Below are 224,022 nucleotides of genomic sequence, written 5' to 3' on the forward strand. Positions count from 1 at the left end.
TGCCGGGATAGCGGCGCAGTTCACTGCGACCAGCGGCTGGTGGGCCCGGGAGCTGGCCGCATGCAGCGCCTTGACCAGAACCTCCTTGCCCGAGCCGGTCTCGCCGCGGATCAATACCGGGATATCGCGCTCCAGCAAGCGCAGGCCCTTATGCACAAGCGTCGCTTGCTCGTTGGGCAAGGGCACCTTGGCCTGGGCGGGGCGGGCGGGGGCCTGCAACAGGCATTGCAAGCGACTGCGTCCCGCCGCCAGCAAGGGGAAAGGTTGCTGGCCGGCGCGCCCGAGCAACTCGGCCAGGCCCAGCTTGAACACGCTGTCCAGATTAGCGCCTCGTGGATCCTTGCCCAACAGGGTATCGGCGCGACGGTTCGCGGCAATGATCTGACCGTCCGGGCGGAACACCACCACCCCGGCCCAGGGGCTGTCCAGGTTGTTATGCGCGGTGTTGAACACCAGCCGGTAGTGATGATCGCGCAGGCGTGCCTCCAGCAGCGCGTTTTCCAAGGCCTGGGCCATCATCTTCACGGTGCCGAGGGTATGAGACGGCGGCAGGAAGCTGTCACTGGACAAAGCGAGCGCGCCCACCAATCGACGATCGGCATCATGGACAGGGGCGGCCGAGCCGCTCATGAAGCGGTTGGCGGCGAGGAAGTGCTCGTCATGCTCCACATGGACCGCCTGGCCCGCGGCGAGCGCGGTGCCCAGGGCATTGCAACCGACCCGCGCCTCGCTCCAGTCGGCCCCCGGGAGGAAACCATGGGCCTGGCCAGGAGCGAAGCGCGGCGTGCCCCAGCTGCGCAGCAGCTTGCCGTGCTCGTCGGCCAGCAACAACAGGGCTTGGATAGGGGCCAAGACCTGAGCGTACGTGGGCACCAGGCAGGTATCGGCAATGTGCAGCACCTCAGCGCGCCTCGCTTGCCAGTGGGCTACGGTGGAAGCGTCCGGCTTGCCATGGTCGGGCGCCGCCTGGGCATCGAGGCCTGCCGCTGTGGAACGTGCCCAGGCTTCGCGAATGGCCTGCTCATGAACGATGGCGCTGGTGCTCGCGGACATGCTGCTGCCCTTTATGGTTATTTTTGTCCTCCCAGTGTTGTTCAAAGCTGAACATTGTCAACACTCCGGGTGTTCAATTGTTCAGCGCTCCGTGTTCATTTCTGTTCAGTTCTGAACGCGCCGCGTGGTCCGCCCGCTCTGGCAATGCACTTTTCACCGTTTGGCACAGTTGTGGCTATGACTTGCTCACTACAACAAGAAGGGCGCCGCCATGGCATTGGAACTGCGCAACGTGAGCCGTATCGTGGATGGGCAGCGCTGGATCGACGCCGCCAACCTGCGCTTCGAAGCCGGCTCTTTCAATGTATTGCTAGGCCGGACCCTGGCCGGCAAAACCAGCCTCATGCGTCTGATGGCCGGGCTGGACCGCCCCGACGGCGGCCAGATACTGATGCACGGCAGGGATGTCACCGGTGTTCCCGTACGGGAGCGCAAGGTCTCGATGGTCTACCAGCAATTCATCAACTACCCCAACCTCACCGTCTACGAAAACATCGCTTCGCCCTTGCGTCAGGCGCGACTGCCTGCGGACGAGATCGACCAGCGTGTGCGCACCACGGCGCGGATGCTGCGCATCGAGCCCTTCCTGGGGCGGCATCCGCTGGCGCTATCCGGCGGCCAGCAACAGCGCACGGCCATGGCAAGGGCCTTGGTCAAGGACGCGGAGCTGGTTCTGTTCGATGAGCCCCTGGTCAACCTGGACTACAAACTGCGTGAAGAGCTGCGCCTGGAAATGCGTGAGCTGTTCGCCGCTCGCCATACCATCGCCGTCTACGCCACCACCGAGCCCAACGAGGCCCTGGCCTTGGGCGGTACCACCACCCTGGTGCACGAGGGGCGGATCATTCAGAGCGGCGATACCGCCCAGGTGTACCAGCGACCGAGTGAAGTGCTGGCGGCCGAGCTGTTCTCCGAGCCACCGCTGAACCTGCTGCCGGGGCGTATCCGGGGTGGGGAGACCAGCTTTGCCGACTTCGCTCATTTCCCCTTGAACGCCGACCTGCAAGGTCTTGGCGAGGGGGATTTCCGTTTCGGGGTGCGCCCCAGCCATATCAGCCTGGTGCCGTCGAATGATGACGACCTGGAGCTGGCGGTGACCGTGGAGCTGGCGGAAATCAGTGGCTCGGAAACCTTCCTGCATGTGCGCAACGATCAGTGGCGATTGGTGGCGCACCTGCCCGGTGTTCACGAGTTTCCCGTGGATGCGCCTATCAAGGTGTACATCCCCACCCACAAACTGTTCGTGTTCGAGCCCCAGGGTCGCCTTGTCCAGGCGCCCGGCCGACGCATGGCGAGGGTCGCCTGATGGCTGAGATCCGTCTGCAACAATTGGCTCATAGCTATGTTCGCGAGCCCGGTGCGCCTGAAGATTACGCGCTGCGCCAGCTGGACCACATCTGGGAGCAGGGTGGCGCCTACGCGTTGCTGGGGCCGTCCGGGTGTGGCAAGTCCACCTTGCTCAATATCATCTCCGGCTTGCTCAATCCCTCCGAGGGGCAGGTGCTGTTCGATGGCAGGCGAGTGAACGAGCTGACGCCGGAACAGCGCAACATTGCCCAGGTTTTTCAGTTTCCCGTGGTGTACGACACCATGACCGTGTTCGACAACCTGGCCTTTCCCCTGCGTAACCAGGGCATGGCTGCCGATCGGATACAGCGCAAGGTCGAGGAAATCGCCGAGGTGCTCGAGCTAACCCCGGTGCTGGGCAAGAAGGCTCGCAACCTGAGCGCCGATGAAAAGCAGAAGGTGTCCATGGGGCGCGGGCTGGTGCGCGATGACGTCTCGGCCATTCTCTTCGACGAGCCCCTGACCGTGATCGACCCGCACCTGAAGTGGAAGCTGCGGCGCAAGCTCAAGCAGATCCACGAGCAGTTCAACATCACCATGGTGTATGTCACCCACGACCAGCTGGAGGCCTCCACCTTCGCCGACAAGATCGCCGTGATGTATGGCGGGCAGATCGTCCAGTTCGGCACCCCGCGGGAGCTGTTCGAGCGGCCGCGCCACAGCTTCGTCGGCTACTTCATCGGTAGCCCGGGCATGAACCTGATCGACGTCACCGAGCAGGACGGTTTCCTGACCTTCGGTGACGTGCGTGTACCCGTGCCGGTGGGCTTGGAGAGCCAGCTCCCTGGATTGGCCGGGCAGCGCTTGCAACTGGGTATCCGCCCGGAGTTCGTGCGCATCTGGGACGCGCCTTCCGAGCACACCCTGGCGGCGCGTCTGCGTCACGTGGAAGACCTCGGTACCTACCGGATCATTACCCTGGAACTGGGCGGCAAGCGCCTGATGGCACGCTTGCCCGAAGACCGGCAATTGCCGGAGGGGGAGATCCCTGTCAGTTTCCCGGCCCCCTGGCTGATGCTCTATGCCGATGAAAAGCTGGTGGAGGCAGGCCAATGAACAAAGTCCCCAACAACAAGGCCTGGTGGCTGGTGATGCCAGTGTTCATCCTGGTGGCGTTCAGCGCCATCGTGCCGATGATGACGGTGGTCAACTATTCGGTGCAGGATATCTTCGACGTCAATAGTCGGTTCTTCGTCGGCGCCGATTGGTACCGGCAGGTGCTGCAGGATCCGCGTCTGCATGATTCCCTGCTGCGACAGTTCATCTATTCGGCCTGTGTGCTGGCCATCGAGATCCCCCTGGGCATCGCCATCGCCCTGTGCATGCCGAGCAAGGGGCGTCGTGCCTCGCTCTGCCTGATCGTCATGGCGATTCCGCTGCTGATTCCGTGGAACGTAGTCGGCACCATCTGGCAGATCTTCGGCCGGGGCGACATCGGCCTGATGGGCTGGGCCCTCAATGCCATGGGCATGGACTACAACTACGCGGCCCATACCCGCGATGCGTGGGGCACGGTGCTGGTAATGGACGTGTGGCACTGGACCTCGCTGGTGGCCCTGTTGTGCTACTCGGGCCTGCGCGCCATCCCCGATGTGTACTACCAGGCGGCGCGCATCGACCGCGCCTCGCCCTGGGCGGTGTTTCGCTACATCCAGTTGCCCAAGCTCAAGAGCGTGTTGCTGATCGCGGTCATGCTGCGGTTCATGGACAGCTTCATGATCTACACCGAGCCCTTCGTGCTCACCGGTGGCGGGCCCGGCAATGCCACCACCTTCCTGAGCCAGACCTTGACCCAGATGGCGGTGGGACAGTTCGACCTGGGCCCGGCGGCCGCGTTTTCGCTGGTGTATTTCCTGATCATCCTGTTGGTGTCCTGGGTGTTCTACACCGCCATGACCCATTCGGACCGGGCTTGAGGGCCATGACCATGCGCAAACCCATCGCCTTGACCCTGTTTCTCACCTTCCTGCTGGTGCCTATCTACTGGCTGGTGAACATGTCGTTCAAGACCAATACGGAAATCCTCGGTGGCCTGACCCTCTGGCCCAAGGATTTCACCCTCGCCAATTACCAGGTGATCTTCACCGACCCAAGCTGGTATCAGGGTTACCTCAATTCCCTGACTTATGTAAGCCTCAACACGCTGATTTCGCTGCTGGTGGCGCTGCCGGCGGCCTATGCTTTCTCCCGTTATCGGTTCCTGGGTGACAAACACCTGTTCTTCTGGCTGCTCACCAACCGCATGGCGCCCCCGGCGGTGTTCCTGCTGCCCTTCTTCCAGCTGTATTCCTCTATCGGCCTGTTCGATACCCCTTATGCCGTAGCCTTGGCTCATTGCCTGTTCAACGTGCCATTGGCGGTATGGATTCTCGAAGGGTTCATGTCGGGCGTGCCCAAGGAAATCGACGAAACCGCTTACATCGATGGCTATGGGTTCTGGAAATTCTTCTTGCGCATCTTCATTCCCTTGATCGGCTCTGGCATCGGTGTCACCGCGTTCTTCTGCTTCATGTTCTCCTGGGTGGAACTGCTGCTGGCGCGCACCCTGACCAGCGTCAGCGCCAAGCCCATCGCCGCGGTCATGACCCGGACCGTCTCGGCGGCGGGAATCGACTGGGGCGTGCTGGCGGCCGCCGGCGTGCTGACCATCGTGCCGGGTGTGCTGGTGATCTGGTTCGTTCGCAACCATGTGGCCAAGGGCTTCGCCCTTGGGCGCGTCTGAGGAGGCGCCCATGAACTGGATGGCCTGGACTCTACCCACTGCCGTGTTCTTCATCGCCATCGCGGTGCTGCTGGCCGGCATGACCGCCTACGAGCTGCGGCGGCCCGGCGCCGAGCGGCGTGGTTTCCTGCCGATTGCCACGACCCGTGGCGATCGGCTGTTCATCGGCCTTCTCGGTAGCGCCTATCTTCACTTGCTGGTGATAGGCGTTACCGACTGGAGCATCTGGGTAGCCTCGGCGCTGGCCCTGGTGTGGTTGGCAGTAGTGATGCGCTGGGGCTGATCGCCCCTTGCTAGACGGGCGCTGGCCGCTGGGCGCGGCGCGTATATCCATTCGGGAGGTTCCCCATGCTGGACAACAAGAACAACAGGCGACAGGGCTTCACGCTGGCCGCCCTGCTGGTGCTCACCGCCTATGGCTCGCTGGCCCACGCCGACCAGTACGAAGACGCGGCGAAGAAGTGGATCGATAGCGAGTTCAAGCCCTCGACCCTAAGCTCCGAGCAGCAGATGGCCGAGCTTAAGTGGTTCATCGAAGCGGCCAAGCCGTTCCGTGGCATGAGCATCAAGGTAGTGTCTGAAACCCTGACCACCCATGAGTACGAGTCCAAGGTGCTGGCCAAGGCTTTCACCGAAATCACCGGCATCAAGCTCACCCACGACCTGGTGCAGGAAGGCGATGTGGTAGAGAAACTACAGACCCAGATGCAATCGGACGAGAACATCTATGACGGCTGGGTGAATGACTCCGACCTGATCGGCACTCACTTCCGCTACGGCAAGGCCGAATCGATCACCGATATGATGGCCAACGAAGGCAAGGCCTATACTTCGCCGACCCTCGACCTGCAAGACTTCATCGGCATCTCCTTTACCACCGCGCCCGATGGCAAGATCTACCAGCTGCCCGACCAGCAGTTCGCCAACTTGTACTGGTTCCGCGCCGACTGGTTCGAGCGGCCTGACCTGAAAGAGAAATTCAAGGCCAAGTACGGCTATGAACTGGGCGTGCCGGTGAACTGGTCGGCTTATGAAGACATCGCCAAGTTCTTCAGCGAAGACGTCAAGGAGATCGACGGTAAGCGCGTCTATGGCCACATGGACTACGGCAAGAAAGACCCTTCCCTGGGATGGCGCTTCACCGATGCCTGGTTCTCCATGGCCGGTGGCGGCGACAAGGGGTTGCCTAACGGGCTGCCGGTGGACGAGTGGGGTATCCGGGTAGAGGACTGCCGTCCGGTAGGTTCCAGCGTGACCCGTGGTGGCGATACCAACGGCCCGGCGGCCGTCTACGCGACACAAAAGTACATCGACTGGCTCAAGGCCTATGCGCCTCCCCAGGCCGCGGGCATGACCTTCTCCGAGGCAGGCCCGGTGCCCGCGCAGGGCGCGGTCGCCCAGCAGATCTTCTGGTACACCGCCTTCACCGCGGACATGACCAAGCCGGGCCTGCCCGTGGTGAACAGCGATGGCACGCCCAAGTGGCGGATGGCGCCGTCACCCAAGGGGCCGTACTGGGAAGAGGGTATGAAGTTGGGCTACCAGGACACCGGTTCCTGGACCTTCTTCAAGTCCACCCCGGAGAAACAGCGCTTGGCGGCCTGGCTGTACGCGCAGTTCGTGACGGCCAAGTCGGTTTCGCTGAAAAAGACCATCGTGGGCCTGACGCCGATTCGTGAATCGGACATCAATTCCCAGGCCATGACCGACCTGGCGCCCAAGCTCGGCGGGTTGGTGGAGTTCTACCGCAGCCCGGCGCGCGTGCAGTGGACGCCGACCGGAACCAACGTGCCGGATTATCCGAAGCTGGCCCAGCTGTGGTGGAAGCACGTCTCGGACGCGGTCAGCGGCGAGAAGACCGCCCAGCAGGCGCTGGATGGGCTGGCGCTGGACCAGGACAACATGCTCAAGCGCCTGGAGCGGGCACAGGCCGGCTCCAAGTGCGGGCCGAAGCTCAATGAAGAGAAGACCGCCCAGTACTGGTTCGACCAGCCCGGCGCACCCAAGCCGAAGCTGGCCAATGAGAAACCCCAGGGGCAGACCGTCAGCTACAGCGAGCTGTTGAAGTCCTGGGAAGCGGCGAAGAAATAGCGGCTCGCCCGGCGCGGCTGGCGAATCTGGCCTGGAGCCCAGGCCTGTTCGCCAGCGGCAAAACCCCGGTTACGGGTGGAGTGCCTCGGCCGCGTAGAGGGTATTTTCCAGCAGGCAGGCCCGGGTCATCGGGCCGACGCCGCCCGGCACGGGGGTGATCCATCCGGCCCGGGGCAGGGCGGTGTCATAAACCACATCCCCTACCAGCTTGCCGTCATCCTGACGGTTGATGCCAACGTCGATCACGATGGCGCCAGGCTTGATCCATTCCCCTTTCACCAGCCCCGGCTTGCCCGCCGCGACCACCAGCAGGTCAGCGCGAGCGACGTGATCGGCCAGGTCCCGGGTGAACCTGTGGGTCACGGTGACGGTGCAGCCACCGAGCAGCAACTCCATGGCCATGGGGCGGCCGACGATGTTCGAGGCCCCGACCACTACTGCGTTCATGCCGTACAGATCCTGCCCGGTACTTTCCAGCAGCGTCATGATGCCCTTGGGCGTGCAAGGACGCAGCAGCGGAATGCGCTGGGCGAGGCGGCCGACGTTGTAAGGGTGGAAGCCGTCCACGTCCTTGTCCGGGTGAATGCGCTCCAGCAGGCCGGACGCATCCAGCCCCTTGGGCAGGGGCAATTGCAGCAGGATGCCGTCGATGGCCGGGTCCGCGTTCAGCTCGTCGATGAGCGCTTCCAGTTCCTGCTGGCGGGTACTGGCTGGAAGGTCGTAGGCGCGGGACAGGAAGCCGACTTCCTCGCAGTCCTTGCGCTTGTGGGAAACGTAGACCTGCGAAGCCGGGTCGGTACCTACCAGAATGACGGCCAGGCCGGGTACGCGCAGCCCCTGCGCCTTGCGATCGGCCACGCGCTGGGCGATCCGTTGGCGCAGGTTGGCGGCAATAGCCTTGCCATCGATAAGTTGTGCTGTCATGACGCGCGATAAACCATGGAAGGGGAGAAAAAGGTGCTCGTATTCTCGCACGGTGGGCGGCCAGGTCAAAGGCGCGGCAATCGAAGAAAACGCTAAGCCCTTTAAATCCATGAATTTTTTTCGAAAAAAGAGTTGACGCCCTTCAGGGCCATCTATAAGATTCGTCGCACTTGTCGGGCAGGGCCTAAACGCTGGCGCAAGTGACCGCTAAAACCTGTTTTGTTTCATGAGGTTGGCAGGTAGTTGGTGGTGGCGGCTTTTTCACTTCAGCCCTGAAGTTGAATACCGAGCGCCCGTAGCTCAGCTGGATAGAGCATCCGCCTTCTAAGCGGATGGTCGCAGGTTCGAGTCCTGCCGGGCGCGCCATTAGGCTGCGTTGGGACTCGCTTGGTTGGCAAGTGATGCAATATGGTGGGCGTAGCTCAGTTGGTAGAGCGCTGGATTGTGATTCCAGTTGTCGTGGGTTCGATTCCCATCGTCCACCCCATATTCGTGGAAAGGCGCCTTACGAAAGTCTGGCGCCTTTGCTTTAATAGCTTCAAGCGGACGTGGTGAAATTGGTAGACACACTGGATTTAGGTTCCAGCGGCGCAAGCTGTAAGAGTTCGAGTCTCTTCGTCCGCACCATGTAGTATAAAAACCGCCCCTCGGGGCGGTTTTTTCGTTTCCAGTGCTTTCTTCCAATACCTCTTCTATGTCAAAGACCAAGGACCTGCTAGGGTCGCGATAGGGTTGAGGAGGGCGCATGTGGCTGGATGATGTTGAGCGGTACCTGCGAGCCAGTCTTGAAGGGCTGATAGCGATCTATCTCTTCGGTAGTCATGCCAAGGGCACCGCTGGGCTCGCCAGTGACGTAGATCTCGCCGTCTTGGTCAAAGGCAAGCTCGAGCCATTGCGATTATGGGCGTTATCTGGCGAATTGGCTGATATCGCAGGCTGTCCAGTCGATCTTCTTGATCTGCGCCAGGCCAGCACCGTCATGCAGTACCAGATCATCACGCAAGGAAGGCGATTATGGGCAGATGGAGTGGAAGCCGGGCTTTACGAGGCTTTCATTCTGCAGGAAAAAACGGAGCTCGATACTGCTCGGGCTGGGTTGCTAGAGGATATCGGTAAAACAGGGGTTATCCATGATCGATGACGTACTCATCAACAAGGCGGCGACCATCGAGCGATGCGTCGGCAGAGCCCGGGAAGAGTATGCCAAAGGGGCGAAGGACTTTCTGTCTGACTATACGCGACAAGACGCTGCCATTCTGAACGTCCAGCGAGCCTGCGAGGCCGCCTTGGATATGGGGCAGCACTTGGTGCGGCGAGAAAGGCTCGGTGTGCCGCAAAGTTCCCGAGACGTTTTCGAGTTGTTGCACCGAGGCGGCTGGTTGAGTGCCGGTCTAGCCTCTTCGATGAAGGCCATGGTCGGTTTCCGCAATATCGCTGTCCATGACTACCAGGCCATGCATATCCCCATTCTTGTCTCGATCATCACCAGCAACCTCGACGACATGATTGCCTTCAGCTCGACAATCCTGCGGCGAGACGCCCAGCAAGCTGGTCCCGCCGCCTGAAGCACCTTTCGGTCCCCGGCCCGTTAGTCGGTGTCGCGCATCCAGCGCTCGAATGTCTGAAATCCCTCGCGAGCTGCCTGGGCCGCGGCGCCGATCGCTTCGGGCGTGGTCACATCCGTGGCCAAGTGAGCCAGGAATGTTTTCCAGAGCAGGCCGGTCTCACCGCCATAGCCTCGCAGCCAGCGCAGCGGCATCGGTGCCAGGGCAGGGGAAAGGCGCTTGTAAAGGTAGGCGCCTCCCAGGGTCGCACCCTCGCAGACATATGCCAGGCCATAGGCTTCTGCCAGGTCTTGCGGTCGGGGTATGTAAGGGCAGTCTGGCGGGCTTGCGTCGCCGCCCAGGTCCTCGAGCAGCCAACCGCCTTTGCTTGCGCGCGCATCCATGTGCAGGTCAACGGGCCAAGGCAGGCCGGCTGCCTGGAGGTGTCGTTCCACTGGGCGCATCCAGCCTAGCACCCGTCGAGCATAGGCCAGGTAGGCTTCGCCGTCGAAGCCTGGCGCGGTCAGTGGTGAGGCGGCATCCAGGGCGGCGTGCAGCTCCCGGGTAGCGTCGCGCAAGGCGGCGAGGGCGGGTGAGATGTCCGAGGCGATGACCAGGTACTCCAGCAGTAAGATGACGCCCTAGCGTATCAGGTGCAGTCCAGGCTCGGCTAACGGCGGTGATGGCTGGATCGCTCTGGTCTGGGGTGTCAAACGCTGCCGCCTGGCCCGGCGATGGGTGCGCCTTTCGCCGCCGCTCGGGTGGCGTGACTTCTGCCAATCGAATCACTAGAATGCTTGCCCTTGATCTGGAGTCGGGAATCGCCGGCTATCGTCTGTGCAACGAGGAATATCCATGCAAGTTTCTGTTGAAAACACTTCGGCGCTCGAGCGCCGCATGACCATCGGCGTGCCCGCCGAGCGCATCGAGACCGAAGTCAACAAGCGTCTGCAGCAGACTGCCCGTCGGGCCAAGGTGCCTGGCTTCCGTCCTGGCAAGGTGCCGATGAGCGTGATCCGCCAGCGTTACGAAGCCGCCGCGCGTCAGGAAGCCCTGGGCGACCTGATCCAGGCCACCTTCTACGAAGCCGTGATGGAGCAGAAGCTCAATCCCGCCGGCCAGCCTTCCGTCGAGCCCAAGGTGTTCGAAAAGGGCAAGGACCTGGAATACATCGCTACCTTCGAAGTGTTCCCCGAATTCTCCGTGGCCGGCTTCGAATCCATCGCCGTCGAGCGCCAGAGCGCCGAGGTGACCGACGCCGACGTGGATAACATGCTCGACATCCTGCGCAAGCAGAACGTGCGCTACGAAGTCGCGGAGCGCGAAGCGCAGAACGAAGACCAGCTCAACATCGATTTCGTCGGCAAGATCGACGGCGAAGCCTTCGCGGGCGGCTCGGCCACCGGTACCCAGCTGGTGCTGGGCTCCGGGCGCATGATCCCCGGCTTCGAGGACGGCCTGGTCGGCGCCAAGGCCGGTGAAGAACGCGTTCTGAACGTGACCTTCCCCGAGGACTACCAGAACCTGGACCTGGCCGGCAAGGCCGCCGAGTTCAGCGTCAAGGTCAACAGCGTTTCTGCGCCCACTCTGCCTGAGCTGAACGACGAATTCTTCGCCCAGTTCGGCATCAAGGAAGGCGGCCTGGAAGGCTTCCGCGCCGAAGTGCGCAAGAACATGGAGCGCGAGCTGCGCCAGGCGATCAAGGCCAAGGTGAAGAACCAGGTCATGGACGGCCTGCTGGCCAGCAACCCCATCGAAGCGCCTAAGGCCTTGCTGGCCAACGAAGTGGACCGCCTGCGCGTCCAGGCCGTTCAGCAGTTCGGTGGCAACATCAAGCCTGACCAGTTGCCGGCCGAGCTGTTCGAAGAACAAGCCAAGCGTCGCGTGGTTCTGGGTTTGATCGTCGCCGAAGTGGTCAAGCAGTTCGAGCTCAAGCCGGACGACGCCCGCGTGCGTGAACTGATCCAGGAAATGGCCTCGGCCTATCAGGAACCGGAGCAGGTCGTGAGCTGGTACTACAAGAACGACCAGCAGATGAACGAAGTCCGCTCGGTTGTGCTGGAAGAGCAAGTTGTGGATACTGTCCTGCAGAAAGCTAGTGTGACTGATAAAGCGGTCTCGTACGAAGAAGCAGTAAAACCGGCCCAGGCGGCGCCTGAAGCCGCGTAAACCGGCCCCGCTTCGGAAAAACCATAAGCCAGCCTTCGCGCTGGCTTATGCGTATCTAAGGCATGACTAATTGGGAGTGAGTGCAGGCATGTCCCGCAATTCTTATATTCAGAGCTCTGACATCCAGGCCGCTGGTGGCCTGGTCCCGATGGTTATCGAGCAGTCCGCGCGTGGCGAACGCGCCTATGACATCTACTCACGCCTGCTCAAGGAGCGAGTGATTTTCCTGATCGGCCCGGTCGAAGACTACATGGCCAACCTGGTAGCGGCGCAGCTGCTGTTCCTGGAAGCGGAGAATCCCGACAAGGACATCCATCTTTACATCAACTCTCCAGGCGGCTCGGTGACTGCCGGCATGTCCATCTACGACACCATGCAGTTCATCAAGCCGGACGTCTCCACCATCTGCATCGGCCAGGCCTGCAGCATGGGGGCCTTCCTGCTCGCCGGCGGGGCCAAGGGCAAGCGTTACTGCCTGCCCAACTCGCGGATGATGATCCACCAGCCCCTGGGCGGCTTCCAGGGCCAGGCGTCGGATATCGACATCCATGCCCGGGAGATCCTCTCGATCCGCGCGCGACTGAACGAACTGCTGGCTTTCCACACGGGTCAGAGTATCGAGACCATCGAGCAGGACACCAACCGCGACAACTTCATGAGCGCGGCTCGCGCTGCCGAGTATGGTCTGGTGGATTCGGTGCTCGACAAGCGGCAGATGCCGGCGTAATAGGCGTGAATCCTGTGCGGCGGGATTCTCCCGCCGTCCGCGGGCTTGAAAAAGCCCGCAATTGCCTTCATCTTGTGTTTCAAGCCTACAGGATTGGATAGATCGAATGACTGACACCCGCAACGGCGAGGACAACGGCAAACTGCTCTATTGCTCCTTCTGCGGCAAAAGCCAGCATGAAGTACGCAAATTGATTGCCGGCCCCTCTGTCTTCATCTGTGACGAGTGCGTCGACCTGTGCAACGACATCATCCGCGAGGAGGTGCAAGAGGCACAGGCCGAAAGCAGCGCTCACAAGTTGCCGTCACCCAAGGAAATCAGTGGCATCCTGGACCAGTACGTGATTGGTCAGCAGCGTGCCAAGAAGGTCCTTGCGGTCGCTGTGTACAACCACTACAAGCGGTTGAACCAGCGCGACAAGAAGAACGACGATGTCGAGCTGGGCAAGAGCAACATCCTGCTCATCGGGCCTACCGGCTCGGGCAAGACCCTGCTCGCCGAAACCCTTGCCCGCCTGCTGAACGTGCCTTTCACCATCGCCGACGCCACCACGCTGACCGAGGCGGGGTATGTGGGCGAGGACGTTGAGAACATCATTCAGAAGTTGTTGCAGAAGTGCGACTACGATGTCGAGAAAGCCCAGATGGGTATCGTCTACATCGACGAGATCGACAAGATTTCCCGCAAGTCCGACAACCCGTCCATTACCCGTGATGTTTCGGGCGAAGGTGTGCAGCAGGCCTTGCTCAAGCTGATCGAAGGTACCGTTGCCTCGGTTCCGCCCCAGGGTGGCCGCAAGCATCCCCAGCAGGAGTTCCTGCAGGTGGACACGCGCAACATTCTCTTCATCTGTGGTGGCGCTTTCTCCGGTCTTGAAAAGGTCATCCAGAACCGCTCCACCAAGGGCGGCATTGGCTTCAACGCGGAAGTACGCAGCCGCGAGGAAGGCAAGAAAGTGGGCGAATCCCTGCGCGAGGTAGAGCCGGACGACCTGGTGAAATTCGGACTGATCCCTGAATTCGTCGGTCGCTTGCCGGTTTTGGCTACCCTGGACGAGCTCGATGAGGCGGCCCTGGTACAAATCCTGACCGAGCCGAAGAATGCGCTGTCCAAGCAGTATGGCAAGCTGTTCGAAATGGAAGGCGTGGATCTGGAATTCCGCAGCGAGGCCCTCAAGTCCGTCGCCCGCAAGGCGCTGGAACGCAAGACGGGCGCTCGTGGGTTGCGCTCCATCCTCGAAGGCGTGTTGCTGGACACCATGTACGAAATACCTTCCCAGAAGGACGTCAGCAAGGTGGTGATCGACGAAAGCGTGATCGAGGGAACATCCAAACCCCTGCTGATCTACGAGAACAGCGAGCCGCCTGCCAAGGCAGCACCCGATGCGTGATTGCGCATTGCCGGCTAATTGAGGCTGAGCGATAGCAGAAAGGGCCTTCGGGCCCTTTCTTTGTTCAGGCACTCTGCTTGTTTTTTTTCGAGGCTACCCCAAGATTAGCCTCAGGCTTATTTCATCTGTGAGCGGCGCCAGGCCGCTGAAGAGGCGAAACCATGAAGACGACCATCGAATTGCCTCTCCTGCCATTGCGTGACGTGGTGGTCTATCCGCATATGGTGATCCCACTGTTCGTGGGACGCGAGAAGTCCATCGAGGCCCTTGAGGCCGCGATGGCGGGCGAGAAGCAGATTCTTCTGCTGGCCCAACGTAATCCCGGCGATGACGACCCCGGCAAGGATGGGTTGTACCGGGTGGGTACCGTAGCCACCGTATTGCAATTGCTCAAGCTGCCCGACGGCACGGTCAAGGTGCTGGTCGAGGGCGAGCAGCGCGGCGCTGTCGAGCGTTTCACCGAGGTCGAGGGACATGTTCGCGCCCAGGTCGGCCTGATCGACGAAAGCACCGTGGCCGATCGTGAAGCCGAAGTGTTCGTGCGTAGCCTGCTTTCCCAGTTCGAGCAGTATGTTCAGCTGGGCAAGAAGGTCCCGGCCGAGGTGTTGTCCTCGCTCAACAGCATTGATGAACCGGGTCGCCTGGTCGACACCATGGCCGCGCATATGGCCCTGAAGATCGAGCAAAAGCAGGAGATCCTCGAAATCGTCGACCTGGGAACACGGGTCGAGCGTGTGCTGGCCCTGCTCGATGCGGAAATCGATCTGCTCCAGGTCGAGAAGCGTATCCGTGGCCGGGTCAAGAAGCAGATGGAGCGCAGCCAGCGCGAGTACTACCTCAACGAGCAGATGAAGGCCATCCAGAAAGAGCTGGGGGATGGCGACGAAGGGCACAATGAGGTCGAGGAGCTCAAGAAACGTATCGAGGCGGCGGGCCTGCCCAAGGAAGCCCTGGCCAAGGCCAATGCGGAGCTCAACAAGCTCAAGCAGATGTCGCCCATGTCCGCCGAAGCCACGGTGGTGCGCTCCTACATCGACTGGCTGGCCCAGGTACCATGGAAAGCCCAGAGCAAGGTACGCCTGGACCTGGCCCGGGCCGAACAGATTCTCGATGCTGACCATTACGGGCTGGAAGAGGTCAAGGAACGTATCCTCGAGTACCTCGCCGTGCAAAAGCGTGTGAAAAAGATTCGCGGGCCAGTGCTCTGCCTGGTTGGACCGCCTGGCGTGGGCAAGACGTCCCTGGCCGAATCCATCGCCAATGCCACCAACCGCAAGTTCGTACGCATGGCCCTCGGCGGCGTGCGCGATGAAGCGGAAATCCGCGGCCACCGGCGTACCTACATCGGCTCCATGCCGGGGCGGCTGATCCAGAAGATGACCAAGGTCGGCGTGCGCAACCCCCTGTTCCTGCTCGACGAAATCGACAAGATGGGCAGCGACATGCGTGGCGACCCAGCGTCGGCGCTGCTGGAGGTGCTCGACCCGGAACAGAACCACAGCTTCAACGACCATTACCTGGAGGTCGACTACGATCTTTCCGACGTCATGTTCCTGTGCACGTCCAACTCGATGAACATCCCGCCGGCGCTGCTTGACCGGATGGAAGTCATCCGGCTGCCCGGCTATACCGAGGACGAGAAGATCAACATCGCGACCCGCTACCTGATTCCCAAGCAGGTAACGGCCAACGGTTTGAAGGCGACCGAGCTGGAAATCGACACCCAGGCCATCCGCGACATCATCCGCTACTACACCCGGGAAGCCGGCGTGCGCAGTCTTGAGCGCCAGGTCGCCAAGATCTGCCGCAAGGTGGTCAAGGATCACGCCCAGGCCAGGAAGGTTGCGGTGAAGGTGACGCCCGAGTCGCTGGAAGCGCTGCTGGGCGTGCGCAAGTTCCGCTATGGCCTGGCGGAGCAGGAAGACCAGGTCGGCCAGGTTACCGGCCTCGCCTGGACCCAGGTCGGTGGTGAACTGCTGACTATCGAAGCCGCCGTGGTGCCCGGCAAGGGCCACCTGATCAAGACCGGCTCCCTGGGCGACGTGATGGGCGAGTCCATCACCGCCGCGCTCACCGTAGTGCGCAGCCGCGCCAAGAGCCTGGGCATCGCGCTGGACTTTCACGAGAAGCGCGATACCCATATCCACATGCCGGAAGGGGCCACCCCCAAGGACGGCCCCAGCGCGGGCATCGGCATGTGCACCGCCGTGGTGTCGGCGCTTACGGGAATTCCGGTACGTGCGGATGTGGCCATGACCGGGGAGATCACCTTGCGTGGCCAGGTGCTGGCCATTGGCGGGCTGAAGGAAAAACTGCTGGCCGCTCACCGGGGCGGAATCAAGACTGTGATCATTCCTGAGGAAAACGTGCGCGACCTCAAGGAAATTCCCGATAACATCAAGCAGGATCTGCAGATCAAGCCTGTCAAATGGATTGACGAGGTCCTCCAAATTGCGCTGCAATACGCCCCGGAGCCCTTGCCCGACGTGGCTCCCGAGATAGTTGCAAAGGATGACAAGCGCGACGCTGAGGCCAAGGAGCGCGTCAGCACGCATTAAGGCTTGTACAGGATTGCGGTAAGCTCGCTGGCCCATCCCAAGAAGCCGCGTTGGCTATTCGTGGGGTGAGGCTCATTGACAGGATTCCGAGCCGTTGGGGTCAACGGCTCTTTTTTGTCGGCGGCGTGTCCGGCACCCGTTCCAGCCCGGGTTTCGTTGGTACGAGACCCGGAAGAATTATTCAGAAATAACCAAAATAGACAGACATAAGGGGACTTAGATTGAACAAGTCGGAACTGATCGATGCCATCGCCGCATCCGCGGATATCCCGAAAGCCGTTGCAGGTCGCGCGCTGGACGCTGTGATCGAGTCCGTCACCGGCGCTCTGAAGAATGGCGATCCCGTGGTGCTGGTAGGGTTCGGTACCTTCCAGGTCAAGGAGCGCGCCGAGCGTACCGGGCGCAACCCCCAGACGGGCAAGGCCATCAAGATCAGCGCGGCGAAAATCCCTGGCTTCAAGCCGGGCAAGAACCTCAAGGACGCGGTCAACTGACCGGCGTCGGGCAGGGCCGGGCCTGACCTGGGGTCTCGCCCGATCAGCACTGTTGTTGCGCAGGTGACGAGAAGGCGCATCCTCGGATGCGCCTTTTTCATATGGAGTTCTGGGCGGTCGAGTGGTAACTGGCCGTTGCTGGGGGAAGCATGCTTCAAAACATCAGGGACAATTCACAGGGGTGGATTGCCAAGACGATCATCGGCGTCATTGTCGTGCTCATGGCATTGACGGGGTTCGACGCGATCTTCCGCGCGACCAGCCATAGCCAGGATGCCGCCAAGGTCAACGGTGACACCATCACCCAGGCCGAGCTGGGTCAGGCCGTGGAAACGCAGCGCCGGCAGTTGATGGAGCAATTGGGGCGGGATTACGACCCCTCTTTGCTCGATGAAAAGATGCTTCGCGAGGCTGCCCTCAAGGGCCTGGTCGACCGCAAGTTGCTTTTGCAGGGCGCCCGTGACGCGGGCTTCGCCTTCTCCGAGCAGGCGGTGGACCAGCAAATCCTGCTGGCGCCTCAGTTCCAGCAGGACGGTAAGTTCAGCGCCGAGCGTTTCGATCAGTACATCCGTCAGCTGGGCTTCTCTCGCCTGCAGTTCCGCCAGGTGCTTGCCGAGGAGATGCTTATCACCCAGATGCGGGCCGGGCTTGCCGCCAGCAGCTTCGTCACTGACGACCAGGTGTCCGCCTACGCCCGATTGAACAAGCAGACCCGTGACTTCGCCAGCCTCACGCTCAAGGCCGACCCAAGCGCCATCAAGGTCAGCGATGGAGACGTGAAGGCTTACTACGATGCACATGCCAAGGAGTTCATGAGTCCCGACCAGGTGGTCATCGACTACATCGAGCTCAAGAAGTCGGCCTTCTTCGACCAGGTCAAGGTCAGCGATGCCGATCTCCAGGCCCAGTATCAGAGAGCGATCGGCAACCTGGCCGAGCAGCGTCGTGCTGCCCATATCCTGGTCGAGGTCAATGACAAGGTCAGTGACGAGCAGGCCAAGGCGCGCATCACCGAAATCCAGCAGCGCCTGACCAAGGGCGAGGACTTCGCCAAGGTGGCCAAGGAAACGTCCCAGGACCCCGGTTCGGCTGCCAATGGCGGTGACCTGGGCTATGCTGGCAAGGGTGTCTACGATGAGGCCTTCGAGGGCGCGCTCTATGCACTCAAGCCCGATGAAGTCTCACAGCCGGTGCGCACCCAGTTCGGCTACCACCTGATCAAGCTGCTGGGTGTGGAAGCCCCGCAGGTGCCGACCTTCGCCAGCATGAAAGACAAGCTCACCCAGGAACTCAAGAGTAGTCAGGTCGAGCAGCGCTATGTCGAAGCCAGCAAGAAGCTGGAGGATTCCGCTTTCGAAGCGTCCGACCTTGGCCAGCCGGCCCAGGACCTGGGCCTGACCGTGCAGACTTCCGAACCCTTCGGTCGCGAGGGCGGGCCACAGGGCATCACCGCCAACCGCGCGGTGGTCCAGGCGGCTTTCAGCCCGGAAGTGCTCGAGGAGGGGGCCAACAGCAGCGCTATCGAGCTGGATCCGGACACCACGGTGGTGGTTCGCGTCAAGGAACACCGCAAGCCAACCCAGCTGGCCCTGGAGGCGGTAGCCAATCCCATTCGCCAGGAGCTGGCCCGTGAGCGGGCGGCCGAAGCGGTGAAAACCCAAGGTGACGCGCTTGTCGCTAGCCTGCGTGATGGCAAGGCAGCTCCGACCGCGCCGCAGAACGGCCAGACATGGAAAACCGTCGAAGCGGCCAACCGTACCCAGGATGGCATCGACCCTGTCGTGCTCAATGCGGTATTCCAGATGCCCAAGCCTGCGGACAAGGGCAAGCCGACCTTTGGTAGCGTCGCATTGCGTGACGGTAGCCTGGTAGTGTTGCGCCTCAATGGGGTGAACGAAGGCGCCGCGCCGACCGACGAGGAAAAGGCGACCTTCCGTCGCGCGCTGGCGTCTCGCCAGGGCCAGATGGACTTCGCCGCCTATCGGGCCTTGTTGCAGGAAAAGGCCGAGGTGAAGCGGTACTGAGCCAGGCGTGAGGGGTGACGCGCGGGCGTCCATCCTTCCAGGCGATGTCCGCCGCTTCAGAATGATCCGCTCTCGGTACAGTTGCAAAAAAGGCCGCTTTCGCGGCCTTTTTCGTGAGCGTCTGTCCGTTACTCGGTCAGGTCACCCATGGCTGTGGTGTTGAAGCCGCCGTCCACGTACATGATCTCGCCGCTGACGCCAGAGGCCAGGTCCGAGCAGAGGAAGGCGCCCGCGTTGCCCACTTCCTCGATGGTTACGTTGCGGCGCAGAGGGGTCTGGGCTTCGTTGGCATCGAGCATCTTGCGGAAGTTCTTGATGCCGGAAGCGGCCAGGGTGCGGATAGGGCCGGCGGAGATGGCGTTGACGCGGATGCCTTCCGGGCCCAGGCTGCGCGCCAGATAGCGCACGCCCGCTTCCAGGCTGGCCTTGGCCATGCCCATCACGTTGTAGTTAGGCATCGTTCGCTCGGCGCCCAGGTACGACAGGGTCAGCAGGCTGCCGTTACGGCCTTGCATCATCTCCCGGCCAGCCTTGGCCAGCGCCACGAAGCTGTAGGCCGAAATGTCATGGGCGATCCGGAAGCCTTCGCGGGTGGTGGCGCTGGTGAAGTCGCCGTCCAGTTGGTCGCCTGGAGCGAAACCGACCGAATGCACGATGCAATCCAGGCCATCCCATTTCTGGGCCAGTGCTTCGAATACCTTGGCGATCTCTTCGTCGTTGGCCACGTCGCAAGGGAAGCACAGTTCAGGGTTGGAGCCCCAGCCCGTGGCGAACTCCTCGACGCGCCCCTTGAGCTTTTCATTCTGGTAGGTGAAAGCCAGCTCCGCACCTTCGCGGTGCATGGCTGCGGCAATGCCCGATGCGATGGACAACTTGCTCGCGACACCGACGATCAATACGCGCTTACCGGCGAGAAAACCCATGTGTTCGTTCCTCTTCTCATTAATCGACAGTTGCCGGGGCCAGGAAGGCTGCTTCCAGCAACTGTTGGGTATAGGGGTGTTTCGGCGCGGCGAAGATCGTCGCTGCCTCCCCTTGTTCTACGACCCGGCCCTGCTTCATGACCACCAACTGATGGCTCAGGGCCTTGACCACGGCCAGGTCGTGGCTGATGAACAAATACGTCAGGCCGTGCCTGGCCTGCAACGAACGCAGCAATTCCACAACCTGCCGCTGCACCGTACGGTCCAGCGCGGAGGTGGGCTCATCCAGCACGATGAGCGCAGGGTGCAGCACCAAGGCCCGGGCAATGGCGATCCGCTGCCGTTGCCCCCCGGAAAACTCGTGAGGGTAACGGTGACGCGTTTCCGGGTCCAGGCCCACTTCCTTGAGCACGGCGATAATGGCTGCCTGCTGCTCCTCGACCGTGCCGAGGTCGTGTATCCGCAGCCCCTCGCCGATGATCTGGCCAATGCTCATGCGCGGGCTGAGGCTGCCGAACGGATCCTGGAAGACCACTTGCAGCTCTCGCCGCAGCGGCCGGACCTCCCGGCGAGCCAGCCCTTGCAGTTCCATGCCGTGAAAGCGAATGCTCCCCTGGCTCTGGATCAAGCGCAGTATCGCCAGGCCCAGGGTGGACTTGCCCGACCCGCTTTCGCCTACCACCCCCAGTGTCTGCCCCTTGGGCAAGGAAAAGCCGATACCATCCACGGCCTTGATGTGGTCCGTGGTACGTTTGAGGATACCCTTTCGCACCGGGAACCAGACCTTCAGGTCACGAACTTCCAGCAAAGGCGTCGCCGAGAGGCTGTGGGCCGGGCACCCCGCGGGCTCCGCGGCGAGCAATTCCCGGGTATACGGGTGGCTCGGCTGTCGGAACAATTGCTCACACGTTGCCTGTTCGACGATCCGACCACGCTGCATGACACATACCTGGTTGGCAATTCTTCTGACCAGGTTAAGGTCATGGCTGATAAGCAGCATGGCCATGCCCAATCGGGCCTGAAGGTCCTTCAGCAGATCGAGGATCTTCAATTGCACGGTGACATCCAGCGCCGTGGTGGGCTCGTCGGCAATCAGCAAATCTGGTTCGTTGGCCAGGGCCATGGCGATCATCACCCGCTGTCGTTGGCCACCCGAGAGCTCATGAGGCAGGGCGCGCAGGCGTCGCGCCGGCTCCGGAATTCCGACCAGCGCAAGCAACTCCAGAATGCGTGCTCGCGCCGCTTCGCCGGCCAACCCTTTGTGCAGCGCCAGGACTTCAGCGATCTGCTTCTCGATAGGCTGCAGGGGGTTGAGGGATGTCATCGGCTCCTGGAAGATCATCGCGATACGGTTGCCTCGGATGCGCTGCAACTGGCGTTCCGAGCTATGAAGCAGGTCCTGCCCACGGTAGAGGATACGCCCCTGGGGATGGCTGGCGGTGGGATAGGGCAACAGGCGCAGGATCGAGTGTGCCGTAACCGACTTGCCGGAGCCGCTTTCCCCCACCAGGGCGAGGGTTTCACCGGGGGCGATCCTGAAGCTGACATCGCTGACGACGCGCTGCGACTGTTGACCATCGTGGAAATCCACCGCCAGGTCGCGAATTTCGAGAAGGGTAGGTGCGTCCATGCTATTTCCTTGGGTCGAACGCATCGCGCGCCGCCTCACCGATGAACACCAGCAGGCTCAGCATCAGGGCCAGCACGGCGAACGCGCTCAGGCCCAGCCACGGTGCTTGCAGATTGGACTTGGCCTGGCCGACCAGTTCGCCCAGGGAAGGCGAGCCGGCGGGCAGGCCAAAGCCGAGGAAATCCAGCGCGGTCAGGGTGCCGATCGCTCCAGTGAGAATGAACGGCAGGTAGGTCATGGTCGACACCATGGCGTTTGGCAGGATGTGGTGGAACATGATGGCGCCGTCTCCCATGCCGAGGGCGCGCGCGGCGCGAACGTATTCCAGGTTGCGTCCACGCAGGAACTCGGCACGTACCACGTCCACCAGGCTCATCCAGGAAAACAGCAACATGATGCCCAGCAGCCACCAGAAGTTGGGCTGTACGAAGCTGGCCAGGATGATGAGCAGGTAGAGCACTGGCAATCCGGACCAGATCTCAATGAAACGCTGGCCTGCCAGATCGACCCAGCCGCCATAGAACCCTTGGAGCGCGCCGGCGAGTATGCCCACCACCGAGCTGAGCAGGGTAAGGGTAAGGGCGAAGAGCACGGAAATCCGAAAGCCATAGATGACCCTTGCCAACACATCGCGGCCCTGGTCGTCGGTACCCAGCCAGTTTTGTCGGGAAGGCGGCGCGGGGGCGGGAACCTTCAGATCATAGTTGATGCTCTGGTAGCTGAAGGGGATGGGCGCCCATAGCGTCCAGGCGTCCTGGCGCTCGAGCAGCTCACGCACATAGGGGCTCTTGTAGTTGGGCTCCAGGGGAAACTCGCCGCCGAATGCTGTTTCCGGGTAGCGCTTGAAGGCGGGGAAGTACCAGGCGTCGTTCATATGAATGACCAGAGGCTTGTCGTTGGCGATGAATTCGGCGCCCAGGCTGAGCACGAACAGCGCGCTGAACAGCCACAGCGACCACCAGCCGCGCTTGTGCGCCTTGAAACGCTGCAGCCTTCGCCGGTTCAAGGGAGAGAGGGCCATCAGTGTTTCCTGCCTTCGAAGTCGATACGGGGGTCTACCAGGGTGTAGGTGAGGTCGCCGATGAGCTTCACCACCAGCCCTAGCAGGGTAAAGATGAACAGGGTGCCGAAGACCACCGGGTAGTCCCGGTTGATGGCCGCTTCGAAACTCATCAGCCCCAAACCGTCCAGGGAGAAGATCACTTCGATCAACAGCGAGCCGGTGAAGAAGATGCCGATGAAGGCCGAAGGGAACCCGGCCACCACCAGCAGCATGGCATTGCGAAAGACATGCCCGTAGAGCACTCGACGCCGGCTCAGCCCCTTGGCCCGGGCAGTGACGACGTACTGCTTGCCGATCTCATCGAGGAAGCTGTTCTTGGTCAGCAGGGTCATGGTAGCGAAATGGCCAATGACCAGCGCGGTGATGGGTAGGGCCAGGTGCCAGAAATAGTCGAGTACCTTGCCGCCCAGGCTCAACTGGTCAAAGTCATTGGAGGTAAGCCCGCGCAGGGGAAACCAGTGGAAATAACCGCCGCCGGCAAAGACCACGATCAGCAGGATGGCGAACAGGAACGCTGGCACGGCGTATCCGATCACAATGGCCGAACTGGTCCATAGGTCGAAGGCCGAGCCATGACGGGTAGCCTTGGCGATACCGAGCGGTATCGACACCAGGTACATGATCAGGGTGCTCCACAGGCCCAGCGAAATGGAGACGGGCATCTTCTCGAGGATCAGATCCGTGACCTTGGCGTCCCGAAAGAAGCTCTCACCGAAATCCAGACGGGCGTAGTTCTTGATCATGATCCACAGCCGCTCCGGCGCTGACTTGTCGAATCCATACATGCGCTGGATTTCCGCGATCAGGGCCGGGTCCAGCCCCTGGGCCCCGCGGTAATTGGAGCCGGCCACGGACACCTCCGCGCCACCGCCAGCGACCCGGCTGGTGGCTCCGTCGAGGCCTTCGAGCTTGGCGATCATCTGCTCTACCGGGCCCCCTGGGGCCGCCTGGATGATCACGAAATTGAGGATGAGAATGCCGAACAGGGTCGGTACGATGAGCAACAGCCGGCGCAGAACGTAGGCGAGCATCACTTGGCCCCCTCAGGCTTGGTCCACCAGGTATTGACCCCAATGTCATACCGTGGAGGCGTGGCCGGATGGGCAAAACGGTTCCAGTAAGCCACGCGCCAGGTATCGATGTACCAATTGGGGATCAGGATCGCGTTCCACTGCAGCACTCTATCCAGGGCGCGCGCGTGGGTCACCAGGCTGGCGCGCGAATCCGCGTTGATCAGGCCGTCCACCAGGCGATCGACGGCAGGGTCCCTGAGCCCCATGAAATTGCGGCTGCCCGGATTGTCCGCAGCCTCGCTGGTCCAGTAGCCTCGCTGCTCGTTACCTGGAGATGGCGACTGGGGGAAGCCCGCCACGATCATGTCGAAATCCCGGGAGCGCAGCCGATTGACATACTGGGACATGTCTACTCGACGCAGCACCAGGTCGATGCCCAGGTCCTTGAGGTTGCGCTTGTAAGGCAACAGTACTCGTTCGAAATCCGGTTGCACGATAAGGAACTCGATCTGCGCGGGTTTGCCATCGGCATCGAGCATGCGGTCGCCCTCGATCCGCCATCCGGCCTCCTGAAGCAAGCGGTAGGCCTCACGTTGCTGATCGCGAACCACGCCGCTGGCATCGGTGACCGGGTTGCGCCACTGCTCGGTGAACACCTGGGGAGGGACCTGGGGCCGTAGCGGTTCGAGTATCTTCAGCTCAGCGGCATCAGGCAGCCCCTGGGCAGCCATTTCCGAGTTTTCGAAGAAACTGGCGTTGCGCTTGTACGCCCCGTAGAACAACTGCTTGTTGGTCCATTCGAAATCCAGCAGCAGCGAGAGCGCCCGACGCACCCGCACGTCCTGGAAAATGGAGCGCCGCTGGTTGAAGACGAAACCCTGCATGCCCGTGGGGCTGCCATTGGGGATTTCCTCACGTACCAGACGGCCTTCTTTTACCGCGGGAATGTCATAGGCCGTGGCCCAGTTCTTGGCCACCATCTCCTGCCAGTAGTCGAATTGTCCCGCTTTGAAGGCTTCCAGAGCTACGGTTGAATCCCGATAGTAGTCATACACCAGATTGTCGAAATTGTACTGGCCTCGGTTTACGGGAAGGTCTTTGGCCCAGTAGTCCGCGACACGCTCCAGGCGAACGGATCGTCCCGCCTGCACCGCGGCCACGCGGTACGGCCCGCTGCCCAATGGGATATCCAGGTTGCCGCGCTGGAAGTCCTTGCCCTCCCAGGCATGCTTGGGCAGTACCGGCAATTGCCCCAGGATCAAAGGCAACTCTCGGTTATCGCCATTCTTGAACCTGAACAGCACACGCAGTGGCGTTTCGACCACGACCTGGGCAACGTCGGCATAGTAGCTACGGTAGAAAGGCGCGCCCTGGTTAGTCAGGGTATCGAACGAAAACGCCACGTCTTCCGCGCGCAGGGGATGGTCGTCATGGAACCGGGCCTCGGGCCTGAGGTAAAAGCGGACCCAGGTATTGTCGGGCGCTTTCTCGATGCGTTCGGCCACCAGTCCGTATTCTGTCATGGGCTCGTCGAGGCTTTGCACCATCAGGGTGTCGTATATCTGCTCCAGGCCACTGGCGGGCACGCCCTTGTTGATGAACGGATTGAGGCTGTCGAAACCGCCGATGGCCGCGCGGCGTAAGGTACCGCCCTTGGGGGCGTCCGGATTGACGTACTGGAAATGACTGAAATCGGCGGGGTAGCGAGGCGGCTCGTCATACAGCGTGAGCGCATGGCTGGCGCTGGCCTCGGCCAGGCTGGCCGCGCCGAGCAGCCAACAGGCACAGGCCAGGCGGGCCAGGACAGGGCGGAGCATCATCGTTGGTTCTCCAGGGGCTTGATCCACCAAGTGTTCAGCGCCAGGGCGTAGGGGGGCGTGGGTAGAGAGCCGAATCGGTCCCGGTAGGCCAGACGGTGGTAGTTCAGGTACCAGTTGGGCACCATGAAGTGCTGCCAGAGCAACACCCTGTCCAGGGCCCGGCTGGCAGCGACCTGCTCATCACGTGTGCGCGCGGCCAGGAGGTGCTCGAGCAGGCGGTCCACCACAGGGCTCATGACGCCTGCGTAATTCTTGCTGCCCTTGACGCTGGCCTGGCTGGAATGGAAGTACTGCCACTCTTCCAGCCCTGGGCTGAGCGTCTGGGTGAGGGTCATCAGTACCATGTCGAAATCGAATTGATCCAGGCGCTGCTTGTACTGGGCACGGTCCACGGTTCGCAGGCGGGCATCGACGCCAATACGGACCAGGGTTTCCCTGTAGGGCTCAAGTATGCGTTCAAGGGCCGGGTTGACCAATAGCAGCTCCAGCTGCAATGGCTGGCCCGCATGGTTGCGCAACTGGCCGTCGCGGTAATCCCAGCCGGCTTCGGCCAGCAAGCCCATGGCGGCGCGCAAGGTCGCGCGGGGAATGCCTTCTCCGGAGGTCTGGGGCAGGCTGAAAGGCTCGCTTAGGAGTCCGGGCGGCAAGCGCTCTTGCCAAGGCGTCAGCAGTGCCCGCTCCATGGGAGCAGGCAACCCGCTGGCGCTGAAGTCGCTGTTGGGAAAGTAACTCAGGGCGCGTTGATAGGCGCCACTGAACAACGTGCGGTTGGTCCACTCGAAATCGAACAGCATGCCCAAGGCCTGGCGTACCCGTAAATCGCTGAAGCGCGCGCGGCGAGTATTGAAGAACAGGCCCTGGGTCTGCGTCGGAATCCGATGGGCGATTTCCCGTTTGATCACGCGCCCCTCGGCCACAGCGGGAAAATGATAGCCATTGCTCCAGTTCTTGGCTTGGTGCTCGAGGTAGATGTCGAATTCACCTGCCTTGAAGGCTTCGAACGCGACCTTGCTGTCCCGGTAGAACTCTACCTCCACTCGATCAAAGTTGTATTTGCCCCGATTGACCGGCAAATCTCGGCCCCACCACTGGCGTACGCGCTCGAATACCAGTCGGCGACCGGGCACGACCTGGGTGATCCTGTAGGGGCCGCTGGTGACCGGTGGGTCGAAGGTAGTGGCCTGGAAGTCACGGTGGCGCCAATAATGGCGGGCAAGCACCGGCATTTCACCCAGGCGCAGGATCAGCAGAGGATTGCCCCGGCGTTTGAACACGAAGCGCACGCGGTAGGGGCCAAGGCGGTCGACCCGTTGTACTTCCTGCAAGCTGGTGCGGTATTGCGGATGGCCCTGCCTGAGCAGCGTTTCGTAGGAAAAAATCACGTCGCCTGCCGTGACAGGCTGGCCGTCACTGAACCGCGCTTCGGGCCGCAGGTTGAACACGACCCAACTGCGGTCGTCCGCATACTCCACGGAACTCGCGATCAGGCCGTAGCTGGACGTAGGTTCGTCACCGGAAGGCGAGTAGGAACCGGTACCGACCATCAGCGGCTCGCTCAGTTCGCTGATGCCATATTGCAGGAAGTTGCCCGTGGACGCAGGGCTGGTGCCCTTGAGGGTGTAGGGGTTCAGCGTGTCGAAGGTGCCCTCGGCCATGACGCGCAAGGTGCCACCCTTCGGGGCTTCAGGGTTGGCCCAATCGAAATGGGTGAAGCTGGGAGGATATTTCAAGGCCCCGAATTGTGCGTAGCCATGGCTCTCTATACGCATGGCCAGGGCCGGACCCGAGCAGGCCAAGCCAAGAAGGAGGAGGGGTAGGACGCGCATCAGGTCACGGGTTCACAAGTGGCCAGGCGGTACATTAACAGAGTCTGCAGAGCCTCGACAGGAATCGCTCGCCAGTGGTCAGCCGCTGCGATGAAGAGCGCCGGGGCGCCCGGGAAATCAGCGATCAATATAGACGGTAAGGGTTTGCCCGGGGCGCAGGGCCTTGCCCAACCGAGGGTTCCAGCGCTTGAGGTGCTGGGGCTGTACCTTGAACCGCTTGGCGACCAGGTAGTAGGAGTCCCCCTTGCGCACCGTATAGCGGGTGCTACGACGGGCCGCATCACCGCTGGTGGCGGAGTTGCCGCCAGCGCCGCCCTGCAGGACCAGCAGTTGCCCGGGTTTCAAATGCTTGCCGGTCAGCTTGTTCCAGCGCTGCAGGTCGCTTACGCTGACCTTGTTGGCCTTCGCGATGGTGCCGAGGTTGTCGCCCCGGCGCACCTTGTAACTGCGCCGCGGGTTGGGCGCCGCGCTCGCGACCTGTTCGAAGACCACCTGGCTGGGGCGCAGGGTGAGCAGCTCTTCGGGTTTCATGGACGACAGGCTATCGGCCAGCAACTTGGCCTTGGCGGTGGGCACCAGTAGATGTTGCGGACGATCGAGCGTGACGCGTTTCTTGAAGGCGGGGTTGAGCTGATAGAGCTCATCCTCATCGATATCGGCCAAGGCGGCGACCCGGGCCAGGTCGAGGCGCTGGTTGATTTCCACGATCTTGAAATAGGGCTGGTTCGCAATCGGTTCCAGCGCGACGCCATAGGCTTCGGGGGAGGAGACCACCTCCGACAGGGCCAGCAGCTTGGGCACGTAGTCACGGGTTTCCTGGGGCAGCGGCAGGTTCCAGTAGTCGGTGGGCAGGCCCAGCCTTTCATTGCGTTCTATGGCCCGGCTGACCGTGCCTTCGCCCGCGTTGTAGGCAGCCAGGGCCAGTAGCCAGTCGCCGTTGAACATGTCATGGAGCTTGCCGAGATAGTCCAGCGCCGCATTGGTGGAAGCGGTGACATCCTGGCGGCCGTCGTAGAGGTTGGTCTGCCGCAGGTTGAAGTAGCGCCCCGTGGAAGGAATGAACTGCCACAACCCGACCGCATTGGCTCGGGAAAGCGCCATGGGGTTGTACGCGCTTTCGATAACCGGCAGCAATGCCAGCTCCAGCGGCATGTTGCGCTCTTCCAGGCGCTCGACGATATAGTGCAGGTACAGGCTGCCACGGTCGGCGGAAGTCAGCAGGAAATCCGGGTTGCTGACGAACCACAGCCGCTGCTGCTCCACCCTCGGGTTGACGTCGATCCCGTCCTGCAGCTGGAAGCCATCACGCATGCGGGCCCAGAGGTCTTGGGGCTGGCGCTTGTCGTGCTCCACCTGGAAGATCGGCTTGGGCTTGGCTCGCTTCAAGGTTGCCGTGGCAGGCGCCGGCGCCGGGCCGCTGTCCACCTGTGCCGCGCTCTGGCAGCCCACCAGCGCGGCCGTCATGGCCAGGGCGATGGCCTGGCCCAACCGGGTAAGGGCGCGAGGGCGGAGCGGGGTAGCGGGGCTGTAGGGCGACATTGGCGGTGAGGTTGTCCGGGCAAAAATGTGCGGCGATTCTAGAAAGGGGGGGTAGGCCGGTCAACCTCTGTGAACATTCCATTACCGCAAGATCGTGCTCAGAACTGATCCTTCCATGCCCTGATCGCCGCGAATACCGCGGTTTCGCTGTCTAGCACGGTGCCGACACGCTCCTGCATTTTTTCTTTAATTAATGTTTCACCGGCCCTCAGGAAAGGGTTGGTTGCTCTCTCCACCGCCAGGTTGCTGGGCAGGGTGATCGCGTTTCTATCGCGCAGCGCAGTGACTTCGGCGAAGCGGGTCGCCAGGGCATTGTTGGTCGGCTCCACTTCCCGGGCGAAGCGCAGGTTGCTCAGGGTATATTCATGGGCGCAATAGACGAGGGTTTCGTCGGCCAGGGCGGCGAGCCGGGCCAGGGACCGGTGCATCTGCTCCGGCGTGCCCTCGAACAGGCGCCCGCAGCCCCCGGCGAACAGTGTATCGCCCGAGAACACCAGGGGCTGGTCAGGGGCGTCGTGAACATAGGCGATGTGCCCGGCTGTATGGCCTGGCACCAGCAGCACCCGCAGCTTCAGGCCCAGTACGTCGAGGCGGCCTTCGTCCTCGAGGGCGGCGTCCAGCGCCGGGATGGTTTCGGTGGCTGGGCCATACACCCTGGCCCCTGTCCTGGCCTTGAGCGCGGCCACGCCGCCTGTATGATCATGATGATGGTGGGTCACCAGGATATCGCTCAGGGTCCAGGTGGGGTTGGCGTCTAGCCAGCGCTCCACCGGGGCGGCATCGCCAGGGTCCACCACGGCGCAGCGGCGGTGTTGCTCGTCCCGCAGCAGCCAGATGTAGTTGTCGGAGAAGGCGGGAAGGGCGGTGATCTGTATCATGGGGTGTTCGCCAGGCGGTAAGTTGAATCCATAGTAGGCCCGGACAAGCCTGGTTGAAACCGGGAGGAGCGACAATGACAGACAAGCCGTTCGCGCAGGCGGATCAGCAATGGGTCGAGCTTATCGCCCAGGCTCGGGAATGGTTCGCCAGCCCGGTGGGGCAGTTGTTGCTGCGCGAGGAGCATGCCGTGCTCTGCGCCGAGCTGGAGAAGTTCTTCGGTGGCTACCTGGTGCATTATGGGCCGCATGCCGATGCGCCCCCGGTGGCGGCGCGAATCCAGCACCACGTCAGGCTGGGAGCACCCTTGCCAGGTGTGCAGATCGTCTGCGAGGAGCAGGCCTGGCCCCTGGGCGAACATGCCGCGGACCTGGTGGTGCTTCAACATGGGCTGGATTTCTGTCTGTCTCCCCATGGGCTCTTGCGCGAAGCGGCCCAGGCGGTACGGCCTGGTGGACACTTGGTCATTGTCGGCATCAACCCCTGGAGCCCCTGGGGGGCGCGACGTCTGTTCGCCAAGGGGGCGTTGCGCAAGGCTCGTTGCATCTCTGCTTCCCGGGTCGGCGACTGGCTGAACCTGTTGGGCTTCGCGCTGGAGAAGAAGCGTTTCGGATGCTATTGTCCGCCGCTGGCCTCGCCGGCCTGGCAAGCGCGCATGGCCGGTTGGGAGCAGCTTGCCGGGCGCTGGCAAAGCGCGGGCGGTGGGTTCTACGTGCTGGTGGCCCGCAAGCTGGTGGTGGGCCTGCGGCCGCTGCGCCAGGCGCGGCGCGAGCCGATGGGCAAGTTGCTGCCGTTGCCGCTGGCCAAGCTCAATCGGCGTGACGGAGGCCAGTGAAGCTTCCCAAGTGAGTACAGCTGAACAATGAACGATGTTGTCGAAGTGTTTACCGATGGTGCCTGCAAGGGTAACCCCGGCCCCGGCGGCTGGGGCGCTCTGCTGGTGTACAAAGGTGTCGAGAAAGAACTCTGGGGCGGTGAAACCGCCACGACCAACAACCGGATGGAACTGACCGCGGCCATCCGTGCCTTGGAAGAGCTCAAGCGTGCCTGCCAGGTGACCCTGGTTACCGATTCGGAGTACGTGATGAAGGGGATCCAGCAGTGGATGCCCAACTGGAAGAAGCGCGGTTGGAAAACCGCGGCCAAGGAACCGGTGAAGAATGCCGACCTCTGGCAAGCGCTGGACGCCCAGGTGGCTCGGCACGTCGTGACCTGGCAATGGGTACGTGGGCACAACGGCCATCACGGCAACGAGCGCGCCGATGCCCTGGCCAACCGCGGCGTGGAGGACGTGCGCCGGCTCGCCCGGTGACCCCCTGGCTGTGTTACCTTGTGCCGCTGTAATTCCTGTAAAGATCAAGGCAAATGGCTGACGAAAGAGCTTCCAGCAGAATCGTGGTGCTCGACACCGAAACCACCGGCATGCCCGTGACCGATGGCCACCGGGTGCTGGAGATCGGCTGCGTCGAAGTAGTGGGGCGGCGGTTGACCGGACGCAACTTCCATATCTACCTGCAACCGGATCGCGAAAGCGACGAGGGGGCCATTGCCGTCCATGGCATAACTTCGGAATTCCTCCGGGACAAGCCACGTTTCGCCGACGTGGCGGACGAATTCTACGAATATATCCAGGGCGCGACCCTGGTCATCCATAACGCGGCCTTCGACGTCGGTTTCCTGAACAACGAGTTCGCGCTGCTTGGGCAGGCGGATCGCGCCGACCTCAGCCAGTACTGTACCATCGTCGACTCCCTCGGTCTGGCGCGGGCCCGCCATCCGGGGCAACGGAACAACCTGGACGCGCTCTGCAAGCGCTACGGGATCGACCTGAGCGAGCGTACGCTACACGGCGCCTTGCTCGACGCCGAACTGCTGGCCGATGTGTACCTGGCCATGACGGGAGGGCAGACCAGCCTGTCCCTGGCGGGCAACGCTGATGACGAGGATAGTGGGCAAGCGCAGGGAAGCCCGGTCCGCCGCCTGTCGGCCAGTCGCGCCCCAGGGAGGGTCATCCTGGCGACAGAAGCCGAACTGCAGGCGCACATGGCTCATCTGGAGCGGATCGCCAAGGCGGCTGGCGCGCCGGCGCTATGGCCCCGGGAGGCCTAGGGAGAAGCTGCCCGTGGAAGGCGGGGGCAAGCTGGCGAGGCGCCCCAAGGCCAGGCTGGATTCGGCGGCTTCGCTACCCCCTCCATGTGCGTTTCAGGGAATACGAACGATCTCGATGCCGCTCTGCACCAGCATGAAACGGTTATCGCCCAGGTAATTGACCCGGTCTCCAATAGCGAGCCGGTAAGTTACCAGCGGGCCCTGTGCATGGCCATCGTTCGCCAGTACCGACGCTTCCTGAAATTCATGGACCGGATACACCCGCCCTTCGGCGTCCCGCGCGTGAAACTGGGCCACCAATTCTGCTGCCATGGTTACATCCTCCGAGCGGTGCGGCACAACTGAGTGAAGCATAGACCCTCGGAGTGCTTCCGAGTTTACATCCGGTAAAAATTTTGTAGTCGATTAAAATGCCCGCACATTGTGCGTCGGTCGTGTCGGCGCCCTGAGTCAGTGCATTGGCGCCGAGTTTTCGGTATTCTGCACGCCCTTTCCAGCAGCCCCACAAGGGCGGCTCGAAAGCATCTGCCATACCCGGTAGTTTCTTCCCCTCGACCCTGCGGGAATTCCCCTTCCTTCGTTCGTCTGCAGTATGGTCTCGTTAAATGAAAGTGCTTAAAAGCCAGGACATCCTGGCGCTTGGTTTCATGACATTCGCGCTCTTCGTGGGTGCTGGCAACATCATCTTCCCTCCCATTGTCGGCCTGCAGTCCGGCCCCGACGTCTGGCTGGCGGCCCTGGGTTTCCTGGTTACCGCGGTAGGCCTTCCCGTACTGACCGTGATCGCCCTGGCGAAGGTCGGCGGCAGCATCGATGTGCTGAGCTCGCCTCTTGGGCGCGCCGCGGGCATTGCCCTGGCCGTGGTGTGCTACCTGGCCGTGGGGCCCCTGTTCGCCACGCCACGCACCGCCACGGTGTCCTTCACCGTCGGGTTGGCGCCGCTCACCGGAGACAGCCCCTGGGCGCTCTTCGTCTATAGCCTCGTCTATTTCGCCGTCGTCGCCCTGGTTTCGCTCTACCCGGGTCGCCTGCTGGATACGGTGGGTCGATTCCTGGCGCCGCTGAAGATCATCGCCCTGGCCATCCTTGGCATTGCCGCCTTCGTGCTGCCCGCCGGGCCAGTGGGCGAGGCGACGGTCGAGTACCAGAACGCGCCCTTCTCCCTGGGCTTCATCAACGGCTACCTGACGATGGATACCCTCGGGGCGCTGGTGTTCGGCATCGTGATCGTCAATGCCATCCGTTCCCGGGGCATCGAATCCCCGCGCCTGGTGACCCGCTACGCGGTCATTGCCGGCCTGATCGCCGGCCTGGGCCTGATCCTGGTCTACGTCAGTCTGTTCCGCCTGGGCGCGGGTAGCCATTCCATCGCCGCTGGCGCGAGCAATGGCGCGGTGGTGCTGCATGCCTATGTGCAGAACACCTTCGGCGATCTGGGCAGCCTGTTCCTGGCGGTACTCATCTCCCTGGCCTGCCTGGTCACGGCGGTGGGGCTGACCTGCGCCTGCGCCGAGTATTTCAGCGGCCTGCTGCCACTGTCCTATCGGACGCTGGTACTGCTGCTGGCGGCGTTCTCGCTCCTGGTTTCCAACCTCGGGCTGACCAAGCTGATCCAAGTGTCGATCCCGATTCTCACCGCCATCTATCCGCCTTGCATCGTACTGGTGGTGCTCAGCTTCGTGCAGAGTCTCTGGCGCTCGCCCATGGCGGTGGTCGCGCCCGTGACCCTGGTGGCGTTTTTGTTCGGTTGCATCGATGCCTTCAAGGCCACGCCCTGGGCTGCCCAACTTCCGCCGGTGCTGGCTGACTTGCCCCTGAGCCAGCAGAACCTGGCCTGGCTGGTCCCCTCGGTGGCAGTCCTGGCGATCGCTGTCGGTTGCGACCGCCTGTTCAATGGCGCCACGGTGCGCTCCGAGAGCTGAGCCCTGCGTCGGGGGCCTTACCCCGGCACCGCGCGAGTGCTACCCTCCCTGGCAATCCGGCCATAGCCGGCGCCAGGGAGGTGCAATGCAAGACGCCATCGGTGGTTTTTTCCAGCTCGAAACCCCGCTACCCCGCGTGCTGTACGACGCGCCCCTCGGATACAACAGCGCCCGCTATGCTTTCGAGGCATTGTTGCGGCACGTCCATATACGCCGCCTGCACCTGCCTTGGTACACCTGCGCGACCATGGTCGATGCCGCGCAGCGCAGCGGGGTAGAGCTGTATCGCTATGGCCTCGATGATCAATTGCAGCCTCGGGAGATACCGACGCTAGAGGCCGACGAGCGGCTGCTATATGTCGACTATTTCGGCTACAAGGCAATCACCATGCATGCATTGGCCTCTACCATGGGGGCCAGCCTGATTGCGGATCACGCCCAGGCCTTGTTCAGCCCTCCACCGGCGGGGGTGCCCACGCTCTATTCACCGCGCAAGTTTCTTGGCGTGCCCGATGGCGGCTGGCTGATCAATCCGCCGTCGGGGTTGGCGCCGCTCCGGGCAGGTCGCAGCCAGGAACGCTTAAGAGCCTTGGCCGGACGCCTGGAAGATGGCCCGGAAGCCTGGTACAGCAGCTATGTAGAGGTCGAACGGGGCATTCGCGAAGAGGGGATGACCGGTATGTCGCCCTTGACCGAGCGCCTGCTCGGCGCGATCGATTACGCGACGGTGGCCGATCGCCGGCGGGCCAACCTGCGCCTGTTGCAGGCAGCCTTCGAGTCGTTGAACAGGTTCACCATTGCGCCGGATTTCGACGGTGCGCCACTGTGCTACCCGCTATTGCTAGGCGACGCGGCGCAGACGGACGTTGTCCGGGCGCGATTGGCGCGGCAGCGTATCTACGTCGCTACCTATTGGCGGGATGTACTGGAAACCCAGGGAGCCTGCGCGACAGCTGTCGATTGGGCGCGCTGCCTTCTACCGTTGCCGCTGGACCAGCGCTACGGGCCAGAGGAGATGAGGCGGTTGATCGAGGCGGTGTACCTTGCTCTGGATTGACGCCCGGCCCAGGTAGGAACCTAGGAGCCGGGCGTGGCAGGGCAGGCCGGGGAAAAGCGGCTTATTGCTTTTGAGTCGCTTCAGGGGCTGGAGCGTTGCCATTGGCCGGGGTGCTTTCCTGAATCGCTTTCTGCTGAGCTTCAGCGGCGTCCTGGTTGGCCTTGGCGTTTTCCTTGGCAGCGTCGTTGGCGTGCTCCTGAGCCTTTTCCATCTGCTGCTGAGCGTTCTCTTTATGCTCCTGGGCATCCTTGGCCTTGTCCGAAGCGTTGTCGCAGGCGGCCAGGCCGAGGGTGGCGGCCAGCATCAAAGCGTAGGCGAAAGTCTTTTGCATGGGGTGTTTCTCCTTATGGATGATCATCACGTGGCTTCGAGCGCAGCGGAATAGGTTAAGTTCCTCCGACGCTTGTGAAGGTCCTTTGCCGTCAAGGGTTTGCCGGAACCGGCTCGCTGACTTGAAATTCCTCGCGCTGCCCCCATCTGCTGCACATCCCGCCCGCTGGCTGGGCAGTTCGCGCCGCCTCGCGGCTTGTGCAACCCGTATCGGAGTTCGAATAGATGAGTGTGGAAACTCAAAAGGAAACCCTGGGCTTCCAGACCGAGGTGAAACAACTGTTGCACCTCATGATTCATTCCCTGTATTCCAACAAGGAAATCTTCCTGCGGGAGCTGATTTCCAACGCGTCCGACGCCGCCGACAAGCTGCGTTTCGAAGCCCTGTCCAAGCCCGAGCTGCTGGAAGGCGGCGCGGACCTGCGCATTCGCGTGACCTTCGACAAGGACGCCAGGACGGTCACCATCGATGACAACGGCATCGGCATGAGCCGTGACGAAGTGATCGCTCACCTGGGTACCATTGCCAAGTCCGGTACCGCTGACTTCATGAAGAACCTGACCGGCGACCAGAAGAAGGACTCGCACCTGATCGGCCAGTTCGGTGTCGGTTTCTACTCGGCCTTCATCGTCGCTGACCAGGTCGAGGTATTTACCCGCCGCGCTGGCGCGCCCGCCAGCGAAGGCGTGCATTGGTCCTCTCGAGGCGAGGGTGAGTTCGAAGTCGCCACCGTGGAAAAAGCCGAGCGCGGAACCCGCATCGTGCTGCACCTGAAGGCTGACGAAAGCGACTTCGCCGACGGCTGGCGCCTGCGCAACGTGATCAAGAAATACTCCGATCACATTGCCCTGCCCATCGAGCTGCCTCAGGAGAAGGCCGCCGCCGAGGGCGAGGAGGCTCCCGAGCCGGGCTGGGAAACGGTCAACCGCGCCAGCGCCCTGTGGACTCGCCCACGTACCGAGATCAAGGACGAGGAATACCAGGAGTTCTACAAGCACATCGCTCATGACTTCGAGAACCCGCTGAGCTGGAGCCACAACAAGGTCGAAGGCAAGCTGGAGTACAACTCGCTGCTGTATGTGCCGGCCCGCGCCCCATTCGACCTCTACCACCGTGAGGCCCCGCGCGGCCTGAAGCTTTACGTGCAGCGTGTGTTCATCATGGACCAGGCGGAGTCCTTCCTGCCGCTGTACCTGCGCTTCATCAAGGGCGTGGTGGATTCCAATGACCTGTCCCTGAACGTTTCCCGGGAAATCCTGCAGAAAGACCCGGTGATCGACTCCATGAAGTCGGCCCTGACCAAGCGCGTGCTGGACATGCTGGAAAAGCTGGCCAAGAACGAGCCTGAGCAGTACAAGGCCTTCTGGAAGAACTTTGGCCAGGTCCTCAAGGAGGGCCCGGCCGAAGACTTCGCCAACAAGGAAAAGATCGCCGGTCTGCTACGCTTTGCCTCCACCCACGACGACAGCGGCGAGCAGTCGGTTTCCCTGGCCGATTACCTGGCGCGCGCCAAGGAAGGGCAGGACAAGATCTACTACCTCACCGGCGAAAGCCATGCTCAGGTCAAGAACAGCCCGCATCTGGAGGTCTTCCGCAAGAAGGGCATCGAGGTATTGTTGCTGACCGATCGCATCGACGAGTGGCTGATGAGCTACCTGACCGAGTTCGACGGCAAGGCCCTGGTAGACGTCGCCCGTGGCGACCTGGATCTTGGCAAGCTCGACAGCGAGGAAGACAAGCAGGCCCAGGAAGCCATCGCCAAGGACAAGGAGGGCCTGGTAGAGCGCCTGAAGACTGCCCTGGGTGACAGCGTCAGCGAGGTGCGTGTTTCTCATCGCCTGACCGACTCGCCGGCGATCCTGGCCATCGGCGAGAACGACATGGGCCTGCAGATGCGCCAGATCCTGGAGGCAAGCGGGCAGAAAGTACCGGATACCAAGCCGATCTTCGAGTTCAACCCCAGCCATCCGCTGGTGGACAAACTCGACCACGAGCCGGACGAAGACCGCTTCGCCGACTTCGCGCATATCCTTTTCGACCAGGCCGCGCTGTCCGCTGGGGATAGCCTCAAGGATCCGGCTGCCTACGTGCGTCGTTTGAACAAGCTGCTGATCGAGTTGTCAGCTTAACGCTTGTATGTGTGAGGCCCGCCTACGGCGGGCTTCTTTTTTGGGGCAACCAGGAGCCATCCATGAGCAACATCACTGTTGAGTCGTTGGTCTACTCGATAGACAAGGTCGCCTTCGAAAGCCGCCTGGTTTTCGACGCCGATATCAAGTCCCCGCGTCCGGGCCTGGTCATGGCGCCGAACTGGATGGGCGTCAGTGAAGGCGCCGAACGTATTGCCCACGCCGTGGCGTCCCAGGGTTATGTCGTGCTGCTGGCTGACCTGTATGGCCAGGCGGTGCGTCCCCAGGATGCCGATCAGGCCCTGGCGGCCATGATGCCCTTGAAGAATGATCGCGGTCTGTTGCGTACACGTATGCAGGCGGCGCTCGAACAATTGACCTCGCAGAGCTTCGCGACCGTGGACAAAGCGAGCCTGGCCAGCTTCGGCTTCTGCTTCGGCGGCTGCTGTGCCCTGGAACTGGCCCGCGATGGCGCGCCGCTGAAAGCGGCGGTGTCCTTCCATGGCACCCTGGATACCCCGAACCCGGCCGATGCCAACAACATCCAGGGCGCGGTATTGGTCATGCATGGCGACGCCGACCCGCTGGTGCCCAAGGAACAGTTGCCAGCGTTCGTCGAAGAAATGAACGCGGCCAAGGTAGACTGGCAGCTGATCAGCTACGGTGGCGCGTACCATTCCTTCACCGACCCGGAGGCGAACAACCCCGGCAAGCAGATGTACGACAAGAAGATCTCCGACAGGGCCTTCCAGGCGATGTACAACCTGTTCGCCGAGGTCTTCCAGCCGCAGCTTTAATCGCGGCGGCCAGGGCCGGGCAGCTCGATGCGCCCGGCCTCTCCCGGTACCTGCGGCCAGTCTCCCACGGCCCAGCGAGCGCGTGCTTCCTCGATCAGTGTCGTGTCGCTGGCCACGAAATTCCAGTTCATCCGCCTTGGACCATCCAGCGGGGCGCCCCCGATCAGCGCCAGGCGTGCGCCAACCGGGCTGGCCAGGCTGGTCTCCACGCCTTCCTCCAGTACCGTCAGGCTATGGGCCTGCAACGGTTCGCTGCCTAGACGAGCAGCGCCTTCCAACAGGAAAACCGCGCGTTGGGCGTGTTCATCCGGTATCAGCAGCGTGCTTCCCGGCGCCATGTCGACAATGGCGTACAGGGTAGGGGAGAGCACGGGTACCGGGGAGATAAGCCGAAAACCGTGTCCAGCGACCATGGTCAGGCGCACGCCGTCTTCTTCCCGGCCAGGGAGTTCGTCCGCTTCGAAATAGTAATAGCTCGGCGCCCCTTGCTCCTTGGCCTTGGGCATCGCCAGCCAGACCTGCAGGCCGTGCAGGGTGCTTCCTACCTGTACCAGATCATCCGGGGTTCGCTCCACATGAGCGATGCCGCCGCCAGCGGTCATCCAGCTGACCTCGCCGGGCCCCACCCGTTCTTCCGAGCCCAGGCTGTCCTTGTGCAGTAACTCGCCTTCGAATAGATAGGTGAGGGTGGACAGCCCGATATGTGGATGCTGGGCGATGTTCATCCCGCTTCCCGGCGGATACGGGTGCGGCAGTATGTAGTCGAAGAATACGAACGGGCCGACGCTGCGGCACTGGGCGCAGGGCAGGGGGCGGAGGATCGGCTGGCCGCCGACGCTTTCCTGTCGAGGGGTGATTACCTGGGCGATGGACATACAGGCTCCACGGAGGTTCGAGGGCCGTAGTGTAGCCTAAGACAAGCGGCGCCCCTCAGGGCGCCGCTGTCGCTTCCGGCTTGCAGGCGATGCTTGCGGCCTACTTGCCTTCCCAGCGCTTGAGCACCAGGGTAGCGTTGGTGCCACCGAAACCGAAGCTGTTGCTCATGACGGTGTTGATCTGCACGTTCTCGCGGGTTTCACGCAGGATCGGCATGTCGGCCACTTCCGGATCGAGCTCGTCGATATTGGCCGAGCCGGCGATGAAGTTGCCTTCCATCATCAGCATGCAGTAGATCGCCTCGTGCACGCCCGCCGCGCCCAGGGAGTGGCCCGAAAGGCTCTTGGTGGAGCTGATGGCGGGCGCCTTGTCCTTGAACACTTCGCGAACGCCGCGGATCTCCGCCACGTCCCCCACTGGCGTGGAAGTGCCATGGGTGTTGAGGTAGTCGATGGGGGTATCGACCGTAGCCAAGGCCTGCTGCATGCAGCGAATGGCGCCTTCGCCGCTGGGGGCGACCATGTCGTAGCCGTCGGAGGTGGCGCCATAGCCAACGATCTCGGCGTAGATCTTGGCGCCACGGGCAAGGGCGTGTTCCAGCTCCTCGACCACCACCATCCCGCCGCCGCCGGCGATCACGAAGCCGTCGCGCTGGGCATCGTAGGCGCGCGAGGCTTTTTCCGGCGTCTCGTTGTACTTGGACGAGAGCGCGCCCATGGCGTCGAAGAGGAACGATTGGGTCCAGTGTTCTTCTTCACCGCCGCCGGCGAAGACCACGTCCTGCTTGCCCAGCTGGATCTGCTCCATGGCCGCGCCGATGCAATGGGCGCTGGTCGCGCAGGCCGAGGCAATCGAGTAGTTCAGCCCCTTGATCTTGAAGGGCGTGGCCAGGCAGGCCGACACCGTGCTGCTCATGGTGCGCGTCACCCGGTAGGGCCCTACCCGCTTGACGCCCTTCTCGCGAAGGATGTCCAGGGCTTCCATCTGGTTCAGGGTGGAAGCGCCACCGGAGCCGGCGATCAGGCCGGTACGCGGGTTGGAGACCTGTTCCTCGGACAGCCCGGAGTCCTTGATGGCCTGTTCCATGGCCAGATAGGCGTAGGCCGCGGCGTGGCCGACGAAACGGAATACCTTGCGGTCGATCAGCTCTTCGAGGTTCAGATCGACCGAGCCGGAGACCTGGCTACGCAGCCCCATTTCGGCATATTCCGGGTTGAAGCGGATGCCGGGGCGGTTTGCGCGCAGGTTGGCGGATACGGTGTCTTTGTCATTGCCCAGGCACGAAACGATGCCTAGACCCGTGATAACGACGCGGCGCATGCAAGTAACCCTTAGAAATTGTCAGTGGACGTAAAGACGCCGACCCGAAGGCCCTCGGCGGTGTAGATCTCGCGACCGTCGACGCTGACCGAACCGTCGGCGATGGCCATGTTCAGCTTGCCCTTGAGGACGCGTTTGATATGAATGTTATAGGTAACCTTGCTGGCGGTGGGCAGAACCTGACCGAAGAACTTCACTTCGCCCGAGCCCAGCGCGCGGCCACGGCCTTGCAGGCCTTGCCAGCCAAGGAAGAAACCGACCAGCTGCCACATGGCGTCCAGGCCCAGGCAGCCAGGCATCACCGGGTCGCCTTCGAAGTGGCAGGCAAAGAACCACAGGTCCGGATTGATGTCCAGCTCGGCGACCAATTCACCTTTGCCGTACTTGCCGCCTTCGTCGCTGATGTGGGTAATGCGGTCCACCATCAGCATGTTGGGGGCGGGCAATTGCGCGTTACCTGGGCCGAAGAGCTCGCCGCGACTGCAGCGCAGCAGATCTTCCCGGGTAAAGGCGTGTTGTTTGGTCATGCGAGCTCCTCAATGGTCCCTGCCGGGCAGGGGTAAATCGTCCCGGCCGGCGGTGAAGGGGCATGTTTCCCCTGGCCGGCAGCCTAGTCATAGACTAAAGCGTCGTGGTTAAAGTCACAGGGGGGCGACCCGATGTCGCCCTCCCGGTCGAATCCATGGCTGGCCACATAGGCCGTTGCCCGCGTCCGTGGGCAGCCGGAAGGCGCCCGGGTGCCGCGAAGCTGGCGCACTGTACCACCGATGGGCACTGCTTTGCAGGGCAACCGGGCCGGGCCGCTCAGGCCAGCCAGCGCTGTAGCAGCTGCTGCAGGTCGGTGCGCTTGAACGGCTTGGCCAGGTAGTCGTCCATGCCGGCTTCCAGGCAGGCTTCGCGATCCCCCAGCAACGCATTGGCGGTCAGCGCAATGATGGGCAGCCCGTGCCGCTCTGGCAAGCGGCGGATGCGCCGCGTGCTTTCGTAGCCATCCACCACGGGCAGGCGGCAATCCATCAGTACCGCGTCGAATGCCTGGTCGCGCACCCGGTCGACGGCCTGTGCCCCATCGCCTACCACGCTCACTTCATAGCCGAGGCTGCGCAGCATGGCCTCGATGACCGTCTGGTTGACCGGGTTGTCCTCGACGAGCAATACATGATGGTTCTGACCTTCGAGCGTGGCATTGGTTCGGCCCTCAGGGGCTTGCGCGCCCTTGGCCTGGGCCGGCTTGAGGTTCAAGGCCAGTGGCATCTCCAGGGTGAACACCGAGCCCTTGCCTTCGCCGCTGCGAGCCTTGAGGGTGCCACCCATGCGCTCTGCCAGGTTGCGTGCTATCGGCAGGCCGAGGCCGGTTCCGCCGTAACGGCGCGAGATCGAACTGTCGGCCTGCTGGAAGGCCACGAACATACGCTCCAGCTCCTGAGGGTCGATGCCGATGCCGGTGTCCTTGACCTCGCAGGTAAGCCAGATCAGACGATCGTCCAGAACCTGGCACCGGGGCTCGATACGGACGCCGCCTTCCTCGGTGAACTTCAGGGCATTGCCGATCAGGTTCACCAGGATCTGGCGAATCCGAGTCGGGTCGCCTTGGACTTCCCAGCGCGCGAAGCCCTCCGGCGCCAAGAGTTCCAGGGACAGACCGCTGCTCACGGCGCTGTGCTGGAAGGAATGCACGCATTCGTTGAACAGCTCGCCCAGGTTGAAGGGGATGTGTTCCAGTTCCAGCCCGGTGCGCTCGATCCGGGAGAAATCCAGGATGTCGTTGATCACCTTGAGCAGGTGCTCGGTGGACTGGGTCGCCAGGGCGGCATATTCACGCTGTTCTTCGCTCAGGGAGGTGGTTTCCAACAGTTGCAGCATGCCCAGGACACCGTTCATCGGTGTGCGCAGTTCGTGGCTCATCATTGCCAGGAACTCTGTCTTGGCGCTGTTGGCGCGTTCAGCCTCCTCACGAGTCTGGATCAACTGCTGCATGGCCTCGCGCTGCTCACGACTGGCTTGCTCCAGGCCTTGCGCCAGGTCATTGATATGCTGCGCCAGGGCTCCGAGCTCGCTGTCCCGCTCCACGGGCAGGGTGGCCTTGAAATCGCCCTGGCGGATAGCCTTGACCGCCGCGCCCATGTCACGGATGGGCTGCGAAAGACCCCGCGACAATCGTCGGGCCATCAAGAAGGTGACGGCAAGGGTAAACAGGGCCAGCACCCCGGCCTTGACCACTATTTCCTGCTGGCGTTCGTTGAAGGCGTCGTCCGACATGCCCACCACGACGCGCCCCAGATACTCGTCTTCCGGTTCCCCGCCCACGCTGCGTTTGCGTTCGCCGCTTCCCGCGAAGCGCTGCAGGCGAATCGGCGCCTGGAACACCTGCACAGGCGTGGCTGAAGCGTTGCCCGCGCTAGGCTGCTCCAGATAGATAACGATGTTGTCATCACGGTCCTGCACTTCGAGGAAACGCACGTGAGGAATGCCCAGGGTGGCCCTTAGCAGCCCGTCGAGCACCTCGGTATTGTTCGCCAGTACCCCGTATTCAGCCGCCGGTGCCAACTGATTGGCGATCAGCTGCCCCGTGTGGGTCATTTCCTGGCGCAGATCCTGGATCCGCACGAAGGTGAAAAAACAGATCAGCAGCAGCGTCAGCAGAAGGGCGGGGCCCAGGCTGATGATCTGAGTTCTGGCATGGATGTCGCCGCTCCATCTAAGGTTCATGGGCGACTTGCTCGGCAGGGATACGACATGCTGATCGCTTTTTAATGGCATCGGCTCGGGAAGCGGGCATCTTACCCAGGATCCTGAACATTTCCAGGGCCGCGACATCCTTCCTGGCGCGCGGCGATAGTCGGTGGTGCCTGAGGCACTGGGGCTGGTTCTGCAAGTATCGCTCCGTATAATGACGAACCGCCTAACAAGGTTCCAATGGAAGTCTTTATGTCTGAACAGCAACCGATCGCGGTCCTGGGCGGCGGCAGCTTCGGCACCGCGGTGGCGAACCTGCTTGGGGAAAACGGCCATCGGGTTCGCCAGTGGATGCGCGACGCGGCCCAGGCCGAGGCGATGCGCACGGAGCGCGAGAATCCCCGTTACCTGAAGGGCATAAAGTTGCACCCCGCCGTGGAGCCAACGGTCGACCTCGAGGCGGTATTGGCGGGCAGCGAGCTATTGTTCGTGGCGTTGCCCTCGAGCGCGCTGCGGGCGGTGCTCGCGCCACATGCGCAAAAGCTGGCCGCAAAGATGCTGGTCAGCCTGACCAAAGGCATCGAGGCGGACACCTTCCTGCTGATGAGCGAGATCCTGGCCCAGATCGCACCGGCAGCGCGCCTCGGCGTGCTTTCAGGCCCCAACCTGGCGCGGGAGATCGCCGAGCACGAGCTCACCGCCACCGTGGTCGCGAGCACCGACGCCGCCCTGTGCCAGGCGGTGCAGGCAGCGCTCCACGGCCGCCGCTTCCGCGTCTACGCCAGCAGCGATCGCTTCGGCGTGGAAATGGGCGGCGCGCTCAAGAACGTCTATGCCATCATCGCCGGCCTGGCCGCCGCCTTGAACATGGGTGAAAACACCCGGAGCATGCTCATTACCCGCGCGCTGGCGGAAATGACCCGCTTCGCCGTGAGCCAGGGTGCCCGGCCCACGACCTTCCTCGGCCTGGCCGGGGTGGGAGATCTGCTGGTGACCTGCTCGTCGCCCAAGAGCCGCAACTACCAGGTTGGGTATGCGCTGGGCCAGGGGTTGAGCCTTGAGCAGGCGGTGACTCGCCTTGGCGAGGTGGCCGAAGGGGTGAATACCCTGAAGGTACTGAGGGCCCGTGCCCAGCAGTTGCAGGTCTACATGCCGCTGGTGGCGGGCCTGCATGCCATCCTCTTCGAGGGTCGAACGCTCGATCAGGTGATCGAGCTGCTGATGCGCGCCGAACCCAAGACGGATGTCGATTTCATTCCCGATAGCGGCTTCAACGAGGAACTGCCATGAGCGCCCCCCGCTTCCAACCCGAGCAAGAGTCCATCGCCCTGCGTGTTGTCTGGATGCTGCTGTTCCTGCTGATCTGGCAAGGGGCACAGCTGTTGCTGGCCGCCGTGGTGCTGCTGCAGTTGTTGTGTCGGCTGCTCAATGGCGTACCGCATGAAGGCCTGATGACCTTCGGTGACAGCCTGGGCCGCTATCTGGCGCAGATTGCGCGGTTCGGCAGCTTCCACAGCGAGCAGAAGCCCTGGCCCTTCGCCGACTGGCCAGCACCACGGCCCGGAGACTTTCCACCCGTGGTCACTACACCCGCCGCGCCAGCGCCGGCACCTTCTTCTGCGCCGGGCGAGGAGCCACCGCTATGAGCGAGCCTGCCCTGCGTACCCTATGGATACTGCGCCATGGCGAGGCCGTGGGTGCCGCCCGCGTGGATGCCGAGCGAGCGCTGACGTCGGCTGGTCGGGAAGAAGTGGCGCGCAGCGCGAGACACCTTCTGGGCGAGCCCTTGCAGCTTATTCTGGTCAGCCCTTACCTTCGCGCCCAGCAAACCGCCGAGGTGGTCTGCACTGTGCTGGCTGAACCACCGGCCCTGCGGACGGTGGACTGGCTCACGCCTGACAGCGACCCGGAACAGGCCATGGCGGAACTGGACAGGCTGGGGCTCGACCAGCTGTTATTGGTCAGCCACCAGCCTCTGGTGGGCAGCCTGCTCGGGTTGTTGGACCGGGGCGAGCGCGCCACTCCCCATGCCATGGGTACCGCCAGCCTGGCGCGGCTTGAAGGCGTCGCTCCCCTGGCGGGCCTGATGACCCTGCGCAGCCTGCGGCATTCCCATTGACAAGGCCCTCGGGCAAGGACAATCCCATGACCCTTTGGCATTCCACTCCCGACCTGGACGTCTTGAACGCCGGCCAGCGGGACACCATCGGCGGTTTGCTGGACATCCGCTTCGAAGCGGTCGGGGAGGACTTCCTCACCGCGAGCATGCCGGTGGACGCTCGTACACACCAGCCCTATGGCCTGCTTCACGGCGGCGCCTCGGTGGTGCTGGCCGAAAGCGTGGGGTCGGTGGCCAGCATGCTGTGCGTGGACCGTACCCGCTTCTATTGCGTTGGCCTTGAAGTCAACGCCAACCACCTCAGAGGCGTGCGCAGCGGCCGGGTAACCGCGACCGCGCGGCCAGTGCATATCGGCCGCAGCACCCATGTATGGGACATCCGCCTGGTCGATCAGCAAGGCAAGCCCAGCTGCATTTCGCGGCTGACGGTAGCGGTGATGCCTTTGGACAAATCAGCCGCGGCCGGCTGAGTTGCCCTGTCCGATGGCCGATTCGCGCGTTGTGGCCGCGTGGGCGGATGAGCACAATTCGAGCGTCGGTTTCACTGAGCTCGATACCATGCCGGACATCGTCTTCTTCGCCCATGCCAACGGTTTCCCGTCGGCCACCTATGGCAAGTTGTTCGCAGCCCTGGAGCCGGAGTTCGTCGTGCGCAGCCTGCCGCAGCATGGCCATGACCCTCGTTTCCCCGTGGAGGACAACTGGCAGGCCCTGGTGGATGAGCTGCTGCACCACGTACAGGCGCAAGCCGGGCCCGTCTGGGGGGTCGGTCACTCCCTCGGGGGCGTCTTGCATCTCCATGCCGCCTTGCGCCAGCCGGCGTTCTATCGGGGCGTGATCATGCTCGATTCACCTCTACTGGGCAGCACCGATCAGTGGCTGATCCGCGCCGCCAAGCGTATGGGGCTGATCGACCGCCTGACGCCCGCGGGTCGAACGCTGGGGCGACGCGAGCGGTTCGCCGATCGGGCCAGTGCCCGCGAATATTTTCTAAGCAAGGCCTTGTTCAAGGACTTCGACCCCGATTGCCTCGAGGCCTATCTGGACCATGGTCTGAAGCCGGACGAAGCGGCCGCGGCAAGGGGCGGGGCAGGGCTGCGCCTGGCGTTCGATCCGGACACGGAGATCCGCATCTACCGCAGCGTTCCCCATGTCAGCCCCGGACGCCTTGCCGACCTGGCGCTGCCCGTGGCGGTCATCGGCGGCGAGCGCAGCCGGGTCGTGCTGCCGCATCATGGCCGTAACGCCCGCCGCCTGCCTCGCGGTGAGTTCCATCGCCTGCCTGGCGGCCATATGTTTCCCTTCGAACGTCCGCTGATGACCGCCCAGCTCGTGCGCGAACTGCTGCATCGCTGGCAACACGAGGGCCAGGCGCGATGAACGACCCTGCGGAGCCGATTCGCTTCAGCTTGCCCCATATCGAGCTGGCCGGCCTGCTGCAGGGGCCGCGCGCCGCGCCGCCAGTGATCGCGCTGCATGGCTGGCTCGACAATGCCAACAGCTTCGCGCGGCTGCGACCGCGCTTGCCTGGCTTGCGTCTGCTATGCCTCGACCTGGCCGGGCATGGGCTGTCGGGCCATCGCCCGCCGGGCAGTCTTTACCCCCATTGGGAATACGCACGGGACATCCTCGAGGTGGCCGAGCAACTGCAATGGCCGAGGTTTTCCCTGGTTGGCCATTCCATGGGCGCGATCATTGCGGCGCAGTTGGCCGCCGCCATGCCCGAACGCATCGAGCGCCTGGTGCTCATCGAAGGTCTGGTACCGCCGGACAGCTCCCCGACGGCCCCAGCCCAGCGCCTTGGGCAGGCTCTTCGCGAGCAGTTGGCCCATCCAGAGCGACGCAAGCCGCTTTATCCTGATCGGGCCCAGGCGGTGCGGGCGCGTTGCCTGAGCCGGCTGCCTGTGAGTGAAAGCGCGTCCAGCCTGCTGGCCGAGCGGGGGCTGATGGCGGTAGACGGAGGCTTCACCTGGCGCAGCGACAATCGACTGACCCTGACCACCCCGGTGCGCATGGAGCCGGCCCAGGCCTGGGCCATGGTTCGGGCTATCCAGTGCCCGACCTTGCTGTTGCTGGGCAAGCAGGGCTTGCTTGCGCAGCGCCAGGCGCCACTGGAATCGTTGCCCTTTGAGCGCAAGTGGCTGCCGGGCCGTCATCATCTGCACCTGGATGACGACGCGGGCGCTGAGCTTGTAGCAGGCTGTATCAATAGTTTCATTCTCGCGCCTTGACTTGACGGCGGTGACTGCGGACCCTTGATCGGTTCCGAGGGAGTCCGCCATGCCGTATCCGCTGCGCCGTTTTCGCCCGTGGCTTAGTGCCCGCCATTGCCCGCTGCCGTTGATCCTGGCCCTTTCCCTGTCCGCTCCGGTTCTGGCTGCCAGCTCGCCCGAAGCCTTCCTGGAGACGCTGGGCCCGGCGCAGGGCCGCTTGCTGGAGCAGCGCGGGCTCCAGGTGGTGGAACGCCTGTATCCCTTGGGCAGCCTGCGGCGCATTGGCAGCACGCTGCGCATGGAGGGGCGCGTGGAGCAGCGTGGCGATCTCGCCTCGATGACCTGGGAGCTGCCGGCCGAGCACAGCGCGGCGCAGGCCTTCAAGGTCGCTCGCCAGGCCCTGCGCGCAAGGGGCGCCCAGTTCGTGTTCTGGTGCGAGGGCAGGGAGTGCGGTGACAGCAACCTGTGGGCCAATGACATCTTCGCCAGCCGGTACCTGCTCGGTAACGATGATCAACAAGCCTTCCTGCTCGCCCGTGAAGCGGCAGGCGATCCGGGCCAGCTGGTTGCGGTCTACGCCGTGGTGCGTGGCAATCGAACCGCCGCGCTCCTGGCCGAAACCTTCCAGCCTTCCCAGCCGCTGGGGCCATTGTTGCCTACTCCTGGAACCTTGCTACGTGAATTGCGCGAGGCAGAGCGGCTGGGCTTGAGCGAGCTCTCCGGGCCCCCGAGCGAAGCCTGGGTCGCCCTGCTCGCCCGTACCCTGAACCTTGACAGCACCTTGCAGGTCCGACTGGTCGGCACCCAGGCGTTGGCCTGGCGGAACGCGCTGGCCATGTCCGGTGTTCGTGCCAGCCGGCTTGGCCTGGGCGAATCCGCGTCCGAAGGCCTGATCCTGGAGGTTGTGCGATGATCAGTACCGACCGCCTGCTCATGCAGATCGCGCTGCTCCTGCTGCTGGTCGCCTGTGTCTGGGTGATGCTGCCGTTCGTGTCGGCGTTGCTCTGGGGCGCGATCCTGGCTTACGCGAGCTGGCCGTTGATGCGGCGACTCACGGTATGGCTTGGGGGACGTCCCACCCTTGCCGCTGCCCTCCTGACCGGTGGCTGGGTGTTGCTGGTGCTCTTGCCCATGGTCTGGCTGGGTTTCAACCTGGCTGACCATGTCCGCGATGCGGTGGCTCTCGTGCGGGACGTCCAGGTCGAGGGCCTGCCGCCACCGCCAGGCTGGCTAGCCAACCTGCCGATGTTCGGCGATCGTCTTACCCGTCTCTGGGCGTCCATGGATGCCCAGGGCGCGGCGCTTTTTCAAGGGCTCAAGCCGCATCTGGGACAGGTCGGCAACTGGCTGCTGGCACGCACCGCGCGGCTGGGCGGCGGGCTGGTCGAACTGACGCTGGCGCTGGTGTTCACCTTCTTCTTCTACCGGGACGGCCCGCGGATTTCCGCCTTCGTACTGCGCCTGCTTGAGCGGCTCATGGGTGAGCGTGGCAGCTATTACCTGGCCCTGGTAGGCGATACGGTCCAGCGCGTGGTGAACGGCGTGATCGGCACGGCCGCCGCCCAGGCCCTGCTGGCGCTCATCGGCTTCCTGATTGCCGGCATCCCCGGCGCGCTCGTCCTGTGCATCGTCACCTTCCTGCTCAGCCTGATTCCGATGGGGCCGCCCCTGGCCTGGGTGCCCGCGGTGGGCTGGCTGGTCTGGCAGGAGCACTACGGCATGGCGGTGTTCCTCGGGCTATGGGGCACGTTCGTGATCAGTGGGGTTGATAACGTGCTCAAGCCTTACCTGATCAGCCGGGGCGGCGACCTGCCCCTGGTCATCGTGTTGCTGGGCGTATTCGGCGGGCTGCTGGCCTTTGGCTTCATCGGCCTGTTCCTCGGGCCGACGCTGCTGGCGGTGGGGTACCGCCTGGTCACCGACTGGGCGCGAGCGTCCTAGCTTTTCGCGCCCAGCGGCGGGCACCGGGCAAGGAAACCCAGGCGCCGGGGTCAGGCGGCGGTGCTCAGCGTGCTTCCCAGGCTGCTGCCGCTGTCCAGGCCGTACTGGCGGGCCAGGTTGGCGATCATCCGGTCGAGCGTCTCGGTGCTGTCGCTCGAAGCGCTCCCCGCGTCCCGGGTAGCGTCGCTGGCCTCGCTGCTCGTCCATCGTTGCGGGGGTGGAGGAGGCGTGAGGGCCGCGGTCATCTCGTCAGTATCCACCACGCCGTCGCCATCGCTGTCCAGCGCGGTGAAGAGCTCGCTGCCGTCGCTGTCGCTGCCCATGGCGGCGCTCAGCTCGTCGCTGCTCAGTACGCCGTCGTCATCACTGTCCAGACTGGAGATCAGGTCTTCAGCCTGCTCGCTGGCGTTCATGCTGGCAGGCGGTGGTGATGGCTTCAAGGCAGCAAGTTCGTCGAGGTCCAGGGCCTCATCACTGTCGCTGTCCAGGTCGCCGAATGATTGGCTCAGGCTGACCAGCACGCCTGCCTTGCCCGGATCATCGCTGGTTTGCGCGCTGGCGAGGGCTGATTGCAGCTCATCGCTGCTCACCTTGCCGTCTTCGTCGGCATCCAGGCTGGTAAGCAGGGCCTGTTGGAAACTGGTGTCTGCACTGCTGCTCTTGCGCGAGTTTGCCGTGTAATAGTAACTGGAACTACTGACGCCACTGATCATGGACATGCTCCGTTGAGTAAGGCCGGTGCGTTTCACCGGCGCTCACACAATTGCAACGGATGATGTCCAGGGTGTGTGGGCTCTGTATCGCCGCGGATTCATTCCCGCGGCAAGCGCACCACGGCCGTGAGGCCACCCCCCGGGGTGTCCTCAAGGACCAGACTGCCTCCCAGGCGCAACGCCGCTTCACGAGCGATGGTCATCCCCAGGCCCACGCCACCGGAGTTGCGATTGCGTGACCCTTCCAGGCGGAAGAAGGGTTCGAACACCGCCTCGCGCTTTTCGGCGCTGATGCCGGGACCATGGTCGATGACCCTGATTACCACGGCGGCCGGGCCGTCCACCATCTCGATGATCGTATGCCCGGCATAACGCAGCGCATTGTCCAGCAGGTTGCTCAGGCAGGAACGCAGCGCCATGGGCTGGGTCTTGATGGGCGCGCAGCTACCCCGGGACTCGGCGGGCAAGCTGTTGTCCTGGGCGTTCTCGCACAGAGATTCCACCAATGCCTGCACGTCGTACCACTGCAAGGCCTCGCTGGTGCGTCTTTCGTGCAGGTAGGTCAGGGTGGCGTCGAGCATGCCGATCATGTCATCCAGGTCCTGGCGCATCTGGCCCTGCAACTTCTCATCGTCCACTTGCTCAAGGCGCAGCTTGAGGCGCGACAGTGGCGTGCGCAGGTCATGGGACACCGCTCCCAGCATGCGGGCCCGTTGCTGGACTTGTTCACGAATCCGTTGCTGCATCTGGTTGAAGGTATGGGCGGCGGTGCGCGCTTCGATCGGGCCGGTTTCTTCCATGGGCGGGCTGTCGAGGTCTTCGCTCAAGCGTTCAGCCGCTTCGCTGAGGCGACGGATCGGCCGGGAGAGGTAACGTGCGCCCCACCAGGCCGCGACTACCAGGGTGATGAGCTGGAATACCAGCGGTACCGTCGGCCCTTCGAAAAAGCGCCGCTCGTGGGGTGCCGGCCCCATCGGAACATGCGGCCCGGGCGGCCCGGGCCGTTCGGCCGGTGCCCCAGCCGAAACGCTCGGGTCGTTGAGTCCTGGCGGTGGCGCCATGGGCGGTGACATGGGCTGTGCCATGGGCGGAGGAGGAGGGCCGGGCGGGCCCTCGGGGAAGCCATAGTAGTGGAACCATAGCAATGCCAGCAGGTGGGCCAGGACGATGGCGATCACCGAGACGCCGAACAGTCGGGCGAACAGCGTGTCGGCCTGGCGCATCAGCCGATGTCCCGCGCGTCGAACAGGTAGCCTTCACCACGGACGGTCTTGATCAGTTGGGGAGCCTTGGGGTCATCGCCGAGCTTCTGCCGCAGGCGTGACACCAGCAAGTCGATGCTGCGGTCGAACGCTTCTATGGAGCGGCCACGGGCGGCGTCGAGCAATTGCTCGCGGCTCAGTACCCGACGAGGCCGTTCCAGGAAGACCCAAAGCAGGCGAAACTCGGCATTGGACAATGGCACCACCAGACCTTCGGCCGAGGTCAACTGACGCAGCACGCTGTTCAACCGCCAGTTATCGAAGCGCACATTGCCGCGTTGTTCGGTGCGGTCGTCGCGCACGCGGCGCAGGATGGTCTGGATGCGTGCCACCAGTTCACGAGGCTCGAACGGCTTGGCCATGTAATCGTCAGCGCCCAGTTCAAGGCCGATGATCCGGTCAGTGGGCTCGCAGCGGGCGGTAAGCATGAGGATCGGGATATCCGATTCGGCGCGCAGGTGGCGGCACAGGGAAAGGCCGTCTTCGCCAGGCAACATCAGGTCCAGCACCACCACGTCATAAGCGTCGTTTTTCATGGCCTGACGCATGGCCTCGCCGTCACTGACACCGTGGCCGAGGATGCCGAAACGAGCAAGATAATCGATCAGCAGCTCACGGATAGGCACGTCGTCATCGACGATAAGCGCGCGGGTATTCCAACGTTTGTCGTCTTCAACGGGCGAGCACTTGTCTCGATCCAACGCGGGGCTCAGGGGTGTATTCATGCTGGGGTCGTCTGCCTGGATAACTGCCCGGTAGGGCTGGCGGTCTAGCGCAAGGCCGCGCTCTTGTCGCGCAAGGGTAGCGGGCCACGCCGATACGGAGGCGGCCACCTTAGGCGGCACGCATGTCGTCACGGTTTCCTCAATGTATCGGCGCGGATACAAATGGCTTGAATGGGTGATCAGGCGACGGACGGCAGGCAGGCTAACGGAGGCTTGGATCGCTGTCCACCGATTACCGGCCAGTAGTCATGGCGCCATCGGGCCCCTATCCTTGCACCTCTGACTTATCTCGCCTCCGATTACCCGAACCTTGCCATGATGCCCAACCTTGTTACCGTATTGATCGTGGATGACGAACCACAGATACGCACTTTCCTGCGCATCAGCTTGCAGGCCCATGGCTACCGTGTGCTAGAGGCTGCCACTGGCGCCACCGGCCTGGAACAGGCGGCCCTGGGCCAGCCGCAACTGGTGGTGCTGGACCTGGGGCTGCCCGACATGGACGGCCATGCAGTGTTGGCCGGCCTTCGCGCCTGGTCGACCATGCCGGTGCTGGTGTTGTCGGTCCGCGCGGATGAGGGGGAAAAGGTTCGTGCCCTGGACAGCGGTGCCAACGACTATGTCACCAAGCCCTTCGGCATCCAGGAATTCCTGGCTCGCGTGCGGGCGCTGCTGCGCCAACCCAGCCAGGCCTCTGCTGAGCCGGCGAAGGTTTGCCAGGGAGCGTTGACCGTAGACCTGGCCCGTCGCCAGGTATGGTTGGGCGAGGACCTGCTGGGCCTGACCCGCAAGGAATACGCGGTGCTGGCGGCGCTCGCCCGCCATCCGGGCCGGGTGGTCACCCAACGCCAGCTGCTTCTTGATATCTGGGGGCCTACCCATGGCGAGGATACCCACTACCTGCGCGTAGTCATCGGCCATCTGAGACAGAAGATGGCGGACGACCCCACAAGCCCGCGCTACATCCAGACCGAAGCGGGCGTGGGCTACCGTCTGCTTCAAGGAGAACCTCAGCCGGGCCTGCCCTCGTAGCGGTCGAAGGCTTCGCGGGCGATCCGCCGTCCCAGGGCGATCAACTCGGGCGCCTTGTAGAACTCGAAGAAGCGGCACACTCGCTTGGGTACTTCGATCAGGACGTCCGGTGGATAGCCGGCAATCTTGTACTGCGCCAGGGAGGTCTGCATGACTTCAAAGCTTTGGTTGATCAGGTCCAGCAGTGAAGCAGGCCCGACCGCATCCACGACCACCGAACCGTTGGCCGAGGCGGGTGCCGTCTCGTCGGGATCAACGCGCCGCCGCTGCTTGGGCCGAACCCGCACCACTTCTTCCACGAATTGGCCAAAGCTTTCCCGCACCTGGGCGGCCCCTTCGGCAGGCGGCTCGCACAGGTCCTCAGGAAACCAGGCACCGGCGCCCCCGCTGGCGGGGCCGAGAATGTTGCGCTCCATCTGCAGGATGGCCTCGGCCTGCTTGCGCCTTTGCGGCATGCGCGAACCCAGCGCGTCGAGCAACCGATCGAAGCGGGCGCGGAAGGCGGCGGGTCGTGCCACCTCGGGCATTTCGTAAGGCAGGGTGCTGGTGCCGTTGAGGTTTACCGCCACTACCAGGTCGCAATGACTGGCCACGACCGGCACGATAGGCAAGGGATTGAGCAGGCCGCCATCGACCAGCACGCGGTTGCCCTTCATCACGGGCGTGAACAGGCTTGGAATGGCCGCCGAGGCGCGCATGGCCTGATGCAGGCAGCCTTCCTGGAACCAGACTTCTTTCTGGTGAGTCAGGTCAGCCGCCACGGCCGTGAACGGGATGGGAAGGTTCTCGATGTTGAGATCGCCGACCAGACGCTGGATGTGCCCGAACACCTTGTCGCCGCGGATGGCGCCCATGCGAAAGCTGACGTCCACCAGACGCAGTACGTCCAGGTAATCCAGGCTTTCGATCCAGCGTCGGTAAGCGTCCAGCCTGCCGGCTGCATAGATGCCTCCGACCACGGCTCCCATGGAGCAGCCGGCAATACAGCCCACCTGATAACCGCGGCGCTCGATCTCCTCGATCGCGCCTATATGCGCATACCCGCGGGCGCCGCCCGAGCCAAGCACCAATGCCACGGTTTTCTTCATCGCCTGCCTCTACGTGTTCTTATCGCCCAGGTGTGTTAACAATGCGCCGTTCGTCGGGGGTGGGCAAGGCGCCAGGCGCGCCTGCGTCGGCACTTTTGTCACGCCCCACCGTCTTATCTGCACAATGCGAGAATTCTGGAGTGTTCGAATCGATGAAAGCTTGGGTCTGCCTACCGTTGCTGGCCGTATTGCTGGCCGGGTGTGCCGGTAAAACCGCTTACCGTGATACCTGCGCCACCGAGCTGGACGCCGCCTGGCGTGAGCTGGACCTGGCCAAGGCCGAGGGGTTCGCCGGTACCGTAAGTTATTCCAAGGCGCTGTCGCTGTTGACCGGCGCCAAGACCCAGCAGCAGTTCGAAGCCTTCGAAGGGTGCACTACCAAGGCCCAGAAGGCGCGTTTCTACATCCGCGAGTCGCGGGCGGGGCGCTAGTCGAGCTCGGGCGGCCTGGCGCGGCTGCCTACCCATAGGCCCGAGGCGCAGGGTGAAGCAAGTGGTCGCGGTGGCCATTAAAAGGAGGTTTTCATGGTCGATCCACTGCAGGCGTGCCTGGGCGCCATCAACCAGATACTCCTTGGCAAGCAGGTTCAGGTGCGTCTGGCGCTGGCCTGTCTGCTCGCCGATGGACACCTGCTGATCGAAGACCTGCCAGGCATGGGCAAGACGACCCTGAGCCATACACTGGCCAAGGTCCTGGGGCTGGAGTTCCAGCGCATCCAGTTCACCTCCGACCTGCTGCCAGGGGACATTCTCGGCACCTCGGTGTTCGACAAGGACAGTGGCAGGTTCGTCTTTCATCCGGGGCCGATCTTCGCCGAACTCGTCCTGGCCGACGAAATCAACCGAGCCACCCCCAAGAGCCAGAGCGCGCTGCTCGAAGCCATGGAGGAAGGCCAGGTCACCATCGAGGGCGCCACTCGCCCCTTGCCACAACCTTTCTTCGTAATCGCGACCCAGAACCCGACCACCCAGGGCGGTACCTTTCCTTTGCCGGAATCTCAACTGGATCGCTTCCTGATGCGGCTCTCCCTGGGCTACCCCACCCATGCGGCGGAGCGCGCGCTGCTGATGGGCGAGGCCCGGCGGGACCTGCTGCCACGGCTGGAACCTGTGCTCGACCATGGTCAGCTGGCCGCTGCCCAGGCCCGTGTCAAGGCGGTCAAGGTCAGCGAAGCGGTGGTCGATTATGTGCTGCGCCTGGTGGAAGCCACCCGGACCCAGCCTCAGTTCGGCAGCGCGCTGTCTCCGCGTGGCAGCCTGGCGCTGCTGGCGGCGGCCCGCGCCTGGGCCTTGCTGGACGCACGGGGCTATGTCATCCCCGAAGACATCCAGGCGGTACTGCCAGCGGTAGCGAGTCACCGGTTGCGCGAGCGCGCCGAGACAGCCGGGCAGGGCGGCGGGGCCCTGGTGCAGTGGCTGCTACGTGAGGTCCCGGTGCTGTGAACGCCGCCTGGGGGCAGCGTGTGGCCGCCTGGCAGGCTCGGCGCGCGCCGCCCTCGCCGCGGGTGCGCCTGGATCACCGCCGCATTTACATCCTGCCCAGCGCGGCCGGCTATGGGTTTTTGCTCACCGTGGTGCTGATTCTGCTCGCTGCCATCAATTACCAGAACAGCATGGCCTATGCCCTGGCGTTTACCCTGGGCGCGCTGTTCGTGGTCGCCATATTGCACACCTACCGCAATCTGGGTGGCCTGATGATCCTCGCCGAGGCTCCAGCGCCTGTGTTCGCGGGCGAGCCGGCTTGCGTAGCGGTGGGTTTACAGAGCCAAGGGCGTGAATACCACGCGCTCCACCTGGGATGGTCCGCCGCAGAGCTGCAGCGGTTAGACCTGGAGCGCGACGGCGCCTTGCGTCAGGAGCTGCGTCTGGATACTCACCAGCGAGGCTGGCAGCGTGTACCCCGGCTGCGCCTGGAAACCCGTTTTCCCTTGGGCCTGCTTCGCGCCTGGAGCTGGGTCGACCTGGGCCAGCGCGTGCTGGTGTACCCACGGCCCCTGGCTGGCCCATTGCCGGCTGGCAATGGCCAGGCGCGGGACGCCGAAGCCCATGATTGGCAGGTGCTCGGCACCGGCGTCGATGATTTCCAGGGGCTCCAGGAGTATCGCCCTGGCGATTCCTGGCGGCGCTTGCACTGGAAAGCCTTTTCCAAGGGGCAGGCCTTGCTGATCAAGGCCTTCGCCGAAGTCCACGGCCGTGATCCGGCACTGTCCCTGGAACAGTTGAACGGCCCCTTGGAAACGCGGCTTTCGCTGCTTTGCTTCTGGGTACTGGAGCTGAGCCGCCAAGGTCAGGCTTTTTCCTTGCGGGTGCCCGGCGCGACCCTGGCCGCCGCCTCCAGCGATGACCACCGCCAAGCCTGCCTGCGCGCCTTGGCCCTGGTCGAGACACGGCCATGAAGGCCGCCACGACACCGCTGCCGGCCCGTCCCCTGGGCTGGGTACTGGTCGCGCAGGCACTGACCCTGGTGCCGCTTTGCCTTGAAGTGCCGTTATGGCTCGTGGGCCTGTGGCTGGCTTGCATGGCGTGGCGTTGGCGGTTGGCCCGCTCTAGTCGCAAGGGGCCACGGCCATGGTTGAAAACGCTATTGATGGCGGCCACCCTGGCAGGGCTGTATTTTTCGGTAGGCACGGTACTTGGGCTCGAATTCGCCGCCGCCCTGCTGGTAGCGGCCGCGGTGCTCAAGCTGCTGGAAGTGCAAGGGCCGCGGGATGTGCGCGTGCTGGTGATGCTGGGTTTCTTCTGCCTGGCGGTAGGCTACCTCTTCGATGCCAGCCTGGCCTGGGCACTCTATAGCCTCCTGCCCCTGGTAGCGCTGCTGGCGACGCTGATCGTCCTTGAGCTGCCGGCCGAGGCGGCCGGGAACTGGACGCTCTTGCGCCGGGCAGGGGCAATGCTCGGTCAGAGCCTGCCCTTGCTGGTGGTGCTGTTCGTTGCCTTCCCGCGCATGGGGCCCCTGTGGTCGTTGCCCATGCCTGGCAACCAGGCGCGAACCGGGCTGAGCGATACCGTGGCCCCGGGGGATATCGCCGAGCTGGCCCAGTCCGCCGATCTGGCCTTCCGCGTTGCCTTCCAGGGCGCCGCGCCGCCGCGCCAGGCACTTTATTGGCGCGCCTTGACTCTGGACAGGTTCGACGGCCGACGCTGGACCCAGAGCGATCCGGGCGCGGTGCGCCAGGGTGCGACCTGGCAACCTCAGGGCGACGCCTTCCACTATCAGGTGATCCAGGAACCCTCCGGTCAGCCCTGGCTGTTCGTGCTCGACACCGGCAAGGTGGACACTGCCGTGGCCAGGCCGGGCTATGACCTGCGCTGGCAGCGGCCTAGGATGATCGACCAGAGCCTGACCTATAGCGCGCAAAGCTGGCCGCAAGCCGTGCGCGAACCTACCCTTGGCGACGCCAGCCGGCGCCAAGCCCTGGCCCTGCCCAGCCAGGGCAACCCTCGCAGCCATGCCCTGGCCACGCGCATCGCCAGCGCCCACAGCGAACCGGCCAGCCGTGTCACTGCCTTGTTGCGCATGTTCAACGAGCAAGACTTTCACTACACCTTGCGTCCGCCTGCGCTTGGCGCGGACAGCATCGACGGCTTTCTCTTCGACAGCCAGCGGGGGTTCTGCCTTCATTACGCAGGTGCGCTGACCTTTGTGCTGAGAGCCATGGACATCCCGGCACGGGTAGTCATCGGCTACCAGGGTGGGGAATTCAACCCCCGCGGCCAATACTGGAGCGTTCGCCAGTATGACGCTCACGCCTGGGTCGAATATTGGGTCGCCGGGCGTGGCTGGATCAGCGCCGACCCTACTGCCGCGGTGGCGCCGCAACGAGTCGAAGCCGGGCTGGCGGAGGCGCTGGCGGCCGACGAGCCCTTCCTGGCGGGCTCTCCCTTCTCGGCGCTGCGTTACCGGCAGTTTTCGTGGCTCAATGATCTGCGCCTGGGCTGGGAAAATCTCAACTACGGCTGGGAGCGCTGGGTGCTGGGCTACCAGGAAAGCCAGCAGCGCCAATGGCTGAGCCGCTGGTTCTCTGATTACGCCGGGTGGGTCCTCCCGCTGGGCGGCGCCTTGGTACTGGTTGGCTTGGCCTTGTTCGTGCTGCGGCCATGGCGCCAGCGTCAGGCCGATCCACAGCTGCGCCAGTATGCCGCGTTCGAGCGGCTGCTGTACCGGCAGGGCCTTGTTCGCGCGCCAGGGGAGGGCGCGCGTGATTTCGCCTTACGAGCCAGCCAGGCGCTGCCCAGCGTGGCCGCCGAGATCGAAGCCTTCACCGGGGCTTTCAGCCGAGCGCGCTACGGCACCGACAGCGCGGCCCAGGGCGATATCGCGCCAGCCCTCAGGCGGCTCAAGCGCCAGCTGCGCTCACGGACCATGGCGGGCATGGAACGGAGGCATGGATGAGCGACACCTTGGATTCAGTGATCGAGCGCTTGACCCACATACAGGTGCGCTTGCTGCATTGCCAGGCCCGATTGGCCGCTGGAACGGACCCGCGCGCGCTGCAGGACTTGCACAGGGCCCTGCGTCGCCTGCGCGGCCTGTTGCGACCGCTGCGAGGGCTGCCCGGTATCGAGCACCTTGAGGGCGCGGCCCGCGCCTTGCGACGCGCCGCGTCAATCGAGCGTGACAAGGAGCGCTTGCCAGCCCCCTCGTGCGCCGCGCAGGTGGACCTATTGCACACCTATGCGTGCTTCGCCCGGAACGAGCCTTTTTTACAGTTGCTGCGCCTTTTGGACACCCTCGTACCCTTGCTGCGCACGAATGCCCACTATGGCGTCATGGGAAACTTGGACAAGCGCATCCGCAGAGCGCTGGACAGGCGAGCCCGCCACTTACGCCGAGCCCTGGCTTCTTCGGGCAGCGGGCGGCAGCGGCTACGCCTGCTTATCAGGGGCCTTCGCTGTGCAATAAAGGCTTATCCGAAGCAGGTTTCAATAAGGCGCGAGCTGTCCCGGGCGCTCAAGCGCGCTCAGGATGCCCTTGCCCAGTGGCACGCTTGCCAGCAGCGGGTGAACCTGGCCGAGCAAGATGCGGCTCTGGCGGCGCAATCTGGCCAGTGGCAGGCAGAGCTGCGACAGGCCGAACATTTGGCCGATCAGGCCCTTGCCCGGTTAAGGGTAGTCATGGGAAAACCCAGGTCACTCAACGCGCGGAAGCACTGACATGGATTTTCACACTCTGCTGACGGCCCTGGGCAATGGCGACCAGCCCGTATCCATTACCTCGGACTGGTCCCAGGGCCGTGCCGGCTTCGGTGGACTGATGGCTGCCTTGCTCTATGAAACCATGCGCCGTCGCCTGGCCGAGCAAGGCCTGGAAGGCCGGCCAGTGCGGTCGCTGGCGATCAGTTTCGTGGCGCCGGCGGCCCTTCAAGTGCCTACCCTTTTTGAAGTCGAGGTACTTCGGTCTGGCAAATCAGTAGTCTCGGTGCTCGGTCGCGCGCTCCAGAACGGCAAGGTCGTCACCCTGATGCAGGGGAGCTTCGGCGCGGCGCGTTCCTCGCGCATCGGCTTGACGGCCATGCCGGCGCCTGAGGTGCAGCCGCCCGACCAGTGCTTCAGGGTGGGATATCGCGAAGGCATCACGCCCGAGTACCTGCAACACCTTACGCTGGCCTGGGGCATCGGTGGCTTGCCCTACAGCGACACGCCCTCCCCAGCCATTGGCGGCTGGGTGCGCCTGGAAGGCGAGGAGCGGGCAGCACCGCTGGGTGAAGCCCAAGTGCTCGCACTGGTCGATGCCTGGCCACCGGCGCTCCTGCCGCACCTGGCCGCGCCCGCAGCTGGCAGTACCTTGAGCTGGACCATCGAGTTCGTGCAGCCTCTGGCGACTCTGCCGGGAGATGCCTGGTACAAGTACCGCGCGGTCATCGAGCATGCCGCCGATGGCTACGGCCATACCTCGGCGGCCTTGTGGACGGCCGATGATCAGTTGCTGGCCATCAGCCGACAAACCGTCACCGTGTTCGGCTAATGCTCGCCGACAGCGCGTCCGCTAAGGGGGCGGGCTTGTCGGCGCGTTTCAAGGATCAAGTGTCGCTGGGCTTGCTCAAGGCAGCGACCAGGCAAATGCCCCCGATCACCACTTCAAGGGCGTTGGCCGTGGCCGCGCCCAGGCCGATCAGGGCGACGGCGATGACCAGCAGTGGCAGGGTGAACATCGATGTCGAAGCCTCCCCGGTGAGGGGGAACCCCGCAGGCACGCGGCCCGCGGTACGGCAAGCGAGGCGTCTAAGCATGATAGAGCTCCAATGCGGATGCGAATGATTCATGGTTGAAGCGTAATTCAACCGTGCCGTTCGGGCGAATCGTCCTTCACTATTGGGCTCATAGCCGTCGGCTAAGTTTCATCGGCATGGGCTCGGCGATGACACCCGGTTCGACGCGCCACCAGTGACGCGCCTACGCACTTCGATTAGGCCCCAGGCGCGCTCTGGATGCCCTTGTGTCTGAGCGTCGGCAAGAGGAAGACGATGGCCAGCACGCAAGCGGCCACCAGCATCACGAAGCCGCCATTCCAGCCGAAGTGGTCCACCACGTAGCCCATGGCCGCGCTGGCGGCCACCGAGCCGCCGAGGTAACCGAACAGGCCGGTAAAGCCCGCGGCGGTGCCAGCAGCCTTTTTCGGTGCCAACTCCAAGGCTTGCAGGCCCACCAGCATCACAGGGCCGTAGATCAGAAAGCCAATCGCGAAGAGCGCGGCCAAGTCGATCGCCGGGTGCCCGCTCGGGTTGAGCCAGTACACCAGGGTAGCCACAGTCACCAGGGCCATGAACACGATGCCGGTCAGGCCGCGGTTGCCCTTGAACACCTTGTCTGACAGCCAGCCACAGAGAAGCGTGCCAGGAATGCCTGCCCATTCGTAGAAGAAGTAGGCCCAGGAGGTGGTATCCACATCGTAGTGCTTGGCTTCCTTCAGGTAAGTCGGGGCCCAGTCCAGCACGCCATAGCGCAGCAGGTACACGAACACGTTGGCCAGCGCGATGTACCAGAGCATGCGGTTGCGCAGCACGTACTTGACGAAGATTTCGCGCGTGCTGAATTCCTTTTCATGGCTAGCGTCGTAGCCTTCCGGATAGTCGTTTCGCCATTTCTCCACCGGCGGCAGGCCTACTGACTGTGGGGTGTCGCGCATGGTGATGAAGGCGAACACCGCCACCGCCACCGCCACCACGGCCGGTACGTAGAAGGCAGCGTGCCAGTCGTTGAACCAGGCCATGCCCAGCAGGAACAGCGGGCCGATCAGGCCGCCACCCACGTTGTGCGCCACGTTCCAGACCGACACCACGCCACCGCGTTCCTTTTGTGACCACCAGTGCACCATCGTCCGTCCGCTCGGCGGCCAGCCCATGCCCTGGGCCCAACCGTTGATGAACAGGAGCACGAACATTACCGTCACGCTGGAGGTAGCCCAGGGCGCGAATCCAAACACGAACATCACCGCCGCGGACAACAACAACCCCAGGGGCAGGAAGTAGCGGGGATTGGACCGGTCCGATACCAAGCCCATGATGAATTTCGAGAAGCCATAGGCGATGGCAATGGCTGACAGGGCTACCCCCAGTTCGCCCCGGCTGTAACCCTGTTCCACCAACGACGGAATAGCCAGGGAAAAGTTCTTGCGTAACAGGTAGTACCCGGCATAGCCGACGAAAATCCCGGCGAAGACCTGCCAGCGCAGACGGCGATAGAGTGGGTCGACCCGATCTTCGGGAACGGCGGCCTTGTGGGCCGCGGGGCGGAGGAAAGCGTACATCCGATGCACCTTGTTGTTTTGGTTTCGGATGGGAATATTACATTTTCATTACAGAAAGGGGAGGGGGGAATATATCTTTGGATTCGAGCGAATTTGTTCGTTATCGAGCATTGACCTGCGTTTGCGGACGATTACGCCTGGATCGGCTACGAAGAAACGTTACAGCTTGTCGAACTGGTCTGGGTAGTCATCCGTCGTTTTTTTCCAGGCCTGGCAACCGGAAAAACGCCCGCGCGCAGGCCGTGGTATGCGCTGCCAGTTCCAGTTCCGTCTCGCCTCGGTGTCGAGCGACTTCGCGCAGTACTTCGGTCAGGAACGCCGGTTCGTTGCGGCCGCTCTTCGGCCGTGGTCGAAGCGTGCGGGGGAGCAGCCAGGGCGCGTCGCTTTCCAGCATCAGGCGGCCATGGGGAATGCTCGCCATCAGCGGATGCAGATGGCTGCCGCGGCGCTCGTCGCAGATCCAGCCGGTGATGCCGATATGCAGGTCCAGATCCAGATAGGCGAAAAGCTCGGCGCGGTCGGCGGTGAAGCAGTGGATCACCGCATGCCCAAGACGGTCGCGCCATTCCCGCAGGATGGCCAGCAAACGTGGGGCGGCGTCCCGTTCATGGAGGAATACCGGTAACCGGCGTTCAGCCGCCAGGGCCAGTTGTTCTTCCAGGGCCCGCTCTTGGTCGGGACGCGGGGAGAAGTCCCGGTTGAAATCCAGTCCGCATTCGCCCACCGCGCGTACTCGGGCATGGCCGAGCAAGGCCTTGATGCGTCGCTGGCTGTCGCTGTTCCACTGGCTGGCTTCGTGGGGATGGACACCGGCCGTCGTGAATAGCCGCTCCGCGGCCGGGTCCAGGCGTTCAGCCAGGGCAAGCGCCTGTTCGCTCACCTCGCCGCTGGTGCCGGTCAGCACCAGTTGCACAACCCCTGCATCGAAGGCGCGCTGGAGAAGATCACCGTGCTGCTCGTCGAAAGCCGGGTTGGTCAGGTTGACGCCGATGTCGATGAGTTGCATGGTGGCTCCTTTCAGGCTGAGGCCGGAAAGCATACCAAAGCTTCACCCCTATAAATAAAACCCGACGCTCCGCCATGAGCGCGGTTTTGGTAGCCCCTGGCAGCATGCCGGCGGGGCGGGCTTTTAACCTCGGAGCATACATGAAAGGTCCCGTTGCTGGTCGGGGTTTGACCCTGGCTACACTCGCGCTTTTCGCCTTCGCTTGTACCGTTGCGCTCGCTGAGCCTCGGATAGCCGAAACGCACCGGCCCACCAAGGCCGCCCGCGACCTGGATCAGATTCGCCAGGCCAAGGTATTGCGCGTGGTGGTCAATCAGAGTCGCAACAGTTCCGCCACCCTGGGCGGCGCGCCGGTGGGCGCCGAAGACCGCCGCCTGAAGGCGTTCGAAGCCTTCCTCAATGCGCAGAAGGGCAGCCATGGGGCGATTCGCTTGCAAGCGGTGCCGCGACCTAAAGGCCAGTTGCTGGCCGCGCTGCAGCATGGGGAAGCGGACCTGGCCGCTCCAGGCGAGGCCCTGGCGCCCGTGAGCAACCTGCGTTCGGTGGCGGCCACCGCCGCCGTGGCCAATAGCGACCTGGTACTGGTGCAGCCTCGCAAGCACCGCGCCGTTGACAACCTGGATCAACTGGCTGGCAAGCACCTGGTGCTGGTGGCCGGCAGCGCGGCCGAGGAAGCGGTCAACCGCGCCAATGCCCAGTTGATGGCGCGCCACAAGCGACCCATGGTGATCGAATGGGCAGATGCCAGCCTCGGTGTCGAGGATGTACTGGACATGGTCAGCGCCGGGGTGTACGCCATGACGCTGGTGGAGCAGCCCATCGCCGAGCGTTGGGTCAAGCTGATGCCAGACCTGCGGGTCGAGCGGCGCCCGGCCTTCCAGGCGCCGGCGCCGATCAGTTGGTATGTGCGCCAGGATGCGCCCCAATTGACCGAAAGCGTTCGCGCCTTCACCAGTCAGTACAAGCCCGCCGCCAATCAGGACAAGGCGTTGCTCGAGGGCTGCCGCGACCTCTATCAGACCCGTAACCCGCTGGACCGCGACGACCGGGCACGCCTGGAGGCGCTGCGCCCGGTATTGCAGCGCAACGCTCGGGAACAGGGCCTGGACTGGCTGGACCTGGCCGCGCTGGCCTACAAGGAGTCGGACCTGACACCTGGTGCCCGGGGCGGCAGCGGTGCCAGCGGGCCCTTGCAGATCACACCGGCCGCCGCCCGGCGGGTCGGCGTCAAACAGATGGATGACGTGGATGACAGCGTTCGGGCGGCGGCGCGTTACCTGGCGCTGATTCGCCGCAACTTCTTCAACAGCAAGCACATGGATGAACGCGAGCGCATGGCCTTCGTGCTGGCGGCCTACAACCTGGGCCCTGAGCGTGTGCAGCGATTGCGAGCCCAGGCGCGCCAGCGTGGGTTGGACCCTGATCGCTGGTTCTTCCAGGTAGAGCGGGTAGCCATGGAGAGCCTGGGCCTGGCCCCAGTACGCTACGTCAATAACGTAAACAAGTACTACCTGGCCTTCAACCGTGCCCGGGACAGCCTGGAACCTTGATCCGCTGGCGGGCTGGCCATCGGTTGACACTGCCTCCTGCCGCCACTAGGATCTTCATGCGCCGATTTAGACAGCTACTTGCGGGGCGCCAGGGCTCATTCCAGAGCCAGAAATACCGCTAAAACGCTGGCTCGGTGTTGCCTCACACCTGCCCGGCGCAAACCGTGAGGCAGAGCAGCAGCCATAAAGAGTACCGAGCCATGAGTTGTCCCCGCGCCCTTGTTTGCCTGGCCCCGCTGCCAGGGTCCGTTCTGAAGTCCCATACTCCAAGCATTCTGCTGGTCGGCCGTCATCAGCCGGCATTGCTGCGTTGCCTCGATGGCTGGCCGCGACGCAACGGCAAGTCAGCTCCCTTTTCGGTCCAGTTCCTCAATCCCGGCCAGTCCCTGACCCACTTTCCGGACAACCGCTTCGACCTGGCCGTGGTCCAGAGCCCGAGCGCCGAAGAGGCACCGGCGCTGATCGCCCAGTTGACCCGGGTCGCGCGCCAGGGGTTGCTGACCTTGCGCTGAGAATGGCCGGCAACGTGCCTGGCCTAGATGACCGGCGCGGTACTGAGAAACTGCTTGAATGCGGTGGCGGCCGGGCTGAAGTCAGCATCTGGTGCCCAGACCAGGCCTAGCTCCAGCGGCGGGATGCCTTCGGACAGCGGCCTTGCTTCGACCTTGCGACCCTCAAGGGACCAGGGGCGGTAGACCATGTCGGAGAGGATGGTCACGCCGAAGCCATGGGCTACCAGCCCGCGTACCGATTCGATGGACGAGGTCCGGAACACCACTCTGGGCGTCAGGCCTGCGGCGTTCCAGTAACGCAGCGTCGAGGCCTCGCCCTCATCGACGGTGGCGAGGATGTATGGATGTTGGGCCACATCCGCCAGGCTCAGGCTTCGCATGCCCAGCAAGGAATGTCCGCTGGGCAGCCAGAGTTGCCGGGGTGAACGCATCAGCAAGCGTCTTTCCAGCGGCAGGGCCGGGTCCAGGTTGGAAATGAGCGTCAGGCCCAGCTCGATCGAGCCGTCCAGCATGCCAGCCTCGAGACTGACACGGTCCATTTCGACCAGATCCACCTCTACGCTGGGGTAGCTGCGCTTGAACCGCGCCAGCAGGTTGGGCAGATAGTAGCCGAGCACCGTATAGGACGCGCCCACGCGCACGCTGCCAGTCAGGCCATGGCTATGGAACAGCGGCTGGCTCACGGCATCGTTCAAGGTGTCCAGGATGTGTCGGGCATGGTGGTAGAACTGGTGCCCCTCGGCCGTGAGCTTCACGCCATGGGGAAGGCGCTCGAACAACCGGACTCCGAGCTGGTGCTCCAGTTGGCTTACCGCCGTGGTGATCGCCGACTGCGAGACATGTACCGCCGTGGCGGCCACCGAGAATTGATTGTGCTCTGCGGCGGCCACGAAATAGCGCAGCTGACGCATGGAAATATCGGTCCGGTGTGTCATTCGGTTCTCAGATACCTGGGTTCTTATTTTATAAATTTACGATACCGCTTTTCTGCTCCTATGCTCCAGACAAACCGAGCCGTGCGCTCCCGCTCGGTAGGGCTCAAGCCCCATGACATCACCATGCCAATGACAATTACAGGTGGACCATGACGTATCCCAGCTTGAATTTCGCCCTTGGCGAAAGCCTCGACATATTGCGCGATCAGGTACACGCTCTGGTGGCCAGCGAACTCGCGCCACGGGCCAGCGAGATCGATCAGAGCAACAGCTTCCCGGCGGACATGTGGCGAAGGTTCGGCCAAATGGGCCTGCTGGGAATCACGGTCGAGGAAGAATATGGCGGTGCCGGGATGGGGTACCTGGCCCATGTGATCGCGATGGAAGAAATCAGCCGGGGCTCCGGCTCGGTAGCGCTGTCCTATGGAGCGCACTCCAATCTATGCGTCAATCAGATCAAGCGAAACGGTAGCGCGGCGCAGAAAGCGCGCTACCTGCCCAAGCTCGTCAGCGGCGAACATGTGGGCGCCCTGGCCATGAGCGAGCCCAATGCCGGTTCTGACGTAGTGTCCATGCGCCTGCGCGCCGAGCGCAAGGGTGACCGCTATGTGCTCAATGGCAGCAAGACCTGGATCACCAACGGCCCGGATGCCGATACCTATGTGATCTACGCCAAGACGGACCCTTCCCGGGCCGCCCATGGCATTACCGCGTTCATCGTAGAGCGAGACTGGAAAGGCTTCAGCCGTAGCCAGAAGTTCGACAAGCTGGGCATGCGCGGCTCCAATACTTGCGAACTGTTCTTCGACAACGTGGAAGTCCCGGAAGAAAACATCCTCGGGGCCGAAAACGGTGGCGTGCGGGTGCTGATGAGCGGGCTGGACTACGAACGCGTGGTGCTCTCCGGCGGCCCGGTCGGCATCATGCAGGCGTGCATGGACGTGGTAGTGCCTTACATTCATGACCGCAAGCAGTTCGGCCAGAGCATCGGCGAGTTCCAGCTGGTACAGGGCAAGGTCGCCGACATGTACACCCAGCTCAATGCCAGCCGCGCCTATCTCTACGCCGTGGCCCAGGCCTGTGACCGTGGGGAGACCACGCGCAAGGATGCCGCCGGGGTAATCCTCTATACCGCCGAGCGCGCTACCCAGATGGCCCTGGATGCCATCCAGATCCTCGGTGGCAATGGCTACATCAACGAATTTCCCACCGGTCGCTTCCTGCGCGACGCCAAGCTCTACGAAATCGGCGCCGGCACCAGCGAGATCCGTCGGATGCTCATTGGCCGCGAACTGTTCAACGAAACCCGTTGAAACCTGGGCCGCTGCCCTTGGCAACGGTGGAAACGGAAAGGAGGCTCGTTGATGGCCAGGCTACAAACACAGCTCAATAACAGATCGCCGGAATTCGCCCGTAATGCCGGAGCGATGGAGCAGCAGGTCGCGCGCCTGCGCGAATTGCTGGTCAGCGTTGCCCAGGGGGGCGGCGTCACGGCGCAGCAACGCCACCTCGCGCGGGGCAAGCTGCTGCCCCGGCAGCGCATCGACCAATTGCTGGACCTGGGTTCGCCGTTTCTCGAAGTAGGCCAACTGGCCGCCCACGAGGTGTATGACGAGGCTGTGCCCGCCGCGGGCGTCATCGCCGGCATCGGCTCGGTGGAGGGCGTGCAATGCATGATCGTTGCCAATGACGCCACGGTCAAAGGCGGCAGCTATTACCCGCTGACCGTGAAGAAACACCTGCGTGCCCAGGCCATTGCCCAGCAGAACCGCCTGCCATGCATTTACCTGGTGGACTCCGGCGGTGCCAATCTGCCGCGGCAAGAGGAGGTGTTCCCGGACCGTGAACATTTCGGCCGCATATTCTTCAACCAGGCCAACATGAGCGCCCAGGGCATTCCGCAGATCGCCGTGGTCATGGGTTCTTGTACCGCCGGTGGCGCCTATGTGCCAGCCATGAGCGACGAAACCATCATGGTGCGCAACCAGGCCACGGTCTTCCTGGCCGGCCCGCCCCTGGTCAAGGCGGCCACTGGCGAGTTGGTAAGCGCCGAGGAGCTGGGCGGCGCCGACGTCCATTGTCGTACGTCCGGAGTGGCCGACCATTACGCCGAAAACGACGAGCATGCCCTGGCCCTGGCGCGGCGCTGCATCGCCAACCTGAACTGGCGCAAGCAGGGCACGCTTGAGCTGCGGACGCCGCAACCGCCTTTGTATCCCGCGCGGGAACTCTATGGCGTGGTCCCGGCGGACCCCAAGCAGCCTTTCGACGTGCGGGAAATCATCGCTCGCCTGGTCGATGGCAGTGTGCTGGACGAATTCAAGGCGCTGTTCGGCACCACCCTGGTATGCGGCTTCGCTCATCTGCACGGTCACCCCGTGGCGATACTGGCCAATAACGGCATTCTCTTCGCCGAGGCCGCCCAGAAAGGCGCTCACTTTATCGAACTGGCCTGCCAACGGGGCATTCCCCTGGTGTTTCTGCAAAACATCACGGGCTTCATGGTGGGCAAGAAGTACGAAGAAGGCGGCATTGCCAAGCATGGGGCCAAGCTGGTTACCGCGGTGTCCTGCGCGCGCGTACCCAAGTTCACCGTGATCATCGGCGGCAGCTTCGGCGCGGGCAACTACGGCATGTGCGGTCGAGCCTTCGACCCGCGCTTCCTCTGGATGTGGCCGAACGCGCGTATTGGCGTGATGGGGGCCGAGCAGGCCGCCGGAGTCTTGGTGCAGGTCAAGCGCGAGCAGGCCGCCCGGGCTGGCCAGCCCTTCGATGACGCCGAGGCCGAGCGGATCAAACAGCCCATAGTCGCGCAGTACGAGCAGCAGGCCCACGCCTTCTATTCCAGCGCACGGCTGTGGGATGACGGCGTGATCGACCCGGCACAGACCCGCGACCTGCTGGCCCTGGCCCTTTCCGCCAGCCTCAACGCCCCTATCGAACCCAGCCAGTTTGGCGTCTTCCGGATGTGAGCCATGACCACTGTCCACAGCGTGAACATGGAGCGGGACCCGCGCGGTTTCGCCACCCTCTGGCTCGACAGGGCCGAAAAAAACAATGCCTTCGATGCGCCGATGATCACCGAGCTGACCCAGGCTCTTGCCCAGGTCGAGAACGAGCCTGGACTGCGCTTCATCTTGCTGCGCGGGCGCGGCAGGCACTTCAGCGCCGGCGCTGACCTGGCCTGGATGCGGGCCAGCGCCCAGCTGAGCCGCCAGGCCAACCTGGATGACGCCCAGGCGTTGGCCGAGCTGATGTACCGCCTCGCCGGGCTGCCCATTCCCACCCTGGCGGTGGTCCAGGGCGCGGCCTTCGGTGGCGCGGTAGGGCTGGTCAGTTGCTGTGACATGGCCATAGGCGCCGAGGATGCGCTCTTCTCGCTCTCCGAGGTGCGCATCGGTTTGATTCCCGCCGTGATCAGCCCCTTCGTGGTCAAGGCCCTCGGCGAACGCCAGGCCCGCCGCTACATGCTCTCGGCCGAACGTTTTTCCGCCGCCGACGCCCAGGCCCTGGGCCTGCTCCATGAGCTAGCCCCTGCCGCTGAGCTGGACGCCCTGGTGGAGCGCTGGGTGAGCAACCTGTTGCAGAACAGCCCGGCCGCCTTGCGTGCCTGCAAGGGGTTGCTGGCCAAGGTGGGCGGCGCGCTGCCGGACGCACAGGTGCGTCGTTATACCGAAGGCCTCATCGCGGACATCCGCACCAGTGCCGAAGGCCAGGAGGGGCTGGCCGCCTTCCTGGAAAAGCGCAGCCCCGCTTGGCTGGAGACCACCCCATGACCCTGCATACCTTGCTCATCGCCAACCGTGGCGAGATTGCCTGTCGCATCATGCGCACCGCCCGAGCCCTGGGGATACGAACCGTTGCCGTGCACAGTGACATCGACGCCCAGGCTCGACACGTCCGGGAGGCTGACCTGGCTGTCAGCCTCGGCGGCGCCAAGCCAGCGCAGAGCTATCTGGTCATCGACAAGATCATGGCCGCCGCCGAGGCCAGCGGCGCGCAGGCCATTCATCCGGGATATGGATTTCTTTCGGAAAACGCCGCCTTCGCCCGGGCCGTGGAGGCGGCCGGCCTTCTGTTCATAGGCCCTCCCGCTGGCGCCATCGAGGCCATGGGCAGCAAATCCGCGGCCAAGACGCTGATGAACGCGGCTGGGGTGCCTCTGGTACCCGGCTACCATGGGGAAGATCAAAGCCTGGCTATCTTTCAGAAAGCCGCCGCGGATATCGGCTATCCGGTATTGCTCAAGGCCGCCGCGGGCGGGGGCGGCAAGGGCATGAAGGTGGTCGAGCACGAGGGTGAGCTGGAGCAGGCCCTGGCGTCGGCCCAACGCGAGGCGCAATCGGCCTTCGGTGATAGCCGCATGCTGCTGGAAAAATACGTGCTGGAGCCGCGTCACGTGGAAATCCAAGTGTTCGCCGACCGCCACGGACACTGCTTGTACCTCAACGAGCGGGACTGCTCCATCCAGCGCCGTCACCAGAAGGTGGTGGAAGAAGCACCGGCGCCCGGTCTGTCATCGGCGTTGCGCCAGGCCATGGGCGAAGCGGCGGTCAAGGCCGCGCAGGCCATCGGTTATGTTGGGGCCGGCACGGTGGAGTTTCTCCTGGATGCCCGGGGCGAATTTTTCTTCATGGAGATGAACACGCGCTTGCAGGTGGAGCATCCGGTGACCGAGGCCATTACCGGTCTGGACTTGGTGGCCTGGCAACTGCGGGTCGCTGCTGGAGAGCCGTTGCCCATCACCCAGGCCGAGGTGCCGCTCGAAGGTCATGCGATCGAGGTGCGCCTGTATGCTGAAGACACTGACAACGACTTCCTGCCAGCGGCCGGGCATCTGGCGTTGTACAAGGAGGCGTCGGCCGGCGAGGGACGCCGGGTGGACAGCGGTGTAACCGAAGGGGATGACATTTCACCTTTCTACGACCCCATGCTGGCCAAGGTCATTGCCTGGGGCGAAACCCGCGAAGAGGCACGCAAGCGGTTGCTGGCCATGCTCGCAGAGACGGCCGTGGCAGGCTTTGCCACCAATCTGGGCTTCCTCCGTCGCCTACTGGCGCATCCCGCCTTCGCCCAGGCCCAGGTGCACACCGGCTTTATCGCGCAGTATCAGGCTGAGCTGTTACCCGCGGTGGAAAATCAATTGCCTCCTGGGTTCTGGGCTCTGGCAGCCACGGCCTGGTGGGTTCTGAGTCCTGATTGTCAGCCGAAGGGCGGTGTCGAACCCTGGGCCAGCGGCAATGGCTGGCGCCTGGGTGGCCCCGCCGAGCGGTCGATCGACCTGCTGTGTGGGCAGCAGCGCCAGCGGGTAAGCCCAGTGCCCTTGGACGCCGCCGTGCTCAGCGAAGGCCAGCTATGGTTGACCCAGGACGGCTTGCGTCAGGGGCACGCGGTGTTCTGGCGTGAAAACAGGTTGTTCCTGGAATGGGAGGGTCGCTGGCTGGAAGTAGGGCGGGTGGATCCTCTGGCCCAGGCGCAAGGCCAACATGCTGCCAAGGGAGGGCTGACCGCGCCGATGAACGCCAGCGTGGTCGCCATCATGGCCGAGGCCGGCCAGGTCGTGGAGGCTGGCGAGACCTTGCTGGTGGTCGAGGCCATGAAGATGGAGCACAGCATCAAGGCACCTTATGCCGGGACAGTCCGGCAACTGTTTTGCGTCGTAGGAGACCTGGTTGCCGAAGGCACTCCGCTCATCGAACTGGAGGCGCCAGAACGCTCCATGCCGAAGAGCCTCGAGGGAAGCGAGCCATGAACGAGTATCCAAGGCAGGTTCGCCTGGTCGAGGTCGGCCCTCGGGACGGCTTGCAAAATGAACGGCGGGTCATAAGCGTCGCGGACAGGATCGCCCTGTGCGATGCGCTGACCGATGCCGGCCTGTCTTACGTGGAGGTGGGCAGTTTCGTTTCGCCCAAGTGGGTACCTCAAATGGCCGGGACGGCGGAAGTCCTGGCCGGGATCCGGCGAAAGCCGGGGGTCATCCATGGTGTACTCGTGCCCAACCTTCAAGGCTTCGAGGCTGCAGTCGTGGCGGGGGCACGAGAGATCGCCGTGTTCGCCGCCGCGTCGGAAACCTTTTCCCAGCGCAATATCAACTGCTCCATCGGCCAGAGCCTGGAGCGCTTCGCGCCGGTGATCGAGGCCGCCCGGTTGCGGGGCGTGCGGGTGCGTGGCTATGTATCCTGCGTGCTCGGCTGCCCCTACGAAGGCGAGATCGGTCCGGACCAGGTCGCCCAGGTGGCCGAAGCGTTGAGTGACCTCGGCTGCTACGAAATTTCCTTGGGCGATACCATCGGCCGTGGTACCCCGGGCAAGGTGCGAGCGCTCTGGAATCGCCTGGCCCGACGCCTGCCCAGGACGAGCCTGGCGGGGCATTTCCACGACACCTACGGTCAGGCCCTGGCTAACGTCTACGCCAGCCTGCAAGAGGGCATCGCGGTGTTCGACAGCTCCGTGGCCGGGCTTGGTGGTTGCCCTTATGCCAAGGGTGCGTCGGGCAATGTCGCCACCGAGGATGTGCTGTACCTGCTGCATGGCCTGGGCATCGAGACGGGGGTAGACCTGGCGCGGGTGGCCGAGGCTGGAAACGGGATCTGCTCGGCGCTAGGCCGGGAAACCGGGTCCCGGGTAGGCAAGGCGATGGCCACAACGGCTGCGCGAAGGGAATAACGCCGCCACTGAAGCGTCCTGCTGCTGACTCAACTCAGCCAGGAGCCTCCATGGCCACCCCCGCTCCACACTCGCCTCAACCACCGCCGCTGACCGGTGGCGCTACCCTGGTCCGGTTCGGCCTGATCGCTCTGCCGGTGGTGGCCCTGGCTGCCGGCATGGCCTATGTCCATGGCTGGCTGGACCCCGCCCGTCTGACCCCGGGCAGGATCGTCGATACGTTGCAGGCCAACGCCGGGGAGTATCCCGGTTACAGGCGCAACCATGCCAAGGGGGTCTGCGTCACCGGCTGGTTCGACAGCAACGGGCAATTGGCGCAAGCCTCGAAGGCCGCTGTGTTCGCTCCGGGGCGAACCCCGGTGGTGGGCCGTTTTGCCCTGCCCGGGGGTAACCCTTATGCGCCGGACAACAGCGTACCCATTCGCAGTCTGGCCTTGCGCTTCACCCAGGTCGACGGCCAGCAGTGGCGAACCGGCATGAACAGCATGCCAGTATTTCCGGTGGGTACACCTGAGGCGTTCTTCGCCAGCCTGCAGGCCAGCCGTCCCGACCCTGCCACCGGCAAGCCGAACCCCGCCGCCCAGCAAGCGTTCTTTGCCAGCCATCCGGAAACCGCCGCTTTCCTGGCCTGGGTGAAGACGGCCAAGCCCTCGTCCAGCTATGTCACAGAGCGCTACGACGGTCTCAATGCTTTCTACCTGGTCGCCGCGAACGGCAGCCGCCAGGCTGTGCGCTGGCATCTGCTGCCTGTGCAGACGAGCAGTACCGACAGTAACGGAGAAAGCGGCGACTATCTGATGCGTGACCTACAACAGCGGCTGGCTGTCGGGCCTCTTCGCTGGACCCTCGAGATGACCTTTGCCAGTCCCGAAGACCCGGTAAACGACGCCAGCAAGGCTTGGCCCCAGGACAGGCGCACGGTAACGGCCGGAACGCTGGTGCTCGATCACGCCCTGGCACAGAACGCGGGCCCCTGCCGGGACATCAACTACGACCCCACCGTACTGCCGGATGGTATTCAGATTTCGGCCGACCCCTTGCTACCCGCCCGGTCGGCGGCCTATGCCGATTCTTATCTGCGCCGTACCGGCGAGGTCCATCAATTGTCCGCCGCGCAGGAGCCGCGCCCATGAGCGAGCCACGAAAGCATTTCGCGCCCCTGGCGCGCTGGTTGCACTGGAGCATGGCGCTGGGCCTGCTGGCCATGCTGTTCATCGGTGCCGGCATGGTCGCTTCGGTGTCGGCCCGTCATGAGCAACTGATTCAGTTGCATAAGCCGCTGGGCATTGCGCTGCTGGCTCTGGTGGTGGTTCGCCTGGGTGTGCGTCTCGCCACGCGGCAACCACCCTTGCCGGCAGACCTGCCCAGGGTCCAGGCCCTGGCGGCCAAAGCGTCCCATTGGCTGCTCTATGGGCTGATGCTGAGCCTGCCGTTGCTGGGGTGGGCCATGCTGTCCGCGGCCGGCAACCCTATCGACCTGGGCGCCGGGCTGCGCCTGCCGCCACTGCTGAACCCGGACGCGGCCACCTTCGCCCTGCTTCGCACGGCCCATGGCTACCTGGCCTACCTGCTGTTCCTGACCGTTCTGGCGCACCTTGCGGCCGCGCTTTATCACGGCCTGATCCGCCGCGACGGAGTGCTGCGCAGCATGACGAGGGGAGGGTGAGCCGGATGAAGGCTCAGACGGAATCGTCGGTGCTCACCGCCTCGCCCGTAGCCAATGCGCCGAAATTCAGCAGATCGTGAAACATCCCAGATGGCCGCTGTGGTGCCGTGGGTTCAGGCGCAGGTTGTTGATGCCGGTCAAGGCTCGGGGGCGAAGGTGAATGCCAAAGACAAGGTCGTCTCTCTTCGCGTCAGCCTCGCGGGAGCGTTCCACAAAGTGAAGTAATGGCGCGCCCGAGAAAGCCAGGATCAGCCACCGCTGGCCCGGCTCAAGCTCGCCTCCTGTTCCCTGGCCTCATGTGCCTGCACCGCCTGTGTCAAGTCTTCCGTCATGCGCAGCTCCACTCCGGTAGGAGAGTATTGGGCGGCCGCGGCGAAGGGCGCCGAGGCCACGGGTACGGGGTGGGCCTGCCGTCGCCAGACGAAAAACATCACCAGGCCCAGGTTGAGCACGGCGAAGGCCCAGAACAGGCCGGATGGCCCGGCCCAGCCCATGATGGGTGAAATGGCCAGCGGACTGATTGCCGACCCCAGGGAATTGATCAGCAAAAGGCCTTGGATCATGCGCACCAAGGCGCCGGACGGCGCGCTGTCGGCGGCATGGCTGACAGCCACTGGATAGATGGCGAACACGCCGCCCCCGAGCAGGAACATCACAGTGACCATCGGCCATCCTGACGGCGGCAACAGCAAGGCCAGTCCGGACAGGGCTGCACAGGCTGCCCCGAGGGCAATCAATACGGTTTGCCGGTCCCGCCGGTCGGACCAGCGTCCCATGGGGTACTGCAGCACCATGGCGCCGAAGATGACCGCTGCCATCATGTGGCCCACTTCGCTTACGCTCAGCCCCACCCGCTGCAGGTAAAGCGGCAGCAAGGTATAGACCGCGGCGATGGCCAGGCCCGAGCCGAAGCAGCCCATCACCCCGGTGGGCGTGATGCGGATCAGCTCGCGGGCCGGCAAGGGTTCAGCCCGTTCCACCAGTGGCGTCACCTTGGGCAACATCACGATAGGCACCAGGGACAAGGACGCCAGCATGGCTGCGAGGGTGAAGGGCACCGTGTCCCCGGCCGCGACTATCGCGCCCAGGCCTAGTTGGCCCAGCAGGCCGGCGCCGTAAAGCGCGATCATGTAGAGGGCCAGCAGACGGCCCCGGATTTTTGGCTCAGCCACCAGCAGCAGCCAGCTTTCCACCACCAGGTACACACCGACGCTGGCCCAGCCACTGATCAGGCGCAAGCCGAACCAGACCCAGGGGTCGCTGCTGAGCCCTTGCAGGGAAATGCTTACCGCAATGAGCGCGGCGAAGGCGCTATAGGCGCGTATATGCCCGATGCGGGCAATGATACGCTCGTTGAATACCGAGCCCAGGGTCAGGCCGATGAAATAGGCCGAGGAAACGACTCCGACCAAGGTAGCGGAAAAGCCCATGGCATCCAGGCGCAAGGTGGTGACCGAGGACATCAGCGCGCTGCCGATACTGATGATGAACAGGCCCATGAGCGGCGCCAGCGCCATGGCCAGCAATTGCACAGACATAAGGATCTCGGGAAAACGAAGGGGAGGGGGCGCTGATGCAGGCGTGGAGAGCAGCGTCGGGCGCGCATGCTAGCGGCCCGGCGGCCGGACTTGAAGGGGGCGAGGCAAATTTTCTACAGGCGGCTGTGGTCAGCCTGTCGCCGGCAGCGAAGCTGTCGACTCAGCGCTGGCCGCAGCCTCTTTCGCCAGCATCGCTGTCTTCAGCAAGACGACCCTGGAAGCCGGAAGGGCGGCTCAGCTTTCATACTGGACCTGGGCCACGTACCACATGGCCTCCCCACCGGGCGTCTGTACCACCACCTCGTCGCCCTCCTGTTTCTTGAGCAGGGCCCGGGCCATGGGCGAGTCAATGGAAATGTAGTCGTTACGCCCGTAGATCTCGTCGTAACCGACGATGCGGAATCGCTTGCTCTGGCCTTCATCGTTCTCGATGGTCACCCAGGCGCCGAAGAACACCCTGCCTTCCTGTTCGGGAGCGTAATCGACCACCCGGATATCTTCCAGGCGCTTGCGCAGGTAGCGAACCCGACGGTCGATCTCGCGCAGCAGTTTCTTGTTGTACTGGTAATCGGCGTTCTCGCTCCGGTCTCCCAGGGACGCGGCCCAGGCCACCTTTTGGGTGATCTCCGGACGGTGTCGGCTCCAAAGGTAGTCCAGCTCTTCCTTGAGCTTGTCGTGACCCTGGCGAGTAATGATGTTGGTGGGCATCGTCTATGAATCCTGCATATCCAGAAAGGCGTGTGCTCAGCCTTCGCGCAGTACCCGCAGCGGGCTGGCGCCGAGGGCTCGACGGGTGCCGAAGACCCCGGCCATGCCCACGACCAGCGCGCCTATGATCGGCAACGCCAGCAACCATGGATGCGGATGCCAGGCCAGCTTGAGCGCGAAGCGATACAGGGCCCAGCTCGCGGCTTCGGCGGCCACGGCCGCCAGTGCGCCGCTGGCAATGCCCAATACCGCGAACTCGATCCGCCGGGCCTTGACCAGCAGCCGGCGACTGGCGCCAAGTGCCCGCAGCAGGGCGCCTTGATGTATGCGCTCGTCCAGCGTTGCCTGCAGCCCGGAAAACAACACCGCGAAACCCGCGGCCAGAACGAACAGCAGCACATACTGAACGGCCAGGGTCACCTGGGCCAGGATACTGCGCAACTGTTCGAGCAAGGCCTGGACCTGCAGCAGGGTCATGGCCGGGAAGGCCCGGGCCAGGGTAACGATCTGGGCATCGTGGCCGGGTGGCAGATAGAAACTGGTGAGGTAGGTCACCGGAAAGTCCTTGAGCGTGCCCGGCTCGAAGATCATGAAGAAGTTTGGCTGGAAGTTGTCCCAGCTGACGCTGCGCAGGCTGGCAACCCGGGTATCACGAGTCACTCCGCCCACGTTGAAGGTAAGGGTGTCGCCCACGGCCACGCCCAGGCTCTCGGCCAGGCGTTGCTCCACCGAAACGCTCGGAAGCTCGCCAGGGGTGGCGCCCCACCATTGCCCGGCCAGCAGGCGGTTGCCGTCGGGCAGTTGCGCCGCCCAGGTGAGGTTCAGGTCTCGCTGGGTAGCGCGCTGACCCTGGCTGTCCTCGGTGACCACTTCGCCGACCGGGTGGCCGTTGATGGCCGTCAGGCGCCCGGGCACGATGGGATAGAGCGGTGCCGTGGTGGCGCCGATGGCCTTGAGCTGTGCGGCGAAGGCATCCTGCTCGGCTGGCAGGATATTCAAGGCGAAATAGTTGGGCGCGTCGGCCGGCAGTTGCCGTTGCCAGGTATCCAGCAACTCGGTGCGCAGCAACGCTACCAGGGCCATGGCGAAGAGAATGAGGCCGAAGGCCAGGGCCTGGCCGGCGGCGGCCAGCGGATGGCGCAGCAACTGGCCCACGCCCAGGCGCCAGGGCAACGGCGCGGTTGCCAGCGCCTGGCGCAGCCGATGCAGGGCCAGCACCAGAAGGCCGCCCAGCACTAACGCGGCGAGCAGGCCCGCACCCAACAGGGCGAGCGTGAGGACAGGGTCCAGGCTCAGCCGCCACATGATCAGGCCCAGGGCGACCAGCGCGCTGCCATAGAGCAGCCAGGTGGCGGTGGCTGGGGGCAGCAGGTCGCCGCGCAGCACGCGCAGGGGCGGCACCCGCCCGAGGGCGGCCAGTGGAGGGAGCGCGAAGCCGGCCAGCGCGACCATGCCGGTAGCCATGCCGGCGACGGCCGGCCAAGGGCCGCCTGGCGGCACAACGCCCGGCAGCAGCCCTTGCAGCAGGGCGAAGATGCCGAACTGGGCCAGCCAACCCAGCAGCGCGCCCAGGGCCGAGGCGGCCAGCCCCAGTAACACCAGTTGCAGGGCGAACACCCACAGCACTTCACGACGGCTCAGGCCCAGGCAGCGCAGCAAGGCACTGGCATCGTAGCGCCGACTGGCGAACCGGCTCGCCGAAAGCGCCACGGCGACCCCGGCCAGGATGACGGCCACCAGGCTTGCCATGTTCAGGTAGCGCTCGGCCTTGCCCAGGGCGCCGCCGACCTGGCGATTGCTGTCACGGGCATCGCGCAGGCTCTGGTTGGCGTCCAGCCCCACCTCGATCAGTTCACGGTATTGGCGCAATCGTTCTGGCGTACCGCGCCAAAGGTCCCGGAAGGTGACCCGGCTGCCGGGTTGAACGACCCCGGTGGCGGGCAAATCGGCCAGGTTGATCATCACTCTGGGGGTGAGGCTGTAGAAGTTGCCGGCACGGTCTGGTTCGTAGGTAAGCACGCGGGCCAGTCGCAGGCGCTTGAGACCGATGTCCACGCTGTCGCCGATGCGCAGGCTCAAGGCATTGAGCAACCGGGCTTCCACCCAGGCTTCACCCGGGGCCGGGGCGCCACCCTCGGTTTCTTCAGCGTAGGGCTGCGCGGCGCTGCGCAGTCGACCGCGCAAGGGATAGGCGCTGTCCACCGCCTTTATGCTGGATAGCTCGATCGCCTGCTCGGTGGCCACCACGCTGCTGAATTCCACCACCTGAGCGTGATCCAGGCCCAGCTCCCGGCCTATGCGCAGTTGTTCCAGGCGTGCCGGCGTGCTGCCCTGCAAGACGAGGTCAGCTCCGAGGAACTCGGTGGCGCGAAGTTGCATGGCGCCGTTGAGGCGAGCGCCGAAGTAGCCGATGGCGGTACTGGCGACCACGGCGACCAGCAGGGAGAAGAAAAGCACGCGCAACTCGCCGGCATGGAATTCACGCCCGAGTTGCCGTAGCGCCAGTTGCCAAAGGCGGGACGGGCCCCGCGCCGCTGCCATCAGCGAGTCCCCGAGGCGGCCAGGTGCCCGGCCTCGAGGCGGATCCACCGGTGACAACGCTCGGCCAGCCGCTGCTCATGGGTGACCAGGACCAGGGTAGTGCCGCGCTCACGGTTCAGCGTGAACAGCAGCTCGGTGATCTTCTCGCCGGTGTGGGTATCCAGATTGCCAGTAGGCTCATCGGCGAAAAGTACGCTGGGCTCGGCGGCAAAGGCCCGGGCAATGGCCACCCGCTGTTGCTCGCCTCCCGATAGTTGGCGAGGCCAGTGCTTCAACCGCGCGCCCAGGCCGACTCGGGCCAGCAGTTCCGTGGCCTGGGCACGAGCGTCGGCCCGGCCGTGCAGTTCCATGGGCAGCATCACGTTTTCCAGGGCGGTCAGGCTATCGAGCAACTGAAAGGATTGGAACACGAAGCCCACGTGGTCTGCCCTGACCTGGGCGCGCTGGTCTTCGTCGAGCTGCCCCAGAGCATGTCCGGCGAGGATGACTTCGCCGTCGCTGGGCTGGTCCAGGCCGGCGAGCAAGCCAAGCAGGGTGGATTTGCCGGAACCTGACGCGCCGACGATGGCCAGGCTGTCGCCGGCCTGTACATCCAGGGTCAGAGCCTGAAGAATGTGTAGATCGCCTTCCGTGCCGGAAACCACTTTGCTAAGGTTTCGCGCGGTGAGAATGCTTGCGCCCATGGAGAATCCGATGCGAATGTGGAAATGCGCCGCCGCGCTCTGGCTGGCCTGCATGGCTCAGACAGCGGGGGCCGGGACCTTGCTCGTGCTGGGCGATAGTATCAGCGCCGGTTTCGGCCTGGATACCTCTCGAGGCTGGGTCGCCCTGCTGCAACAACGCCTGCGCGCCGAGGGTTATGCCGACACGGTCGTGAACGCGTCCATCACCGGAGACACCAGCGCCAATGCCCGGGCCCGCCTGCAGCCGCTGCTGGCGCAGACCAGGCCGGACCTGGTCATCGTGGAATTGGGTGGCAACGATGGCCTGCGTGGCCAGCCGCCGGCGCAATTGCAACAAAACCTTACATGGATCATTGACCAGGCCAAGGGGCAGGGCGCCAAGGTCCTGTTGTTGGGGGTGCCTCTGCCGCCCAACTATGGTGCGCCTTATATCAATGCGTTCAGCCGCGTCTTCCAGCAGGTTGCCGATGATCGTCAGGTGCCGTTGGTCCCTTCGCTCCTGGACGGGGTGGGAGGTGTACCGGAGCTGATGCAGGCTGACGGCATCCACCCCAAGGCTGAGGCGCAGCCGCGGTTGCTGGAAAATGTGTGGCCGGCCCTGAAACCGCTGCTCTGACGCTTTCCTCCCGGCAGGCTTTGAGCTAAGGTTGCGCCCCCTTCCGGAGCCCCTGATGCCACGTCCTGCCTGGTCCCTGTTCGCCTACCAATTGATCGAGCCCGATGAACAGCTTGACCTGTTCGCTTGCCAGGAAGTGCGTGTGCATGTGGCAGCCCGGCAACTTGAGCTCGGCGGCTCGGTGGACCGTACCCTCTGCGGCGGCCTGCTGCCGGCTCAGCCTCGCTGGCAGACGGTGGGGCGGGAGATCTTCCGCGATACGCGTCTGTGCCCGTTGTGCCGGGCCATACTGTTCGCTCAACGCAAAGGCACTCGGCCGGTGTGGCCGGGTCTACAGAACGAATACGATTGAGCCCGTCGTTCGGGTGACGATGATTCCGGCGGCCCCAGCCCGGGTGTACACTTGCCGGTTTGTGCCTTGGTCCACTGCATTTAAGGATTGACCGGATGTTGCCGCGTTTCCCTGTCCTCAGTCGTTGCCTCGCCCTGGCCGCAGCGCTTGCTGCGGCGCCGGCCGTGGCGCTGGAGTTTCCGCTACCCCCGCCCGGGGAAGACATCGTTGGCCAGGTGCAGACCATCAGCGCCAAGTATGAAGACACCTTCGCCGATCTCGCCCAGGCGTATGATCTTGGCTACAACGAAATGCTGGCGGCCAACCCGGGCGTGGATGCCTGGCTGCCCAAGGCGGGCACGGAAATCGTACTGCCCACGCGCTTCATCCTGCCCCCCGGCCCTCGGGAAGGTATCGTGATCAACCTCGCGGAGTATCGCCTGTACTACTACCCCAAGGGGCAGGACGTCGTGCGTACCTATCCGCTGGGGATCGGGCGGGAAGGCTGGGGCTCTCCGGTGGCCAACACCAAGATCATCGCCAAGACCGCCAACCCTTCCTGGACGCCCCCGGCTTCAGTGAAGGCTGAGCATGCCGCCGACGGTGATCCGCTGCCGAACGTGGTTCCACCGGGGCCGGACAACCCCCTGGGGCCGTTCAAGTTCACCCTGGGCCTGCCTGGCTACCTGATCCATGGCTCGAACAAGAAATTCGGAATCGGCACGCGCACCAGTCATGGCTGCTTCCGCATGTACAACGAGAACGTTCTAGAGTTGTCGACGATGGTCCCGGTCGGCACGCCGGTGCGGATCATCAACGAGCCCTACAAGTTCGGAGTCGGTGGTGGCCAGGTGTACCTCGAGGCGCATACGCCCCTGGATGCCCAGGGCGACCCTTCGATGGTGGACAAGCACACCGCGGTGATCAATGCGCTGCTCAGCCGCAAGGACTTGTCCGCGCAGATGACCGTGGACTGGGATAGGGTGCGGGATGTGATCGGTGCCGAAGACGGTATCCCGGTGGTGATCAATTCGGCCGGGACCGCCATGTCCGCGGCTCCTGAAGCTCCGCTCTGAGCGTGCCGGCTGCGCCGAGGTTTTTGCAGGCCCGACGCCCAATAAAAAAGCCGGCCCCGTCAGGGGCCGGCTTTTTTGCGCCAGTATTCCGAAGGATTACTTGCGGCTAGCCTTGTCGAGCATGCGCAGGGCGCGCTCATTGGCTTCGTCGGCGGTCTGCTGGGCTTTCTGAGCGGCGGCCAGAGCTTCGTCAGCCTTGCGATACGCTTCGTCGGCGCGGGATTGCGCGCGAGCTGCAGCGTCTTCGGTAGCGGTCAGGCGAGCTTCGGATTCTTTGGACGCGCTGCTGCAGCCGGTAGCCAGAACGGCAGCCAGAGCCAGAGCAGAGAATTTCAGAACGTTGTTCATCGTGTTCCCCTTCAAAGGACTTTCTATTTAGTAGCCATCTCTCGAAGTGAGAAAATAGCCGGCGTACATAGTACTCATTACTTGTAGTAAGTAAACTGAGGTTGTGCAAGAACGGGTAAAAAATCTTCCTTCGCGAGGCGCATGGATAGCGACCTCCAGAGCGTTGACAACAGAGTCCAGGGCGCGGCGATGTTGGGCTGGGCGGCGGTCAGTGCATAACTAAGCCCAAGTTGCTCTTAGTTGTGAACTTGCTGTGACTTCGATTGTCTTTGAGCGTCTACCCTGGCGCGCCCGGCGGCGCGTTTCGCTACTTGGCCAGTCGCCAGCGAGACTTGCCGCCCTAAACGAAACTCCGCGCTTCGAGCGCGGATCCAACGCAAGAGCATGCTGACGGAAGAGTTCCAACGGCGGTCAAACAGCGGTATGGTAGGGGTCTAATTCCAAGACCCGCGAGGATTCGATATGAGCGAGGCGTTGTCCATCCATCACGACCAGGCTGGTCACCAGTTCGAAACCAGCGTGGACGGTCATCGTGCCTACCTGACATACATGGACCTGGGCAAGCAGACGCTGGATATCTACCGCACCTTCGTGCCCAATGCGCTCCGCGGTCGGGGAATTGCCGCCGCGTTGACTGAAAAGGCGCTGGAGTATGCTGACAGCATGGGCTACACGGTGATTCCGTCGTGTTCCTATGTAGAGCGCTACATGGAGCGCCACCAGCGTCGCATCCCCAAGGTCTGATACAACGAACGATGAAAAACGCCGGGCTACCCCGGCGTTTTTTCAATGCTGTACGGACTCAGGGCCGAACCCGGTTCGCCAGCAGTGGCTTGAGCTTGTCACGCATGGCGCGGATGCTGGCCTCGGTGGTTTCCCAACCGATGCAGCCATCGGTGACCGAAACGCCATACTGAAGCTCGGAAAGATCCTTGGGAATGGCCTGAGCGCCGCCATTGATATGGCTTTCCACCATCAGCCCGATGATCGACCGGTTGCCCTCTACGATCTGGTTCGCCACGTTCTCCATGACCAGAGGCTGCAAGGCCGGGTCCTTGTTGGAGTTGGCATGGCTGCAATCGATCATGATGTTCGGACGGATGCCGGCCTTTTCCAGGGCCTGCTCGCACAGAGCCACGCTGACCGAGTCATAGTTGGGTTTGCCATTGCCGCCACGCAGTACTACATGACCGTAGGCATTGCCCTTGGTGGTCACGATGGAAACGCCGCCCTCGGGATTGATACCCAGGAAACGATGAGGCTTGGACACCGACTGCAAGGCATTGATGGCAACGGTGAGGCCGCCGTCGGTCCCGTTCTTGAAGCCTACGGCCGACGATAGGCCGGACGCCATTTCGCGGTGGGTCTGGGACTCGGTAGTGCGCGCCCCGATGGCCGACCAGCTGATGAGGTCCTGCAGGTACTGTGGGGAAATAGGGTCCAGAGCCTCGGTGGCCGTGGGCAGGCCCATCTCGGCCAGGTCCAGAAGCAGCTGACGACCGATGTGCAGCCCGTCGGCGATCTTGAAGGAGTCATCCAGGTAAGGGTCGTTGATCAGGCCCTTCCAGCCTACAGTGGTGCGGGGCTTTTCGAAGTACACCCGCATCACCAGATAAAGGGTGTCGGACACTTCCTCGGCGAGCGCCTTGAGACGGCGGGCGTAGTCGTGGGCCGCGTCGATGTCATGGATGGAGCAGGGGCCGATGACCACGAACACACGGTGGTCCTTGCCGTCGAGAATGTTGCGGATCACTTCCCGGCCCTTGGCGACGGTTTCACCGGCCGCTTCGCTCAGAGGGATATCGCGCTTGAGCTGGTCTGGGGTGATGAGGGTCTCGTTCGACGCGACGTTAAGGTCGTTGATCGGTAAATCGGCCATGGGGTACTCGTTCATCAGGCGGTTCGGCGCGACCGGGCGATGGTCAGCGCGGGGGTGCGGAACCTTAGCGCGTTCTGCGGTGGTTCGACAATGGTCCTGGCGGCTGCTGGTGCCTGGGCAGCGTCCGCGCTTTGCCGCGCCGCTGCTAGACTTTCCCTGTCGTCGTCGACTTGGGCGGCGCGGGAGTGCTAATGATCCGTTCGATGCTGTACGCCACCGACCTGGGCGCCTATGCGCCATTCGTCCTGCAGCATGCCTTGGTATTGGCGCGCAGGTTCAGCGCCGAGCTTCATGTCATCCATGCCGTGGAGCCGATGGGCAGTTTCGCTGAGTCTGTCCTGCAAAGCTACCTCGATGCTCCGGCGTTGGAAGAGCTTCACCTAAGCGGTGTCAGCACCATGATGGCCAGCATCGAGAAACGGGTGCTGGACACTTTCAGCGAAGAGTTGGCCGATGGTGAGGCAGACCTGGCCCTGATTCGCGCCGTAAGGGTTCGCCAAGGTGACCCGGCCGAGGTCATCCTGGATCAGGCGCGGCGGCTACGGGTGGACCTGGTGGTGTTGGGCAGTCACAGTCGAGTCGGCGAAGCCGAGGTGCCGCTAGGCCGCACCGCCGCGCGAGTATTGCAGCTGGCGCAGGCGCCTGTGTATCTGGTGCCGCTGACCCAGGCCCCAGGGCGGCGTAAATCCTGACCTATCTTGCAAAAAGTTCTAGATTCTGGCGAAAACCATCAATATAGTTATATCTGTTGCCGCTAGCCTGCCAGGCAAGAGCCGGCGCGGCGTTTTGACCTTGGGGGGTCGCGATGAAGCTTCAACAACTGCGCTATATCTGGGAAGTCGCTCACCATGACTTGAACGTTTCCGCCACTGCGCAGAGCCTTTACACCTCCCAACCCGGCATCAGCAAGCAGATCCGCCTGCTCGAGGACGAACTGGGCGTGGAAGTCTTCGCTCGCAGTGGCAAGCACCTGACCCGGGTCACTCCGGCGGGTGAGCGCATCATCACTACGGCCGGGGAAATCCTGCGCAAGGTCGAAAGCATCAAGCAGATCGCCCAGGAGTTCTCCAACGAGAAGAAGGGCACCCTGTCCATCGCCACCACGCACACCCAGGCTCGCTACGCCTTGCCTCCGGTGATCAGCGCGTTCATCAAGCAGTACCCGGAAGTAGCGCTGCACATGCATCAGGGTTCGCCCATGCAGATCGCCGAAATGGCCGCCGATGGCACCGTCGACTTCGCCATCGCCACCGAGGCCCTGGAGTTGTTCGGTGATCTGATCATGATGCCGTGCTACCGCTGGAATCGTTGCGTGGTGGTGCCCCAGGGGCACCCCCTGACCAAGCTGCCGAAGCTGACCCTGGAAGTGCTGGCCGAGCACCCTATTGTCACCTACGTGTTCGGTTTCACCGGCCGCTCGAAGCTGGACGAAGCCTTCAGCCACCGCGGCCTGACGCCCAAGGTGGTATTCACCGCCGCCGACGCCGACGTGATCAAGACCTATGTGCGCCTGGGCCTGGGCGTGGGCATCGTCGCCCACATGGCAGTAGACCCCAAGCTGGACAGCGATCTGGTGGTGCTCGACGCCGACCACCTGTTCGAGGCGAGCGTGACCAAGATCGGCTTCCGTCGCGGCACCTTCCTGCGGGGGTTCATGTGCGACTTCATCGAGCGTTTCGCTCCGCACCTGACCCGGGACGTCATGACCCAGGCCATGGCTTGTCATAACCGGCAGGAGCTCGAAGAACTGTTCGACGGTGTCGAGCTGCCGGTGCACTGATAAGGTGGGAAGAGATGGCCTCAGGCCTTGGCGATCAGGTTGCCGGCGTGCAAGCCACACTCCTTCTGGGTCGCTTCCTCCCACCACCAGCGGCCTTCGCGTTCATGCTGATTCGGCAGCACCGGGCGCGTGCAGGGTTCGCAGCCAATGCTGATGAAGCCGCGTTCGTGGAGGCTGTTGTAGGGCAGCTCCAGCATGCGGATATATCCCCAGACTTCTTCGCTGGTCATCTGTGCCAGCGGGTTGAACTTGTACAGGGTGTGCTCGGGCGTGGAGAAAGCACTGTCGATCTCCATGGTCGCTACCTGGCTGCGGGTGCCGGGGCTCTGGTCGCGGCGTTGGCCTGTGGCCCACGCCTTGACCGTGGACAGCTTGCGCCGTAGCGGGGCGATCTTGCGGATGCCGCAGCATTCGCCATGACCGTCCCGGTAGAAGCTGAACAGGCCCTTTTCCTTGACCATGGCTTCCAACGGTTCACGTTCAGGCGTCAGAATGTCGATGGCGATGCTGTAGTGGTCCCGTACCTGCTCGATGAACCGGTAGGTTTCAGGGTGAAGCCGGCCGGTATCGAGGGTAAAGACCTTGACCTGTTTATTCAGCTTCCAGGCCATGTCCAGCAGTACAACATCCTCGGCGCCACTGAAGGACACCCAGAGGTCGTCGCCGAAGTGTTCAAAGGCGAACTTGAGAATCTCCTGGGGAGACTTGCTCGCATAGGTAGCCGCCGCTTCGGCGACATCAAAGAGGTGGTTCATCAGGCTAGTCCAATATGGCAGGCGCTTGTCACGCTCGAATGTCCACAGGTTACCAAATTGTGCCAAGTGATGCTGGCCCCAGGGCTCAAAGGACTTCCAGGGCGCGCATCAGCGTATTCACCTTGATCAGTGACTCCTGGTATTCGGAATCGGCCTCCGAATCCAGCACGACCGCGCCACCGCCCCAGCAGGCGATGCGGCCCTCTTGGACAAGCAGGGTGCGAATGGCGATGGAGCTGTCCATCCGTCCGCGGACATCCAGGTAGAGCAGGGAGCCACAGTAGATGTCTCGGCGGCTGCGTTCCAGTTCGTCGATGATTTGCATGGCGCGGATCTTGGGCGCGCCTGTCACCGAGCCCCCCGGAAAGCTGCTGGCCAGCAGGTCCAGGGGGTCCTTGCCTGGCGCCAGCTGCCCGACCACGCGGCTGACCAGATGGTGGACGTTCGGGTAGGACTCCAGGGCGAACAGCGCTGGCACCCGAACGCTGCCGATGGCGCAAGCGCGGCCCAGGTCGTTGCGCAGCAGATCGACAATCATCAGGTTTTCGGCCCTGTCCTTGTCGCTGCTCAGGAGCTCGGCGGCCTGGGCGGCGTCTTCGCTGGGGTCTTCCCGCCGCGGCCGGGTGCCCTTGATGGGCCGGGTTTCCACCGCGCCATCGGCGGCATGAAGGAAGCGTTCAGGCGAATGGCTGAGAATGTGGGTGTGCTCGTCCACCCGCAGGAACCCCGAGAAGGGCGTGGGACAGGCGGCGCGCAGGGCAAGGTAGGCCGCCCAGGGTTCGCCTTCGCAACGCCCGGCGAACCGGCGCGTCAGGTTGATCTGGTAGGTATCGCCGGCGCGGATATAAGCCTGGACCTGGTCGAACGCGGCCTGGTAGACAGGAGCCTCGACCTCATTGGTGAAAGGCTGGGTGATCCGGAAGCCTGGCGTTGACAGGGTCGACGGCGGCGCAAGGCGCGCGATCAACTGCTGCTCACGGGCGACGGGCACGCTGGGATGAAACATCAGCCAGCACCGCTCGGCCTGATGGTCGCTGATCAATGCCCAATCGTAGAGGCCCAGCTGTGCGTCAGGGAGCCTGAAGTCACTGTCTGGTCCTTCCGGCAGCCGCTCCAGGCGTCGACCGAAATCATAGGCCAGGTAGCCAATGAGGCCTCCGGCGAAGGGCAATTCGCTACCCTCGGGCAACTGGGCGGTGCCCAGCCTGGCCAGCGCGCCCCGCAAGCGCGCCATGAACGCGCGCCCCGGCTCGCCGACTCGCGGTGCGAGGCTTTCCCGCGGCCAGGCGCTCAGCAGGTCAAAGCGCCCGCGGGTAGCCACTGGCCGTGCGCTGTCGAGCAAGACCGCGCCGGGTGCGTCCTTTATCTGCGCAAAATAGGCGCTGGGGTCGGCCAGGTAGGGAAGGGGGTGCAGGCGGCAGAGGGTCATGGGGCAGGGGTCGTGGTCACTGGGGGGCGAATTGTAGTGGCAAGCAGCGAAGCCCTCCAGGCTTCAGCGCCCCACGTGGCCGAACGCCGCCTGGGCGAAGCTCGCGCGTTCGGCCGGGGTTTCGCTGCGGCCTTCCTCGGCCAGCCGCCGCAGGTGCGCCTCGATGACCTCGGTACGGTGGGCCAGGCCACAGTTGTTGGCGATCTGGATGTTCAAGCCTGGACGGGCGTTGAGCTCGAGGATCAGCGGACCCTTGTCCTGGTCAAGCACCATGTCGACGCCGATGTACCCTAATCCGCACAGTTCATGGCAGCCCGCCGCCAGTTTCATGAAGCCTTCCCAATATGGCAACTGTACGTCCTGGACGTCATTGGTCGTATCAGGATGCTTCTGGATGATGTTGTTCAGCCAGGTACCCTGCAGGGTGATGCCGGTCGCCAGGTCCACGCCCACGCCGATGGCGCCCTGGTGCAGGTTCGCCTTGCCGCTGGACTGGCGCGTCGGCAGGCGCACCATCGCCATCACTGGATAGCCCATCAGTACGATGATGCGGATGTCCGGCACGCCTTCATAGCTGATGCTCTTGAAGATCGGGTCGGGCGTGACGCGGTATTCGATCAGCGCCCGATCACGGTGGCCCCCCAGGGAATACAGACCGGTCAGGATGCTGGAAATCTGGTATTCAATCTCCGCCCGGCTGACGATCTTGCCGGACACCGTGCGAAAACGGTGTTCGAAGCGGTCGCTGATCACCAGGATGCCGTCGCCGCCGGCCCCCTGGGCCGGCTTGATGACGAAGTCGGCGCGGTCGCCGATGATGCGGTCCAGCTGCTCGATTTCCTTTTCGGTGGAGATGACGCCGTACAGTTCCGGCACCTGGATGCCCGCGGCGATGGCGCGCTCCTTGGTGATGATCTTGTCATCCACTACCGGATAGAGTCGCCGATCGTTGTACTTGAGCACGTAGTCGGCGTTGCGGCGGTTGATGCCCATGATTCCCTGGGCCCGCAGGGCTTTCCAGGTCTTGATCAAGCCGAGCATCAGGCGCCTTTCTCCTGTTCCTTGACGAATGCCTTGAAGCGCAGGAGTTCGGTAAGGCGATAGCCGCGGTAGCGGCCCATGGCGAGCATGAAGGCCACCAGTATGAAAAGCACGGCGGGGAAGGTGAAAACGAAGTACACCAGTTCCGGAACCGTCATCAGAATGTGTGCCAGGGAAGCGGCGAACAGAGTGCCCGCCGCGACCTTCATGGCGTGGCCGCCGCCACGCTCTTCCCAGCTGATGGACAGCCGTTCGATGGTCATGGTCAGGATCACCATGGGGAACAGGGCTACCGAAAGCCCGCGCTCCAGGCCCAGCTTGTGACTGAGCAGGCTGATGGCGGCGATCAACACCACCACGAAGGTGAGCACGACCGATAGCCGTGGCAGCATCTGCAGCTTGAGGTGCTCCAGGTAGGAGCGCAGCGACAGCCCCAGCGCGGTGATCAGGGTAAAGAGGACGATGCCGTAGCCCAGCTGGGTTTCGCGGAACGCCAGGGCGATCAATACGGGCGTGAAGGTGCCGAGGGTCTGCAGGCCGATCAGGTTGCGCAGGATCAGGATCACCAGCACCCCGATGGGAATCATCACCATGACCATGAAGGTCTGCTGGGTTTGCAGGGGCAGGCCGTACAGCGAATAGGCGAGGAAGTCCGCATCGGTGTTCTCGTCCGTCAGCTTGGCCAGGCGGATGGCGTTCATCTCGCTGTTGTTGAGGGTGAAGGTGACGTTGATCTTCTTGCCGCCTTCGAGGGTGATCAGCGGCTCGTCACCGGTCCACCACAGCAGGCGGTCGGTCGGCAGGCCCTGCTCGCCGGTGTCGGGATTGAAGTAGAGCCACTTGGTGCCGTTGAAACTGCGCAACCAAAGCTCGGGCATCTGTGGCTGATCGGCCTCCAGGCGAAGGGTGTGGGCCAGTTCCATGGGCACGTGGGCGATGGAAAGCAGCATGTCCACTACCCGAGCCTTGTGCTGCGAGGAAGTGTCGCCCCCCAGGAGCAGCTTGACGTTGTCGTCGCCAAGGTTGTTGACCCGCTTGATGGTTTCGCTGATGAAGGTTTCCACGTCGGCCGAATGGCGCCGGATGGGCGCGAGCAAGGCTTCGGCGGCGATCTTCTCCGGCCCTTCGAGCACCAGGCTGTCGCGGAATGTCGGGCCCTTGGGCTTGGGCTTGTCGTTGCTGTAGCGCTTGGTCAATACCAGGCGGTAGTACAACGTCTGGTTACCCGAGGCACGACGTGACGACCAGGTGACCTTGCGGTTGCCATCGATGCGGTTGACGCTCACGCCATAGTTGTTGGAGATGAAGCTTTCGTTGAGGCTGACATAATCGCTGGTCAGCGGCGGCACGAACATCTGCACCTTTACCGGAGTCTTCGGCGTGGGCACGAACTCGATCTTGGCGTCGATGTTCCAGAGGTCGTCGGTTTCATCTTCGGTCACCGGAATGCCGAGCACGAAGATCTGGTAGCCCGTGATACCGCCCCCCAGCAGCACGAGGGTCAGGATCAGCAACTTCAGGTGAAGGGTGAGGGAACGCATTCAGGCTACTCGGCGTTGGAAGCTTGGGGGCCGCAGGCAGGTTTGCCGGCGGTGTATTTCAGGGCAGGGTCCACCAGCGCATCGAACCGCTTCAAGGCCTCGGAGCCTACCAGCAGGGGATACTGGAAGGCACTGCGGTCGGTGAGGTTCACCTCGATGCGCCGACGCGCCTTTCCCAGGCACACGTTCAAGGCTATCACCGGGCGGGCCGTATAGCGCTCACCTGCTTCGGGATCATAGTCGCCGGCGCGGCGCTTGATCCGGCTGATCCGCTCCAGGGGCCGCTCGATGGGATGCTGGTGCGCTTCGTCGATAGCCAGATAGAAGCGCACCCAGGACTCTCCGTCGCGCTTGAAGCGCTTGATGTCCCGCGCGCTGAGCGAGGCAGTGATGGCGCCGGTGTCCAGCTTGGCCGCTACTTCGAGATCGAGTTCATCGAGCCGGGCGTATTCGTTCAGCCCGTAGACCGTCTTTTCGGCGGCCAGCCCCAGGCCGGGGACCAGCAGCAGGCCGAGCAGGGAGGGAAGGCTAGGTGTTCGCATGGGACCTGGCTATGGCGGAGAGGCGGAAGCGACATGGCCACGGGAGCCGGAAAAGCCAGGCATTCTACCATGGTGGTCTGTTGGCGCCAGCGCAAGCAGGTTGCCACTATCCGCGCAATGCTCATCAGTTTTTCCCGTACTGTCGACAATTGATTTGACGAGCTGGACATATGCGGGGTAGAACGTCGACATAAACCCTGGAGTGTCGACAATATGCAGGACACCTCCTCGTTGCTCGAGGCTGATTCTGAAACCATTGCCGAGTCGGTCTTTCGCCGTATACAAGGGGCAATCGTGCGTGGCGAGATTGCCCCCGGCAGCAAGATCTCCGAGCCTGAGCTGGCGCGGACCTACGGGGTGAGTCGGGGCCCGCTGCGCGAAGCGATTCATCGGCTGGAAGGGCAGCGCCTGCTGGTGCGGGTGCCTCATGTGGGCGCGCGGGTAGTATCCCTGAGTCAGGCGGAGCTGATCGAGCTGTACGACATCCGCGAATCCCTCGAAGGCATGGCCTGCCGCCTCGCCGCGACGCGCATGAGCGTTGCCGAGGTGGATGAACTGAGGCGCGTACTGGACACCCATGAGCGCGACCCGGGGTTCCAGGCCGGGGTGGGCTATTACCAGCAGGAAGGCGACTTCGACTTTCATTATCGGATCATCCAGGGCAGCGGTAACCGAACCCTGGCCCAACTGCTGTGCGGCGAGTTGTACCAGCTGGTGCGCATGTACCGTATCCGCTTCTCCACCACGCCCAACCGGCCGCGACATGCCTTCGCTGAACATCATCGGATTCTCGACGCCATCGCCGAGCGGGATGGCGAACTGGCCGAGCTGCTCATGCGCCGGCACATCGCCGCTTCCCGCCGCAATGTCGAGCGTCAATTGGCCCAAGCGGACTGCGAACAATTCCAACGAGGTGACTCATGACCGTGCATACCACTCCCGGCCAGCGCTTTCGCGATGCCGTCGCCAACGAGCGACCCTTGCAGGTGGTTGGGGCCATCAACGCCAATCACGCGCTCCTGGCGCAGCGCGCCGGGTTCAAGGCCATCTACCTGTCCGGAGGCGGCGTGGCGGCGGGCTCCCTGGGCCTGCCTGACCTTGGTATCAGCAACCTGGACGACGTCCTGACCGATGTACGTCGCATCACGGACGTATGCGACCTGCCCTTGCTGGTGGACGTGGATACCGGCTTCGGTGCCTCGGCTTTCAACGTCGCCCGCACCGTTCGCTCGATGATCAAGTTTGGCGCGGCCGCCATTCACATCGAGGACCAGGTCGGCGCCAAGCGTTGTGGACATAGGCCGAACAAGGAAATCGTCTCCCTGGCTGAGATGGTCGACCGCATCAAGGCTGCGGTGGATGCCCGTACCGACTCCAGCTTCGTGATCATGGCGCGCACCGATGCCCTGGCGGTGGAAGGGCTGGAGGCAGCCCTGGACCGGGCCCAGGCCTGTGTAGAGGCTGGCGCGGACATGGTATTCCCTGAAGCCATTACCGAATTGGGCATGTACAAGGCCTTCGCCGACCGGGTTCGAGCGCCCATCCTGGCCAATATCACCGAGTTCGGCGCCACGCCGCTGTTCACTACTGATGAACTCGGCAGCGTGGACGTTTCCCTGGTGCTATATCCGCTGTCGGCCTTCCGCGCCATGAACAGGGCCGCGGAAAACGTCTACACCGCCATACGCCGGGACGGTACCCAGAAGCACGTGGTCGATAGCATGCAGACGCGCATGCAGCTGTATGACGCCATCGGCTACCACGAGTATGAGCAGCGGCTCGATGCGCTTTTCGCACGCCAGCGCTGAGTCTGCTGGCCTATCTCAGAATAATTCCAAGAAGGAGAGAACCTCATGGCAGAAGCAAAAACACTCAGCGGCGCGGGGCTGCGGGGCCAGGTCGCTGGGCAGACGGCCCTGTCCACCGTGGGCCAGGCCGGCGCCGGGCTGACCTATCGCGGCTATGACGTGCGCGAGCTGGCAGCCCAAGCCGGGTTCGAGGAAGTCGCCTACCTGTTGCTCGAAGGCGAGCTACCCAACCGGGAACAGTTGGCAGTCTACCAGCAGCGGCTGGCGGCCATGCGTGACCTGCCCCAGCCGCTGAAGGAAGTGCTCGAGCGCCTGCCAGCCAGCACTCACCCCATGGATGTGATGCGCACCGGCGCCTCCGTGCTGGGCACCCTGGAGCCGGAACAGGACTTCAGCCAGCAACGCCAGGTGACCGAACGTCTGTTGGCTACCTTCCCGGCGGTCATGTGCTATTGGTACCACTTCGCCCATGGCGGCAAGCGCATCGCCTGCACCACTGACGAGCCCACCCTGGGCGGTCACTTCCTGCACCTGCTGCACGGCAAGGCGCCCAGTGAGTTGCATCGCAAGGTGATGGATGTCTCGCTGATCCTCTACGCCGAGCATGAGTTCAATGCCTCGACCTTCACCGCTCGGGTATGCGCCTCTACGCTTTCGGATCTGTATTCCTGCGTCACGGCGGCTATCGGTGCCTTGCGCGGCCCCTTGCACGGCGGTGCCAACGAGGCGGCCATGGCGATGATCGAACGCTTCGACTCCCCGGAAGCCGCCACGGCCGGGACTCTGGAGATGCTGGCACGCAAGGACAAGATCATGGGCTTCGGCCATGCCATCTACAAAGAGTCCGATCCGCGCAACGAGGTGATCAAGCAGTGGTCGCGCAAGCTGGCCGATGAGGTGGGCGACCAAGTGCTTTACCCGGTGTCCGAAGCCATCGACAAGGTGATGTGGGAACAGAAGAAGCTCTTCCCCAACGCCGATTTCTATCACGCTTCGGCCTATCACTTCATGGGCATTCCCACGCCGCTGTTTACGCCCATCTTCGTCTGTTCGCGGGTGAGCGGCTGGGCGGCCCATGTGTTCGAACAGCGCGCCAACAACCGCATCATCCGCCCCAGCGCCGAGTACATCGGCGTGGAGCAGCGCGCCTACATCCCCCTGGAACAGCGCTGACCGCAAGGAAGGGCCTGGCCCTTCCTTGGCCCCTGACCGTGATCGAGCCCTAGCCGCCATGAATACGAACCACCGCAAGCCCCTTCCCGGCACCGACCTGGACTACTACGACGCTCGCGCGGCCGTGGAGGTCATTCAGCCCGGCGCCTATGCGCGCCTGCCGTACACCTCACGGGTATTGGCGGAGAACCTGGTCCGCCGCTGCGACCCGGCCATGTTGCGCGAGTCCCTGGAACAGTTGATCGAGCGCAAGCGGGAGCTGGACTTTCCCTGGTTTCCCGCCCGAGTGGTCTGCCATGACATCCTTGGGCAAACGGCGCTGGTGGACCTGGCCGGCCTGCGCGACGCCATCGCCGAGCGCGGCGGCGACCCGGCCAAGGTCAACCCGGTGGTGCCCACCCAGTTGATCGTCGACCACTCCCTGGCGGTGGAGTGCGGTGGCTACGACCCCGATGCCTTTGCGAAGAACCGCGCCATCGAAGACCGTCGCAACGAGGACCGCTTCCATTTCATCGACTGGACCAAGCGGGCCTTCAAGAACGTGGACGTGATCCCGCCGGGCAACGGCATCCTGCATCAGATCAACCTGGAACGGATGTCGCCAGTGATCCAGGCAAGCGATGGAGTCGCGTTCCCGGATACCCTCGTAGGCACGGATTCGCACACGCCAATGGTGGATGCGCTTGGCGTGATCGCCATTGGTGTAGGTGGCCTGGAAGCGGAGAGCGTGATGCTGGGGCGAGCGTCCTGGATGCGCCTGCCGGAAATCGTCGGCGTCCAGCTAAGCGGCCGGCCAGGCCCCGGGATCACCGCTACCGACGTAGTGCTTACGCTGACTGAGTTTCTCCGCCAGCAAAAGGTGGTCGGTGCCTATCTGGAGTTCCATGGCGCCGGCGCGCGCAACCTGACCCTGGGCGACCGTGCCACCATCGCCAACATGGCGCCTGAATACGGTGCCACCGCCGCCATGTTCGCCATCGACGAGCAGACCATCAGCTACCTGCGCCTGACCGGCCGGGAAGATGAGCAGGTTCGCCTGGTGGAAACCTATGCTCGTACCGCGGGACTCTGGGCCGATGACCTGGCCGGCGTCGAATACGAGCGCGTGCTGCACTTCGACCTGGGTTCGGTGGTGCGCACCCTGGCCGGGCCCTCCAACCCCCACCGCCGCCTGCCGGTAAGCGAACTGGCCAGCCAAGGCGTGGCTGGCGTTGTGGAAAATGTGCCAGGCCAGTTGCCCGATGGCGCCGTGATCATTGCCGCCATCACCAGTTGCACCAATACCAACAACCCTCGCAACATGATCGCCGCTGGCCTGCTGGCCCGTAACGCCAACCGCCTGGGGCTGCGGCGCAAGCCCTGGGTCAAGACCTCCCTGGCGCCGGGGTCCAGGACGGTGGCGCTTTATCTGGAGGAAGGCGGGCTGTTGCCGGAGCTGGAGCAGTTGGGCTTCGGAGTAGTGGCCTTCGCCTGCACCACCTGCAACGGCATGTCCGGTGCCCTGGATCCGGTGATTCAGCAGGAAATCATCGAGCGAGACCTGTATGCCACCGCCGTGCTGTCGGGCAACCGTAACTTCGATGGGCGCATTCACCCCTATGCTCGCCAAGCCTTCCTGGCATCGCCGCCTCTGGTGGTGGCCTATGCCATCGCCGGGACCATTCGCTTCGATATCGAGAAGGACATATTGGGTCACTCGGCCGATGGAACCGCCATCCGGCTCAAGGACATCTGGCCCGGCGACGAGGAGATCGACGCCATGGTGCAGGCATCGGTCAAGCCGGAGCAGTTCCGCCGCGTCTATATCCCCATGTTCGCCGCTCAGCCGGGCAGCGCCGAAAGTGTCAGTCCGCTCTACCCGTGGCGGCCAGCCAGTACCTATATTCGTCGGCCACCCTATTGGGAAGGTGCTCTGGCCGGCGAGCGCGGCCTTGCCGGCATGCGGCCGCTGGCGATCCTGGGCGATAACATCACCACGGACCACCTGTCGCCTTCCAATGCCATCCTGGCGGACTCGGCGGCCGGCGAATACCTGGCGCGCATGGGGTTGCCCGAAGAAGACTTCAACTCCTACGCGACCCACCGGGGCGATCATCTCACGGCCCAGCGGGCCACCTTCGCCAATCCCAAGCTGTTCAACGAGATGGTGCTGGACGATAAAGACCAGGTACGCCAAGGCTCGCTGGCGCGGGTAGAGCCTGAAGGGCGGGTGATGCGCATGTGGGAAGCCATTGAAACCTATATGCAGCGCAAGCAGCCGTTGATCATCATCGCCGGTGCCGACTATGGCCAGGGCTCGTCCCGGGACTGGGCGGCCAAGGGCGTGCGCCTTGCAGGCGTCGAAGCCATAGTCGCCGAAGGGTTCGAGCGCATCCACCGTACCAACCTCATCGGCATGGGCGTATTACCGCTGGAGTTCCTCCGGGGTACGGACCGCAAAACCCTGGCGCTGGATGGCACCGAAACCTACGACGTGACCGGCGAGCGTACCCCGCGGTCCATGCTGACCCTGGTCATCCACCGCCGTGATGGCGAGCGGCTGGAAGTGCCCGTGACCTGTCGCCTGGACACCGCCGAGGAAGTATCCATCTATGAAGCCGGTGGCGTACTGCAGCGCTTCGCCGACGATTTTCTCGATTCCAAGATCGCAGCCGCCTGAGGACACAGTCATGGCTCATCCAAGGCAACTCCGTATTCCTGCTACCTACATGCGTGGCGGCACCAGCAAAGGGGTGTTCTTTCGCCTGGAGGACCTGCCGCTGGCGGCCCAGGTGCCTGGCCCAGCCCGAGACGCCTTGCTGTTGCGGGTGATCGGCAGCCCCGACTCCTATGGAAAGCACACCGATGGCATGGGCGGCGCTACGTCCAGCACCAGCAAGGTCGTGATCCTGGCGCCCAGCAGTCGCCCTGACCACGACGTGGACTACCTGTTTGGCCAGGTGTCCATCGACGCTCCCTTCGTGGATTGGAGCGGCAACTGCGGCAATCTCTCCGCGGCCGTCGGTGCCTTCGCCATCAGCAGCGGCCTGGTTTCGACCACGCGGGTACCTCGAGACGGTATCGCCGTGGTGCGGGTATGGCAGGCCAACATCGCCAAGACGATCATCAGCCACGTGCCCATGACCGCCGGCGCGGTACAGGAAACCGGTGACTTCGAACTCGACGGCGTGACCTTTCCCGCCGCTGAGGTGCGCCTGGAGTTCCTCGACCCGGCAGACGAAGGGGAGGGGGAAGGCGGTGCCATGTTCCCTACCGGCCAACTGATCGATGAACTGGAGGTGCCTGGCGAAGGCAGCTTCAAGGCCACGCTGATCAACGCCGGTATTCCGACGATTTTCCTCGATGCCGCTGAACTGGGATATAGCGGTACAGAGTTGCAGGAGGCGATCAACGGCGACCCGGCCGCCCTGGCGCGCTTCGAGCGCATCCGCACCGCCGGCGCGCTGCGCATGGGCCTGATCCGCGAGGCGGCCGAGGCGGCGACCCGGCAACATACCCCCAAGGTTGCGTTCGTGGCGCCGCCGGCCGCCTATACCGCATCGAGCGGCAAGGCGATCGCCGCGACGGAAGTGGACCTGCTCGTACGCGCCCTGTCCATGGGCAAGCTGCACCACGCCATGATGGGTACCGCCGCGGTGGCCATCGCCACGGCTGCCGCGGTGCCGGGCACTCTGGTCAACCTGGCGGCCGGTGGCGGCGAGCGACAGTCGGTTCGCTTCGGTCATCCCTCGGGTGTCTTGCGGGTTGGGGCCGAGGCGCGCCAAGTGAACGGTGAATGGACAGTGACCCGCGCGATCATGAGCCGCAGCGCGCGGGTGTTGATGGAAGGATGGGTGAGGGTGCCGCCCGTTGCCGGCCTGTCCGCGCGGTAACCCCGCTGCGAGCACCAGGCGGCGCTACTTGAAGCGCCGCTCCACGCCCATTTCCACCAGAATCTTGGCCGAGATCTCCTCCACCGAGAAATGGGTGGAATTGATATGCGGGATGTTTTCCCGGCGGAACAGGTTTTCCACTTCCCGTACCTCGAACTCGCACTGGGCAAAGCTTGCGTAGCGGCTGTTGGGCTTGCGCTCGTGGCGGATGGCGGTGAGCCGGTCCGGGTCGATGGTCAGGCCGAACAGCTTGTGACTATGGGCACGCAAGGCGGCGGGCAGTTGCAGACGCTCCATGTCGTCTTCGGTGAGGGGGTAGTTGGCCGCGCGGATACCGAATTGCATTGCCATGTACAGGCACGTCGGCGTCTTGCCTGAGCGCGACACGCCTACCAGGATCAGATCGGCCTTGTCGTAGTAATGGGTGCGTGCGCCATCGTCGTTGTCCAGGGCGAAATTCACCGCTTCGATCCGGTCCATGTAATTGGAATTGCGCGCGATGGAATGGGATTTGCCGACCGAATAGGACGAATGTGAGCCCAACTCCAGCTCCAAAGGGGCCAGGAACGTGGAAAAGATGTCGATCATGAAGCCATTCGAGGTTGCCAGGATCTCCCGGATGTCCTGGTTGACGATGGTGTCGAAGATGATCGGGCGTACCCCGTCGCGCTCGGCCGCGGCGTTGATCTGCTGCACCATGGCACGCGCTTTTTCCATGCTGTCGATATAGGGGCGCGTGAACTTGTTGAACGTTATGGTTTCGAATTGCGCGAGCAGACTCTGGCCGAGGGTTTCGGCCGTGATGCCGGTGCCGTCGGAGATGAAGAAAGCCGATCGTTTCATGTGCGCCCCGGGCCTTAGGCTTAAGGAAGGATCCTGAGATATGATAGGCCCGCTTCGCTGGCCGCCGAGTCTCGCATTCTCCTGCATTTCGAAGACCTGAGCCACCCGTGCCCCCGGGGTCGCCGCCGCGCCCCGCCCTGAGCGTTCCAACCCTTTTGTGGAGAGATCACCTTGGTAGAGTACGTAGTTTCCCTCGATAAGCTCGGCGTCCACGATGTAGAGCACGTGGGGGGCAAAAACGCATCCCTGGGCGAGATGATCAGCAACCTCGCCGGCGCCGGTGTTTCGGTTCCGGGCGGCTTCGCCACCACGGCCCAGGCCTATCGGGACTTCCTCGAGCAGAGCGGCCTCAACGCGCAGATCCACGCCGCGCTGGATGCCCTGGACGTCGACGACGTGAACGCGCTGGCGCGTACCGGCGCCCAGATCCGCCAATGGGTGATGGAAGCCGAATTCCCCGAAGCCCTGAATGCCCAGATCCGCGAACATTTCGCCCAACTCTCCGAAGGCAACCCGGACATCGCCGTGGCCGTGCGTTCCTCGGCCACCGCCGAAGACCTGCCCGATGCCTCCTTTGCCGGCCAGCAGGAGACCTTCCTGAACATTCGTGGCGTGGACAACGTGATCCGCGCCGCCAAGGAAGTGTTCGCCTCCCTGTTCAATGACCGCGCCATCGCCTATCGCGTTCACCAGGGTTTCGACCACAAGCTGGTGGCGCTGTCGGCGGGCGTGCAGCGCATGGTGCGCTCGGAAACGGGCACCGCCGGCGTAATGTTCACCCTGGATACCGAATCGGGCTTCCGCGACGTGGTCTTCATCACCGGCGCCTACGGCCTGGGCGAAACCGTGGTCCAGGGCGCGGTCAACCCGGACGAATTCTACGTCCACAAGGGCACTCTCGAAGCGGGGCGCCCGGCCATCCTGCGTCGTAACCTGGGGAGCAAGGCCATCAAGATGGTCTATGGCGACGAAGCCAAGGCCGGCCGCTCGGTGAAGACGGTCGAGGTGGACAAGGCCGAGCGGGCCCGCTTCTGCCTTACCGATGCCGAGGTCAGCGAGCTGGCCAAGCAGGCGATGATCATCGAGAAGCACTATGGCCGTCCCATGGACATCGAATGGGCCAAGGACGGTGACGATGGCAAGCTGTACATCGTGCAGGCGCGTCCGGAAACGGTGAAAAGCCGCGCCAGCGCCAACGTGATGGAGCGCTACCTGCTCAAGGAAAAGGGCACGGTACTGGTCGAAGGCCGCGCCATCGGCCAGCGCATCGGCGCGGGCAAGGTGCGCATCATCCGCGACGTCAGCGAGATGGACCGCGTACAGCCTGGCGACGTACTGGTGTCGGACATGACCGATCCGGACTGGGAGCCGGTGATGAAGCGCGCCAGCGCCATCGTCACCAACCGTGGCGGGCGTACCTGCCACGCGGCGATCATCGCCCGCGAACTCGGCATTCCGGCGGTCGTCGGCTGCGGCAACGCGACCCAACTGCTCAAGGACGGCCAGGGCGTGACCGTGTCCTGCGCCGAAGGGGACACGGGTTACATCTTCGAAGGCGAGCTGGGCTTCGATGTGAAGCAGAACTCCGTGGACGCCATGCCCGAGCTTCCCTTCAAGATCATGATGAACGTGGGCAACCCGGACCGCGCCTTCGACTTCGCCCAATTGCCCAATGCCGGCGTGGGCCTGGCCCGCCTGGAATTCATCATCAACCGCATGATCGGCGTACACCCCAAGGCCTTGCTCAACTATGCGGACCTGCCTGCCGAGCTCAAGGAAAGCGTGGACAAGCGCATCGCCGGCTATGATGATCCGGTCGGCTTCTACGTGGAGAAACTGGTCGAGGGCATCAGTACCCTGGCAGCGGCCTTCTACCCCAAGAAAGTCATCGTGCGCCTGTCGGACTTCAAGTCCAACGAATATGCCAACCTCATCGGCGGCAAGCTGTACGAGCCGGAGGAAGAGAACCCGATGCTGGGCTTCCGCGGGGCCTCGCGCTATATCAGCGAATCCTTCCGGGACTGTTTCGAACTCGAGTGCCGTGCCCTCAAGCGGGTGCGCGAGGACATGGGCCTGGACAACGTCGAGATCATGGTGCCCTTCGTGCGCACCCTGGGCGAAGCCAGCCAGGTGGTGGACCTGCTGGCCAGCAATGGCCTCAAGCGCGGCGAGAACGGCCTGCGTGTGATCATGATGTGCGAGCTGCCGTCCAACGCGCTCTTGGCCGATGAGTTCCTGGAGTACTTCGATGGCTTCTCCATCGGTTCCAATGATCTGACCCAGCTTACCCTTGGGCTGGACCGGGACTCGGGCATCATCGCGCACCTGTTCGACGAGCGTAACCCCGCCGTCAAGAAGCTGCTGGCCAATGCCATCGCCGCCTGCAACAAGGCCGGCAAGTACATCGGCATTTGCGGCCAGGGCCCCTCGGACCACCCGGACCTGGCCAAGTGGTTGATGGAGCAGGGTATCGAGAGTGTCTCCCTGAATCCGGATTCCGTGCTGGAAACCTGGTTCTTCCTGGCCGAGACCGAGGCTTGAGGGGATAATCCCCGCCCCCCGGGCCCGTGGCCGGGGGGTGTCCCTTTCATTGAAAGCCTGGAATCATGCAAAGCAGCAGCCGTTTATTTCCTGTCGCATTGCTTCGCGCGGAGCGCTGCGGCGACCTCAGCGAAGACGTTTACCGTATCAAGGCTGGCAACAGCCCCGACCTCACCGTGGAGCTGGCCGTTACCCGGCTTGGCCTGGCCGACCGGGCCCAGGATCAGGCCCGGCGTGGCGCGCCTGTGGTACTCCTGCATGGCAGTTTCTCCAATCGACGCTTCTGGTATTCGCCCAAGGGCGTAGGCCTGGGCGCTACCCTGGCACGCGCAGGTTTCGATGTGTGGATTCCTGAAATGCGCGGCCACGGGCTCTCGCCGCGCAACCAGCAGTACCGCCATAACGATGTGGCCGCCTACGCCCGTTACGACCTGCCTGTGATCAACGCCTTTGTCGCCGAGCTCAGCGGGCAGCGGCCGTACTGGCTCGGACACTCGCTGGGCGGCATCAGCCTGGCCGTCGCACTGGGCAGCGGTGCGCTGGCCGCTGATGGCCTGGCTGGGCTGGTCCTGTTCGGCAGCCAGGTCAGCCGGGCGCCCTGGCCGTTGCGGGTTGCGCCCATGAACTGGGCAGCACGGGGGGTGCTGCGTCGTCTCGGACATATTCCAGGCCCACGGCTCAAGCGTGGTCCAGAGGACGAGCCGGCGGGAGTGGCATTGGAAATGCTCCGTTGGCATGGCTTGCGTCGACGGCTGGGGCGGGCCCGAGGCGACTGGCGTGCTGGGCTGGCCCAGGCGCGCCTGCCACTGCTGGTGGTGGCCGGCGGCGGTGATCATCAGGATCCGCCCTGGGCTTGCGAACAGTTGTTCCAGCGCTTCGGCAGCGAGCACGGCCAGTTCCTGGTATTGGGGCAGGCCCAGGGGTTCAGCCAGGATTTCGGCCATGTGGACATGCTGGTCAGCAAGGCGGCCCAGGGTGAAGTCTGGCCGCTGGTCCAGCGCTGGCTGAGCGCGCCCGGTCGTGTCCTGCCCCAGGCGAGCCTGGGCGAGGGGCTGACGGTGCCAGCGGAGCAGGTTAAGCTCTGAATCATCGGAAGAGGAGGGCCGCGCGTGTTCATCAGCCTCGAGCGTCTGGTCAACCTGGATGAAGGCTACAAACGTGCCTTTAGCGTGGCGGGGCGACAGCTGTTGCTGATCGTCGACCAGGGCCAGCACCTGCTGTTCGAAAACCGCTGCCCCCATCAGGGCGCGCCTCTGCACGACGGTACCCTGGCCAATGGGGTGCTGCGCTGCCGGAAACACGGCATCGAATTCGATGTACATAGTGGCCGATCCCGCCAGGGCCACTGTGGTTCACTGATCCGCTGTCCCGTGGCCTATGATGGGGACCGGCTGGGCCTCGATGTCTGACAGAGTGACGCTTCATCCACAACAGCCGCATTCCGGAAAAAGGAGTTCATCATGCAGCACTACCTCACCCCCGACCTTTGCGACGCCTACCCGGAGCAGGTACAGGTACTCGAGCCGATGTTCAGCAATTTCGGCGGTCGTGATTCCTTTGGTGGGCAGATCGTCACCATCAAGTGCCATGAGGACAATTCCCTGGTCAAGGAGCAGCTGGATACCGACGGCACCGGCAAGGTGCTGGTGGTCGATGGCGGGGGTTCCCTGCGTCGGGCCCTGCTGGGCGACCAACTGGCCGAAAAGGCAGCGCGCAACGGCTGGGAAGGTGTGCTGGTATATGGCTGCATCCGTGATGTTGATGTCATCGCTCAGACCAACCTGGGGGTGCAGGCGCTGGCGACTCATCCGATGAAGACCGATAAGCGCGGTATTGGGGATTTGAACGTGCCGGTGACCTTCGCCGGCGTGACCTTGCGTCCCGGTGACTATCTGTACGCCGACAACAACGGCGTGCTGCTTTCCCACGTACCCTTGAGCATGCCCGAGTGACCCTGGCTGAACAACCGCCGCTTCACCCGCCGCTGATGCTGGAAAACGACAATGCCGACTGGGGGCTGGTCCACGCCCTGGTTCTGGATGGCCAGGGTGGCGCCCGCGCTGTGGCCCGGGCCGACCTGATCCACCTTCAACTGGCCGAGCATGAAAGCCTCTGGTTGCATTGGGATCGTGGCCAGGTGCGTACCCATGCCTGGCTCCGTGAAGAAAGCGGGCTGAACGCTTTCAGCTGCGACCTGCTGCTGGAAGAAAATACCCGGCCGCGGCTTGTGCCCCTGCCCAATGCCCGTTTTCTTCTCTTCCTGCGCGGGATCAATCTCAACCCCGGCGCCCAGCCCGAAGACATGGTGTCGGTGCGCATTTTCGCCGAGGAGCGCCGTGTCATCTCCTTGCGCCTGCGTTCGCTGCGCGCGACCGAGGACCTGGTCGCCCGCCTGGCCGCCGGCGAAGGGCCGCGCAGCGCCGCCGACCTGGTGCTGTACCTGGCCGAGCGCCTGACCGAGCGCATCCAGGCCGTGGTCGACCATTTGACCGAGACCCTGGATACCGAAGAAGAGCGGGTCGACAGCGAGGAGGGGTATGCCCCGGAGCATTCCAGCCTGTTGCACCTGCGTCGCCGCTCAGCGGGCCTGCGACGATTCCTGGCCCCCCAGCGGGACCTGTTCGCTCTGCTGGCGCGCAACTGTCCCGGCTGGTTTTCCAACGAGCACAGCCATTACTGGAACGAGTTGAACAACAGCCTTACCCGCTATCTGGAAGAGCTGGAGCTGAACCGCGAACGGGTCGCGCTGTTGATCGAAGCCGAGCAGCGCCAGCTGAGCGAGCGCATGAACCGCACCATGTACCGCTTCGGCGTGGTCACCGGCATCTTCCTTCCGATCACTTTCATCACCGGGCTGCTGGGCATGAACGTGGGTCGTTTGCCCGGGGCCGACAACCCGGCGGGGTTCCTCATTACCTGCGGGGTCACCCTGGCCGTTGCGGTGGGGCAATGGCTGCTGTACCGGCGGCTGCGCTGGTTGTAAGTGCCCCGGATGTGACCTGACGCTGGGGGCTGTCGTCTTTGAGTGAATTTCGTGAGGTGATCATGCACGATCCATTCGAACAGTCCCTGCGGGACATGCTCAACGCCGCGCCGGCCGGGCGCGATGACGACGCCTGTCTGGACCGTGTCCTGAAGACCGCCAATCGCCAGGTGGGCGCCCAGGACCTGTTCGGCCTGATCGGCCGCTGTTTCCAGGCGGGCATGATCGCTGTAAGCAAGGGGGCGCCGCACCTGTCGCCGACGCCTCGCCCTACCCAGGCCGCGCGGCGCGCGGATAAGGCTGATTGAACATGGAACTGGACCTGTGGACCCAAAGCCTGGTCACGGCGATGACCGCCTTGTGGACCAAAGTCGCTAACTTCATCCCCAATCTGTTCGGCGCGCTGGTTGTGGTCCTGCTGGGCTTCGTGGTGGCCAAGCTGCTTGATGCCCTGCTGTCGCGCCTGCTGGCGAAGCTCGGGCTGGATCGGCTCATGGCCGGCACCGGTCTGACCAAGCTGATGGGGCGGGCCGGTATCCGAGTGCCCATCTCCACGCTGGTGGGCAAGATCGTCTACTGGTTCGTGCTGTTGATCTTCCTGGTGTCCGCCGCCGAGTCCCTGGGGCTTCAGCGCGTCTCGGCGACCCTGGACGTGCTGGCGCTGTACCTGCCCAAGGTGTTCGGTGCCGTGCTGGTGTTGCTGGTGGGCGTGCTGCTGGCGCAGCTGGTCAATGGCATCGTGCGCGGCGCCGCCGAAGGGGTCGGCATCGAGTACGCCGGTGGCCTTGGACGAGTAGCCCAGTGGCTGGTCATCGTCATCTCCATTTCCGTGGCCATCAGCCAGCTGGAGATCAAGACGGACTTGCTCAACCATGTGATCGTGATCGCCCTGATTACCGTTGGTCTGGCCGTGGCCCTGGCCATGGGTCTGGGCAGTCGGGACATCGCCGGCCAGATCCTGGCTGGCATCTATGTACGTGAGTTGTACCAGGTGGGCCAGCATGTGCAAGTCGGCGAGGTAGAGGGGTACATAGAAGAAATCGGTACCGTGAAGACGACGGTGATGACTGACGAGGGTGAGCTTGTTTCGCTGTCGAACCGGGTTCTGCTCGCGGAGAAGGTCAGTAGCCGCTAGGCGCGCATATTCTGGTAGTATGCCCGCCGCGAAAAAGCCAGCCCCACCGGGGCGCTGGCGGAACTGACCTGACCTGCGGCCCGAACCGTTGACTAAAGTGCAAACGCCTTCATTGCGATACGACCCACGAGCACTGTCCGATGAGGAACTGGTTGCCCGTTCGCATGAGGAGCTGTTTCATGTTACGCGCGCCTACGAAGAGCTGATGCGCCGCTACCAGCGCACGCTGTTCAACGTGTGTTCAAGGTATCTGGGGAACGATCGCGACGCCGATGATGTCTGTCAGGAAGTGATGCTCAAGGTGCTGTACGGACTGAAGAACTTCGAGGGAAAGTCCAAGTTCAAGACGTGGCTATATAGCATTACCTACAATGAATGTATCACGCAGTATAGAAAGGAGAGGCGCAAGCGCAGGTTGATGGATGCGCTGAGCCTCGACCCGGTTGAGGAGGCTTCGGAGGAAAAGGCGCCGAAGCCTGAGGAGCGCGGCGGTCTTGACCGCTGGCTGGTGCATGTGAACCCGATCGACCGCGAAATCCTGGTGTTGCGCTTTGTCGCCGAACTGGAATTTCAGGAGATCGCTGACATCATGCATATGGGTCTGAGCGCGACCAAAATGCGCTACAAACGCGCGCTTGACAAGCTGCGCGAGAAATTCGCCAACGTTTTGGAAACTTAACGTCTAGCGAATCTCTCTAACTGGCGTGCAAGTTCTGCTAGAATTGCCGCCGAGTTGTCCCACGCATTCCTGGTGGGATCGCTTAACAATCACCAGATGGGGATTTAACGGATGAAACTGAAAAACACCTTGGGCCTGGCCATTGGCTCTCTTGTTGCCGCAACCTCTTTCGGCGTATTGGCACAAGGCCAAGGCGCAGTCGAGGGTGAGCTGTTCACCAAGAAGTACTACACCGACAGTTCTCGCGACCTGGACGACGCCAACCTGTACGGCGGTTCGATCGGTTACTTCCTGACTGACGACGTCGAGCTGCGCCTGGGCTACGACGGCATCCACAACATTCGTTCGAACAACGGTACCGGCAACCAGAAAATCCACGGTGGCAACGCTGCCCTGGACGCCGTCTACCACTTCGGCACCCCAGGTGTAGGCCTGCGTCCGTACGTCTCCGCCGGTTTCTCGCATCAGAGCATCAGCAACGTGGAAGCCAACGGCCACAGCGGTCGTGACCACTCCACCTTCTTCAATGCTGGTGGCGGCGCCAAGTACTACTTCACCGAAAACGTCTACGCCCGTGCCGGCGTGGAAGCCATGTACAACATCGACCGCGGCGAAACCGAGTGGGCTCCGAGCGTTGGTGTTGGCGTGAACTTCGGTGGCGGTGCCAAGCAGCAGGAACAAGTAGCTGCCGCCCCCGCGCCGGTTGCCGACGTCTGCTCCGATGCCGACAACGATGGCGTTTGCGACAACGTCGACAAGTGCCCGAACACCCCTGCCAACACCACCGTTGACGCCGATGGCTGCCCAGCCGTTGCTGAAACCGTACGTGTTGAGCTGGACGTGAAGTTCGACTTCAACAAGTCGGTCGTCAAGCCTAACAGCTACGCTGACATCAAGAACCTCGCTGACTTCATGAAGCAGTACCCATCCACCACCACTACCGTTGAAGGTCACACCGACTCCGTTGGTACCGACGCTTACAACCAGAAGCTGTCCGAGCGCCGCGCCGCTGCCGTTCGTAACGTTCTGGTCAACCAGTACGGTGTTGAAGGTAGCCGCGTGAACTCCGTTGGTTACGGTGAAAGCCGTCCGGTTGCTGACAACGCTACCGACGCTGGCCGTGCGATCAACCGTCGCGTAGAAGCCGAAGTTGAAGCCCAGGCCAAGTAATTGAGCTGAGCTTCACGAAAGCCCGGGCATTGCCCGGGCTTTTTTTGTTCAGGATTCAGACCATCGGCCGGTGGGGCTATCCATGCAGCCAGGCGAGTATCATGGCCAGGTTGAGCGCCAGGGAGACCAGCGCCACCGCCCGCCAGGTCTTGAGCGGTTCGCGTTCGAAGAGTGGTCGGGGCGCGCCCGCACCCTCTTCAAGCTCACCGCGGCGTACGTTCAACAGCCATTGTTCCGCGGTCTCGAAACGCTTGGCCGGGTCGACCTCTAGGCTTTTCAACAGCACGGCATCAAGCCAGTCAGGTACCTCCGGGCGGTAGCGACTCGGCGGCGCGGGCGGCTGGAACCGCGGGCGCTGGAAGGGCTCCGGTTCCCCATGTGGCAAGACGCCGGTAAGGGCCTGGTAGAGCACGACGCCGGCTGCGAATAGGTCCTGGCTCGGCGTTGGCGGCGCGCCCTGGTAAGCCTCGGGGGCGATATAGCCTGGCGTGCCGGCTACCTGCTCCCCAGGCGGTTGCGACAGTCCAGGGCAGTAGGCCAGGCCGAAGTCCAGCACTTTTAGCTCTCCATCTACGCAAAGCAGCAGGTTTTCCGGTTTCAAGTCTCGATGGACCATATGGCGGCGATGCAAAAGACCGAGGGCGACGAGCAGGCGCTCGGCCAGGTCTCGCCATGTCGCCAATGGCAACGGGCCCTGTCGCAGGCGTTCGGCCAAGGTGGCGCCTTCGTAGCAGCGCATGGCGTAGTAGAGGCATTGACGCTGGCTGCCGCCATGGACTTCCGGAAACGGCCTGGCGGCGACCCGACGGAGAAACCATTCTTCCATGAGCAAGCGTTGCTGCGCCTGCTCATCCTGAGCGTACGCCTTGGGCAATGTCTTGAGCAGCCAGGGCTCTCCGTCCGCATCCGTGGCCTGGTAGACCAGAGACTGGCGACTTTGCCCGACCAGGGCCTGAATTCTCCAGCCCTCGAAGCGCTGGCCTGGCTTGAGGGCCGGCGGCAGCGGCCATTGGCGCCCTTGGGCGAAGCTATCGGCCAAGGAGGGAGAGCCTGGGCTGTGCACCCGTACCAGCACCGCGCTGGCATTGTCTTCACCGCCAGCGATATGGGCCATGCGCACCAAGGTGTCTACCATGGCTTGGGCATCGACAGCTTCCGTCAGTACCCGACTGATTTCAGTTTCCTGTACCACGCCCCAGACGCCGTCGCTGAGGATCAGGAAGATGTCCCCGGCGGCGAGGTCGCCCTCCTTGTAGTCCACCAGCAGGTGCTGGTCCAGGCCGAGCGCCCGCTTGAGCACGTGCCGCATCTGTGGCTGGTCCCACACATGGTCTTCGCTGAGCCGCTCCAGGCCAGACGCGCTCCAGCGGTATGTCCGGCAGTCGCCTACATGAGCGAGGGTGAAGCGGCTGCCGCGTAGCACCAGCGCGCTCAGGGTCGTCAGCAGGGGCTGCCCTTGGCCGTTGGCTCTTAACCAGCGATTCTGGGCGCAAAGCAGTGCATCGAGCGCGCGGGTCACCGGCCAGGTTTCCGGCGTGGCGTAGTAATCAAGCGCCAGGGCCTGCAAGCTGGCGCGGGCCGCCAGGCCGCCGTCCAGGCACTGGCTGACGCCATCGGCCAGGCCGAACAGGTAGCCTTTGCTGGCGGCCAATGCCGGCACTGGGGTGACCATGCGCACGGCATCCTGGTTTTCCGGTCGAGGCCCGGCCGCGCTGGCGCAAGCCGCGGTAAGCTCCAGCCTGGCGCTCACACCCGTGCCGCGGTGACTGCCGCCGCGCCCCAGGTGGTGCGCCAGCGCCGCTTGACGCTATGCAGGCCAAACCAGGCCACTACGGCGAGCAAGGCGAACGTCCAGAGCGCCAGCTGGTAGCTGCCGGTCTGCTGCTTGATGGCGCCCAGGCCAGCTGCCAGGAGGAAGCCGCCAATACCGCCTGCCATGCCGATAAGCCCGGTCATGACGCCGATCTCCTGACGGAAGCGTTGGGGCACGAGCTGGAAAACCGCACCGTTGCCGGCGCCCAGGCCCAGCATGCACACCACGAACAGGGCCAGGGCGGCTACGGAACTGGGCAGGTTGAAACCCACCGCGGCAATGCACAAGGCCGCTACTGTGTACATGCACAGCAGGGCGCGAATCCCGCCGAAGCGGTCGGCAAGGGCACCGCCCAGTGGGCGCATCAGGCTTCCGCCAAAGACGCAGGCTGCAGTGTAGTAGCCGGCAGTGACCGGGCTGAGGCCGTATTGATCGTTGAAATAGCCCGGCAAGGCGCTGGCCAGGCCAATGAAGCCCCCGAAGGTAATGGCGTAAAAGAACATGAACCACCAGCTGTCCTTGTCTGCCAGGGCCTTGCTGTAGTCGGCCAGGGTCTTGGCCTTGGGGCGATTCGGCGCATTGCGCGCTGCCAGGGCGAAGATAGCCAGGGTAGCGACCAGCGGGATCAGGGCAAAGCCAAACACATTCACCCAGCCGAAGCCCGCTGCCAGCGCGGGCGCGAAAAGCGCGGCGAACACCGTGCCCGAATTCCCGGCCCCGGCGATGCCCATGGCTTTGCCTTGGTGTTCGGCAGGATACCATTGCGAAGCCAGGGGCAAGGATACCGCGAAGGACGCCCCGGCCACGCCCAGCCCTATGCCCAGCAACAGTGCCTGGGTAAAGCTATGGATGCCCAGTTGCCAGGCCAGCGCCAGGGACATGATGACCACGCACTGACCGATGATGCCGGCGGTTTTAGGAGACAGGCGATCGGCCAGCCAGCCCATGACCACGCGGAACACCGCCCCGGCCAGGATGGGGGTGGCGACCAGCAGTCCGCGCTCCTGTGTGGTCAGATGAAGGTCCGCGGCGATCTGGATGGCCAATGGGCCGAGCAGGTACCAGACCATGAAACTCAGGTCGAAATATAAAAAGGCCGCGAACAGGGTGGGGGCGTGGCCGGCTTTCCAGAAACTCGTATTCATCGAATACCTCAACGGGCGAGTGGGCGCGTCGGCGCCCTGGCTTCGGGGAACTGAAACGCAAAAGACGCCGCTGCCCGACTCGCCTGAGCGAGCGGAAAGCGACGTCTTCGTCGTTGGCCCGGCAGCCGCCGTTGGCTGCCCGAGCAGGGTAGGGTGTTGCAAGTGGCAGTGAGCTGGTAGCAATTAGCGGGCCAGCCGGCGCCTGCTAGCCCAGCATCTCGCTCATGGCGATGATCTGCTCGGCAACCTGGATCAGTTTCTGTTGACGGCTCATGGCCTGGCGCCGCATGAGGGAATAGGCGGCGGCTTCGTCGATGTTCTTGAGCTTCATCAGCAACCCCTTGGCCTGTTCGACGCGCTTGCGTTCGGCCAGCTGAAGGTCACGGGCGTTGAGCTCAGCGCGCAACGCCTGGTCGCTTTCGAAGCGCGCCATGGCCACATCCAGGATCGGCTGCAGGCGTTGGCCCTGTATGCCTTCGACGATATAGGCGCTGACCCCGGCACGGATGGCCTGGCGCATCACAGCGGGGTCGTGCTCGTCGGTGAACAGTACGATGGGGCTGGGACGGTCCCGGTTGACCAGGATCACTTGCTCCATGACATCGCGGCCCGGGGAGTCGGTATCGATCAGAATGACATCCGGGCGCAGGCGTTCCACTTCGGCGGGCAGGTCCACGGTCATTCCGCCAGCCTCCATCACTTCAAAGCCTGCCCCAGTCAGGGCCACGCGCAGGCGACCGAGCTTCCTGGCGGTGTCGTCGATCAACAGGATTCTGAGCATGATTCAGGCGCTCCCAGGGCAGCCGATGGGGAAGCCCAAGGCATAGCCCTCGGGGTCCTGGCCATTCCAGCAGGTGCCATCGGCCAACTGACTGCTGCGATGGTTGGCCGGATCGCAGACAATGCCTAGCGCCTGTGCGGCTTCCCGATAGCGGTCGAGTTGCTGCACCTGGGTGGCGACAGCAAGGTAATCCGGCGCCTCGCGCAGCAGGCCCCAGCGGCGGAATTGGGTCATGAACCAGATACCGTCGGACAGATAGGGAAGGTTGACGCGGCCTTCATCGAAGAAACGCAGCGGGTGCGGATCCAGCCAGGCGTGTCCGAGACCGTCTTCATAGCGGCCATGCAGACGGTGAGAAATGCGCTCTACCGGGGCGTTCAGGTACTGATGAGCACTGAGCAGGTGCGCCGTGGCGTCCAGGTCCTGTTCTACAAAGCGGCTGGCTTCGATGATCGCCATGGTCAACGCTCTGGCGGTGTTGGGATAAGCCTCGACGAAGGCGCGGGTACAGGCCAGCACCTTCTCCGGATGATCCGGCCAGATGGCTTGGCTGGTACTCAAGGTTACCGCCAGGCCTTCGGCCACGGCGCTGTCGGCCCAGGGCTCGCCCACACAGAAACCATCGATGCGGCCAGCACGTAGATGGTCGAGCATGGCCGGCGGCGGAACCACAACGCTCTGGACTTGAGTCAAGGGGTCGATCCCCAGGCTCGCCAGCCAGTAGTTGAGCCACATGGCATGGGTGCCGGTTGGAAAGGTCTGGGCCAGGGTGAGCCGTCTGCCGCCGGCCTTGACCCAGGCGGCCAGGCGCTGTGGCGAGTCGATCCCCTCGGCGGCGAGCGCACTGGAAAGGTTCAGGCTCTGCCCGTTGCGGTTGAGCCCCATGAGAACAGCCATGTCCTGGCGCGGCGCGGCGCTCAGGCCCAGCTGCACGGCATAGACCAGGCCATAGAGGGCATGGGCCGCGTCCAGCTCTCCACTGGCCAGCTTGGCCTGCAGCCCTGCCCAAGAGTGCTGCCGATGAAGATTGATGCGCAAGCCATAGGGCTGGGCGAAGCCCTGGGTGGCGGCGACCACCACCGAGGCGCAATCGGTCAGCGCCATGTAGCCCAGTTCAACGCAGGTTTTTTCCGGCCCGTCGCTTCCCGCTACCCAGGCGGTACGGGGGTCCAGTGAAGTGTGGGTCATGATCACGCCTTGTCAGGGTCGCAGAGGTGTTCGCACTCAATGAAGAGAGGCGACGACGTCACTGTCGACGGTTGTGCAGTATTGGCGCGGTGGTCGCGCCTGGTTGGGGCAATGGTCAGCAATCGTTATGCCATTGCCGACAAACCCAGGCGGGGCCTATATACTGCCCGCTGTTTTCGACCCATGCCGAGCAAGCCGACCATGTACGACCTGGCCCGCCAGTTCCTCTTCAAATTGTCCGCGGAAACTTCCCACGACCTGTCCCTGGACCTCATCGGCGCCGGTGGCCGGCTGGGCCTGAATCGCCTTCTGGCCAAGCCCGCGGCGCGCCTGCCGGTAAGCGTGATGGGCCTGGCGTTCGACAACCCGGTAGGCCTGGCCGCGGGGCTGGACAAGAACGGCGCGGCCATCGATGGTTTCGCTCAGCTGGGTTTCGGTTTCGTCGAAATCGGCACGGTCACTCCTCGCGCGCAACCCGGCAACCCACGGCCGCGGCTGTTCCGCCTGCCCGAGGCCACGGCGATCATCAATCGCATGGGCTTCAACAACCTGGGTGTGGACCACCTGGTGCAGCGCGTGAAAGCCGCTCGTTATCGTGGCGTGCTGGGTATCAATATCGGCAAGAACTTCGATACGCCAGTGGAGCGGGCCCAGGATGACTACCTGTTGTGCCTGGAGAAGGTTCATGCCCATGCCAGCTATGTGACTGTCAATGTAAGCTCGCCCAATACCCCGGGCCTGCGCAGCCTTCAGTTCGGGGACCAGCTCAAGACCCTGCTGGACGCCCTGGCGACGCGTCGCGAGGCACTGGCACTTGCCAGCGGCCGACGAGTGCCGCTGGCCATAAAGATCGCGCCTGACATGACCGACGAGGAAACCGCTGAAGTAGCCGCGGCCCTGCTGGCCACGGGTATGGACGCGGTGATCGCCACCAACACCACGCTTTCCCGCGAGGGCGTTCAAGGCCTGCCTCATGGCGATGAAGCCGGCGGCCTGTCCGGCGCCCCCGTGCGGGAAAAAAGCACCCAGGTGGTACGAGTGCTGGCCGGTGAGCTGAACGGGGCGATACCGATCATCGCGGCGGGGGGGATCACCGAGGGGCGGCATGCCGCCGAGAAAATCGAGGCAGGGGCCAGCCTGGTGCAGGTCTACTCCGGATTCATCTATCGAGGGCCGGCGCTGATTCGTGAAGCAGTGGATGCGATCGCAGCGCTGGAGCTTCAGCGTTCCGCCGGTTTGGCCACGGCAGGGTAGCGCCTCGCTGGCCCGGCCACCGAAGTGGCCCGGGCCGCCGCCGGGGATGGCGGCATTGGAAAGGTTTGAAGATTCGGGTCTAGCCGACCGCGTGAAGTTCGTTGAGCCTATGAAGCCCGGCCGCGCCGGTCATGCCATCCCAGTTGTCGCCGCGCCCCTCTCGCCAGCCGTTGATCCAGGCTTGGCGCACCGAGGGCAGAGTGAAGGGGCAAAGCTCCCGGGATTTGCCGCTGAGGCCGTTTTGATAGCCGCGAAGAAATGCTCGTTCCAACGGATCACGCTTGAGTCTTCTCATAGGGTGTAGCCCTCGTTTGTTGACTGATGTCCCGTCGGCCACTGCTGGGCCGGGCAGCAAGCTGCCGGTGCTAAGGGCCCGCTGCCGGCGTGGCGGGCCAGGAGCCGTACCGTTGCGATACGCCTCACGGGGTTAGTTCTAAACAACCTGCGCGTCCGATGGAATGAACGATTTGTAATAAGATGTTCATGTTTAGCGCTTCGAGCCATAAGCCTATGCTACCGACGTGTGGAAAAACCAGGCTCAAGCCATTGAAATGACGCGATTCAGCAGCTTTCAACGCCGCGTGGGCCGCTTCGGAAACATCGGTGTCGCATGGTCATCGACGCGCGACGAGAGGTCGCGTCGACGGCATGCCAACCGCTCTTCAACGCTGCCCGGGTGTCTTAACCTTTTTACGCAAGGGGCACTCGAGTGGCCGGCACAGGTGGTGCCAATCAGTGGCGCTGGCGGAAACAGCGCTCGATCAACCGACCCGGTGGACGCGTTCTCCGGGTACATGCAAAGGCGTGAATGATGTCTGATGTGTTCGATCTGTACCTGACCTGCCCCAAGGGCCTGGAAGGCCTGCTGGCCGAGGAAGCGCGCGGGCTGGGCCTGTTGGAAGCCCGTGAGCAAACCGCCGCGGTCCGCGGCCAGGCCACCCTGGAGACGGCTTACCGCTTGTGCTTGTGGTCACGCTTGGCCAACCGAGTATTGCTGGTGCTCAAGCGGTTCACCATGACCAATGCCGATGACCTGTATCAAGGCGTGCGCGAGCTGGAATGGGCGGAACATCTCGAGCCCACCGGCACCCTGGCGGTGGAGTTCAGCGGTCATGGTTCGGGCATCGACAATACCCACTTCGGTGCCCTCAAGGTCAAGGATGCCATCGTCGACAGCTTGCGCACGCGTGATGGGCAGCGTCCCGGCATCGATAAGCTGAACCCGGACCTACGCATCCATCTGCGCCTGGACCGAGGCGAGGCCATTCTTTCGCTGGACCTGTCCGGGCACAGCCTGCACCAGCGTGGCTACCGCCTGCAGCAAGGCGCCGCGCCTTTGAAGGAGAACCTGGCGGCGGCGATCCTGCTGCGTGCCGGCTGGCCGCGGATCGCCGCCGAAGGCGGTGCCCTGGCGGACCCCATGTGCGGAGTCGGTACCTTCCTGGTGGAAGCGGCCATGATGGCGGCGGACCTGGCTCCCAACCTGCGTCGGGAGCGCTGGGGCTTCAGCGCCTGGCTGGGTCATGTGCCGGCCCTGTGGCGCAAGCTGCATGATGAGGCCAGCGAGCGTGCCCGCGTAGGGCTGGCGCGCAAGCCGGCCTGGATTCGCGGCTACGAGGCCGACCCTCGGCTTATCCAGCCGGCGCGCAATAACATCGAGCGGGCGGGCCTGAGCGACTGGGTGAAGATCTACCAGGGTGAGCTGGCTACCTTCGAGCCACGCCCGGACCAGAACCAGAAGGGGCTGGTGGTGTGCAACCCCCCCTATGGCGAACGGCTAGGCGACGAGGCCAGCCTGGTCTACCTCTACCAGAACCTGGGAGAGCGCTTGCGCCAGGCCTGCCTGAATTGGCAGGCGGCGATCTTTACCGCCGCGCCGGACCTGGGCAAGCGCATGGGCATCCGCAGTCACAAACAGTACGCATTCTGGAACGGTGCCTTGCCGTGCAAGCTGTTGCTACTGGATGTGCAACCACAGCAATTCGTAGTAGGCGAGCGTCGTCCGGCGACGGCTGCTACCGTTTCCCAGGCCACCCCTGAGCTACCTGCCGCGCCCCAGGCCCTGGCCGAGGCGGCCCGGTTGAGCGAAGGCGGGCAGATGTTCGCCAATCGGCTACAGAAGAATCTGCGCCAGCTGGGTAAATGGGCTCGTCGTGACGGTGTGTCCTGCTACCGGGTCTATGACGCGGACATGCCTGAATATGCCTTCGCTGTGGACCTGTACCAGGACTGGGTCCATGTTCAGGAGTACGCCGCGCCCAAGTCGGTGGATCCGCAGAAGGCCCAGGCTCGGCTGTTCGACGCCCTGGCGGCTATCCCGGTTGCGCTGCAGGCAGACCCGCGCAAGGTGGTGCTCAAGCGCCGCGAGCGCCAGACCGGTACGCGGCAGTACGAGCGGCAGGGGGCCGAGGGCGGCTTCATGGAGGTCAACGAGGTGGGGGTGCGCCTTTTGGTCAACCTTACCGATTACCTGGACACCGGGCTGTTCCTCGATCATCGCCCCATGCGCGCCCGCTTGCAGCGTGAGGCAGCGGGCAAGCGGTTCCTCAACCTGTTCTGCTACACCGCCACGGCCACGGTGCATGCCGCCAAGGGCGGGGCCCACGCGACCACCAGCGTGGACCTTTCGCGCACCTACCTGGACTGGGCCCGGCGCAACCTGGCGCTCAACGGTTTCTCCGAGCGGCACCAGCTGGTGCACAGCGATGTCATGGCCTGGCTGGAGCAGGACCGGGGCGAATACGAACTCATCTTCATAGACCCGCCGACCTTCTCCAACTCAAAACGCATGGAAGGCGTGTTCGATGTCCAGCGCGACCACGTACGCTTGCTGGACCTGGCCATGGCCCGACTGGCCAAGGGCGGGACCCTGTACTTCTCCAACAACTTCCGTCGCTTCCGCCTGGATGAGACCGTCGCGGCCCGCTATGCCGTCGAGGACATCACTCGCCAGACCCTGGACCCGGACTTCGCGCGTAACGAGAAAATCCACCAGGCCTGGCGCATTCAGGCCCGCTAAAGGGCGTCTGGGCCAACACGGCTGCCCGGATCAGGGCAGGGCGGCGGTGTTGGCGATGCGGGGCTGGTTGTAGAGGTCCAGCAGCACCTGGTCCAGCACCGAGCGGGCGCCCCAGGGCTTGGGGTCGTTCAGGATGGCGACCACGGCCCAGGTATTACCGTTCACGTCCCGGCTGAAACCGGCGATCGCCCTGACGGTGTTCAGGGTCCCGGTCTTGATGTGCCCTTCGCCGGTCATGGCGGTGCGCTTCAGACGCTTGCGCATGGTGCCGTCCATGCCTACCAGGGGCATGGAGCTCATGAATTCCGCTGCGTAAGGGCTGCGCCAGGCGGCTTGCAGCAGAGCCGCCATTTCCCGGGCGCTTACCCGTTCGGCCCGGGACAGGCCGCTGCCGTTTTCCATCACCAGATGAGGCGCTACCATGCCTTTCTTCGCCAGCCATTGCCGGATCACCCGCTGGGCCGCCTTGGCGTCGTCTTCATCCGCGGCGGTGCGGTTCAAGGCGCCTATGGTCAGGAACAGCTGCTGGGCCATGGTGTTGTTGCTGTATTTGTTGATGTCGCGGATGACCTCGACCAAGTCAGGCGAAAACGCCCGGGCCAGCAGGCGCGCATTGCGAGGCACACTGCCGTCACGGTCCACACCGTTGATGGTGCCGCCCAATTCGCCCCAGATCGCCCGGATTGCCCCGGCCGAGTAAGCGAAGTGGTCAAGCAATGACAGGTATGTCTGGGAGTTGCATCCATCCGCGAGTTGACCGCTGACAATGACATTGATGCCGTCTGGCTGGGGCACGGCGTTATAACGCACGTCGCCTACGCATTTGCTACCCGAAGCCGCCTTTACCTGATTGTCCAACCGGATGGTGCGGATCGGCGGTTCCGCGGCGACTGTGACCTTGCCGCCATCGTTGCGCGCGACGAAACGCAGCGCCTTTAGGTTGATCATCAAGGCGTCCGGGCGGACCAGGAATGGCGCGTTCTCGTCATTGCCATCGTCGTTGAATGCCGGCAACTGCGGTTGTTTGAAGAAACCGCGGTCCAGGATCAGATCGCCGGTAACCTGCTGCACGCCATTGGCGCGCAGGTCTCGCATCAGCAGCCAGAGCTTCTCCATGTTCAGCTTGGGGTCGCCTCCGCCTTTTACGTAGAGGTTTCCATGCAGTACGCCGCCGCTCAAGGTGCCGTCCGTATAGAACTCGGTTTTCCATTGGAAGGTGGGGCCGAGCAGTTCCAGGGCGGCGAAGGTGGTGACCAGCTTCATGGTGGAGGCAGGATTGACCGACACATCCGCATTGAACAAGGTGCTGGAACCCTGGCCGTTGAGGGGTACCAGGGCGAGTGAAAGCGCGTTGTCGGTAAGCTTGCTGGCCTTGAGCGCCTGCGTCACCTTGGGAGTAAGGTCGCCCGGCGCGGCATGAAGGGAGGTAGCGGCGGCCATCAGCAGGCCGGAAATAAACAGCGAACGTAGTGGTTTGATCATGGAGACGAAGCTCTTTGGCGCGCGAAGACACGGGAGCGAGAAGAGATGAAGGCTCCCCCTGAAAGCGGCCATTATGCACAAGCCCACCTGCGCTGTGGGAGGTCAGCTTCAGGATGGAGGAAATTCACCTGATTGGCCGCATGCCTGTTCAGCGCCAGGCGCGAGCTCTGTCAATGTTGTCCGCGCGGCAGATGCCAGGCAAGAAAAAGCCACCTCATGGGTGGCCTTTCCAGCGAGCGAGCCAGGTGACAGCCTGGCCCAGACCGCTTCAGCTAGGGCTGTTGATTGGCTTCTCGGGGTACCAGGCGTCGACCAGCGGGCTGACTTCGACCTTGGTCAATTCACTGCGGCCCTTGAGCCAGGCTTCGACGGTGGCACGCTGCTCTTCGCTGACGGAGCCCCGCTTGGCCGAGCAAACCAGGCCGAAGTCATCGCCGCCTACGTAGTCCAGGCCATTGGCATCCATGGCCTGGGTAAGAAACGCGTCGAGGAACGCGTCTATGGCTTCCTCCGACAGGTCTTCCTTGAATTCCAGGTTGAGCTCGAAGCCCAGTTCCTGGAATTCGTCCACACAGAGTTTCTTGCGCAGACGGCGGGAACGGTTGGTAGCCATGAAAAAATCCTCTTGGTGATTGCGGGGCGCAGTCTAGCAGCTTAACCATGACAGCGCTTGCTCGGCTGCCGAGCTTGTTCGGCGAAACCGAGCCGTCATCAGACCAGGGCGTTGCGCTTGGCGATTTCCAGTAGTTCGACCAGCGACCGCGCCTGGAGCTTGTGCATCAAGCGTTTCTTGTAGGTGCTGACCGTTTTGTTGCTAAGGAACATGCCTTCGGCGATTTCCCGGTTGGTGCGCCCTTGGGCGAATTGCTGCAGGACCATCAGCTCGCGGTCATTGACCTGTCCGAAGCGGCGCAGCTCCGCGCTGCGTTCAGGATCTTCAGGGTCGGCCAGGGCCTGGCTGGGGAAATAGTTATAGCCGGCGAATACGGCGCGTACCGCGCTGATCAGCTCGGTGAGCTCCTCGCGCTTGCATACATAGCCCGCGGCGCCTAACTGCATGCAGCGCATCGCGAACAACTGGGCGGATTGAGCGGTGAACACCAGGACCCGATAGGGCATGCCCATGGCGTGCAGCCGGGCCAGGATCTCCAGGCCATCGAGACGAGGCAGGCTGATATCGAGCACCACCAGGTGCGGATCGTACTCGCGCAACAGGCGCATCCCGTCCACGCCATTGTCGGTTTCGCCAATGACCTCGTATCCCTCGTTCTCCAGCAACATTCGTATCGCCAGACGAATCACTGGATGATCTTCAATGATAAAAACCGAGCCCATGCCTGTTTCCTTACTGCGATCGGAGCGCGACCTTAGCTCAGTTGCAGCGGTGTGAGGACGGGCGCGATGGCTAACCGCGCCAATATCAGAGCTTTACCCGGATCGCTCAGAGCGGAATGGCGCGTCCAGTCATTTCACTGGCCATTTCGGTGGCGTAGCTGTCGGTCATGCCAGCGATGAAATCGATCATGCGCATGAAGGCCGTGTGCAAGGGCCACGACGGGTCAGGCGCGTTACTGCCCATCAGGTCCAGGATGCGCCGGTTCTTGAAGGACAGCCGTCGCCCGCCGTACTGCTCCAGGGCAGCGCCACAGAAGGCGTTGAGCAAGACTTCCAGCGTGGTGTAGGCGCCTATTTCATGCAGCGTCTTGCGCTTGTCATGGAAGATCTTTTCCCGGGCGATATCCTTGGCACCTTGCACGCAGCGCTTGGCCGGGCCAGCCATGTGCTCCACCAGGTCATCGGCCAAGGCCCCCGCCAGCAGCGCGGGCTGTTGTTCGACGAACGCCCTGGCCGCGGCATTGGTGAGGTGTTCGATGGCCTTGCCACGCAAGATGGCCAGCTTGCGCCGCCTGGATGCGCCCGGCCCAAGCAGGCGGTAGGTTTCGGGCAGGTCGTCCCCGACCAGGTCCAGCAGCAAGCCCTCGACCTCGGCGTAGTCCAGCAGCTCCATCTCCAGGCCGTCTTCCAGATCGATCAGGGCGTAGCAGATGTCGTCCGCCGCCTCCATGAGGTAGACCAGCGGATGACGTGCCCAGCGCTGGGTTTCCAGCAACGGCAGGCCCAGGCGCTGGGCAATCTGTTCCAGCAGTGGCAGCTCGCTCTGGTAGCAGCCGAACTTGTGTTTCTTGTAACCCAGGGAGTCGGCATGTCGGGCCGTCCAAGGGTACTTGAGGTAGGTACCCAAGGTGGCGTAGGTCAGGCGCATGCCGCCTTCGAACTGATGGTATTCCAGTTGCGTCAGTACCCGCAGGCCCTGGGCGTTGCCCTCGAAATTAAGGAAGTCCAGCCGCTCGGCATCGCTCATGCTGTCGAGCCAGCCCCGGCCCGCGGCCTGCTGGAACCAGTAGCGGATGGCGTCCTCTCCGGAATGCCCGAAGGGCGGGTTGCCGATGTCATGGGCCAGGCAGGCCGACTGCACCACCATCCCCAGGTCCGCGGCGTCGCACCAGCCGGGCAGTTCCGCGCGCAGGGTTTCACCTACCCTCATCCCAAGGGAGCGACCCACGCAGCTGACTTCCAGGGAATGGGTAAGGCGGGTATGGATGTGATCGTTGCTACTGACAGGGTGGACCTGGGTCTTGCGACCGAGTCGGCGAAACGCGCCGGAAAAAATGATCCGGTCGTGATCCTTGTGAAAGGGCGTGCGGCCAAGCTCTTCGGAGCTTTGCAGCGGCTTGCCCAGGCGTTCGCGGTTAAGCAGTGTTTCCCAATCCAAAGCGCGTCTCCATGATCGAGCCAGATGCCACTCCGCCATTGGCCGCCACGAAGAAGGCTGCCGGCTGGCGGCTAGGCCAGCCGGCCTGGCGCTGTCGCCGGCCGCGTCTCAGCGTCGGGACGCGCCTTGCAGGAGCTTGACCAGCGGCACCAGACTGACCACCAGTTTGGTGAGGCGTGTTGCAGCGGTCAGGCCACCCTTGCGGGCGCCCTTGCCGGAGAGGAAGCCCAGCAAGCTTACCAGACCCACGCCCCAGAGCGGGGCATGCCTGACCTTCAGGCTTTTGTTCAACCCTTGCCCCATGTTGCGAAAGCGTGAGAGCGGGTTCACGAACTGGCGGGCTTCCTGGCGGATCTCCTGGCGGTGCATTTCCATGCGCAGGCGAATCAACGCCTTGCGCATTTCCCGGCGGGTCGCGCCGTTGGGCACAGTGTGTCGGGTCATGGCAGCAAACGCTCCCGGTCATTGGCCAGTTCTTCGAGGGTCGCATGGAACGGGGAAGACTCATCGAAGATCGCGGCTTTCAAGCGCAAGGCGCAGAAGGCACCGGCCAGTACATAGAAGGCGCAAAGCCCGATCATGCCTGGAATGCGATAGTTGTCCCACAGCAGGATCAGGATCAGGCCGGACAGGGCTACCAGGGCGAGCAGGGCGAACACCAGTGCCAGGCCCGCGAACAACAGCAGGCTCAAGGTGCGGGCCTTCTGTTCCTGCAATTCGATGCCCAGCAGCTCGATATGGCTGTGCAGCCACCCAAGCAAGGCGCCACCGAGCCGCCGTCCGTGAGAGCCGGTAGGTTCCCCGGTTGGCGGTGGCAGTGAGGATTCGCTGTCCCGGTTCATGATCAGCGCCTTGTAGCCAGCAGGCCTACCAGGAAGCCTACCCCGGCTGCGATACCGATGGCGGGCAATGGGTTGGCTTGAACGTAGTCTTCGGCAGCTACCAGGGCCGCGGCGCCCTGTTCGCGCAGTTGCAGTTCGGTTTCCTTCAGCGACACTCGCGCCTTGGCCAGGCTGTCCTTGATCTGCCGACGAAGTTCCTCGGCCTGTTCGCCAGCCAGGCCGGCGGTGTGCTCCAACAGCTTCTCGGTGTCCCGGATCAGTGTCTGGAAGTCAGTGGTCAACACGTCTTGCGCGGTGTTCAGGGTATCGCGAGTCATGGCGTCCTCCTTATATGGCCTTGAAGTTCGAGTGCCGTTTCGTCGCCAAGGTTCAGCGCGACGCTGGTACATTTTTTGCTGCCCATTGGTGCGCGCTGTTGGTCGGCTGCGCCGTTAGCGTGCGGCCGGGGCTTACGATGGCAGCCTGCGGCGCTGACGAATCAAGGCGGCTCCTCATACCAGCCGGCTCGGGTTCGGCTTCGTGCATCGTGCTGGTGCGTTCGTTGCGTCGATGAACCACGAGTGGGCAGTTGGCGGGTGTCCGTATGTTGTCTTGCTTAGTTTTTCAGGGCCTGCCTCTCGCTATGGATAATCTGCAAACCGCCGTGGATACCCTCGTCCACGGCTCCAACACGCTATTCCTGCTCTGTGGCGCTGTCATGGTGCTAGCCATGCACGCCGGTTTCGCTTTCCTGGAGGTTGGCACAGTCAGGCAGAAAAACCAGGTTAACGCGCTATCGAAGATTCTCAGCGATTTCGCGGTGTCGACCCTGGCCTACTTTTTCGTAGGCTACTGGCTGGCCTACGGGGTGACTTTCCTGGCGCCCGCCTCGCAATTGGCAGCCGACCACGGCTACGGCCTGGTCAAGTTCTTCTTCCTGCTCACCTTCGCCGCCGCCATTCCAGCCATCATTTCCGGAGGCATCGCCGAACGCGCCCGCTTCGTACCGCAGTTGTGCGCCACGCTAATGATCGTGGCCTTCCTCTACCCTTTCTTCGAAGGCCTGGCATGGAACGGCAACCTGGGCCTCCAGGCCTGGTTGCAAAGCCGGTTCGGCGCACCCTTCCATGATTTCGCGGGATCCGTGGTGGTGCATGCCATGGGTGGCTGGATCGCCCTGGTCGCGGTACTACTGCTCGGCGCTCGTCGTGGCCGATACCGGGATGGGCGGGTAGTGGCCATGGCGCCGTCCAACATTCCTTTCCTGGCCCTGGGCTCGTGGATCCTGATCGTCGGCTGGTTCGGTTTCAACGTCATGAGCGCCCAGACCTTGCAAGGCGCCAGTGGACTGGTGGCGGTCAACTCCCTGATGGCTATGGTCGGCGGCACCATCGCCGCGCTCCTGATCGGACGCAACGACCCCGGTTTTCTGCATAACGGTCCGCTGGCCGGGCTGGTCGCCGTCTGCGCAGGCTCAGACCTGATGCATCCGCTGGGGGCCTTGGTCACGGGCGCGGTGGCCGGGGCCCTGTTCGTAAGTTGCTTCATCGCAGCCCAGGGCAAATGGAAGATCGACGACGTGCTCGGGGTCTGGCCTTTGCACGGTGTGTGCGGTGCTTGGGGCGGGTTGGCCTGTGGGTTGTTCGGGCAAACCTGGCTGGGCGGGCTGGGCGGCGTCTCGCTCGCCAGCCAGGCGCTGGGAACGGCCTTGGGCATTGGCGTGGCCTTGTTCGGGGGCGCTGTGGTCTACGGGGGGCTGCGCCGGGTGGTGGGCATTCGTCTGACCCCTGAGCAGGAGTTCGAAGGGGCTGACCTGGCACTGCACCGCATCGGCGCAGTCAATCCGGAGTAACGTGGCTGGTGTGCCAGGGCGGGTCTAGACTTTAAGCTCTGTCACGCCTGGTACCCTGAGTTCAGGCGCCATGCCCAAGGTGAGCCGGACCATGTGCCCCGAATGCCAGCTATTCGTGATCCTCAACTGTCCCCGCTGCGCCCTGGCCGAGGCGGCGCTGCTGCCCATGGTGGAACACGGCCTTTGGGTGGAGCTGATCGACCTGCGGGAAGCGGGCGGCGTCCCGGCCAGCTACGAGGCGCGGGCGCCCCTGCTGCGTCGGGTGGATACAGGCGCTACCCTGGCCTGGCCGTTTAGCCAGGAGCAAATCGTTCATTTCCTGAAATAACCTGTTCGCTACCCTGGCTTCGGGGCTGTTGCACAATGCGACGCGAAAGGATTTGCGCTAGCCGGCCGGACGAGCGTTCGTTGCCTTCGAGGCCAGGTGTTTATATGCTGTATAAAAATACAGTGGGCCCGGGCTTGCGCCAGCACACAAGGATAGCGACGTGATCAATATTCAACAGCTCAAGAGCACCATCAACCAGATGGCGCCGGAAACCGTGTTCGAGGCCGTGCGGGACTTGCGCCTCGATGGCCTGGTCGTGGAAGGCAAGACGCCCTTTGGTCGCCTGCATTTCAATACCTGTTTCGCCGAGATCGAAGCCCTGTTCCAGCGCGCCGGTTATCACCAGCGTCTGGATGTGGTGGGTTTCCAAGGCCAGGCCTATGCATTGTTCGATCCGGCTCGCTGGGAGGCGGTGGATGTACTGCGCTGGCTCCAGGCTGAGGCGAAAGCCGCCGCCGCTGGCCACAAGCAGAGCGTAGTGCTTTGATCCGTGAGCCATAGCGAGGATAATGCGGCCCCCCAAGCTGGAGCCCGCCAATGTCTTCGTCGACCTTCGACCCTGCCGTCACCCAGGCCAGCACCGTCTGCCTCCCGGCGGGGCATTGGGCCACCGTACTGGATTGCCTTGTCGAGCGGTTTCCAGGCGTGGGCCGAGTCGAGTGGGAAAGCCGCTTCGGCCGGGGGCGGGTGCTGGACGCGGCCGGTCAGCCCCTTGCGATCTTCACTCCTTACCGGCCTGGCTTGCGTGTCCACTATTATCGGGAGGTGCAGGACGAACCTCTTATTCCGGTGACCGAGCAGGTGCTGTTCCTGGACGACCACCTTCTGGTCGCTGACAAGCCACATTTCCTGCCCGTAACCCCGGCGGGTGCGTTCGTTGAGCAAACCCTGCTGCGTCGGCTTATCCGCAGCACCGGCAACGCGGATCTGGTGCCCTTGCATCGCATTGACCGTCACACCGCCGGGTTGGTCCTGTTCTCCACCAATCCCGCCACTCGGGGTGCCTATCAGCAGCTCTTCCCGACACGCCGGATCGACAAGACCTACGAAGCACTGGCACCAGCGCTCGAGGGCATGGCCTTTCCCTTGGTGCATACGAGCCGGATCGTGCGGGGCGAGCCTTTTTTCCGCCAGCAGGAGGTCGAAGGCGTACCCAACAGCGAAACCCGTATCGAGGTCATCGCAAGGTCGGCTCACACCTGGCACTACCGGCTGTTTCCTGTCACGGGTCGTACTCACCAGTTGCGAGTGCATATGGCGAGCCTGGGCGCGCCTATCCTCAATGATCCTTTCTATCCGCGAGTGACACCTGCGGATCAGCCGGACGATCATGCGCGGCCCCTCCAACTGCTGGCTCGTGAACTGCGGTTTCATGATCCCCTGAGCGGTCGCCTACGACACTTCGAAAGCGGGCTGCGGCTCCAAGCCTTGTAACCAGAGATTGGCACGACTGTACCGCTGGTCGTGATCGGGCATTTTCACCAGTACTTGCGCGCATAAAAGCGCGACGGGTAGGGGTCCTAACCCTGTGTTGACGGTACGGCGTTGTCCAAGAGGAATACATGTTTGACGTTGATGACCTGTCTCACCTGTCGAGGGAAGCCTTGGAAGCCGAAGTGCTGCGCTGGCGTCGGTACGGCAATGCGGCTGGGAATGCTGGTAGTGAAGCCGTGCGACAGCGGGCAATGTTCAGGAGCGCCCTGGACTTTGCAATGATCATGATGGACAGGGTGGGCATCGTTACCGACTGGAACCTGGGCGCCGAACGGGTGCTTGGCTGGCCGGCTGCGCAAATGATAGGACAGCCCGCGGAGCTGTTTTATACGCCGCAAGACCGGGCCAACGGCCGAGTGGGCGAGGAGATGCGTGAAGCCATGCGCGATGGCAGGGCCGCCGATGAACGCTGGCACTTGCGCAAGTGCGGCCAACGGTTCTGGGCCTCGGGGCAAATGTTTCCACTGTTCGGCGATAATGGCGAGCATCTTGGATATCTGAAGATCTTGCGTGACCGCACTGAGGAGCACTTGCAGGGTGAGGCGCTCAGAGACACCCAGGAGCGCTACCGCCTGGCCGCCAAGGCTACCACCGACGCGGTATGGGACTGGGACCTGCTCACCCAGCATGTGCTGTGGAACGATGCCCTGCGAGAGGCCTATGGCTACGCGCCCGAGGACGTACAGCCCACCGGTCACTGGTGGCTGGCACACATTCACCCGGATGATCGTTCCCGCATCGATGCGTCCATCCATGCCGTGATTGACAGTACAGATACGGCCTGGGCGGACGAATACCGCTTCCTCCGGGCCGATGGCACGCACGCACAGGTGCTGGACCGCGGTCACGTGATCAGAGACGCCGACGGCAAGGCCCTGCGCATGATCGGCGCCATGCTCGATGTCAGCCAGATGCACGCCGCCCGGGAAGCGCTGCGGGAAAGTGAAGAGCGGTTCAGGACCATCCTGGGTACGATCGAGGCAGCCTTCGCTATCGTCGAAGTGAAGTTCGACGAGCGGGATGAGCCTGTCGATTATCGTTTCCTTGAGGTCAACCCGGCCTTTGAGCGCCAGTCGGGAGTAGACCTCAAGGGCAAGTGGGTAACCGAGTTCGCCCCGGACCTGGAGCAATTCTGGTTCCAGACCTATGGCCGGGTGGCCAAGACAGGCGAACCTGCTAATTTCGAAAGCTATGCGGCCGCCTTCAGCCGGTGGTTCGACGTACGTGCGGTGAAGGTGGGCAGCCCTCAACAGCGACAGATCGCCATCTTGTTCAACGACGTGACGGAGCGTCGCACCGCCCAGGAGCGGTTGCGTATCAGCGAAGCCCTGGCGCGCCAGAACATTGAGCGCGTGCAGCTCGCCCTGGCCGCCGGCGCGATCGTGGGCACCTGGCACTGGGACTTGCTCACCGACGAGGTGACGGTGGACGATGCCTTCGCTGAAGTGTTCGGTCTTGACCCTGTCCTTGGCCAGGGCGGGCTGCGCCAGGAGCAGCTCCTGCGCCGGGTGCATCCTGATGACCGGGCCGGGCTGGAAGCCGCCCTCGCCGGAGTGATCCAAAGTGGGGCCGCGTTCAGCCATCAGTACCGGGTCAGCCGCCCGGGCGGGGCATACGCCTGGATCGAAGCGAACGGTCGGGTCAACCGCGCTGACGACGGCACCGCGATCAGTCTGCCAGGTGTGCTTATCGACCTGGAGGAGCGCCGCTCGGTCGAAGCGGAGCGGGACCGCGCAACCGCTGCCCTACGGACCTTGAACGAGACGCTGGAACTGCGCGTGGAGGAGCGCACCACGGCACTGATGCAGGCCGAGGAAAAGCTGCGGCAGTCGCAGAAAATGGAAGCCGTGGGGCAGCTCACCGGTGGACTGGCCCATGACTTCAACAACCTGCTGGCCGGCATCTCCGGCGCTCTGGAACTCATGAATACGCGTATTTCCCAGGGGCGGCTCAACGACCTGGGCAAGTACATGGCGGCCGCCCAGGGCGCTGCCAGGCGCGCGGCCGCCCTGACGCATCGCTTGCTGGCCTTCTCGCGGCGGCAAACCCTCGATCCGCGACCAACCGATGTGAACGGGCTGATCGATGGCATGGTGGAGCTCATCCAGCGTACGGTGGGGCCCGGCATTCGTGTAGAGATGCGAGGCGAAAGCAGCCTGTGGCCTGCCATGGTGGACCCGAGCCAGCTGGAAAACGGCCTGCTGAACCTGTGCATCAATGCGCGCGACGCCATGCCCGATGGTGGCCGCATTACCATCGCCACCGGCAACCATACCTTTGATCAGGCGACGGCCTCGGGGCATGACCTGCAGCCTGGAGACTATCTTTCACTTTGCGTCACCGATACGGGCACAGGCATGACCCCCGACGTGGTCGCCAATGCCTTCGACCCCTTCTTCACGACCAAGCCCATTGGCCAGGGTACCGGCCTGGGGCTGTCGATGATCTACGGCTTCGCCAAGCAGTCTGGCGGGCAGGTGCGGATCGATTCGAAGCTGGGAGAGGGCACCACCATCTGCATTCATCTGCCTCGTTATCGCGGCAGCGCCCACCAGGAAGCGAGCGTGCCCCAAGAGTCGGCGACGCCGATGCCGGCCGGTGGGGAGACCCTGCTGATCGTGGAAGACGATGTTACTGTCCGCATGCTGCTCAAGGATGCCCTGGGAGACCTCGGCTACAACCTGATAGAAGCAGCCGATAGCGTCGCCGGCCTGAACGTGTTGCGATCCGAGGCAGCGGTGCATTTGCTGATTACCGATGTCGGCCTGCCGGGTGGCATGAACGGTCGCCAGATGGCCGAGGCCGGGCTGGAACTGCGACCGGAGCTGAAGGTGCTGTTCATCACCGGTTATGCCGAAAACGCAGCCTTTGGGCATCATTACCTCGGGCCAGGCATGCAGGTGCTGAGCAAACCGTTCGTGATAGACAGCCTTTTGAGCCGGGTGCAGGCGCTGCTGGCTGAGCGCGGCTAGACGCCATAGCAGCGGTCGGCGTCCCTTGAGGTTCAGTTTTGGAGCAACCTGAACTTTCTGACGGTTAGCGGCACTGCTTGCCTGGTTTTTGCCCACTCCGTTCAGTTTGTCGTCGAGCGGTTGCTCTTCGACTCCCGGCGTTCAAAGGAACGGATTACCATGGCGACAATCTTCAATGTGCTTGACTTCGGCGCCAAGGGCGACGGCATCAATGACGACACCAATGCGATCCAGCTAGCGATCAATGCGGCATTCGAGGCTGGCGGAGGGCAGGTTTATATCCCCCGAGGCACCTTCATCATCAGCGGCGCCAACGCAGACGGTGGCTGCCTCACCCTCGAGAGCAATGTCACCCTCGTCGGCGAAGGCCAGAACCTCACCACCTTGAAACTCAAGGACGGCAGCAGCGGCGACATCGACGCGATGGTGCGCACCTCTAGCGCTCACGACATAGCCGGAGCAACCCTTACCCGTCTTACGCTAGATGGCAATCAGGCTCATACGGACGGCATCGTAAACGGTTTCGTGACCGGAGCCGAAGAGGGCTCCCCATCTCACGCCAGCGCTATCACGGTAAACCAGGTCACCTTTACCGGACTGAGCGGCGATGGCTTACAGGCCTTGGCGCAAACTGCAGGATTGATCGTTGAAGACAGTCTGGCTAGCGGCAATCTCGGCGACGGCTTCGCTACCCTCGCCTTTGGCAAGGGCACTGCAGGCTTCTATGACAACGAAGCTTCCGATAACGGCGGGGATGGCTTCGACCTGCAATACCAGGGCAACCGCTTCGGCCTCTATTCCAACGTGGCTCACGACAACGCTGGCAATGGCATGGTGCTGGAAGATGGGGCGAGCACTGTGGGCAAAGGCTCGTTGGGAGGTGACATAAGCGGTGGCGCCATCTATGGCAACGGCGGCGCGGGGCTAGTGGAGCGTGGGTTTTTGCGGGGGTACATCCGCGACATGGATATCCATGACAACACCGGTGCCGGCGTGCGCCTCGAAGGCACGCGCTACGCCACAGTTACCGACTCGTGGATGTACAACAATGGCCAGAATGGCGATGCCCAGATCGTTGTCACAGGTAACACGCTCGCAAACGGACAGGTGGTGAAAGCCGATAAGCAGCTCACCCTCACCTACAACAACCTCGTCGGCAATGGCAGCAGCGCTGCGGCCGTGATGGACACAGACACCAATACCCCGCAATACCATTACATCTACAGCAATGTGCTACAGAACCTGGCAGGAGGTATCGACGTAGCAGGCAACATGGCCTCCTGGCCCAGCGGGCCGAACCGTTCCTACGGCACTGCGAGCGCTGACACGCTCACCGGCAGCTCCGCCCCCGACACCCTCTACGGCTATGCAGGCGATGACGTACTGGAAGGCGGCCGCCGCGCGGATCGATTGGACGGTGGGCTTGGTGCCGACACCCTTAGCGGCGGCACCGGCAAAGACACCTTCGTGTTCAACCAACTGGCCGACAGTACCCGCGAACATTTGGATGTGATCACCGACTTTTCCGTGACCGGGGACAGGCTCGACCTCAGCGCCCTGGGCATCGACCATTTGGGGGACGGGCGCGACGGCTCGGTCGCACTGAGCTATGCGGCCGCCGAACACCGTACCTACCTTACTCACCTGGGGGCAGATGGCACCGAGGACTTTCGCCTGGCGCTGCATGGGGATTTCCGTACACGCCTCACGGACAGCAAGTTCGTAGCGCTGCATGAGGGCACCGCTGGCAATGACACCCTGAGCTGGCTGGGCACCACCGACGCCGGCTTGATCAGCGGCGGCGATGGCGATGACGTACTCGAAGGGGGCCGTGGCAGTGGTCGCCTGGACGGTGGCGCAGGCGCTGATACGCTCACCGGTGGCGGCGGGGCGGACGTGTTCGTTTACCACGAGGTGACCGATAGTTTCGTCAATGACCGTACCGGAGTGGCCTCCGTCGATCGCATCACCGATTACGACTTCGGTTACGGCCTCGTTTCCGGCGACCGCATCGACGTATCGGCGTTGGGGTTCACTGGCATAGGCGACGGCCATGACGGAACCCTGCTCTTCAATCTCCAGGACGGGGTATGGAGCGTGCAATCGCTGGACGCGGACGCCGACGGGAATCGGTTCTGCCTCACCTGGACGGTCCATGCCGTGGGCCTGGCTACCGGCGATGTCGAGAACGCCGTTATCTTCGCCCCAACAGCTACGCCCATACCGCAACACTTCACCTGGCTCGGCGCCACCGAAGGCAAGGACGTGCTGACGCTATCTGCTCTATACAGCGGCGGCGATTACGATGGGCTGGCGGGCAACGATATTATTACGCTCGCCACAGGAGACAGCGTGATCACCGGGGGGTTGGGCCGCGACACCCTTGCCGGCGGCTCCGGCGCAGACACCTTCCGCTATACACAGCTGGAGGACAGCTATCACGGCGCTAACGACCTGATCACCGACTTCAACCCCACCAAGGACCTTATCGACGTCGTCGCCCTTGGCTACACAGGGCTAGGTGACGGGCACAACGGCACCCTTCTGCTGGCGTACAGCACTGATACCGATCGCACCTACGTAAAGGATCTGGACCTGAATGCCAGCGGGCACCGCTTCGAAGTCGGCCTGAGCGGTAACTTGGTCAATGCCATGGACGCGAGCAGTTTCGTATTCGCCGATGCGGCCGCACCTGAAGTTACCCTCCTGGCTGCGGCCCATGGCGTCGATCACGCCCTAGGGTAGACCAGTATTCTCCCAGCCCTTGCGCCTGTAAGGGTGAAGGGCAGTGGTCGGCAGGCTCGAGGCGGACATACGAAAGAGAAGGAGATACGGCCAGAAACAGAAAAGCCCGCACGGGGCGGGCTTTTCAGGGCATTTCGGAGGCTGCCGGAGACAGCCCGAAACAGTGATTTGGTCGGAGAGACAGGATTCGAACCTGCGGCCTTCTCGTCCCGAACGAGACGCGCTACCTGGCTGCGCTACACTCCGATGGGGAAAGCATATCGCTGCTCAGCAGCCTCTGCAACCCCTTGAAACCGTACAAGTTACGCTCACCCCGCAGCCTGGTCACAGCTCCTTGACAGTGCGAACCTGATCCTTGTTGATACGCGTCTGCTTGCCATCCAGCTGTTCGATTTCATAGAAGCCGGTGTCTTCGTCGAACTTGGGCGTATCCACGGCCTGGATCTCACGGCCATCGTTGAGTGTGATCACCGTGGGGGTGGAGCATCCCGCCAGCGCGGCCAGGCCGGCAGCGAGCATGAGGGCGGGGAAGATCCTTCTGGACATTGCAAGTCTCCGAAAAAAGGCTGGTTCACCCCTCAGACGCGGCACCGTTGCGCAAGTTCCTCAAGCCGGTACGTCAGTTCCGGATTCGGGAGCGGGCTGGTCCTGAATCAGCTCGAGGGTGTTGAGGTTTCCCAGACGGGCATCGCCGGCAGGGCAATCCAGAGCGAGGGCTCCAAGCGCTTTAAGCACCCGTCGCGGGCTGCGCTCACCTTGGCTCCAGGCCATTTCGAATGCCTCCCGGGCAGTGCAGGGTAGCACGCACAGCAAGGGCTCCCAATGGCCGCCCTGACGTATTGCGAGCGGTACCTCGGGCACCCGCGCCTGTTGGGCCAGCATCTGCAACACGAGTGCCTGGTCCATGCCCGGGACGTCGCAGGGCAGCACCAGTATCCGGCTATGTCGTGCCAGGGCCAACCCGGCGCACAGGCCGGCCATGGGGCCAGGGAAGCCGGGTTGTTCATCGGTGGCCAGGCGGTCGGCCCACCGGGTGTAGATATCGGCGTTGCGGTTGCAGGAAATGATCAGATCATCCGTCAGCGCGCGTACCTGCTGATGTAGATGCTCCACCATGGGACGGCCTCGCCAGGGCAGCAGGCCCTTGTCTTGTCCATTCACCCGCGCGCCCCTGCCTCCGGCGAGGATAAGCACCGAGGTGGACGGCAAAACGGACAAAGCGGTCATGGCGGCTCTACGGCAGGGAATAGGCCCTGTGATATAACATTCCGGTTTTCATTCAACAACTGGAAGCGCCATGTCATCCAAGGCCGATGCCCCCTTCGTCCCGCTCAACATCGCCGTGCTTACTGTCAGCGATACCCGTACCCGGGAAACCGATACTTCCGGCCAACTGTTCGTGGATCGGCTCACCGCGGCCGGCCATCGCCTGGCCGCGCGCGTGTTGCTCAAGGACGACCTCTATAAGATTCGTGCCCAGGTCGCTGGATGGATCGCCGATGATGAAGTCCAGGTGGTGCTGATCACCGGCGGCACCGGCTTCACCGGGCGCGATAGCACGCCCGAAGCCGTGGCCTGCCTGTTGGACAAGCATATCGACGGTTTCGGCGAGCTGTTCCGGCAGCTATCCGTGGCTGATATCGGTACCTCCACCGTGCAGTCCAGGGCCTTGGCGGGGCTGGCCAACGGTACACTGGTGTGCTGCCTCCCCGGCTCGACCAATGCCTGCCGCACAGGCTGGGACGGCATCCTTGCGCAGCAGTTGGATAACCGTCATCGACCGTGCAACTTCGTTGCGCACCTGAAGAAGGCCGCGCCCTGTGAAAGCCGTGGATAAGGGTGGCAGGATGACGCTCATGCCGCTGGGTGAAGCGCTGCAGCGCCTGCTGGCATTGGCTGAAGCCGAACCCCTCGATGGTGTCGATACCCTGCCGCTGGAAGCACTCGATGGGCGAGTGCTGGCCGAGCCACTGCGAGCCGTCACCGACCTTCCTCCCTGGCCAAACAGCGCCATGGATGGCTACGCCCTGGCCAGCGCGGATTGGCAAGGGGAGCCGTTGGAGGTCACGCAGCGGATCTTCGCCGGGCATGCGCCTTCGGCACTGGAGTCTGGTACCTGCGCTCGCATCTTCACTGGCGCGCCCTTGCCCCAGGGCGCTGACTGCGTGCAGATGCAGGAGAACGCGCACCTGGATGCCGAGGGCCGGGTGAGCTTTAGCACACCGCCGCGTCCGGGCCTGAACGTTCGACCACGTGCGCAGGAGTGTCATGCCGGTGAAGTGGTAATGGAGGCCGGGACGCGCCTGGGCCCCATCGAGCTGGGCCTGGCCGCGACCCTGGGCATAGCCAGCCTGCCGGTGCGTCGCAAGGCCCGCGTGGCGGTATTGTCCACCGGCGACGAGTTGGTAGAGCCAGGCCAGCCACTGGGGCCCGGGCAGATCTACAACAGCAATCGGCGATTACTCTGCAGCTGGCTGGAGCGTACCGGCTGCGAGGTCGTGGACGCCGGCATCGTCACCGATGACCTGGCCAGGACCCGCGAGGCACTGGCCGCGCTGCACGGTGTGGATTTGATCCTGACCACCGGGGGGGTGTCCGTGGGCGACGCCGATTGCCTCGGCCAAGCGCTGCGCGAGGGGGGCGAACTGGCGCTGTGGAAACTGGCGATCAAGCCAGGCAAGCCACTGACCGTGGGACGTTACCAAGGCACCCTGGTGATCGGTCTGCCCGGGAACCCGGCCTCTACCCTGGTGACCTTCGCTTTGTTGGCGCGGCCTTATCTGCTGCGGCGAATGGGCTCGACCCGGGTGACGCCTCGCGGGCACATGGCCGCCGCCTCGTTCGCCTGGCCCAGTGGCAGCCGGCGGGAATTTCTCAGGGCACGCATCGAAGACGGGCAGGCGGTGCTGTATCCAAACCAGAGCTCAGGCGTGCTGCGTAGCGCCGCCTGGGCCGACGGGCTGGTAGAGGTGCCCGAGGGTCGCGCGGTGGCGCCGGGCGATCAGGTGCGCTTCATTCCCATGACAGAACTCTTGTCCTGATTCCCAGAAAGCGTGGCGCCATTTCGCCCCGGCCGTGGTCATATGAACCTGAGTCGCTCGGGTTAGGGGAGCTAGGCATATGGGCAAGGCGTGGTTGATCCTGCATGGTAAGCAGGCGCTGAACGAAGATGTCCGCGCGGCGGTAATGGCGCGACGCAAATCCGGCTGGGACATTGCGGTACGCCTGACCTGGGAGGGGGGAGATGCCGCCAGGCTGGTAGAGGAAGGCCTCTGCGCGGGCTACCGTACCTTGATCGCGGGGGGAGGCGATGGCACCCTCCGTGACGTGGCCGAGGCCTTGGCGCTGCATCCGGCCGCTGGGGAGGCGAGCCTGGCCTTGCTGCCCCTGGGTACGGCCAACGACTTCGCCAGGGCGGCCGGCGTGCCGCTGGAACCCGCCGAAGCGCTTGCCTTGCTGGATACCCCGGCACGGCCCGTGGACCTGGGAGAAGTGGGTGGTCAGCTGTTCCTCAACATGGCGACCGGCGGTTTTGGCAGTCAGGTCACTGCCAACACATCCGAAGACCTGAAGAAGGTATTGGGCGGGGCAGCCTATCTGTTCACTGGCCTGACCCGCTTCAGCGAATTGCGGGCTGCCTCCGGTGCGCTCAAGGGACCGGGCTTCGCCTGGGAGGGTGAACTCCTGGCCTTGGGCATCGGCAATGGCCGGCAGGCCGGTGGTGGGCATCTGTTGTGTCCCGAGGCAACGGTGGACGATGGCCTGCTGGACGTGAGCATCCTGCCGGCCCCGACCGAGGTGGTGTCCACGCTCAAGGAGTTGTTGGCTGGTGGGTTGGGCCTGGATACGCTGTTCGTTCGCGCGCGTGTGCCATGGGTGGAAATCCAGGGCGCCCAAGGGCTGGATATCAACCTGGACGGCGAGCCGCTGCAAGGCACCGACCTGCGCTTTTGTGCACGGCCCGGCGCGGTGCGACTGCATTTGCCCCAAGGATGCCAGCTGCTCAGTCGTCCGGGCTGATGATACGTTCACGTACCGCATAAAGGACCAGGCCCGGAACATCGAAGATCTGCAGGCGCTTCATGATCTGAGCGCGGTGGGTTTCTACCGTCTTGATGCTCAGGCCCAGGCCCTCGGCGATGCCGCGGGTCGAAGTGCCGCGTACGATCAACCGCAGGATCTCCATCTGGCGGCCGGTCAGCGTTGGTGCCTGAATGGCAGGACGTGCCATGCGTTGGGCCAGCACGGCCTGATCGATGACCGCGTGGGTGACGCCCGGGCTGAGATAGCGTTCACCGTGGCGCAGTGCCTGCAAGGCCTGCTCTAGCTCGTTGGCCGTGGCATCCTTGAGAAGGTAGCCATCAGCCCCGGCTTGCAGGGCGTGGAGTATGGTTTCCGATTCATGGTGCATGGACAGTACCAGCACGCGGCAGGCCGGCCCTCCGCGACGCAACTGACGAAGGGCTTCCAGGCCCCCAGTGCCCTTCATGGCCAGGTCCAGGAGCACGATGTCCGCCCGGCTGCGCCGAACCAGCTCCGAAAGCTGCCAACCGTCGCCGGCTTCGCCCACCACGGTATAGCCTGGGATGTCCGCCACCAGCGCCTTGACCCCGGCGCGAATCAGCGCATGGTCATCGACCAGCACCAGCCTGCAGGTCACGATCGCGCCTTGGCGGCCCGGCGGCTGGCCCGTCCGGGCCATGGCAGCAGCGCTTCGACCCGCGTGCCTTCGCCCGGCGCGCTATAGACCTTCAGGTGCCCGCGCAGGGCCTGGGTGCGTTCAGCCATGCCGGCCAGGCCCCGACCCGGCGGGACGGCGGCGGTATCGAAGCCTTCGCCATCGTCGGCGATGCGAATCCACAACCCCTGTTTCTCACGGGCGACTACTACCCAGAGGTTTCGCGCTCGGGCGTGGCGCAGCAGGTTGGTCACGCCTTCTTGGATGATCCGAAAGGCCGCGACCTGAATATCCGCCGGCAGGCCGTCCAGCCGCTGGCGACAGTTCAGGCTCCAGTCCAGGTCCGTCTCGGCCAGGGCTTTGCGCAGGTGGTTGCGCAGGCATAGTTCCAGCCCCAGGCTGGCCAGTTGATGAGGGCTGAGCAGTGTGGACATGTCGCGTACAGTACTCAGGCAGTCCGCCAAGGTTGCGCGCAGGGTGGCTACCGATTCTGTCAGTTCCGCGGGCAGTCGCCGGTCAAGCCAGTCCACCTGCAGACGGGCAGCGGTCAGGAGCTGGCCAATCTCGTCATGAAGGTCGCGGCCGAGACGTTCACGCTCGCCTTCACGGGCTCGGCTCATGTGCCCAGCCAGCTCCTCCGGGCGCAGTGCGATAGCCCCTTCCGGTGCCTGGCGCGCATGGGCCAGCGCGAACAGCGCGATGATCAGGGCAGCGTTGGCGAACAGCAGGGAACCGTTGATGGGCGCCTGGTTGAGCCAGGCGAAACCGTCCAGGGCAAGGCAACCCAGGGTAACGCCAGCTACGGTCAGACGGCGGGCCAGGGGTTGGGTATATCGCCCGGACGAGAGTGCGGAGGTAGGCGTAGTGGCAGGCATCATCGCAGATGTAGGGCGCAAGAGGGCGTATGACGCCGCATGTTAGCACCTCGCATCCGATCGGTCGCTCGTTCTTCCTAGGCGGCGCTGGCGGTCGCCCCGTGGAGCGCGCGCGTGCAGCATTCAGCCAGGCGCGCCAGGAGCTCGGCCTGTTCAGCATCGTCCATGTGAGGGTCGTTCAATTCTACCTGCCAGCCCAGCAGGTCAAGGCAGGCCTTGCATGCCATCAGCGCCGGGCCCTGCAAGCCTTGCTCGGCGTACAATAGTCGGCCGAGCGCCAGGGCCATGCGTTCGGCAAAGGTTGCAAGTGAGCCGTCACCCTCCTGAAAAAGGGCAGCCAGGCGGAAAAGATTGTCGTGCAGTGCCTGGCACGCGTCCCGGTCGTTCTCCAGCAGGCTCAGATGCTCCATGCAGTCCAGGAGTCGGCCCATCAGCTTGGCGGACTCAGCCACCTCAGACATGACGAGCGCGTGGGCTGAGGGGATATGGAGGAAGTGCAAGATTCATGGTGGGCTCCATCCTTCAAAGAATGAAACCACGTTAAGGGTTGGCCAGTGTTTCGAACATCAGGCGTGCCCGCAGGGTTCCTAGGGGTTTCCCTGATGCTCCTTTTAGGCAGCGCCGGGCATCGCATGTAACCGGGGCACCGCCAGCACGCCGTATGCCTTGACCCCTTGTCGCCTCTGCTCAAGTTCATCCTGGCGGCGCCGATAGCCAGAACATGCTTCCATCTCACCGCCGGGGACTCTCATGGCTGGCATTCTCGATAGCGTCGATCAACGCACCCAACTAGTGGGTGAAAACCGCCTTGAAATCCTCATGTTTCGCCTGGCAGGCCGCCAGCTGTTCGCGATAAACGTGTTCAAGGTTCAAGAAGTCCTGCAACTGCCGAAGCTGACCCTGATGCCCCAGCGCCATGCTTTCGTCTGCGGCGTGGTCAACCTGCGCGGGCAAACGCTGCCGGTGATCGACCTCTCCCAGGCCATCGGCATGCGCCCGCTGCAGCCGGGGCCTGACAGTACGATCATCGTCACCGAATACAACCGTTCCGTACAGGCGTTCCTGGTGGGTGGGGTCGACCGGATCATCAACATGAACTGGGAGTCCATCCTGCCACCCCCGACAAGCGCCGGGCGCCAGCATTATCTGACGGCGATCACCCGCGTCGAAGACAAGCTGGTGGAAGTGATCGACGTGGAGAAGGTGCTTGCCGAAATCGTGCCCTACAATGCGCGGGTATCCAAGGAGAAACTCGAGGACGCGATGCTGGCCAATGCTCGGGGCCGTGAGATTCTCCTGGTGGATGACTCCACCGTGGCGCTGTCACAGTTGCGCGATACCTTGTCCCAGCTTGGCTGTGTATTGCATGTGGCCAGTGATGGCCTGAAGGCACTGCGCATGCTTCAGGGCTGGGCGAACGCGGGCGAGGACGTGTGCAGCAAGCTGCTGATGGTGTTCACCGATGCGGAAATGCCCGAGATGGATGGCTATCGCCTGACCACGGAAATCCGCCAGGACCCTCGCCTGCGCGAACTCTATGTAGTGCTGCATACCTCGCTGTCGGGTAGCTTCAACGAGTCCATGGTCAAGAAGGTAGGCTGCGATAACTTCCTGTCCAAGTTCCAGCCTGACCGTTTGGTGGAAGTGGTACGTCAGCGCCTGGAAATGCAGTACGGCTGAGTCGAACCGCGGCTGGGCTTCGTTTATGCTAGGGCGCCTACCTTTTGGAGCCGCCGGATGCGCCTCAGTGCCCTGTACCGTTACGCGGTGAAGTCCGCCCAGGCCGAGCCCTTGCAGGCCAGCCCCGTGGGCGCCCTGGGGTTGCTCGGAGATCGGCGCTGGATGCTGGTGGACGAAGCCAGTGGGCGTTTTCTGACTCAGCGTACCTTGCCAATCCTGGGGAGCCTGGTGGCTCGGTACCGAGACGACGGAGGCCTCGAATTGAACGCGCCCGGGCAAGCCCCGCTGGCGGTGCCGCTTCCAGAACCGGACGGGAACCTGCGCGGCGTGGTGATCTGGAAGGATGCCTTGCGGGTGCCTGACGCCGGCGAAGCCGCTGCCCAGTGGGTAAGCGAGCTGATCGGCCAGTCAGCTCGCTTGGTGCAGGTTCCTGTCCATCGTGCCCGCCAGGTGGGCGACGGGCATGACCGCGTGGCGTTCGCCGATGGTTTCCCCCTTCTGTTGATCAATCAGGCATCGGTCGATGATCTGTCCACTCGAGTCGGCCGCAACATGGCCATGTTGCGCTTTCGCCCCAACCTGGTCATTGAAGGCGCGCCTGCCTATGCAGACGACGGATGGAAGCGATTGCGAATAGGAAGCGTCGACTTCCGAATCGCCAGCCCCTGTGCCCGTTGCATCCTGACCACCATCGATCCGCGCACCCACCAGCGGGAAAGTGATCGGGAGCCTCTGAATACGCTCAAGGGCTATCGGATGGGGGAGGGTGGCATCATGTTCGGGCAGAACCTCATCGCCGAAGGGGAAGGCCTGCTCGAGGTAGGTATGGAAGTGACGGTGCTGGAGTAGCTCGCGGCGAGGCTGGCGAAAGCGTGTTGCCAGCGCGCCGGGGGATGCCATTGGGGCCAGCTTCGCCAGCCCGTGCCTTCAGATATCGTCGAAGAAGCGTTCGTGCCAGTCCACTATGGGCTGAGGCGTGTTGAGCTTGGCACCATAGATGACCGCGTACGACAGCACGTTCTGAACGTACTGTCGGGTTTCGTCGAAGGGAATCGACTCCACCCACACGTCGAAGCTCAGATGGTTGGCGCCGCGCAGCCATTGCCGCACGCGCCCCGCCCCGGCGTTGTACGCGGCCGACGCCAGTACCCGGTTGCCGTTGAACTGCCCATGGACCACACTCAGGTAAGCCGCGCCCAGCTGGATGTTCTTGTCCGGATCGAGCGCCTGCTGGGGCGTGGCCAGGGGGATGCTGAACTTTCGAGCCGTTTCCTTGGCGGTGGCGGGCATCAGTTGCATCAGCCCCATGGCGCCCACGGGGGAGCGGGCATCGTCCATGAAGGCGCTCTCCTGCCGGGTGATCGCGAACACCCAACTGGCATGCAGCCCACGCAGGCGCGCTTCGCGCAGCAGGGCATCCCGGTGCGCCATGGGGAAGCGAATGTTCAAGTCATCCCAATACTGAGCCTGGCTGATGGTGCGAATGGCCGGGAAGTACCAGCCCATGTCGTATGCCAGCCTGGCCTGGGCAACCATCTGGTCGCGGTCGAAATGCCGTGACACGTAGTACCACTCGCGACGCCCGTCCACTACCTCGCCACGCTGGTAGAACTCCAGTGCCCTGCGAATCCCCGGCGCATTTCGCACGCTGTTCATCTGGCCCTGGGTCAAGGGCAGTGGGCGGTTGGTCAACTGGTAGGGCACCTGGGCCCGGTCGGCCGCCAGGAAGCCATAGAAATCCCGTTCCTTGGCGACGTCCCGATAGAGAGCGGGCACCTGCGGGTCGTTCGGCCGCGCCAGTTCCAGGGCCCGGGCTTCCCAGTATTTCCAGCGGTTGGTCTGGGCCAGGCTCGCTGGCAAGCGCCGGGTCAGTTCATAGGCGTCTTGCCAGCGGCCCAGGCGCAGCAACAACCGCAGGCGCCATTCGCTCACGGTGTCGTCGCGCAAGTCCGGGTCGTAGCGAGTCATGAGGTCCAGCGCGCGGCTGTCATAACGGCGCGCCAGGGCCAGGCCGATATCCTTGGCGATGGCCACTTTCTCTTCCGCTGAAAAACGCATGCTCGCCGCATAGGTGTCCAGCAGGCCAAGGGCCTTTTCCGGATCCTGGCGGGCGAGCCGGCGCAGGCCCAGGCCGACCGCATCGGCCATGGCCTCGTCGGCGGGCTGGAACAGTTCCGGCTGGTCCAGCAGGTCCGGTTTCTGCGCCACGTCGATCAGGCGCTTGCCCTGCACTTGCAGCGTTGGCAGCCCATCGACCATGCGCCTGGCCAGGGCATAGTTGCGTGCCTGCGCCGCCAGCCTGGCCCGCTGCCAGCGCTTGTGTTCGGTCAACTGGCCCTCGGCGGCCCAGCGGCCGAAGAGCGGGTCGCAGGCCGCCGGCCGGTCCTTGCCGCTGAGCCAGAGGCGCTCGGCATTGGCGTAGCCTTCGGCGCGTAGATCCGGGCGGGTGAGCTGGTACTGGCCGTACAGGCAGTCGAGCTCGGTGAAGTTGAGCTTGCTATCGTAGTAGCGGACGAAGGTGGCCCAGTCGCCGCGATCGGCCAGCATGCGCAGCCAGCGCAACTTGAGCCAGTTGATCTTCGGCAGGTCGCCGTGGGCGGCGATGAAGGCCTCGATTTCCTCGTCGCTGGCGCCCGGCAGGCGAGCCGTAAGCTCGTCATAGGCCAGGTAGGGCTCCAGGGGATAGTCGGCCAGCATCGCCTTGTACTGGAAGTACGGCGCGCTGTTGCCCTTGGCCAGGGCGGCCCTTGCCTGGTCGTAATACTGCCGTTGCGAGGCCAGGTCACCGGCTTGGGCCATGGGGCTGGAGGAAAGGACGCCGAGCAGCAGGGCGGGGACGAGGCGGGACAGTCGACTGCGCATGAGACTTCCGTAGAGCGTGCAGATTGGCCGCTAGCTTAGCCTGTTGGCCCCAGGCCCGAAAGCGCGCCGAGTGTTTCAAGGCGTGCCATCCGGCGCTTGCTGTACCAGGCTGGTACATAAGGTAGAATGCGCGCCGGCTTTTCCGGAGAATCCCATGACCCTGCTCAAACTGAGCGATGTTTCCCTCGCCTATGGCGCCATGCCCCTGCTCGACAAGGTTTCCTGGCAGATCGCCCGCGGTGAGCGGGTATGTATCATCGGCCGCAATGGCACTGGCAAGTCCAGCATGCTGCGCCTGGTGCGTGGCGACCAGAAGCCCGACGACGGCGACATCTGGCGCGCGCCGGGGTTGAAGATCGGCGAATTGCCCCAGGAACTGCCCCGGGCCGATGATCGCACCGTGTTCGACGTGGTCGCCGAAGGGCTCTCCGGAGTCGGCGAGCTGCTGGCCCGGTTTCACCACCTCAGCCAGAACATCGTCACCGACGCGGATCTCGACGCGCTGACCCACGTCCAGCAGGAGCTCGAAGCCCGGGATGGCTGGCGGCTGCAGCAGTTGGTCGAAAGTACCCTGAGCCGGCTGCAACTGCCCGCGGAAAAGACCCTGGCCGAGCTGTCGGGCGGCTGGCGTCGGCGCGTGCTCCTGGCCCAGGCGCTGGTGTCGGAGCCGGACCTGCTGTTGCTGGACGAGCCCACCAACCACCTGGACATCGGCGCCATTGCCTGGCTGGAAGAAGCGTTGGCCGGGTTCGGCGGGGCGGTGCTGTTCATCACCCACGACCGCGCCTTCCTGCAAAACCTGGCGACCCGGATCCTCGAGCTGGACCGTGGCCGATTGATCGACTGGAACGGCGACTACGCCAGCTTCCTGGTGCACAAGGAAGCGGAGCTGGCTGCCGAAGAGACCGCCAACGCACTCTTCGACAAGCGACTGGCCCAGGAAGAGGTGTGGATTCGCCAGGGCATCAAGGCGCGGCGTACGCGCAATGAAGGGCGAGTGCGTGCCCTCAAGGCGCTGCGCGTGGAACGTGGGGAGCGTCGCGAGCGTCAGGGCAGGGCCAATATCCAGCTGGACGTGGCCGACAAATCGGGCAAGCAGGTCATCGTCCTGGAGAACGTCAGCTACGCGCATCCAGGCGGCCCTTTCCTGGTCAAGGACTTTTCCCTGGTATTGCAGCGTGAAGACCGTATCGGGCTGCTCGGTGCCAATGGCAGCGGCAAGACGACCCTGCTCAAGCTCATGCTCGGCGACCTGCAGCCCACCACCGGCACGGTGACACGCGGTACCAAGCTGGAGGTGGCCTACTTCGACCAGCTGCGCCTGCAACTGGACCTGGAAAAGACCGTGATCGACAACCTGGCCGAAGGCCGGGACTTCATCGAAATCGACGGCCAGAGCCGGCATGTGCTCAGCTACCTGGGCGATTTCCTGTTCAGCCCTCAGCGGGCCCGGACACCGGTCAAGGCTCTGTCCGGGGGCGAGCGTGCCCGCCTGCTGCTGGCCAAGCTCTTCAGCAAGCCGGCCAATCTGCTGATACTGGACGAACCGACCAACGACCTGGACGTGGAAACCCTAGAGCTGCTCGAAGAAGTGCTTTCCAGCTTCAAGGGTACCGTACTGATGGTCAGCCACGACCGGGCCTTCCTCGATAACGTGGTCACCAGCACCCTGGTATTCGAGGGCGACGGCCTGGTACAGGAGTACGTTGGCGGCTACCAGGACTGGATTCGCCAAGGCGGCTCGGCAAAGTTGCTGGGCGTCAAGGAGGCCAGGCCAGCCAAGGCCGAACCGGCGCCGGTGACGGCCGCTCCCGCTACCAGCCCGGCGGTGGCGGTGGCGGTGCCCAAGAAAAAACTCAGCTACAAGCTGCAGCGCGAGCTGGAAGCCTTGCCGGGGCAGATTGACGAGATGGAAGCGCAGATCGCGGCTCTTGAGCAGGAAATGGCCGCGCCTGGTTTCTACCAGCGCCCGGCCGCCGAAACGGCCACGGTGCTCGCTCAGTTGGAGTCCAGTCAGGCGCAGCTCGATACCCTCCTCGAGCGCTGGGCCGAGCTGGACGACTGAGCGCCAGCGAATCGGGGTTCGGCCGGCCCCGACTCTAGGGGTCAAGGCTTCGCCGGCTTCACCGCAGCCTACAGGCCGAAATTCGGTCAGGCTGCGCAGGCCGGCAAGGCGGGCGGCTCTCCAGGGTGTCAGGCCTTCTCGGCCGGCTTGGCGCGCTCCAGGCGAACGGCAAGCACGTCGCATGGCGCGCCATGCAGTACATCATTGGAGGTCGAGCCCAGCAGCAGGCCCAGGCCGTGGCGGCCATGACTGCCCACGATGATCAGGTCGTAACCTTTCTCCTTGGCCAGCTTGTGGATTTCCTGCCGTGGCTGGCCGTAGGTGAGATGGCAAAACTCTTCGGCGACGTCTGGAAACTTCACGCGAAGCGCGCGCATGCGTTCCTTGGCCTGGTCGAACTGCTGCTGTTGCAGTTGCGACAGGTCCATGGGCACATCGCCCCCGAAGGCCATGGCCATGGGCTCGACAATATGCACCAGCGATAGCGTGGCCCCTGTACCTTCGGCCAGGGCGCGAGCGCGTTTGATGACCGGGTCGCATTCCTCGGTCAAGTCTACTGCCGCGAGGATGTGTTGGTAGGTCATGGCGGGTTGCTCCAACGAAAGTGTTAGCTTGATTATGGCCCTTTCATGGAAAACCCGCAGGTAGCACGGTTCCCCAAGGGGTGGTTTGTCGTTCGCGGAAGAGTTCTATGACGGTCTGGATAGTGGTGTCAATCCTCTTGGTGGTTCTGAGTCCCTTGGCGTGGTTGCGCCCGTCACGCCAGCAGAACGGGCGTATGGCTTGTCGCATGCGGGCGCGCAGCCTTGGCCTGGGCATGCAGCTGGCCCCGCAGCAATGGCCGCATTGGATGCCGGCGGGCTTGCCCAGCACGGCCGCCGAATACCATCGGCCTTGCCTCGACGCCGAGGGGCCGGCCTGGGAGTGGTGGCAGCCTGCGCCTGGGCACTGGGTCAACCGCTGGCAGGAGCCCTGCGAGGATCCCGAACTCCTGGCCCGGCTCGTCCAGTTGCCTGGCGACGTCTGGGCGCTGCGAGCGGAGCGACGGATGGTCTGTGCAGTCTGGGGAGAACGGAGCGGGACGGAGCAGGTTGCGCTGGTCGATAGAATCCTGCGCGAACTGAGCGCCTGATCAACCGCCAATCCAGGCAGTGAATTCGGCTTCATTCATCCAGGCGTCCCCTGGTGGCGGCATAATCGAGGCGGCATGTTTCGGTCAGGGCTGTCTACGCTGAGACAGCCGTTTGACGTGACTGATCGGTCGCAAACGGGTGCCTTTCGGGGACGATTGACAATCCCCGGCTTTTCGCTGAAGGTGTGCACACCCGAATCAAACGGGCGTATGAATCGAGCGTTTGGCGCGACCTTCATGCACTCGAAGGCGTGCTGGCGGGTGGGCCTCAAGGCCGCTCCAGCACGTAACGTTCAGCTTCCATTCCTGGAGATCAGTTGATGATTTACGAAGGTAAAGCCATCACGGTTAAGGCTCTTGAAAGTGGCATCGTCGAACTGAATTTCGACCTCAAGGGTGAGTCCGTCAACAAGTTCAACCGTTTGACCCTCAGCGAGCTGCGCGAGGCGGTCGACGCGCTCAAGGCCGACGCCTCGGTCAAGGGGCTGGTAGTTACCAGTGGCAAGGACGTGTTCATCGTCGGTGCCGACATCACCGAGTTCGTCGATAACTTCAAGCTCCCGGATGCCGAACTGACCGCAGGCAACCTCGAAGCCAACCGTATCTTCAGTGATTTCGAAGACCTACCCTTCCCGACAGTGGTCGCCATCAATGGCATCGCCCTAGGTGGCGGCCTGGAAATGGCCCTGGCAGCGGATTTCCGGGTCATGTCCACCGCCGCGAAGATCGGGCTGCCTGAAGTGAAACTGGGCATCTACCCCGGCTTCGGTGGCACTGTCCGTCTGCCTCGATTGATCGGCGCCGACAACGCCATCGAGTGGATTGCCTCCGGCAAGGAGCAACGCCCCGACGACGCCCTGAAAGTCCGTGCCGTCGATGTGGTGGTGGCCCCTGAGCAACTGCGCGACGCCGCGCTGGATCTGGTCGCCCGCGCGGCCAATGGCGAGATCGACCATCTGGCGCGACGCAAGCCCAAGCTGGAAAAGCTCAAGCTCAACGCCATCGAGCAGATGATGGCCTTCGAAACGGCCAAGGGCTTCGTTGCCGGCCAGGCGGGGCCGAACTATCCCGCCCCGGTGGAAGCTATCAAGTCCATCCAGAAGGCAGCCAATTTCGGCCGCGACAAGGCGCTGGAAATCGAGGCCGCCGGTTTCGTGAAGATGGCCAAGACCTCAGCCGCCGAAAGCCTGATCGGCCTGTTCCTCAATGACCAGGAGCTCAAGCGCAAGGCCAAGGTGTATGACCAGAAGGCTCATGAGGTCAAGCAGGCGGCCGTGCTGGGCGCTGGCATCATGGGTGGTGGCATTGCCTACCAGTCGGCCTACAAGGGCACCCCCATCCTGATGAAGGACATCAACGAGAAGGGTATCGAGCAGGGCCTGAATGAGGCGTCCAAGCTGCTGGGCAAGCAGGTGGAGAAAGGCCGTCTGACTCCGGCGAAGATGGCCGATGCGCTCAATGCCATCCGCCCGACGCTGTCCTATGGTGATTTTGGCCAGGTCGATATCGTGGTCGAAGCCGTGGTGGAAAATCCCAAGGTCAAGCAGGCCGTACTGGCCGAGGTGGAAAGCCAGGTCAGGGAAAACGCCATTCTTGCCTCCAACACCTCCACCATTTCCATCAGCCTGCTGGCCAAGGCGCTCAAGCGCCCCGAGAACTTCGTGGGCATGCATTTCTTCAACCCGGTGCACATGATGCCCCTGGTGGAAGTGATTCGCGGTGAAAAGTCCAGCGAAGAGGCCGTGGCGACCACCGTGGCCTACGCCAAGAAGATGGGCAAGAATCCAATCGTGGTCAATGACTGCCCGGGCTTCCTGGTCAATCGGGTGCTGTTCCCGTATTTCGGCGGTTTCGCCAACCTGGTCAGCGCCGGCGTGGATTTCGTCCGCATCGACAAGGTGATGGAGAAGTTCGGCTGGCCCATGGGGCCCGCCTACTTGATGGATGTGGTGGGCATCGACACCGGCCACCACGGTCGTGACGTCATGGCCGAAGGTTTCCCGGATCGCATGAAGGACGAGCGCCGCACCGCCATCGACGCGCTGTACGACTCCAACCGCCTGGGCCAGAAGAATGGCAAGGGCTTCTACGCCTACGAAACCGACAAGCGCGGCAAGCCCAAGAAAGTGGCCGATGCTTCGGTGCTTGAAGTGCTCAAGCCGGTGATCTACGAACAGCGCGAGGTCAGCGACGAAGACATCATCAACTGGATGATGGTCCCGCTCTGCCTGGAAACCGTTCGCTGCCTGGAAGACGGTATCGTCGAGACCGCCGCCGAGGCCGACATGGGCCTGGTGTATGGCATCGGCTTCCCTCCCTTCCGCGGCGGCGCGCTGCGCTACATCGATTCGATCGGCGTGGCTGAGTTCGTGGCGATCGCTGACCGCTACGCCGAGCTGGGCCCGCTGTACCAGCCGACCGAGAAACTGCGTGAGATGGCCCGCGCCGGCCAGCGTTTCTTCGGTTGAGCCGCCCGACAACAGAGCGAGATTTGCACTTATGAGCCTGAATCCAAGAGATGTGGTGATTGTCGACTTCGGTCGTACTCCCATGGGCCGCTCCAAGGGCGGCATGCATCGCAACACCCGTGCCGAGAATATGTCGGCCTACCTGATCGACCAGCTGCTGGCGCGTAATCCTGGCGTGGACCCGAACGAAGTCGAGGACGTGATCTGGGGCTGCGTGAACCAGACCCTGGAGCAGGGCTGGAACATTGCCCGAATGGCCTCGCTGATGACGCGCATTCCGCATACCTCGGCGGCGCAGACAGTCAGTCGCCTGTGCGGCTCTTCCATGAGCGCGCTACATACCGCGGCCCAGGCGATCCAGACCGGCAACGGCGATGTCTTCGTCATCGGTGGGGTAGAGCACATGGGCCACGTCAGCATGATGCATGGCGTGGACCCTAACCCGCAGATGTCGCTACATGCGGCCAAGGCCGCCGGCATGATGGGCCTGACTGCCGAGCTGCTGGGCAAGATGCATGGCATCACCCGTGAACAGCAGGACGCCTTTGGCGTGCGTTCCCACCAGTTGGCGCACAAGGCCACCGTGGAAGGGCTGTTCAAGGACGAAATCATCCCGATGGAAGGTTATGACGAGAACGGTTTCCTGAAGGTATTCGACTACGACGAGACCATCCGCCCTGATACCACCCTCGAAGGCCTGGCTTCCTTGAAGCCCGCGTTCAACCCCAAGGGCGGTACCGTCACCGCGGGCACTTCGTCGCAGATCACCGATGGCGCCTCCTGCATGATCGTGATGTCGGCGCAGCGGGCCAAGGACCTGGGCCTGCAGCCCATGGCCGTGATCCGTGCCATGGCCGTGGCTGGGGTAGACCCATCGATCATGGGCTACGGGCCAGTGCCCGCTACCCAGAAGGCACTCAAGCGCGCCGGCCTTACCGTGGCGGACATTGACTGCTTCGAACTCAACGAAGCCTTCGCCGCCCAGGCGCTGCCGGTGCTCAAGGACCTGAAGGTGCTGGACAAGATGGACGAAAAGGTCAACCTTCACGGTGGCGCGATCGCTTTGGGGCATCCTTTCGGTTGCTCAGGCGCGCGGATTTCCGGCACTCTGCTCAATGTCATGAAGCAAAAGAGTGCTACCCTCGGGGTCGCCACCATGTGCATCGGGCTTGGCCAAGGCATTACCACGGTGTTCGAGCGGGTCTGACGTCGCGTGTGGCAACGACCGGGGCCTAGTGCCCCGGTTTTTGTTTTTCAGGGTTTTAACAAGGGAGGCGGCAAATGCTGTTACAACCTGGTATCTACCGGCACTACAAAGGGCCGGAGTACCGTGTCCTGGGTGTCGCGCGCCATTCTGAAACCGAGCAGCAGGTGGTTTGCTACCAGGCCCTGTATGGGGAATTCGGCTTATGGGTGCGGCCACTGGAGATGTTCCTGGAGTCCGTCGTGGTTGACGGCGAGCAGGTCCCGCGCTTTGCTTTGGTGCGAGCCGAACCTGGCGTGTTCGAGCGCGGCGAGGAAGCAGGGCGATAGCCGCCACGCTTGACCTCGCCCAGTTGCCACTATATATAGCGGGGCCTCGAAAGGCGTCGTTGCCTTCTACACCTGTTTTTTAGGAATCTTCCGATCCATGGGAAAATCGCTGGTCATTGTGGAATCCCCGGCCAAGGCCAAGACGATCAACAAGTACCTGGGCAACCAGTACGTGGTGAAGTCCAGTATCGGCCATATCCGTGACCTGCCCACCAGCGGTTCGTCCACGCCCAAGGAACCCGCCGCTCGCAAGGGCAAGGCCGCGGGGGAAGCGCCGGCCCTGTCTCCTCGCGAGAAAGCCCGGCGGCAGTTGGTAGCGCGCATGGGGGTGGACCCGGACCATGGATGGAAGGCCAAGTACGAGATCCTTCCTGGCAAGGAAAAGGTGATCGAGGAGCTGCGCAAGCTCGCCAAGGATGCCGACACCATCTATCTCGCAACCGACCTTGATCGGGAAGGGGAGGCCATCGCCTGGCACCTGCGCGAAGCCATTGGTGGAGACGAGTCCCGCTTCAAGCGCGTGGTGTTCAATGAAATCACCAAGAAAGCCATCCAGGAAGCCTTCTCGCAGCCAGGCGAGCTGGACATCGCCCGCGTCAATGCGCAACAGGCCCGACGCTTCCTTGACCGCGTCGTCGGCTACATGGTGTCGCCACTGCTTTGGCAGAAGATTGCCCGTGGACTGTCCGCTGGTCGCGTGCAATCCGTGGCGGTGAAGCTGGTAGCCGAGCGCGAGCGCGAGATCCGCGCGTTCATCCCCCAGGAGTACTGGGAGCTGCATGCGGACCTGGCCAGCGACAAGGCCAAGGTGCGCTTCGAGGTCGCCCGCGAGAACGGCGAAGCCTTCAAGCCGCTGAGCGAAGTCCAGGCCATGGCCGCCGTGGAAAAACTCAAGGCCTCCAGCTATCGGGTAGCGAGGCGCGAGGACAAGCCTACCAGCAGCAAGCCCTCGGCCCCGTTCATCACGTCCACCCTGCAACAGGCGGCGAGCAACCGCCTGGGCTTCGGGGTCAAGAAAACCATGATGATGGCCCAGCGGTTGTACGAAGCGGGCTACATCACCTACATGCGTACGGACTCCACCAACCTGTCGGTGGATGCCCTGGACATGGCGCGCAGCTACATCGAAGGCAACTTCGGCAAGCAATACCTGCCCGCCACGCCCAACGTCTACGGCAGCAAGGAGGGCGCCCAGGAAGCCCACGAAGCCATTCGCCCATCGGACGTCAACCTGCATCCTTCACAGCTCAATGGCATGGAGCGCGACGCCGAGCGGCTGTACGAGCTGATCTGGCGGCAATTCCTGGCTTGCCAGATGCCACCGGCGCAATACCTGTCCACCACCCTTACCGTGGTGGCGGGTAGCTTCGAGCTGCGTGCCAAGGGCCGTATCCTCAAGTTCGACGGTTACACCCGTGTGCTGCCTCAGGTCAGCAAGCCTGGGGAAGACGATGTGCTTCCCGAGATGGCCGAAGGCCTGGCCCTGCGGTTGGTCGAACTGGATCCGACCCAGCACTTCACCAAGCCTCCGGCACGGTATTCCGAAGCCAGCCTGGTCAAGGAAATGGAGAAGCGCGGCATTGGCCGCCCATCCACTTACGCCGCGATCATTTCCACCATCCAGGACCGGGGTTACGTCACCCTGCACAACCGTCGCTTCTATTCCGAGAAAATGGGCGACATCGTCACCGAGCGACTGGGCGAAAGCTTTGCCAACCTGATGGACTACGGCTTCACAGCCGGGATGGAGGAACATCTGGACGACGTCGCCCACGGCGAGCGTGACTGGAAAAACGTGCTGGATGAGTTCTACCAGGACTTCAAGACCAAATTGGAAGCCGCGGAAGCTTCGGATCATGGCATGCGGGCGAACCAGCCCACCCTGACGGACATTCCATGCAAGGAGTGCGGTCGGCCAATGATGATCCGCACGGCATCGACTGGCGTGTTCCTCGGCTGCTCGGGCTATAGCCTGCCGCCAAAGGAACGTTGCAAGGCGACCCTCAATCTGGTGCCGGGCGATGAAATCGCCGCGGATGACGAGGGCGAGTCCGAGTCCCGCGTCCTGCTCAACAAGCATCGTTGCCGTATCTGTGATACGGCAATGGATGCCTACCTGCTGGATGAAAAGCGCAAGCTGCACATTTGCGGCAACAATCCGGATTGCCCCGGGTATGAGATTGAAGAAGGCAGCTTCCGCATCAAGGGTTATGAAGGCCCCAGTATCCAGTGCGACAAGTGCGGCAGCGAGATGCAGCTCAAGACCGGCCGCTTCGGCAAGTTCTTCGGCTGCACCAATTCCAGTTGCAAGAATACCCGCAAGCTGCTGAAGAACGGCGAAGCGGCGCCGCCCAAGATGGATGCGGTACCGATGCCCGAACTCAAATGCGAAAAGGTGGATGACACCTATGTGCTGCGTGACGGTGCGTCCGGGTTGTTCCTGGCGGCCAGCCAGTTCCCCAAGAATCGGGAAACACGGGCACCGCTGGTAAGCGAACTGCTTCCACACAAGCAAGAGATCGATCCCAAGTACCATTTCCTGTTCGATGCGCCGGTGAAGGATCCGGACGGGCGTCACGCGGTGATACGCTACAGCCGTAAAACCAAGGAGCAATACGTCCAGACCGAAGTCGATGGCAAGCCTACCGGCTGGCGTGCCTTCTTCGATGGCAAGGCGTGGAAGGTCGAAGACAAGCGCTGAATGCACCGAGCATAGTGTAGGAGTCAGCGCCAGCTGGCGAAGGGTCGCCAAGGCGTTGTAATTCCGCCGCTTCACTGGCTCTTACATCCCATTGGGTTTCAGGAGGGGTTGCATGGCTCACGAACTCTATACGCGCACCAACCAGAAGCTGTATTTTGCGGGCCTGGCCCTTGAAGCCTTGGGCAAGGCGGAGCAGGGGGCTGCCATGAACGCTGCCGCGCTGGCGCAAGCGGAGCGCGAAGCGGTGCTTTTTCATCTTTATGGCGCTCTGTTGGGGCTCTGTCATGAAATAGCCGGCTACTACCGGCTAGCCAATCTCGAAGCCTCTGATGCCCAGGCGTTTCTCACGCCCGAAGCGCTGGCGGCGGCACCCAATCCGCAGCTTGGCGAGCTGGTCGAGCTGGCGAGCAATCCCGATACCTGGCTGTCGCGATTGTTACGGGAATATCGAGTGCTGTGGCTACCGCCCCGGACGCCGCGCAAAGCCAAGCAAGACGTTACTCAGCCGTTGATCCAGGCGATATCCCTGGATGAAGACGCGCCTCCCGTCCTTGGCTGTGACACGCTGGAAAGCTGGCGGCAAGCTCTCAAGACATTGGCTATCCGGTTCCGCGACGGGCTTAGTGAGTGCTGAAGGAAACACTCGCTGTTACAATGCCTGCCTTTTCTGGAGAGTCACGCCTTTATGTCTACGTCTTTTCTTGAAATCGTCGAGCTGCCAGACGGTAGGATCGAGCTGCGCCGTGCCGAAGACGAAGGCTCCCTGGTAACGCTGAACTTTTCGGAAGATGCCAAGGCTTTTCTTCAAGGGCAACACGTGGAAGTCGCCAAGGCGATGCTGAGCGTGGGAGTACAGATGGCAGGCAAATTGGTCGAAGGCGAATTCGAGCAGGACGAGGGACCGCGCGTCCTGCATTGAGCTGAGGTTCAGCCCAAACGAATGTTCAGGCTCTGTGCCTCGCCCTGAAGGGCAGCGCTGATCAGCTGTTGGCGTCCATGGCTGCTCAAGGGGCTTACCCAGCTCACCACCGTATGGCTTCTACCCAGGCGAAGCGCTTCGCACGCCAGCTGCAACGATGTCTGATTGGTCTTGGGTTGCAACAGAAGGATGCGTTCGCGGTTGAGACCTGCCTCGCGCAACCAGCTCTGCGTCAGGCTGGCCGGGGGCGCCACCAGGGCCAGCCAACGCATGTGCTCGACGTCGCTGAGTTCTCTGAGCATGGGTGCAAGTAGGCTCAGGCAGTTCTCCGGGGCGCCCCTGAAGCTCAGTTCGCTGAATGCTTCCGGGGCCTCGGCACGCCAGGTGTCGGCCGAGGCCTTCTGGAACACCTGGTTGACCGGCGCGATGAACGCCTCGAACAGCGACAGTTGAGGATGCTGGGCGCTGCCCGCTGTAATCGGGGAAAACTGCATGGTCACCTCCTGTTTAGCGGCGGATAACGCCAACGCTGAGCCCTTCGATGACCAGATCCTGCTCCCTGAGGTCGACCTCAATGGGCGCGAAATCCGGATTTTCCGCCAGCAGTTGCACGATATGGCCTGAGCGCTGGAAGCGCTTGACGGTGACTTCCTCACCGATTCGCGCGACCACGATCTGACCATTGCGGGCCTCGCGGCATGTATGTACGGCCAGCAGGTCGCCATCGATGATGCCGACGTTCTTCATGCTCATGCCGTGGACACGCAGCAGATAGTCCGCCTTCGGGTGGAAGAAGGCAGGGTTGATGTTGCAGGCATCCTCGATGTGCTGCTCGGCCAGGATGGGGGCGCCCGCGGCAACGCGGCCGATAACGGGAAGGCTGCTGTCATCGCTGGCTCGAGGCTCGGCCCCGGGAATGCGAATACCACGGGACGCACCTGGCGTCATCTCGATGGCGCCCTTGCGTGCGAGGGCCTTGAGATGTTCCTCGGCGGCATTGGGTGACTTGAAGCCCAGCTCCTGCGCGATCTCCGCGCGGGTAGGCGGGAAACCGTTGTCGTCGAGGCAACGCTTGATGAAAGCGAGGATTTCGGCCTGGCGTGGCGTAAGTTTCTGCATGGCGTTGGCTCTGGCTTTTTATACAGTGACTGGGATTATATACAGTATCGCGGGCTTGGCAATCCCTCTTCGGCAAGCGCAGGGCTCTTGAAGCGGTAGCCGCCAGGCTGGAAAATGACCGGCCCGGCTTGACAAACGTTTGAATGCAAACGTATGTTTCAAACACTTGTTTGTCAGCTGGAGCAATCATGGCACAGTCGGAAACCGTTGAGCGTATCCTCGATGCCGCGGAACAACTGTTCGCGGAAAAGGGCTTCGCTGAAACGTCCCTGCGCCTGATCACTGGCAAGGCAGGTGTCAACCTGGCGGCGGTGAATTATCACTTCGGCTCCAAGAAGGCGCTGATCCAGGCAGTGTTTTCTCGCTTTCTCGGCCCTTTCTGCGCCAGTCTCGATCGTGAGCTCGAGCGCCGCGCCGCCATTCCCGGCCACAAGGCCAGCCTGGAAGAGCTGTTGGAAATTCTCGTCGATCAGGCGCTTTCCGTTCAGCCGCGCAGCAACAACGACCTGTCCATCTTCATGCGCTTGCTGGGCCTGGCCTTCAGCGAGAGCCAGGGCCACCTGCGACGCTATCTTGAAGACATGTATGGCAAGGTGTTCCGTCGCTATATGTTACTGGTTAACGAAGCCGCGCCGCGCATCCCGGCGCTGGAATTGTTCTGGCGCGTGCATTTCATGCTGGGGGCCGCGGCTTTCAGCATGTCGGGGATCAAGGCGCTGCGCGCCATCGCCGAGAATGACTTCGGCGTCGACACTTCCATCGAGCAGGTGATGCGCCTGATGGTGCCTTTCCTGGCCGCAGGGATGCGTGCGGACAGCGGCGTCAGCGACCCGGCCATGTCCAGTGCTCAGTTGCGGCCTCGCATCAAGCAGCCGGCCAAGGCCTGAGCCGCCGAGACAGCCCCGCTGGTATTGGGTAAAGTAGCGCCCCCCGCTTGCTCCCAAGGATTTCCCATGAGCGCCAGCCTGCAAGGCTCTCTGATGGTCGATGTCGCCGGTACCTGGCTGACCGCCGAAGACCGTCATCTGCTCCGCCAACCTCAGGTCGGCGGGCTGATTCTCTTCGCTCGAAACATCGAGCATCCCCGTCAGGTCCGTGACCTGTGCAATAGTATCCGGGCACTACGCCCGGACCTCATCCTGGCCGTGGATCAGGAAGGCGGTCGCGTCCAGCGTCTGCGCCAGGGGTTCGTGCGCCTGCCAGCCATGGGGCGGATCGGCGAGGCTGCGTCGGGCGCCGACGCCCAGGCACTGGCGAAGGCTTGTGGCTGGGTCATGGCCACCGAGGTACTGGCTGCCGGCCTGGACCTGAGCTTCGCCCCCGTGCTGGACCTGAACTACGGACGCAGTGCGGTAATAGGCGCGCGCTCGTTCGGCGTCGAGCCTGGCGTCACTACCGAACTGGCCGGTTCCTTCATCGAGGGTATGAACCAGGCCGGCATGGCCGCCTGTGGCAAACATTTTCCCGGACACGGTTGGGCCGAAGCCGACTCCCATGTGGCCATTCCACTGGATGAGCGGGGCTTGGCGGAATTGCGCGCCTCCGACATGCAGCCCTTCATCCGTTTGAGCTCGCGGCTGGACGCGGTCATGCCGGCCCATGTGATCTACCCGGCCGTGGACACCCAGCCGGCAGGGTTTTCCCGGCGCTGGCTGCAAGACATCCTCCGCGGCGAGCTGGGTTTCGACGGGGTCATCTTCAGCGATGACCTGTCCATGGCCGGTGCCCACGTGGCCGGCGACGCGGCCGCCCGCATCGAGGCAGCCCTGAGTGCCGGCTGCGACATGGGCCTGGTATGCAACGACCGCGCTGCCGCCGAACTGGCCCTGAGCGCGGCCCAGCGCCTGGGTGTCACCGCGCCTAAGCGGTTGAAGCGCATGGCCCGCCGTAATTGCCCCACCCCCGAATACCGACAGCAACCCCGTTGGCTGGAGGCCCTTGGCGCTCTCCGCCAGGCCGGGTTGCTCGAACCTGGAGCCTGATCATGACCATTCTTGCAATCATTGGCGGGACCGGCCTGACCCAACTCGAAGGCCTGGACATTCGCCGCTCCGTTGATGTCGAGACCCCGTACGGCACGCCTTCGGCGCCAGTGCTGGTAGGCGACTATGCCGGGCGTGAGGTGTTGTTCCTGGCCCGTCACGGCCATCCACACCGCTACCCGCCACACAAAGTCAACTACCGGGCCAACCTCTGGGCCCTCAAGCAGGCGGGCGCCGAGGCCATCATCGCGGTGAACGCCGTTGGCGGCATCCATGCCGCCATGGGCACCGGACACCTCTGCGTTCCGCATCAACTGGTGGACTACACCAGTGGGCGCGACCATACCTTCTTCGCCGACGATCTGGAGCAAGTCACCCATATCGACTTCAGCTACCCCTACAGCGAAGCATTGCGGCAGCAGTTGATCTCGGCCCTCGCTGCCCAGGGGGAAGCCTACAGCGACTTCGGTGTCTACGGCTGCACCCAGGGTCCGCGCCTGGAAACCGTGGCGGAAATCGCGCGGCTGGAGCGTGACGGTTGCGACATCGTGGGCATGACCGGCATGCCGGAAGCCGCTCTGGCGCGCGAGATCGACCTGGCCTACGCCTGCCTGGCGCTAGTGGTGAACCCGGCGGCGGGCAAGAGCACGGATGTGATCACCATGGCGGAGATCGAAGCGGCGCTGCATGAAGGGATTGGCAGGGTGCGTGCCGTGCTGGCGAAGGTGCTGGCGAGCTGAAGAATGAATCGCCTGGCTCTCAACGAAGAGAGCCGGGCGGTGGCCAGTGCAAGCCCTTCAGAGGGAAGTTCGTTCCGTTTGTAAGGTGCCAACCTGGGCTGTAGATCACGGCTAGGGAACCTCGCCTCTCTATAAGGATGTTGCCAAACAGTCAGGCCGGGGTAACTGTGTCATGTTAAATAATGACGGCCAAGACCGACAGCAGATATATTACTTATTACAAAACACATTCGGAATAAGTGGCTCGAAGTTTTGGTGGTAGCTATTCGGTAGTTAGGTTTGTACGGCTGCGGAAAAGAAATGGATGCAAAAATGGTAACTTCAATTCATTGTGCGAAGCAGTCAAAACATGGAGCTTCTAAATTTTCCCATGTATCCTGCAAGGCTGCTGCCCACTAGAATGGCTGTCAGAGTAGAACTCCAAACAGATGAGTAGGCGTTAGCCATGGCTGGACATTCCATGCGCAGCGGGACTGATCTGCGGCCGTCGAGTCAAAGTTTAGGCATCGTTTCATGAAAAATGATAAGGGCTGATAGCAATAGAAAATGTATAATCAACAGGCTAACCAAAAGGCGGCGGGTGCGCGGCGGAAAGCGTCTGACTTCATTCAAATCGATTAGTCCCCTACGCGTGAAGATGTGCGGTAGCGCCAGCACCATCGAGATCAAGCCCGTACGCAAGATTTTTCCGGGCAATCCCGCATATTCAAGATTTTTTTTATTGTCCGTCACGAAGGTGCAATTCGGAAGGAGTGATTCGAAATATTCTGTATGCTTGTGCGCAATATAAGCTTGCACGATCATCGCGAGCCAAATGGATGCAATAATAAATAATCCAATAAATGCAATATGGATATCAGTCATTCGAACACCGCCTGGTAGATTGTGCCCCCTATATTTTCGGCTATGCCGCTACCGAAATCCCCCAACATTTTGCCACTCACGGCGCCTCTAACGATAACGCAAGCCAGTGCGCCCGCACCGACTGTGCCAAATCCTATAGCAGCACAAACAGTTGGCGCTACCATACTGCCAATGTATCCCCCAGCGGCGCTTCCGGCCAATCCACCCGCCAAAGCCGAGCTTTGGAAATACTTGGCACGCCGACATTCCTCCTCTCGGCCCGTCGTACAGGCTCGATAAATGCCAGTGCCGTGGGTGCCACATCTAAAGCTCAAATCACAAGCGCGACCCTGAAATAGTTTGGGTAAGCAGGGGCAGCAAATTTTAGTCGGGATACAGGCAGGCCGCAGCGTCCGTGAATAATTCAGGTTTCAGGCAGTGCATAATTAAGTAGGGCAAGCGCAAAGATCAACGCAAATTGTAAGACTAACAGGCATGTTAGGAACTGTTTCGTGCGGAGCGGGAATCGCTTGACTTCATCCATGTCGATCAATCCCCTGCGCATAAATATATACGGTATTACTAGTACCAAAGCGATCAAGCCTGTGCGCAAGAGCTTGCCAGGAAGGCCGGCGTGCTGAAATATTTTTATATTTTCTTTTACAAAGATACAATTCGGAAGAAAGGACTCAAAGTGCTCGGTGTACTTATGTGCGATGTAACTCTGCACTATCATGATCAATATCATGGGCGCGAGAATTAGAAATGCAACCAGTGCCAGAAATGGTTCACTCATTCGAAAACCTCTTGATACACCTCGCCCCCGAGAAATTTGGCTCCTGTGCCCCCGAGGTCGCCCACGATCTTACCGCCTGCTGCGCCTCCGACTACAGCACAGACTAATGCCCCCGGCCCTCCACTGCTAACTCCTAGAACAAATGCACAAGCAAATCGTGCTGCGATGCCACCTGCCATCCCCCCGACGCTACTTCCCGCCAAACTACCAACCAAAGCCGAGCTTTCGACGTACTTGGCACGCCGGCATTCCTCTTCTCGGCCGATGGTGCAGGCTTTATGAATCTCCAAGGCTGTAGAGGTCATGTCCAAAGCTATACCAATGTAAGCGCCTTTCTTGGCCAAGCTCGCGGCTCTGGCAACACCGAAAACTTTTTCGGCGTAGCCTGCTATTTCGCCGTGGTGAAGAAAGCTCCGGGTTGAAATGCCCAGCGCTCGCTTGATTTTTCCTTTTTTACGCAGGCCTGATCCGTGGGCTGCGATGCTGCTTAACTGGGCTTCCAGTTTCATGAACAGTGCCGTTCGTTTTGCGTAGAAGGCGTCGCGCCCCCTGAGGCCGGAACGCAGGTAGTCGCGGTGCGCTTGAAGGATTTCCTCGAGGGTTGACTTGATATTGTTAAGGTGTCTGCTCCATCCATCACTGGCCGCGCCTGCGCCTATGGACGCATGGGACAGCATAGTTTGCAGTAGCTCGAAGTTCTCCAGAAAGAAGTCATCGTCCTCCATCCCGCTGGCCAGCAGGCTGGAGCGCACGTACGCAGCCTGGCCCATCAGAAAGGCTTCGTGGCTAGTGCAGGAAGGAGTGCTCGGGTCGCCGATGATTACCAGCTCTCCAGCCAACGCCACGCTATTGACGATGTGACCATTGAGTACATCGAACTTCCCTAGGGCATGTCCCGACATCGGTGTGCTGGCTTTCAAAGCTTGGTAGGACTGGGTTCTGGGGTTGATGAAGGTGCGTGGTCCGGGCATCGTCCTACCTCAGGCGTACTTCTTGTTGTTTATCCGGTCCCACCCTCCGGTTACATTGCCGCCAGCGCTACCATCGGATCGCTTCTGCCGTATGTAGGTGGTCTTGATGCGTCCGTAGTTCAGCTGAACGGTTTCGATAGGCACCCCCGAGCTGGCGTTCTGCGCATAGTCGGCGATGATCACTTCTTCCAGTACAATTTCGTAATACTTGAGTTTGTCTGTGCCTGCGCGGCAAAGCGCGAGTTTCACCTCTTTCAGATGCTGGCCTGCGCAGCATGCCTCCAGCAATTTGCAACTTGCGTTGTCGAGGAACTTCGTAAATATGAAGTTTGCCAGGGTCGTACGGCCTGATGACGCCCCGCCAGCGGAACTGGCGGTAGCAGATGTGCTTTGGTTGGCGCTGAAGTTGTAGCTCAGGATCTCGACCCAGTTGGGGTATTGTTCATCCAGCGCTTCTCCAGCAATACCATCGATCAGGATGTAAGCATCGAAAGCCAAAATTGGTACTCCTTGTAAATTTCGGTAAATCCTAACGTTCCTAACGTTAGAGCCATGCAGGTTATCAATTTGGCCCGAGTGGGCGTTGACTCAGGTCAAAAAAATCAGCTCGCGCAAGCTTAACCTGAGCGCTGACGCGCGCTGTGACGCGGTATGCCCTATATATATTCGAAGTTCATCCTTGCATGAGAGGATGAGGGTGTCTATCAGGTGAGTAAGGTGGTTTGAAACTTAAAGTTTCGGTTGCCACTGCGGCCATGCGCCTAGGCGCAATATAAAGTCGTTCGTAACCGGATGACGATCACCGTAATAAAGTCGTTCCGGGCGCCTGGCTTCAAGGCCGCTGAAGCTGAGCGTAGTCGATCACCGCGCCATAGCTGTAACCCATATAGACGCTATGTCGGCAACTTTATCAACGCTTGGCAGGTAGCGGCTCGAGCAGCGCCTCGATATCTTCCGGCGCCCAGCGCCAGTCCGCCGCGCGGCGACCGTCCAGAACGCCCGAAGCCAGGGCGGTTTTCTCGCGCTGAAGCTGAGCGATTTTTTCCTCCACCGTGCCCCGGGTGATCAGTTTGAACACGAACACCGGCTTGTCCTGGCCGATGCGGTAGGCGCGGTCCGTCGCCTGCTGCTCGGCGGCCGGGTTCCACCAGGGGTCGTAATGGATCACGGTGTCGGCCGCGGTCAGGTTCAGGCCGACGCCTCCGGCCTTGAGGCTGATGAGGAAGATGCGCTTGCGGCCCTGCTGGAAGTCCTCTACCGGTGCCCGGCGATCGCGGCTGGCCCCTGTCAGCAGCGCGTAGTCGAGGCCGCGCTGCGCCAGCTCGGCCTCGATCAGTTCCAGCATGGAGGTGAACTGAGAGAACACCAGTACACGGCGGTCTTCGCTCATCAAGCGGTCCAGCATCTCCATCAGCGACTCCAGCTTGCCGGAACTGCCGCCTGGAGCGTAGCTGCGGGTCGCGTCGACCAGGCGCAGGTCACAACATACCTGACGCAGCTTGAGAAGCGCTTCGAGGATGATGATCTGGCTGCCAGCCATGCCCTTGCGGCTGATTTCCGCGCGCACCTTGCTGTCCATGGCCAAACGCACGGTTTCGTAGAGGTCACGCTGGGTATCGTTGAGTTCCACCCACTGGATGATATCCGTCTTGGCGGGTAGCTCGGTCGCTACCTGCTCCTTGGTGCGACGCAGCAGGAAGGGTTTGATCCGGGCGTTGAGGTGCTCGAGACGCTCGTGACTGTCGTGCCGCTCGATGCGTATACGGTATTCGGCATTGAACGTCTTGCTGTCGCCCAGCCAGCCGGGCATCAGGAAGTGGAACAGTGACCACAGCTCCCCGAGGTGATTCTCCAGAGGCGTTCCGCTCAGGCACAGACGCTGGCGTGCTTCGAACCGGCGAGCAGCCTGGGCGGCCTTGCTTCCTGGCGTCTTGATGTATTGGGCTTCATCGAGAATCAGCAGGTGCAGCTTGAGGTGGCCGATGCGCTCTACATCCTTTGGCAGCAGCGCGTAGGTGGTCAGTATCAGGTCGTAGTCCTGCAGGTGCTCGAAATGCTTCCGGCGCCCGACCCCTTGAAGCGTCAGCACCCGCAGGTCAGGAGTGAAGCGGTGAGCCTCATCCTGCCAGTTGGGAATCAAGCTGGTAGGCATCACTACCATTGCGGGGCGGTCCAGGCGCCCGGCGTTTTTCTCGGTCAATACATGGGCGAGGGCCTGGAGGGTTTTGCCCAGCCCCATGTCATCGGCCAGAATGCCACCCACCTCCAGTTCGCGCAGGTTCTGCATCCAGCTCAGGCCTTCGAGCTGGTAACCGCGAAGGCTGGCTTCAAGGCCGGCTGGGGCTTCGCTGGGGCCACTGTGCAAATCCCGCAGGCGCCCGGCCAGGTGACGCAGGCGCTCGCCTCCCTGCCAGCGCATGGGCAGGCCCTGCAGCGCGTTGAGCCGCGCCGCGTCGGGTGTGGCCAGGCGAAGGCGCGTGGCGCCTGCCTCATGCTGGTAGACATCGCCCAGGGTGGCCAGCACCGGCTTGAGGCGGCCGAAGGGGAGGGCGACCTGCAGGCTCTTGCGGGCAGGGCCAACGGCCGGCAGGTTCACCACCAGCAGTTCGTCGTCCCGACGTCGCGCCAGAGCACCGGGTCTGAGGGTTTCCGGATGCTGACGCACCAGGTTGATCAGGATCGGCAACAGGCTGCGGGCTTCGCCATTGACCACGATCCCCAGTTCCAGGTCGAACCAATCATGGTCGGCGGTTTCTTCCACCAGGGCATACCAGTCGTCCACCGGAGTGAGCTGGAAGCTGAAGTGCTCGCCGTATTCTATCTCCCAGCCTCGCTCGCGCAGGCCCGGCAGGTCGTTGAGCACGAAACGCAACCAGGCGGCGTCCGACGACAGCTCATAGAGCTCACCCGCGCTCTCAGGCAGGGCCTTGCTTTGCCGCGTAGCGATGCGAAAGCCCAGCTTGGACAAGTGCTCCCGCGCCTGGCGCTCGCTCGTCAGGTCCCGCGACAAGGGCGCCTCGCTGCCCCGCGGTGGGGCAGCTGGCGATACGTATCGTCCCGCATAAGCGAAGGCCAGCGCCGCCCGGTGCTGGACATGCCGCTGCATGCGGCCATTGCGAGGCTCGAAAGCGCTGAACTCCACGCTCCCCAGCCATAGCCTGGGCGTGGGTGCGGTCGGCGTGGCTAGTTCCGGACGCATGACGGCCAGGCCTGGTGAAAGCTAGCGCCTGCCATTGGCATCGCTGGCCTTGGCCAGCTGTTCCAGAAGGCTTTCGACAGTGTTGAATCGCTCATCGGGCCGCTCCATCGGAACCTGAAACTTGAACAGTGTGGCCCCTTCGAACTTATAGCGCTTGGGCTGGCTCTGGATGAGCTTGATCAGCACCAGCGGGTCTACCGGCGTTTCGGCAGCGAACTCGATACGCCCGCCCTGAGGCCCGCCATCTATCTTCAGGATGCCCAGTTTTTCGGCCTGCAGCTTGAGCAGCGTCAGACGAATCAGGTTCTTGGTCGGCTCCGGCAGCAAGCCGAAACGGTCGATCATTTCCACCTGCAGGTCCTTCAGGCCCTCTTCGTCTACCGCCGAAGCGATGCGTTTGTAGAGAATCAGGCGAGCGTGCACGTCAGGCAGGTAGTCTTCGGGAATAAGCGCCGGAAGGCGCAGGTTGATTTCCGGACCGCCCCCCAAGGGTTTGTCCAGATCAGGTTGCTCGCCTTTCTGGATGGACTTGACCGCCCGCTCCAGCATTTCCATGTACAGGGTAAAGCCAACCGCCTGGATCTGGCCGCTCTGGCCTTCGCCGAGGAGTTCGCCCGCGCCCCGGATTTCCAGGTCATTGGTGGCCAGCACGAAGCCGGCGCCCAGGTCCTGGGTGTTGGCGATGGCCTCCAGGCGCTTTTCCGCGTCCGGCGTGATTTGCTGACGCGAGGGCGTCAGCAGGTAGGCATAGGCCTGGTGATGGCTTCGGCCCACCCGGCCACGCAGCTGATGCAGCTGGGCCAGGCCGAACTTGTCCGCCCGCTCGATGATGATGGTGTTGGCGCTAGGCACGTCAATGCCGGTCTCGATGATGGTCGAGGCCACCAGCACGTTGAAGCGTTTGTGGTAGAAGTCACTCATCACCTGCTCGAGCTCGCGCTCGCGCATCTGGCCGTGGCCGATACCGATGCGGGCCTCGGGCACCAGCTCGGCCAGGTCCGCGGCGCACTTCTCGATGGTCTTGACGTCGTTGTGCAGGTAGTACACCTGGCCACCGCGCAGCAGTTCGCGTAGCAAGGCCTCCTTGACCGTGCTCTTGTTCTGCTCCATCACGAAGGTGCGTACTGACAGACGCCGGGCCGGTGGGGTGGCGATGATGGAGAGGTCGCGCATGCCGGACATGGCCATGTTCAGCGTGCGCGGGATAGGGGTGGCCGTGAGCGTGAGGATATCGACTTCGCTGCGAAGCGCCTTGAGCGCTTCCTTCTGGCGCACGCCGAAGCGGTGCTCCTCGTCGATGATCACCAGCCCCAGGTTCTTGATCTTCACATCATCCTGCAGCAGCTTGTGGGTGCCGATGACGATATCGATCTTGCCTTCGGCCAGTTCGGCCACTGCCTGGGCCACATCCTTGGCGGATTTGAACCGGCTCATCACTTCCACGCGCACGGGCCAGTCGGCGAAGCGGTCCCGGAAGCTGTTGTAGTGCTGCTGAGCCAGCAAGGTAGTGGGCACCAGCAGCGCAACCTGACGGCCACCATGGACGGCAATGAAGGCCGCGCGCATGGCCACCTCGGTCTTGCCGAAGCCTACGTCGCCGCAGACCAGGCGGTCCATGGGGCGTGGCGCGAGCATGTCGGCGCGCACCGCCTCGATGGCCGACTGTTGATCCGGGGTTTCCTCGAACGGGAAGCCCGCGCTGAAGGTTTCGTAATCCAGCGCCGGGTCGCTGAAGGCATAGCCTTTGCGCGCGGCTCGTCGCGCATAGATGTCGAGCAGTTCGGCGGCCACGTCGCGCACCTGTTCCGCGGCCTTGCGCTTGGCTTTCTGCCAGGCTTCGGAGCCCAGCCGGTGCAGCGGGGCCAGGGCATCGTCGCTGCCGGTATAGCGAGCGATCAGATGCAGATTGGCCACGGGCACGTACAGCTTGGCGTTCTCGGCGTATTCAAGGGTGAGGAATTCGGCCACCTGATTGTCGATTTCCAGGGTGGCAAGACCCAGGTAGCGCCCAACGCCATGGTCGATATGGACCACGGGTGCGCCTTCGCGCAGCTCAGTGAGGTTCTTGATGACCGCATCGCTGCTGCCCTCGCTGCGCTTGTCACGCCGCCGGCGCTGCATCACCCGCTGGCCGAACAACGGGCTTTCGGCGATCAGCGCCAGGGCAGGGTCGTCCAGTTGCAGGCCTTCGTCCAACGGGGCGATGGTGATGGCCAGGCGCGCCTCACTGGCGACAAAGCCGGGCCAGCCCTCTACCGCCTGTGGCCGTAGCTGGAAGCGCGAGAGCATGTCGAGCAATACTTCTCGGCGGCCGGCGGATTCGGCGGTGAACAGCACACGGCCCGGGAAGCGGTCCAGGTAGCCAGCGAGCGCGGCCATGGGTTGGCTGGCCTTGGCTTCGATGGCCAGGTTCGGCAGGGGGCTGGCGGGGAAGCGCTCGCGCCCGGCGCCACTGCCCGGGTCTTCGCTGCCGGCCACTACCCGCGGCCAACTCTTGAGGCGAGCGAAGCAGTCCTCCACCGGCAGGAAGAGTTCGGCAGGCGGCAGCAAGGGCCGAAGCGGGTCGATGCGACGCTCCTCGTAGCGGTTGCGAACGTCGTTCCAGAACTGCTCGGCGGCCTGTTCGATGCCGGGCAGCGAGAATACCTGGGTGTCTTCGGGCAGATAGTCGAAGAGCGTCGAAGTGTCTTCGAAGAACAGCGGCAGGTAGTACTCGATGCCTGCCGGGGTAATGCCGCTGTTGAGATCCTGGAAAATGGGGCTGCGGCGGAAGTCCAGGTCGAAGCGCTCGCGGAAGCGGGCCTTGAAACGGACCACGGCCTCCTTTTGCAGCGGAAACTCCCGGGCCGGCAGCAGGCGTACCGACTCTACCTTGTCGATGGAGCGCTGGGTCTCGGGGTCGAACGTGCGCAGGGTTTCGATTTCGTCATCGAACAGGTCGATCCGGTAAGGCAGCCTGCTGCCCATGGGGAAAAGGTCGATAAGCGCGCCGCGCACGGTGAATTCACCGTGTTCGTAGACCGTGTCCACATAGCGGTACCCGGCTGCCTCCAGCCGAGTACGCGTGGTTTCCACATCCAGGCGCTGGCCGATATCCAGCACCAGGCTGCTGCCCAGCAGGAACTTGGTGGGCGCCAGCCGGTGTAGGGCGGTGGTGATCGGCACTACCAGAATGCCGTGGTTCAGTTCGGGCAGACGGTAGAGACTGGCAATCCTCTGGGAAACGATGTCCTGGTGAGGGGAGAACAGGTCGTAGGGGAGGGTTTCCCAGTCAGGGAAATGCAGTACGGGCAAATCCGGCGCGAAGAAGCGAAGCTCCTGTTCCAGACGGTCCGCGGCCTGGCTGTCCGGAGTCAGCAATAGGGTGAAGCGGCGCGCGGTGCTGGCGGCTTCGGCGATGGCCAGGCTCAAGGCGGCGCCGGGCAGGTTGCCCCACGTCTGTTTGACCGGCGACGCTGAGCTCGCCATGGAAGGTAACGGCGGAAGGCGCAGGACTGGCACGTTGAGGCAAGGCTCCGAAAGCATGGAAAGGCCCTGATTGTAGCGGTGCAGCGGGGGGCTGTCAGTGCCACGGGGTGCAAAAGAAGCTGCTCGCCGGCCAGAACTTCGAATGCGCGAAAGTGTCTATGCAGCCGTTATGACGCGAGCGCATTGCTTTGCCGCAACGGCCGAAGCCATAATGTAGCTCCTTTTTTCTCCCCCTACATGTGGAAGGTTCCCGTGACTCAGAAGCCCGACCAGTGTCTTGGTGAATGGATCGATCGTGAAGCGCTTGCCGAGGCGATGATCCCGTTGATCGGTCAGCTTTACCGCAACAATAACGTGGTGACCTCGATCTATGGCCGGAGCCTGATCAACCGCTCCGTGATTGCGATCCTCAAGGCCCATCGCTTCGCCCGCCATCGCCAGGCGGATGAAAGCGAGCTGTCGGTCCACGAGACTTTCCCCCTGCTTCAGGCCATGAGCCAATTGAAGCTGGGCGCCGCTTCGGTCGATCTGGGCAAGCTGGCGGTCAAGTTCAAGGCCGAAGGCAATGGCCGTAGCGCCGAGGCTTTCGTGCGCGACGAACTGGCCGAAGTAGTCGGCAAGCAAACCACCGAAGCCGGCCATCGCAAGGGGCAGGACGTGGTGCTCTACGGGTTCGGCCGCATCGGCCGCCTGCTGGCGCGCATCATGATCGAGAAGACCGGTGGTGGCGATGGCCTGCGACTGCGTGCCATCGTGGTCCGCAAGGGCTCCAGCGACGACCTCAACAAGCGGGCCAGCCTGCTGCGTCGTGACTCGGTACATGGCTCGTTCGACGGCACCATCATGGTGGACGAAGAACACAATACCCTGAACATCAACGGCAACCTGGTTCAGGTCATCTACGCCAAGGCCCCCAACGAGGTCGACTACACCCAGTATGGCATCCAGAACGCCTTGCTGGTGGACAACACCGGTGTATGGCGCGACGCCGAGGGCCTGGGCCAGCACCTGGCATGCCCCGGCATCGACCGCGTGATCCTAACCGCGCCCGGCAAGGGCAAGCTGAAGAACATCGTGCATGGCATCAACCACGCGTTGATCACGCCGGAAGACAAGATCGTCTCGGCCGCGTCCTGCACCACCAACGCCATCGTGCCGGTGCTCAAGGCGATCAACGACAAGTTCGGCATCGCCAACGGGCATGTCGAAACGGTTCACTCGTACACCAACGACCAGAACCTGATCGATAACTTCCACAAGGGCGAGCGGCGTGGCCGCAGCGCCGCGCTGAACATGGTGATCACCGAGACCGGCGCCGCCACCGCCGCGGCCAAGGCCCTGCCGGAGCTGGCCGGCAAGCTGACCGGCAACGCCATTCGCGTGCCTACGCCGAACGTTTCGATGGCCATCCTGAACCTGAACCTGGAGAAGTCCACCAGCCGCGAGGAAGTGAACGAATACCTGCGCTATGTGGCGCTGCATTCGGACCTGTCCCGCCAGATCGACTTCGTCACCTCCACCGAGGTGGTGTCCACCGACTTCGTGGGCTCGCGCTATGCTGGCGTCGTCGATGCCGAAGCTACCATCTGCAACGACAACCGTGTGGTGCTCTACGTCTGGTACGACAACGAGTTCGGTTACAGCTGCCAGGTGATCCGCGTGATGGAAGACATGGCCGGGGTGAACCCGCCGGCTTTCCCACACTGATCGCTGCTTGAAACGAAGAGCCCCGGCCTGAGAAGGTCGGGGCTTTTTGTTGCCTACTGTCTTGTTCGCGCCAATGGCCGTGGGTCGGTTACGGCCGTGGCGCCCGGCCAGGCTGGCTTGGCCCGGTATCGTGTGTAGGCGAATGATGACCCGCTATGCCGCCTCTGCCATCCGCAGCCGGGCGTCCTTGTTGCGGAACAGCACCAAGGTGGCGATCAACCCCATCGCCGCCGCGCCACTGAGCCACAGCCCAGGCGCTGCCTGGTTGCCCAGGGCATGGATGAGCCAGGTGCAGGCCGCTGGCGTAAAGCCGCCGAAGGTAGCCGTTGCCAGGCTATAGGCTAGGGAGAACCCGGTCGTGCGTACTTCCTTGGGCATGATTTCGGTCAGTGCCACGACCATGGCGCCGTTATAGGCGCCATAGAGGAACGACAGCCACAGGCCCACCAGCAGCAAGTGAGCGAAGCTTGGAGCGCTGACCAGCCAGGACAGCAAGGGGTAGGCCGTAAGCATGGCCAGCACGGTGGTAGACACCAGCAAGGGTTTGCGACCGAGGCGATCGGACAGCGCGCCCATCACAGGCAGCCAGATGAAGTTGGACAGGCCAATGCACATGGTGACAAGCAGGGCATCGAACTCAGACAGGTGCAGTTCGGCTTTGCCAAAGGTGGGCGTGTAGGCTGTGATCAGGTAGAAGGACACCGTGGTCATTACCACCATGGCCATGCCAGCGATGATCAGTCCGAAATTCTGGCCGATGGAAGTCAGCACCTGGCGCAGGTTCGGCCGGTGGGTTCGTGCCTGGAATTCAGGCGTCTCTTCCAGCGAGCGGCGGATAAGAAAGATCACGGGTACGATCAGGCAACCGATCAGGAAGGGCACTCGCCAGCCCCATTGGCTCATCTGCTCTGGCGAGAGCACCTGGTGCAGGATCACGCCGAGAAGCCCAGCGAAGATGACTGCCACTTGCTGGCTCGCCGACTGCCAGCTGACGAAAAATCCTTTACGCCCGGGGGTCGCGATCTCCGCCAGGTAAACGGACACACCGCCCAGTTCAACCCCGGCTGAAAAGCCCTGCAGCAGGCGCCCGATCAGTACCAGCACAGGCGCCAGTACGCCGATGCTGGCGTAACCGGGCACGAGCGCGATCAACAAGGTGCCCATCGCCATCAATCCAAGGGTCACGATCAATCCCTGGCGACGGCCATGCCGGTCAATGTAGGCGCCCAGCACAACGGCTCCAAGGGGCCGCATCAGGAAGCCGGCGCCAAAGGTGGCGAGAGAGAGCATCAGCGAGGCGAAGGCGCTGTCGGTAGGAAAGAAGGTGGCGGCAATGGCCGTGGCGTAGAAGCCGTACACCATGAAATCGAACATTTCGAGGAAATTGCCACTGACAACGCGAAAAATCGCCTTGCCCTTGCCAGGAGAAGAAGCCATGGAGGTACCCGATCATCGTTTGGTGTAAGGGGAGTTCCTGATTGAGACAGGCGCGTCACAGGCGACCTATCCCTCTGCCGTACGTAGGCGGATTTGTAACCATATGTGTATCGAATGGACCGGGGCAAATGAAATCCGTTCGCCCGCTTCGATTCCTCATGCGGCAAGCCAAGGCGATTATTACGGTTCCAGTAACTACAATTGTCGTGCGGCCGAGATAGCCAAGTGTCCGACTAAGGGGTAATGTTCGCGCCGTGCAGGCTGGCTAGGCCTTGTACGAAAGACGGCAGGCAACGAAGCTGGCCGGCTTTCGTACAAAGCCTGGGTTGCATAACGATTCGATGCCGGACCGGGCATCCCGAGCCGTGGGCCGATCGCGCCGCGGCCTGTTCTAAAGGAGTACGCATGGCTGTCTACAACTACGATGTAGTGGTGCTGGGCTCGGGCCCGGCGGGCGAGGGGGCGGCCATGAACGCCGCCAAGGCGGGGCGCAAGGTAGCGATGGTGGACAACCGTCGGCAGGTGGGCGGTAACTGCACCCACCTGGGCACCATTCCATCCAAGGCGCTGCGGCACTCGGTCAAACAGATCATCCAGTTCAATACCAACGAAATGTTCCGGGCCATCGGCGAGCCGCGCTGGTTCTCCTTCCCGGACGTACTCAAGAGCGCCGAGCGGGTGATCGCCAAGCAGGTGGCCTCGCGCACCAGCTACTATGCGCGCAACCGCGTCGACGTCTTCTTCGGTAGCGGCAGCTTCTCCGACGAGCAGACCATCCAGGTCATCTGCCCCAACGGCGCCCAGGAAAAGCTGGTGGCCAAGCAGGTGATCATCGCCACCGGGTCGCGGCCGTATCGTCCGGCGGACATCGATTTCAACCACCCACGCATCTACGATAGCGACACCATCCTGAGCCTCACGCACACGCCCCGTAAATTGATCATCTATGGCGCGGGCGTCATCGGTTGTGAATACGCGTCCATCTTCAGCGGCCTCGGCGTTCTGGTGGAGTTGGTGGACAACCGCCAGCAGTTGCTGAGTTTCCTCGACTCGGAAATCTCCCAGGGCCTGAGCTATCACTTCAGCAACAACAATGTGATGGTGCGGCACCAGGAAGAATACGAGCGGGTCGAAGGCATTGAAACGGGCGTGATCCTGCACCTGAAATCCGGCAAGAAGATCAAGGCCGACGCCTTGCTATGGTGCAACGGTCGAACCGGGAATACCGATCGCCTGGGCCTGGAGAATATCGGCATCAAGGTCAACAGTCGTGGCCAGATCGAGGTCGATGAAAACTATCGCACCAGCGTGCCGACCATCTACGGCGCCGGAGATGTGATCGGCTGGCCCAGCCTGGCCAGCGCCGCCTATGACCAGGGCCGCTCCGCCGCGGGAAGCATTGTGGAGAACGGCAGCTGGCGGTTCGTCAATGATGTGCCTACCGGGATCTACACCATCCCGGAAATCAGTTCCATCGGCCGTACCGAGCAGGAGCTGACCGCCGAGAAGATCCCCTACGAGGTTGGCAAGGCGTTCTTCAAGGGCATGGCCCGGGCGCAGATCTCCGGTGAGCCGGTGGGCATGCTGAAGATCCTCTTCCACCGGGAAACCCTGGCCGTGCTGGGTGTGCATTGCTTCGGCGACCAGGCCTCGGAAATCGTCCATATCGGCCAGGCAATCATGAACCAGCCAGGTGAAATGAATACGCTCAAGTATTTCGTCAACACCACCTTCAACTATCCGACCATGGCCGAAGCCTACCGGGTAGCAGCCTACGACGGCCTGAACCGGCTTTTTTGAGCGGCTCCGGCCGGTGGCCCGAGCCGGCCGGGGCGCAGGCCTTCAGCGATTCTCGAGGGTGGCGCTGGCCAAACCGGGAAAGTCTGTGATCAGGCTGTCCGCGCCGAAGTCGGCGAGCCGACGCATCAGCGCCGGCTCGTTCACCGTCCATACCGACACATGCAACCCCAGGCGCTGCGCCTTGAGCAGGCGCTCAGGGGTGCACAACGTCCAGTTCAGGGCCAGGAGCCGGCAGCCGTAGTTCTGGGCCACCTTGAGCGGGTCCAGCCAGGCGTATTCGGCCACCAGTCCGCGCGCGATATCCGGCACCAGGTCCGTGGCCGCGCGCAGCACTTCCCGCGAGCTGGAAGTGATGGTGATCCTGTCCAGCAACCCGTAGCGCTGGGCCAGCTCCCGGATGCCCAGGACCGTGGTCGCGGCCCGGGTGCGTGAAGCGCTTTTTACCTCCAGCTGCCAGTGCTCAAAAGGGCATTTCTCGAACAATGTTTCCAGCCGGGGGATGGGGCATGGGCGTGGCCAGGCTGGGCCGCCACGTCGGGCGTCGAGCGCGGTCAGCTCCTGCGCGCTGTAGTCCACTACCTTGCCGCGGCGATCCGTGGTGCGCTTTAGGGTGGGATCATGGATCACCATCAGTTCGCCATCGCTGGACAGATGCAGGTCCAGCTCGCAGCGCTTGACGCCATGTTCGAGGCAGGCCTGGAAGCTGGCCAGAGTGTTTTCGGGGGCTTCGCCTTTAGCGCCGCGGTGGCCGTAGATCAGGGTCACAGCTGGTTCCTTGTAGAGAGAGGGTCAGACCGCGTCCAGAGCCTGGTCGCGGGCCTGGCGACGTTCCATCGCCTGCTTCTGCAGAACGTAACGGGCCAGCAACTGACGCTGGGCATCAGTGCTGCCTTCGAATTCCACGCCGATGGCGAAGCCGCCATCGGCCAGTGGATCGCAGTGCACCACCCGGGCGCGCAGCATCATGCCCAGCGCCTGGGGCATGAAGGCCATTTTCAGGTCCAGGCGGGTACCTGGGGCGTAGGGGGTGTCATGCTGGAAGTCCAGCCCGGCTTCAGACATCACTACAGGGCGTGGCTCGCCCAGCGAGCCCATCAGCATCTGGGCGACCACCTGGCTGAGCAGGTCGATGCGTTTGTTCTGGGCCTTGAGGAAGCCGCCCAGAGCACGGTGAGTGTCACCCAGCTGGCGCAGCAGATGCTGGGATTCGAACTCGCTCAGGTGCAGTTCGCTGAGCAGGTTGAACAGCGGGGAGCCCTCGTCGGCCGGGTCATCGCCAGCGTTCAAGGGGGTTATTTCAAGTGCGATGCGATCCTCGATACGGTAGTATTCGCGGCGCTCTGCTTCATCTGGTGTCGGCATGGCGAACCCAAGTTGGCGGTTGTGGTCCGAGTGTACGACCGCCAGAGCGGCCTCGCCACACGGATGTTCCTTTCACTCGAACAAGCACTTACATGTTCAGACCTCTTTTTGCCTTCATTGGCGCGCGCTACACACGCGCCAAGCGTCGGAATCACTTCGTTTCATTCATTTCCCTGACTTCCATGACCGGCCTGGCGCTCGGCGTGATCGTGATGATCGTGGTGCTGTCGGTGATGAACGGCTTCGATCGGGAAATGCGCAATCGCGTGCTGGGCATGGTGCCGCACGCGACCATCGAGGCAGGTCAGCCCATAGATGCCTGGCCGACTCTAGCCCGAAAGGCGGAACGCTTCCCGGGAGTGGCGGCCGTGGCGCCCTTCACTCAACTGCAAGGGTTGCTCACCCATGACGGCAAGGTGCAGAAAGTCCTGCTCAACGGTATCGACCCGGCTCAGGAAAACAAGGTTTCCATCATCGACGGCTTCCTGCGCCAGGGCCGGCTCAGCGACCTGGCCAGCGGCGGCTTCGGCGTGATGTTGGGTGACAAGGCGGCAGCCAGGCTAGGGGTGAAGGTGGGCGACAAAGTCACCTTCGTGGCCCCGGAGGTGACGGTGACCCCGGCAGGCATGTTCCCCCGGATGAAGCGGTTCACGGTCACCGGTATTTTCCATGTGGGCGCCGGGGAAATCGACGGCTATCTCGGGCTGGCGAACCTCGAAGACCTGGGCCGCCTGCACCGTTGGAAGCCAGGACAGGTACAAGGGTTGCGGTTGAAATTCGATGACCTGTTCGAGGCGCCGCGCGGTGCCTACCAGCTGGCCCATGACCTGGGAGACGACTACTACACCCGGGACTGGACCCGTACCCACGGCAACCTGTACCAGGCCATACGCATGGAAAAGAACATGATCGGCCTCCTGTTGCTGCTGATCGTGGCGGTGGCGGCGTTCAACATCATTTCGACCCTGGTCATGGTGGTCAACGACAAGCGCGGTGACATCGCCATCTTGCGTACCCTGGGCATGACACCGCGGCAGATCATGGCTGTGTTCATGGTCCAGGGCAGCATCATCGGCGTGATCGGGACCCTGGTCGGCGGCGCGCTGGGCATGCTGGGCGCGCTCAACGTCAGCCGGGCCATCGCCGGGCTGGAAAGCCTGATCGGGCATAAATTCCTCAACCCGGACGTCTATTTCATCGATTACATCCCCTCCCAGTTGATGGCCGAGGACGTGGTGCTGGTCTGCGGCGCGGCCCTGGCCCTGAGCTTCCTTGCCACCCTGTACCCGGCCTGGCGCGCGGCGCGTACCCAGCCCGCGGAGGCGCTACGTTATGAGTGATCTGGCCATGAGTGATAAAGCCGTATTGAGCTGCCGCAACCTGGGCAAGGCCTATGAAGAAGGCCCGGAGTCCGTGGTGGTGCTCTCCAACCTGGAGCTGGAGCTGCATGCCGGCGAGCGGGTGGCCATCGTTGGCACCTCGGGGTCGGGCAAGAGCACCTTGCTCAACCTGCTCGGCGGCCTCGACACGCCCAGCCAAGGCAGTGTCTGGCTGGCGGGCGAGCAACTGTCCGCGCTGAACGAGCGGGACCGCGGCCTGCTGCGCAATCGCGCCCTGGGCTTCGTATATCAGTTCCATCACCTGTTGGCCGAATTCACTGCGCTTGAAAACGTATGCATGCCATTGCTGATCGGCCGCGCGCCGATTCCCGAGGCGCGCCAGCGCGCCACTGAATTGCTCGAGCGGGTCGGTCTCGGGCACCGCCTCGCGCACAAGCCCGCCGAGCTGTCCGGTGGCGAACGTCAACGCGTGGCCATCGCCCGGGCGCTGGTCAATCGTCCCGGTCTGGTCATGCTCGACGAACCCACCGGCAACCTGGACCAGCACACTGCCCAGGGTATCCAGGACCTGATGCTCGAGTTGAGCCGCTCCTTGCGTACCGCGTTCCTTGTGGTAACCCATGATCCCAACCTGGCACGGCAGATGGACCGGGTACTCAAGCTGGACGGGGGCCGTTTGGTCCCTCTGTAACTTTCGGAGGCGCGCCGCGCCTCCTATTTCCTTGCATACGGTGCGCCCATGTTCAGACCCTTGCCCCTTTTTATCGGCGCTCGCTATACCCGGGCCAAGCGCCGCAATCATTTCATCTCCTTCATTTCCATGACCTCCATGATCGGCCTGGGCCTTGGGGTATTGGCCATGATCGTGGTGCTGTCGGTCATGAATGGCTTCCAGCGGGAAATGAGCAACCGCATTCTCGGCATGGTGCCCCACGCCACCGTGGTAGGTAATACGCCCATCGACGACTGGCGTCCGGTGGCCGAAGCGGCCTTGCGCAACCCGGAAGTGATGGCCGCCGCGCCCTTTACTGAGCTCGACGGCATGCTTTCCTACAAAGGTGCGATGCAGCCCATTCAGTTGAGTGGAATAGACCCGGCCGAAGAGGGCAAGGTATCCATAGTTGCCAGTCATGTTACCCAGGGCAGCCTTGGAGCGCTGGTGCCGGGCGAGTTCGGAGTAGTGATCGGCGATATCACGGCTCGCCGTTTCCGCCTGGGAGTAGGGGATAAGCTCACTTTGATCGTGCCGGAGCTCAGCGGGGCCCCGGGGGGGATCACCCCACGCATGCAACGGCTGAACGTTGTGGGTATTTTCAAGGTAGGCGCGGAAATCGATGGCTCGCTGGCGCTCATCCATATGGCCGACGCCGCGCAGTTGCAAAAGTGGTCGCCGGGGCAGGTGCAGAGCGTGCGCTTGAAAGTCCGTGACCTCTGGGCCGCGCCCCAGGTGGCAAGCGCCGTGGCCGGGTCGCTGGGGCAGGGCTACCATCCGGATGACTGGACCCACACCCAGGGCAGCCTGTTCAGCGCCATGAAGATGGAAAAGACCATGATCGGGCTATTGCTGCTGATGATCGTGGCCGTGGCCGCCTTCAATATCATCGCGACCCTGGTGATGGTGGTGAACGAGAAGGGTACCGACATCGCCATCCTGCGCACCATTGGCGCCACGCCCCAGCAGATCATGGGCACCTTCATGGTCCAGGGCAGCATCATCGGCGTGATTGGCACCCTGGTAGGCAGCGTACTGGGGATCATCCTGGCCTTGAACGTCAGTCAGGTAGTGGGCTGGCTGGAGCGCCTGACCGGGCAGCATATCTTTACCTCGGACGTCTATTTCATCAGCAACCTGCCTTCCCAGTTGCAATGGCAAGACGTACTGCTGGTGAGTGGCGCAGGCCTAGTGCTGAGCTTCCTGGCCACCCTCTACCCGGCATGGCGAGCGTCGCAGATCCAGCCTGCCATCGCGCTTCGCGAATAGGTGTCGGCTTCGCTGGCGCCCTCGGGCGAAGGCATCATTCGCCCCTAATGTATTGCTCCAGCTGCTGGATCAGGCTGGCCTGCTCGGCGATGGCTTCCTTGACCAGGTCGCCGATGGACAGCAGGCCCAGTAGCTGGCCGTTTTCCACCACCGGCAAGTGACGAAGGTGGCTTTCGGTCATGATGCTCATGCAGGCTTCGATGCCTTCGCTCGGCCTCACCGTGACCACCGGAGCGCTCATGATGGCTCGCACAGGCGTACCGGCGGAAGAGCGCCCGGCCAGAACCATCTTGCGCGCATAGTCTCGCTCACTGACGACACCAACCACGGTTCCGCCTTCAACCACGGGCAGGGCGCCGACGTTCTTTTCCGCCATCAGCTTCAAGGCATCGAGGACTATCTGGTCCGGGCCTATGGTGAACACGTCCTGGTGGGCTTTGAGCTTGAGCAATTGCGCTACGGTTTTCATGGTCGGCCTCGGTCGATCGGTTGACTAATATTGCACTGCAAGTCAGCAAGCATCGTTCACGAAGCGCCAGGTCACAAGTCCAGAACCGACATGGCGCCGATGCAAAATCTTGATCGACGGCCAGCAGCGGTGGCTAGCGCAGCCCTGATCAACGAGTAGAATGGCGGCTTCCCTGTTCTAAGGTTCCGTCGATGCACCCCGCCGCCGAAGATTCACCCCTGGGCAAAGCCAGCGAGTATGTCTCGAGCTACACGCCCAGCCTGCTGTTCCCTATACCCCGCGCCGCCAAATGGGCCGAGCTGGGCCTCACCGCCAGCGCCCTGCCTTATACAGGGGTGGATCTCTGGAACTGCTATGAGCTGTCCTGGCTGTTGCCGTCCGGCAAGCCCGTCGTTGCAATTGGTGAGTTCGCGATCCCGGCCGACTCGCCCAACATCATCGAGTCCAAGTCGTTCAAGCTCTACCTGAACTCCTTGAACCAGACCGTATTCGCTTCGGTGGATGCCTTGCAGGCCTGCCTGGAGGCCGACCTCTCCACGGCAGCCGGCAGGCCGGTGGCGGTACGCGTGCGGCCCTTGACCGAGGTCGAGGCCGAAGGGCTGGGGGGCTTGCCGGGCCTATGCGTGGACGGACTGGATATCTCTGTACAGGACTACAGCCATCCACGTCCCGAGCTGCTGCGCTGCGAATCTGGTCGCATCGTGGAAGAAAGCCTGCACAGCCATCTGCTCAAGTCCAATTGCCCGGTCACCAGCCAGCCGGATTGGGGCAGCCTGGCCGTCACCTATAAGGGCCCCGCTTTGGATCACGCCAGTTTCCTGGCCTACGTCGTCAGTTTTCGCGAACACTCGGACTTCCACGAGCAGTGCGTCGAACGCATCTTCCTGGACCTTCTGCAGTTGCTACAACCAGAGCGCCTGACGGTCTTCGCTCGCTATGTGCGCCGCGGCGGACTGGACATCAACCCCTACCGCAGCACCCATGAAACCGCGTTCGACAATCGCCGACTGGCGCGGCAGTAACCCGCGTTTCAGATTCCGATATTGCCAAGTGTTTGCATGATGTTGCGCAGCGCTCCGGCCAGGCCGGGGTGCTCCACTTCGAAACGCTCGGCGGCCAGGTTCACTCCGTCTACGAGGCTGTCGCTTTGCGTGGCATCTTCGAGCTGCATGCGCGCCTCGATCTGCTGCATCAGGTCATTGAGCTCTGCGCGCTCCTCCAACGTAGCGGGCGGGTTGCGCTCGAGTTCTTCGCGTAGCGCAGCCAGTTGATTCTGTAGTTCGCGGGCTGGCATAGGGGGTCTCCTTTGAGGTCAGCACAGCCATTGACCGTGGCGAACGGTCAAAAATCCCCGTTGTCATCATAAGCTTAGGTCAGTGCCTTGCTCGCGCGCCTGCGCGGTGGCCGCTTAGGCCTTATACTGCTCGGGTTTTGCCATGGGCGGGCGCGGGTCGCACGCCTTTATCCATGAGGAATCGATTATGCGTGTCAAGGGTAGCGCCCTGCTTCACCGTTTCGCCGGTACTTGCCTCGCCGCCGGGCTGGCCATGGTGCCCGCCCTGGGCCTGGCTGCCGAGGAGGACCCTTGGGAAGGGGTCAACCGAGCCATCTTCCGTTTCAACGATACGCTGGACACCTATACCCTCAAGCCCCTCGCCAAGGGCTATCAGGCGGTGACTCCGCAGTTCCTCGAGGACGGCATCCACAACATGTTCAGCAACGTGGGCGATGTCACCAACCTGGTCAACAATGTGCTGCAGGCCAAGCCAGCGGACGCGGGCAAGGATACGGCGCGCATCATCTTCAATACCACCTTCGGCCTGCTGGGCTTTTTCGACGTGGGTACCCGCATGGGCCTGCAGCGCAGCGACGAGGACTTCGGGCAAACGCTGGGGTACTGGGGCGTGCCGAGCGGGCCCTATGTGATGCTGCCGTTCTTCGGCCCCAGCACGGTGCGTGATGCTGTCGGCAAGTACCCTGATACCTACGCCCGGCCGTACCGCTACATCGACCACGTGCCGACCCGCAATACCCTGTTGGGGGTCGATATCGTCGATACCCGCGCCAGCCTGCTGTCTGCCGAAAAGCTGATCAACGGGGACAAGTACCTGTTCCTGCGCAATGCCTACCTGCAGAACCGGGAATTCAAGGTCAAGGACGGGCAGGTCGAGGACGATTTCTGACCTGGATCAAAAAAGGGGCCGTTCCAGGCCCCTTCGTTTCAGTGCTTGATGACGCTCAAGCCCAGTATCCGCTCGCCGTTGGGCAAGTCCTCCACGCGTACTACTTCGGTCATGGCATCGTAGTCGGCCAGGTCCTTGGAATGTGAGGGCAGGTGCACCTGCACGCGGTCGCCCAGTTGCCACTGGCATCGGGCACGCAACTGGATGCCGTTGCCCGACAGGTCGTGGCATACCGCCTGGATGCGCTTACCGTGCGCCGTGGCCGTGACTTCCGCATCCACGGTCATGCGGATGAAATCCCGTTTCTCGCTGTACTGCTGGTCCAGCTGGCCCATGTTCTCTTCCTTCGATGGGGGGAAAAACTTTCACGGTTTTATAACGCTGCCTTAATTAAGGTGTAAAGGGGCCTTGCGACCATCGGTGCCCGCTTGAATCCCCCGGCGGATGGGAGTACCGTCTGCGCCTTACCAGGCACCTCCAATATTTGCCGTGCAGGTCAGTTTGGCCTACACCATAGCTGAGGGGCCAGAAAAGAAAACCAGTGATGCCGTTCTGCCCCGGCCGAGCCTTCCTGATGCCAACCCATTTCTGGCGCCGTTTGCCCAAATGCAAAACTCCAGTGCAACGCTGCTCATAATCGACGATGACGATGTAGTGCGGGCCAGCCTTGCCGCCTACCTCGAAGACAGCGGCTTCCACGTCCTGCAGGCGAACAATGGCCTGCGCGGCCTGGAGATGTTCGAGCAAGCCCAGCCGGACCTGGTCATCTGCGACCTGCGCATGCCTCAGGTCGGTGGCCTCGACATCATTCGTCAGATAGGCGAGCGAGGTGCTGGGGTGCCGGTGATCGTGGTCTCCGGGGCAGGGGTGATGAGCGATGCGGTGGAGGCCTTGCGCCTGGGGGCGGCGGATTATCTGATCAAGCCTCTGGAAGACCTGGCCGTGCTGGAGCATTCCGTGCATCGTGCCCTGGACCGGTCCCGGCTGATGCGGGAAAACCAGCGCTACCGCGAAAAGCTCGAAACCGCCAACCGCGAGCTGGAGGCGAGCCTGCATCTGCTCCAGGAGGACCAGAACGCCGGCCGCCAGGTGCAGATGAACATGTTGCCGGTCAATCCCTGGGTCACGGGCGCCTTTCGGTTCGAGCACCAGATCATCCCCTCGCTGTACCTCTCCGGGGACTTCGTTGATTGTTTCCGGGTCGATGAGCAACGAGTGGCCTTCTATCTGGCGGACGTATCCGGGCATGGCGCTTCGTCGGCTTTCGTCACCGTGCTCTTGAAATTCATGACCACACGCCTGATGTTCGAATCTAGGCGCAACGGATTGATGCCGCACTTCCGGCCTTCGGATGTGCTCTCGCATATCAATCGGGGGCTGATCAACTGCAAGCTGGGCAAGCACGTAACCATGGTCGGGGGCGTCATCGACGAACAGAGTGGCACGCTGACCTACAGCATTGGCGGCCACTTGCCGCTCCCCGTGCTGTTCGATGGCGCCCAGTCGCGTTACCTGGAAGGGCGTGGGCTGCCCGTGGGGCTGTTCGATGAGGCAAGCTACAGCAACCACGAAATCGCTCTTCCGGAGCGCTTCAGCCTTACCCTGTTCTCCGATGGCATTCTGGATCTTTTGCCTGGAGACACGCTCAAAGACAAAGAAGCTGCCTTGCCGGAAATCGTCAAGGCCGCGGGCGGGAGCCTGGACGGCTTGCGTCAGAAGTTCGGATTGGCCACCCTTGGAGAGATGCCGGACGACATCGCCATGTTGGTGCTTAGCAGGAATTTTGAATGAGTACCGGTAGAATCCAGTTCGCCGAACAGAGTGGCACCTTTGTCCTCAAGTTCGTCGGGGAAGTGCGGCTTACCCTTTGTTCGGCCCTGGATGCCACCATCGAGCGGATCTTCTCCGCCCTGGACTTCTCTGCCATCGTGATCGACCTCACCGAGACCCGAAGCATTGACAGCACCACGCTTGGCCTGCTGGCCAAGCTGTCCATTCTGTCACGGCAAAAGGTCGGGCTATTGCCCACCGTGGTCACCACCCATGAGGACATCACGCGGCTGCTGAGTTCCATGGGTTTCGATCAGGTATTCAATATCGTGGACCGGCCCATCCCCTGTCCGGAATGTCTGACCGACCTGCCGTCGCAGGATCAATCCGAGGACGTCGTGCGGTCCAAGGTACTGGAGGCTCACAAGATCCTGATGGGCTTGAATGACTCCAACCGTGAGGCCTTCCATGACCTGGTCAACGCTCTGGAGCGTAGCTGACCTAAGCGTCAGGTCTTGGCGGTTTTACCGGTAGGAGCCAGCGCGGCTGGCGACTGGAGCATCAAGCCCATCCGCCAGCCGGCCCTTGGTAGGCTTAGCCCTTGTATTCGCGGATGAGCGTCTCGAGCTTTTCCTGATCCCGCGCGAACTGGCGAATGCCCTCGGCGAGCTTTTCCGTGGCCATGGCGTCTTCGTTGGACAGCCAGCGGAACTTGGCTTCGTCCAATTGCAGCTTCGCTTCTCCCGCGGTGCCGGGGGTCAGCTTGCGTTCCAGGCTGCCTTCGTCCTGTTGCAGCTTGTCCAGCAGGTCGGGGCTGATGGTGAGCCGGTCGCAACCGGCCAGCTGTTCGATCTGGCTGGTGTTGCGGAAGCTCGCGCCCATGACCACTGTGTCATAGCCGTTGGCCTTGTAGTAGTTGTAGATGCGCGTCACGGACTGTACGCCCGGATCCTCGGCACCCGTGTAGTCGGTGTTGTTCGCCTTCTTGTACCAGTCATAGATGCGGCCAACGAAGGGCGAAATCAGGAAAACGCCGGCATCCGCACAGGCGGCCGCCTGGGCGAAGGAGAAGAGCAGGGTGAGGTTGCACTGAATGCCATCCTTCTCAAGCTGCTCGGCGGCGCGGATGCCTTCCCAGGTGGAGGCGAGCTTGATCAGAACGCGGTCCTTGCTTACGCCAGCCTTTTCATACAGTTCGATCAGGTGGTTGGCTTTGCTCAACATGGCCTGGGTGTCGAAGGACAGGCGCGCGTCCACTTCCGTGGAAATACGGCCCTCGATGGCCTTGAGGATTTCCCCGCCCACCGCCACGGAAAGCGCATCGGCGGCCACGCCCACGTCACCCTTGGCTTCGCTGATGGTTTTCTTCAGCACTTCGGCATAGCCCGGCAGGCTCGCGGCCTTGAGCAGCAGAGAAGGGTTGGTGGTGGCGTCCTGGGGCTTGAGGCGCTTGATGGCGTCCAGGTCACCGGTATCAGCCACGATGGTGGTGAATTGTTTCAGTTGTTCCAGCTTGGAAGTCATGAGCGTTCTCTGTCCTTTAGGTTTGACGACATTACCCCAGCGCCGACGGCCTCTCAACGGGCCCGGGCACTAAAAGATACGACCCTTCGAGTGCGGCCGCCGCCATCGGTTCCGGATCAGCGACCTTCGAGCAGGGCGGCGGCTTGATCCAGCAGCGCCAGCGGGTCGGCGGCCTTGTGGATGTCTACCGACAACAGCTGGCGGAAGCGCCGGGCGCCCGGGAAGCCCTGCGCCAGACCCAGCATGTGTCGGGTCACGTGGTGCATGGCTCCGCCACTGGCGACATGGGCGGCAATGTAGGGCCGCATCCGCGCCAATGCCTCGCTGCGGCTGATTACCGGTGCGTCACTGCCGAACAGGCGCTGATCTACCTCGGCGAGCAGGTAAGGATTATGGTACGCCTCCCGGCCCAGCATTACGCCGTCGAACGTCTGCAAATGCGTCGCGCACTCTTCCAGCGTCTTGATCCCGCCATTGAGGATGATCTCCAGTTGCGGAAAATCCCGCTTTAGCTGCGCGACCACCTCGTAGCGCAGCGGTGGAATGTCGCGGTTCTCCTTGGGAGACAATCCTTCGAGAATGGCGATGCGGGCATGCACGGTGAAGCTGTTGCAGCCCGTTTGTGCGATCTTGCCAACGAAGTCACAGAGTTGCGCGTAACTGTCGCGGCCATTGATGCCTATTCGATGCTTGACCGTGACGGGAATGCTCACCGAATCCTGCATGGCCGCGATGCACTCGGCGACCAGCTCCGGATGAGCCATGAGGCAGGCGCCGATCAGGTTGTTCTGCACCCGGTCGCTGGGGCAGCCCACGTTCAGATTGACTTCATCGTAACCGGCGGCCTCGGCCAGCCTGGCGCAGGCGGCCAGGTCCGCCGGGACGCTGCCGCCGAGCTGCAGGGCAAGCGGGTATTCAGCCGCGTCATGCTGCAGAAAGCGAGCGGTATCGCCGTTGAGCAAGGCGCCCGTGGTAACCATTTCAGTGTAGAGCAGGGCGTGGCGCGATAGCTGGCGAAGGAAGAACCGGCAGTGTCTATCGGTCCAATCCATCATGGGCGCGACGGAAAAGCGCCGGGAGAGCGCAGGGCGCGTGGGGGCTGGGGTTGGGGAAGGGTTTGAGGTCATTTTGAAATGTCTGGTAATGGCTGATTCGAAACCGCTTGCGCCGGTTTTGACGGGCCGTTGGTACGTAGTGACGCGGCCTCAAGCTTTCATGTACCAGTGCTTGTGGCATCGATCAGGAAGCGAAACGTAGCAACGGCCCTGTGGGTGCACTGCCCAGGTTCGGCTGTTTCGAGCTGGTGACCCAGTTTATCAGGAAACCCGAGCCTTCAATGCACTCCACTGCAGGCCAGGGTAGGGCCCCACCTCAAGCCGCCACGCTCCGCTGGTTATGCAAGTCCGCGAATTCTTCGGGAGCGACAGGATCGGCATCGGCGAGCCATTCCAGCCCTGGTTGATCAAGCTGAGGCTCGAAGCCCAGCCGCACGTAGGCCCGCTCCCCCTGTACGAAGAAATCGCCGCCCCACAACGATATGCTCCCAGGGCCGATTCCTAGGGCTTGCCAGGTCGGGTCGGCATCTATGCGTGCCGGGCAGTGTTGATGCCATATACCCAGAAGGCGTTCATGCTTATCTTGAATGGTGCTCGGCGTCAGCAGCCTGAGGTTCGTGGGAATGCGTGCCCGCAAGCGTAACGTCCGCGCGCCATAGCGGTCCGCGCGGCGCCAGTGGCGATCCAGTTCGACGCCGCCGACCAATTGTATGCCGCCGATGAAGCGCCCCTGCAACCAAGTAAAGGACACGGGCGTGCCGCGCAACAGATGGCCGAGGCGTTGTTTGGCATTTTCGAAGGCGGCGACCTTGGCTTCCCATTCCCGGATGGCCTGAACGATTCCGCTATCACTTGTAACGCGACAGGTCCGATAGGCAGTCTTGTCGGGGGCGCCGCAAGCAGAGGTCAATGTCCAGCTATTGAGGTCAACGTGCATGTGTGTACTCCTTTATCAGAAGGGCGGCGCTATCTCTAGCGTTCGCATCAGCTCCGCACCCAGGGGAACGCCGTAGGCCATGACGAAGATCAGGCTCGCCATGGCCAGCGCTTCGACGAAGATGACGATAAGTGCGCGCCCGAGGCGCTTTCTGGCGTGCATGGGGCCTCCTTGCACAAGGAACGGGCCTTGGCATCCTGTTCATTCAAGCGAGGTATCTGGAACGAGGATCAGTCCGGCGCGGACGTCTCCACGGATGTCCGGTGGAATTCGGCAAATGGAGCGCAACCGGTCCGGGCTCGATCCTTGCGAGCATCGGCCCCGGCGCGCTCCGGGACGGTAGTCCGACAGCGGCTCGCCCTTGGCAACCGAACATCAGGACGTGGCATCGCTGACGGGCTGAGCTCGTGGGTCATCTCGAATTGGGCGCGGCAGGCCCATCCACAGCCTTCGTTCATACATTGCAAGTACGCGATGCGCAGGAACACATGGGTGCCTTCGCTAGTGCGTATGCGCATTTTTCCCTGGCAATGAGGGCAAACCAGCTTATACACGCTCATGATGGGTAGGCGCCGTGGAGGCGGCCTGAGGATCGGCGCGGTGCCTCACTTGAATTCCAGGCCGCCACGCCTCGGACCATGCGGCTGGCAGATCCCGCAATAGGCTGAACGAACGCTGTGGTCGAGAAGGGGTGGGCGGTCCGAATGCGCGGACCGGTACCTGTCTGTACTTGCTCCGGGTAAGGGCTCATAGCATATTCCGCTTATGGATGTGGTATGCATTGGATAGACGGTATTCAACGTATGTTGAACCGTCAAGAGTCGAGGTGTTCGTTTTGTTGAAAATAGGTGATCGGCTCAAGGAAGAAAGGCAACGCTTGGGCTTTAGCCAAGCCGACTTTGCCGCACTGGCCGGTGTTGCCAAGACCAGCCAGTTCAATTATGAAAAGGGTGATCGCAGCCCGGATGCCGAATACCTGGCAAAGGTGCTGGAAGCCGGGGCTGACGTGCTTTACATCATTAGCGGCGGGCGGGCTGCCAGCAGCGTCAAGCTTGCCCCGCGAGAGGCGCTTTTGCTCAGCCGCTACCGCGATGTCAGTGTTCGGGATCGCGAAACCCTGGACCATATCCTGGAGCGCATGCTGGCCGCCCGGTAGATAACCGGCATGGGACGTTCGCGCTCGTTTCTCAGACTTTTCTCGGCAGCTGCGGCGAGTCGCCAAGGGTCAATCTTGTGCCTCCCCTCAGGAATAGGTACATGCCCGAGCAGTTTGAAAAGAGCCCCACGGTCGAATTCCGGTTCAACAAAACGGAACGCACGTTGATAAGGTTGTACAGGCTTCTACCCCGGCGTGATCGACAGCACTTGCACCGGGTGCTGTTCATTCTGGTCAAGGCTGCGCTCAAACGGAGCTGAAGCCGTCGCCGTTGCTTCTGAGGCGTGCAGTCTCGTTTTACCTGCAGACCGGATCTGCGCCAATGGCCCCGGGGGCTGGCTCACGGAGGACCTACATGCCTTCCAAGCAGGCGCAGCGTGAGGGCACGAATCGCCTCTACTCCCAGTAAACCAACCAAACCTCCCACGAAGGGCGCGGCGCTGTCGGCGATGTCCAGCAGCGCCAGGCCTGAACTCGCCGCCAAGGTCAGGGCAGCGCACAGCAAGGCTTCAACGAGCGTGCGACGCAGGCTTCCCTGGCGATAGATCACCCTCAGCGCAGAAATGGTCCCGGCCAGCAGGGCGGCATACACGATAGGCCAATGCTGACCCACCCAAGCGGAAAGGCATGCGCAAGTGTTTGCTTTGTCAGGCATGATGCCGGTCCTCGTAATAGATAGGAAAGGGCGCTTCGGCCTGGTCTGGCTCAAGCTTGCTCGAGCAGCACGCAGACGGCTCGATTGCGGCTGCGCTGGTAGTCGGCCGCAGTCACGCGGCATTGTCTGGCCCAGCGCGGGCATAGCGAGGCGCCTACCTGACAATAAAGCGCCCGTCGGTAAAGGCTCGACAGAGTGCCCGCCGGCCGGGGGGAAGCGATCGGGACCTGCTCGACGGTGATGTAGCCCTGAGCGCGACTACGTTGTTTGAAAGGGCGCAACAGGCAGTTGAGCTCAGCCATGGCATCGAGCACCCCCTGTTCGAGGCGTGTGGTCGGCACATGTTCCAACGCCAGGGCAGCGGCTACGGAATGCAAGGCGATGTCCGGCCAGAACCCGTCGTTGTCGATAGTACCGCTGATAGCGGTCTTGGTTGATCCGTTCACTTGCAATGCCCTCCGTGTTGGCTGTCATGGCTCATGTTCGGGCGGTCGGGCCAGCGGAGCAATCGGCACGGCTTGTACACGTCGCCCCTACAAACACGGGTGTGCCAAGATCGCTAACGAGGGGCCAGGCGATGCAGGTGAAAGGCTGCGGGTAGGCCGCCACGGCCAGCTCGCGTACCGGTGGCGAGGATGGGCCGATGATGGTCGGCAGGTCGGGCGGCCACGGGCAGGCGTCATTGGTGGCATGCGTAACCATCGCGAATGCCACTGCCAGCCATGGGCAGACGCGATTGGTCGAGGACGCACCGGCCGCATAGGGTTAGCCCCGCGCGCCGTTGCGCTCATTAGAGAGACAGCACCATGACTGCCGAAGCCCTTACCCTTGCCGATGAGCTCATTGCCTTGGAACATGAACGCGCCCGCGCGCTCATGAGCGAAGACCATGAGAGCATCGCCCGACTATTTGCCGATGATCTGGTTTACGTACACACCACCGGGCTGGTCCAGAACAAGGTTCAGTATCAGGAATACGTCCGCAGCGCCGTGCGGTACCTGTCCGTGGAGCGGGGCGTCTTGCAGGTTCGACCCTTGGCCGAAGGTGTCGCCCTGATGACCGGCTCCCAGATCAATGTCCTGCAGAAGGCAGGCGGCGGCGAGCCGGTACGTGCCGAGGGTTTCGTGACCCAGGTTTGGGTCAAGGGTAATGCTGGCTGGCAAATGGTAGCGTTCCAAGGCACCCGCGCCTCCTGAAAGCGCGGGCTTACCTCTTCGTACGCCCACTGCCTTATGGGCGTACTGACGGATCGAGGCCATTGGGTAGCGACAAACCCTTCAGGACTGCAACTGCTGAGCCAATCCCTTGAGGTAGTCGCTGAAGCCGCCCTGCGCCCGACAGTCGAAGCGGGCGCTGGTAATGACGCGGTTAAGGTGAGTCCATACGATGCGAGCACCGCTGCGCTCCAGGTCCTCGACCAGGTGCACGTCCTCATGGGCGCTGAGCGGGCGGAACCCACCCACTCGACGGTAGGCCTTGGCGCACACGCCCAGGTTGGCGCCATGGATATGCCGATGGCCGTCCCGGTCCTGGTAGCTGGCCGTGTAGAGCGCCTGCACGTCTTCCGAATGCCCCGTCCAGTCCTGCACATGCACGGTGCCGCAGACGGCCTCGGCATTGAAGGCCAACTGATTGAACAGCCAGTCCTCACCAACCAGGGAGTCGGCATCGGTACACGCCAGCCAGCGCGCGCCGCGGCCCAGCAGGTAGCTGGCGCCCACGCTGCGGGCATGACCAACGTTGCGGCTGTTGACAGTCAAGGTATGCACGCCCAAGGCCATGGCAATGGCTTCGGAGCGGTCCGTACATGCATCGAGCACCACCAGCACCTCGACAGGTTCGCCTTCCAGGCCTGGGTGACGCGCTGCGTCGAGCACTGAACTCAAGCAGGCGCCTATCAACTGCTCTTCGTTATGAACCGGGACCAAGACACCGATCATTCGACCACCTCGCTCAAATCGAAGCCCGCCGGTTGGCGGCCCCATAGTTCTAGAATGAAGTCGTTTTCAATGTGATGAACCAGCGACTCGAGCTCCAGCGAGTCGGCCAGAACACGATGCACCTCGTGGCCTGTCATGGCGCATCCCTCGATTGGATGCAGCCAATGGCAGGCCAGCAGCGTACCGCCGGAACTGAGGCTTGCCCCAGCCTGCCGGGCCACCGCCTGCCACTGCGCAGGAGTGAGGTAATAGCCCACTTCGCTGAGCACGATCAGATCGAACTCGCCCGTCGGCCACTGCTCGTCCAGCGACCCGTGTCGCACTTCCACGCCCTGATGGCCGGCCAGGCGCCGCTGCGTCAGCTCTACCGCCTGAGTGTTAAGGTCGGTGCACAGAAGGCGGTCGCAACGCAGGGCCAACGCCGCGCTCAACTCGCCATTGGAGCAGCCCGGCTCGAACCCCCGCCGATAACGCTGGCGAGGCAGGCAGGCGAGGGTCAGGTCGCGCTTGCGCTTCTCATACCAGCGACGTCGATAGGCCCAGGGATCCGGGTTACCGTCGTACAGTTCGTCGAAATAGTCTTCGGAGTCGCTCATACGAATACCAGTTCGAAGGGTTGCAACCATCGGCTGAGCGCTTCGGCACTCAGTACCGGGGGCGCGCCTGTGCTAGCGTCCGCTGCCAGTTGGCTGTGATGGGCTTCGATGGCTGCGCGCTTGCGAGCCAGATGTTCGTCGGACAAGGGCAAGCGCCGGGCGCGCGCCCAAGGCAAGCGCTGGTCTTCAGGCGCGGCCCAGTGCCAGGCCCATACCGGTATCTCCACCACCTGAGCACCGACCGTTGTAGCTGCATCGAGACAGGCTTGGCCGACCGCTTCATGGTCGCAATGGCCATCATGCCGCCAGGTAGTAAGCACCCGGTCGCCTGGGCGCAGCAGCGCGGCGATGGCCCTGGTAAGCCCGGCCTGATCACGTCCGGCCTGGCTGTCCGGAGCATGTAGGCGGTGCCAGGTCAGTTTTTCCTCCGCCAGGCCCAAGGCGCTGAGCGCAGCCCGGCTTTCCTTCAGTCGGGTCTGTTTAAGCCGCTCCGGTGTCCAGACAGCAGACCCGGGATGACTACCTTCGCCGTCGGTCACCGAGATCAGCACCAGTTCCCGTTCACTGCCGGCCAAGGCGGCGAGCAATCCGCCACAGGCCAGTACTTCATCGTCGGGATGGGGCGCCACTACCACGACTCGGCCATGACTTGGCGCAAGTGTATCCAGATCGATTTCCGCAACCTGTGCCAGGCGCTGAGAGCCTTGCCACGCGCTCAAGGGGGTACCTTCGGTTCGTATAAGATTTTCGCCGTCGCTCATGCCCATGGGCCTCCTTTCGGCGAGACCGAAACGCCCGCGACCTGAAGTGCGGCCATGGGCAGGCAACGGCAGGCGTGTGCCGTGCGGGGCGTAACAGTGGCAGGACGCTTTTCCGTCGGCAGCCGATCATGAAGTGGCATTAGGCGAGGCGAGGCAATCGAGCTCATCGAGGGGTCCAGAAGCTGACATGATGTATAAGACGTGGACAACTTACGGCGGTTCACGGCATTTCGTCCGCTGCGTTCCCGACAGGGGCGCCATTGTCGCCGGTGGTCGGGCTGTCGAAGCCGCGCGCTAACTTCTGGCGTTGTGCCCGGTCCACGATGGACCTACCTGGGACAGAAGGAGTACGGCGATGCACCTTGATGAGAAGAAGATTCAGGAACGGGCACATCAGCTGTGGGAACGGGAAGGGCGCCCGGAAGGCGCGGCGCAGTCGCATTGGAAGCAGGCGGCGGAGGAAATTCGCTCCGAAGCTGAAACCGCGACCGAGGCCGAGACCCCACGGGCCGTTTCCGGCGGCGTGGAAAGCGGCGTTGCCCAGCCAATGCCCAAGCCCTAGGGGCAGGCCCGGGCGGTACCCTTGCACCGGTACCGCCTGCGGCCAGGGCAGGAATGAGCGCTAGCGGCCATGCTCCTGGCTGGGGCTCGCTCGCACCAGCCTGATGACGCGCCTTGGGGGAAGGCTCAAGATGGACGGCGCGGCCGCGACACTACAGATTCGATATTCTTGCGCCCGATCAATGGTGTTTCTCCGACCGGTGGCTCTGCCGGCCCAAGCCATTTGAACATCACCAGGCAGTCCACGAGCCCGTCACGCCCATGCCGATAGGCCTTGGGTAGCCGACCAACCACCTCGAACCCCAGCTTCTGCCAGAGCGCCACGGCGACATGATTACTGGCGACCACGGAATTGAACTGCATGGCGAGGAAGCCCAGCTCTCGGGCCACTCGCTGGGAGTGCTCACACATCGCCCGGGCCACACCACGGCCACGCGCCGCTTCGCTGACCATGTAGCCACAGTTGCTGACGTGGTTGCCGGGCCCGGCGGCATTGGCCTTGAGGTAATAACTGCCGAGCAGGGCGCCGTCCTCTTGCGCAACGAAGGTGCGCAAAGGGGCATCCAGCCATAGTGCCTGGGCTTGGTCCTGGGACATCCCGGGGTCATAGGCGTAGGTATCCTGGCTGGCGATGACTCCCTGAAATGTAGGCCAGAAAGCAGTGAAGTCCACAAGCGTCATGGGGCGGATCTGGATCATGGTGTGCGTTCCGAAAAAGCGAAAGCGACGCCGACCGGGCGCCGCCGGAAAGTCTTATTGCACTACGCGGTAGCAAGGCACATAGGCCTCGCCGCCGGGCAGCTTCATGCGATGCTGGTCCACGAAGGCTCGCAGGAGTTTATCCAGAGGCTGAAGGATCCCCGGATCGCCATGGATCTGGTAAGGGCCGTGGGCTTCGATCAGGCGGATGCCGTGTTCCTTGACGTTGCCAGCCACGATGCCGGAGAACGCCCGGCGCAGGTTGGCGGCCAGCTGGTGCGGGGGCACGTCCCGGCTCAGTTGCAGCGCTGCCATGTTCTCATGGGTGGGATCGAAGGGGCGCTGGAAGCTTTCCTCGATGCGCAGCAGCCAGTTGAAATGGAATGCGTCGTTGCGCTCGCGACGGAACTGCTTCACATCCTTCAGGCCCTGGGCCATCTGCCGGGCGACCTCGGCCGGGTCGTCGACGATGATGCGGTACAGAGACTGGGCGTGCGCTCCAAGGGTGGCCCCGATGAAGTCATGCAGTTGCTCGAAGTAGGGCGCCGCGCTCAGGGGGCCGGTAAGCAGCAGCGGGAAGGGCAGTTCGCGGTTGTCCGGATGCATCAGGATGCCCAGCAGGTACAGCAACTCCTCCGCGGTGCCGGCCCCCCCGGGGAAGACGATGATTCCATGCCCCACACGTACAAAGGCTTCCAGGCGCTTTTCGATGTCAGGCAGGATTACCAGCTCATTGACGATCGGGTTGGGCGCCTCGGCGGCGATGATCCCCGGCTCCGTCAGGCCCAGGTAACGGCCACCGGTCAGGCGTTGCTTGGCGTGGGCAATGGTGGCGCCCTTCATGGGGCCTTTCATCACGCCTGGGCCACAACCGGTGCAGATGTCCAGTTTGCGCAGGCCCAGCTCGTGCCCGACCTTCTTGGTGTACTTGTATTCCTCGGTATTGATGGAGTGCCCGCCCCAGCACACCACCATCTTCGGCTCCACCCCGGCGCGCAGGGTACGAGCGTTGCGCAACAGGTGGAATACATAGTCGGTAATGCCCTGGGAATCGCTCAGGTCGATTCTCTGGCTGTCCAGTTCGCTCTTGGTATAGACGATGTCGCGCAGCGCGCTGAACAGCATTTCCCGAGTGCTGGCAATCATCTCGCCATCAACGAAGGCATCGGCCGGCGCGTTGAGTAGCTCCAGGCGCACGCCCCGGTCCTGCTGATGGATACGAACCTCGAAGGCCTTGTAGGCGTCCAGGATGGTCTTGGCGTTGTCGACATGCGCGCCGGTGTTGAGGATGGCCAGGGCGCACTGGCGGAAGAGGGTATAGATGCTGCCCGACCCGGCTTCGCTCAACTGTTGCACTTCGCGCTGGGAAAGGGTTTCGAGGCTGCCTTTGGGGCTGATGGAAGCGTTGATTACGGCTCGTGCGGTCATACGGGGTTTCCTTGCAGCGCCCGGGCCGGAGGCGCCGGGCATCCATTGATCTGCCCTCGAGGCAGTACCACTGATGCGCATTGTTCAGGGGCTGCGTCAGGAAAGCAAACCCTGGCAGCGGGGTCGGCCTACTGTCGGCTGAATATGCCATTGAGCCGGAGGTTACGGTCAAACACTGGTCAGTGGCCGAACGGCGGCCTATCGTCGACCAAGCGCTGTCAACCATCGGCCGACCCTTCGGCCCGGGAGTGTCCATGGGAAGACTGTTGGTACGTTGCTACCCCTTGGTGTGGCTGACACTGGTGGCTTTTGCCGATGCTCAGTCCTTGCAGGTGGCGGGCGACCGCTGGCCCCCTTATGTCGACACCGCCTTGCCTGGCGATGGGTTGGCTACCTCGATCGTCCGCTCGGCCCTGTCTCGGGCCGGATACAGCACAGAATTTTCCCAGGTCCCTTGGGCGAGAGCGGTTCAAGGCGTCGCCGAAGGCCGCTACGATGTGTTGGTCACGGTCTGGTACAACGAGGAGCGTAACGTCTTCGGTCAGCATTCCTCAGGCTACCTGACCAACCGCATCCTGTTCTGGCGCAAGCAGGGTTCAGCCATTGAGTTCAATCGCGACCTTTCCGTGCTCAAGGATTACCCCATCGCGGTCAGCCGTGGCTATGCCTATAGCCCCGCCTTTGTCAGCGCGAAGAATCTGCTCAAGGTGCCGGTGCGCAATTTCGCCATGGCCGCCGAGATGCTGGTGGTAGGGCGGGTCGCGCTTGCACTGGAAGACGAGCGGGTAGGGCGCCACGTGTTGAGCCAGTCCCCGCGGCCCATGCAGGATCAGGTAGAGCCACTGGATACGCCCCTGGCTGAACCGGATCTGCGTATTCTGGTAAGTCTCAAGAGGCCGGATCACGACGCCATCGTCCGTGGCTTCGACAAGGCCATCGCCAGCATGAGGGCAGATGGCACACTTCAGGCCCTGCTTGGCCAACTGCCTGCCAGCCCCGCTCCGGCTCCCTGACCACACGCAGTCTCTGACTTTGTAGCGGTCGCGCGCCGACTGGCAAATCAACGCGCTTTTCTACCGTCCTTATCTATGCTTTGACTTCGAGCGGCCGATTAAGGTTGAGGCGAGGCGGACTGATCGCCTCCCGCCTCGGTCCCGCCTGTAACCTGATTACAGTCGGCCGAATCTTGGTTTTCCGGGGCCTCGGGGCGTCGCGTTCATGGGAAGTACCTGATGAAGATAAAACAGAAGCTGGTTCTAGCCTTTGCGACCATCGCGGCCCTGCCGGTGATCTCGGTAGCCGCGGTAGTGATATACAACTTGCGCAGCGAGGCGCAGGCAGGGTTCGAAACCACCAGTAGCCGAGAGATTCGCCAAGTTGCGAATGCCATGCAGCTATTCTTCGAAGGCATTGATCAAAACGTGGCTTTCCTGGCTAATAACCCAGCGTTTCAAGGGCTTCCTGGGCATCTGACGCGCTATATGGCCAGGGGTGGTGGGCCGGGCGACCGTGACCCTGAGGTCCTTAGCCTGCTTGAGCAATTGCTCAAGACACACCCGGCCTATGCGTATGCGTCAGTTGGCGCTGCGGATGGTGGCTACGCCTCCAAGCCGGACTCCGAGCTCGGTGACTATGACCCACGCAAGCGCCCCTGGTATCAGGCGGCTCTGGCCAAGCCGGGGCAGACCTTGCGCACTGCGCCCTATTACTGGGCCGCCGACAAGGTCGTGCTAGTCAGTACGGTGCGGACCCTGCCCGGTCAGGACGGTAACCCCGCCGCGGTCGTCAACATCGATGTGTCCCTGCGTCAGCTGACCGACCTGATTCAGCAGATCAAGCTCGGAGACAACGGCTATGTCATCCTGGCAAACAACGACGGTACCATCCTGGTCGACCCCAAACAGCCGGAACACAATTTCAAGAACCTTTCCGAACTGGGCCAGGCCTATGTCAGCCTGGGCCAAGCCGAGCGGGGGCTGGCCCAGGTCACCCTCGACGACCAGGCCTACCTGGCCAATATCTGGCCATCGGACAAGCTGGGCTGGCGCTTCATTGGCGTGGTGCCCAAGGCCGAAGTCATGCACAGCGCCGTGAACCTCACATGGTTGATCGTAGTGATCGCCGCCGTTTTCGCCCTGGCTTTCGCTGGAGCCGGGAGTCTCTTCGCTGGACTCCTGGTGCGGCCCATCCATGCCGTCGCCACCGGGCTGGAGGGCATTGCCCAGGGCGAAGGCGATCTGTCCGCTCGCCTGGAGGTCCGCGGCAAGGACGAAACCGCTCAGTTGGCAGGCTGGTTCAACCGCTTCCTGGGCGCTATCGGCAGCATGATCCAGCGCATCGGCCAAGCCTCGGGACACATCCATCAATCATCCCGGGAATCGATTCAGGTGGCCGAAGAGTTGGCGCAGACCGCCGAGCGCCAACGCACTGCGGTGGATATGGTTTCCACGGCGTTCCATGAAATGGTGGCCACCTCCAACGAAGTGGCGCGTTCCTGCAGCCAGGCCGCGGAGTCAGCCGACAGTGGCCAGCGCCAGGCCCGTGAAGGTCAGTCGCAGGTCGACCAGGCAGTGGAGCGGGTCGGGCGGCTGAGTTCTGAAATCGAGGTGTCCGCCGAGGCGATGCGCCAACTTCGTCAGGAGAGCAGCGATATCCAGTCGATCCTGAGCACCATCAGCTCCATTGCCGAGCAAACCAACCTGTTGGCGCTAAACGCTGCCATCGAAGCCGCACGAGCAGGCGACCAGGGGCGAGGCTTCGCTGTAGTCGCCGATGAAGTGCGCGCGCTGGCGCGACGGACGGCCGATTCCACGGGCGAGATCGATACCCTGCTCGGCAACCTGGCACGCCGGACCCAAACCATGGGCGAGCAGATGGATGCCAGCCTGCGCATGTCCAAGGATACGGTGCAGGCCATCAGTGAAGCCCGCGGCAGCTTCGAGCGCATCCGTGAGTCGGTGGATGTGATCAGAGACATGAGTACGCAGATCGCAACGGCGGCGGAAGAGCAGCACCACGTGGCGGAAGACATCAACCGCAATATCGGAGACATCCATGGGGATGCTCAGCGGGTTTCCGAGTTGGCGGAGGCGACACGCAATGAGGCCACGCACCTGACCGCGCTTTCTGAAGAGCTCAACGGCCTGGTAGGGCGGTTCAGGACTTGATGACAGACGGGGCGCCAGCCTGGCAGGCTGGCCTCCCCGCGGCGGTGCTTAGCGGTCTTTGAAAGGCGTATTGCGTTCAGCCGAAGCGGCAGCGCCGATCGGTTGGTTCTGGCGGGTTGCCTGGACGTCCACGTCAGTGCGACGTACCTTGTCGCGCACGGTTTCGGTGTGCTCGGTAGCCTTCTTGCCTACGCTGATTTCCTCGACCACGCGAGCGGATTTATCCACGACCACTTCCTGAGCGGTTTCCTGGATTTCCACGCTGCCTTCCTTGAACGCTTGCAAGTCCGCGGCGGTAGCGGCGCGGTCCACGGGGCGGCGCTGGATGCTAGCGTGCTCTTCACGCAAGCTGACAGTTTCTTCCACCGGACGCTCGGTCACACGGGTGACCACACGTACTTTCCCTGTATTGATGTCGCGTTTGCCGACACGGAGCTCTTCCTCGATCACCGGAATGGCGGTACGGCCGGAGAGGTCAGCGGTGGTGGCGGTGGTATCCGTGGCGGTGATGCCCTGATGAGTGCCTGCCAGATGGGAAACCTCACCGGCACGGGCAGTCATGGGCGCGCCGTCGGTCCAGCTGGCGCTGCGCTCGTCGATATCGATGGCCCCTTGCTCTTCGAGCAGGGATTCGATGCGCTCGGCTTCTTCATCAGTGGCTGCAGTGACGGTCACCAGGGTCGCGCCACGGCGATAGGCCTCAGGGTAGGCGGAGGCATAGCGATGAGGCTGGCCATCGTCGTCGCTGCCGAACAGCGAATGGAAGAAGTGACTGATCTTGCCGCCCATGGAGTCATCATGATGGTCGCCATGTGCCGAGCCGGTAGCCATGGTGCTTCCTACGGTAGTGCCGGTTTCGGTCTGAGGCGCCGACAGGGTGATGTTGCTGTCGGAGATGTTCAGGGCCAGCAGCTTGGCTTTGGCAGCCTGTGCGGTGGTCAGGTCATCGAAGGCAGCGACCAATGTATGTTTCATATATACCTCGCAAGTATGTCAGGAATAATTCAGAGCTCAGTTTTTCGATCAGGCGACGTTCGCGTTGATCCGAGAGCCTCGGAAACTTCACTTCTATTCACGACCACCTCTTCCTTCTTCAGGGCGATGGTGTGAGTTTCGACAACTTCGCTGACGCTGTGCCGAACATGCAGTTCTTCCTTGAGGATAAGGCGCTTTTCAATGAAGAGCATTTCTTCCAGAACAGGGATGATGGTCACGCCATTTTCAGTCCTGACCTGGGGTGGTGATACAGGGTCCACCACCGTGCCAACGGGAACCCGCTCTACGACGGCCTCTTCACGACGAAGCGGCTCCGAGATCGTCTGGGTCTGAACGTCCACGGTCTTCTCCAGCCGAACGTGCCCGGTAGGCACTGTTCGCTTGGAGACGGTAGCGACTTCTTCCAATATCGGAAATGTCATGGAAGCTTCGAGCAGGGGTTTTTCATCCATCTTCAGAGTATTACCTGTCAGCACTTATCCGCGACTGCTATGTACTTGAGTGATACGGCTTGGCTTGAGTTCAACCGGATTGGTCAGAGATTGAAAACATTGACGAACGGTCCGTGCTGGTAGGATGGATCCATCGAGCGACCGGTTATGTTGTGACAATATTTAGTGCTCCAGGCGTACTGATACCCGAAATGTGATGTTCACCGCAGCAAGGGTTCAAGCCTTGCGCCATCGAGCCGATAACTTCGCAAATGCTCCCGCTTCCTATCGAGACCCTTCATGGACAGCCTGTCCGACACCGACCGTGCCTATGTGCTGCAGCACGCCACGAAGCAGTTCTGGAAGCACATCATGCCTATCGTAGTAATGGCGTTCATCATCCACGTCCTGTTGTTGGTGGCGTTCGCTGTGCTGGAGGTCGTGCCGCTGTTGGTCGGCAACAGCTTGAGCGTGCTCGCTTACCTGTTCTGTCTCAAGGCGATCAGGCATGGCTACTTCGAGATGGCCGGATTGATCATGAGCGTCGAGATCATCTCCCACGCGATACTGGCGACCTGGGTGCTGGGATGGGCCAGCAACTTTTATTTCTACCTGTTCTGTGTCGTGCCCATCATCGCCTTTTCCTTTCAGGCTGCCCCGGTCAAGCGCGGTCTCTTGAGTTCGTCCATCGTGCTTGTGTCCCTTGTCGGCTTCGCTTGGCGAGATTCGTGGGGCCAAGGCGCGGCTGCGCTTTCCTCCGTCTCACGGGAGGCTTTCGGCATGGTCAATGTGGTCATCGCCATTGGCCTGCTGCTGCAGGCAACCACCTTGAGCGTTCGCTATGCCCTGGCCATGCAACTGCATCTGTTCCACAGCGCGAATCGTGACAGCCTGACCAATCTGTACACGCGGCGGCGGGTGACACAGGCCGCGCGTCACCTGCCATCGCAGGGGGCTGTAAGCCTGATGTTGCTGGATATAGACCACTTCAAGCAGATCAATGATCGCCATGGCCATGACCTCGGTGATCGAGTGCTGCAACAGGTGGCGAAGGTACTCGAGGCGACGATAGGGGAAGGGGGCATGGCTGCGCGCTGGGGTGGCGAAGAGTTCGTGCTGTTGATGTTCGGTACCCCTCTGGCTCAGGCAAAGGAGGCCGCCGAGCATATCCGTGAGCATCTGAAACGGATCAGTGCCGAGCTGGATTTTTCGGTGACGGCTACCTTTGCGGTGGCCGAGTTCGGCGATCGCGAGTCGCTGGCCAGGGTCTTCCAGCGCGTGGATCAGGCGCTGTACCAAGGCAAGCTGCAAGGCCGCGACCGGGTCATGCTGGCTCGCTAGCCAGGTGAATGCCAGCGGGCACGCGATGCATTAAGCTGGCGGCTTTCTTCATCGAACGACGCTCATGACCCAGAAAGACCCGCTCCATGGCATCACGTTGCAACAGCTGCTGACCGAACTGGTGGCTCACTACGGCTGGCCGGGGTTGGCCAAGGCAGTGGATGTACGCTGCTTCAAGAACGATCCGAGCATCAAATCGAGCCTGGCGTTCCTGCGCAAGACCCCCTGGGCACGTGAAAAGGTCGAAGCGCTCTACGTACGGCTATGCCGGCGCGACTGATCCGCGCAGTCGGGTCAAGACAGCTCGCGTCCAGGAGCTTCGGGCGCTACCCTCAGGACTCGACTTGAACGGGAGCGGTTATGACATTCACTAAGCTAGGTTCCACCGGGCTGGACATCTCGCGGCTTTGCCTGGGCTGCATGACATTTGGCGAGCCGGGGGCCGGCACCCATTCCTGGACCCTGGGCGAGGCGGATAGCCGCCCCATCATCCGTCATGCAGTGGAGCAGGGGATCAATTTCTTCGATACCGCCAACAGCTATTCGGCGGGAACTTCGGAACTGATCCTCGGCAAGGTCTTGAAGGAATTCACTCAACGCGACGAAATCGTGGTGGCTACCAAGGTATTCTTTTCCCCCAGCATGCTGGGTGGCTCGAACCGGCCGAACGAGCAAGGGCTTTCCCGCAAGGCCATCATGGCGAACATCGACGCCAGCCTGACGCGTCTCGGAATGGACTACGTGGATCTGTACCAGATTCATCGCTGGGACTACCACACGCCTATCGAGGAAACCATGGAGGCGCTTCATGATGTGGTCAAGGCTGGCAAGGCCAGGTATCTGGGCGCCTCTTCCATGTACGCCTGGCAGTTCGCCAAGGCCCAGCAGGTGGCCAAGGAAAACGGCTGGTCCCGCTTTGTGTCCATGCAGAACCACCTGAACCTGTTATACCGGGAAGAAGAGCGCGAAATGATTCCGCTGTGCCTGGACCAGGGCGTAGGGCTGATGCCGTGGAGCCCGCTGGCGCGCGGTCGGCTCACTCGGCCGGCGGGCCAGGAAACCGAGCGTACCCGTACCGACCTTTCCGGCCAGTCATTCTACAAGGCCAGCGAGGCCCTGGACGTGCCGGTGATCGACACCGTGGAGCAGATTGCCAGGGAGCGAGGCGTGCCGATGGCCCAGGTCGCCCTGGCCTGGGTACTGGGCAAGCAAGGCGTATCGGCACCGATCGTGGGAGCTTCCCGGGCAAGCCAGCTGGACGACGCCATCGCGGCGTTGAACCTGGAACTGACCGCCGAGGAGCAGCGACGGCTGGAGGCGCAGTACGCGCCTCATGCAGTCAGTGGGTTTAGCTGACTTCAGGGGGTGAAGTAAGCAGCGGCAGGAAGCCGCTTCCACAAGATGTCAGTGCCGACCTGGGCTGTGAGCAGGCGACAAGGTAAAACGCTCTGTAAAACAAATTGTAACCTCTTTAAGGTTGGAAGATTTATCTGTCCTGGGGTAAGTTTCGCGAACTGTCCTGATTTCCCGGCTTCTTGACTGAATCAGGGTTGGCAGGTGTAAGAAGTATTCAAATAAGTCTAACTTCGTAGAGTAAAAACGTTTCCCGTCTCGTCTCGGGTCAAGCGGGGATAGTTCTGAAAATCTTCGCAGAGGCGGCCGCTGCGGTAGCGTTCCATGCAGGATGCAATAGCCTCCTGCGCGCAGGCTGGAGGGCTATCGAAGAGCCGTCCAGGGCTGCGCGACCGCGGACGTACCAAGTGTCTGCCTGCTCACTCTGGCTCGAAGGCCACCACTTAAATCAAACAAACAGTCGTTGCGTGCTCCAGTTCAATTCATTATCTCTCTCCAAATCCCTCAGGTTCGCGACCCATAGACTAACGGAGGCGCAAACTTCAGAGCGACAGGTGCGTCACTTTGTATTCGGCATCGATGCCAATTACTTCGAGCATGCCTGGGTCACGCTAACGACAGTACTGCGCAACCAGCCGAAGGGCCAATGCCACTTTCACTTCCTTACGGCAGACGACCTCAAAGGAAAATTCTCACGTCTGGAGGGGGTCATGGCGTCCTTGGACTGCGCCGTCAGTTTGCACGAAGTCGAATTGAAGGCGCTTGAGCAGTTGCCCGCGTCTCATGACTTTCCTGCCTCGATCTATCTTCGGCTCCTCGCGCCCTATGTGCTTCATAGGGAAGACCAGGCGCTTTACCTGGATGCCGACGTGGTGTGCCTAAAGCCCTTGTCCACTTTGTGGAGCACCTTCGACGGCAAGGATGCCTTGCTTGCCGCGGTAGAAGACAAGCCCTTGGCGGTGGCCGAGCGCGTCCAAGCGCTGAATCTGCAGGCCGGGCGATACTTCAATTCAGGTGTATTGCTCATACCCTTGGCACGGTGGCGCAAGGAGCGGGTTACCGAGAAGGTGCTGGCCTGTATCGGCACCCACCACCAGCGGCTCAAGTACGGACCAGGACGCGCTCAACATTGTACTGGAGGGCGCTGTTCACTACCTGGCGCCGGCTTTCAATACTCAATGCCAGCTTGGTGTCAGCCGGGCGCTTCTGCCCGAAGACACGGTGCTGCTGCATTACACCGGCGTGGACAAACCCTGGCAAGTCTGGAGCGATCAGCCCCAGGCCTGCCATTACCGTACCGCCCGGGCCCTGCTGCCTTGGGGTAGCGAGCCTTACGAACCGCCCCGGCGGCCAAGGCAGTTCAAGTCCATGTCCCGCTATCACGCCCGCCACGGCAAGCGGGTCGCCAGCTGGTTCTGGCTTGCGAAGTACCGTTTCCATCGCCTCTACAGAAAGGTTTTTCCCAATGAGTGACAGCTTCCGGTCATCCGCCACGCGGGTATCCGTGGTCATGCCTTGCTACAACACCGCATCCTATGTAGAAGCCGCGTTGAAATCCGTATACGAGCAGACCCACACACCGTACGAGGTTATCCTGGTGGACGACGGCTCTACGGATGACACCTTCCAGGTACTGGAACGTCTACAGCGCCAGTGGGGTTTTACCCTGCTGCAGCAAGCGAACCAGGGTGTCAGCGCGGCACTCAATCTTGGCTTGAGCGTGGCCCGGGGCGACTATGTCATCACCCCGGATTCGGATGATGTGTTGCTACCGGAAGCCATAGCGGTGCGTGCGACCTATATGGATCAGCACCCTGGGGCTGGGTTGGTGGGCGCGAAGGTGATCTACACCGATGCGCAGGGTGCTGAGATCAAGCGAGAGGCATGCCAGGGCGTCGAAACCTATCGATTCTGCGATGTGTTGGCCCAGGCCCTGGCCGTGGGCGCGCCGGTAGCGATGTACCGCATGGCGGCGCTGCGCGCGGTGGGCTTCTACGACCCAGCCATTCGCATCCAGGACTTCCAGATCACCCTGCGCCTGGCTCACGCCGGCTACGGCATCGCTTGCTTGCCCGCGTACATCACCCGTTACCGTCGACATTCGGCGAGTCTGTCGCGCAAATATCGCCAGCAGCTGGACCACGACCTGGCGGCCATCGAGCCCTATCGCGACCATCCTGATTGGCCGGCTGCGCGCATGGCCGTCATCAACAAGGCCCTCAAGTATGGCGTTCGCCAGGACCCGCAAATGAGCTGGGAGCTGCTGCGCAAGGTACCATTGCGCCAATGGAACCGCGTGACCGTCAAGCGGGCCAAGGGGTTGCTCAACGGTGTGGTCAAGCGCGGTATCCATCGCGGCCTGGGCGGAAAAGAAGACAGCCAGGGTCGAGCCTGACGAGCGAGCCCTTAAACGCTTGGCGCTGATCTGGCGAAGGTAACCACTTCAGCGCGCCTATCCGGTTGCCACTAGTCCGCCAAGCCGCCGAACCGACTGAAAAAACTCTCCATCGGCCCAGGGACCGGACCATCCGCGGTTTCCAGGGCTTGGCTCAACCATTGTTCGGCGCCTGGGCACAGCGCGCGGTACAGGTTGCGGCACAGCTGCCGTGCCGCTCGACCCTCCCAGCCGCTGGGCAGCAGCGCCTCCGGCAATTCAGGGTCGCGCAGCACCAGCCTGCGATACTCATGGATGAGCAAGAGCCGCGCCAGGAAGCACTCCTGGGGTGTCAGCTCGACTGCCTCCCTGATCGCGGCCCAGAGCGGCCGGAACAGGCGCAGGAATTCCTCGTAATGCCGCCCCAGGGCATCGAGGTTCCAGCTTTCGCGCACTTGCACGCGAAGTGCCTTGGCTGCCAGGGTATCGATGGCTTCGGTACGGAAAACTATGGCTTGATCTTCGACGCCTTGCTCGCGCAAGGTGGCCAGAAGGTCCGCGCGTTCGGCGCGAGGACTGGCCATGATGCCCTGGGCCAGCAGGCCATAACCCTGCCACTCCAGCTCCTCGCGTACCTGCCTGCGTTTTTCAGGGGTCGCCCTTGGCAGCATCACCAGATGCCAGCTGCCGTCCCAGGCAGGCGACCCAGCGCTATAGACCTTGCGAAAGGCTGTTTCGAAACGGCGACGGCCAACGCCGGTCAGGCTGTAGTAACTGCGCCTCCCGACCTTCTCGGCGGTCAGCCATTGCTCCTTGGCGAGGCGGAATACCGAGGTGCGCACCAGGCGTTCATTGATCCCCATTGGCTCCAGCAAGGCGGCCAGGCTGCCCAGCCATGCAGTGCCGCCATGGGGCTCGATGGCGTCACCGTACAAGGTGATGATCAGGGAGCTGGCGCGCAGGGGCGTCTGTTGCGCGAATCGCTGCATCAAGGCAGTGAGTGGGGCGAAAGTGCTCATGCTGTTCCTGAGGCCTACCGGGGGCCGCACTATAACAGCTGGCACCCTGGCCGATGCCAAACCGGTATCGAACCGATCGCTCATGCGCTGCCTTCAGGCTTGGGGCGAAAACCACTGTCGCCCAGGCGGGGCCGCTCGGCCTCGACCGCGGTCAAGGGTTCGCAGGGCACCAGGCTGGCCAGGCAGCGGCGGGCCAGCGCCTGGTATTCCTCGGTACCGCGCGCTTTCCAGGCCAGCTCTGCGTCGCCCAGCGAGCGCTTGACTACCGCTGGCGCGCCCATGATCAGGCTCTGCGGCGCGCATTCAAAGCCGGCCTTCACGAAGGCTGTGGCCGCCACGATGCAGCGCTCCGCTATCCGCGCGTTGTCCATCACCACCGCGTTCATCCCTACCAGGCTATCAGCCCCGATGTGGCAGCCGTGGAGCACCGCGCCGTGGCCTATATGGCCGTTGCGTTCCACCACCGTGTCGCTGTCGGGAAAGCCATGCATCACGCAGGTGTCCTGCAGATTGGCGCCTTCCTTAAGCACGATCCGCCCGAAGTCGCCGCGCAGGGAGGCCAAGGGGCCCACATAGCAGCCAGGGCCGATGATCACGTCGCCGATCAGTACGGCGGTTGGGTGGACGTAGGCAGTGGGATCGACCACCGGCCGCAGGCCATCGAGGCTATAGCAGGGCATCGGACGCTCCTGGGTGTTGATAGGTGCCTTATAGACCGCTTCATGGCCAATAAGAGAGATTTTTGTATCGGTTTTTAAGACCCCGTTCAAGGCCAACAACCGCTGGTCCTATGGTATGGCGATATCTAAGAATAGTTAAAGGGACACATCAAGGTAAATTTATATTGAAATACCGTATCACGTCTGGCAACGTTGATTGCAATCGGGGCGTCGGCAGCGCCCCGGCATAATTCCAATGACGGGCGCAAGCCGCCCGAAGCCAGGAGGTCCCATGCCTCACCCGTTGCTGATCGATAATCCAAGCCTCGGTGTTCGCCTGCTTACGCTGCACCGGCCAGAAGCCCTCAATGCGCTGGACGATGCCCTACTGAAGGCATTGGCCGAGGCCATGGAAGAGGCAGCCAGGGATCCTGAGGTCCGTGTCTTGGTCATCGCTGGTTCGGCCCGTTCCTTCGCGGCAGGCGCTGACATTCATGAAATGGCTCGGCGGGACATGCTAGGCATGCTCGAGGACGTTCGCGTCGGCCTTTGGCAACGCATTGCGAGCTGCCCCAAGCCCTTGATTGCCGCGGTCAACGGCCTGGCCCTCGGCGCCGGTTGCGAGTTGGCCATGCACGCCGATGTCATCATCGCCGGGCATAACGCCCGCTTCGGGCAGCCGGAAATCAACCTCGGCATCATGCCAGGCGCCGGTGGCACCCAGCGCTTGATGCGGGCGGTGGGCAAGTCCCTGGCCATGCAGATGGTGCTCACCGGCCAGCCCATCGATGCTCGTCAGGCCCAGGCCGCCGGGCTGGTCAGCGAGATCACCCAGGCAGAGCTGACTGTCGAGCGCGCCCTGGAGATGGCCCAGACCATCGCCGCCAAGGCCCCGGTTGCGGTTCGCCTGGCCAAGGAAGCCCTGCTCAAGGCCATGGACATGGACCTGGCCAGTGGCCTTCGCTTTGAACGCCAGGCCTTTGCCTTGCTGGCCGGCACCGCCGACCGTACGGAAGGCATCCGCGCCTTCCAGGAAAAACGCCCGGCTGTCTTCAACGGCCGCTGAAAAGGACGCCACGCCATGAGTTACCAGCATATCCTGTTCAGTATCGAGGGCGGGGTCGCCCACCTGAGCTTGAACCGTCCCGACCAGCTCAACAGCTTCAATGGTCGCATGCAGGACGAGGTACTTGACGCCTTGGCCCGGCTGCGCCGAGACAGCACCCTGCGTGTTCTACTCCTGACCGCTGAAGGCCGTGGCTTCTGTGCGGGCCAGGACCTGGCCGAGCGCGCGGTCGCGCCCGACGCCGAGGTGCCTGACCTGGGGGCTTCCATCGAACGCTTCTACAACCCTCTGGTGCGTACGCTCACCGAACTGCCCGTGCCGGTGATATGTGCCGTCAACGGCGTAGCCGCCGGAGCGGGCGCCAATATTCCCCTGGCCTGTGATCTGGTTCTGGCGGGGCGCTCAGCCAGTTTCATCCAGGCGTTCTGCAAGATCGGCCTGATCCCCGATTCGGGCGGTACCTGGGTGCTGCCTCGTTTGGTAGGCATGGCACGAGCGAAGGCTTTGACCTTGCTCGGTGAGCGCGTGAGCGCGCAGGAGGCTCAGGACATGGGGCTGATCTACAAAATCGTTGATGACCAGGCGCTGCGAGACGAAGCCATGGCCCTGGCCCGCCATCTGGCGAACCAGCCCACCCATGGTCTGGGCCTGATCAAGCGCGCCCTGCACGCCAGTCTGGACAACGACTTCCAGACACAGCTGAGCCTGGAAAGGGACCTGCAGCGACTGGCGGGGCGCAGCGAGGATTACCGGGAAGGCGTCAGCGCCTTCATGGCCAAGCGCACGCCCACCTTCAAGGGATGCTGACATGACGTTGATCACGGAACACAGCCTGGTCGCGGTCGTAGGGGCAGGCGCCATGGGGGCTGGTATCGCCCAGGTCGCCGCTCAGGCGGGCCATCGGGTGCTACTGCATGACATGCGCCCGGAAGCTGCCAGCCGAGCCATCGCCGACATTGCCTTGCAGCTGGAGCGGCAGGTGGCGAAAGGGCGACTGAGCGCCGAGGCGCGAATCCAGGCGTTGTCCCGCCTGCAGGCGGCAACCACGCTGGAGCAGGTAGCCGATGCCGATCTGGTAATCGAAGCCATTGCCGAGGACCTGGCCGCCAAGCAGGGGCTGTTCAGCGAACTGGAGCGGATATGCAAGGCGGACGCCGTCCTGGCCAGTAACACCTCTTCCATTTCGATCAGCGCCCTGGCCACGCACCTGCGTCACCCTGAGCGGGTCGCCGGGCTGCACTTCTTCAACCCGGCGCCGGTCATGGCGCTTGTCGAGGTGGTCTCTGGCCTGGCCACGGCGCCATGCGTGGCCGAGGCTCTTCATGCCATGGCCGCGCGCTGGGGCAAAAAACCCGTTCATGCCAGGTCCACGCCGGGTTTCATCGTGAACCGGGTTGCCCGGCCCTTTTATGCCGAAAGCCTGCGCCTGCTTCAGGAAGGGGCAGCCAGCCGCGTTACCCTCGACGCCTTGCTTCGGCAGGCGGGGGGGTTTCCCATGGGGCCCTTCGAGCTGATGGATTTCATCGGCCACGATGTCAATTACGCCGTTACCTGCTCGGTGTTCAGCGCCTTTTACGGCGACCCTCGGTTCCAACCGTCCGTGCTGCAAAAAGAGCTGGTGGACGCCGGTCGCCTTGGGCGCAAGTCCGGCCAGGGCTTTTATGTCTATGGCGATGCGACAGAAGTACCGGCGCCGGGGTGGGCGCAGGCGGGCGAGCCGCAGGTCGAATGCGTGCTGGAGGGGCATCTGGGGCCGGCCCAACCGTTGGTGGCCCGGTTGCGTCAGCACGGTGTCCAGATAGAGGAGCGCCCTGGGGCAGGGGTATTGCGCGTCGGCGAGGCGGCGTTGGTATTGGCCGATGGCCGCCTGGCCTGGGAGCGGGCCCAGGCCGAGGGGCTGGCCAGCCTTGCAACTTTCGACCTGGCGCTGGACTACAGCAAGGCCAGCGCCTTGGGAATAAGTTTCGGCCCGATGAGCGAGCAGGGGCGCATGCAGATTGTAGGCGTACTGCAGCAGGCAGGCTTCGATGTAGCCGTGCTGGCTGATACGCCCGGGCTGGCCGTGCTGCGCACCATCGCGATGCTCACCAACGAAGCAGCAGATACGGTGCTCCAGGGGGTCGCCTCGGTCGCTGACATCGACACGGCCATGCGCGCTGGCGTCAATTACCCCCAGGGCCCACTGGCCTGGGCCGATGCCCTTGGGCTGCCGTTCCTGCTCAGGGTGCTGGAAAACCTGCAAAAGGCTTATGGCGAGAGCCGCTACCGGCCCTCGCTTCTGCTCAGGCGCCTGAGTGCGATGGGTGAGGGATTCCATACGGTACCTTCAATCCCGCGGGAATGACTCAGGCGGCCATTCAGCTCTCCGGTTACCAACAAGAACAACAGGGTAAGCCATGAACCTGTATCTCGATGCCAATCGCCCGCTGCTGGATCCTCTGGAAACCGCCAGCGTCGACGAACTGCGCGACCATCAGCTCAGGCGCCTGCGCTGGTCCCTGCAACATGCCTACGACAATGTGGCCTTGTATCGCCAACGCTTCGATGAGCGTGGCGTGCTTCCCCAGGACTTGAAAAGCCTGGCGGACCTGGCGCTGTTCCCCTTTACCATGAAAAACGATCTCAGAGAACACTATCCCTTCGGGATGTTCGCCGTGCCCCAGAGCGAGATCGTGCGTCTGCACGCCTCCAGCGGGACCACCGGCAAGCCAACGGTGGTGGGCTACACCCAGGCGGATATCGACAACTGGGCCAGCCTGGTCGCACGATCCATCCGCGCTGGCGGCGGGCGCAAGGGTGACAAGGTCCATGTCGCCTACGGCTACGGACTATTCACCGGCGGCTTGGGCGCCCACTACGGCGCCGAGCGCTTGGGCTGCACGGTCATTCCCATGTCCGGCGGGCAGACAGAAAAGCAGGTTCAGCTGATGCGTGACCTGCAACCGGACATCATCATGGTTACGCCATCGTACATGCTCAACCTGGCCGATGAAATCGACCGCCAGGGCATCGATCCCCGCGGGCTGGCCCTTCGCCTGGGGATCTTCGGCGCCGAACCCTGGACCGATCAGCTGCGCCAGGCCGTACAGGAACGGCTGGGCATAGTTGCTCTGGATATTTACGGGCTCTCCGAGATCATGGGCCCCGGCGTGGCCATGGAGTGCCTGGAAACCCGGGACGGCCCGACGGTCTGGGAGGATCACTTCTACCCGGAGATCATTGACCCGATCAGCGGCGAAGTACTCCCGGACGGCCAATACGGCGAACTGGTGTTCACATCCTTGAGCAAGGAAGCGCTGCCCATGGTGCGCTACCGCACGCGCGATCTCACTCGCTTGCTTCCCGGCACGGCGCGGCCCATGCGGCGCATCGACAAGATCACCGGACGCAGCGACGACATGTTGATCGTGCGCGGGGTCAACGTCTTTCCTACCCAATTCGAAGAGCTGGTGCTTAAAACGACACGGCTTTCGCCTCATTATGAGCTGCATCTGTACCAAAACGGTAACCTCGACCATCTGGACCTGCATGTGGAGTTGCGTCCGGACAGCCTCCACCTGGACGGCGAGACCCAGCAGCGCCTTGCCGCGGAGCTGACGCGACAGGTCAAGAGCCATATCGGAATCTCGGTGAACGTGAACGTGCTCATGCCCCATGCGCTCAAGCGATCCGAAGGCAAGGCGTGCCACGTGCATGACCGTCGCGCGCGCAAATGATAAGGGCTTTAAGCGATACATCTATTTTGTATTTGCTTGTTAAATATGTATCGCTTAATAATGGTTCACGCCATGAGTCTGGAGGCTTCCATGTACGCACAACTGGTGGACACCGGCGTCAAGCGCCTGAAAAGCCTGGAAGAGATGGACCCGCAAGAGCGGGCTTTCCAGGAAAAGATCGATGCGGAAATCAAGATCGAAGCCAAGAACTGGATGCCGGAGGCCTATCGCCAGACGCTGATCCGGCAGATTTCCCAGCACGCGCATTCAGAGATCGTGGGCATGCTGCCTGAAGGTAACTGGATCACCCGGGCGCCCACGCTCAAGCGCAAGCTGCAACTGATGGCCAAGGTTCAGGACGAAGCCGGCCATGGCCTGTACCTCTATAGCGCCATGGAAACCCTCGGTGCCGACCGCGACCAGGAGATCGCCAAGCTGCATGCCGGCAAGGCCAAGTATTCGAGCATCTTCAATTACCCCACTCTGACCTGGGCGGATATGGGTGCCATCGGCTGGCTGGTGGACGGTGCTGCCATCGTCAACCAGGTGGTATTGCAGCGCACTTCCTACGGGCCTTATGCCCGGGCAATGATCCGTATCTGCAAGGAAGAAAGCTTCCACCAGCGGCAAGGCTACGAATTGCTCCTGACCATGATGCGCGAAGGCACCGAGGCCCAGAAGGCCATGGTCCAGGACGCGATCGATCGCTTCTGGTGGCCCTCGCTGATGATGTTCGGGCCGAGCGATGCCGATTCGCCCAACAGCGCTCAGTCCATGGCGTGGAAGATCAAGCGCCAGAGCAATGACGAGTTGCGCCAACGCTTCATCGACCAGACAGTGCCGCAACTGGAGCTGCTGGGCTGTACCGCGCCGGACCCGGAATTGAAGTGGAACGCCGAACGTGGCCATTACGATTTCGGGGAAATCCGGTGGGAGGAGTTCTACCAGGTACTCAAGGGCAATGGCCCCTGCAATCGGGAACGCCTGGAGACCCGCCGCAGTGCTTACGCGGAAGGCGCCTGGGTGCGTGAAGCCGCGGCGGCCCATGCCCGTAAACATCAAGACCAGACCGCTGCCTGAACGAGAGGAAATGACCATGGCTGAGTGGGCCCTTTTCGAGGTGTTCGTGCGCAGCAAGCACGGCCTGAATCACAAGCATGTGGGCAGCGTGCATGCCGCCGATGCCCGCATGGCTTTGGAAAACGCCCGGGAACTGTATACCCGTCGCAGTGAAGGGGTCAGCCTTTGGGTGGTGCCGTCGGCGCTGATCACGGCGTCTTCGCCGGACGAAAAAGACCCGCTGTTCGACCCGGCGGACGACAAGATCTACCGGCATGCCAGCTTCTATGAGCTGCCGGCCGAAGTCGGCCACATGTGAGGGCACCATGCAGAACCGTGAAGACCTTATCGAGTGGCTGCTTCACCTGGGCGACAGTGCCTTGGTCCAGGGTCAGCGTCTCTGTGAATGGTGTGGCCATGCCCCTGCGCTGGAAGAAGAACTGGCGCTGATGAACCTAGGGCTGGACCTGGTCGGCCAGGCACGCAACTGGTACGCCTATGTGGCTGATCTCCTGGCGGACGGGCGCACCCCTGACGACCTGGCGTTCCGTCGCGACGAGCGCGCGTTCCGCAACCTGCTGCTGGTGGAGCAGCCCAACGGCGACTACGGCGTGACCATGGCCAAGCAGTTCTTCTACGACGCCTGGCATCAGGCTGTGCTGGCAGGGCTAAGCCAGAGCCAGGATGCTCGCATCGCCGGTATCGCCGCCAAGGCGTTCAAGGAGGTCACTTATCATCTGACCCGCTCCGGCGAGTGGATGGTACGGCTCGGCGACGGTACCGAGGAAAGCCACCGGCGAATGCTTGCCGCGGTGGATCGACTCTGGCGCTTCACCTTCGAGCTGACCGAAGCGACGCCTACCGAGCTTCGCCTGGCCGAGGCGGGCATCGTCGGCGACCCGGCCCGGCGCGCGGCGGCATGGCAGGCCCAGGTCGAGCGGATATTGGCGCAGGCCACCTTGCCGTTGCCCACGCCAGCGGTGCCCAATTACCTGAGTGGCCAGCGCGGCCTGCACAGCGAACACCTTGGGCCGCTGCTGGCCCAGATGCAATACCTGCAACGAGCCTACCCTGATGCAACCTGGTGAACTGATCGCCAGCGAGCGCGGCGCCCGGGCTGGCGGCGCTACGGACCTGGCCCGCGCCTGGGCCGTGCTGGAAGCGGTAATGGACCCTGAAGTCCCCGTGGTCAGCGTGGTGCAACTGGGTATCGTGCGTGACCTTGGCTGGGCTGACGGTCACCTGTGGGTGCTGCTGACTCCCACCTATTCCGGGTGCCCAGCCACCGAGGTGATCGAGCAGGACATTCGCAGCGCGCTGGAGGCGGCTGGCTTTGTCGCGCCGCGGCTGGAGCTGCGCCTGGCCCCGGCCTGGACCACCGACTGGATCAGCGAGTCCGGCCGCCAGGCCTTGCGCGCCTACGGCATCGCGCCGCCCGCCGGCAGCGCCAGCAAGCGCAGCCTGTCTGGGCAAGCGCCCGCCATCGCTTGCCCGCATTGCGGCGGCTCGCACACCGAGCGTCTGAGCGAATTCGGCTCCACCGCCTGCAAGGCGCTCTACCGCTGCCTGGAATGCCGCGAGCCCTTCGACTATTTCAAATGCCTATGAACGGCCTCGCCACGGAGAACAATAATGAGCCGATTCCACAGCCTGCGGATCCGTGAGGTACGTCCGGAAACTCGCGACGCCGTTTCCATTGCCTTCGAGGTCCCAGACCATCTGGCTGGCCAGTTCCGCTTCAGCCACGGCCAGCACCTGGTCGTGCGCGCGGAGTTGGCAGGCGAGGCGGTGCTGCGGTCCTATTCCATCTGCAGCGGCGTCAACGATGGCGAATTGCGGGTAGCGGTCAAGCGCGTCGCCGGCGGCCTGTTCTCGGCCTATGCCAACGAAGCCCTGCGCCCGGGGCACTGCCTTGAAGTGATGGCGCCGGCCGGGCAGTTCGGCCGCCCGCTGGACGCTTCACGGCATGGCCGTTACCTGGCGGTGGCGGCGGGTAGCGGCATCACTCCCATCCTTTCCGTCGTCAAGTCTACCCTCGAGGGCGAGCCCCATAGCCGGATCACCCTGCTGTATGGCAACAGGTCCAGTGGCTCGGCCATGTTCAGGGACGCGCTGGAGGATCTGAAGAACCGTTACCTGGGCCGCCTGAACCTGATCTTCGTCTTCAGCCGCGAGCAGCAGGATATTGACCTGTACAACGGACGCATCGATGCGCAAAAGTGCGGGCAGTTCTTTTCCCGATGGCTGGATGTTCCTGGGCTGGATGCGGCCTTCATCTGCGGGCCCCAGGCCATGACGGAGACCGTGCGTGACCAGCTTCAAGCCCACGGCATGGCACCGGAGCGCATCCATTTCGAACTCTTCGCCGCCCAGGGCGACGACCGCAAGCGCCAGGCACGTGAGGCCCGGTCTGTGGAAGCGGCGCCGCAGCTGTGCGACGTCACGGTCATCAGCGACGGTCGCGCCCAGGCCTTCGCCATGGCTCGCAACCAGCAGAGCATTCTCGATGCCGGCAATGCTCAGGGCGCTGAACTGCCTTATTCCTGCCGGGCCGGAGTGTGTTCCACCTGCAAATGCAGGGTGATCGAAGGGGAGGTGGAAATGGATGCCAACTTCGCCCTCGAGGATTACGAAGTGGCCGCCGGCTATGTGCTGTCCTGCCAAAGCTACCCCTTGTCGCCCAAGGTCGTACTCGACTTCGACCAGCTTTGATGACCCTTTTCAGGAGAACTGTCATGCCCGAAGCGCCCGTTCTGCAAAGCCTGATCGCCGACCGCTGGCGGGGCAAGTGTCCCGCCCAGGTCTTGCGTAGCGCACTGGATGGCCGGCCCGTTGCCTATGCTCACGAAGAGGTGCCTGACTTCGCCGAAGCGCTGAGGCACGCCCGTGGCCCAGGTGCTCAAGGCCTGCTCGCCCTGGACTTTCAGCAGCGCGCCGCCCGGCTCAAAGCCCTTGCGCTGTACCTCAACGAGCACAAGGAACAGCTTTACCTGCTGTCCCGTCAGTCGGGCGCGACCCGGGCCGACAGCTGGGTGGATATCGAAGGCGGCACCGCGACCCTGTTCAGCTATGCCGGGATCGGCGCTCGCGAGCTGCCCTCCGGCAACCTGCTCCATGAAGGTCCTGCCATGCCGCTGGGCAAGCAGAACCGTTTCGCCGGTACCCATATCCTGGTGCCACGAGGCGGGGTAGCGGTGCACATCAACGCTTTCAACTTTCCCGTCTGGGGCATGCTGGAGAAGTTCGCCCCCACCTTCCTCGCGGGCATGCCCTGCATCATCAAGCCGGCCACGGCCACCAGCTATCTCACCGAGGCCGCGGTGCGCCTGATGCTGGCCTCCGGCGCCTTGCCGGACGGTTGCCTACAACTGATCATCGGCAGCACCGGCGACCTGCTCGACCTGCTCGACGGCCAGGACCTGGTGACCTTCACTGGCTCGGCGGACACCGCGGCCAGGCTACGGGTCAATCCGAACCTGGTGGCCAATGCCGTACCCTTCAATGCTGAAGCCGACTCGCTCAACTGCGCCATCCTCGCTCCGGATATAGGGCCGGACGATCCGGCTTTCGATCTCTTCATCAAAGAGGTGGCCCGGGAAATGACGGCCAAGGCGGGGCAGAAATGTACCGCCATTCGTCGCGCCATCGTCCCGCAGCGCCATCTGGAGGCGGTTGCCGAACGGTTGATCCAGCGCCTGGCCAAGGTGGTGATCGGCGATCCGGCCCTGGACGGGGTGAAGATGGGGGCGCTGGCCTCCCATGCGCAGCAAGCGGATGTGCGTGCCCGGGTCGAGCAGCTACGCCAGAGCAGCGAGCTGTTGTATGGGGACGGCCAGGGCTTCGAGCCGCTAGGGGAGGGCGTGGCGGAGGGCGCATTCTTCCAGCCGACCCTGTTGCGCAGCCGCGATCCCCATGCCCCGGGCGGCGCCCATGACATCGAAGCGTTCGGGCCGGTGAGCACCCTGATGGGTTATCACGACCTGGACGAAGCCATCGCCCTGGCCGCCCGGGGCAAGGGTAGCCTGGTCGCCACCCTGGTGACCGAAAGCCTGGCCACGGCGGCGAAGGTGGTGCCAGCAGCAGCGCGTCTCCATGGGCGGCTGCATATCCTCGATACCGAAGCGGCCGAGGAGTCCACCGGCCACGGCTCACCTCTGCCCATGCTCAAGCATGGCGGCCCGGGGCGGGCTGGTGGCGGCGAGGAGTTGGGTGGCCTGCGCGCCGTCAAGCACTACCTGCAGCGGGCCGCGGTGCAGGGCTCGCCCAGCATGCTCATGGCCGTGACGGGCGAGTATGTACGAGGGGCGCAGGTGCTGGAAACCGAGGTGCACCCGTTCCGCCGACACTTCGAAGACCTGAACGTGGGCGAATCCCTGTTGACCCATAGGCGTACAGTCACCGAGGCGGATATCGTCAATTTCGGCTGCCTGTCAGGTGATCATTTCTACATGCATTTCGACGAACTGGCCGCTCGGGATTCTCAATTCGGCCAACGCATCGCCCATGGGTATTTCGTGCTGTCCGCGGCGGCGGGCCTGTTCGTTTCGCCGGGTCCGGGGCCGGTGCTGGCCAACTATGGCCTGGACGGGTTGCGGTTCATCGAGCCGGTGGCCATCGGCGACACCATCCAGGCTCGCCTCACCTGCAAGCGCAAGATCGACCAGGGTAAGCGCAGCCCCAAGGGCGAGCCGCAGGGGGTGGTGGCGTGGGACGTGGCGGTGAGCAACCAGCAGGGTAACCTGGTGGCCAGCTATGACATCCTCACGCTGGTGCGCAAGCGCGAGGCGCCAGCTGGCCAGTGACGGTCATAGCGGCTGGCCCAACCCTGGCACCCAGGCATCAAGCCTGGCTTAGCCGATAGAAGCGCCGGGCGTTGTCCCAGAGAACCGCCCTGGCGCCGGCGTCGCCGAGGGTGTCGCCTATGAGCTGAAGGTCCGCCGCCTGGAAAGGCCGTGGGGCGCGAGTAGACGGTAGGTCTGTACCGAACATCAGCGCCTCGGGGTTGGCGCGATATAGCTGGGCCAGCGCGGGACCGACCGGAAAATCAACGCGGCCGAAGCCGCAGGCCTTGACCTTCGCGCCCGCGTCCACCAACCGCAGCAAGGCCGGCAAGCCATCGCCGCTCAGCCCCAGATGATCGATGCTCAGGGCCGGCAACCGGGCCAGTAGTGGCGCCAGGGCTTCAAGATCGCGGCTGTCTACGTACAGCTCCACATGCCAGCCGAAGCGTTCATGAACCCGCGCGGCCATCTGTTCCAGATCATCGAGCGGCGCCGAGCCGCCGCGTCGCAGATTGAAGCGCAGCGCGCGAACGCCTTGAGCGTGTAGCGCCGCCAAGGCCTCGTCGCTGATCGAGGCGGGCACCTGGGTGACCCCTACGTAGCCCGCGCCCAATTGCGCCAGCGCATTCATCAGGTAGGTTTGATCGAACCCCTGGAAAGAGCCCGACACCACCGCGCCCCCGCCAATACCCAAAGGCCGAGCCTGGGCCAGGTAGGCGTCAACATCGAAGGCGGGCGGTAAATACCCCTGGTTCGGAATCAACGGGAACCGTGGATCGATGATGTGCAGGTGAGCATCGAAAATCATCAGGTTTTACTCCCTGACCAGGGTGCCTCTGCCGTTCAGGATGACCTCCAGGGCTGCGTGGGCGTCGTCCAGGTCGGCCAGGGCATCGGCAAGGTTCACCCGGATCACCGCGGCGCTAAAAGGCGCTTCGGCATCCGCGGGCAGCTCGACCCAGAGACGCTCGGCACTGAGGGTCACTTTAAGCCCGCGCACGCCTATGGCCTGTTCGTCCCAGACCAGTTCTACTTCATCTTCGTCCGGGGCTCGCGACAGCAACAGCATTTCGCCTTCAGTGCCCTGGCAGCACAGCAGGGCCAGGTCGTCTTCTTCTTCGTCGCAAGGGTTGCCCATCAGCAGGGCCGCATTCATGTGCATGGCTATCGTCACTGGAAAAAATGAGACCGGTATTGTCGCATGTCGCTCCCTAGCCAGACAGAGTCAAGCCTGGACGGGCGTGAGGCTACATGTCTGGCCAGGCGAAGCGGGCGAGAGGGAGGACGCAGAGCCGAAGCGCTGGCGATAATCCAGAGGGCTGACCCCGAGGCGCTTGCTGAACAGCCGGCGCAGGCTATCGGCGCTTTCGACGCCACAGCGCCGAGCAATGTCGGCGATGCTCAGCTCTGTATTTTCCAGAAGGTCGCGCGCGGCGTCGATGCGCGCCTCGCTGACGAAGGCCATCGGCGTGGTGCCTAACTGCTTGCTGAACAGTCGGGTAAGGTTGCGAGGGCTCATGTGTATCCGGCTGGCGAGGCTGGCAAGGCTGTGCGGCGTGTCGAGATGGGCCAGGACATAGTCGCGCAGCGCCTGGACGTGCCCGTCCGCGGCAGGCCGACGACTGACCAGTGGCTGGAATTGCCCCTGCGCGCCCGGGCGTTCCAGATACACGAGTAGGTATTTGGCCACCTTGCGTGCCACCGGTCGACCGAAATCTTCCTCGATCAACAGCAAGGCCAGGTCGATGGAGGCGCTGGCCCCAGCACTGGTGTAGAGCCTGCCGTCCTTGAGGCGGATGGCGTCCGGACGTAGCCGTGCCCTGGGATAGGCTGCGCGTAGCCTGGGCACATCGGCCCAATGGCTGGTCACCTGACGCCGCTCCAACAGCCCCGCGCCGCCAAGGGCAAAGACGCCGTTGCAGATGGCGGCCAATCGTCTCCAGCGGGCGACATGGCTGCCAAGCCAGTCTGTCAGGGTTCGGTCTTCGTACACGTCGAACACCCCGGCGCCACCGGGCACGATCAGCGTATCGAGCGTAGGGCAGGGTTCGAAAATATGATGGTCGGCGATGACCGTCAGGCCACAGGCGGATCGCAACGATAGCCGGGTCGTGGCGATGGTGACTATCTCGTAGGGATGTTCACCCTGCACCTGGACCTGGCCGAAGGCATTACGCGGGCCGGCAATGTCGAGCAGCTGGAAACCTGGGTAAAGCAGAATGCCGATGACGATCTTGCGCATGGGATAAATCTCGCCGGGCGTGGCCGTGGCCAGTCTGCGGCGGGAACTGCGCGTGGATCACCGCCTGGAAGGTGTCACCTGAAGGCCTAGCAAGAATCACGCTAGACGAAGCGGAGTATGGCCAGCCCCGGTGAAAGGCCTGTGACAGTGCCGCGCTGGAGCTTTCGCCGCGGCGAATCGGGGCAGGCCAATGTGCCACCGAGGTGCGCCTGGCCAGGAAGCGCACCAGGCTGAAGCGATTATCCGGCCTCTAAGGGTTGCGCCAGGTGCAACCCGAGCCTGACTGAATATGTCGCGCCAAGGCAAGATGCGCGGCGTTGAGTGTCGCTAAGCTGATGTGTCTGTCCAGGCGCTGCCTGCTGAACCCTCGCCGGCCCTGGCAAACAAAAGCTTCATCACCCTCGCGGCTTGCGCCTGGAGTCATGGTCGACAAGCCAGGTGAGGGATACACGCTACGCTTCAATCAAATACAAAGCCCGAGCGGAGTACCACAGATGGCGTTTTTCACCGCGGCCAGCAAAGCCGACTTCCAGCATCAACTGCAGGCGGTCCTGGCCCAGCACGTTGACGAACATGCCCTGCCACAAGTAGCCCTGTTCGCCGATCAGTTCTTCGGCATCATTTCCCTGGACGAACTTACCCAGCGCCGGCTGTCCGACCTGGCCGGCTGCACCCTGTCGGCCTGGCGCCTGCTGCAGCGCTTCGAGCCGGCCGAGCCCCAGGTGCGGGTATACAACCCGGACTACGAGCGGCACGGCTGGCAGTCGACCCATACGGTGGTGGAAGTGCTGCACCAGGACTTGCCATTCCTGGTGGACTCGGTGCGCACCGAGCTCAATCGCCGTGGCTACAGCATCCATACGCTGCAGACCGCTGTGCTGAGCGTGCGTCGGGGTACGGCGGGCGAATTGCTGGAAGTGCTGCCCAAGAACAGCCAGGGCGAGGGCGTGGCCCAGGAATCCCTGATGTACCTTGAGATCAACCGCTGTGCCACTACCGCCGGCCTGGCGGGCCTGGCCAGCGCGCTGCTGGAGGTGCTCGGTGAGGTGCGCGCCGTCGTGGCCGACTTCGAACCCATGAAGTCGCGTGTCGCCGACATGCTCGCCCTGGTGGACACCAGCCCGTGGCCGGCTGATCCTGCCGAGAAGGCCGAGGTGAAGACCTTCCTCCAATGGCTGGTGGACAACCACTTCACCTTCCTGGGCTATGAAGAGTTCGTGGTCCAGGAAGATGCCCAGGGCGCGCATCTGGTCTACGACGACGCCTCCTTCCTGGGCCTGCCGCGCCTGCTGCGCGCCGGGCTGGGCGCCGACGACCTGCGGATCGAGGACTACGCCGTCAATTATCTGCGCGAGCCGGTACTGCTCTCGTTCGCCAAGGCCGCTCAACCCAGCCGGGTCCATCGCCCGGGCTATCCCGACTATGTTTCCATTCGCCAGATCGACGCCAGCGGCAAGGTCGTCAGGGAGTGCCGCTTCATGGGCCTCTACACCTCCGCCGTCTACGGCACCAGCGTGCAGCAGATCCCCTACGTGCGCAGCAAGGTAGCGGAAGTCGAGCGTCGCTCGGGCTTCGACATGCGCGCCCACCTGGGCAAGGAACTGAGCCAGGTCATCGAGGTGCTGCCGCGTGACGATCTGTTCCAGACCCCGGTGGACGAACTGTTCAACACCGTGATGTCCATCGTGCAGATCCAGGAACGGGCCAAGATCCGCGTCTTCCTGCGCAAGGACCCCTACGGGCGCTTCTGCTACTGCCTGGCTTACGTGCCGCGTGACGTCTACTCCACCGAAGTGCGGCAGAAGATCCAGCAGGTACTAATGGATCGTCTCAAGGCCAGCGACTGCGAGTTCTGGACCTTCTTCTCCGAATCCGTGCTGGCGCGGGTACAGTTGATTCTGCGGGTAGACCCGAAGAGCCGCCTGGACATCGATGCTCAGCAACTGGAACGCGAGGTGGTCCAGGCCTGCCGTTCCTGGCAGGACGACTACCACGCCCTGACCATCGAGAACTTCGGCGAGGCCCAGGGCACCAACCTGCTGGCCGAATTCCCCAAGGGCTTCCCCGCTGGCTATCGCGAACGCTTCGCCGCCCATTCGGCGGTGGTCGACATGCAGCATCTGCAGGCGCTTTCCGATGCCAGGCCGTTGGTAATGAGCTTCTACCAGCCATTGGCCCAGGGCGGTGAGCGGCAGTTGCACTGCAAGCTCTACCATGCCGACGTGCCGCTGGCGCTTTCCGATGTGCTGCCGATCCTCGAGAATCTCGGGCTGCGGGTGCTTGGGGAATTCCCGTACCAGCTGCGCAACCGCAACGGGCGGGCGTACTGGATTCACGACTTCGCCTTCACCTATGCCGAAGGGCTGAACCTGGACCTGCAGCAACTCAACGACACTCTGCAGGATGCGTTCGTGCATATCGTCAACGGCGAAGCCGAGAACGATGCGTTCAACCGCCTGGTGCTGACCGCCGGCCTGCCGTGGCGGGACGTGGCGCTGCTGCGCGCCTATGCCCGTTATCTCAAGCAGATCCGCCTGGGCTTCGACCTGGGCTACATCGCCGCCGCGCTGAACAACCACACCGAGATCGCGCGCGAACTGACCCGCCTGTTCAAGACGCGCTTCTACCTGGCCCGCAAGCTGACCGGCGACGACCTGGACGACAAGCAACTGCGCCTGGAACAGGCCATCCTCAGCGCCCTGGACGACGTTCAGGTGCTCAATGAAGACCGCATCCTGCGCCGCTATCTGGACCTGATCAAGGCGACCCAGCGCACCAACTTCTATCAGCCGGACGCCAACGGCCAGCCCAAGCGCTACTTCAGCTTCAAGTTCAACCCGTCGCTCATCCCCGAGCTGCCCAAGCCGGTACCCAAGTTCGAGATCTTCGTCTACTCGCCGCGAGTGGAAGGGGTGCACCTGCGTTTCGGCAACGTGGCCCGGGGCGGCCTGCGCTGGTCCGACCGCGAGGAAGACTACCGCACCGAAGTGCTCGGCCTGGTGAAGGCCCAGCAGGTGAAGAACTCGGTCATCGTGCCTTTGGGCGCCAAGGGCGGGTTCATCCCCCGTCGCTTGCCGGTCGGCGGCAGTCGCGACGAGGTGCAGAACGAGGCCATCGCCTGCTACCGCATCTTCATCTCCGGCCTGCTCGACATCACCGACAACCTCAAGGAAGGCGAGGTAGTGCCGCCAGTGAATGTGGTACGCCACGACGCGGACGATCCCTATCTGGTGGTGGCGGCCGACAAAGGCACCGCGACCTTCTCCGATATCGCCAACGGCATTGCCCTGAGCTATGGCTTCTGGCTGGGTGATGCGTTCGCTTCCGGCGGCTCGGCCGGCTATGACCACAAGGGCATGGGCATCACCGCCCGCGGCGCCTGGGTAGGCGTGCAGCGGCACTTCCGCGAACGTGGCATCAATGTGCAGAAGGACAGCATCACGGTCATCGGCATTGGTGACATGGCCGGCGACGTCTTTGGCAATGGTCTGTTGATGTCCGACACGCTGCAGCTGGTGGCCGCGTTCAACCACCTGCATATCTTCATCGACCCGAACCCGGACCCGGCCGTGAGCTTCGCCGAGCGGCAGCGCCTGTTCAACCTGCCGCGCTCGGCCTGGACCGACTACGACAGCTCGCTGATCTCCGCCGGTGGCGGCATCTTCCAGCGCAGCGCCAAGAGCATCGCCATCAGCCCGGAAATGAAGGCGCGCTTCGACATCACGGCCGACCGTCTGACCCCGACCGAGCTGCTGAACGCGTTGCTCAAGGCTCCGGTGGACCTGCTCTGGAACGGTGGTATCGGCACCTACGTCAAGTCCAGCGAAGAAAGCCATGCCGATGTGGGTGACAAGGCCAACGATGCCTTGCGCGTGAACGGCAACGAGCTTCGCTGCAAGGTCGTGGGCGAGGGCGGCAACCTGGGCATGACCCAGCTCGGCCGGGTCGAGTTCGGGCTGCACGGCGGCGCCACCAACACCGATTTCATCGACAATGCCGGTGGCGTCGACTGCTCGGACCACGAGGTCAACATCAAGATCCTCATCAACGAGGCCGTAGCCGCCGGTGACCTGACCGAGAAGCAGCGCAACGAGCTTCTGGGCAGCATGACCGACGAAGTGGCCCAGCTGGTGCTGGGCAACAACTACAAGCAGACCCAGGCGCTTTCCATCGCTGCCCGCCGCGCCAACGATCGCCTGGCCGAATACAAGCGGCTGATGACCGACCTGGAAGGTCGCGGCAAGCTGGACCGGGCGATCGAGTTCCTGCCCAGCGAAGAGCGCCTGGCCGAGCGCGCCGCTGCTCGCCAGGGGCTGACCCGTGCTGAGCTGTGCGTGCTGATTTCGTACAGCAAGATCGACCTGAAGGAGACCCTGCTCAAGTCCAGCGTGCCGGACGACGACTACCTCACCCGGGACATGGAAACCGCCTTCCCGCCAAGCCTGGTGGCCAAGTACGGCCCGGCCATGCGCCGCCATCGCCTCAAGCGGGAAATCGTCAGCACCCAGATCGCCAACGACCTGGTCAACCACATGGGCATCACCTTCGTGCAACGGCTGAAGGAGTCCACTGGCATGAGCGCCGCGGACGTGGCCGGCGCCTACGTCGTGGTGCGGGACATTTTCCACCTGCCGCACTGGTTCCGGCAGATCGAGGCCCTGGACTATCAGGTGCCGGCCGATATCCAGCTCAGCCTGATGGAGGAACTGATGCGCCTGGGACGGCGCGCCACCCGCTGGTTCCTGCGTAATCGTCGCAACGATCAGGACGCAGGTCGTGACGTCGCGCATTTCGGACCGCACATCACCGCCTTGGGGCTGAAGCTGAACGAGTTGCTGCAGGGGCCAACCCAGCGCTTATGGGAAGCCCGCTACCAGACCTACGTCGAAGCCGGCGTGCCGGAATTACTGGCGCGCATGGTTGCCGGTACCACCTACCTGTACAACCTGCTGCCGATCATCGAGGCCTCGGACGTGACCGGGCAACCAGCCGCCAGCGTGGCCAAGGCATTCTTCGCCAGCGGCAGCGCGCTGGACCTGAACTGGTACCTGCAGCAGATCAGCAGCCTGCCGGTGGAGAGCAACTGGCAAGCCCTGGCGCGGGAGGCCTTCCGCGATGACCTGGACCTGCAGCAACGGGCCATTACCATTTCCGTGTTGCAGATGCCCGACGCGCCGGAAGAGGTCGACGCCCGGGTGGCCTTGTGGCTCGAGCAGCATCGCGGCAGCGTTGAACGGTGGCGTGCCATCCTCGACGACCTGCGCGCCGCTACCACGACGGACTATGCCATGTACGCCGTGGCCAACCGGGAACTGGCGGACCTGGCGCTCAGTGGCAGCAAACAGGCCTGAGGCGCGACCTGGCGGGCAAACCCTGGTGGAGCCGGCACAGCCGGCGACCACCGGGACAGGTAAGTGCCCCAACGCCCGTTGATAAAAAACCCGCCGAGGCGGGTTTTTTATCGGTCAACTTAAGCTCATCGCTTCATTCGTGGTCGGGCAAGCAGCGAACAATCCTGATTTGTGGGGGGGCGAGCAGGTCGCAGCATCGCACGGGCCTGCCTTGCCGCCGTGCTGCGCTCCTCGCTAGGCGAGGCGTTGACTAGGCCGAGAAGAAATAGCGGGTGAAATGGAAGAACACCGGGGCGGCGAAACAGATCGAATCCATACGGTCGAGCATGCCGCCGTGACCTTTGATCATGGTGCCCCAATCCTTGGCGCTGAGGCTGCGCTTGATAGCCGACATTACCAGGCCGCCCAGGAAGCCCATGCAGACGATCACGAACGACATGCCCAGGGATTCCCAGAAGGTGAAGGGCGTCATCCAGTACATGCAGCCGCCGATGAGTGTCGCCGATAGTCCGCCGCCGACAAGGCCTTCCACGGTTTTCGAGGGGCTGACCAGCGGCGCGACCTTGCGTTTGCCGAGCAACTTGCCAAAGACGTATTGCAGGACATCGCTAAGCTGCACCACGAAGACCAGGTAGAACAGCAAGAGCGAGTTCTGCCCGCTGAACCCTCGCAGGTCGAGCAGCATCAGGGCTGGCGCGTGGCTGATGCAGTAGACGCAAATCATCACACCCCACTGGATTTTCGCGGTTCGCTCCAGGAAGGCACTGGTGTCCTGGCTCAATACCGCGATCGCCGGCAGGAGCAGGAAGGCGTACACCGGTATCAACAGGGTGAACATGGAATACCACTGCATGCCGATCAGGCTGTATTGCAGCGGAATGAGGATAAAGAACGCGGCAAAAAGAGCGTTGTGGTCGCCGCGGGTAGTGGGAGCGAGGGTGATGAACTCCCTGAGCGCGAACAGGGAAATGAAGCCATACAACACAACGGTGGCCATCGGCCCCATCAGCCAGGACAGCACCAGGATGATCACCATGCCCCACCAGGCATTCACTCGCTGGTTGAGGTTGTCCACGGTAGCCGTGGCGCTTTCGCTCCTGGCCTTGCGCGACAGCACATAGCCGATGAGCGAGGCCGCCGCCAGCAGTGTGACAATGCCGGCGAAAAACCAGAGGGTCTTTTGTTCAACAGTCATTGCGCCAGCCTCAATATCGCGTTGCGCGCTCGTTCCAGGAAGGCGGCCTTGTCTTCGCCGTCGATGCGTTCGATGGGTTGCCCAATGCGAATGGTGCACAGAATGGGCAGGGGGACATGCTTGCCCTTGGGCATGGACCGATGAAGGTTCTCCAAGTAGACCGGCACGAGATCGACAGCGGGAAACGCCTCGGCCAAACGGAACAACCCGGACTTGAACGGGCCGGGAAGCGCCTGGCAGCCACGCGTGCCTTCGGGGAAGATGATGATCGAATGGCCTGCCTCGACCACACCCATGATGGGCGCCAGCACGTTCTGGCCGGCCTGGGGCGTGCGATCGATCAGCACCGCGTTGAGGCCTCGCTGGGCGATATAGGCCAGAAACCGGTTCCTGCCCCAGTAATCCCTGGCCGCGACGGGTTTGACATTGAGTCGTGCCTGCGCCGGTAGGGCGGCCATGATCGCCAGGGTATCCATATGGCTGGTGTGGTTGGCGAAGTAGATACGCTGGCGGCTGAGGTCCGGCTCGCTCTCCCAGCGAGCGGTCACCCCGATCAGCAGGCGCAGTACCGAGATAAGAGCGCTACTGATCCACATGCGCGCCACCCTCGGGTTGGGAGTACGACGTCTGGGCGGGTTCGGTAGGTTGCGTGGCCTGGATGTCCCGAGCCAGCCGCAGGCTGCGGGTAACACAGGTGATCGCTGAGCCGATCCCGATGATCCATAGCCCGACAGCCAGGCAGTGATGAGTGCCGAACAACAGCGACTCCAAGGCATTGAGCGCCAGGCTGCCGGTCATTACCGCCATGCGGTGTTGCTTGGCCATGGGCCCGCTGAAACGCTGGGGCAAGCCGACGGAACCGCCGAACACCCGGACGTACGCCGTCAGCGCCGCGGCCAGGGCGGCGAACCATCCAAGGGCGGGCAAGCCGCAGGCATAACCCAGCGAAACGATCAGCAGGCTGTCGGCGAGGCGGTCGGGAAATTCGTTGTATAGGCTGCCCAGGGCTGACTGCCTGCCCCCTTCGATGGCCACCATGCCATCGAAGAGGTTGCACAGCAGCCGCAGCTGGATGGCCAGGATGCATACCAGGGAAGACCAGAACCCAGTATCGGCCAGCAGCGCAAGGGCGCCCAGGCCAGCGAAACCGACACTGGCTACTGAAATCTGGTTGGGGGTGATGTCGCGTTCGACCAGGCGCGCGGTGATGATCGCTGCCCAGCGCGTGGAGCGCGCGTGGATGGGCCTTCGGTTATCGCTCATGGGTGGGCTGTTCCTTCTGCAAGATGGCGCCCGACGCATCCACTGCGCCGGGCGCTGAAGGATAGAACATCGCGTCCCCAGGGTCATCCGCGGGAAGAGCGCTCATGAAAAACCCGCCACCAGGGCGGGTATTTCATTACAGCTTGCAGTGTGCGGCTTGGATCACGCCTGTACGACCGGGATCTTGGCCTTTTCCGCGGCTTCACGGAAATCGGCGATCTGATCGAAGCTCAGGTAGCGATACACGTCGGCAGCCATGCTGTCGATGTTCTGAGCGTACTGCATGTACTCTTCCACGGTTGGCAGCTTGCCCAGGATCGAGGCGACAGCGGCCAGCTCCGCCGAGGCCAGGTACACATTGGCGCCGTCGCCGAGGCGGTTGGGGAAGTTACGGGTGGAGGTAGATACCACCGTGGAGTTGGCGGCTACCCGCGCCTGGTTGCCCATGCACAGCGAGCAGCCTGGCATTTCCATGCGCGCGCCCGCCTTGCCGTAGATGCCGTAGTAGCCTTCCTCGGTGAGCTGGTGGGCATCCATCTTGGTGGGCGGAGACAGCCAGAGGCGCGTCGGGATGGCACCCTTGACCTTGTCCAGCAGCTTGCCGGCGGCGCGGAAATGCCCGATGTTGGTCATGCAGGAGCCGATGAACACTTCGTCGATCTTCTCGCCGGCCACGGTAGAGAGCAGGCGGGCGTCGTCCGGGTCGTTCGGGGCGCAGAGCACGGGCTCCTTGACCTCGGCCAGGTCGATCTCGATGACCTCGGCATACTCGGCATCGGCGTCGGCTTCCATCAGCTGCGGATCGGCCAGCCAGGCTTCCATGGCCTGGGCGCGGCGCTCCAGGGTGCGGGCGTCGCCGTAGCCTTCACTGATCATCCAGCGCAGCAGGGTGATGTTGGACTTCAGGTACTCGGCGATGGCCGCTTCCGGCAGCTTGATGGTGCAACCGGCGGCGGAGCGCTCGGCCGAGGCGTCCGACAGCTCGAAAGCCTGTTCGACGGTCAGGTCATTGAGGCCTTCGATCTCCAGGATGCGGCCGGAGAAGATGTTTTTCTTGCCTTTCTTCTCGACGGTCAGCAGGCCCTTCTGGATGGCGTGGTACGGAATCGCGTGTACCAGGTCTCGCAGGGTGATGCCAGGCTGCATCTTGCCCTTGAAGCGCACCAGCACCGACTCGGGCATGTCCAGCGGCATCACGCCGGTGGCGGCGGCGAAGGCCACCAGGCCGGAACCGGCCGGGAAGGAAATGCCGATGGGGAAGCGGGTGTGGGAGTCACCACCGGTGCCGACGGTGTCCGGCAGCAGCATGCGGTTCAGCCAGCTGTGGATGATGCCGTCGCCAGGGCGCAGGGACACGCCGCCACGGGTGCGGATGAAATCCGGCAGGGTGTGGTGGGTGGTGACGTCGATGGGCTTGGGGTAGGCCGCGGTGTGGCAGAAGGACTGCATCACCAGGTCGGCGGAGAAGCCCAGGCACGCCAGGTCCTTGAGTTCGTCCCGGGTCATCGGGCCGGTGGTGTCCTGGGAGCCCACGGTGGTCATCTTCGGTTCGCAGTAGGTGCCCGGGCGAACCCCGGTCACGCCGCAGGCCTTGCCCACCATCTTCTGCGCCAGGGTGTAGCCCTTGCCGGTATCGACCGGGGCTTCCGGCAGCTTGAACAGGTCGGTGCCGCCCAGGCCCAGCTCGGCGCGCGCCTTGTCGGTCAGGCCACGACCCACGATCAGGGGGATACGGCCGCCGGCGCGGACTTCGTCCAGCAGGACGGGGGTCTTGAGTTCGAAGGTAGCCAGCACTTCGTCAGTGCCGTGCTTGC

General features: G+C 63.0%; 210 protein-coding genes, 4 tRNA genes and 3 pseudogenes (2 of these 217 running past the window's edge). 123 read left to right on the forward strand and 94 right to left on the reverse strand.

Translation table 11 applies throughout. The annotated features are described in order from the left end of the window. A protein-coding gene (locus ACP691_RS11105) for a sigma-54-dependent Fis family transcriptional regulator (RefSeq protein WP_426149505.1) crosses the window boundary here: on the reverse strand, positions 1-1,053 show its 5' portion. It extends 738 nt beyond the left edge of the window; only the first 1,053 of its 1,791 coding nucleotides appear in the window; its start codon is at positions 1,051-1,053; the stop codon falls past the left edge of the window. A 211-nt stretch (positions 1,054-1,264) separates the two neighbouring features. Between ACP691_RS11105 and ACP691_RS11110 the strand changes: the two genes are divergently transcribed. The 6 genes from ACP691_RS11110 to ACP691_RS11135 all read left to right on the forward strand — a co-directional run bounded on the left by ACP691_RS11110 (position 1,265) and on the right by ACP691_RS11135 (position 7,213). Continuing rightward, positions 1,265-2,359, forward strand: coding sequence for an ABC transporter ATP-binding protein (locus ACP691_RS11110; RefSeq protein WP_426149506.1), 1,095 nt, complete (start codon positions 1,265-1,267; stop codon positions 2,357-2,359). Then, the gene (locus ACP691_RS11115; RefSeq protein WP_426149507.1) at positions 2,359-3,456 is read left to right on the forward strand and encodes an ABC transporter ATP-binding protein; all 1,098 of its coding nucleotides are present in this window, start codon (positions 2,359-2,361) and stop codon (positions 3,454-3,456) included. Before ACP691_RS11110 ends, ACP691_RS11115 begins: the two co-directional genes overlap by 1 nt. Beyond that, a complete protein-coding gene (locus tag ACP691_RS11120; protein ID WP_040260836.1) occupies positions 3,453-4,316 on the forward strand; it encodes a carbohydrate ABC transporter permease in 864 nt (287 codons plus the stop codon). The genes ACP691_RS11115 and ACP691_RS11120 overlap by 4 nt, the downstream gene beginning before the upstream one ends. A gap of 5 nt (positions 4,317-4,321) precedes the next feature. Then, complete coding sequence (locus tag ACP691_RS11125) at positions 4,322-5,122, forward strand: carbohydrate ABC transporter permease (protein ID WP_040260835.1); 801 nt, start codon at positions 4,322-4,324, stop codon at positions 5,120-5,122. Positions 5,123-5,132: 10 nt separating this feature from the next. Then, positions 5,133-5,405 (forward strand): DUF2160 domain-containing protein, encoded by a 273-nt coding sequence (locus ACP691_RS11130; protein ID WP_426149508.1) that lies wholly within the window; start codon positions 5,133-5,135, stop codon positions 5,403-5,405. Positions 5,406-5,470: 65 nt separating this feature from the next. Then, a complete protein-coding gene (locus ACP691_RS11135; protein ID WP_426149509.1) occupies positions 5,471-7,213 on the forward strand; it encodes an ABC transporter substrate-binding protein in 1,743 nt (580 codons plus the stop codon). Between the two features lie 69 nt (positions 7,214-7,282). Here ACP691_RS11135 and folD read toward each other — a convergent pair whose 3' ends face one another. After that, entirely contained in the window at positions 7,283-8,137 is an 855-nt protein-coding gene (gene folD, locus ACP691_RS11140) for a bifunctional methylenetetrahydrofolate dehydrogenase/methenyltetrahydrofolate cyclohydrolase FolD (protein ID WP_426149510.1), read from the reverse strand. Between the two features lie 289 nt (positions 8,138-8,426). Here folD and ACP691_RS11145 point away from each other — a divergent pair. From ACP691_RS11145 to hepT, 5 genes are all read left to right on the forward strand, one after another. After that, positions 8,427-8,503: transfer RNA gene (locus tag ACP691_RS11145), tRNA-Arg, on the forward strand. Between the two features lie 45 nt (positions 8,504-8,548). Continuing rightward, positions 8,549-8,624: transfer RNA gene (locus ACP691_RS11150), tRNA-His, on the forward strand. A gap of 55 nt (positions 8,625-8,679) precedes the next feature. Continuing rightward, positions 8,680-8,764, forward strand: a tRNA-Leu gene (locus ACP691_RS11155). A gap of 118 nt (positions 8,765-8,882) precedes the next feature. After that, entirely contained in the window at positions 8,883-9,278 is a 396-nt protein-coding gene (mntA, locus tag ACP691_RS11160; protein WP_426149511.1) for a type VII toxin-antitoxin system MntA family adenylyltransferase antitoxin, read from the forward strand. After that, positions 9,268-9,702: a type VII toxin-antitoxin system HepT family RNase toxin gene (hepT, locus tag ACP691_RS11165; RefSeq protein ID WP_426149512.1), complete on the forward strand. Its 435-nt coding sequence runs from the start codon at positions 9,268-9,270 to the stop codon at positions 9,700-9,702. The genes mntA and hepT overlap by 11 nt, the downstream gene beginning before the upstream one ends. A gap of 23 nt (positions 9,703-9,725) precedes the next feature. On the opposite strand, the gene ACP691_RS11170 is transcribed toward hepT, so the two are convergent. Beyond that, complete coding sequence (locus ACP691_RS11170) at positions 9,726-10,259, reverse strand: biliverdin-producing heme oxygenase (RefSeq protein WP_426149513.1); 534 nt, start codon at positions 10,257-10,259, stop codon at positions 9,726-9,728. Between the two features lie 277 nt (positions 10,260-10,536). Between ACP691_RS11170 and tig the strand changes: the two genes are divergently transcribed. From tig to ACP691_RS11200, 6 genes are all read left to right on the forward strand, one after another. Further along, positions 10,537-11,850 carry a trigger factor gene (gene tig, locus ACP691_RS11175; RefSeq protein ID WP_426149514.1) on the forward strand — a complete coding sequence of 438 codons (1,314 nt, stop codon included), beginning with the start codon at positions 10,537-10,539 and terminating at the stop codon, positions 11,848-11,850. A gap of 88 nt (positions 11,851-11,938) precedes the next feature. Beyond that, the gene (clpP, locus tag ACP691_RS11180) at positions 11,939-12,577 is read left to right on the forward strand and encodes an ATP-dependent Clp endopeptidase proteolytic subunit ClpP (RefSeq protein ID WP_040260827.1); all 639 of its coding nucleotides are present in this window, start codon (positions 11,939-11,941) and stop codon (positions 12,575-12,577) included. 106 nt (positions 12,578-12,683) lie between these two features. Beyond that, positions 12,684-13,967, forward strand: a complete 1,284-nt coding sequence (clpX, locus tag ACP691_RS11185; RefSeq protein WP_040260826.1) for an ATP-dependent Clp protease ATP-binding subunit ClpX — start codon at positions 12,684-12,686, stop codon at positions 13,965-13,967. Between the two features lie 161 nt (positions 13,968-14,128). Next, on the forward strand, positions 14,129-16,525 hold the full coding sequence (lon, locus tag ACP691_RS11190; protein WP_040260825.1) for an endopeptidase La: 2,397 nt from the start codon (positions 14,129-14,131) through the stop codon (positions 16,523-16,525). Positions 16,526-16,746: 221 nt separating this feature from the next. Further along, on the forward strand, positions 16,747-17,019 hold the full coding sequence (locus ACP691_RS11195; RefSeq protein ID WP_040260824.1) for an HU family DNA-binding protein: 273 nt from the start codon (positions 16,747-16,749) through the stop codon (positions 17,017-17,019). Between the two features lie 149 nt (positions 17,020-17,168). Beyond that, entirely contained in the window at positions 17,169-19,043 is a 1,875-nt protein-coding gene (locus tag ACP691_RS11200; RefSeq protein WP_426149515.1) for a SurA N-terminal domain-containing protein, read from the forward strand. A 128-nt stretch (positions 19,044-19,171) separates the two neighbouring features. Here the strand turns inward: ACP691_RS11200 and fabI are convergent, their stop codons facing one another. The 8 genes from fabI to gloB all read right to left on the reverse strand — a co-directional run bounded on the left by fabI (position 19,172) and on the right by gloB (position 29,735). Then, positions 19,172-19,966, reverse strand: a complete 795-nt coding sequence (fabI, locus tag ACP691_RS11205; protein ID WP_040260822.1) for an enoyl-ACP reductase FabI — start codon at positions 19,964-19,966, stop codon at positions 19,172-19,174. Positions 19,967-19,985: 19 nt separating this feature from the next. Continuing rightward, entirely contained in the window at positions 19,986-21,596 is a 1,611-nt protein-coding gene (locus ACP691_RS11210; protein WP_426149516.1) for an ABC transporter ATP-binding protein, read from the reverse strand. 1 nt (position 21,597) lies between these two features. Then, a complete protein-coding gene (locus ACP691_RS11215; RefSeq protein ID WP_426149517.1) occupies positions 21,598-22,617 on the reverse strand; it encodes an ABC transporter permease in 1,020 nt (339 codons plus the stop codon). Next, complete coding sequence (locus tag ACP691_RS11220) at positions 22,617-23,690, reverse strand: microcin C ABC transporter permease YejB (RefSeq protein WP_426149518.1); 1,074 nt, start codon at positions 23,688-23,690, stop codon at positions 22,617-22,619. The genes ACP691_RS11215 and ACP691_RS11220 overlap by 1 nt, the downstream gene beginning before the upstream one ends. After that, the gene (locus ACP691_RS11225; RefSeq protein ID WP_426149519.1) at positions 23,690-25,492 is read right to left on the reverse strand and encodes an extracellular solute-binding protein; all 1,803 of its coding nucleotides are present in this window, start codon (positions 25,490-25,492) and stop codon (positions 23,690-23,692) included. Before ACP691_RS11225 ends, ACP691_RS11220 begins: the two co-directional genes overlap by 1 nt. Then, entirely contained in the window at positions 25,489-27,318 is a 1,830-nt protein-coding gene (locus ACP691_RS11230) for an extracellular solute-binding protein (RefSeq protein ID WP_426149520.1), read from the reverse strand. The genes ACP691_RS11225 and ACP691_RS11230 overlap by 4 nt, the downstream gene beginning before the upstream one ends. 117 nt (positions 27,319-27,435) lie before the next feature. Further along, positions 27,436-28,857: a transglycosylase SLT domain-containing protein gene (locus ACP691_RS11235; protein ID WP_426149521.1), complete on the reverse strand. Its 1,422-nt coding sequence runs from the start codon at positions 28,855-28,857 to the stop codon at positions 27,436-27,438. A 98-nt stretch (positions 28,858-28,955) separates the two neighbouring features. Continuing rightward, the gene (gene gloB / locus ACP691_RS11240; RefSeq protein ID WP_426149522.1) at positions 28,956-29,735 is read right to left on the reverse strand and encodes a hydroxyacylglutathione hydrolase; all 780 of its coding nucleotides are present in this window, start codon (positions 29,733-29,735) and stop codon (positions 28,956-28,958) included. Between the two features lie 74 nt (positions 29,736-29,809). On the opposite strand from gloB, the gene ACP691_RS11245 reads away from it, so the two are divergent. The 3 genes from ACP691_RS11245 to dnaQ are packed head-to-tail and all read left to right on the forward strand — an operon-like array spanning position 29,810 to position 31,842. Next, positions 29,810-30,568, forward strand: coding sequence for a class I SAM-dependent methyltransferase (locus ACP691_RS11245; protein ID WP_040260817.1), 759 nt, complete (start codon positions 29,810-29,812; stop codon positions 30,566-30,568). Between the two features lie 27 nt (positions 30,569-30,595). Further along, positions 30,596-31,045, forward strand: coding sequence for a ribonuclease HI (gene rnhA, locus ACP691_RS11250; RefSeq protein ID WP_040260816.1), 450 nt, complete (start codon positions 30,596-30,598; stop codon positions 31,043-31,045). Between the two features lie 53 nt (positions 31,046-31,098). Further along, positions 31,099-31,842, forward strand: a complete 744-nt coding sequence (gene dnaQ / locus ACP691_RS11255; RefSeq protein WP_426149523.1) for a DNA polymerase III subunit epsilon — start codon at positions 31,099-31,101, stop codon at positions 31,840-31,842. A 93-nt stretch (positions 31,843-31,935) separates the two neighbouring features. Here the strand turns inward: dnaQ and ACP691_RS11260 are convergent, their stop codons facing one another. Next, positions 31,936-32,154, reverse strand: a complete 219-nt coding sequence (locus ACP691_RS11260; protein WP_040260814.1) for a hypothetical protein — start codon at positions 32,152-32,154, stop codon at positions 31,936-31,938. A 293-nt stretch (positions 32,155-32,447) separates the two neighbouring features. Between ACP691_RS11260 and brnQ the strand changes: the two genes are divergently transcribed. Continuing rightward, positions 32,448-33,764 carry a branched-chain amino acid transport system II carrier protein gene (gene brnQ, locus ACP691_RS11265; protein ID WP_426149524.1) on the forward strand — a complete coding sequence of 439 codons (1,317 nt, stop codon included), beginning with the start codon at positions 32,448-32,450 and terminating at the stop codon, positions 33,762-33,764. 85 nt (positions 33,765-33,849) lie between these two features. After that, positions 33,850-34,821: a hypothetical protein gene (locus ACP691_RS11270; RefSeq protein ID WP_426149525.1), complete on the forward strand. Its 972-nt coding sequence runs from the start codon at positions 33,850-33,852 to the stop codon at positions 34,819-34,821. A 61-nt stretch (positions 34,822-34,882) separates the two neighbouring features. On the opposite strand, the gene ACP691_RS11275 is transcribed toward ACP691_RS11270, so the two are convergent. After that, entirely contained in the window at positions 34,883-35,152 is a 270-nt protein-coding gene (locus ACP691_RS11275; protein WP_040260811.1) for a hypothetical protein, read from the reverse strand. A gap of 224 nt (positions 35,153-35,376) precedes the next feature. Between ACP691_RS11275 and htpG the strand changes: the two genes are divergently transcribed. Both htpG and ACP691_RS11285 read left to right on the forward strand, forming a co-directional pair. Then, positions 35,377-37,281 (forward strand): molecular chaperone HtpG, encoded by a 1,905-nt coding sequence (gene htpG / locus ACP691_RS11280; protein WP_426149526.1) that lies wholly within the window; start codon positions 35,377-35,379, stop codon positions 37,279-37,281. A 62-nt stretch (positions 37,282-37,343) separates the two neighbouring features. Continuing rightward, a complete protein-coding gene (locus ACP691_RS11285; protein ID WP_426149527.1) occupies positions 37,344-38,078 on the forward strand; it encodes a dienelactone hydrolase family protein in 735 nt (244 codons plus the stop codon). Here ACP691_RS11285 and ACP691_RS11290 read toward each other — a convergent pair. The 4 genes from ACP691_RS11290 to ACP691_RS11305 form a co-directional block, all read right to left on the reverse strand. After that, positions 38,075-38,953, reverse strand: coding sequence for a pirin family protein (locus ACP691_RS11290; protein WP_426149528.1), 879 nt, complete (start codon positions 38,951-38,953; stop codon positions 38,075-38,077). The genes ACP691_RS11285 and ACP691_RS11290 overlap by 4 nt on opposite strands. A 100-nt stretch (positions 38,954-39,053) precedes the next feature. After that, positions 39,054-40,274, reverse strand: coding sequence for a beta-ketoacyl-ACP synthase I (fabB, locus tag ACP691_RS11295; protein ID WP_426149529.1), 1,221 nt, complete (start codon positions 40,272-40,274; stop codon positions 39,054-39,056). An 11-nt stretch (positions 40,275-40,285) separates the two neighbouring features. Then, positions 40,286-40,801: a 3-hydroxyacyl-[acyl-carrier-protein] dehydratase FabA gene (gene fabA, locus ACP691_RS11300; RefSeq protein ID WP_040260806.1), complete on the reverse strand. Its 516-nt coding sequence runs from the start codon at positions 40,799-40,801 to the stop codon at positions 40,286-40,288. 277 nt (positions 40,802-41,078) lie between these two features. Further along, positions 41,079-42,983: a response regulator gene (locus ACP691_RS11305; protein ID WP_426149530.1), complete on the reverse strand. Its 1,905-nt coding sequence runs from the start codon at positions 42,981-42,983 to the stop codon at positions 41,079-41,081. A gap of 219 nt (positions 42,984-43,202) precedes the next feature. Here ACP691_RS11305 and ACP691_RS11310 point away from each other — a divergent pair, with 219 nt between their 5' ends. The 8 genes from ACP691_RS11310 to ACP691_RS11345 all read left to right on the forward strand — a co-directional run bounded on the left by ACP691_RS11310 (position 43,203) and on the right by ACP691_RS11345 (position 49,223). Continuing rightward, positions 43,203-44,240, forward strand: a complete 1,038-nt coding sequence (locus tag ACP691_RS11310; RefSeq protein WP_426149531.1) for an NAD(P)H-dependent glycerol-3-phosphate dehydrogenase — start codon at positions 43,203-43,205, stop codon at positions 44,238-44,240. Continuing rightward, the gene (locus tag ACP691_RS11315; protein ID WP_426149532.1) at positions 44,237-44,596 is read left to right on the forward strand and encodes a DUF4389 domain-containing protein; all 360 of its coding nucleotides are present in this window, start codon (positions 44,237-44,239) and stop codon (positions 44,594-44,596) included. Before ACP691_RS11310 ends, ACP691_RS11315 begins: the two co-directional genes overlap by 4 nt. Beyond that, positions 44,593-45,069, forward strand: coding sequence for a phosphohistidine phosphatase SixA (gene sixA, locus ACP691_RS11320; protein WP_426149533.1), 477 nt, complete (start codon positions 44,593-44,595; stop codon positions 45,067-45,069). Before ACP691_RS11315 ends, sixA begins: the two co-directional genes overlap by 4 nt. Positions 45,070-45,095: 26 nt before the next feature. Continuing rightward, positions 45,096-45,539: a hotdog fold thioesterase gene (locus ACP691_RS11325; RefSeq protein WP_426149534.1), complete on the forward strand. Its 444-nt coding sequence runs from the start codon at positions 45,096-45,098 to the stop codon at positions 45,537-45,539. Between the two features lie 88 nt (positions 45,540-45,627). Beyond that, the gene (locus ACP691_RS11330; RefSeq protein WP_426149535.1) at positions 45,628-46,449 is read left to right on the forward strand and encodes an alpha/beta fold hydrolase; all 822 of its coding nucleotides are present in this window, start codon (positions 45,628-45,630) and stop codon (positions 46,447-46,449) included. Next, complete coding sequence (locus ACP691_RS11335; protein WP_426149536.1) at positions 46,446-47,300, forward strand: alpha/beta fold hydrolase; 855 nt, start codon at positions 46,446-46,448, stop codon at positions 47,298-47,300. Before ACP691_RS11330 ends, ACP691_RS11335 begins: the two co-directional genes overlap by 4 nt. 49 nt (positions 47,301-47,349) lie before the next feature. Next, the gene (locus tag ACP691_RS11340; protein WP_426149537.1) at positions 47,350-48,195 is read left to right on the forward strand and encodes a DUF4892 domain-containing protein; all 846 of its coding nucleotides are present in this window, start codon (positions 47,350-47,352) and stop codon (positions 48,193-48,195) included. Continuing rightward, positions 48,192-49,223 carry an AI-2E family transporter gene (locus tag ACP691_RS11345; protein WP_426149538.1) on the forward strand — a complete coding sequence of 344 codons (1,032 nt, stop codon included), beginning with the start codon at positions 48,192-48,194 and terminating at the stop codon, positions 49,221-49,223. The genes ACP691_RS11340 and ACP691_RS11345 overlap by 4 nt, the downstream gene beginning before the upstream one ends. A 50-nt stretch (positions 49,224-49,273) precedes the next feature. Here the strand turns inward: ACP691_RS11345 and xopAW are convergent, their stop codons facing one another. The 3 genes from xopAW to ACP691_RS11360 form a co-directional block, all read right to left on the reverse strand. Next, positions 49,274-49,936, reverse strand: a complete 663-nt coding sequence (gene xopAW, locus ACP691_RS11350) for a XopAW family type III secretion system calcium-binding effector (protein ID WP_426149539.1) — start codon at positions 49,934-49,936, stop codon at positions 49,274-49,276. A 98-nt stretch (positions 49,937-50,034) separates the two neighbouring features. After that, on the reverse strand, positions 50,035-51,162 hold the full coding sequence (locus tag ACP691_RS11355) for a sensor histidine kinase (protein ID WP_426149710.1): 1,128 nt from the start codon (positions 51,160-51,162) through the stop codon (positions 50,035-50,037). Next, positions 51,159-51,923 (reverse strand): response regulator, encoded by a 765-nt coding sequence (locus ACP691_RS11360; protein WP_426149540.1) that lies wholly within the window; start codon positions 51,921-51,923, stop codon positions 51,159-51,161. Before ACP691_RS11360 ends, ACP691_RS11355 begins: the two co-directional genes overlap by 4 nt. A gap of 318 nt (positions 51,924-52,241) precedes the next feature. On the opposite strand from ACP691_RS11360, the gene ACP691_RS11365 reads away from it, so the two are divergent. Continuing rightward, entirely contained in the window at positions 52,242-52,955 is a 714-nt protein-coding gene (locus tag ACP691_RS11365; RefSeq protein WP_426149711.1) for a response regulator, read from the forward strand. Here ACP691_RS11365 and ACP691_RS11370 read toward each other — a convergent pair. Beyond that, on the reverse strand, positions 52,934-54,043 hold the full coding sequence (locus ACP691_RS11370) for a patatin-like phospholipase family protein (protein ID WP_426149541.1): 1,110 nt from the start codon (positions 54,041-54,043) through the stop codon (positions 52,934-52,936). The genes ACP691_RS11365 and ACP691_RS11370 overlap by 22 nt on opposite strands. A 152-nt stretch (positions 54,044-54,195) precedes the next feature. Here ACP691_RS11370 and ACP691_RS11375 point away from each other — a divergent pair, with 152 nt between their 5' ends. From ACP691_RS11375 to ACP691_RS11400, 6 genes are all read left to right on the forward strand, one after another. After that, positions 54,196-54,474, forward strand: a complete 279-nt coding sequence (locus ACP691_RS11375; protein WP_040260794.1) for a hypothetical protein — start codon at positions 54,196-54,198, stop codon at positions 54,472-54,474. 93 nt (positions 54,475-54,567) lie between these two features. Beyond that, complete coding sequence (locus tag ACP691_RS11380; protein WP_426149542.1) at positions 54,568-55,485, forward strand: AAA family ATPase; 918 nt, start codon at positions 54,568-54,570, stop codon at positions 55,483-55,485. After that, complete coding sequence (locus ACP691_RS11385) at positions 55,482-56,438, forward strand: DUF58 domain-containing protein (RefSeq protein ID WP_426149543.1); 957 nt, start codon at positions 55,482-55,484, stop codon at positions 56,436-56,438. The genes ACP691_RS11380 and ACP691_RS11385 overlap by 4 nt, the downstream gene beginning before the upstream one ends. Then, positions 56,435-58,435, forward strand: coding sequence for a transglutaminase TgpA family protein (locus ACP691_RS11390; RefSeq protein WP_426149544.1), 2,001 nt, complete (start codon positions 56,435-56,437; stop codon positions 58,433-58,435). Before ACP691_RS11385 ends, ACP691_RS11390 begins: the two co-directional genes overlap by 4 nt. Continuing rightward, on the forward strand, positions 58,432-59,196 hold the full coding sequence (locus tag ACP691_RS11395; protein ID WP_426149545.1) for a CHAD domain-containing protein: 765 nt from the start codon (positions 58,432-58,434) through the stop codon (positions 59,194-59,196). The genes ACP691_RS11390 and ACP691_RS11395 overlap by 4 nt, the downstream gene beginning before the upstream one ends. A gap of 1 nt (position 59,197) precedes the next feature. Beyond that, positions 59,198-60,007, forward strand: a complete 810-nt coding sequence (locus ACP691_RS11400; protein WP_426149546.1) for an acyl-CoA thioesterase — start codon at positions 59,198-59,200, stop codon at positions 60,005-60,007. Between the two features lie 55 nt (positions 60,008-60,062). On the opposite strand, the gene ACP691_RS11405 is transcribed toward ACP691_RS11400, so the two are convergent. The 3 genes from ACP691_RS11405 to ACP691_RS11415 all read right to left on the reverse strand — a co-directional run bounded on the left by ACP691_RS11405 (position 60,063) and on the right by ACP691_RS11415 (position 62,795). After that, a complete protein-coding gene (locus ACP691_RS11405; RefSeq protein ID WP_426149547.1) occupies positions 60,063-60,272 on the reverse strand; it encodes a hypothetical protein in 210 nt (69 codons plus the stop codon). Positions 60,273-60,448: 176 nt separating this feature from the next. Next, positions 60,449-61,789 (reverse strand): glycerol-3-phosphate transporter, encoded by a 1,341-nt coding sequence (gene glpT, locus ACP691_RS11410; protein ID WP_426149548.1) that lies wholly within the window; start codon positions 61,787-61,789, stop codon positions 60,449-60,451. Between the two features lie 187 nt (positions 61,790-61,976). Further along, entirely contained in the window at positions 61,977-62,795 is an 819-nt protein-coding gene (locus ACP691_RS11415) for a TatD family hydrolase (protein WP_426149549.1), read from the reverse strand. A gap of 140 nt (positions 62,796-62,935) precedes the next feature. Here ACP691_RS11415 and ACP691_RS11420 point away from each other — a divergent pair, with 140 nt between their 5' ends. Beyond that, positions 62,936-64,345 carry a transglycosylase SLT domain-containing protein gene (locus ACP691_RS11420; RefSeq protein ID WP_426149550.1) on the forward strand — a complete coding sequence of 470 codons (1,410 nt, stop codon included), beginning with the start codon at positions 62,936-62,938 and terminating at the stop codon, positions 64,343-64,345. A 200-nt stretch (positions 64,346-64,545) separates the two neighbouring features. Beyond that, a complete protein-coding gene (locus tag ACP691_RS11425) occupies positions 64,546-64,857 on the forward strand; it encodes a hypothetical protein (RefSeq protein WP_426149551.1) in 312 nt (103 codons plus the stop codon). A 23-nt stretch (positions 64,858-64,880) separates the two neighbouring features. Here the strand turns inward: ACP691_RS11425 and ACP691_RS11430 are convergent, their stop codons facing one another. Then, positions 64,881-65,792, reverse strand: coding sequence for a LysR family transcriptional regulator (locus tag ACP691_RS11430; RefSeq protein WP_426149552.1), 912 nt, complete (start codon positions 65,790-65,792; stop codon positions 64,881-64,883). Between the two features lie 149 nt (positions 65,793-65,941). Between ACP691_RS11430 and ACP691_RS11435 the strand changes: the two genes are divergently transcribed. From ACP691_RS11435 to ACP691_RS11465, 7 genes are read left to right on the forward strand one after another with little or no spacing between them, the layout of a single operon-like run. Then, entirely contained in the window at positions 65,942-67,105 is a 1,164-nt protein-coding gene (locus ACP691_RS11435; protein WP_426149553.1) for an isovaleryl-CoA dehydrogenase, read from the forward strand. Between the two features lie 51 nt (positions 67,106-67,156). After that, entirely contained in the window at positions 67,157-68,764 is a 1,608-nt protein-coding gene (locus tag ACP691_RS11440) for a carboxyl transferase domain-containing protein (RefSeq protein WP_426149554.1), read from the forward strand. Between the two features lie 3 nt (positions 68,765-68,767). Then, on the forward strand, positions 68,768-69,568 hold the full coding sequence (locus ACP691_RS11445) for a gamma-carboxygeranoyl-CoA hydratase (protein ID WP_426149555.1): 801 nt from the start codon (positions 68,768-68,770) through the stop codon (positions 69,566-69,568). Beyond that, positions 69,565-71,544, forward strand: a complete 1,980-nt coding sequence (locus tag ACP691_RS11450) for an acetyl/propionyl/methylcrotonyl-CoA carboxylase subunit alpha (RefSeq protein WP_426149556.1) — start codon at positions 69,565-69,567, stop codon at positions 71,542-71,544. The genes ACP691_RS11445 and ACP691_RS11450 overlap by 4 nt, the downstream gene beginning before the upstream one ends. Beyond that, entirely contained in the window at positions 71,541-72,458 is a 918-nt protein-coding gene (locus tag ACP691_RS11455; RefSeq protein ID WP_426149557.1) for a hydroxymethylglutaryl-CoA lyase, read from the forward strand. The genes ACP691_RS11450 and ACP691_RS11455 overlap by 4 nt, the downstream gene beginning before the upstream one ends. Positions 72,459-72,508: 50 nt before the next feature. Further along, positions 72,509-73,591 carry a catalase family peroxidase gene (locus ACP691_RS11460; RefSeq protein ID WP_426149558.1) on the forward strand — a complete coding sequence of 361 codons (1,083 nt, stop codon included), beginning with the start codon at positions 72,509-72,511 and terminating at the stop codon, positions 73,589-73,591. Next, positions 73,588-74,124 carry a cytochrome b gene (locus ACP691_RS11465; RefSeq protein ID WP_426149559.1) on the forward strand — a complete coding sequence of 179 codons (537 nt, stop codon included), beginning with the start codon at positions 73,588-73,590 and terminating at the stop codon, positions 74,122-74,124. The genes ACP691_RS11460 and ACP691_RS11465 overlap by 4 nt, the downstream gene beginning before the upstream one ends. Before the next feature lie 248 nt (positions 74,125-74,372). Here the strand turns inward: ACP691_RS11465 and ACP691_RS11470 are convergent, their stop codons facing one another. From ACP691_RS11470 to ACP691_RS11485, 4 genes are all read right to left on the reverse strand, one after another. Further along, positions 74,373-75,662: an MFS transporter gene (locus tag ACP691_RS11470; RefSeq protein WP_426149560.1), complete on the reverse strand. Its 1,290-nt coding sequence runs from the start codon at positions 75,660-75,662 to the stop codon at positions 74,373-74,375. Positions 75,663-75,896: 234 nt separating this feature from the next. Next, a complete protein-coding gene (greB, locus tag ACP691_RS11475) occupies positions 75,897-76,370 on the reverse strand; it encodes a transcription elongation factor GreB (protein ID WP_426149561.1) in 474 nt (157 codons plus the stop codon). Positions 76,371-76,406: 36 nt separating this feature from the next. Further along, positions 76,407-78,911 carry an ABC transporter permease gene (locus ACP691_RS11480; RefSeq protein ID WP_426149562.1) on the reverse strand — a complete coding sequence of 835 codons (2,505 nt, stop codon included), beginning with the start codon at positions 78,909-78,911 and terminating at the stop codon, positions 76,407-76,409. After that, entirely contained in the window at positions 78,911-79,594 is a 684-nt protein-coding gene (locus ACP691_RS11485) for an ABC transporter ATP-binding protein (RefSeq protein WP_426149563.1), read from the reverse strand. Before ACP691_RS11485 ends, ACP691_RS11480 begins: the two co-directional genes overlap by 1 nt. 10 nt (positions 79,595-79,604) lie before the next feature. Between ACP691_RS11485 and ACP691_RS11490 the strand changes: the two genes are divergently transcribed. The 3 genes from ACP691_RS11490 to ACP691_RS11500 all read left to right on the forward strand — a co-directional run bounded on the left by ACP691_RS11490 (position 79,605) and on the right by ACP691_RS11500 (position 81,617). After that, positions 79,605-80,210, forward strand: coding sequence for an arylesterase (locus tag ACP691_RS11490; protein WP_426149564.1), 606 nt, complete (start codon positions 79,605-79,607; stop codon positions 80,208-80,210). 55 nt (positions 80,211-80,265) lie between these two features. After that, positions 80,266-80,562, forward strand: coding sequence for a hypothetical protein (locus tag ACP691_RS11495; RefSeq protein WP_040260773.1), 297 nt, complete (start codon positions 80,266-80,268; stop codon positions 80,560-80,562). Between the two features lie 95 nt (positions 80,563-80,657). Beyond that, a complete protein-coding gene (locus ACP691_RS11500; RefSeq protein WP_040260772.1) occupies positions 80,658-81,617 on the forward strand; it encodes a L,D-transpeptidase family protein in 960 nt (319 codons plus the stop codon). Between the two features lie 96 nt (positions 81,618-81,713). On the opposite strand, the gene ACP691_RS11505 is transcribed toward ACP691_RS11500, so the two are convergent. Continuing rightward, positions 81,714-81,965 (reverse strand): Lpp/OprI family alanine-zipper lipoprotein, encoded by a 252-nt coding sequence (locus tag ACP691_RS11505; protein ID WP_040260771.1) that lies wholly within the window; start codon positions 81,963-81,965, stop codon positions 81,714-81,716. Between the two features lie 462 nt (positions 81,966-82,427). Here ACP691_RS11505 and ACP691_RS11510 point away from each other — a divergent pair, with 462 nt between their 5' ends. Continuing rightward, the gene (locus ACP691_RS11510; protein ID WP_040260770.1) at positions 82,428-82,709 is read left to right on the forward strand and encodes a GNAT family N-acetyltransferase; all 282 of its coding nucleotides are present in this window, start codon (positions 82,428-82,430) and stop codon (positions 82,707-82,709) included. A 58-nt stretch (positions 82,710-82,767) separates the two neighbouring features. On the opposite strand, the gene ACP691_RS11515 is transcribed toward ACP691_RS11510, so the two are convergent. Then, positions 82,768-83,844, reverse strand: coding sequence for a 3-deoxy-7-phosphoheptulonate synthase (locus ACP691_RS11515; RefSeq protein ID WP_040260769.1), 1,077 nt, complete (start codon positions 83,842-83,844; stop codon positions 82,768-82,770). A gap of 191 nt (positions 83,845-84,035) precedes the next feature. Between ACP691_RS11515 and ACP691_RS11520 the strand changes: the two genes are divergently transcribed. Then, positions 84,036-84,536, forward strand: coding sequence for a universal stress protein (locus ACP691_RS11520; RefSeq protein WP_040260768.1), 501 nt, complete (start codon positions 84,036-84,038; stop codon positions 84,534-84,536). A gap of 113 nt (positions 84,537-84,649) precedes the next feature. After that, the gene (gene cysB, locus ACP691_RS11525; protein WP_426149565.1) at positions 84,650-85,624 is read left to right on the forward strand and encodes an HTH-type transcriptional regulator CysB; all 975 of its coding nucleotides are present in this window, start codon (positions 84,650-84,652) and stop codon (positions 85,622-85,624) included. Between the two features lie 20 nt (positions 85,625-85,644). Here the strand turns inward: cysB and ACP691_RS11530 are convergent, their stop codons facing one another. The 5 genes from ACP691_RS11530 to ACP691_RS11550 all read right to left on the reverse strand — a co-directional run bounded on the left by ACP691_RS11530 (position 85,645) and on the right by ACP691_RS11550 (position 90,932). Next, positions 85,645-86,379 (reverse strand): phosphoadenylyl-sulfate reductase, encoded by a 735-nt coding sequence (locus tag ACP691_RS11530; RefSeq protein ID WP_040260766.1) that lies wholly within the window; start codon positions 86,377-86,379, stop codon positions 85,645-85,647. Between the two features lie 85 nt (positions 86,380-86,464). Continuing rightward, positions 86,465-87,808 carry an aminodeoxychorismate synthase component I gene (pabB, locus tag ACP691_RS11535; RefSeq protein WP_426149566.1) on the reverse strand — a complete coding sequence of 448 codons (1,344 nt, stop codon included), beginning with the start codon at positions 87,806-87,808 and terminating at the stop codon, positions 86,465-86,467. A gap of 63 nt (positions 87,809-87,871) precedes the next feature. Then, a complete protein-coding gene (locus ACP691_RS11540) occupies positions 87,872-88,849 on the reverse strand; it encodes an alpha-L-glutamate ligase-like protein (RefSeq protein WP_426149567.1) in 978 nt (325 codons plus the stop codon). Next, entirely contained in the window at positions 88,849-90,390 is a 1,542-nt protein-coding gene (locus tag ACP691_RS11545) for an inactive transglutaminase family protein (protein WP_426149568.1), read from the reverse strand. Before ACP691_RS11545 ends, ACP691_RS11540 begins: the two co-directional genes overlap by 1 nt. Before the next feature lie 5 nt (positions 90,391-90,395). Then, positions 90,396-90,932, reverse strand: a complete 537-nt coding sequence (locus ACP691_RS11550) for an ATP-dependent zinc protease (RefSeq protein WP_426149569.1) — start codon at positions 90,930-90,932, stop codon at positions 90,396-90,398. A gap of 213 nt (positions 90,933-91,145) precedes the next feature. On the opposite strand from ACP691_RS11550, the gene ACP691_RS11555 reads away from it, so the two are divergent. Genes ACP691_RS11555 through prpF form a run of 5 tightly spaced genes read left to right on the forward strand, consistent with a single transcriptional unit; the run spans position 91,146 to position 97,785 of the window. Further along, the gene (locus ACP691_RS11555; RefSeq protein WP_426149570.1) at positions 91,146-91,856 is read left to right on the forward strand and encodes a GntR family transcriptional regulator; all 711 of its coding nucleotides are present in this window, start codon (positions 91,146-91,148) and stop codon (positions 91,854-91,856) included. After that, on the forward strand, positions 91,853-92,740 hold the full coding sequence (gene prpB / locus ACP691_RS11560) for a methylisocitrate lyase (protein ID WP_426149571.1): 888 nt from the start codon (positions 91,853-91,855) through the stop codon (positions 92,738-92,740). The genes ACP691_RS11555 and prpB overlap by 4 nt, the downstream gene beginning before the upstream one ends. 45 nt (positions 92,741-92,785) lie before the next feature. Continuing rightward, the gene (prpC, locus tag ACP691_RS11565) at positions 92,786-93,913 is read left to right on the forward strand and encodes a bifunctional 2-methylcitrate synthase/citrate synthase (protein WP_426149572.1); all 1,128 of its coding nucleotides are present in this window, start codon (positions 92,786-92,788) and stop codon (positions 93,911-93,913) included. Between the two features lie 58 nt (positions 93,914-93,971). Continuing rightward, positions 93,972-96,572: a Fe/S-dependent 2-methylisocitrate dehydratase AcnD gene (gene acnD, locus ACP691_RS11570; RefSeq protein ID WP_426149573.1), complete on the forward strand. Its 2,601-nt coding sequence runs from the start codon at positions 93,972-93,974 to the stop codon at positions 96,570-96,572. A gap of 10 nt (positions 96,573-96,582) precedes the next feature. Next, entirely contained in the window at positions 96,583-97,785 is a 1,203-nt protein-coding gene (gene prpF / locus ACP691_RS11575) for a 2-methylaconitate cis-trans isomerase PrpF (RefSeq protein WP_426149574.1), read from the forward strand. Positions 97,786-97,809: 24 nt separating this feature from the next. On the opposite strand, the gene ppsR is transcribed toward prpF, so the two are convergent. Then, positions 97,810-98,628, reverse strand: a complete 819-nt coding sequence (gene ppsR / locus ACP691_RS11580) for a posphoenolpyruvate synthetase regulatory kinase/phosphorylase PpsR (protein WP_426149575.1) — start codon at positions 98,626-98,628, stop codon at positions 97,810-97,812. 171 nt (positions 98,629-98,799) lie between these two features. On the opposite strand from ppsR, the gene ppsA reads away from it, so the two are divergent. From ppsA to ACP691_RS11625, 9 genes are all read left to right on the forward strand, one after another. After that, the gene (gene ppsA / locus ACP691_RS11585; protein WP_426149576.1) at positions 98,800-101,169 is read left to right on the forward strand and encodes a phosphoenolpyruvate synthase; all 2,370 of its coding nucleotides are present in this window, start codon (positions 98,800-98,802) and stop codon (positions 101,167-101,169) included. Positions 101,170-101,234: 65 nt separating this feature from the next. After that, positions 101,235-102,254: an alpha/beta fold hydrolase gene (locus tag ACP691_RS11590; RefSeq protein ID WP_426149577.1), complete on the forward strand. Its 1,020-nt coding sequence runs from the start codon at positions 101,235-101,237 to the stop codon at positions 102,252-102,254. Between the two features lie 24 nt (positions 102,255-102,278). After that, entirely contained in the window at positions 102,279-102,578 is a 300-nt protein-coding gene (locus tag ACP691_RS11595) for a Rieske (2Fe-2S) protein (RefSeq protein WP_426149578.1), read from the forward strand. Positions 102,579-102,629: 51 nt separating this feature from the next. After that, the gene (gene rraA / locus ACP691_RS11600) at positions 102,630-103,121 is read left to right on the forward strand and encodes a ribonuclease E activity regulator RraA (protein ID WP_426149579.1); all 492 of its coding nucleotides are present in this window, start codon (positions 102,630-102,632) and stop codon (positions 103,119-103,121) included. Positions 103,122-103,156: 35 nt separating this feature from the next. Next, positions 103,157-104,152: a zinc transporter ZntB gene (locus ACP691_RS11605; RefSeq protein ID WP_426149712.1), complete on the forward strand. Its 996-nt coding sequence runs from the start codon at positions 103,157-103,159 to the stop codon at positions 104,150-104,152. Between the two features lie 62 nt (positions 104,153-104,214). Further along, positions 104,215-104,460, forward strand: coding sequence for a CrfX protein (locus ACP691_RS11610; RefSeq protein WP_426149580.1), 246 nt, complete (start codon positions 104,215-104,217; stop codon positions 104,458-104,460). A gap of 2 nt (positions 104,461-104,462) precedes the next feature. Continuing rightward, positions 104,463-105,287, forward strand: coding sequence for a mechanosensitive ion channel family protein (locus ACP691_RS11615; protein WP_040260752.1), 825 nt, complete (start codon positions 104,463-104,465; stop codon positions 105,285-105,287). Between the two features lie 88 nt (positions 105,288-105,375). Beyond that, positions 105,376-105,966 (forward strand): RNA polymerase sigma factor SigX, encoded by a 591-nt coding sequence (sigX, locus tag ACP691_RS11620; protein ID WP_040260751.1) that lies wholly within the window; start codon positions 105,376-105,378, stop codon positions 105,964-105,966. 111 nt (positions 105,967-106,077) lie between these two features. After that, positions 106,078-107,136 carry an OmpA family protein gene (locus ACP691_RS11625; protein WP_426149581.1) on the forward strand — a complete coding sequence of 353 codons (1,059 nt, stop codon included), beginning with the start codon at positions 106,078-106,080 and terminating at the stop codon, positions 107,134-107,136. 76 nt (positions 107,137-107,212) lie between these two features. Here the strand turns inward: ACP691_RS11625 and ACP691_RS11630 are convergent, their stop codons facing one another. The 4 genes from ACP691_RS11630 to ACP691_RS11645 all read right to left on the reverse strand — a co-directional run bounded on the left by ACP691_RS11630 (position 107,213) and on the right by ACP691_RS11645 (position 112,063). Next, complete coding sequence (locus ACP691_RS11630; protein WP_426149713.1) at positions 107,213-108,808, reverse strand: protein kinase domain-containing protein; 1,596 nt, start codon at positions 108,806-108,808, stop codon at positions 107,213-107,215. Between the two features lie 74 nt (positions 108,809-108,882). Beyond that, positions 108,883-110,094 carry a nitrate/nitrite transporter gene (locus ACP691_RS11635; RefSeq protein WP_426149582.1) on the reverse strand — a complete coding sequence of 404 codons (1,212 nt, stop codon included), beginning with the start codon at positions 110,092-110,094 and terminating at the stop codon, positions 108,883-108,885. 205 nt (positions 110,095-110,299) lie between these two features. Continuing rightward, positions 110,300-110,875, reverse strand: coding sequence for an ANTAR domain-containing response regulator (locus ACP691_RS11640; protein WP_426149583.1), 576 nt, complete (start codon positions 110,873-110,875; stop codon positions 110,300-110,302). 3 nt (positions 110,876-110,878) lie between these two features. After that, on the reverse strand, positions 110,879-112,063 hold the full coding sequence (locus ACP691_RS11645) for a CmpA/NrtA family ABC transporter substrate-binding protein (protein ID WP_426149584.1): 1,185 nt from the start codon (positions 112,061-112,063) through the stop codon (positions 110,879-110,881). A 201-nt stretch (positions 112,064-112,264) separates the two neighbouring features. Here ACP691_RS11645 and ACP691_RS11650 point away from each other — a divergent pair, with 201 nt between their 5' ends. After that, on the forward strand, positions 112,265-113,317 hold the full coding sequence (locus ACP691_RS11650; protein WP_426149714.1) for a quinone-dependent dihydroorotate dehydrogenase: 1,053 nt from the start codon (positions 112,265-112,267) through the stop codon (positions 113,315-113,317). A gap of 79 nt (positions 113,318-113,396) precedes the next feature. On the opposite strand, the gene rmf is transcribed toward ACP691_RS11650, so the two are convergent. Continuing rightward, complete coding sequence (gene rmf, locus ACP691_RS11655) at positions 113,397-113,612, reverse strand: ribosome modulation factor (RefSeq protein ID WP_040260745.1); 216 nt, start codon at positions 113,610-113,612, stop codon at positions 113,397-113,399. A gap of 516 nt (positions 113,613-114,128) precedes the next feature. Here rmf and rlmKL point away from each other — a divergent pair. Next, positions 114,129-116,336, forward strand: coding sequence for a bifunctional 23S rRNA (guanine(2069)-N(7))-methyltransferase RlmK/23S rRNA (guanine(2445)-N(2))-methyltransferase RlmL (gene rlmKL, locus ACP691_RS11660; protein WP_426149585.1), 2,208 nt, complete (start codon positions 114,129-114,131; stop codon positions 116,334-116,336). A gap of 30 nt (positions 116,337-116,366) precedes the next feature. Here the strand turns inward: rlmKL and dacB are convergent, their stop codons facing one another. From dacB to ACP691_RS11695, 7 genes are all read right to left on the reverse strand, one after another. Then, positions 116,367-117,818: a D-alanyl-D-alanine carboxypeptidase/D-alanyl-D-alanine endopeptidase gene (gene dacB / locus ACP691_RS11665; RefSeq protein ID WP_426149586.1), complete on the reverse strand. Its 1,452-nt coding sequence runs from the start codon at positions 117,816-117,818 to the stop codon at positions 116,367-116,369. 268 nt (positions 117,819-118,086) lie between these two features. After that, on the reverse strand, positions 118,087-118,431 hold the full coding sequence (locus tag ACP691_RS11670) for a YggL family protein (RefSeq protein ID WP_040260742.1): 345 nt from the start codon (positions 118,429-118,431) through the stop codon (positions 118,087-118,089). A gap of 98 nt (positions 118,432-118,529) precedes the next feature. Then, the gene (locus ACP691_RS11675; protein ID WP_426149587.1) at positions 118,530-119,153 is read right to left on the reverse strand and encodes a response regulator; all 624 of its coding nucleotides are present in this window, start codon (positions 119,151-119,153) and stop codon (positions 118,530-118,532) included. Between the two features lie 106 nt (positions 119,154-119,259). Continuing rightward, positions 119,260-120,591, reverse strand: coding sequence for a deoxyguanosinetriphosphate triphosphohydrolase (locus tag ACP691_RS11680; protein WP_426149588.1), 1,332 nt, complete (start codon positions 120,589-120,591; stop codon positions 119,260-119,262). Between the two features lie 108 nt (positions 120,592-120,699). Then, positions 120,700-121,035: a hypothetical protein gene (locus tag ACP691_RS11685; protein ID WP_040260739.1), complete on the reverse strand. Its 336-nt coding sequence runs from the start codon at positions 121,033-121,035 to the stop codon at positions 120,700-120,702. Further along, complete coding sequence (locus ACP691_RS11690) at positions 121,032-121,433, reverse strand: phage holin family protein (protein WP_040260738.1); 402 nt, start codon at positions 121,431-121,433, stop codon at positions 121,032-121,034. Before ACP691_RS11690 ends, ACP691_RS11685 begins: the two co-directional genes overlap by 4 nt. A 2-nt stretch (positions 121,434-121,435) precedes the next feature. Continuing rightward, positions 121,436-121,750, reverse strand: a complete 315-nt coding sequence (locus tag ACP691_RS11695) for a DUF883 family protein (protein WP_040260737.1) — start codon at positions 121,748-121,750, stop codon at positions 121,436-121,438. 305 nt (positions 121,751-122,055) lie between these two features. Here ACP691_RS11695 and ACP691_RS11700 point away from each other — a divergent pair, with 305 nt between their 5' ends. From ACP691_RS11700 to ACP691_RS11725, 6 genes are all read left to right on the forward strand, one after another. Beyond that, positions 122,056-123,264, forward strand: a complete 1,209-nt coding sequence (locus ACP691_RS11700) for an ammonium transporter (protein WP_426149589.1) — start codon at positions 122,056-122,058, stop codon at positions 123,262-123,264. Positions 123,265-123,355: 91 nt separating this feature from the next. Beyond that, positions 123,356-123,592 (forward strand): glutaredoxin family protein, encoded by a 237-nt coding sequence (locus ACP691_RS11705; RefSeq protein WP_040260736.1) that lies wholly within the window; start codon positions 123,356-123,358, stop codon positions 123,590-123,592. 160 nt (positions 123,593-123,752) lie between these two features. Continuing rightward, positions 123,753-124,079, forward strand: coding sequence for a transcriptional regulator (locus tag ACP691_RS11710; RefSeq protein ID WP_426149590.1), 327 nt, complete (start codon positions 123,753-123,755; stop codon positions 124,077-124,079). Positions 124,080-124,129: 50 nt separating this feature from the next. Next, positions 124,130-125,026 (forward strand): pseudouridine synthase, encoded by an 897-nt coding sequence (locus tag ACP691_RS11715; RefSeq protein WP_426149591.1) that lies wholly within the window; start codon positions 124,130-124,132, stop codon positions 125,024-125,026. Between the two features lie 128 nt (positions 125,027-125,154). Beyond that, a complete protein-coding gene (locus ACP691_RS11720) occupies positions 125,155-128,058 on the forward strand; it encodes a PAS domain-containing protein (RefSeq protein WP_426149592.1) in 2,904 nt (967 codons plus the stop codon). Between the two features lie 159 nt (positions 128,059-128,217). Further along, a complete protein-coding gene (locus ACP691_RS11725) occupies positions 128,218-130,803 on the forward strand; it encodes a M10 family metallopeptidase C-terminal domain-containing protein (protein ID WP_426149593.1) in 2,586 nt (861 codons plus the stop codon). Positions 130,804-130,972: 169 nt separating this feature from the next. On the opposite strand, the gene ACP691_RS11730 is transcribed toward ACP691_RS11725, so the two are convergent. The 3 genes from ACP691_RS11730 to mobA form a co-directional block, all read right to left on the reverse strand. After that, positions 130,973-131,049: transfer RNA gene (locus ACP691_RS11730), tRNA-Pro, on the reverse strand. A gap of 78 nt (positions 131,050-131,127) precedes the next feature. Further along, positions 131,128-131,349, reverse strand: a complete 222-nt coding sequence (locus ACP691_RS11735) for a YgdI/YgdR family lipoprotein (RefSeq protein ID WP_040260733.1) — start codon at positions 131,347-131,349, stop codon at positions 131,128-131,130. Between the two features lie 60 nt (positions 131,350-131,409). Next, positions 131,410-132,030, reverse strand: a complete 621-nt coding sequence (gene mobA / locus ACP691_RS11740) for a molybdenum cofactor guanylyltransferase MobA (protein WP_426149594.1) — start codon at positions 132,028-132,030, stop codon at positions 131,410-131,412. Positions 132,031-132,100: 70 nt separating this feature from the next. Between mobA and moaB the strand changes: the two genes are divergently transcribed. The 3 genes from moaB (at position 132,101) to yegS (ending at position 134,823) form a co-directional block, all read left to right on the forward strand. Next, positions 132,101-132,640 carry a molybdenum cofactor biosynthesis protein B gene (gene moaB / locus ACP691_RS11745; RefSeq protein ID WP_426149595.1) on the forward strand — a complete coding sequence of 180 codons (540 nt, stop codon included), beginning with the start codon at positions 132,101-132,103 and terminating at the stop codon, positions 132,638-132,640. A 10-nt stretch (positions 132,641-132,650) separates the two neighbouring features. Beyond that, positions 132,651-133,844 carry a gephyrin-like molybdotransferase Glp gene (gene glp, locus ACP691_RS11750; protein ID WP_426149715.1) on the forward strand — a complete coding sequence of 398 codons (1,194 nt, stop codon included), beginning with the start codon at positions 132,651-132,653 and terminating at the stop codon, positions 133,842-133,844. A 79-nt stretch (positions 133,845-133,923) separates the two neighbouring features. Further along, the gene (gene yegS / locus ACP691_RS11755) at positions 133,924-134,823 is read left to right on the forward strand and encodes a lipid kinase YegS (RefSeq protein ID WP_426149596.1); all 900 of its coding nucleotides are present in this window, start codon (positions 133,924-133,926) and stop codon (positions 134,821-134,823) included. On the opposite strand, the gene ACP691_RS11760 is transcribed toward yegS, so the two are convergent. From ACP691_RS11760 to ACP691_RS11770, 3 genes are read right to left on the reverse strand one after another with little or no spacing between them, the layout of a single operon-like run. Then, entirely contained in the window at positions 134,807-135,463 is a 657-nt protein-coding gene (locus ACP691_RS11760) for a response regulator (RefSeq protein WP_426149597.1), read from the reverse strand. The genes yegS and ACP691_RS11760 overlap by 17 nt on opposite strands. Then, positions 135,460-136,377, reverse strand: a complete 918-nt coding sequence (locus ACP691_RS11765; protein ID WP_426149598.1) for a sensor histidine kinase — start codon at positions 136,375-136,377, stop codon at positions 135,460-135,462. The genes ACP691_RS11760 and ACP691_RS11765 overlap by 4 nt, the downstream gene beginning before the upstream one ends. A gap of 56 nt (positions 136,378-136,433) precedes the next feature. Continuing rightward, positions 136,434-136,817 carry a hypothetical protein gene (locus tag ACP691_RS11770; RefSeq protein WP_426149599.1) on the reverse strand — a complete coding sequence of 128 codons (384 nt, stop codon included), beginning with the start codon at positions 136,815-136,817 and terminating at the stop codon, positions 136,434-136,436. 289 nt (positions 136,818-137,106) lie between these two features. Between ACP691_RS11770 and ACP691_RS11775 the strand changes: the two genes are divergently transcribed. Together ACP691_RS11775 and ACP691_RS11780 are read left to right on the forward strand one after the other, a co-directional pair. Continuing rightward, on the forward strand, positions 137,107-138,036 hold the full coding sequence (locus ACP691_RS11775; RefSeq protein WP_426149600.1) for a chemotaxis protein CheV: 930 nt from the start codon (positions 137,107-137,109) through the stop codon (positions 138,034-138,036). A 57-nt stretch (positions 138,037-138,093) separates the two neighbouring features. Further along, a complete protein-coding gene (locus ACP691_RS11780; RefSeq protein WP_426149601.1) occupies positions 138,094-138,885 on the forward strand; it encodes an MOSC domain-containing protein in 792 nt (263 codons plus the stop codon). 78 nt (positions 138,886-138,963) lie between these two features. Here ACP691_RS11780 and ACP691_RS11785 read toward each other — a convergent pair whose 3' ends face one another. Then, positions 138,964-140,898 (reverse strand): transglycosylase SLT domain-containing protein, encoded by a 1,935-nt coding sequence (locus ACP691_RS11785; RefSeq protein WP_426149602.1) that lies wholly within the window; start codon positions 140,896-140,898, stop codon positions 138,964-138,966. Between the two features lie 154 nt (positions 140,899-141,052). On the opposite strand from ACP691_RS11785, the gene ACP691_RS11790 reads away from it, so the two are divergent. Further along, positions 141,053-142,963 (forward strand): ATP-binding cassette domain-containing protein, encoded by a 1,911-nt coding sequence (locus ACP691_RS11790; protein ID WP_426149603.1) that lies wholly within the window; start codon positions 141,053-141,055, stop codon positions 142,961-142,963. 128 nt (positions 142,964-143,091) lie between these two features. On the opposite strand, the gene ACP691_RS11795 is transcribed toward ACP691_RS11790, so the two are convergent. Then, on the reverse strand, positions 143,092-143,547 hold the full coding sequence (locus ACP691_RS11795) for a universal stress protein (RefSeq protein WP_040260723.1): 456 nt from the start codon (positions 143,545-143,547) through the stop codon (positions 143,092-143,094). Positions 143,548-143,654: 107 nt separating this feature from the next. Between ACP691_RS11795 and ACP691_RS11800 the strand changes: the two genes are divergently transcribed. The 7 genes from ACP691_RS11800 (at position 143,655) to ACP691_RS11830 (ending at position 151,716) form a co-directional block, all read left to right on the forward strand. Beyond that, positions 143,655-144,095, forward strand: coding sequence for a hypothetical protein (locus ACP691_RS11800; RefSeq protein ID WP_426149604.1), 441 nt, complete (start codon positions 143,655-143,657; stop codon positions 144,093-144,095). A 320-nt stretch (positions 144,096-144,415) separates the two neighbouring features. Then, a complete protein-coding gene (gene fadB, locus ACP691_RS11805; RefSeq protein ID WP_426149605.1) occupies positions 144,416-146,563 on the forward strand; it encodes a fatty acid oxidation complex subunit alpha FadB in 2,148 nt (715 codons plus the stop codon). Between the two features lie 31 nt (positions 146,564-146,594). Next, a complete protein-coding gene (gene fadA, locus ACP691_RS11810; protein WP_426149606.1) occupies positions 146,595-147,770 on the forward strand; it encodes an acetyl-CoA C-acyltransferase FadA in 1,176 nt (391 codons plus the stop codon). 74 nt (positions 147,771-147,844) lie between these two features. Next, entirely contained in the window at positions 147,845-148,096 is a 252-nt protein-coding gene (locus tag ACP691_RS11815; protein ID WP_040260719.1) for a DUF1653 domain-containing protein, read from the forward strand. A gap of 97 nt (positions 148,097-148,193) precedes the next feature. Then, entirely contained in the window at positions 148,194-150,797 is a 2,604-nt protein-coding gene (topA, locus tag ACP691_RS11820) for a type I DNA topoisomerase (protein ID WP_426149607.1), read from the forward strand. 112 nt (positions 150,798-150,909) lie between these two features. Beyond that, positions 150,910-151,431, forward strand: coding sequence for a DUF6586 family protein (locus tag ACP691_RS11825; protein ID WP_426149608.1), 522 nt, complete (start codon positions 150,910-150,912; stop codon positions 151,429-151,431). Between the two features lie 51 nt (positions 151,432-151,482). Further along, positions 151,483-151,716, forward strand: coding sequence for a hypothetical protein (locus ACP691_RS11830; protein WP_426149609.1), 234 nt, complete (start codon positions 151,483-151,485; stop codon positions 151,714-151,716). 8 nt (positions 151,717-151,724) lie between these two features. Here the strand turns inward: ACP691_RS11830 and sulA are convergent, their stop codons facing one another. After that, a complete protein-coding gene (gene sulA / locus ACP691_RS11835; protein WP_426149610.1) occupies positions 151,725-152,210 on the reverse strand; it encodes an SOS-induced cell division inhibitor SulA in 486 nt (161 codons plus the stop codon). A 13-nt stretch (positions 152,211-152,223) separates the two neighbouring features. Then, positions 152,224-152,835 carry a transcriptional repressor LexA gene (gene lexA, locus ACP691_RS11840; RefSeq protein ID WP_426149611.1) on the reverse strand — a complete coding sequence of 204 codons (612 nt, stop codon included), beginning with the start codon at positions 152,833-152,835 and terminating at the stop codon, positions 152,224-152,226. A 188-nt stretch (positions 152,836-153,023) separates the two neighbouring features. Between lexA and ACP691_RS11845 the strand changes: the two genes are divergently transcribed. From ACP691_RS11845 to ACP691_RS11855, 3 genes are all read left to right on the forward strand, one after another. Beyond that, positions 153,024-153,722 carry a TetR family transcriptional regulator gene (locus ACP691_RS11845; protein WP_426149612.1) on the forward strand — a complete coding sequence of 233 codons (699 nt, stop codon included), beginning with the start codon at positions 153,024-153,026 and terminating at the stop codon, positions 153,720-153,722. Between the two features lie 66 nt (positions 153,723-153,788). Continuing rightward, a complete protein-coding gene (gene nagZ, locus ACP691_RS11850) occupies positions 153,789-154,817 on the forward strand; it encodes a beta-N-acetylhexosaminidase (RefSeq protein ID WP_426149613.1) in 1,029 nt (342 codons plus the stop codon). A gap of 2 nt (positions 154,818-154,819) precedes the next feature. Further along, a complete protein-coding gene (locus ACP691_RS11855) occupies positions 154,820-155,557 on the forward strand; it encodes an S-methyl-5'-thioinosine phosphorylase (RefSeq protein ID WP_426149614.1) in 738 nt (245 codons plus the stop codon). Between the two features lie 492 nt (positions 155,558-156,049). Here the strand turns inward: ACP691_RS11855 and ACP691_RS11860 are convergent, their stop codons facing one another. From ACP691_RS11860 to mfd, 6 genes and pseudogenes are all read right to left on the reverse strand, one after another. Next, entirely contained in the window at positions 156,050-156,421 is a 372-nt protein-coding gene (locus ACP691_RS11860; RefSeq protein WP_426149615.1) for a hypothetical protein, read from the reverse strand. Between the two features lie 403 nt (positions 156,422-156,824). After that, positions 156,825-157,196 carry a hypothetical protein gene (locus ACP691_RS11865; protein WP_426199696.1) on the reverse strand — a complete coding sequence of 124 codons (372 nt, stop codon included), beginning with the start codon at positions 157,194-157,196 and terminating at the stop codon, positions 156,825-156,827. Beyond that, positions 157,193-158,167 carry a hypothetical protein gene (locus ACP691_RS11870; RefSeq protein ID WP_426149616.1) on the reverse strand — a complete coding sequence of 325 codons (975 nt, stop codon included), beginning with the start codon at positions 158,165-158,167 and terminating at the stop codon, positions 157,193-157,195. Before ACP691_RS11870 ends, ACP691_RS11865 begins: the two co-directional genes overlap by 4 nt. 9 nt (positions 158,168-158,176) lie before the next feature. Next, the gene (locus ACP691_RS11875; protein WP_426149617.1) at positions 158,177-158,665 is read right to left on the reverse strand and encodes an Hcp family type VI secretion system effector; all 489 of its coding nucleotides are present in this window, start codon (positions 158,663-158,665) and stop codon (positions 158,177-158,179) included. Positions 158,666-159,077: 412 nt separating this feature from the next. Continuing rightward, positions 159,078-161,336: pseudogene (locus ACP691_RS11880) on the reverse strand (DEAD/DEAH box helicase); the annotation flags it as partial. Positions 161,337-161,387: 51 nt separating this feature from the next. Next, complete coding sequence (mfd, locus tag ACP691_RS11885) at positions 161,388-164,867, reverse strand: transcription-repair coupling factor (RefSeq protein ID WP_426149716.1); 3,480 nt, start codon at positions 164,865-164,867, stop codon at positions 161,388-161,390. Between the two features lie 204 nt (positions 164,868-165,071). Between mfd and ACP691_RS11890 the strand changes: the two genes are divergently transcribed. Next, the gene (locus ACP691_RS11890) at positions 165,072-166,541 is read left to right on the forward strand and encodes a glyceraldehyde-3-phosphate dehydrogenase (protein ID WP_426149618.1); all 1,470 of its coding nucleotides are present in this window, start codon (positions 165,072-165,074) and stop codon (positions 166,539-166,541) included. A gap of 153 nt (positions 166,542-166,694) precedes the next feature. Here ACP691_RS11890 and ACP691_RS11895 read toward each other — a convergent pair whose 3' ends face one another. Next, positions 166,695-167,978 (reverse strand): MFS transporter, encoded by a 1,284-nt coding sequence (locus tag ACP691_RS11895; protein WP_426149619.1) that lies wholly within the window; start codon positions 167,976-167,978, stop codon positions 166,695-166,697. Between the two features lie 405 nt (positions 167,979-168,383). On the opposite strand from ACP691_RS11895, the gene sthA reads away from it, so the two are divergent. Then, positions 168,384-169,778, forward strand: coding sequence for a Si-specific NAD(P)(+) transhydrogenase (sthA, locus tag ACP691_RS11900; RefSeq protein ID WP_040260705.1), 1,395 nt, complete (start codon positions 168,384-168,386; stop codon positions 169,776-169,778). A gap of 42 nt (positions 169,779-169,820) precedes the next feature. Here sthA and ACP691_RS11905 read toward each other — a convergent pair whose 3' ends face one another. Both ACP691_RS11905 and ACP691_RS11910 read right to left on the reverse strand, forming a co-directional pair. Further along, entirely contained in the window at positions 169,821-170,543 is a 723-nt protein-coding gene (locus ACP691_RS11905) for a glycerophosphodiester phosphodiesterase (protein ID WP_426149620.1), read from the reverse strand. Positions 170,544-170,567: 24 nt separating this feature from the next. Beyond that, entirely contained in the window at positions 170,568-171,140 is a 573-nt protein-coding gene (locus tag ACP691_RS11910) for a PilZ domain-containing protein (RefSeq protein WP_040260703.1), read from the reverse strand. A gap of 92 nt (positions 171,141-171,232) precedes the next feature. Between ACP691_RS11910 and ACP691_RS11915 the strand changes: the two genes are divergently transcribed. Genes ACP691_RS11915 through ACP691_RS11925 form a run of 3 tightly spaced genes read left to right on the forward strand, consistent with a single transcriptional unit; the run spans position 171,233 to position 174,461 of the window. After that, entirely contained in the window at positions 171,233-172,480 is a 1,248-nt protein-coding gene (locus ACP691_RS11915) for a lipoprotein-releasing ABC transporter permease subunit (protein ID WP_426149621.1), read from the forward strand. 7 nt (positions 172,481-172,487) lie between these two features. Next, positions 172,488-173,171: a lipoprotein-releasing ABC transporter ATP-binding protein LolD gene (gene lolD, locus ACP691_RS11920; protein WP_426149622.1), complete on the forward strand. Its 684-nt coding sequence runs from the start codon at positions 172,488-172,490 to the stop codon at positions 173,169-173,171. 48 nt (positions 173,172-173,219) lie between these two features. Further along, positions 173,220-174,461 carry a lipoprotein-releasing ABC transporter permease subunit gene (locus ACP691_RS11925; RefSeq protein WP_426149623.1) on the forward strand — a complete coding sequence of 414 codons (1,242 nt, stop codon included), beginning with the start codon at positions 173,220-173,222 and terminating at the stop codon, positions 174,459-174,461. 34 nt (positions 174,462-174,495) lie between these two features. Here the strand turns inward: ACP691_RS11925 and ACP691_RS11930 are convergent, their stop codons facing one another. Continuing rightward, positions 174,496-174,930, reverse strand: a complete 435-nt coding sequence (locus tag ACP691_RS11930) for a CBS domain-containing protein (RefSeq protein WP_426149624.1) — start codon at positions 174,928-174,930, stop codon at positions 174,496-174,498. A 191-nt stretch (positions 174,931-175,121) separates the two neighbouring features. Between ACP691_RS11930 and queF the strand changes: the two genes are divergently transcribed. Next, the gene (gene queF, locus ACP691_RS11935) at positions 175,122-175,952 is read left to right on the forward strand and encodes an NADPH-dependent 7-cyano-7-deazaguanine reductase QueF (RefSeq protein ID WP_426149625.1); all 831 of its coding nucleotides are present in this window, start codon (positions 175,122-175,124) and stop codon (positions 175,950-175,952) included. A gap of 8 nt (positions 175,953-175,960) precedes the next feature. Here the strand turns inward: queF and ACP691_RS11940 are convergent, their stop codons facing one another. After that, positions 175,961-176,224 (reverse strand): DUF4404 family protein, encoded by a 264-nt coding sequence (locus tag ACP691_RS11940; protein WP_040260697.1) that lies wholly within the window; start codon positions 176,222-176,224, stop codon positions 175,961-175,963. 187 nt (positions 176,225-176,411) lie between these two features. On the opposite strand from ACP691_RS11940, the gene ACP691_RS11945 reads away from it, so the two are divergent. Then, positions 176,412-177,113 carry an MlaA family lipoprotein gene (locus tag ACP691_RS11945; RefSeq protein WP_426149626.1) on the forward strand — a complete coding sequence of 234 codons (702 nt, stop codon included), beginning with the start codon at positions 176,412-176,414 and terminating at the stop codon, positions 177,111-177,113. 38 nt (positions 177,114-177,151) lie between these two features. Here ACP691_RS11945 and ACP691_RS11950 read toward each other — a convergent pair whose 3' ends face one another. After that, positions 177,152-177,448, reverse strand: coding sequence for a PilZ domain-containing protein (locus ACP691_RS11950; RefSeq protein WP_426149627.1), 297 nt, complete (start codon positions 177,446-177,448; stop codon positions 177,152-177,154). A gap of 271 nt (positions 177,449-177,719) precedes the next feature. Between ACP691_RS11950 and rssB the strand changes: the two genes are divergently transcribed. Together rssB and rssC are read left to right on the forward strand one after the other, a co-directional pair. After that, positions 177,720-178,904, forward strand: coding sequence for a two-component system response regulator RssB (rssB, locus tag ACP691_RS11955; RefSeq protein ID WP_426149628.1), 1,185 nt, complete (start codon positions 177,720-177,722; stop codon positions 178,902-178,904). Then, positions 178,901-179,383 (forward strand): anti-sigma factor antagonist RssC, encoded by a 483-nt coding sequence (gene rssC / locus ACP691_RS11960; protein ID WP_040260694.1) that lies wholly within the window; start codon positions 178,901-178,903, stop codon positions 179,381-179,383. The genes rssB and rssC overlap by 4 nt, the downstream gene beginning before the upstream one ends. Positions 179,384-179,477: 94 nt before the next feature. On the opposite strand, the gene tal is transcribed toward rssC, so the two are convergent. From tal to ACP691_RS11985, 5 genes are all read right to left on the reverse strand, one after another. Further along, positions 179,478-180,407, reverse strand: coding sequence for a transaldolase (gene tal / locus ACP691_RS11965; RefSeq protein WP_426149629.1), 930 nt, complete (start codon positions 180,405-180,407; stop codon positions 179,478-179,480). Positions 180,408-180,523: 116 nt separating this feature from the next. Next, a complete protein-coding gene (gene dusA, locus ACP691_RS11970; RefSeq protein ID WP_426149630.1) occupies positions 180,524-181,534 on the reverse strand; it encodes a tRNA dihydrouridine(20/20a) synthase DusA in 1,011 nt (336 codons plus the stop codon). A gap of 244 nt (positions 181,535-181,778) precedes the next feature. Further along, the gene (locus ACP691_RS11975; protein WP_426149631.1) at positions 181,779-182,399 is read right to left on the reverse strand and encodes a hypothetical protein; all 621 of its coding nucleotides are present in this window, start codon (positions 182,397-182,399) and stop codon (positions 181,779-181,781) included. Between the two features lie 15 nt (positions 182,400-182,414). Beyond that, on the reverse strand, positions 182,415-182,561 hold the full coding sequence (locus tag ACP691_RS11980; protein ID WP_157395808.1) for a hypothetical protein: 147 nt from the start codon (positions 182,559-182,561) through the stop codon (positions 182,415-182,417). A gap of 68 nt (positions 182,562-182,629) precedes the next feature. Continuing rightward, a complete protein-coding gene (locus ACP691_RS11985) occupies positions 182,630-182,959 on the reverse strand; it encodes an ogr/Delta-like zinc finger family protein (protein WP_426149632.1) in 330 nt (109 codons plus the stop codon). A gap of 278 nt (positions 182,960-183,237) precedes the next feature. Between ACP691_RS11985 and ACP691_RS11990 the strand changes: the two genes are divergently transcribed. Next, positions 183,238-183,555 (forward strand): helix-turn-helix domain-containing protein, encoded by a 318-nt coding sequence (locus ACP691_RS11990; protein WP_426149633.1) that lies wholly within the window; start codon positions 183,238-183,240, stop codon positions 183,553-183,555. Positions 183,556-183,895: 340 nt separating this feature from the next. Here ACP691_RS11990 and ACP691_RS11995 read toward each other — a convergent pair whose 3' ends face one another. Together ACP691_RS11995 and ACP691_RS12000 are read right to left on the reverse strand one after the other, a co-directional pair. After that, positions 183,896-184,210, reverse strand: a complete 315-nt coding sequence (locus ACP691_RS11995) for a phage holin, lambda family (protein ID WP_426149634.1) — start codon at positions 184,208-184,210, stop codon at positions 183,896-183,898. A gap of 50 nt (positions 184,211-184,260) precedes the next feature. Then, positions 184,261-184,656: a head completion/stabilization protein gene (locus ACP691_RS12000; protein WP_426149635.1), complete on the reverse strand. Its 396-nt coding sequence runs from the start codon at positions 184,654-184,656 to the stop codon at positions 184,261-184,263. Positions 184,657-185,016: 360 nt separating this feature from the next. Between ACP691_RS12000 and ACP691_RS12005 the strand changes: the two genes are divergently transcribed. Then, complete coding sequence (locus ACP691_RS12005; RefSeq protein ID WP_426149636.1) at positions 185,017-185,406, forward strand: nuclear transport factor 2 family protein; 390 nt, start codon at positions 185,017-185,019, stop codon at positions 185,404-185,406. Positions 185,407-185,487: 81 nt separating this feature from the next. Here the strand turns inward: ACP691_RS12005 and ACP691_RS12010 are convergent, their stop codons facing one another. The 3 genes from ACP691_RS12010 to ACP691_RS12020 are packed head-to-tail and all read right to left on the reverse strand — an operon-like array spanning position 185,488 to position 187,513. Next, positions 185,488-186,150: a glycosyltransferase gene (locus tag ACP691_RS12010; protein WP_040260689.1), complete on the reverse strand. Its 663-nt coding sequence runs from the start codon at positions 186,148-186,150 to the stop codon at positions 185,488-185,490. Further along, positions 186,147-186,746, reverse strand: a complete 600-nt coding sequence (locus tag ACP691_RS12015) for a methyltransferase domain-containing protein (RefSeq protein WP_426149637.1) — start codon at positions 186,744-186,746, stop codon at positions 186,147-186,149. The genes ACP691_RS12010 and ACP691_RS12015 overlap by 4 nt, the downstream gene beginning before the upstream one ends. After that, on the reverse strand, positions 186,743-187,513 hold the full coding sequence (locus ACP691_RS12020; RefSeq protein WP_426149638.1) for a PIG-L deacetylase family protein: 771 nt from the start codon (positions 187,511-187,513) through the stop codon (positions 186,743-186,745). The genes ACP691_RS12015 and ACP691_RS12020 overlap by 4 nt, the downstream gene beginning before the upstream one ends. 349 nt (positions 187,514-187,862) lie before the next feature. Here ACP691_RS12020 and ACP691_RS12025 point away from each other — a divergent pair, with 349 nt between their 5' ends. After that, entirely contained in the window at positions 187,863-188,069 is a 207-nt protein-coding gene (locus ACP691_RS12025) for a DUF2934 domain-containing protein (RefSeq protein ID WP_426149639.1), read from the forward strand. 125 nt (positions 188,070-188,194) lie between these two features. On the opposite strand, the gene ACP691_RS12030 is transcribed toward ACP691_RS12025, so the two are convergent. Both ACP691_RS12030 and ppnN read right to left on the reverse strand, forming a co-directional pair. Continuing rightward, positions 188,195-188,767, reverse strand: a complete 573-nt coding sequence (locus tag ACP691_RS12030) for a GNAT family N-acetyltransferase (RefSeq protein ID WP_426149640.1) — start codon at positions 188,765-188,767, stop codon at positions 188,195-188,197. Positions 188,768-188,821: 54 nt separating this feature from the next. Then, entirely contained in the window at positions 188,822-190,195 is a 1,374-nt protein-coding gene (ppnN, locus tag ACP691_RS12035) for a nucleotide 5'-monophosphate nucleosidase PpnN (protein ID WP_040260685.1), read from the reverse strand. Between the two features lie 254 nt (positions 190,196-190,449). Between ppnN and ACP691_RS12040 the strand changes: the two genes are divergently transcribed. From ACP691_RS12040 to ACP691_RS12050, 3 genes and pseudogenes are all read left to right on the forward strand, one after another. Next, positions 190,450-191,208: a substrate-binding periplasmic protein gene (locus ACP691_RS12040; RefSeq protein ID WP_426149641.1), complete on the forward strand. Its 759-nt coding sequence runs from the start codon at positions 190,450-190,452 to the stop codon at positions 191,206-191,208. A 219-nt stretch (positions 191,209-191,427) separates the two neighbouring features. Continuing rightward, positions 191,428-192,501 (forward strand): annotated as a pseudogene (locus ACP691_RS12045) (HAMP domain-containing protein); the annotation flags it as partial. Positions 192,502-192,633: 132 nt separating this feature from the next. Beyond that, positions 192,634-193,362 carry a methyl-accepting chemotaxis protein gene (locus ACP691_RS12050; protein ID WP_426199705.1) on the forward strand — a complete coding sequence of 243 codons (729 nt, stop codon included), beginning with the start codon at positions 192,634-192,636 and terminating at the stop codon, positions 193,360-193,362. Positions 193,363-193,410: 48 nt separating this feature from the next. On the opposite strand, the gene ACP691_RS12055 is transcribed toward ACP691_RS12050, so the two are convergent. Next, positions 193,411-194,337, reverse strand: a complete 927-nt coding sequence (locus ACP691_RS12055) for a YsnF/AvaK domain-containing protein (RefSeq protein ID WP_426149642.1) — start codon at positions 194,335-194,337, stop codon at positions 193,411-193,413. Between the two features lie 29 nt (positions 194,338-194,366). Then, on the reverse strand, positions 194,367-194,810 hold the full coding sequence (locus tag ACP691_RS12060) for a YsnF/AvaK domain-containing protein (RefSeq protein ID WP_426149643.1): 444 nt from the start codon (positions 194,808-194,810) through the stop codon (positions 194,367-194,369). 279 nt (positions 194,811-195,089) lie between these two features. Between ACP691_RS12060 and ACP691_RS12065 the strand changes: the two genes are divergently transcribed. The 5 genes and pseudogenes from ACP691_RS12065 (at position 195,090) to ACP691_RS12085 (ending at position 199,878) form a co-directional block, all read left to right on the forward strand. After that, positions 195,090-196,130 carry a diguanylate cyclase domain-containing protein gene (locus ACP691_RS12065; RefSeq protein WP_426149644.1) on the forward strand — a complete coding sequence of 347 codons (1,041 nt, stop codon included), beginning with the start codon at positions 195,090-195,092 and terminating at the stop codon, positions 196,128-196,130. Positions 196,131-196,194: 64 nt separating this feature from the next. After that, a complete protein-coding gene (locus ACP691_RS12070; protein ID WP_426149645.1) occupies positions 196,195-196,410 on the forward strand; it encodes a VF530 family DNA-binding protein in 216 nt (71 codons plus the stop codon). Between the two features lie 80 nt (positions 196,411-196,490). Further along, positions 196,491-197,486, forward strand: a complete 996-nt coding sequence (locus ACP691_RS12075; protein ID WP_426149646.1) for an aldo/keto reductase — start codon at positions 196,491-196,493, stop codon at positions 197,484-197,486. A 551-nt stretch (positions 197,487-198,037) separates the two neighbouring features. Beyond that, positions 198,038-198,956: pseudogene (locus ACP691_RS12080) on the forward strand (glycosyltransferase family 8 protein). Beyond that, on the forward strand, positions 198,949-199,878 hold the full coding sequence (locus tag ACP691_RS12085) for a glycosyltransferase family 2 protein (protein ID WP_426149647.1): 930 nt from the start codon (positions 198,949-198,951) through the stop codon (positions 199,876-199,878). The pseudogene ACP691_RS12080 and the gene ACP691_RS12085 overlap by 8 nt, the downstream one beginning before the upstream one ends. Before the next feature lie 71 nt (positions 199,879-199,949). Here the strand turns inward: ACP691_RS12085 and paaX are convergent, their stop codons facing one another. Further along, a complete protein-coding gene (gene paaX / locus ACP691_RS12090) occupies positions 199,950-200,876 on the reverse strand; it encodes a phenylacetic acid degradation operon negative regulatory protein PaaX (protein ID WP_426149648.1) in 927 nt (308 codons plus the stop codon). 80 nt (positions 200,877-200,956) lie between these two features. Then, a complete protein-coding gene (gene paaY, locus ACP691_RS12095; protein WP_426149649.1) occupies positions 200,957-201,556 on the reverse strand; it encodes a phenylacetic acid degradation protein PaaY in 600 nt (199 codons plus the stop codon). 271 nt (positions 201,557-201,827) lie between these two features. On the opposite strand from paaY, the gene paaF reads away from it, so the two are divergent. The 10 genes from paaF to paaZ all read left to right on the forward strand — a co-directional run bounded on the left by paaF (position 201,828) and on the right by paaZ (position 212,178). Then, positions 201,828-202,601, forward strand: a complete 774-nt coding sequence (paaF, locus tag ACP691_RS12100) for a 2,3-dehydroadipyl-CoA hydratase PaaF (RefSeq protein ID WP_426149650.1) — start codon at positions 201,828-201,830, stop codon at positions 202,599-202,601. Positions 202,602-202,616: 15 nt separating this feature from the next. Then, complete coding sequence (paaG, locus tag ACP691_RS12105) at positions 202,617-203,408, forward strand: 2-(1,2-epoxy-1,2-dihydrophenyl)acetyl-CoA isomerase PaaG (protein WP_426149651.1); 792 nt, start codon at positions 202,617-202,619, stop codon at positions 203,406-203,408. Position 203,409: 1 nt separating this feature from the next. Continuing rightward, positions 203,410-204,945, forward strand: coding sequence for a 3-hydroxyacyl-CoA dehydrogenase PaaH (gene paaH / locus ACP691_RS12110; RefSeq protein ID WP_426149652.1), 1,536 nt, complete (start codon positions 203,410-203,412; stop codon positions 204,943-204,945). 52 nt (positions 204,946-204,997) lie between these two features. Continuing rightward, positions 204,998-206,317, forward strand: coding sequence for a phenylacetate--CoA ligase PaaK (gene paaK / locus ACP691_RS12115; protein WP_426149653.1), 1,320 nt, complete (start codon positions 204,998-205,000; stop codon positions 206,315-206,317). Positions 206,318-206,407: 90 nt separating this feature from the next. Next, the gene (gene paaA / locus ACP691_RS12120) at positions 206,408-207,397 is read left to right on the forward strand and encodes a 1,2-phenylacetyl-CoA epoxidase subunit PaaA (RefSeq protein ID WP_426149654.1); all 990 of its coding nucleotides are present in this window, start codon (positions 206,408-206,410) and stop codon (positions 207,395-207,397) included. Positions 207,398-207,413: 16 nt separating this feature from the next. After that, a complete protein-coding gene (gene paaB / locus ACP691_RS12125) occupies positions 207,414-207,695 on the forward strand; it encodes a 1,2-phenylacetyl-CoA epoxidase subunit PaaB (RefSeq protein ID WP_426149655.1) in 282 nt (93 codons plus the stop codon). 7 nt (positions 207,696-207,702) lie between these two features. Next, positions 207,703-208,464, forward strand: a complete 762-nt coding sequence (gene paaC / locus ACP691_RS12130; protein ID WP_426149656.1) for a 1,2-phenylacetyl-CoA epoxidase subunit PaaC — start codon at positions 207,703-207,705, stop codon at positions 208,462-208,464. Further along, positions 208,451-208,984, forward strand: a complete 534-nt coding sequence (gene paaD, locus ACP691_RS12135; RefSeq protein WP_426149657.1) for a 1,2-phenylacetyl-CoA epoxidase subunit PaaD — start codon at positions 208,451-208,453, stop codon at positions 208,982-208,984. The genes paaC and paaD overlap by 14 nt, the downstream gene beginning before the upstream one ends. Before the next feature lie 24 nt (positions 208,985-209,008). Then, positions 209,009-210,088 (forward strand): 1,2-phenylacetyl-CoA epoxidase subunit PaaE, encoded by a 1,080-nt coding sequence (gene paaE / locus ACP691_RS12140; RefSeq protein WP_426149658.1) that lies wholly within the window; start codon positions 209,009-209,011, stop codon positions 210,086-210,088. Between the two features lie 23 nt (positions 210,089-210,111). After that, positions 210,112-212,178, forward strand: a complete 2,067-nt coding sequence (gene paaZ / locus ACP691_RS12145) for a phenylacetic acid degradation bifunctional protein PaaZ (protein ID WP_426149659.1) — start codon at positions 210,112-210,114, stop codon at positions 212,176-212,178. Positions 212,179-212,215: 37 nt separating this feature from the next. Here paaZ and ACP691_RS12150 read toward each other — a convergent pair whose 3' ends face one another. From ACP691_RS12150 to ACP691_RS12160, 3 genes are all read right to left on the reverse strand, one after another. Continuing rightward, positions 212,216-212,965, reverse strand: coding sequence for an amidohydrolase family protein (locus ACP691_RS12150; RefSeq protein WP_426149660.1), 750 nt, complete (start codon positions 212,963-212,965; stop codon positions 212,216-212,218). A 6-nt stretch (positions 212,966-212,971) separates the two neighbouring features. After that, the gene (locus tag ACP691_RS12155; protein ID WP_426149661.1) at positions 212,972-213,319 is read right to left on the reverse strand and encodes a hypothetical protein; all 348 of its coding nucleotides are present in this window, start codon (positions 213,317-213,319) and stop codon (positions 212,972-212,974) included. 63 nt (positions 213,320-213,382) lie between these two features. Further along, positions 213,383-214,399, reverse strand: coding sequence for a GlxA family transcriptional regulator (locus tag ACP691_RS12160; protein ID WP_426149662.1), 1,017 nt, complete (start codon positions 214,397-214,399; stop codon positions 213,383-213,385). A gap of 494 nt (positions 214,400-214,893) precedes the next feature. On the opposite strand from ACP691_RS12160, the gene ACP691_RS12165 reads away from it, so the two are divergent. Beyond that, positions 214,894-219,750 (forward strand): NAD-glutamate dehydrogenase, encoded by a 4,857-nt coding sequence (locus tag ACP691_RS12165; RefSeq protein WP_426149663.1) that lies wholly within the window; start codon positions 214,894-214,896, stop codon positions 219,748-219,750. A gap of 250 nt (positions 219,751-220,000) precedes the next feature. Here ACP691_RS12165 and ACP691_RS12170 read toward each other — a convergent pair whose 3' ends face one another. The 4 genes from ACP691_RS12170 to acnB all read right to left on the reverse strand — a co-directional run. Next, a complete protein-coding gene (locus tag ACP691_RS12170) occupies positions 220,001-220,945 on the reverse strand; it encodes a phosphatidate cytidylyltransferase (RefSeq protein WP_426149664.1) in 945 nt (314 codons plus the stop codon). Next, positions 220,942-221,541 carry a lysophospholipid acyltransferase family protein gene (locus tag ACP691_RS12175; RefSeq protein ID WP_426149665.1) on the reverse strand — a complete coding sequence of 200 codons (600 nt, stop codon included), beginning with the start codon at positions 221,539-221,541 and terminating at the stop codon, positions 220,942-220,944. Before ACP691_RS12175 ends, ACP691_RS12170 begins: the two co-directional genes overlap by 4 nt. Further along, a complete protein-coding gene (locus ACP691_RS12180; RefSeq protein WP_426149666.1) occupies positions 221,528-222,208 on the reverse strand; it encodes a CDP-alcohol phosphatidyltransferase family protein in 681 nt (226 codons plus the stop codon). Before ACP691_RS12180 ends, ACP691_RS12175 begins: the two co-directional genes overlap by 14 nt. 162 nt (positions 222,209-222,370) lie before the next feature. Continuing rightward, positions 222,371-224,022, reverse strand: the 3' portion of a protein-coding gene (gene acnB, locus ACP691_RS12185; protein ID WP_426149718.1) for a bifunctional aconitate hydratase 2/2-methylisocitrate dehydratase. It continues 949 nt past the right edge of the window; the window shows 1,652 of its 2,601 coding nt (coding positions 950-2,601); the start codon falls outside the window, past its right edge; it ends in the stop codon at positions 222,371-222,373.

This window comes from Pseudomonas sp. DC3200b2 (assembly GCF_049895785.1).
GTDB lineage: Bacteria > Pseudomonadota > Gammaproteobacteria > Pseudomonadales > Pseudomonadaceae > Aquipseudomonas > Aquipseudomonas massiliensis.

What these genes read in the sequence shown, in the direction of transcription:
- mntA (WP_426149511.1), top strand. Translation starts at nt 8,883, where the DNA reads ATGTGGCTGGATGATGTTGAGCGGTACCTGCGAGCCAGTCTTGAAGGG.
- ACP691_RS11495 (WP_040260773.1), top strand. Translation starts at nt 80,266, where the DNA reads ATGCCACGTCCTGCCTGGTCCCTGTTCGCCTACCAATTGATCGAGCCC.
- ACP691_RS11515 (WP_040260769.1), bottom strand. Translation starts at nt 83,844, where the DNA reads ATGGCCGATTTACCGATCAACGACCTTAACGTCGCGTCGAACGAGACC.
- folD (WP_426149510.1), bottom strand. Translation starts at nt 8,137, where the DNA reads ATGACAGCACAACTTATCGATGGCAAGGCTATTGCCGCCAACCTGCGC.
- ACP691_RS11275 (WP_040260811.1), bottom strand. Translation starts at nt 35,152, where the DNA reads ATGCAAAAGACTTTCGCCTACGCTTTGATGCTGGCCGCCACCCTCGGC.
- paaG (WP_426149651.1), top strand. Translation starts at nt 202,617, where the DNA reads ATGAGTTACCAGCATATCCTGTTCAGTATCGAGGGCGGGGTCGCCCAC.
- ACP691_RS11380 (WP_426149542.1), top strand. Translation starts at nt 54,568, where the DNA reads ATGGTCGATCCACTGCAGGCGTGCCTGGGCGCCATCAACCAGATACTC.
- ACP691_RS11995 (WP_426149634.1), bottom strand. Translation starts at nt 184,210, where the DNA reads ATGCCTGACAAAGCAAACACTTGCGCATGCCTTTCCGCTTGGGTGGGT.
- rraA (WP_426149579.1), top strand. Translation starts at nt 102,630, where the DNA reads ATGCAGCACTACCTCACCCCCGACCTTTGCGACGCCTACCCGGAGCAG.
- rmf (WP_040260745.1), bottom strand. Translation starts at nt 113,612, where the DNA reads ATGAGAAGACTCAAGCGTGATCCGTTGGAACGAGCATTTCTTCGCGGC.
- ACP691_RS11780 (WP_426149601.1), top strand. Translation starts at nt 138,094, where the DNA reads ATGCGCCTCAGTGCCCTGTACCGTTACGCGGTGAAGTCCGCCCAGGCC.
- lolD (WP_426149622.1), top strand. Translation starts at nt 172,488, where the DNA reads ATGAGTGATAAAGCCGTATTGAGCTGCCGCAACCTGGGCAAGGCCTAT.
- ACP691_RS11685 (WP_040260739.1), bottom strand. Translation starts at nt 121,035, where the DNA reads ATGACCCGACACACTGTGCCCAACGGCGCGACCCGCCGGGAAATGCGC.
- ACP691_RS11975 (WP_426149631.1), bottom strand. Translation starts at nt 182,399, where the DNA reads ATGCACGTTGACCTCAATAGCTGGACATTGACCTCTGCTTGCGGCGCC.
- ACP691_RS11215 (WP_426149517.1), bottom strand. Translation starts at nt 22,617, where the DNA reads ATGGCCCTCTCTCCCTTGAACCGGCGAAGGCTGCAGCGTTTCAAGGCG.
- paaY (WP_426149649.1), bottom strand. Translation starts at nt 201,556, where the DNA reads ATGCCCTGCTATAGCCTCGATGGCCTGCGGCCGGTGGTCGATCCCACT.
- ACP691_RS11245 (WP_040260817.1), top strand. Translation starts at nt 29,810, where the DNA reads ATGACAGACAAGCCGTTCGCGCAGGCGGATCAGCAATGGGTCGAGCTT.
- ACP691_RS11895 (WP_426149619.1), bottom strand. Translation starts at nt 167,978, where the DNA reads ATGGCTTCTTCTCCTGGCAAGGGCAAGGCGATTTTTCGCGTTGTCAGT.
- ACP691_RS11775 (WP_426149600.1), top strand. Translation starts at nt 137,107, where the DNA reads ATGGCTGGCATTCTCGATAGCGTCGATCAACGCACCCAACTAGTGGGT.
- ACP691_RS11635 (WP_426149582.1), bottom strand. Translation starts at nt 110,094, where the DNA reads ATGAATACGAGTTTCTGGAAAGCCGGCCACGCCCCCACCCTGTTCGCG.
- gloB (WP_426149522.1), bottom strand. Translation starts at nt 29,735, where the DNA reads ATGATACAGATCACCGCCCTTCCCGCCTTCTCCGACAACTACATCTGG.
- fadB (WP_426149605.1), top strand. Translation starts at nt 144,416, where the DNA reads ATGATTTACGAAGGTAAAGCCATCACGGTTAAGGCTCTTGAAAGTGGC.
- ACP691_RS11315 (WP_426149532.1), top strand. Translation starts at nt 44,237, where the DNA reads ATGAGCGCCCCCCGCTTCCAACCCGAGCAAGAGTCCATCGCCCTGCGT.
- ACP691_RS11110 (WP_426149506.1), top strand. Translation starts at nt 1,265, where the DNA reads ATGGCATTGGAACTGCGCAACGTGAGCCGTATCGTGGATGGGCAGCGC.
- ACP691_RS11365 (WP_426149711.1), top strand. Translation starts at nt 52,242, where the DNA reads ATGCCCAACCTTGTTACCGTATTGATCGTGGATGACGAACCACAGATA.
- topA (WP_426149607.1), top strand. Translation starts at nt 148,194, where the DNA reads ATGGGAAAATCGCTGGTCATTGTGGAATCCCCGGCCAAGGCCAAGACG.
- fabA (WP_040260806.1), bottom strand. Translation starts at nt 40,801, where the DNA reads ATGACCAAACAACACGCCTTTACCCGGGAAGATCTGCTGCGCTGCAGT.
- ACP691_RS11420 (WP_426149550.1), top strand. Translation starts at nt 62,936, where the DNA reads ATGAAAGGTCCCGTTGCTGGTCGGGGTTTGACCCTGGCTACACTCGCG.
- ACP691_RS11445 (WP_426149555.1), top strand. Translation starts at nt 68,768, where the DNA reads ATGACCACTGTCCACAGCGTGAACATGGAGCGGGACCCGCGCGGTTTC.
- ACP691_RS11400 (WP_426149546.1), top strand. Translation starts at nt 59,198, where the DNA reads ATGGATTTTCACACTCTGCTGACGGCCCTGGGCAATGGCGACCAGCCC.
- ACP691_RS11440 (WP_426149554.1), top strand. Translation starts at nt 67,157, where the DNA reads ATGGCCAGGCTACAAACACAGCTCAATAACAGATCGCCGGAATTCGCC.
- ACP691_RS11645 (WP_426149584.1), bottom strand. Translation starts at nt 112,063, where the DNA reads ATGACCCACACTTCACTGGACCCCCGTACCGCCTGGGTAGCGGGAAGC.
- glp (WP_426149715.1), top strand. Translation starts at nt 132,651, where the DNA reads ATGACGCTCATGCCGCTGGGTGAAGCGCTGCAGCGCCTGCTGGCATTG.
- ACP691_RS11235 (WP_426149521.1), bottom strand. Translation starts at nt 28,857, where the DNA reads ATGTCGCCCTACAGCCCCGCTACCCCGCTCCGCCCTCGCGCCCTTACC.
- ACP691_RS12180 (WP_426149666.1), bottom strand. Translation starts at nt 222,208, where the DNA reads ATGAGCGATAACCGAAGGCCCATCCACGCGCGCTCCACGCGCTGGGCA.
- ACP691_RS11310 (WP_426149531.1), top strand. Translation starts at nt 43,203, where the DNA reads ATGTCTGAACAGCAACCGATCGCGGTCCTGGGCGGCGGCAGCTTCGGC.
- ACP691_RS11395 (WP_426149545.1), top strand. Translation starts at nt 58,432, where the DNA reads ATGAGCGACACCTTGGATTCAGTGATCGAGCGCTTGACCCACATACAG.
- ACP691_RS11500 (WP_040260772.1), top strand. Translation starts at nt 80,658, where the DNA reads ATGTTGCCGCGTTTCCCTGTCCTCAGTCGTTGCCTCGCCCTGGCCGCA.
- ACP691_RS11550 (WP_426149569.1), bottom strand. Translation starts at nt 90,932, where the DNA reads ATGCGAACACCTAGCCTTCCCTCCCTGCTCGGCCTGCTGCTGGTCCCC.
- rlmKL (WP_426149585.1), top strand. Translation starts at nt 114,129, where the DNA reads ATGTCTGATGTGTTCGATCTGTACCTGACCTGCCCCAAGGGCCTGGAA.
- moaB (WP_426149595.1), top strand. Translation starts at nt 132,101, where the DNA reads ATGTCATCCAAGGCCGATGCCCCCTTCGTCCCGCTCAACATCGCCGTG.
- htpG (WP_426149526.1), top strand. Translation starts at nt 35,377, where the DNA reads ATGAGTGTGGAAACTCAAAAGGAAACCCTGGGCTTCCAGACCGAGGTG.
- ACP691_RS11345 (WP_426149538.1), top strand. Translation starts at nt 48,192, where the DNA reads ATGATCAGTACCGACCGCCTGCTCATGCAGATCGCGCTGCTCCTGCTG.
- paaX (WP_426149648.1), bottom strand. Translation starts at nt 200,876, where the DNA reads ATGAGCACTTTCGCCCCACTCACTGCCTTGATGCAGCGATTCGCGCAA.
- ACP691_RS12025 (WP_426149639.1), top strand. Translation starts at nt 187,863, where the DNA reads ATGCACCTTGATGAGAAGAAGATTCAGGAACGGGCACATCAGCTGTGG.
- paaD (WP_426149657.1), top strand. Translation starts at nt 208,451, where the DNA reads ATGCAACCTGGTGAACTGATCGCCAGCGAGCGCGGCGCCCGGGCTGGC.
- ACP691_RS11590 (WP_426149577.1), top strand. Translation starts at nt 101,235, where the DNA reads ATGCAAAGCAGCAGCCGTTTATTTCCTGTCGCATTGCTTCGCGCGGAG.
- ACP691_RS11770 (WP_426149599.1), bottom strand. Translation starts at nt 136,817, where the DNA reads ATGTCTGAGGTGGCTGAGTCCGCCAAGCTGATGGGCCGACTCCTGGAC.
- ACP691_RS11370 (WP_426149541.1), bottom strand. Translation starts at nt 54,043, where the DNA reads ATGAAGAAAACCGTGGCATTGGTGCTTGGCTCGGGCGGCGCCCGCGGG.
- paaF (WP_426149650.1), top strand. Translation starts at nt 201,828, where the DNA reads ATGCCTCACCCGTTGCTGATCGATAATCCAAGCCTCGGTGTTCGCCTG.
- ACP691_RS11470 (WP_426149560.1), bottom strand. Translation starts at nt 75,662, where the DNA reads ATGTCTGTGCAATTGCTGGCCATGGCGCTGGCGCCGCTCATGGGCCTG.
- prpF (WP_426149574.1), top strand. Translation starts at nt 96,583, where the DNA reads ATGGCTCATCCAAGGCAACTCCGTATTCCTGCTACCTACATGCGTGGC.
- ACP691_RS11220 (WP_426149518.1), bottom strand. Translation starts at nt 23,690, where the DNA reads ATGCTCGCCTACGTTCTGCGCCGGCTGTTGCTCATCGTACCGACCCTG.
- lon (WP_040260825.1), top strand. Translation starts at nt 14,129, where the DNA reads ATGAAGACGACCATCGAATTGCCTCTCCTGCCATTGCGTGACGTGGTG.
- greB (WP_426149561.1), bottom strand. Translation starts at nt 76,370, where the DNA reads ATGCCCACCAACATCATTACTCGCCAGGGTCACGACAAGCTCAAGGAA.
- ACP691_RS11815 (WP_040260719.1), top strand. Translation starts at nt 147,845, where the DNA reads ATGCTGTTACAACCTGGTATCTACCGGCACTACAAAGGGCCGGAGTAC.
- ACP691_RS11430 (WP_426149552.1), bottom strand. Translation starts at nt 65,792, where the DNA reads ATGACACACCGGACCGATATTTCCATGCGTCAGCTGCGCTATTTCGTG.
- ACP691_RS11605 (WP_426149712.1), top strand. Translation starts at nt 103,157, where the DNA reads ATGCTGGAAAACGACAATGCCGACTGGGGGCTGGTCCACGCCCTGGTT.
- ACP691_RS11460 (WP_426149558.1), top strand. Translation starts at nt 72,509, where the DNA reads ATGGCCACCCCCGCTCCACACTCGCCTCAACCACCGCCGCTGACCGGT.
- ACP691_RS11855 (WP_426149614.1), top strand. Translation starts at nt 154,820, where the DNA reads ATGACCATTCTTGCAATCATTGGCGGGACCGGCCTGACCCAACTCGAA.
- ACP691_RS11125 (WP_040260835.1), top strand. Translation starts at nt 4,322, where the DNA reads ATGACCATGCGCAAACCCATCGCCTTGACCCTGTTTCTCACCTTCCTG.
- ACP691_RS11555 (WP_426149570.1), top strand. Translation starts at nt 91,146, where the DNA reads ATGCAGGACACCTCCTCGTTGCTCGAGGCTGATTCTGAAACCATTGCC.
- paaH (WP_426149652.1), top strand. Translation starts at nt 203,410, where the DNA reads ATGACGTTGATCACGGAACACAGCCTGGTCGCGGTCGTAGGGGCAGGC.
- ACP691_RS11120 (WP_040260836.1), top strand. Translation starts at nt 3,453, where the DNA reads ATGAACAAAGTCCCCAACAACAAGGCCTGGTGGCTGGTGATGCCAGTG.
- pabB (WP_426149566.1), bottom strand. Translation starts at nt 87,808, where the DNA reads ATGACCCTCTGCCGCCTGCACCCCCTTCCCTACCTGGCCGACCCCAGC.
- nagZ (WP_426149613.1), top strand. Translation starts at nt 153,789, where the DNA reads ATGAGCGCCAGCCTGCAAGGCTCTCTGATGGTCGATGTCGCCGGTACC.
- ACP691_RS11480 (WP_426149562.1), bottom strand. Translation starts at nt 78,911, where the DNA reads ATGGCAGCGGCGCGGGGCCCGTCCCGCCTTTGGCAACTGGCGCTACGG.
- fabB (WP_426149529.1), bottom strand. Translation starts at nt 40,274, where the DNA reads ATGCGCCGCGTCGTTATCACGGGTCTAGGCATCGTTTCGTGCCTGGGC.
- ACP691_RS11630 (WP_426149713.1), bottom strand. Translation starts at nt 108,808, where the DNA reads ATGGTCACCCCAGTGCCGGCATTGGCCGCCAGCAAAGGCTACCTGTTC.
- ACP691_RS11455 (WP_426149557.1), top strand. Translation starts at nt 71,541, where the DNA reads ATGAACGAGTATCCAAGGCAGGTTCGCCTGGTCGAGGTCGGCCCTCGG.
- ACP691_RS11725 (WP_426149593.1), top strand. Translation starts at nt 128,218, where the DNA reads ATGGCGACAATCTTCAATGTGCTTGACTTCGGCGCCAAGGGCGACGGC.
- ACP691_RS11425 (WP_426149551.1), top strand. Translation starts at nt 64,546, where the DNA reads ATGAGTTGTCCCCGCGCCCTTGTTTGCCTGGCCCCGCTGCCAGGGTCC.
- ACP691_RS11845 (WP_426149612.1), top strand. Translation starts at nt 153,024, where the DNA reads ATGGCACAGTCGGAAACCGTTGAGCGTATCCTCGATGCCGCGGAACAA.
- dacB (WP_426149586.1), bottom strand. Translation starts at nt 117,818, where the DNA reads ATGATCAAACCACTACGTTCGCTGTTTATTTCCGGCCTGCTGATGGCC.
- ACP691_RS11980 (WP_157395808.1), bottom strand. Translation starts at nt 182,561, where the DNA reads ATGCACGCCAGAAAGCGCCTCGGGCGCGCACTTATCGTCATCTTCGTC.
- ACP691_RS11435 (WP_426149553.1), top strand. Translation starts at nt 65,942, where the DNA reads ATGACGTATCCCAGCTTGAATTTCGCCCTTGGCGAAAGCCTCGACATA.
- ACP691_RS11130 (WP_426149508.1), top strand. Translation starts at nt 5,133, where the DNA reads ATGAACTGGATGGCCTGGACTCTACCCACTGCCGTGTTCTTCATCGCC.
- ACP691_RS11735 (WP_040260733.1), bottom strand. Translation starts at nt 131,349, where the DNA reads ATGTCCAGAAGGATCTTCCCCGCCCTCATGCTCGCTGCCGGCCTGGCC.
- ACP691_RS12165 (WP_426149663.1), top strand. Translation starts at nt 214,894, where the DNA reads ATGGCGTTTTTCACCGCGGCCAGCAAAGCCGACTTCCAGCATCAACTG.
- paaA (WP_426149654.1), top strand. Translation starts at nt 206,408, where the DNA reads ATGTACGCACAACTGGTGGACACCGGCGTCAAGCGCCTGAAAAGCCTG.
- ACP691_RS12055 (WP_426149642.1), bottom strand. Translation starts at nt 194,337, where the DNA reads ATGAAACATACATTGGTCGCTGCCTTCGATGACCTGACCACCGCACAG.
- ACP691_RS11675 (WP_426149587.1), bottom strand. Translation starts at nt 119,153, where the DNA reads ATGGGCTCGGTTTTTATCATTGAAGATCATCCAGTGATTCGTCTGGCG.
- ACP691_RS11940 (WP_040260697.1), bottom strand. Translation starts at nt 176,224, where the DNA reads ATGCCAGCCCGCGAACTACAGAATCAACTGGCTGCGCTACGCGAAGAA.
- ACP691_RS11610 (WP_426149580.1), top strand. Translation starts at nt 104,215, where the DNA reads ATGCACGATCCATTCGAACAGTCCCTGCGGGACATGCTCAACGCCGCG.
- ACP691_RS11795 (WP_040260723.1), bottom strand. Translation starts at nt 143,547, where the DNA reads ATGACCTACCAACACATCCTCGCGGCAGTAGACTTGACCGAGGAATGC.
- ACP691_RS11270 (WP_426149525.1), top strand. Translation starts at nt 33,850, where the DNA reads ATGCAAGACGCCATCGGTGGTTTTTTCCAGCTCGAAACCCCGCTACCC.
- dusA (WP_426149630.1), bottom strand. Translation starts at nt 181,534, where the DNA reads ATGACCTCAAACCCTTCCCCAACCCCAGCCCCCACGCGCCCTGCGCTC.
- brnQ (WP_426149524.1), top strand. Translation starts at nt 32,448, where the DNA reads ATGAAAGTGCTTAAAAGCCAGGACATCCTGGCGCTTGGTTTCATGACA.
- ACP691_RS11505 (WP_040260771.1), bottom strand. Translation starts at nt 81,965, where the DNA reads ATGAACAACGTTCTGAAATTCTCTGCTCTGGCTCTGGCTGCCGTTCTG.
- xopAW (WP_426149539.1), bottom strand. Translation starts at nt 49,936, where the DNA reads ATGATCAGTGGCGTCAGTAGTTCCAGTTACTATTACACGGCAAACTCG.
- cysB (WP_426149565.1), top strand. Translation starts at nt 84,650, where the DNA reads ATGAAGCTTCAACAACTGCGCTATATCTGGGAAGTCGCTCACCATGAC.
- ACP691_RS11260 (WP_040260814.1), bottom strand. Translation starts at nt 32,154, where the DNA reads ATGGCAGCAGAATTGGTGGCCCAGTTTCACGCGCGGGACGCCGAAGGG.
- ACP691_RS11135 (WP_426149509.1), top strand. Translation starts at nt 5,471, where the DNA reads ATGCTGGACAACAAGAACAACAGGCGACAGGGCTTCACGCTGGCCGCC.
- yegS (WP_426149596.1), top strand. Translation starts at nt 133,924, where the DNA reads ATGGGCAAGGCGTGGTTGATCCTGCATGGTAAGCAGGCGCTGAACGAA.
- ACP691_RS11540 (WP_426149567.1), bottom strand. Translation starts at nt 88,849, where the DNA reads ATGCTCGGCTTGATCAAGACCTGGAAAGCCCTGCGGGCCCAGGGAATC.
- ACP691_RS12065 (WP_426149644.1), top strand. Translation starts at nt 195,090, where the DNA reads ATGGACAGCCTGTCCGACACCGACCGTGCCTATGTGCTGCAGCACGCC.
- hepT (WP_426149512.1), top strand. Translation starts at nt 9,268, where the DNA reads ATGATCGATGACGTACTCATCAACAAGGCGGCGACCATCGAGCGATGC.
- ACP691_RS11200 (WP_426149515.1), top strand. Translation starts at nt 17,169, where the DNA reads ATGCTTCAAAACATCAGGGACAATTCACAGGGGTGGATTGCCAAGACG.
- ACP691_RS12150 (WP_426149660.1), bottom strand. Translation starts at nt 212,965, where the DNA reads ATGATTTTCGATGCTCACCTGCACATCATCGATCCACGGTTCCCGTTG.
- ACP691_RS11670 (WP_040260742.1), bottom strand. Translation starts at nt 118,431, where the DNA reads ATGGCTACCAACCGTTCCCGCCGTCTGCGCAAGAAACTCTGTGTGGAC.
- ACP691_RS12040 (WP_426149641.1), top strand. Translation starts at nt 190,450, where the DNA reads ATGGGAAGACTGTTGGTACGTTGCTACCCCTTGGTGTGGCTGACACTG.
- ACP691_RS12010 (WP_040260689.1), bottom strand. Translation starts at nt 186,150, where the DNA reads ATGATCGGTGTCTTGGTCCCGGTTCATAACGAAGAGCAGTTGATAGGC.
- ACP691_RS11640 (WP_426149583.1), bottom strand. Translation starts at nt 110,875, where the DNA reads ATGCTCAGAATCCTGTTGATCGACGACACCGCCAGGAAGCTCGGTCGC.
- ACP691_RS11520 (WP_040260768.1), top strand. Translation starts at nt 84,036, where the DNA reads ATGATCCGTTCGATGCTGTACGCCACCGACCTGGGCGCCTATGCGCCA.
- ACP691_RS11390 (WP_426149544.1), top strand. Translation starts at nt 56,435, where the DNA reads ATGAAGGCCGCCACGACACCGCTGCCGGCCCGTCCCCTGGGCTGGGTA.
- ACP691_RS12030 (WP_426149640.1), bottom strand. Translation starts at nt 188,767, where the DNA reads ATGATCCAGATCCGCCCCATGACGCTTGTGGACTTCACTGCTTTCTGG.
- ACP691_RS11945 (WP_426149626.1), top strand. Translation starts at nt 176,412, where the DNA reads ATGCGTGTCAAGGGTAGCGCCCTGCTTCACCGTTTCGCCGGTACTTGC.
- rnhA (WP_040260816.1), top strand. Translation starts at nt 30,596, where the DNA reads ATGAACGATGTTGTCGAAGTGTTTACCGATGGTGCCTGCAAGGGTAAC.
- ACP691_RS11625 (WP_426149581.1), top strand. Translation starts at nt 106,078, where the DNA reads ATGAAACTGAAAAACACCTTGGGCCTGGCCATTGGCTCTCTTGTTGCC.
- clpX (WP_040260826.1), top strand. Translation starts at nt 12,684, where the DNA reads ATGACTGACACCCGCAACGGCGAGGACAACGGCAAACTGCTCTATTGC.
- paaB (WP_426149655.1), top strand. Translation starts at nt 207,414, where the DNA reads ATGGCTGAGTGGGCCCTTTTCGAGGTGTTCGTGCGCAGCAAGCACGGC.
- lexA (WP_426149611.1), bottom strand. Translation starts at nt 152,835, where the DNA reads ATGCAGAAACTTACGCCACGCCAGGCCGAAATCCTCGCTTTCATCAAG.
- ACP691_RS11985 (WP_426149632.1), bottom strand. Translation starts at nt 182,959, where the DNA reads ATGAGCGTGTATAAGCTGGTTTGCCCTCATTGCCAGGGAAAAATGCGC.
- ACP691_RS11450 (WP_426149556.1), top strand. Translation starts at nt 69,565, where the DNA reads ATGACCCTGCATACCTTGCTCATCGCCAACCGTGGCGAGATTGCCTGT.
- ACP691_RS11705 (WP_040260736.1), top strand. Translation starts at nt 123,356, where the DNA reads ATGTGCCCCGAATGCCAGCTATTCGTGATCCTCAACTGTCCCCGCTGC.
- ACP691_RS11800 (WP_426149604.1), top strand. Translation starts at nt 143,655, where the DNA reads ATGACGGTCTGGATAGTGGTGTCAATCCTCTTGGTGGTTCTGAGTCCC.
- ACP691_RS12020 (WP_426149638.1), bottom strand. Translation starts at nt 187,513, where the DNA reads ATGGGCATGAGCGACGGCGAAAATCTTATACGAACCGAAGGTACCCCC.
- ACP691_RS11510 (WP_040260770.1), top strand. Translation starts at nt 82,428, where the DNA reads ATGAGCGAGGCGTTGTCCATCCATCACGACCAGGCTGGTCACCAGTTC.
- ACP691_RS11785 (WP_426149602.1), bottom strand. Translation starts at nt 140,898, where the DNA reads ATGCGCAGTCGACTGTCCCGCCTCGTCCCCGCCCTGCTGCTCGGCGTC.
- prpB (WP_426149571.1), top strand. Translation starts at nt 91,853, where the DNA reads ATGACCGTGCATACCACTCCCGGCCAGCGCTTTCGCGATGCCGTCGCC.
- ACP691_RS12015 (WP_426149637.1), bottom strand. Translation starts at nt 186,746, where the DNA reads ATGAGCGACTCCGAAGACTATTTCGACGAACTGTACGACGGTAACCCG.
- ACP691_RS11490 (WP_426149564.1), top strand. Translation starts at nt 79,605, where the DNA reads ATGCGAATGTGGAAATGCGCCGCCGCGCTCTGGCTGGCCTGCATGGCT.
- ACP691_RS12075 (WP_426149646.1), top strand. Translation starts at nt 196,491, where the DNA reads ATGACATTCACTAAGCTAGGTTCCACCGGGCTGGACATCTCGCGGCTT.
- rssB (WP_426149628.1), top strand. Translation starts at nt 177,720, where the DNA reads ATGCAAAACTCCAGTGCAACGCTGCTCATAATCGACGATGACGATGTA.
- fadA (WP_426149606.1), top strand. Translation starts at nt 146,595, where the DNA reads ATGAGCCTGAATCCAAGAGATGTGGTGATTGTCGACTTCGGTCGTACT.
- ACP691_RS11415 (WP_426149549.1), bottom strand. Translation starts at nt 62,795, where the DNA reads ATGCAACTCATCGACATCGGCGTCAACCTGACCAACCCGGCTTTCGAC.
- ACP691_RS11720 (WP_426149592.1), top strand. Translation starts at nt 125,155, where the DNA reads ATGTTTGACGTTGATGACCTGTCTCACCTGTCGAGGGAAGCCTTGGAA.
- ACP691_RS11915 (WP_426149621.1), top strand. Translation starts at nt 171,233, where the DNA reads ATGTTCAGACCTCTTTTTGCCTTCATTGGCGCGCGCTACACACGCGCC.
- clpP (WP_040260827.1), top strand. Translation starts at nt 11,939, where the DNA reads ATGTCCCGCAATTCTTATATTCAGAGCTCTGACATCCAGGCCGCTGGT.
- tal (WP_426149629.1), bottom strand. Translation starts at nt 180,407, where the DNA reads ATGACTTCCAAGCTGGAACAACTGAAACAATTCACCACCATCGTGGCT.
- ACP691_RS11335 (WP_426149536.1), top strand. Translation starts at nt 46,446, where the DNA reads ATGAACGACCCTGCGGAGCCGATTCGCTTCAGCTTGCCCCATATCGAG.
- ACP691_RS11290 (WP_426149528.1), bottom strand. Translation starts at nt 38,953, where the DNA reads ATGTCCATCGCCCAGGTAATCACCCCTCGACAGGAAAGCGTCGGCGGC.
- sulA (WP_426149610.1), bottom strand. Translation starts at nt 152,210, where the DNA reads ATGCAGTTTTCCCCGATTACAGCGGGCAGCGCCCAGCATCCTCAACTG.
- ACP691_RS11230 (WP_426149520.1), bottom strand. Translation starts at nt 27,318, where the DNA reads ATGCGCGTCCTACCCCTCCTCCTTCTTGGCTTGGCCTGCTCGGGTCCG.
- acnD (WP_426149573.1), top strand. Translation starts at nt 93,972, where the DNA reads ATGAATACGAACCACCGCAAGCCCCTTCCCGGCACCGACCTGGACTAC.
- ACP691_RS11690 (WP_040260738.1), bottom strand. Translation starts at nt 121,433, where the DNA reads ATGAACCGGGACAGCGAATCCTCACTGCCACCGCCAACCGGGGAACCT.
- ACP691_RS11695 (WP_040260737.1), bottom strand. Translation starts at nt 121,750, where the DNA reads ATGACTCGCGATACCCTGAACACCGCGCAAGACGTGTTGACCACTGAC.
- prpC (WP_426149572.1), top strand. Translation starts at nt 92,786, where the DNA reads ATGGCAGAAGCAAAAACACTCAGCGGCGCGGGGCTGCGGGGCCAGGTC.
- ACP691_RS11305 (WP_426149530.1), bottom strand. Translation starts at nt 42,983, where the DNA reads ATGAACCTTAGATGGAGCGGCGACATCCATGCCAGAACTCAGATCATC.
- ppsR (WP_426149575.1), bottom strand. Translation starts at nt 98,628, where the DNA reads ATGAAACGATCGGCTTTCTTCATCTCCGACGGCACCGGCATCACGGCC.
- ACP691_RS11650 (WP_426149714.1), top strand. Translation starts at nt 112,265, where the DNA reads ATGTACGACCTGGCCCGCCAGTTCCTCTTCAAATTGTCCGCGGAAACT.
- glpT (WP_426149548.1), bottom strand. Translation starts at nt 61,789, where the DNA reads ATGTACGCTTTCCTCCGCCCCGCGGCCCACAAGGCCGCCGTTCCCGAA.
- ACP691_RS11615 (WP_040260752.1), top strand. Translation starts at nt 104,463, where the DNA reads ATGGAACTGGACCTGTGGACCCAAAGCCTGGTCACGGCGATGACCGCC.
- ACP691_RS12160 (WP_426149662.1), bottom strand. Translation starts at nt 214,399, where the DNA reads ATGCGCAAGATCGTCATCGGCATTCTGCTTTACCCAGGTTTCCAGCTG.
- mobA (WP_426149594.1), bottom strand. Translation starts at nt 132,030, where the DNA reads ATGACCGCTTTGTCCGTTTTGCCGTCCACCTCGGTGCTTATCCTCGCC.
- ACP691_RS12050 (WP_426199705.1), top strand. Translation starts at nt 192,634, where the DNA reads ATGGTTTCCACGGCGTTCCATGAAATGGTGGCCACCTCCAACGAAGTG.
- ACP691_RS12085 (WP_426149647.1), top strand. Translation starts at nt 198,949, where the DNA reads ATGAGTGACAGCTTCCGGTCATCCGCCACGCGGGTATCCGTGGTCATG.
- ACP691_RS11545 (WP_426149568.1), bottom strand. Translation starts at nt 90,390, where the DNA reads ATGCGTTCCCTCACCCTTCACCTGAAGTTGCTGATCCTGACCCTCGTG.
- paaZ (WP_426149659.1), top strand. Translation starts at nt 210,112, where the DNA reads ATGCCCGAAGCGCCCGTTCTGCAAAGCCTGATCGCCGACCGCTGGCGG.
- ACP691_RS12170 (WP_426149664.1), bottom strand. Translation starts at nt 220,945, where the DNA reads ATGACTGTTGAACAAAAGACCCTCTGGTTTTTCGCCGGCATTGTCACA.
- ACP691_RS11225 (WP_426149519.1), bottom strand. Translation starts at nt 25,492, where the DNA reads ATGATGCTCCGCCCTGTCCTGGCCCGCCTGGCCTGTGCCTGTTGGCTG.
- ACP691_RS11715 (WP_426149591.1), top strand. Translation starts at nt 124,130, where the DNA reads ATGTCTTCGTCGACCTTCGACCCTGCCGTCACCCAGGCCAGCACCGTC.
- ACP691_RS11910 (WP_040260703.1), bottom strand. Translation starts at nt 171,140, where the DNA reads ATGCCGACACCAGATGAAGCAGAGCGCCGCGAATACTACCGTATCGAG.
- ACP691_RS11950 (WP_426149627.1), bottom strand. Translation starts at nt 177,448, where the DNA reads ATGGGCCAGCTGGACCAGCAGTACAGCGAGAAACGGGATTTCATCCGC.
- ACP691_RS11870 (WP_426149616.1), bottom strand. Translation starts at nt 158,167, where the DNA reads ATGCCCGGACCACGCACCTTCATCAACCCCAGAACCCAGTCCTACCAA.
- ACP691_RS11375 (WP_040260794.1), top strand. Translation starts at nt 54,196, where the DNA reads ATGAAAGCTTGGGTCTGCCTACCGTTGCTGGCCGTATTGCTGGCCGGG.
- ACP691_RS11530 (WP_040260766.1), bottom strand. Translation starts at nt 86,379, where the DNA reads ATGAACCACCTCTTTGATGTCGCCGAAGCGGCGGCTACCTATGCGAGC.
- ACP691_RS11700 (WP_426149589.1), top strand. Translation starts at nt 122,056, where the DNA reads ATGGATAATCTGCAAACCGCCGTGGATACCCTCGTCCACGGCTCCAAC.
- paaK (WP_426149653.1), top strand. Translation starts at nt 204,998, where the DNA reads ATGAACCTGTATCTCGATGCCAATCGCCCGCTGCTGGATCCTCTGGAA.
- ACP691_RS11115 (WP_426149507.1), top strand. Translation starts at nt 2,359, where the DNA reads ATGGCTGAGATCCGTCTGCAACAATTGGCTCATAGCTATGTTCGCGAG.
- tig (WP_426149514.1), top strand. Translation starts at nt 10,537, where the DNA reads ATGCAAGTTTCTGTTGAAAACACTTCGGCGCTCGAGCGCCGCATGACC.
- queF (WP_426149625.1), top strand. Translation starts at nt 175,122, where the DNA reads ATGCACCCCGCCGCCGAAGATTCACCCCTGGGCAAAGCCAGCGAGTAT.
- ACP691_RS11865 (WP_426199696.1), bottom strand. Translation starts at nt 157,196, where the DNA reads ATGAGTGAACCATTTCTGGCACTGGTTGCATTTCTAATTCTCGCGCCC.
- rssC (WP_040260694.1), top strand. Translation starts at nt 178,901, where the DNA reads ATGAGTACCGGTAGAATCCAGTTCGCCGAACAGAGTGGCACCTTTGTC.
- ACP691_RS11790 (WP_426149603.1), top strand. Translation starts at nt 141,053, where the DNA reads ATGACCCTGCTCAAACTGAGCGATGTTTCCCTCGCCTATGGCGCCATG.
- ACP691_RS11830 (WP_426149609.1), top strand. Translation starts at nt 151,483, where the DNA reads ATGTCTACGTCTTTTCTTGAAATCGTCGAGCTGCCAGACGGTAGGATC.
- ACP691_RS11485 (WP_426149563.1), bottom strand. Translation starts at nt 79,594, where the DNA reads ATGGGCGCAAGCATTCTCACCGCGCGAAACCTTAGCAAAGTGGTTTCC.
- ACP691_RS11925 (WP_426149623.1), top strand. Translation starts at nt 173,220, where the DNA reads ATGTTCAGACCCTTGCCCCTTTTTATCGGCGCTCGCTATACCCGGGCC.
- ACP691_RS11825 (WP_426149608.1), top strand. Translation starts at nt 150,910, where the DNA reads ATGGCTCACGAACTCTATACGCGCACCAACCAGAAGCTGTATTTTGCG.
- sthA (WP_040260705.1), top strand. Translation starts at nt 168,384, where the DNA reads ATGGCTGTCTACAACTACGATGTAGTGGTGCTGGGCTCGGGCCCGGCG.
- ACP691_RS12175 (WP_426149665.1), bottom strand. Translation starts at nt 221,541, where the DNA reads ATGTGGATCAGTAGCGCTCTTATCTCGGTACTGCGCCTGCTGATCGGG.
- ACP691_RS11340 (WP_426149537.1), top strand. Translation starts at nt 47,350, where the DNA reads ATGCCGTATCCGCTGCGCCGTTTTCGCCCGTGGCTTAGTGCCCGCCAT.
- ACP691_RS11325 (WP_426149534.1), top strand. Translation starts at nt 45,096, where the DNA reads ATGACCCTTTGGCATTCCACTCCCGACCTGGACGTCTTGAACGCCGGC.
- ACP691_RS11465 (WP_426149559.1), top strand. Translation starts at nt 73,588, where the DNA reads ATGAGCGAGCCACGAAAGCATTTCGCGCCCCTGGCGCGCTGGTTGCAC.
- ACP691_RS12070 (WP_426149645.1), top strand. Translation starts at nt 196,195, where the DNA reads ATGACCCAGAAAGACCCGCTCCATGGCATCACGTTGCAACAGCTGCTG.
- fabI (WP_040260822.1), bottom strand. Translation starts at nt 19,966, where the DNA reads ATGGGTTTTCTCGCCGGTAAGCGCGTATTGATCGTCGGTGTCGCGAGC.
- paaC (WP_426149656.1), top strand. Translation starts at nt 207,703, where the DNA reads ATGCAGAACCGTGAAGACCTTATCGAGTGGCTGCTTCACCTGGGCGAC.
- ACP691_RS11330 (WP_426149535.1), top strand. Translation starts at nt 45,628, where the DNA reads ATGCCGGACATCGTCTTCTTCGCCCATGCCAACGGTTTCCCGTCGGCC.
- dnaQ (WP_426149523.1), top strand. Translation starts at nt 31,099, where the DNA reads ATGGCTGACGAAAGAGCTTCCAGCAGAATCGTGGTGCTCGACACCGAA.
- ACP691_RS11210 (WP_426149516.1), bottom strand. Translation starts at nt 21,596, where the DNA reads ATGGACGCACCTACCCTTCTCGAAATTCGCGACCTGGCGGTGGATTTC.
- paaE (WP_426149658.1), top strand. Translation starts at nt 209,009, where the DNA reads ATGAGCCGATTCCACAGCCTGCGGATCCGTGAGGTACGTCCGGAAACT.
- ACP691_RS12060 (WP_426149643.1), bottom strand. Translation starts at nt 194,810, where the DNA reads ATGGATGAAAAACCCCTGCTCGAAGCTTCCATGACATTTCCGATATTG.
- ACP691_RS12005 (WP_426149636.1), top strand. Translation starts at nt 185,017, where the DNA reads ATGACTGCCGAAGCCCTTACCCTTGCCGATGAGCTCATTGCCTTGGAA.
- ACP691_RS11890 (WP_426149618.1), top strand. Translation starts at nt 165,072, where the DNA reads ATGTGGAAGGTTCCCGTGACTCAGAAGCCCGACCAGTGTCTTGGTGAA.
- ACP691_RS11860 (WP_426149615.1), bottom strand. Translation starts at nt 156,421, where the DNA reads ATGACTGATATCCATATTGCATTTATTGGATTATTTATTATTGCATCC.
- ACP691_RS11285 (WP_426149527.1), top strand. Translation starts at nt 37,344, where the DNA reads ATGAGCAACATCACTGTTGAGTCGTTGGTCTACTCGATAGACAAGGTC.
- ACP691_RS11360 (WP_426149540.1), bottom strand. Translation starts at nt 51,923, where the DNA reads ATGAATACACCCCTGAGCCCCGCGTTGGATCGAGACAAGTGCTCGCCC.
- ACP691_RS12155 (WP_426149661.1), bottom strand. Translation starts at nt 213,319, where the DNA reads ATGCACATGAATGCGGCCCTGCTGATGGGCAACCCTTGCGACGAAGAA.
- ACP691_RS11930 (WP_426149624.1), bottom strand. Translation starts at nt 174,930, where the DNA reads ATGAAAACCGTAGCGCAATTGCTCAAGCTCAAAGCCCACCAGGACGTG.
- ACP691_RS11405 (WP_426149547.1), bottom strand. Translation starts at nt 60,272, where the DNA reads ATGCTTAGACGCCTCGCTTGCCGTACCGCGGGCCGCGTGCCTGCGGGG.
- sixA (WP_426149533.1), top strand. Translation starts at nt 44,593, where the DNA reads ATGAGCGAGCCTGCCCTGCGTACCCTATGGATACTGCGCCATGGCGAG.
- ppnN (WP_040260685.1), bottom strand. Translation starts at nt 190,195, where the DNA reads ATGACCGCACGAGCCGTAATCAACGCTTCCATCAGCCCCAAAGGCAGC.